The organism is Sedimentitalea sp., assembly GCF_039973035.1.
In the GTDB taxonomy this organism is placed as follows: Bacteria; Pseudomonadota; Alphaproteobacteria; order Rhodobacterales; family Rhodobacteraceae; genus Sedimentitalea.
Window position 1 is genome coordinate 1 of record NZ_JBDWLR010000084.1, and the last position, 169,911, is coordinate 169,911.

The window sequence follows — 169,911 nt, forward strand, 5'->3', positions numbered from 1 at the left end:
AACCTCGGTCGTCAAAAGCGCACCACCACCCAGTTTCTCCACCTGCTGGTCGATAGCCTCCACCAAATCAACCTCCGAAATCGAACCATACTTGTCCTCTTTTCCCTCTTCGCCCGAAAAACACAAGCATCGAGCAAGAGCCGCCGAAAATTGCCATTCCTGGCCGGCTTGCAAGTAAGCCGCCCGCAAGTAAGCCGCCCGCCCTCTGAGATTCACCAACGAGGACGTCACAGCGCCAACATCCATAAGGTCGCCACAACCGATTATCGCCTTGGCCCAGTACTCGACAGCGAGTTTATGTTCCCCCGCGGCGAGCATGCTCTCTCCCCGCGCGGCTAGCAATCTCTGCTGCAGCACGCCTGGAGGAGTTGTGGCGGCGCTGGCGCCGGCGGTGCAGGCGGCGGCGGCGGCGGCGGTGGCGGCGGCGGCGGCGGCGGCGGAGTCGGCGGTGGCGGCGGCGGTGGCGGCGGAGTCGGCGGTGGCGGCGGCGGAGAAGGCGGAGTCGGCGGCCTCTTGAAAGGCACTGATCTCAGGGGCTGGACAGGTGCCCGCAGCCCCTGAGATCAGCAGCGCTCGAAAACTCGCAAAGGCAAGATGGTCAAATGTCTCATCCGGTTCTTTCTGCAACCCCGGAACTGCCCGCAGCGCACAGCGCGACGCAAACCAGATCTGGGTCTGATGCGTTTGATCCTCCAACCACGCCTTCGCGCTTTCCTGATCTGTAATCTCTACCTTGCCCATGCCCGCTTGACCGCCCCGCAAAACCAAATCATATCCTGCATCATGACTGACCTCGCACATATCCGCAATTTCTCGATCGTCGCGCATATCGACCATGGGAAATCCACGCTGGCCGACAGGCTGATTCAGGAAACCGGCACCGTTCAGGACCGGGACATGAAGGAGCAGTTGCTTGACGCGATGGATATCGAGCGCGAGCGGGGCATTACCATCAAGGCCAACACCGTGCGCATCGATTATGTCGCGGACAACGGCGAGACCTATGTGTTGAACCTGATCGACACGCCGGGCCACGTGGACTTTGCCTATGAGGTGTCCCGGTCCATGCGAGCGGTCGAAGGGTCGCTTCTGGTCGTGGACAGCACGCAGGGGGTCGAGGCGCAGACGCTGGCGAATGTTTATCAGGCGATTGATGCCGACCACGAGATCGTGCCGGTTCTGAACAAGATCGACCTGCCCGCGTCCGAATGTGACCGGGTGGCCGAACAAATCGAGGATGTGATCGGGATTGATGCCTCGGGCGCGATCCGGGTCAGCGCCAAGACCGGCGTCGGCATCCGCGAGACATTGGAAGCGATTGTCCAGCATTTGCCCGCGCCCAAGGGCGACCGCGATGCGCCGCTCAAGGCGATGCTGGTCGACAGCTGGTATGACAGTTACCTCGGCGTGATCGTTCTGGTGCGGATCATGGATGGTGTCTTGAAAAAAGGCGACCGGGTGCGGATGATCCAGTCGGGATCAACCCATCTGGTGGATCGTATCGGCGTGTTCCGCCCACAGATGCAGGTGGTGGACGAGCTTGGCCCCGGCGAAATCGGATTTCTGACCGCCTCGATCAAGCAGGTGCGCGACACTCGTGTGGGCGACACGATCACCCATGAAAAGAGAGGCTGTGAAACGCCGCTGCCGGGGTTCAAACCCTCGGTGCCGGTGGTGTTCTGCGGCCTGTTCCCGGTGGATTCCGCCGAGTTTGAGGACCTGCGCGACGCCATCGAAAAACTGGCGCTGAACGACGCGTCGTTTTCCTATGAGATGGAGACCTCTGCCGCGTTGGGCTTTGGGTTTCGTTGCGGCTTCCTAGGGCTGCTGCACCTCGAAGTCGTACGCGACCGGATCGAACGCGAATATGATATCGAGCTGATCACCACGGCGCCGTCGGTGGTCTATCATATATACATGAAAGACGGCTCGATGGAGGAGCTGCACAACCCTGCGGACATGCCCGACCTGTCGGTGGTCGATCACATCGAGGAACCCCGGATCAAGGCGACGATCCTCGTGCCTGACGAATATCTCGGCGATGTGCTGAAGCTGTGCCAAGACCGGCGCGGGATCCAGATGGACCTGACCTATGCCGGCAGCCGCGCCATGGTGGTCTATGACCTGCCGTTGAACGAGGTTGTGTTCGATTTCTATGACCGGCTGAAATCGGTGACCAAGGGTTATGCGAGCTTTGACTATCAGATGACAGAGTACCGCGAGGACAATCTGGTCAAGATGTCGGTGCTGGTGAATGACGAGCCTGTCGATGCATTGTCGATGATGGTGCACCGCGACCGTGCGGAGATGCGCGGGCGGGCGATGTGTGAAAAGCTCAAGGATTTGATCCCGCGTCACATGTTCAAGATCCCGATTCAGGCGGCCATCGGCGGCAAGGTGATCGCCCGCGAAACGCTGTCGGCTCTGCGCAAGGATGTGACCGCCAAATGCTATGGCGGTGACGCGACCCGAAAGAAGAAACTGCTGGAGAAGCAGAAGAAGGGTAAGAAAAAGATGCGCCAGTTCGGGAAAGTGGATATCCCGCAAGAGGCGTTTATCTCTGCGTTGAAGATGGACAGCTAAGCGGGCCATTTTCAGGGCGCATGGACGAAAACGGTTGGATCGACCAACGGCGGATGGACATGTCTTTTTGGTGGTGTGAGGTCGACAGCCTTAGAGCCTATTCAGTGACCGAAAACTGAAGAGTGCTCCGGACAGCGCGTGATCGTTCTGTGCGACCGTTGCGCTGTCCGTCGCGTCCGTGAGTGAGTGTGTCGGCTTTGCAATGACGCCAATATAGTCGGTGCTGGTTGTGTGCATAGCGGTAAGCCTGCCAGATTTTTCCGCGTTTCGGCCAATCCGTGAAACCCTGTGCAAGCGCTACCGCGTATCCGTGGTGGCCATGCTTGCAGCAGGTGAGGCCGGCTGCAGAATTGGGCTAGCTGCGGGGTTCAACGCCAAGAAAGCTACCGCGAGACGCGGATTTTACCGGCCACAGGCAATTTCCGAACCGATCAAAGGCAGCGGTTCTTGATCCCGGTCCGGTTTGTCAAAAGATGTAATCTTGAAGCTAGCGCTGCGTGCGCTCGACCAATTGCCGCCTGATGCTAGAGCGCTTCTTGAACATCGCTCGCGGTATTGGAGATCGCGCCACCCGCTTTCTGAATGTCACGCCCGGCACCTTTGGCGGTTTCACAGGCAGTCAGGGTCAGCAGGGCGAGGCAGAGGATAACAGGCCGTATCATGGCAATCTCCGATCAGTTCTGCGAGCGTATAAGCCAGCTTTCCAAAGATGGTACAAGACCCAATTTCAGGGCCATCACATTGGACTGGGGATCAGGATGCGGCGCGTCGCACGTTGGGGGAGGCGGAGGATGGCAACGCCGAGCGAAGAATTAACTGCAATGCGATACTAAAGAGGAAGCCGCCCCAACAACCGCCCAGATACCACAAGAAGACTGTTCCGAACCCAGACCCCATTATCGCCGCGACTAAGGCGGTGATCAGCCCGAAGGCTACGGAAAGGACGAGGTGGGCCAGCATCAGCTGCAGAATCTCCGGCGGGTTGAATATTAGTTAACAAATATATTGGCAAAAAGATTAACAAATAGCTAATGCGCCTTTGGTCGGTGGTCCATAAATCGGCGCGATCTTGCCGTGTGTTCGCGAAATGCCTTCAATCTAGGCGAGTGGTTTGCGGCTCTTAGAGTGCAAAAGCTGGAGGGGCGAAGCCATCTCGGGCCGATGAAACGCACCAGATTTCGAGCAGAAACGTAGTCTATGAATTTGAAATACATATATTTTTATGTATCCACTGGCTGGGTTTCTGTTGAGGATTTGGCACCGTCGGGTTGATCCCAATCAAGGCCAACGCCGACAATAAGCTCTAAGCCTACTTTTGTGGCTGAATGTTAACAGGAGCATTTGATGATCCGTCTCGCGATGATTCTCTATTCATTGATTTCGACCAGCTTTGCCGGAATCGCGGTGATAGTGATTCTGGTAACCGGGTATGGAACGCTTATGCCGATTCTTGTTGCGGCGGCGAGTGGCGCTGTTCTGGCGGTGCCAGCAGCCTATCTCGTGGCGCACAAACTCTATGGGGCAGAGCCGTCAACCAGAACACGTAAGCAGGCCTAGAGCATTCTGATCTAAGCCAGCGTAGGGCAGCTTAATCGTAAATTTCGACGCATTGGGCGATGGGTAAGGTATCGGCCTATAGTCGAAGCGCCACACTCAGATCTGGCACGACGACGGCGAAGTTCACTGTAACGGATCTCCTGCCGACCGATGCGACAAGGTCAATCGAGCCAGCGACCTGAAGTGGTCAGGCGACCAGAAAGGCGCGCAGGGACGCTTCGAATTCGCGCGGTTTTTCGGCGTGGAGCCAATGGCCCGCACCGGGGAGCTTGGCAAACCGGGCATGTGGGAACAGGGCGCGGATTGCGCCGCGATGTTCGTGCTGAACATAGTCGGATGCGCCTCCTGAGAGGAACAGCACGGGACCATCCCAGTGCCTGTCAGTTTCCGGGAAGGCCATGATGTTTGGCATTTCAGCGGCCAGCGTGTCGAGATTCAGTTTCCAGCATTTTTGGGTCACATCCAAAGATTGCGTGAAAAAGCTCTGAAGGGCCCGCTCCACGCCGAGATCGGCAAGTTGGGCTTCTGCTTCTGAACGGCGGGTGACGGTTGAGAGATCAACGCCACGCATGGCTTCGATAAACGATATCTGCGAGTGGGTATAGTTGACGGGCGCGATGTCAGCGACCACGAGGCGACGCACGGCATCGGGGTGGCGAAGCGCCAGCATCATCGAAGCCTTGCCGCCCATGGAATGTCCGACCACATCGGCAACGCCGCCAATATGCGTAACCACTTCGGCCAGATCATCCGCCATGTCCGGATAGCTGTGGCTGTCCGACCATGGGCTGTCGCCGTGATTGCGCATATCAACAGCGACGACTTGCCGGGTGTCAGAAATGCGTTTGGCGATGACGCTCCAGTTGCGGGCAGAGCCATAGAGCCCATGCGCAATCAGGAGAGGGGGCAGATCGGTCGGGGTGCCATGGATAATCATATTCAACATGGATTTGTGATAGCGGCAGTTGCGAGGCAGGGCCAGACCTGTTGATGCGGACGCATCGGGACGGTAAGGCAGGGCCATCGGGCCGCATGACAGGAGACAGCATGACCGAGCCGCAGGATTTTGAGGCCACTACGACCGCAGTGCTGGCAGCAATGCGTGAGAAGCTGGGTATCCGTGCGCGCACCTTGCAGGCTGCGCGCACCCCCGCGAAGCGGTTGTTGCCGCGTCGGGTGTTCAAAAGCTATGAAGTGCTGCAAAAGGCCGAGCCGTTTCTTGCACATCCCAAGTTGGCCCGGACGGTTGATGCGTCAGCGCTGATTGCAGCGAACAGCGAGGTGCGCGCCTATCTTGATGGGATCGATCTGGCGGATCGGCGCAAGGGCTGGTGGCTGAGCCTCGCAGGCAGCCTCGCTTTTGGCCTGATTGCGCTCAGCGTGCTTGTGCTCGTCGTGCTGAACTGGCGCGGGTTTCTTTAAGACCACGATATCAATCAGAGTAGGGTAGGAGCCGGGAGGCTCCTACCGTTCGCTATTGTGCGGCGCGGTGGTCAGCCTTTGGCAGGCACGGACCCCGCTGCCGCCGCATCTACTTTGGCCTGCGGCGCATCCGGCCAGGCGGTCGGGTCGGTATCGAGATCCGAAAACTTCGCGGGATCAAATACCGGTTTGTCGATGCCCTGCGCAAGTTGCGTGCGGAAATCCTGGATCATCCTCATGGCAACCGGAAACAGCATCATCAGCGCGAGCAGGTTCACGACCGCAAGAATGCCCATCATCGGATCGGAGAAGGAGAACACCGTCATTGCACCGGGTGCTACCGCACCGAGAAAGACGATGCCGATGATCGCGACGCGCAAAACCAGAATCGCAGAGGGATTGTCGGTCATAAAGGACAGCGCGTTTTCACCGAGATAGTAGTTGTACATGATCGACGAGAAAGCAAAGAGCAGGATCGCAAGGGTCAGAAAATATTGCGACCATTCGCCCAATGCGCTGACCATCGATTGCTGGGTCAGTGCTACGCCGTCGATGCCTTCTGCGCCGGGTTGATAGACGTCAGACAGCAAGATGACGAAGGCTGTGCAGGAACAGATGATAATCGTGTCGATAAAGACCGACAGCGATTGGGTGATGCCCTGGCTCACCGGGTGTTTCACATAGGCCGTCGCAGCCACGTTCGGTGCGGACCCCAACCCGGCCTCGTTCGAAAACAATCCCCGACGCAGGCCCTGTGCGATGGCTGCGCCCATACCGCCGGCGACCGCTTCGCGAAAGCCAAGGGCGTTGGCAACAATGTCCACGATGACCCCCGGCACGCTGGCGATGTTCAACACGATGATGATCAGCGCCATTGCAAGATAGCCAAGCGCCATGATCGGAATGATGACATCTGCCGCCTTGGCGATACGGTGGATGCCGCCGAATATGATAAAGCCGGTGACGATCGAGAGCAGCGCGCCGGTATAGACGCGGGGAATCTCCATGCTGTCGAGCGCTGCGCCGGCAACGGTATTGCCTTGAAAGGCGTTAAAGCCGATCGAGAAGGAAAAGATCAGGCAGACCGCATAAATCAGCGCCAGCCAGCGATAGTTCGTGCCGAGCCCATAGATAATGGTCATCGCAGGCCCGCCGCGATAGTCGCCCTCTGGCGTGGTGCGTTTGTAAAGCTGGGCGAGCGTCGCTTCGATCAGGGCGGTACACATTCCCACAAGTGCAATCATCCACATCCAGAACACCGCGCCGGGTCCACCGATGGTGATTGCCACGGCGACACCGGCGATGTTGCCACCGCCCACACGCCCGCCGACGGAGACGAATAGTGCTTCGCGGGCGCTAATCTTGTTGGGGTCTGCCGTGTCGTCGCTCTTGAGAACCGAGAACATGCGCTTGAAAAAGCGAAGCTGCACAAAGTGACTGGCTGCCGTAAAGAACACGCCGAAAATCACAAGAATGGGTACGAGCGCCCACCCCCAAGTCAGGTCATTGATGAGATTGAAAATCCAGTTCAAGATGTCCACGGCAACCCCCATAAATGTAAAATTCTCGCAAAATCTAACGTCTGCAGACCCCAGATTAGCAAAATCGTACATATTGGCGACATGTTTCTCACGCAAAAGGAGAGTTGGCTCGTTTTTAGTCGGCCGAATGTCTTTTTAGGCAGCAAATGCGGTGGGCTGCAGCGAATGCCAGGCCGTGGCAATCGAAAACTCCCCGATTCAGAGCAAAGTAGGGGCCATTCTAATCGCCCAGCCTGAAAGGGGCTGCCCAAGCGGCGCGGGGCGGCGTCAGAATTGACGCCGCCCCGCAAATGTCATGTTGAACCGTTCAACGGGTACTGACCTCAGAGATCGGGATAGATTGGGAAGCGGGCGCAGAGGGCGGCGACTTCGGCGCGGACCTTATCTTCGACCGCGGCATTGTTGTCTTCACCATTGGCGGCCAATCCATCAACCACTTCGATGATCCAGTCGGCGATTTGACGGAATTCCGCCTCGCCAAAGCCACGCGTGGTGCCTGCCGGGCTGCCAAGCCTGATGCCGGACGTTACGGTCGGCTTTTCAGGGTCAAACGGTACGCCGTTCTTGTTACAAGTGATATGGGCGCGACCCAGAGCGTTTTCCGTTGCGTTGCCCTTGACCCCTTTGGGGCGCAGATCGACCAGCACCACATGGGTGTCAGTGCCGTGGGTCACGGTATCAAGACCGCCTTTGATCAGCTGATCCGACAGCGCCTGTGCGTTGGTGACGACCTGTTTGATATAATCCTTGAAGCCGGGCTGAAGCGCCTCGCCAAAGGCGACGGCCTTGCCCGCGATCACATGCATCAGCGGGCCACCTTGAATGCCGGGAAAGATTGCCGAGTTGAATTTCTTGGCAAGCGCCTCGTCGTTGGTCAGGATCATCCCGCCACGCGGACCGCGCAGGGTCTTGTGGGTGGTGGTGGTGGCCACATGGGCGTGCGGGAAGGGCGATGGATGTTCCCCTGCGGCAACCAGACCGGCGAAATGCGCCATGTCCACGTGCAACCAAGCACCGACACTGTCGGCAATTTCGCGCATCTTGGCAAAGTCGATCTGGCGCGGGATGGCAGAGCCACCGGCGATGATCAGCTTGGGCTTGTGCTCGGTCGCCAGTTCCTGCACCTGATCATAATCAAGCAGGTTGTCCTGTTTGCGCACACCATATTGCACCGCGTTGAACCATTTGCCCGACTGGTTGGGGCGCGCGCCGTGAGTCAGGTGACCACCGGCATCAAGGCTCATCCCCAAGATGGTATCGCCCGGCTGCAACAGCGCTGTGAACACACCCTGGTTTGCCTGCGATCCGGAGTTTGGTTGCACGTTGGCAAAGCCGCAATCAAACAGCTTGCAGGCGCGCTCGATCGCGAGGTTCTCGGCGATGTCGACATATTGGCAGCCGCCATAATAGCGACGTCCGGGATAGCCTTCGGCATATTTGTTGGTCATCACCGAGCCTTGGGCCTGCATGACGGCGGTGCTCACGATGTTTTCGGACGCGATCAGTTCGATCTCGTCACGCTGGCGGCCAAGTTCTTTCTGGATGGCGCCGAAAATCTCGGGGTCGCGGTCGGCGAGGGGGGTCGTGAAAAAGCCGGTATCAGGATTTGACGCGGTCATGGAGGGCTCCGATCTGGACAGGGAATGGTGTAGGCCAATTTTCAACGGGAAACTATGTCGAGCGGCCAGAGAGTAAAAGACGATAAACCGGCGAAATGCGGCTTCAGAGTAGCAAGGCTGGTCATGCAGGGAAAGGTGTGGTTGTTTCGGAACCGAATGCGCAACACCGGAAACCTGACGCCATGACATTACGAATCGCGTTCCTGGCCAGCAGAGCCCCGGTAGCACAGACCGCCCGCGCTGTTCTGATCGGGCGGTATGGCAACGCCAAGCCCGAAGAGGCGGATGTGATCGTTGCACTTGGCGGCGATGGGTTCATGCTGCGCACGCTTCACACAGCACAGGGACTACCGGCAGCGGTCTACGGGATGAACCGGGGCACTATCGGCTTTCTCATGAACGAATACAGCGAAACCGATCTCATGGAGCGGCTTCATGACGCGGAAGAGGAAGTGATCAATCCGCTGTCGATGCAGGCGATGGACCAGTTCGGCCGAGAGCACAAGGCGCTGGCGATCAACGAAGTCTCGCTGCTGCGCGCGGGCCCACAGGCGGCGCGGCTCAAGATAACGGTCGATGGTCGGGTGCGGCTGTCAGAGTTGGTATGTGACGGTGCGCTGCTGGCGACTCCGGCGGGGTCCACCGCCTATAACTATTCCGCGCATGGCCCGATTTTGCCGATCGGTTCGGATGTGCTGGCGCTCACTGCAATCGCGGCTTTCCGGCCCCGCCGTTGGCGCGGAGCTTTGGTACCCAAGACCGCCAAGGTCCGCTTTGACGTGCTTGAGGCGGACAAGCGACCAGTGATGGCAGACGCGGATTCGAGTTCGATCATGGATATCGATTGGGTCGAAATAAAATCAGATCCCGCAATCGAACATAGAATTCTCTTTGATCCGGGCCATGGATTGGAAGAACGCCTTATTTCTGAACAGTTTACGTGATTCTGCTGCCGGGTTGTCCCGGCGCCTCAACCTCTTGTCGACAAATTGCGGCAAAAAAAATCACGAGTTTTCCATCATTTTTTCACCTTGTGTGATCATGCTCACAGATAGCGACGACGGCTTCTGGCAAGGTGTATCTATTGTAGCGAGTAAGTTGGCAAAGAGTACGGAGTAAGTGAGTGGTGTTGGTAAAGAGTACCGCATGAGTGAGTGGTTCTTTTAACGAGTTTTTTTGAGTACGACCCGGGCGCAGAGGAGACTCTGCGCCCGTATTTCTTTGAAACCGGGTGCGCGTTTCTATTTACGTTGAGTGGCGTTGTAGATGACCGGCATCTGGCCATTCCAGTTTTTCCAAAGTTCGTCGTCGCTGACGAGGCGGGCCATGAAGTCCGCCACATTGATGCGGCTGGTTGTCCCGGCATCAAAGATCGCGCTGCGCTGCGGAGAGGCATGGATTTCGTAGGTCGAGACCTTGTTTTCATCACTCAAGTTGTCGGGCCGCACGGCGGCCCATTCGATCAATTGATGTCCTTGGCCAATCTCGCCGCGCAGATAATCGGCCGCTTTTTCATTGTCGACATGAGGCGGCAGCAACAGACGCAACAGGCCGATAACGCACTTCTGAGCCATCGATACCGGCTCGTTCAAATCGCGGTTGCTGTTGCCGGTCGTGTTCATAAGCACAAACTTGACCGGTGTGTCCCGTTCAGTTGATCGGATCGCATCACAGATCCGGCGCGTGGCATCCGTAACCAACCTGCGGGGCTTTCCAAACATGCCCCTGAAGGTCAGATTATGCCCCAGACAAGAGGCAACCGCATGACAGCCGCGAACGAGATCAATCATCTCGGCATCGCTGAGGTCGAGAACGCTCGCCTGAATGGCCGAGACCTTTTGATGGTTTCGGATGTCCTCGGGCAGACCGTCGAGTGATCGAACCACGATCTTCAGGTCTTGGCCCCGTTGCAGCAATTGCCTTGTAAGAAGTTGTCCTGTGGCGCCACTGGCACCGAGAATGAGCGTAGTCATGGCGGGTTCCGTCTGCTGTTCGGATGCAATTCGGGACGCTTTAGCCGATCAGAGACCTGATGAGAATTGGTCACTTCCTCACGATTGATATGCATATCTGCACGGAGTGGTGAGCGGGCAAATGTGCGTGCCCGCTCAATCCGGAACTATTCTGTCCGCGCCCATAACTTATCGCACATGCGACCGACGCGCTCTTCGATCGCGACGCAGGCATCAACAACGAGGTCTTCGCGCCAGCGCTGACCGACGATCTGGATATTGATCGGCTGTGGTCCCTGCGGCAGGTCGGCAAGGCGGGTCGGGACGCTGCCGGCGGGCAAGCCCATAAAGTTCATTGCATAGGACCAAAGCGCCGAACCCAAGACCTCCTGCACACCATCGCCGCCTTCGGTGTCGCGATCAGGTGCAAAGAACGGTTGTGGCAGGAACGGCGTGATGACCAGCGGATAGCGGTCGAGAAGCAGTGACCACTCCCGCGCATAGTGGCTGCGCTGTGCCATCATCCGCAGCAACTCTTCGCCTTCATATGGCGGAAACTGCTCAAAGTACTCGTCAAAGATCGCCTGGATCGTTGGGGAGCCATAGGCGCGGATGTCCGGCCCCATCAATACCTTCACCTCTCCCAAAAGCGCGCGATAGCCGGCAAGACCGGATTCCTGAATGTCCGGCGGCGTGATCTCTTCGACCACGTGACCCGCATCTGCCAAGGCGTCGCGGGCGGTGTCCAGTGCCTTTGACACTTCGGAATGCAGATCGAATGCATATGTCTCCTTGGTGAACCCGACGCGGAGAGGCGCGTCGGGTGGTGCACCGCGCCAGGGCAGGGGCACATGGAACGGATCGCGCGCATCTGGCGCGATCACCGCTGGCATCGAAAGGTGCAAGTCTGCCGCCGAGCGGGCGATCAGCCCTTGCACAGACATCGATTGCGCGAGCATTCCACGCTCACTTTTCTGGCTGGGGTTCCAGGCTGCGACGCGACCCAGACCGGGTTTCACCGTCACTGCGCCAGTGGCTGCCGCTGGAAAGCGCAGGCTACCGCCGATGTCGTTGCCATGACCAAGCGCGCCGATCCCGGCCATCACTGCCGACGCCGCGCCACCCGAAGAACCACCGGGCGAAACATGATCGCCCCAAGGGTTGTTCGTGCGCCCATGCAACGGGTTGTCTGTATCTGCCCGAAACGAGAATTCGGGCGTGTTGGTGCGCCCGATCACCACCGCACCGGCGCGCAGCAGGTTGGCAACAACGGGTGCATCGTCAGGCGCAATCTCGTTGGCAAATGCCGTTACGCCATTGGTTGTGGCGTGCCCTTTCTGATCGACGTTCACCTTGATCGTGACAGGGACGCCGTGCAGCGGCCCGGTGGGCTTTCCGCTGGCCAGATCGGCGTCCAGAGCGCGGGCGCGATCCATCGCCTCATCGCTCAGATCCTCGACCACGGCGTTCAGCGTCGGGTTCTGATCGTGCATGCGGGTGATCGCGGCGGCAGTCACCTCGGCGGCGGTCAATTCGGCGGATTTTGTGCGAGCGGAAATTTCAACGGCATCAAGCTGCCAGAGCGGTTTTGTCATGTGGTGTCCTTTCGGCGACACGGTACGCATGGAGGCGATCAATGCAATGGCGAATGCACATCATTCAGGTGAGGCGACAGGCGCGCCGAAATCCTGTAGGATGATCTCTGTCAGGAGGGATCAAATGAGCGACAACGACAAGGCCTTTGTCGGGTCGATACCTGACATCTATGACGAATATCTGGTGCCGCTGATATTTGAGGCGGCCGCAAGCGATCTCGCCCGTCGCGTAGTGTCGGGCCCGTGCACGGCGGTTTTGGAAACCGCTGCGGGCAGTGGAGTGGTGACGCGGGCGCTTGCGCCGCTGCTGGCCGCAGATGCGCAGTATTCAGTGAGTGACCTCAATCCGCCGATGCTGGCCCGTGCACAGGCACGGCAACCGGATGATCCGCGGCTCAGCTGGCACCAGGGCGATGCGCAGGACCTGCCGTTTGAGGATAACAGCTTTGACGTGGTCCTCTGTCAGTTCGGGGTCATGTTCTTTCCCGATAAACCACGCGCCTATGCCGAAGCGTTACGGGTTCTGCGGCCGGGCGGGCGGTTCGTGTTCAATGTCTGGGATGACATCGTCGACAACGAATTTGCCGATGTGGTAACGCAGGTCGCCGCACGGCTTTTGCCGGATAAACCGCCACGCTTTATGGCCCGCACGCCGCATGGGCATGGCGATGCCGATCAGTTGCGGCGTGATCTTGCGACGGCCGGGTTCACCCGGATCGATATCGAGACCGTCACGGGAACCAGCACTGCGCACAAAGCGTCACACCCGGCGATTGCCTATGTGCAAGGCACGCCCTTGCGCGGCGAGATCGAACCGCACGGGCCGGACATGTTGCGTAAGGTGACCGAGGCTGCAACGACTGAAATCGCAAGGCGATGGGGCAATGGTCCGGTTTCGGCCAAGATTCAGGGCAAGGTCGTTTCCGCCAGCTGAGGTTTTGCCACCATTTGAAAACGGGCCACTGCATGACCCTTGCACCAGTACGGGGAAGGGTGTTCGCTTGCGCCAACCCAATTGGGTCTTGTGAAGTCTCGGGAGGATCCAGATCATGGCCTTTTACAAAGGCATTAACGACTATCCGCCCGGCAGTAATGCACCGGGCCAGCGCGGCTGGATTGCGGATGGATTGCTGCGGTTGCGCGCGGCGATGGCGGTTCAGATCACCGATCTGCGTCGCCCCGATTCGCTGGTAATCGGGTCATGGAACATCCGCGCCTTTGACGGTGGACGCAGTCGGCTAGACGAGAGCTATCACTATATCGCCGAGATCATCGACCATTTCGACATCTGCGCAATACAGGAAATCAAACCCGATCTCGGGCCGCTGAAACGGCTGATGGTCCTGCTTGGCGACAATTGGGATTACTTTGTCACCGATGTGACCTCGGGGGATGCGGGCAATGACGAACGGATGGCGTTTCTCTATAACCGCAACAAGGTCACGTTTCGCAATCTGATCGGTGAAATCGTTCTGCCGCGCGAGGCATTGATTGAGGGAGAACAGATCGCCCGCTCGCCTTTCTTTGCTTCATTTCAGGCGGGCTGGTTCCGGTTCACGCTGTGTACGGCGCATATCCGGTTCGGTGACGATTTGGGGCTGCGGGCGCGCGAGATTTCGGCGCTGGCCTCGACCCTGACCGCGCGGGCGAAAAAGGAAGGCGAGGTCTATGTCCTGTTGGGCGACATGAACATCGAAAGCAGCGAGGACGAGACAATGGCCGCGCTAAAGGAGGCCGGCATGTTCGTCCCTGATTTCGGTGCGACGAACTTGGGCGGGGACAAGTTGTTTGATCATATCGCATTTTCTGGTGAGGGGACCGAAACCCGACTGCTGCGCAAAGGCAAGTTTGACTGGCGCGGAACCGTGTTCCGGCCCGAAGACGTGGCCGCCTATGAACAGATCGCAATGGATATCCGCAGTAAACCGGATACGGGCAAACCCTATGCCAACTGGCCGAGCAGCTATCCCGGTTGGACCACCCATGAAATGTCGGACCACCTGCCCATCTGGATCGAAATCGAGGTGGACTATTCCGACGAATATCTCGCGGGGATCAAGAGCAGCGGATAGGGTGCCCACCCGAGCCAGCCGGGTGGGACAGGTGCCTATTTGGCGTAGCCTATGGTTTGCAACGCTTCCTCGATTTCGTCCAGAATCGCAGGATCGTCGATGGTTGCAGGCATCTTGTAGGTTTCGCTGTCGGCAATCCTGACCATCGTGCCACGCAGGATCTTGCCCGAGCGGGTTTTTGGCAGGCGGTCGACGACAACGGCAAGTTTAAAGGCCGCGACCGGGCCGATCTTTTCGCGGACCAATTTGACCACTTCGCCAACGATCTCCTTGTGCTCGCGATTGACGCCGGTGTTCAGGCAAAGAAAGCCAACTGGCATCTGACCCTTGAGCTGGTCTGTCACGCCGATCACAGCGCATTCTGCAACCTCGGGATGGGCGGCCAGAACCTCCTCCATCGCGCCGGTCGACAGGCGATGCCCGGCGACGTTGATTACGTCGTCGGTGCGGGCCATGATGTAAAGATACCCGTCTTCGTCGATCATCCCCGCATCGCCGGTTTCATAAAAGCCGGGGAACGTGGTGAGGTAGGATTTCACAAATCGATCTTCGGCGTTCCACAGGTTGGGCAGGGTGCCCGGCGGCAGCGGCAGCTTGACTGCGATGGCGCCCAACTCACCGGGTTTCATCGGGTGGCCGGCCTCATCGAGGATCTGCACGTCATAGCCCGGCATCGGCACCGAAGGGCTGCCGATCTTGACCGGCAGATGCTCTACACCCAGCGGGTTGGCGGCAATGGCAAAACCGGTTTCGGTCTGCCACCAGTGGTCGATCACCGGCACGTTCAACAGCTTTTGCGCCCATTCGATGGTATCCGGATCCGCGCGCTCGCCTGCGAGATACAGCGCTTTGAGGCAAGAGATGTCATATTGCGCGGCAAACTCGCCTTTGGGGTCCTCGCGTTTGACGGCGCGGATGGCGGTGGGGGCGGTAAAGAAGGATTTGACCCGGTGCTCGGCAATCACCCGCCAGAACGTGCCTGCATCGGGGGTCCCGACCGGTTTGCCTTCGAATACGATGGTGGTGTTGCCGTGGATCAGCGGCGCATAACAGATGTAGGAGTGACCAACGACCCAGCCCACATCCGACGCGGCCCAGAACACGTCTCCCGGTTCCACATTATAGATGTTCTTCATTGTCCAGTTCAGTGCGACCAGATGCCCGCCTGTGGCGCGGATCACGCCTTTGGGGGCGCCGGTCGTGCCTGAGGTGTAGAGGATATATGCGGGATGGCTGCCCTCGACCGGGACGCATTCCGCAGGCTCGACTCCATATTGGAATCCATGCCAATCGTGATCGCGACCTTCTTCCAAGTGCGCAACCTCTTGTTCGCGCTGGAAGATAACGCAGAAATCGGGTTTGTGATCCGCCAGATCAATGGCCCCGTCGAGCAGGGGTTTGTAATGCACCACGCGCCCCGGCTCGATGCCGCAGGACGCGGCGATGATCGCCTTGGGTTTGCAATCGTCGATGCGCACAGCCAGTTCGTTGGCGGCGAAACCGCCGAACACCACGGAGTGAACCGCGCCGATGCGGGCACAGGCGAGCATAGCTTCCAACGCTTCGGGCACCATCGGCATGTAGATGATGACGCGATCGCCTTTTTCCACGCCTTTTGCCCGCAAGGCCCCGGCCAACGACGCCACGCGGCTGCGCAACTCGGTATAAGAAATCTTGTGCTTGGTCTGGGTGATCGGGCTGTCATAGATGACGGCCGTTTGCGCCCCGCGTCCAGCTTCGACATGGCGGTCCACCGCATTGTAACAGGTGTTGACCATTCCATCGTCAAACCACGTGTAGATCGGCGCCCGTTCGTAATTCAGCGCCTTGCTTGGCGCGGTGACCCAGTCGATGCCTTTGGCGGCTTCCATCCAGAAGCCCTCCGGGTCATTTTTCCATCCAGAATAGACCTCAGAATAACTCATGGAATGTCCTCCTCCTGCGTTTCGGATTGTGTAGTGGAGTAACGCTGCGTCAGGCAAGGTCGTTACCGGTATCAGCGGCAGAAGGACGCAAGAAATTTGCAAGTTTCGGTCGATCTTGCGTGCAAACTTTGCAAACCAACCTGATTTATGCGGCTATATCCGCTGATCAATGCGGATTTGCAAATCCGCAAACAATGATATGCAAAAAATGCATCTTTTTCCGTAGTGCCGTGCCCGACCGCCGGGGCGGCAAGGCACGGCCATTTCAATGGCACCTATCCGTATTGTGCGACCGGTGTGCCAGCGACTGCCGCCATGTTGAGCAGTCCGCGCGCGGTGATCGCGGGCGTGACAATATGTGCCTTGTTGCCCATGCCCATCAGGATTGGCCCCACTTCGAGCCCGCCCGCCTTCATCTTGAGGATATTACGCACCCCGCTGGCCGCGTCTGAATGGGCAAAGATCAGGACATTTGCGTTGGTTTTCATGCGCGAGCTCGGGAAAATACGCGCGCGCAGGTCCGCATCAAGTGCTGAGTCGATGTTCATTTCGCCTTCATAGGTGAAATCACGCGGTTCGCTGTCCAAGATAGCGATGGCATCCCGCAACCGTTTGCCCGAGCCTTCGGCTTGATTGCCGAATTGCGACTGCGAGCAGAACGCGATCTCGGGTTCGACGCCAAAGCGGCGAACGTGGCGCGCCGCCGCAATGGCGATTTCGGCGAGTTCGGCAGCGTCGGGCAATTGGTGCACATGAGTATCGGCAATGAACAGCGGCCCGTCTTCGAGGATCATCATCGACAGCGCCCCGTGCGGCGAAAGCTGTTTGGAGCCGAGAATCTGGGACACATAATTCAGGTGCCAACGGTATTCGCCGAACGTGCCGCAGATCATGCTGTCGGTCTCGCCGCGCTGCACCATGATCGCTCCGATGGCGGTCGCATTGGTGCGCATGATCGCCTTGGCGATGTCGGGGGTGACACCCTTGCGCTGCATCAGCGTGTGATAGCTGTTCCAGTAATCGTAATAGCGCGGATCATTCTCGGGATTGACCAGTTGGAAATCACGCTCGGGTCGGATCTCCAGGCCAAAGCGCTCGCACCGTTGCTCCATCACTTCGGGACGACCGATCAGGATAGGGGTTTCTGTGGTCTCTTCCAGGATCGCCTGTGCGGCACGCAACACGCGTTCGTCTTCGCCTTCGCACAGCACGATACGGCGGCTGGCTTCGCGGGCGGCCTGAAACACAGGGCGCATCAACAGGGCGGATTTGAACACGCTTTGATTCAGACGCTGGCGATAGGCGGCCATGTCCTCAATCGGGCGCGCGGCCACGCCGGTATCCATCGCGGCCTGCGCAACCGAGGCCGAAACGACGGCAACAAGGCGTGGGTCAAATGGTTTCGGGATCAGGTAGTCCGCCCCGAATGTCAGTTGCTCACCGCTATAGGCTGCCGCGGCCTCAGCGCTGGTGGTGGCCCGCGCCAATTCGGCGATGCCGTCGATACAGGCCAGCTGCATGGAGTCGTTGATCTCGGTTGCACCGACGTCCAGCGCGCCCCGGAAGATAAACGGGAAACACAGCACGTTGTTGACCTGATTTGGAAAGTCGCTGCGTCCGGTGGCTATGATTGCGTTCGGTGCGACCTCGCGCACGGCGTCGGGCATGATTTCAGGGTCTGGATTCGCCAGCGCAAAGATGATCGGTCGATCCGCCATCTTCTGCACCATTTCGGGCTTCAGAACATTTGGCCCGCTCAGCCCCAGAAACAGATCGGCCCCGTCGATGACATCGTCCAGCGTCCGTTTGTCGCTGTTCTGGGCAAAGCTTGCCTTTTGAGGGTTCATGTCCTCGGCACGGCCTTCGTAGACCAGCCCGTGTATGTCGCACAGCCAGATGTTCTCGCGCTTGACGCCCATTTTGACGAGCATGTTCAGGCAGGCGATCCCCGCTGCACCGCCGCCGGTGCTGACGACCCGGATGTCTGCAAAGGGCTTCTTGGCGATATGAACCGCGTTCTTGGCCGCGGCACCTACGACGATCGCGGTGCCATGCTGATCGTCATGAAACACCGGGATGCTCATCCGCTCGCGACAAATCTTTTCGACGATGAAACAATCCGGCGCCTTGATGTCCTCAAGGTTGATCGCCCCAAAGGTGGGCGCCAGCGAGCAGACGATGTCCGCCAGCTTTTCTGGGTCGGATTCATCCACCTCGATATCGAAACAGTCGATATTGGCGAATTTCTTGAAGAGGACGGCCTTGCCTTCCATCACCGGTTTGCTGGCCTGCGCGCCGATGTTGCCCAGCCCCAGAACCGCAGTGCCGTTGGAAACGACGCCGACCAGATTGGCCTTGGTGGTATAGCGTGCAGCGTTTGCCGGGTCTTTCTTGATCTCAAGGCAGGCTTCGGCGACGCCGGGGGAATAGGCGCGCGACAGATCGCGTCCGTTTGCCATCGGCTTGGTGGCCCGGATTTCCAGTTTTCCGGGCTTTGGGTGCTCGTGATAGAACAATGCCGCCTGGCGCAGGGTTTGGTTTTCGGACATGGCCGGGGTTCCTCCAGAATATAGTTCAGCACTAAACGAACCAGTGACGCCGGGGCAACCGAGAAAATCGCAGACGGGGCCTTCCTTGCTGTGCTTGCAGAATCTCCTGACCCCCGCCACAATTTTTGGAACATCTGACAAGAGGTCCCATGTCCGACACCATAGCCGAGATACGTTTGCCGACGTCCGAACTGCGCGATGACCTGCCTTTTTATACAAAAACGTTGGGGATGAGGCTCGATATGATCTATCCGGCTGACGATCCGCAGGTGGCGGTGTTCTCTGGATACGGGCTGCGGTTGCGGATCGAGAACGGAGCGACCGAGCCGCCGGGGACACTTCGCATTCTGACTGATGATCCTGACGGGTTCGCCAATGGCGCACGCGAACTGACCGCACCCAACGGAACACGCATCGAGATTGCAGAGCGCAATCCACCCGTCGTCCTGCCTGCAACGCTGCATTCATTTGTGGTGCGGCGTCTGGCCGATCAGGCTCCGTGGATAATCGGGCGCGCAGGGATGCAGTATCGCGATCTGATCCCCGACCGGCTTGGCGGGTCGATCATTGCCAGCCATATCCGTATCCCCGATGGTGGGCCGGTGCCTGACATGGTGCATTTCCACAAGGTCGGTTTTCAGTTGATCTTTTGCTATCGTGGCTGGGTTGATGTGGTCTACGAGGATCAGGGACCGCCGATGCGTCTGACGGCCGGGGATTGTTTTATCCAGCCGCCTGAAATCCGGCATCGCGTGCTTGAGGCCAGTGATCATGTTGAGGTGATCGAGATCGGGGTGCCTGCAGAGCATGTGACCGAGATCGACCATGACATGACCTTGCCGACTGCGCATCTGCGCCCGGAGCGTGAATGGCAAGGGCAGCGGTTCGTCTACAATCAGGCCAAGGGTGCCGAATGGGTCCCGTGCCGGTTGCCGGGCTATGTCTGCCGAGACACCACAATCGCCGCCAATACCGGCAACGTCGCTGGCGTGCAGGTGGTCCGGCGCGGGCAGGGCGACCCGGTCTGGGCGCGTCATGACACCGATATTCTGTTCGCATTCGTGATGGAGGGGAGCGTAACCTTGCAGGGCGAGGGGCGTGATGCGTATGATCTGACGGCAGGGGATGCCTTTGTCATCCCGCCCGGTATGAAGACGCGGCTGGCTGATCCCAGCGACGATGTGGAATTGCTCGAGGTTGCCTTGCCTGGCGCGTTCAAGACAGAACTGGATACCGAATGAGCCTGAAAGACGCGGCAACAAAGGTGCGCGAGAACGCGCATGCTCCTTACTCCGGCTTTAAGGTGGGAGCGGCCCTGCGCGTTGCATCGGGGGCAGTCTATGCTGGCTGTAATGTGGAAAACGTCGCTTATCCCGAAGGCACCTGTGCCGAGGCCGGGGCGATTGCCGCGATGGTCGCTGCCGGTGACTCCGAACTGGTCGAGATCTATGTGATCGCTGACAGCCCGACGCCCGTCACTCCATGTGGCGGGTGTCGTCAGAAACTGGCGGAGTTTGGCGGCGGCGCGGTGCCGGTAACCATGGGCACCACCGATGGGGCCGAACTTGTAATGACGCTTTCCGAATTGCTCCCCGGCGCGTTCAATGCCGAACACATGGCGGGCGGCTAGGGCATGGACGCCCGTACCATCATTGCCAAACTGCGTCGCCATCAGGTGCCGGATGAGCTGGAACTGCGATGGTTTGCGCAGGGACTTGCCGATGGGACGGTCAGCGATGCGCAGGCCGGGGCCTTTGCCATGGCGGTCTGCATGGGCGATCTCGGCGCGGCCGGGCGCGGCGCGCTGACATTGGCGATGCGCGACAGCGGCGAGGTGCTGACATGGGACCTCGATGGACCCGTGATCGACAAACACTCAACCGGCGGCGTCGGGGATTGCGTATCGTTGCTTCTGACGCCTGCGCTGGCTGCTTGCGGCGCCTGTGTTCCGATGATTTCGGGGCGGGGGCTGGGCCATACGGGTGGGACGCTGGACAAGTTAGAAGCCATTCCGGGTGTGACCACCGCCGTGTCACAGAGCAGGCTGACCGAGATCGTCACAAAGACAGGCTGCGCCATTGTTGGCGCTACGGCACAAATCGCACCGGCAGACAAACGGCTCTACGCCATCCGTGATGTGACTGCGACGGTCGAAAGCCTTGATCTGATCACGGCCTCGATCCTGTCAAAGAAACTGGCGGCAAGCCCTGATGCGTTGGTGCTTGATGTCAAGGTCGGCAGCGGCGCCTTCATGAAAACGCAGGACGAGGCCCGCGCCCTCGCCGAGGCGCTGGTGGGGGCGGCCAATGCTGCCGGATGCAAGACGAGTGCGGTGATCAGCGACATGAATCAGCCGCTGGCGCCTGCGCTGGGCAACGCGCTGGAAGTGGCCGAAATCATGCTGGTCTTGACGGGGCAGTCCGAAGGGCCGCTGGTGCAACTGACCGCTGCGCTGGGCGGCGTGGTGCTGGCGGATGCAGGTTTGGTTGACGATGTGCAGGACGGGGCCGACCGGGTGGTCGCCGCCATTCGTGACGGACGTGCTGCAGAGCGGTTTGGCAAGATGATCGCGGCGCAGGGCGGGCCGCTGTCCTTTGTCGAGGACTGGGCGCGGTTCCTGCCAGAACCCAACGTGATCCGCGAAGTCGCGGCACGCGAGGCGGGCCATGTCACCGCAATTAACGGCGAAGCGCTCGGACTGGCGGTGGTTGCGCTGGGCGGTGGGCGGCAGGTGGAAGGCGATCTGATCGACCCCGCTGTGGGTCTGTCAGGCCTTGTGCGGCTGGGCGATGAGGTCGGTCTGGGGCAGCCGCTGGCGGTGATACATGCCGGGCGCGAGGATGCGGCGCGGCGAGCCGAGGCGGCGGTCCGCGCTGCACTCACGATCGGGGATGCTCCGGGCGTCGTGCCGGACCTGATCCATGAAAGGGTTGGCTGATGGCGCGCGCATTCCTTGTGGTCATGGACTCGGTCGGTATCGGCGGTGCGCCGGATGCCGGACGCTATTACAACGGTACCGTGCCGGATACCGGGGCCAACACCGTGGCGCACATCGCGCAGGCCTGCATGGCCGGACGGGCCGAGCGCGGGCGCAGCGGCGCATTGAAGGTGCCGCACCTTGACCAACTCGGTCTGAGTGCCGCCGTGCGGCTGGCCTCTGGCGCTTCTGCACCTGGTTTGGGGATGGCTCCCACGGGTGCCTGGGGCGCTGCGACCGAAGTGTCTCGGGGCAAGGATACACCATCGGGTCACTGGGAACTGGCCGGGGTCCCTGTGCCTTGGGACTGGCACTATTTCCCCGACAGTACGCCGGCCTTTCCCGACAGCCTTGTCCGTATGGCGGCACAGGCGGCAGGGACCGATGGCATCCTTGGCAACTGTCACGCCTCGGGCACCCGCATCATCGCTGAACTGGGGGCCGAGCATCTGCGGACGGGTTGGCCAATTTGTTACACGTCGGCGGATTCGGTGTTTCAAATCGCCGCCCACGAAGAACATTTTGGATTGGACCGCTTGCTGACGCTTTGTGCCGAGATCGCGCCAAGGCTTCATGCGATGAAGGTTGGCCGGGTGATCGCGCGCCCGTTCACCGGGCGGGCGGACACCGGGTTCATTCGCACGTCCAACCGTAAGGATTTTGCCATCTCTCCACCTGCACCAGTTCTGACCAATTGGGTGCAGGATGCGGGACAGCGGGTTTATGCGGTGGGCAAGATCGGTGATATCTTTTCGATGCAGGGAATTGATGATCTGCGCAAAGGCGATGATTCCGAATTGATGGGCCATCTGTCAGACCTCGTGGAGGATGCCGAAGATGGCAGCCTGACCTTTGCCAATTTTGTTGAATTCGACAGCCGCTTTGGCCATCGCCGTGACATCTCGGGCTATGCCGCCGCGCTTGAGTGGTTTGATGCTGAATTGGGCCGCATATTACCCCGGTTGCGTCCTGATGATGTGATGATTCTGACCGCGGATCACGGCAATGATCCCAGTTGGACTGGCACCGATCATACGCGCGAACGGGTGCCGGTTCTGGTCAGTGGGCGCGGCGCGTGGTCATTGGGGCATGTGGGCTTTGTCGACGTTGCCGCGAGTGTTGCGGATCACCTCGGCGTACCGCCACAGGGGCCGGGAATGAGCTTTTTCTGACGTCGCAGGTCGGCACATGGGTTGCAGAGACAGCGGCGCTGGCCCACAAGTTGTCGCGGAATTGCCGGGAGAGTCGCATGTCAGAAGCCGTTACCGTCGTTGATCACCCACTGGTGCAGCACAAGCTGAGCCTGATGCGGGAAAAGGACACGCCCACGGCTGTGTTCCGCCAGCTTTTGCGGGAGATCACCCAGCTTCTGGCTTACGAGGTCACCCGCGAAATGCCGATGACCCGCAAATCCATCGAAACGCCGCTGGAAGAAATGGACGCGCCGACCTTGGCTGGCAAGAAACTGGCGCTGGTATCGATCCTGCGGGCCGGGAACGGGATGCTTGATGGTGTGCTGGAGCTGATCCCGCTGGCCCGTGTCGGCTTTGTCGGGCTGTATCGGGACGAGGAAACCCTGCAACCGGTGCAGTACTACTTCAAGGTGCCTGACGGGCTAGAGGACCGGTTGGTGATCGCGGTTGATCCGATGCTGGCCACGGGCAATTCATCGGCGGCAGCGGTGGATCTGCTGAAGAAGGGTGGCGCGACCAATATCCGCTTTCTGTGCCTTTTGGCTGCCCCCGAGGGGATCGCAAGGATGCAAGAGGCGCATCCGGATGTTCCGATTGTCACGGCGTCGATTGACCGAAAGCTGAACAGCCAAGGGTACATCGTGCCGGGGCTGGGCGATGCAGGCGACCGGATGTTCGGCACAAAGTGAGCGTGCTTTGACTCGACCACCGTTCTGCGGCACAGTTTCGCCATCAATATCCTGAGGGAACACATGAACGCGCATTGCATTCTGAAAGCCTTGATCATGGGCGTCGGGCTGAGCGGCACTGCTGTGCCCGTGCTGGCTGACAGTGACGTGGTCGCGACGCTGCCACAAAACACGCGTGTTGTGCCATTCCATGTCTACGAAGATCGGCAGCAGGCCCGCGATGTCGTTGTGCCGTACGGATATCGACGGGTGTGGGACGATGACAGATTGAACCCACAGCGCGGGATCACCACGCTGAAACCGACCAATTCCGGCACCTACGCGGCGGTGCCACCGGGTTACAAATCAGCTTGGAACGACAACCGTCTGAACCCGAACCGGGGACGAGGCACCGCGCATGGCGATGTGCAGAGTGATCGGGTGTGGAGCCAGACGGTCCCCCGCGTCCTGATGCCCGTCGCCGCGCCAGAGCGTCTCTATGACGGGCCAACGCCGCGCAAGCAGCAAAAGACGCCGATCTGGGAGACGCGATAGCGTCGTGATTGCCTTTGGCCGATTATCGCTAGCCGCCGCAGATGTTCTGTAGCTGAACCCAATCCCGATCCGGAAGGACTGGTGCGGGATCGCGTCCGGCCATCGGGTCGGCCTCGATCAAGTCAACGACGGTTTCGCCGGTGACATCGCGTGCATAGGCGTAGGGCGAAGAGGGTATCTGCGCCGCATCAAAGGCTGCAAGCAATGTGTCGGAAGGCAAGGGCGGGCGCGGCGAGATCAAAACCCATTCGGCATAGCCATCAAGCGTGCTTTGCGTCACTTCGCCGGTGGTCAGTAACCGAAAGCTGGCGACTGGCCCGGCGTAGGCGAGAAGTTGATCCAGCGGGTCGGTGACCTGAGCCTGAACCTGTTCTGACAGGATGAAACCAGCGGCGACAGCCGGGTCTTCGTAATCCTCGATCAGCGCCTTGTTCAGCAGGATGATCCCGCCGGGCAGGTTACGGCTGTCGATAACTCCGGCGGGCAGCACAACCAGCCGTCTGGCGTCGGTCCGCCTGGCAAGCTGTGCCAGAACCGGCGTGGTTTCTGCGGTGCCGCAGGCAACTCCCGCCACCCGCTCGATCCGACCCAAAAGCGCGTTGCCGATGGCCTGCCGCTGAACCTTTGGCACCACGTTCAGCGCATGGGTGCGCAGTACGCCGGGCAACCACAGAACCAGCACCGCCAGAACCACCGCCGCAATCGACATCGAACCGGCAAAGCGCAAGCGACCGGGCCGCGACCTGCTGCGATCAATCGCTCGCCGCAGCTTGGCGATGGCGTCCAGCATCGCGGTTTCGTCCTCGGCAATCTCAAGCGTTTCGCCCGGATCACCGTCGGGGGAAAAGATCGCGGGGAATTCTCCGGGATTCTGGCGCTGCACCGCCGCCAGCGACCAATGGGCCAGCGGTTGTTCTTTCATATCGGTGATGGTCAGCGTCGCTTCGCCGATCTTTACGACCACATCACGACGCTGAACGTCAGCCGTTGGCCGCCAGAGGCCAGACGCCTCCAGCCGTTCGTATTTCTTGAGCGCCGTCATGCTGCGGGGTCTGCCATGTCTCTATTTTCGCGAACTCTTACCATGCCCCGCCAAGGCAGCAAACGGATATACCTCCGGTTCTTCAAAGCTCGGCGGCTTGTTTGCGCAATTCGAATTTCTGGATCTTGCCGGTCGAGGTCTTTGGCAATTCCACGAACACGACCTTTTTCGGGGTTTTGAAACCCGCCAGCGTTTCGCGGCAAAAGGCGATCAGATTGGCCTCGCTCGGATTGATGCCGGATTTCAATTCGACAAACGCACAGGGCACTTCGCCCCATTTCTCGTCGGGTTTGGCCACAACAGCCGCCAGCAAGACATCGGGATGCCCCATCAGAACCCCTTCAATCTCGACCGAACTGATGTTTTCGCCGCCCGAGATGATGATATCCTTGGCCCTGTCGGCAATCTGAATATAACCATCCGCGTGTTGCACGGCGATATCGCCGGAATGGAAATAGCCTCCCTTGAACGCCTCAGCCGTGGCCTCGGGGTTCTTGTAATAGCCCTTCATCATCCCGTTGCCGCGCATCACGATCTCGCCCTGCGCGGTGCCGTTCATCGGGATTTGGGCCATCTGTTCATCGACCACCGTGATATGCTCCATGAACGGCATGGCCACGCCTTGCCGGGCCTTGATCGCGGCGCGGGCTTCTCCCTCAAGATGGTCAAGATGCGGGCCCCAGGTGCATTCGGTTGCGGGCCCATAAACCTCGGTCAGCCCGTAAACCTGCGTGACGTGAAAGCCCATCGGTTCGATCTTGGCCAATGTTGCCGGGGCAGGGGGCGCGCCTGCGGTGAATACCTGCACTGTGTGATCAAAGGTGCGCCGCTCGCTTTCGGGCGCGTTCACAAGCATGTTCAGAACGATGGGCGCGCCGCCGAAATGGGACGCACCCTCGTCGGCAATCGCGTCAAAGATTGCGGGTGCGGTGATGTCTCGGCAACAGACGATCGTACCCCCGACCATCGGCATCATCCACGTGTGGCACCAGCCGTTGCAGTGAAACAACGGCACGATGGTCAGATAGCGCGGGCGCAGCACCATGCCCCAACTGATGACCTGACCCATGGCGTTCAGATAGGCGCCGCGATGGTGATAGACCACGCCCTTGGGGCGCCCGGTGGTGCCGCTGGTATAGTTCAGTGCAATGCTTTCCCATTCGTCCTGCGGCATGATCCAGTCGAAATCATGATCGGCGTTGCCGAGCACCTGTTCATAGGTCGCATGGCGTCCGGTGGCCGGATAACCGGCTACGGCGTCGGGCACTTCGATCAGGATCGGGGCGGGGCCGTCATTGCGTTTGATCGCCTCTTCGACCACCTTGGTGAATTGAGTATCAACCAGCACAACGCGTGCCTCGCCGTGGTCGAGGATATAGGCGACGGTGCCCACATCTAGCCTTGTATTGATGGCGTTCAGCACCGCTCCGCAGGCGGGCACGCCAAAATGCGCCTCGGCATGGGCCGGAATGTTAGGCAGGACCGTGGCTACCACGTCGCCCGGCGTCACGCCCATTTGCGCCAATGCGGCGGCCAGCCGGGTGCAGCGGTCGTAGTATTCGGCATAGGTCTTGCGGTGGGTGCCGTAGATCACGGCCAGATCATCAGCAAAGACATGCGAGGCCCGCCGCAGTCCCGAGAGTGGTGTCAGGGGGACATAGTTGGCCGCTGTCTTGTCGAGCCCGGCTTCGTCATTCATCCAACCCATCTTGTAGTCCTCCGATACCTGTCCGGATCAAACCCTATGGCGACGATCCGAAGCTTTCAATTGGGATTGCTGTCAAGCTGGTGTTCAAACGAAAAAAGGCGACGCAATGCGCCGCCTTTTGGAAATATATGTGGTTGCTGATCAGCTTTTGCGGCGACGGCGCGCGGCAAAGCCGAGGCCACCAAGAGCGACTGCCAAAAGTGGCATTGTCGCGGGCAACGGCACTGGTGCCGGAGTACCGGTAACCAACAGCGACGCGCTTTGGAGATCGAACTCGTCGGCGCCACGATAAGGCCAGCCCGAACCCGTGTTTTCAGCAAATCCGAACGAGAACATGTCGGTGGCAACCGAATGCGCAAACGCATCGGGCGAACCAAGGTCTGTCCAGAAGCTCAGCGTGATCGTCTGGGGGCTGGCTTCGTCGTACATGGTCACGAAGTTGTCGTCGGAAGACGCAGCATCATCCGATCCCAGAATACGGGCCTGCCAGCGTTCGCCCAGGTTGAAGACACCGCTTGGGCCGGCGTCACCGAATGTCAGTGTCAGGTCAAATCGTTCGATCGTGCCGGTCACCGAGCTCAGGTCGAAATTGTCCTGAAAGCGCGGTGCCTCGTCGTCGGCAACAGTCACCGAGTCAGCGTTGAGCGAACCCGAGCCGTATTGGTCAGGCGCGACATTTCCGCTACCTGTGCCATAGTCATGGCTGAACATGCCGAGAGTCGCGGCCTGAGCACCACCCGCAACGGTAACAGCCAACGCTGCCGCTGCAAGAATTGTAGAGTTTTTGTTAAACATGGATTGTGTCCCTCATAAATACACTATTCACATTTGGAATATTCACGTGTTCACGATTCAATTCAAATGAAATTAATTGAATTCCCGGAATTTTACATATTTTCTATGTGCTCTTGGCGTTTGGCGTTGGATGGGTTTTTTCTATTGTCGCCTTCCGGGCATCAAATTTCGGATAGATAAATGATTGTTTCTTTGGGCCGCCAATACGTGTTCGTCCACATCCCCAAAACGGGAGGAACTTCGCTCGCACTCGCCCTTGAGTCGCGGGCGATGCGAGATGACATCATGCTTGGCGATACCCCAAAGGCGCTCAAACGACGCCGGCGTTTGAAAGGGGTGCAGGCACGGGGACGCTTGTGGAAGCATTCGTCCCTCACCGATATTGATGGCCTAATTTCGCCAGAGGTGATGGATGGTTTGTTCGCGTTCACCTTGGTGCGCAACCCGTGGGACCGGGTCGTCAGCTACTATCATTGGCTCAGGGAGCAAAGCTTTGATCATCCGGCTGTCACCTTGGCGCAGCAATTGGATTTTACCGGGTTTGTGATGCATCCGGTGACCAAGGCTTCACTACAGTCTCATCCCGCCCGCGGATACATGCGCCGCGTCGATGGACGCGAACAATGCGATGCCTATATCCGGATTGAACGATTTGAAGAGGACGTGGCGCCGCTTGTCGCACATCTGAATTTTGAACTGGAAATGCCGCATTTCAATCAATCGGAGAGAAGGCGCGATTATCGGAGCTATTATACCCCGGAGAGCGCGGCAGCGATCTCCGAATGCTGCGCCGACGATATCGACCGCTTTGATTATGCATTCGACTGATCCTCGGGACCTACCTCGCGCAGGATCAATTGCCAGATCATCCCAATGATCAATGCGAGGCCGCCTGCCAGCGCGACAACAGTCAACGCGGCCTCGATCCGAAACACCGCTGTCTCTACGCTGAGCGAACCCGCAAGCAGGACCGCTCCGGTGAAGGCTGCGGCGGACCATGGGCCGGGGTGGGGCAAGAACCGAAGACCAAAGAGAGCCAGCAGTATTGCGACCGGTGTCATCACATGGGCGGGAAAGTGAAGGGCAGCCGCCGCGATCGCGGCGAGGCTGCCAATCGCCACACCAAGCCCGAACCGCAAGGTTCCCGTAATGGTCTGGCCCTGCGGTGCAACAGCACGAAACGTGAAGAACAGCGCGATCCAGTACCCATAGGGCGTATCGACCCAATGCTCGATTGCTGTCGCTGCGGCCAGCCCGATCATCAGAAACAGGGTCAACCCAACACCAAAAGACCGAGGGGCAGGCGGCGGTGCAGCCTTGGCCGTCGCACCCAGCAGTTGCACCGCTCCCCATCCCCAGAAAACACCAAAGGCCGCATAGGGCAGGGTATCGGCGGGGGCGGGCATACCGGGCACCAGCAGCGTGAACAGAAAGCCATAGAGTGCAAAGACAAAGCTGCGTCCGCCGAAACGCACCGCTTCAACACCAGCGGCGATGATAAGGGCAGAGGCAATCAGCAGATGGCCTACAAGCCCCGCATCAAGCATCAGGCCGGCAATCGCCGCGATGGTTGCCAGCGCTGCCGCAAAACTGGGCCACCGTTTGCCAAGCATGGCACCAAAGAAACCGGGGATCAGCCCGGCAAAGCCTGAAATGGCACCTTTGCCATCCGGCGACAGCAATGCTGCCGGCACCAGAAAACTGACGCCGACAACAACCATGACAAGGATCAACCGCCAGGGCAGCACACGCCGGGCGCTGCCGCCCTGTGAATCATCCTGTGGCAAGACGGATCAGGCCGCCGCCGCTTCGGGCGCGAACCGACCGTAAAAGGTCTGTCCCTTTTCCGCCATTTCGCGCAACAGATCGGGGCACTTGAACCGTTCGCCGTATTTGGCCGTCAACTGATCACAGCGTTCGGCGGCATAGGGCGCGCCAATGATATCCAGCCAACTCAGCGGACCACCGGACCAAGGGGCAAAGCCCCAGGCCAGGATCGCGCCGACGTCAGCCTCGCGGATATCCTCGACCACGCCTTCCTCCAGCGCGCGCACCGCTTCCAGCACTTGCGCGAACATCAGACGTTCCTGCACTTCGATCAGGTCGGGCTGCTCTTCGGCTAGCGGGTATTTGTCGTGGATGCCCGGCCAGTACCCGGTGCGTTTGCCTTTTTCGTCATAGTCGAAGTAACCGGCCTTGGCCTTGCGACCCAGACGACCCTGTTCCTCCATCCAGAACACCAGATCGTCCGCCTCGGAGGCGGGGTATTCGTTGCCCATCGCCTCTTTGGTGGCGCGGGTGATCTTGGCGGCCAGGTCGATGCTGGTTTCATCCCCAAGCTGCACAGGGCCGACCGGGAAGCCGAGCTGCTGTGCCGCGTGGTCGATCAGCACCGGCGCGACGCCTTCGGTGATCATCCGCGTGGCTTCGTTCCCATAGGGAATGATGCAGCGGTTGCAGTAGAAGAACCGCGCGTCGTTGACCACGATGGGCGTCTTGCGGATTTGGCGCACGTAATCCAACGCCTTGGCGACGGCACGCGGGCCAGTTTCCTTGCCCTTGATGATCTCGACCAGCAGCATCCGTTCGACGGGCGAGAAGAAGTGGATGCCGATGAACTGCTCGGGGCGCTTTGACGCCTTGGCCAGTCCTGTGATCGGCAGGGTCGAAGTGTTGGAGGCAAAAATGCAATCCTCGGGAATGATCGCCTCGACCTTCTGGGTCATTTCGGCCTTGACCTTGGGATCCTCAAACACGGCTTCGATAATCAGGTCACAGCCTTTGAGTTGATCCAGATCCGGCGTCGCGGTGATCAGGTTCAGCATTGCCTCTTTCTTCTCGAGCGTCACCTTTTTGCGCGCTATGCCCTTGTCGAGAAATGCCTCGGAATAGGCTTTGCCCTTGTCCGCGGCGGCCTGATCCCGGTCGATAAGGACAACTTCCATCCCAGCTTGGGCCGATACCAGCGCGATTCCTGCGCCCATCATGCCTGCGCCGAGAACGCCGAGCTTCTTGACCCGCTGATCCGGTACATCCTTGGGCCGGACCGCGCCTTTCTCAAGCGCTTCCTTGTTCAGGAACAGCGAGCGTATCATCGCGCCGGAGGATGGGTTCATCAGCACCGATGTGAACCAGCGTGCTTCGATTTTCAGCGCGGTGTCAAAATCAACCAGCGCCCCTTCGTAAACCGCGCTCAGCAGCGCCTTGGCAGCCGGAAAGGCGCCTTGTGTCTTGCCATGCACCATCGCGCTGGCACCCACAAAGGTCATGAAACCGGCAGGGTGATACGGTGCGCCGCCGGGCATCTTATAGCCTTTGGCGTCCCAGGGTTTGACGATGTCCGTGCCCTTTGCATTGAGAACCCAGTCGCGGGCTGCGGCAACCGGATCGTCAACGACCTCGTCCACCAGACCGGCAGCCTTGGCCTTTTTAGGTTCGACCATCTTGCCTTCGAGCAGGAACGGAGACGCCCCCATCGCACCCAACTTGCGGGTCAGACGGGTTGTTCCACCTGCGCCGGGAAAGATACCGACCATGATTTCCGGCAAGCCAATGCGTGCTTTGGGGTTGTCGGCGACAAAGATGCGATGCGTTGCGAGAGGCAATTCCAAACCGATGCCAGCAGCGGTGCCGGGCAGGGCGGCGGCAATCGGCTTGCCGCCCTTGTTGGTCTTGGGGTCCATGCCAGCGCGTTCGATCTTGCGCAGCAGGGCATGCATCTGCATCGTGCCTTCAAACAGACCCCGCGCCGGATCATCACCTGCGTCTTCCTTCATCTTGGCCAGCAGGTTTAGGTCCATGCCGCCAGCAAAGGAGCCGTCCTTGCCGCTGGTGATCACGATCCCCTCTACGGCGTCATCCGCCAGCGCATCGTCGATGCAATCGCTTAGTTCCTGAAGTCCGTTGAGGGACATCACGTTCATCGATTTTCCAGGAACGTCCCAGGTGATGGTTGCGACGCCGTCGGCGTCTTTGGTCATTGTGAAATCGGTCATTTGTTGTCTCCGATCTGGTCAGCCGTCAGCGGGCTGCCGTCTTTCCGTGTAAAATTGCTCTCTGCGCCGGGGGCGTCTGTGACCATCATGTCGATATCGCTATAAATCACCGTCTCGGATGGCGTTCGCGTTCCCACCACTAGGAATGCGGCCCGCTTGTTGCTGCGGTTGACCAGGTGGTGCCCGGTCTCCTGACCGGCGGGCCATGCCGCGCAATCACCGGGCCGCATCACGACCTCGCCGTCATCCTCGACAAGCACCAGTTCGCCCTCGGTCATCATCGCGAACTCGTCCTGTTGCAGATGATAATGGCGAAGCGAAGAGGCGCTCCCGGGCTCGATGAAAACGAGGTTCACGCCGAACTGGGTGATCCCCCCGACATCGCCGAGCGCTTGCCAGGACCGCCCCGACACCGTTTCGGCCAGCTTGCCGGGATAAGACGTCCCGGCGTCGATATCGATCTGTGATAGATCCAGTTTCGGCATCAGACCCGCTCGATGATGGTCGCCGCACCCATACCAGATGCAATGCACAGAGTCGCAAGACCAGTCTGTTTGCCGGTGCGCTCCAGCTCGTCCAGCAGCGTGCCGATGATGATCGCGCCCGTCGCCCCCAGCGGGTGACCCATGGCAATGGACCCACCGTTGACGTTGACCAATTCGGGGTCGACATCAAAAGCCTGCTGAAAACGCAGCACCACGGATGCAAAGGCTTCGTTGACCTCAAAGAGATCAATGTCGCCAATCTCCATGCCATTGTCGGCAAGGATCTTCTGCGTCACCGGAACCGGGCCTGTCAGCATGATGGTGGGGTCGGTACCGATCTTGGCGGTGGCCTTGATGCGGGCGCGAGGCGTCAGATCGTGTTTCTCTCCAAATTCCTTGTTGCCGATCAGAACAGCCGCTGCGCCATCGACGATGCCCGAGCTGTTGCCGGCATGGTGGATGTGGTTGATCCGCTCAAGATGCGGGTACTTCATCAACGCGATCTTGTCAAAACCGGGCATCTGCTCGCCCATCATGGCAAAGCTCGCGTTCAGCGCGCCAAGGCTCTGCATGTCGGTCTGCGGACGCATGTATTCGTCGCGATCAAGGATCGGCAGGCCATTCTGGTCACGCACGGTGATTACCGATTTGGCGAACCGCTGGTCATCCCAAGCCGCTTTGGCGCGGCGTTGGGATTCAACGGCCAGCGCATCGGCCTGATCACGGGTGAACCCGTATTCGGTGGCGATGATATCGGCAGAAATGCCTTGAGGGACGAAGTAGCTGTCCATTGCGACAGATGGATCAACGGCAATCGCCGCCCCATCGCTCCCCATGGGCACACGCCCCATCATCTCGACACCACCTGCAATATAAGCATCGCCTGCGCCGCCTTTGACCTGGTTGGCGGCAAGGTTCACCGCTTCCATACCGCTGGCGCAGAACCGGTTGATCGCAAGGCCGGGGATGGATTCGTCTAGATCAGAGGCCAGCACCGCCGAGCGGGCGAGACAGCCGCCCTGTTCCATCACTTGCGTGACGTTGCCCCAGATCACATCTTCGACCGCGTGACCGTCGAGATTGTTGCGTTCTTTGACAGCGTTCAGGGTTTGAGCCGAGAGGCGCAGGCTGGTTACTTCGTGCAGGGCGCCGTCTTTGCGGCCCTTGCCGCGCGGTGTGCGCAGCGCGTCATAGATATAGGCTTCGGTCATATTGGTCTCCTCAGGCGCGGTCCGACGGGTTGCCGGGCATCAGGTCATAGGGATGTTTCCATCCTGGTGTTTCGGAAAGACGCGTGAGCCACGCGTCGATATTTGGCCAGTCCGCCCGATCAAAGCCGAACGGTTCCGGATAATAGAGATAGCCACAGCAGCTGAGATCCGCATTGGTGATGCCGTCACCAACGATCCAGTCGCGCCCGGCGAGATGGGTGTCGAGCACTTGATAGGCGGCCTTCAGGCGACCTTGGTTGAACGCGATCACCTCTTTGGGGCGTTTGTCCTCGGGCAGGAAGTTTACAAGAAAACGCGTCAGCCCAGCCATCGACGAGAGTTTGTGGTTGTCCCACAATACCCAGCGGAGCACGTCATAACGCTCGGCTTCATCCTTGCCACCAAACTTGCCGGAGCGATCCGCTATAAACTGTTGGATGGCACCTGATTGGCTCAGACAACGATCACCATCCACCAGCACGGGCGCCTCGCCCAACTCGTTGACCATCTTGCGATAATCAGGTGTGCGGGTTTGACCATTGAAGAAGTCGACAAAGACCGGCTCCCAGTCTAGCCCGCTCAACTCCAGAGCCAGCGCGGCCTTATAGGAATTTCCGCTTTCACCAAAGCAATGTAGTTTCAGTGTCATAAGCCAAGAGCCCCTCCCTGGGCGCGTGTGTGATCTGTTGTATTTGAGTATTTGGACAAAGATGAAGACACAGGGTTTGTTCGGTAACGCCGCGTTAAGGTTAATGCGCCACCAATGGAGCTACGGTACAGGCTGGAGAGCCGATGACCGTCAAAGGTGAAGTCGTCCCCGTCCTGATGGCAAGCGCCCGGCGGCGGGGGCGCAACCTGTATTTCATCTTTGTGCAAATACTCCCGCCGGAGGCGTCCTGCAGATGCCACCCCCAATATCGGTGCTGTGTTCACAGGGACCTCGCAATCAACTCTTTCATGATTTCGTTGGTGCCGCCGTAAATCCGTTGAACCCGCGCGTCCGTCCACATTTCGGCAATCGCATATTCCTGCATATATCCATAGCCGCCATGTAGCTGGAGGCAAGCATCAAGGACTTGTCCCTGCGTATCGGTGGCCCAGTATTTTGCCATCGCGGCTTTCTCTACACTGAGTTCGCCGGCGATCAGATCGCCGATGCACTCGTTCAGGAATGCCTCGGTCACCGCAAGTTTAGTCTTGCACTCGGCCAACTGAAACCGCGTGTTCTGAAACTGCAGAAGGTTGTCGCCAAATGCCTCGCGTTCCTTGCAATAGGCGATCGTGCGCTCGATGCCGCCCTGCATGGAACCGACGGATTCAGCGGCGATGATCAGACGCTCCTGCGGCAATTGCTGCATCATCTGGTAAAACCCGCGACCCTCTTCGCCGCCGAGGATGTTTTCGGGCGGGATCTCGACGTTGTCAAAGAACAACTCGGACGTATCCGACGCGTGTTTGCCAATCTTTTCAAGATTGCGTCCGCGGGTGAACCCGGCGGCGCCTTCGGTTTCGACGGCGACCAGAGAGATACCCTTGGCCCCAAGTGATGGATCGGTTTTGGCCGCCACGAGGATCAAATCCGCATGCTGCCCGTTGGTGATGAAGGTTTTCTGTCCGCTCAGGCGATAGGCATTGCCCTCGCGAACGGCCTTTGTCTTGATCGACTGAACATCCGATCCGGCCGAGGGCTCAGTCATCGCCAGCGCACCGACCATTTCGCCGCTCGCCATTTTGGGGAGCCAGGATTTTTTCTGTGCCTCGGACCCGAAGGCCAGAATGTAATGCGCCACGATTCCGGAATGGATGCCATTCCCCCAACTCGCAAGATTGGCGCGCGCCGCTTCGATCACGATGGCTGCTTCATGGCCAAAATCACCACCTGCGCCGCCGTATTCTTCTGGCATGGATGCGCAGAGCAAACCAAGCTCGCCCGCCTGTCCCCATGTACTCTTGTCCATCTCGCCCTGCGTGCGCCATTTCTCGATTTGCGGCACCCATTCTTCGGTAAAGAATGTGCGGGCCATGTCGGCCAGCATCTCGTGCTCTTCGGTCTTCCAGCTCGGGGTCATGGTCGATCCTCGGGTATCGGGCGGTTTGCGCGGCGACGGTTAATGCCGCCGCGCGTGTTCAATCAGAAGTTTGCGGCCTCAAGCGCCATAACAGTATCTGCACCGCTCTGGATGCGGGTCAGGTGCATCGTGGTCGCGGGAAGGCGGCGTGCCATGTAGTAGCGCCCGGTTGCCAGTTTGGTCTCGTAGAATGTCGCGTCCGAAGTTCCGGAGGCCAGTGCATCCAGCGACGCCTTGCCCATCTGCGCCCACATCAGGCCGAGGCAGACATGACCAAACATGTGCATAAAGTCGGTGGATCCGGCCAGCGCATTGTTGGGGTTCTTCATGCCGTTCTGCATGAAGTACATCCCGGCAGCCTGCAGGTCTTTTGACGCAGCCTTGAGCGGTTCGAGATAGTCACGGTCGAAATCCTCGTTCTGGCCGGAATTCTCTTTGATATAGCTTTTGACCATCTCAAAGAACGCCATCACGTGCTTGCCTCCGTCCTGCGCCAGCTTGCGGCCGACGAGATCAAGCGCCTGAACGCCGTTTGCGCCTTCGTAGATCATCGCGATACGGGCATCGCGGGTGAACTGCGACATGCCCCATTCCTCGATGTACCCATGCCCACCATAAACCTGCTGAGCCTGAACGGTCATGTCGTAGCCTTCGTCAGTGAGAAAGCCCTTGATAACCGGTGTCAGCAGCGAAATGAGACCATCTGCATCCTTGTCGCTGTTGCGATGTGCACGGTCGATCATGACGGCGCCCCACAGGATAAAGGCACGCGCACCCTCGGCAAAGCTCTTCTGGTCCATCAGGCTGCGGCGGATATCCGGGTGTACGATCAGCGGATCGGCAGGACCGTCCGGGTTCTTGGCACCGGTGACATCGCGGCCTTGCAGCCGGTCCTTGGCGTATTCGACGGCGTTCTGATAGGCGGCTTCGGCTTGGCTCAGCCCCTGCATGCCGACCCCCAGACGGGCCTCGTTCATCATGGTGAACATGGCGCGCATGCCTTTGTGCTCTTCGCCGAGCAGATAGCCGGTTGCTTCATCATAATTCATCACGCAGGTCGAGTTGCCGTGGATGCCCATTTTTTCTTCGATGTTGCCACAGGCGACGCCGTTGCGCGCGCCAAGGCTGCCATCTTCGTTGACCAGGAACTTGGGCACGATGAAAAGCGACACGCCTTTGATGCCCTCGGGCCCACCGGTGATCTTGGCCAGAACCAGATGCACGATGTTGCCGGCCATGTCATGTTCACCAGCCGAGATGAAAATCTTCTGGCCGCTGATCTTGTAGCTGCCGTCGTCCTGCGGTTCTGCCTTAGTGCGCATCAGGCCAAGATCTGTGCCGCAATGGGGCTCGGTCAGGTTCATGGTGCCGGTCCATTCGCAGGACACCATCTTGGGCAGATAGGTGTCTTTCTGTGCGTCTGTGCCATGTGCCAGAATTGCGCTGGCCGCGCCATGTGTCAGGCCCTGATACATGGTAAAGGCCTGGTTGGAGGCCGAAAACATCTCGCCCACGGCGGTGCCGATCACGTAGGGCATGTTTTGCCCGCCGTATTGCTCGGGCATGTCCAGACCGGGCCAGCCGCCTTCTTTCACCTTCTCAAACGCATCCTTGAACCCTGTCGGAGTCCGCACGACACCGTTTTCAAGGGCACAGCCTTCTTTATCGCCCACCACGTTCAGCGGCTGCAGCACTTCAGAGCTGATCTTGCCGGCTTCTTCCAGAATTGCGCTGGTGAAATCGGGCTCAAGCTCGTCATAGCCGGGAATTCCCGCCTCGGTGATGTTCAGCACGTCATGCAGAATGAACTGCATATCCTTGGTTGGGGCTACATAGCTGGGCATGTGGGGATCCTCCTGGTGGAATGGTCTGGCGCGCGCCGATCAGTGCTATTCGGCGGCTTTGCTGGTGGTTACGTTGGATTCGATAATCTTGCCGGCCCAGTCGATCTGGGTCTGCAGTTCGCCGATGGCCTGGGTCAGCTCATCGCGCTTTTCTTCCATTTCAGACAACCGCTCTTTGGCGATCTCATAGGCGCGCAGCAATTGTGTATGCTGTTGGTCACCCATCTGGTAGAGATCAAGAAGCTGGCGAATTTCCTCAAGGCTGAACCCAAAGCGCTTGCCGCGCAGGATTAGCTTGAGACGTCCGCGGTCACGGCGGGTAAACAGGCGTTTCTGTCCGTCCCGTTCCGGGAACAGCAATTCCTTGGACTCATAAAAGCGCAGAGTCCGCGGGGTGACGTCAAAGGCGTCGCACATTTCGCGGATTGTCATCATGTCATCGGTCATCGGTTTATCTCTCAGGTTTCGCTTGGCAGCCGTGAGATGTGTGCCTCTGGCTGCGGTTACAACATGAGATTGACGTTGACGTAACCGGAACGCTACGTCACGGGGAATTTGACGTGGGATAAAGCAAGTTTTTGCTAGCCGAGGCGCGCGAGATACGCGTAGCGGGCTGACCGCTTGCACAGGGTATCGATGGTACAAGAAGTAGAGAAAGTCGTGTCAGAGTCTCATTATTTCATGCGCTTGCTCATTCAGGAACGTGGCGTCGGAGCACACTGAGCATCCGGTTTCCGTCGCATCCTTGGAAGTTCAACTTGCAACGATTACGCCACTGTATAATTGCTCCAGGAACAAATCGGAACTTTTCTGTATTCGTATCAATAGTGAGGCTTCCCAGAGCATTTGGAGGCGTATCGAAACGATCAGCCCAACTGGGCACATGCATTCTTTGCATCTCCGAAAAATGAAACTCCGCTCCCACTGGGAGGAACTTGATAGAGTGATCGTCAACGATGATCCTGCTAACGTTTCTTGCCGAAAAAAGTAGTAAAGCGCCAAAGGCCAGCAAGCCAATCGCAGCAATCAGAAGTCGCGTCGACCACTCGAAGAAGAGCAAGCCAAAGCTAAGCGATCCAAGAACAGCAAGAAGCAATCCGGTAACCATGTTGAGCCTTCTGGACACCTGAAATACCTCTTGGTTGGCCATGACCGCTCCTTCCAGTCGCGTCGATTGGGTCCTAAACGTTCAGGAACGGGAGGTGTCTCTGGCAACCGCTAAATGACCACACTCTTTACGTAGCGGCTTCATTCTTTACGTAGCGGCTTCATTAGCGAATATTGAAACTCAGGTTTCGGCCTGTTTTCCCGGCCCCCAATAGCAACATGATACCGGGGTCACGAAACAGCGCGAGCGGTCTCGTCGCGCAGGTCTTTCAGTTCCTGCATGGCTTCGTCAATCTGTGAGCGCTGGCTTTCGAGTTCGCTCATCTGCCGGTCGGCCATTTCGACAAAGGCCTGCATCTGCGCCGCAGTGCCTTCCTTTTCATAGATCAGCAGCCATTGGCGGATTTCTTCCAGCGAAAAGCCATATTTTCGCCCGCGCAGGATCAGCTTCATGCGCGCAGATTCGCGCGGCCCGTAGAACCGTGCGCGCCCTTCGCGGTCGGGCTGCAGCAGTTCGATATATTCATAATAGCGGAGTGTCCGCGGTGTGACGTCGAACTCTGCGCACATTTCCTTGAACGACAATTGCATGTCAGCCATCTGCATCTACTCCCCGATGCTCAAAGCGTAAAATGATGTCCGGGCGAGCGCAACAGGTGGGCTTGCCCTTTTGATGCCGGGCTGTTCATAAAGACGCCGGAACAAGCAAGGACGGCACAAATGGTGGACAAGGCCCAACTCGCACGGCATTTCATCGAGGCAATTCCGCATTGTCGGGCGCTTGGCATGGAGCTGACGGATATCGGCGAGGGGATGGCCGTTATCGAGATGCCCTATGCTGACAAGCTGGTCGGCGATCCAAAGACCGGGGTCATTCATGGTGGCGCGGTTTCGGCGATCATGGACACCTGTTGCGGTGCCGCCGTGATGAGCCATCCGGCGGCACCGGGCGGAACGGCCACCATTGACCTGCGCATCGACTATATGCGCGGCGCGACACCGGGCCAAAAGATTGTCACCAAAGCCCATTGTTACCAGATCACCCGAAACGTCGCATTCGTGCGGGCGACTGCATTCGATGATGACGCTGACCGCCCGGTTGCCACCGCAGCCGGGTCTTTCACCGTGGAGAAAGCCTGATGGCGCGACCCCGTCCCGAACCGATGCAAGTGGTTAAAAAACGCCGGGATGCCGCGCTGAATGCGCTGGTTCATGGGGTGCCGTATATTCAGTTTCTCGGAATCGAATTTGAACGGCGTGGCGATGAGTTGACCGGCCTGCTGAATTTCGACGAAAAACTGATCGGCAACCCGTTTCTGCCCGCGATCCACGGCGGGGTGACGGCGGCGTTTCTTGAAACCACATCGGTCATTACGCTCAGCTGGGCCTATCTGTGGCCTGACATCGAGTCTGGTGCGATTGATCTTGACCAGATGGCGGCTGGTGATCTGCCACGTCTTCCCAAGACCATCGGGTTCACCGTGGATTACCTGCGCTCGGGCTTGCCGCGTGACGCCTATGCCCGCGCGACGGTCAGCCGCGCGGGGCGTCGCTATGCGTCGGTGCGGGTCGAGGCGTGGCAGGACAATCGCGACAAGTTGTTCGCGCAGGCGACAGGGCGATTCCTGATGCCGCCCCAGGGCGTTCGGGATGGCAGCTGAGACTGCAGAGCAGATTACGCATCGGCGTGTCCTCAAGATCGCCGTACCCATCGTGATTTCCAACGCCACGGTGCCGATCCTTGGTGCGGTGGATACCGGAGTCGTTGGCCAACTTGGCGAGGCTGCGCCCATTGGTGCGGTGGGCATCGGTGCGATCATCATCTCGTCGCTCTACTGGTTCTTCGGCTTTCTACGCATGGGCACCACCGGGCTGACTGGGCAGGCACTCGGGGCAGGGCGTATGGACGAGGTCACGGCCCTGTTGACCCGCGCCGTCCTCATCGGTGCGGTTGGCGGGCTGGCCATCCTGTCGCTGCAGATGCCGTTGTTCTGGGCGGCGTTTCAGGTTTCCCCGGCCTCGGCAGAGGTCGAAGGGCTGGCGCGCGGATACATGGCGATCCGGGTCTGGTCGGCCCCGGCGTCGATCGCGATATTCGGCATCACGGGGTGGCTGATCGCACAGGAACGCACCCGCGCCGTGCTGGTGTTGCAGGTCTGGATGAACGGTCTGAACATTGTTCTGGACCTGTGGTTCGTGCTTGGCCTTGACTGGGGGGTGAATGGTGTGGCCTTTGCCACGTTTCTGGCGGAATGGAGCGGTCTGGCGCTGGCGCTCTGGCTGTGCCGTGACACTTTTGCCACCCCTGCCTGGCGCGACTGGGCGCTGGTTTTTGACAAGGTGCGCCTGCGCCGGATGCTGTTGGTCAATGTCGACATCCTGATCCGCTCGCTGATGCTGATGGGGATCTTTGTGTCGTTCCTGTTTCTGGGGTCCGATTTTGGCGACGTGACGCTGGCGGCGAACCAGATCCTTCTGCAATTCATCGAAATCACCGCCTATGCGCTGGACGGGTTTGCCTTTGCAGCCGAAGCACTAGTCGGGCAGGCGGTTGGCAAGGCCAGCGTCGCACGGCTGCGCCGCAGTATCGGACTTGCCTCGGTCTGGGCGCTGGTGGGGACGCTGCTGCTGTCGTTGGCCTTCCTGCTCTGGGGCGGGGCAATCGTCGACCTGATGGCCAAATCGGTCGAGGTTCGAGCCGAGGCGCGCAACTATCTGAACTATATGCTGCTGGTCCCGGTTCTGGGCGTCGCAAGCTGGATGCTTGACGGGGTCTTTATCGGCGCGACGCGCACGGCAGACATGCGCAACATGTCGATCCTGTCGACCGGTGCCTTTGTGATCGCGGTGGCTGTGCTGGTCCCGACCTATGGCAATCACGGGCTGTGGATCGCGTTCCTGTTTTCGTTTGTCGCGCGGGCGGTGACACTGGGTGCGCGTTATCCCGCTTTGGAACGCGCGACCGCAGCCGGTGCGCTCTAGGTCCTGTCAGCGTTCAGAGCAGTTCCAGTACCCGTTCGGGGGGTCGCCCGATCACGGCCTGCCGACCAGAAACCGCCAGCGGGCGTTCGATCAGGATCGGATGCTCGGCCATGGCTTGCAGCAGGGCATCATCGTCATCCGTCTTGCTCAGGCCAAGTTCGCGAAACAGTTTCTCGCCGGTGCGCATCATCTCGATCACCGGTGGGCGGCCAAGCGCTGCGTGTGCATGTCTCAGCTCTTGCAGTGTCGGAACGTCTTCAAGATACCGCCGTTCGCGAAACGCCGCTCCGCTTTGGGACAGCAGAGCCACTGCCTGCCGCGACTTCGAACACCGCGGGTTGTGCCAGATATCGATCATAGCCAGTCCTCTCGTTTGCTGCCGACAGCCTCTGCGACATTGCCAAATCCGTCCCGTTCCAGCAATCGGTCCAAACCGGTCGCGATCTCGCCAACGAGGGAGAGCCCGCCAAAAACCAGCGCGGTATATAGTTGGACCGCCGACGCACCTGCACAGATCTTGGCATAGGCTTGCTCAGCATTGCCAATCCCGCCGACGCCGATCAGGGGAATGTCACCGTCCAGCAGCGCGCTTAGTCGCGCTAGCACGCGGGTCGAGCGATCAAACAGCGGCGCACCCGAAAGACCACCGGTTTGGTCACGATGTGGGCTTTGCAATCCGTCCCGCGACAGGGTTGTGTTTGTCGCGATGATTGCATCCACATGCGCTTCACGGGCCACGTGGGCGATGTCTGCCAATTCCGCCTGATCCAGATCGGGCGCGACTTTTAGGAACACGGGCAGAGGGCCCGCCAGTTCCGTACAGGCCTCCATCACACCGCCGAGCAAGGCCGCCAAGGCCGCCTTGCCTTGCAAATCGCGCAGCTTTTCGGTGTTGGGAGAAGAGACATTGACCGTGGCGAAATCGAGATGCGCGCCGCAATGGCGCAGCACGCTGGCAAAATCACCGGGCCGATCCGTACTGTCCTTGTTGGCCCCGAGGTTCAGGCCAATCACCGCATTGCGTGGTCGTTTGGCCAGCCTTGCGCCGATCGCCTCCATCCCCTGATTGTTGAACCCAAACCGATTGATCGCAGCGCGGTCCTCGGTCAGGCGAAACAGGCGCGGGCGTGGGTTTCCAGGCTGCGGGCGCGGCGTGGCGGCACCCACCTCGACAAAGCCGAAACCGGCGCGCGACAACGGGGCGAGGGCTTCGGCATTTTTGTCAAAGCCGGCGGCAAGGCCTACGGGATTGGGCAGCGCTAGCCCGGCCACGTTGGTGCGCAGCCGGTCCGAAGTGATCGGCCCCGGCGCGGTGGTCAGCCCGGTTTGCAGCGCCCGCATTGCAAGCCCATGCGCGGTTTCAGGATCCACCCGATGCAGCGCCGCGAGCCCGAGTTTCTCCAGTACGCTCACGCCATATCCTCCGGGAACTGATGCGCACCATCAACCAGCGGCAATGGTTTGGCCCAAAGCACATCGGACCGACGCAGCACACGATAGAGATGCGGGAACAACGCGCCACCGCGCGAGACCTCCCATTTCAACGCATCGCCCAAGCTGTCAGCATCAATTGCCAGCAGAACCAGATTATCGGCCCCTGCAAAGTGCTTGGCTGCGGTTTCTGCGGCTTGTTCGGACGTCGAAAAATGCACGAACCCATCGGCCAGATCGACTGGAGCACCAAGGGTTTCACCGTCAGCCTCGAGCGCAGCCCATTCGTCGGCGCGGAATATCTTGTAGATCAACATGGCGGCGGTGATGCCCTGCGCGGTTTCAAGGGTCAAGCCTCTATGCCTGTCGCAGCGTCAGGCCGCCTGATCTGCTTTGACAAGTTCGGCAAAGCGGCGCAGGGTTTAGGCAAATTATGGAACAATTGGGAGTTCGACATGCTGAAAATACTTCTGACCTCTGCCGCGACGTTTGCACTGACAACGGGTGCGGCGCTGGCTGACTACACGCTGCACGTGATTCACATCAACGACCTGCACAGCCGGATCGAACCGGTCAGCAAGTATGACTCGACCTGTAGCGCAGAAGACAACGCAGCGGGCGAATGCTTTGGCGGTTATGCGCGGGTGGCGACAAAGATCGCGCAGCTTCGCGAAGAACTGGCGGATGAGAATGTCGTGGTTCTGGACGCGGGCGATCAATACCAAGGCTCGTTGATGTACACCACCTACAAGGGTGACGTCGAAATCGAGATGATGGAACACATCGGGTTCGATGCGATGGCGGTGGGCAACCACGAATTCGATGATGGCCCGGAAGGGCTCGGCAAACTTGTCGATGGAGTGTCCTTTCCCGTCATCTCGGGGAACATTGACGTATCGCAGTCGAATGTTCTGAACGGCAAGGTCGAAAACCATGTTGTGCTGGATGTGGGCGGCGAAAAGATCGGTATCGTTTCTGCGCTCGCAACAGATACCGTCGAAACCTCGAGCCCCGGTGAGGCGGTCATTTTCCAGGACGAAATCAACAGCCTGAGCGCCGATGTCGCGATGCTGCAGGAAGAGGGTGTCAACAAGATCATCGCGCTGACCCATGTGGGCGTGAACAAGGACATGGAAATTGCGGCAGCGGTTCCCGGCCTTGATGTGGTTGTCGGAGGCCATTCGCATACTGAGTTCTCCAATACCAAGGATGGCGCGATGGCCTATCCGACGATGATCGGCGACGTGCCGGTGGTTCAGGCCTATGCCTATTCCAAATACGTGGGGCACCTGATCCTGACCTTTGACGACGACGGCAATGTAGTCAGCGCAACGGGTGACACTATCCTGCTGGACGCGTCGGTTGAAGAAGACCCCGCCATCGTGGCCCGCGTTGCCGAACTGGCCGGCCCGATCATCGAGATGAAAACGAGGGTTGTCGCCGATACTTCGGAAGCCATCGAAGGGGGCCGTTCGGTCTGTCGCGCCGGGGAATGCCCGATGGGCAATTTGATTGCCGATGCGATGTTGGCCCGCGTCGCCGATCAGGGCATTGAGATTGCGATCCAGAACGGTGGTGGCATTCGCGCGTCGATCGATGCGGGCGAGGTGACCATGGGCGAGGTCCTGACTGTGCTGCCGTTCCAGAACACATTGTCCACCTTCCAGGTGTCGGGTGCCACTGTTGTCGACGCACTGGAAAACGGGGCGAGCCAGATTGAGGATGGGGCAGGGCGCTTTGCGCAAGTTGCGGGTATGACCTATGCCTTTGATGCGTCCAAACCTGCCGGTGAACGGGTGTCTGACGTGATGGTTGGCGATGCGCCTATCGAGATGGACAAGATTTATGGCGTTGTGACCAACAACTATGTTCGCAATGGCGGCGACGGCTATGCGATGTTCGCGGGCGACGACAAGAACGCCTATGATTTTGGTCCTGACCTTGCCGATGTGACGGCGGAATTCCTTGCCGAGAACGGATCTTATCAACCCTATCTGGACGGCCGTATCGTCGGTAGGTAGCGCACGATCATGCGCCATGCCTTTCGCTGCCCGCACGGGCGAGATAGAGAAAGGCATGGCCCTTAAATTTGATAATCTACCCGATCTTCTGGCACACGGATTTGACACCGTGATTGATGTGCGCAGCCCTGCGGAGTTTGCCGAAGATCACTTCCCGGGGGCAATCAACCTGCCGGTTCTCGACAATGCGCAACGGGCCGAGGTCGGCACGATTTACAAACAGCAAAGCCCGTTTCTCGCGCGCAAGCTGGGTGCTGCACTGGTGTTTCGCAACGCCGCACATCACGTGGAAACGGCGCTGCGCGATCACGAAGGCGGCTGGCGGCCTCTGGTTTATTGCTGGCGGGGTGGTCAGCGGTCGGGATCGTTCACATGGATGCTGCGCGAAATCGGCTGGCGGGCCGAGGTGATCGAAGGCGGCTATCGCAGCTATCGGCGGTTGGTGAATGCAGCGCTCTATGACGTGCCGATGGCGCACTGGTTGATTCTGCTGGATGGGTATACCGGCACTGCAAAAACCGATCTGTTGCATCGCTTGAAGGCGCGTGATGTGCAGATGCTCGATCTGGAAGGGCTGGCGGGGCATCGTGGGTCGTTGCTCGGGCGCATGGCGACCCCTCAGCCAAGCCAGAAGGCATTTGAAAGCGCGCTGGCGATGGAGTTGGAGAAGCTGGATCCGTCGCGCCCTGTGGTGATCGAGGCAGAGTCGAGCAAGATCGGCGAGAGAATCATTCCGCCCAGCCTCTGGGTCGCGATGAAGGACGCGCCGCGCATTCAACTCAATGCCCCGATTGCCGCGCGCACCGATTATCTCGTGCGGGCCTATGACGATGTGTTGTCAGACGGAGAGCGGATGATGGAACTGCTCGACTTGCTTCGCGCGTTTCGCGGCAACGCGGTGGTGGACGGCTGGCTCGAACGGATCAAGGAAGGTGACAAGCCGGGGCTTACGCGGGCGCTGATGGAACAACATTACGACCCGGCTTATGACAAATCGCGCAAGGCGATATCTGCGCGGGTGATTGCCGAAGTTCCAATGGATACGCTGGATGAGGTTGGGCTGGATCAGACTGCTGCGCAGATCAAGTGCATTGTGGCGGATCAAGGCACTTGCAAACTCAGTTGACCCACTGTGTTGGTCAGTCGGCCAATTTGCGCCGCCGGATACCCTGCCGCGCGTAATGCGGTGACCAGATCATCTGCCTCTGTGGCGGCAACGGCGGCGAGCAATCCACCTGCGGTTTGCGGATCGTAAAGCAGATCGGCGATCCCGCCGGTGGGCAGATCCGGCACCAAGGCACGGTTGTCGTCAAACAATGTGGAGCGGATGCCCGCGTCGGCCATCTCCAGCGCGCCATCCATCAGCTGTATTGCGTCGAGGGTCAGCGTGGCACCGGTTCCCGAAGCCTCGCAAATGCCATGCAGATGCCCGGCGATTCCAAAGCCGGTTACATCCGTCATCGCATGAGCTCCTGCAAGGATGCGCGAAGCCTCGGATTGCGGCTGAACCATATGGTCCAGCGCGGCAACGATCCATTCGCCATGTGCCTCTCCGGCCATGTCAGCGGCCATCAGGACGCCGCTGCCCAGCGGTTTGGTCAGGATCAGGGCGTCGCCGGGTCTCCCCCCCGCCAGCGTGACCGGGTCGCTGTCGCACAGCCCGGTGAGGGTAAAACCGATAGTTAGCTCGCTCCCAACCGAGCTGTGGCCGCCAACGATCTCGGCCCCGGCTGCGCGCATACATTCAGTGGCGGTTGTCATGATCTCGGCCAGCATCCGCTGTTGCAGCGTCGCGGACAGGCGCGGCAGGATCAGTGTCGCGGTTGCCGCCTGCGGTGCAGCCGCCATCGCCCAGATATCGCCCAACGCATGATTGGCGGCGATGCGGGTCATCATCACCGGGTCGTCGACCAGCGCCCGCAGATGATCCGAGGTCATCACTTGTTTCACGTCGCCTGTGGTCAGCAACGCCGCATCATCGCCGGGCAGCGGTGTAACATCTGCACGTTGATTGCCCGCCAATGGGGCCAGAGCCGCACGCAGGGCAGTGCGGCCCACTTTGGCGCCGCAGCCGCCACAAAGGGGTTTATCACCCAACGCTTCGGCAAGGCCGCTGGTGTGAACCGGGGGCAGGTCGGGGGCGTCCATTTTTGGCAAGTTACGGAATCGGTTCATGAAGGTCTGGTCGATATGATCCTTCCATCGCCACATCAGCGATCCGGTCCAGCTCCGGCCAAACCGTTCCGCCAGTGCGCTCTGCTGCCCGAGCGAGATGAGTTTCAAATAGTCTTTTTGCGGTTGATACGTCTGCAGGGCGCCACCGCTGAGCGCGGCGCAGAGGTTATCATAGAGGATCGGCGCCTGCCTCACCGCGTAAACCCCGGCCTTGGGGCGCGGTGTTTCCGTCATATGGGCACAATCGCCGACCGCGAAAATAGCGCCGTCACTGCTTTGCAGAGACCTGTTCACCGAGACAAACCCATTGTGCATGGTCAGCCCGCTGGCACCGAGCCAGTCATAGGCGCGCGCCCCGGCCGCCCCGGTTGTGAATCCGGACGCCACGCTACGCCCATCTTGCAGAACCACGGCTTCACTGCGTATCTCAGCGATTTCGACCTGTTCCAGAACCGTCACCCCTAGTGCCTGCATCTGTTTCAGGATGCGAGTGCGAGCGTGCGCGCCAATTGCCGTCAGGGCCTGATCCCGCTCGATCAGCGTGACCGTCGCCTTGCGGCCCCGCAAGCGGTGCGCCATTGCCATCGCAAGTTCGACCCCTGCTACACCGCCGCCGATCACCACCACATCTGCTGGGTTCGCGCTTTTCGCGAACCGGTCCCACCTTTCCGCAAACACTCCCAAAGGTTTTGCCGGCACCGCATGATCCGAAAACCCCGGCAGGTCGGGCATGTCAGACGTAATACCGATATCAATCGAACACAGGTCAAACGCCACTGGCGGGCGACCTGCCACATGCACCTGACGGTTGGCCGTATCGATATGGTGCGCCGCCGCCACGACAACCCGTGCTCCGGCAAAGCGCGCCAGCCGGATGAGGTCGATATCCAGATCGTCGCGCGTATAGTGACCGGCAACAAATCCGGGGAGCATGCCGGAATAGGGTGCGGTCGGGCCGGGGTTGATCAGTGTCATGCGCGCACCGGGCAGAGGCCGCATCCCCCATTTGCGCAGGAGCAGCGCATGGGTATGCCCGCCGCCGATCAGAACGACATCATGGGTGAGGGGGAGGTCATTTTGCATGCGTCGGTTCTATCGGATCGGGAACCCGGCGCAAGTTTGGCTTGCCGCAGGGAGCGTTAACGCAGCAAAGGGAACGTGATTGTGATTTCCGGCCCTCGGCGTCCTGCGGCAGTACTGTCGGTGGCGGCGAAAGGATTACCAACGATGCGAATTTTCGATTTTGCGATACTGGCCTGTTGGCTGAGCTGTGGGAGTGCGCTGTTTGCGGGGCCGGTCGCCGAACGCGACGGCTGGATCGTGATGCCGACCGATATGCCGTTTGAGACGCTTGTCACGGCGGTGAAAACCGCCACCAAGGCAAATGGCATGGGCGTCGTCACCGAAGCCGGGCCAACGGCGATGGCCGCCAGCCGCGGCATCACCATCCCCGGCAACCGGGTGATCGGCGTGTTCAACAATGATTTTGCGGTCAACGTGCTGGCCACCTCCACGGCGGCGATGATCGAGGCCCCGATCCGCTTCTATGTTACCGAATCGCCGGACGGTACGAGCACGTTGTCCTACAAGACACCCTCTCATGTCTTTGCGCCGTATGCGGATGAAGGTGGCGAGGACTTGTCTGATCTCGCAGCCATGCTGGATCAACGTTTCGCAGCGATTGCCGATGCTGCGGTCATGTCGTCACACTGACGTGATCGGGGTTGCGGTGGCCATCGGAACGGTCAATCTCGCCGCAAACGAAACGGAGTTTAACGACATGCCGCAACCCGACCTGCGCGCCGCAGATATTCTTGCCCGGCGGCTGTATGACGCTGGCTGCCGCCATGCGTTTGGCATGCCGGGGGGCGAGGTTCTGACAATGGTCGATGCGCTGGAGAAGGCCGGCATCCGGTTTGTCCTTGCCAAGCATGAAAACGCAGCGGGGTTCATGGCCGAAGGCGTGCATCACCGCGATGGCGCACCGGGCATTCTGGTGGCAACGCTTGGTCCGGGCGCAATGAACGGCGTCAATGTGGTGGCCAACGCGCTGCAGGATCGGGTGCCATTGATCGTTCTGACCGGTTGCGTTGATGAGGATGAGGCGCTGAGCTATACCCATCAGGTTCTGGACCATCAGGCGGTGTTTCGCCCGATCACCAAGGCCAGCTTTCGCCTTACCGCGGCGGGGGCGGGGATCGTAGCGGACAAGGCCGTGATGGCCGCCACGGCACCGCGCCCGGGTCCGGTGCATCTCGACGTGCCCATCGGGGTTGCCGATACGATGGTTTCACAGTCCGTCATCCGTCGCAGCCGCAAACCGGCCCCCGTGGTGCCGCACGGCGCAGACCTTGCGCAGGCCCGCGATTGGCTGGCGCAGGCGCGACGTCCGCTGGCTATTGTCGGGCTGGATGTTCTGGCGGATGATTCCGCCTGTGTATTGCGGGCCTTTGTCGAGCATTTCCAGATCCCGTTCGTGACCACATACAAGGCCAAGGGTGTCATTGCAGAGGATCATCCGCTGTGCCTTGGCGGGGCCGGGTTGTCGCCATTGGCCGACCAGCACCTGTTGCCACTGGTGCAGCAGGCTGATCTGGTGTTGGCGATCGGGTACGATCCGATCGAGATGCGACCTGGGTGGCGCAATGTCTGGGACACAACCCGGCAGAACGTGATCGACATCGCCGCCGAACCCAATACCCATCATATGCATCAGGCCGGGCTGAACCTTGTCGCCGATACCGGTGCCACGCTCGAGGCCTTGGCGCAGGGGACCCGTGTCGCAGAAACCTGGCCTGACCGCGAACCCGAGCAGGCCAAGGCCGGGCTGGCGCAGGCGTTTCCCATGGACGATACGTGGGGCCCCGCTGCTGTGATTGCAGAGGCGCGCGATGTGCTGCCCCGTGACACGCTTGCAACCGCCGACAGCGGCGCGCACCGTATCCTGCTGTCGCAAATGTGGACATGTCATGCGCCGCGGGATCTGGTGCAATCCTCCGCGCTTTGCACGATGGGCTGCGCGTTGCCCCTGGCAATCGGTCTCAAATTGGCGGAGCCCGCACGTCCGGTGGTCAGCTTTTCCGGCGACGCGGGGTTCTTGATGGTGGCTGGCGATCTCGCGACAGCAGCGGAGCTGGGTACACCGGCGATATCCGTGGTCTTTGTCGATGCTAGCCTTGCTCTGATCGAGCTGAAACAGCGCCAGAGACAGATGACCAATTTGGGCGTAGATTTTCTGCGTCACGATTTCGCGGCGATGGGCCGTGCCTTTGGAGGCAATGGCGTGTCGGTGAGCAACCGCGCAGAGCTGCGTCAAGCTCTGCAAGAAGCCCAGAGTGCCGACCGCTTTACCGTGATTGCCGCTGAAATCGACCCGGGCGGGTACGACGGCCGCCTGTAATTTGGCCGGATCGGTCAGAGAACTGGCAGAATAGCCACAGCTTAAGCGTGTTTCGCTTCAATTTAGACGTGTTTTTGCTCAAAACGCCTGTTTTGCTCGGCAACAATTCTCTCATCCATCACACGGCTCTTCACCAATGCGAGAGTATGAGACATAGCGATATTTCAATGGCCTACTGTTTGCTAAGCGAGTCGCAGTGCGTGATCTCCAAGCAGAATTGGACCCCTAGATGAAGTGTGATGTTTTCGGCCTACCTACCAGCCTCGAGCAGCCTGCCAGCCTGACAGACTGGAACGCGGCGATGTTGGGCTTTCTGGCGCATTCCGCCGTTACTCCGACCCATCTGATGGCGGTACTCAAAGCGGAACCCGGTTTCGCCTTGGGTCATGCGGTCAAGGGAATGTTCTATCTGTTGTTGGGGCGTCGCGAGTTGCTGGAGGTGGCGGAGGGCGATCTGGCCAATGCACAGCAGGCACTGGCACAGGGGCAGGCAACTGCGCGGGAACGATCCTATGTGCAGGCGCTGGACATCTGGATGACAGGCAAGCCCAGCGGTGCCATTCGCTTGCTGGAACAGGTGCTGCGCGATCATCCCGAAGACGCGCTGGCGATGAAGCTGAGCCACGCCATTCGCTTTGTCCTCGGCGATATTGCCGGTATGCGCCGTTCGGTCGAACGTGTGCAGCCCGCCTATGGCACGGATCATGCGGCGCATGGGTATCTGCTGGGCTGTCACGCCTTTACGCTTGAGGAAACCGGTGAATACGACCGCGCCGAGATTGCCGGGCGTCAGGCGCTCTGGACTGCGCCGAATGATGCCTGGGGTCTGCATGCAGTCGCGCATGTTTACGATATGACGGGCAACGCGAAAAAGGGGCTGGAATGGATTGCCGGGCGCGAAGGCGCTTGGGCGCATTGCAACAATTTCCGCTATCACGTCTGGTGGCACAAAGCGTTGATGCATCTGGATCAGGGCCAGACCGAGGCGGCGCTTGATCTCTATGATCGGGACATTCGCAGCGACAAGACCGATGACTATCGTGATATCTCCAACGCGACTTCGCTGTTGTCACGGCTCGAGTTGGAGGGTGTCGATGTCGGCGACCGTTGGCAGGAACTGGCTGATCTGAGTGCGGCACGAACCGAAGATGGCTGTCTGATCTTTGCCGATCTGCACTATCTGCTGGCCCTTAGTGCCGAGCGACGCGATGCCGAGGTCGCAAATCTGCTGCGGCGCATTCATCGCGATGCCGATACCAACCAGACCGAGATTGACCAGCGCATGGCGCGCCCCGGCGTGTCCGCCGCCGAAGGGTTGGCCGCGTTTGGCGAAAGCCGCTTTGCCGAGGCATTTGCCCATCTTTCCGCCGCACGGGGCGACATGCAGCTTGCCGGTGGCAGCCACGCACAGCGGGATGTTTTCGAACGGTTGACCATTGATGCCGGCCTGCGGGCAGGGCTGCTGGATCAGACTGAAACGATCCTGAACGACCGTTTGTCGCGACGGGGCAGCACAGACGCATATGAAGCCGCCCGACGCGAGCTGATCGAGGTTGGACGGAACCAAGACGCAGTGCAGAGCGTTCCTGCACAATAGACTTGCAAAAGGCCACATACAAACATGGCGACAATATCGCCCTCATCAGACTTTGCCCTCGCACCAGCGGCGCAAACCCCTCCGGTAGCGCGCGTGCGTGATCCCCGGCTTGATTTCTATCGCGGTATCGCGATGTTCATCATTCTGGTGGCACATATCCCGTCGAACGCCTGGAGCAGCTGGATTCCGGCACGCTTTGGCTGGTCGGACGCGACGGAGATCTTTGTTTTCTGCTCGGGCATGGCGTCTGCCATCGCCTTTGGAGGGGCATTCGCGCGCATGGGTTGGCCAATGGGAACGGCCCGCGTCGCCTATCGGGTCTGGCAGGTCTACTGGGCGCATATCGGGCTGTTCTTCTTTGTCGCGATGATGATGGCCGCGCTGGATACTTATGGCGTGTTCGAAAAGAGTTACGTCGACTCGCTCAACCTGACCCGGTTCTTCTCGGACCCGATGACGCAAATTGTCGGCATCTTTACCCTAACCTACGTGCCGAACTATTTTGATATTCTGCCCATGTACCTTGTGGTTCTGGCGTTGATGCCGCTGTTCATGGCGCTGTCGCGGATCGGATTTGCACCGGTCGCCGGGGCCAGTATCGCAATCTGGCTGGCGGCCAATATCGGTCTCTTGTCGATGCCGGCAGAATCGTGGTCAGAGCGGCCATGGTTCTTTAACCCGTTCGGCTGGCAACTGCTGTTCTTTACCGGCTTTGCATTCATGCGCGGCTGGATCCCTGCGCCGCCCGTGTCCAAGCCATTGATCTGGGCCGCGGCTGCGTTTCTGGTGCTGACGGCCCCGTTTGGATCGTGGAAAGTGTTCCAGTGGATCAACTCGGCCAGCCCTGATCTGGGCGCGAGTTTTCGCGAAATCTGGACAATGTTCAGCACGCTGGAGAAGGAAACCGGGTTCAGCCTGCGTAACAAGACCGAATTCGGCATCCTGCGCTATATGCATTTCCTGTCTCTGGCCTACCTGGCCTGGGTCGCAGCGGGCGAAGGCGGTCGGCGTTTGCAGGCGACCGGCACAGGCATTGCGGCGGAAATTTGGCGCAATCTTCTGAAAATAATCACCAAAGTCGGGCAACAGTCACTGGCGGTCTTTGTGTTTTCGATGTCGGTCGCGCGGCTTTTGGGCTTCGTTCTCGACCAGATCGGACGCAGCCCTGCGACAGTTTTGCTCGTCAATTTGACAGGCTTTGCAATGATCATCGCGGTTGCCTATATCGCATCTTGGTTCAAGTCTCAGCCATGGCGGGGCAAAAGAGCATGACACTTACTCGCAGACAATTTCTTCTTTCAACTACAGCCTTTGCGCTGGCGACAAGCGCCGGTGCGACATCGCCTGAAGCAGGCTTTGATCACGCGCGCGTTGTTGCGCTGGCGCAAGAGTTGGCCGCAGCCGACTATGCTCCGCGCGACATGGTTCCGCAGGCGTGGCAGGACCTGACATACGAGCAATACAAGCTGATCCGCTTCCGTCCAGAGGCGGCGCTGTGGTATGACAGTGAAACACCCTTCAACGTCGATTTCTTTACGCCGGGTCTCTATTTCCCGCGCCCCATCAAGGTCGAAACCGTCGAAAACGGTGTGGCGACGCCGGTAGCATTCGATCTGGCGATGTTTGAGAAATCGGAATCCGTCCCGGATTTGCCGGTCGACGACACGCTCGGATTTTCCGGGCTGAGGCTGCGCACTGAAATGCACCGTCCCGGCAAGACAGATGAATTCTGCGTGTTTCAGGGTGCCAGCTATTTCCGGGCCATTGGGCTTGACGAAATCTACGGCCTTTCTGCAAGGGGTCTGGCGCTGAAAACCGGCGATCCGGATGGCGAGGAATTCCCCGATTTCATCCGCTTCTGGCTGGAGCGACCGCGCCCTGACCAGCGCAACATGATTGTTCACGCGCTCATGGACAGCCCCAGTGTTACAGGGGCCTATCGCTTTGATATCACCCCAGGCCCGACCTGCGTGATGGAGGTTGAGGCGACCCTCTTTGCACGCGAAGAGCTTGACCATGTGGGCCTTGGTCCGCTGACCAGCATGTTCCTGTTTGACGAAACCAACCGCAACCGGTTCGACGATTTCCGCCCGGCCGTTCATGACAGTGACGGGCTGATGGTTTTGAACGGTAATGGTGAAGTGCTGTGGCGGCCATTGGCCAACCCCAAGCAACTTCAGATTTCATCGTTTATCGACACCGACCCGCGCGGTTTTGGACTGATGCAGCGGGCGAGGCGGCTCTCGGATTTTGCCGATCTCGAAGCGCATTACCACCGCCGTCCCGGTCTCTGGGTCGAACCGAAAGGCGATTGGGGCAAAGGGGCTGTGACACTGGTTGAGATCCCTGCGGATCGCGAGATTTACGACAATATCGTCGCCTACTGGCGGCCCTCGACGGCATATGAGGCTGGCGCGCAGATTGATATTGCCTATCGCTTGACCTGGGGCGAAGAGGCCCCGGTCGTCGCCACCTATGCGAAGATTCTTAATACCCGGATGGGGCAGGGGTTTCATGGCGATCGCGTGGTCACTGTGGATTTCGAAGCCGACCCGCTGTTTGACGATGGCCTCGATGCAATCACACCGGTCGTCAGCTCGCCTCATGTCGAGACGTCGGATGGAATACTGCAGTACAACCCTGAAACCGGTGGGCTGCGGCTAGCCTTTTCCTTTGAGCCGGGAGAGCGCGAACTTGTCGAACTGCGCGCACAGCTGCGCAAGGGCGACCAGATGGCCAGCGAAGTCTGGCTGTATCGGTGGTCATCATGAGTGATGAGTTTCGCAAAATGCCGCCGTGCGCGCCGATGGCGATGCCGGCGCAAGATTTCAGTGCCGAGTTCCGGGACCAAAGCGCGCCCGGAGCGGCGCCGGTCGAGGGCACGCGGCTGTGGAGGCTGATGGCCTTCAGCCCCGCAGTCGTCGCGACTCTAGGTCTGACGTGGGTTATTCACGGCTGGTTCGCCGCACAAGGCATCAATGTGATCGAGGCGATCCTGCTGACCCTGATCTGCTTCAACTTCTTCTGGATCGCCTTTTCCGTCAGTACCGTCGCCCTTGGGCTGGTGTCGCTGGCCCGGCGCGAACCACCGGCGCGGCCGACTGCGATGCAGCCGCAAAAGGTCGCGCTGCTCATGCCGATCTACAACGAGGTACCGTGGTACGTGCTGGGCAACGCCCGTTCGATGCTCGAAGAGTTGCGTGCGCGGGGCGGGCAACACGATTATTCTATGTTCATCCTCAGCGATACGCAGGACGATGCCATCGCCGCGCAGGAGCAGGAGAGCGTGCAGGCGTTGCTCGCTTCGCTGTCGCCGGGGCTGAAGCTCTATTACCGCCGTCGTTCGCGCAACACCGACCGTAAGGTGGGCAATATCGCCGACTGGGTGGCCAACTGGGGTGCAGAGTTTCCGGCGATGCTGGTGCTGGACGCTGACAGCCTGATGACAGGGCGCGCGATCCTTCGGTTGACTGATGCACTGGCTCGCGATCCCGGTGCCGGCCTGATCCAGAGCTTTCCGCAACTGATTGGCGCGCAGACCGTGTTTGCCCGGATGCAGCAATTCGCCAATGGCGTCTATGGCATGGCGCTGGCCGAGGGGCTGGCGCGCTGGTGTGGGCAGGAAGGCAACTATTGGGGCCACAATGCGATCATCCGCACGGCGGCGTTTGCGTCCTGTGCCGGGCTTCCGCATCTGCGGTCTTGGCGCGGACAAGACCAGTTGATCATGAGCCATGACTTTGTCGAAGCAGGTCTGCTGCGCCGGGCTGGCTGGGGCGTTCGGTTCCTGCCACGTATCCGGGGAAGTTATGAGGAAACGCCGCAGACGCTGATTGATCACATCCTGCGCGACCGGCGCTGGTGTCAGGGCAACCTGCAACATCTCAACCTGTTGTGGTCTCGTGGGTTTCGATCAATCTCGCGGTTTCACATGTTCAACGGGGCCGTGGGCTATCTGATGTCGCCGATCTGGTTCGCATTGCTGGTGATGTGGGCGTTGATCGGGATGGGCGAGAACGCCAGTGTTCTGACCTATTTCAGCGAAACCAACCCGACGATGCCTAGTTGGCCGGAACTCACTGAAACGCGCCATGTGCTGATCATTGTGTTGATGTACGCGATGTTGCTGGTTCCGAAGCTGATGGGAATCGCGGCGCTGCCGTTGAGCGGCATTCGGTTCAACGAATTCGGCGGTGGCCTCTGGTTCGCATTGTCGTTCCTGTCCGAGGTTCTTTTGTCGGTGATCTATGCGCCCATCCTGATGGTGCAGCAGATGATCGCCGTATTCCGGACCCTCTTCGGGCTTCAGAGCGGATGGTCGCCGCAGGCGCGCGATGGCGGGCAATACGGGCTGGGTACATTGTTGATGTGTCACGCGCTGGAAACCATCAGTGGTCTTGCATTGACGGCTGGGATCATTGCCGGGCTGGTGTCGCCATGGCTGCTGCCGATCTCGATCAGCTTGCTCTGTGCGGTGCCACTGTCGGCGCTGAGCGGGTTTTCAATGTCGGGGCGCACGCGCACATGGCTGGGGACCCGCGAAGACCATCGTGAGCCGTTGATCACGCAAGCCGCGCGCCATTACCGGACCGAGCTGAAATCGGTGTTGGAGCGCGACAAGGTACAAACGCCGGCCGAGTGATCAGTTGGTCAGGCTGTCCTCGAACCAGTCAAGAACCATATCTGCCCAACCCGGTGGTACGCTGTGGCCACCGGGAAAGAGGGCAAACTCCAGCGCACTTTCAGGAGCGCAACCTGTCCACGCCCGTCGCCAGAAGGCGTCGGTTTCCGAAAATTCGGTAGCCTTTTCATCCGGGCATTTATTTGCCGCACGCCAGATTTCGAGCCCGGCAAAGATATCGCCCTGCTGAAATTGACCTCCGCCGAGAAACCGGCCTTCCAAAGGCACGGTCGTGTCCCGCCAGCCGTGCGTGTGGAACAGTTGCACAGGGCCGGCGCAATCGGTTGGATGAGGGCGCCAGAAACCGCCCGAAACCGGGGCATAGGCGGTGAAGGCCGCAGGCTCTGCACAGGCGAGATAGTTCACCATGAACCCGCCGCCGGAAAACCCTGCAAGCACGGCATGATCCTCGTCCAGATCAAAACGCTCGGCGGCATCATCGCGGACGCGTTGCAGAAAGTCTATTTCGTCACGTCCTTCCCAGCCTGGGTAAAAGCTCCACCCGTGACCATTGCCGGACCCAACGCTGCGTGACCCGGTCGGCGCGACCAGCGCATAGCCGCGCGCCAGCAGGCTGTTGACGAGACCTGTATTCTTCAACGTGCCTTCACCGCTGCTCCCCCAGCCATGCAGGAACATCACCATCGGTGTCGCTGAGGTTTCTGTGTCAGGCAGCACGACATGGTACGCGCCGTCCTCAAGCAGACAAGCATCGGGCTCCGGGCCGCAGGTCGCCTGAGCTGTACCCGCAATCCCCGACAGAACAACAACAGAGGCAGTGACGATTTTCATTCCGATTTCTCCGAGATGGTGTTGACGGGTAACCCGGCGTCCAGCCATCCGGGACCGGCGGCAGAACCGAGCATACCCTCGGGGACATCAATGATGTTGGTATAGCCCGCATCTGACAACGCAAGCGCCAGTCGGACGGACCGCACACCGCGCGCACAAATCAACGCGATAGGGCGGGACCGATCCGGGCCGACAATTGCAGAAAGCGCCTGCCCAAAGTCGTCGCGGCGCATGTCCAGCGGCGCGGCGCCCGCGGGCACACCGGTCTGTTGCCATTCCTTCGGGCGTCGAATGTCGATCAGAACCACGTCGCCATCGGCGGCTTGCTGGTACGCCTCTGCAACGCTGAGGGAGTCGCCGGAATAGTCAGGCGGGATCAGCGATACACGATAGGCGATGAGACCTGCCGCGACGGCCAGCATGACCACCCCGATCAAAACGCGAAGGCGGGTCAATCGGTGTGCCTCTCGGCTTGCGAGAACTGCGTGGTGCGGCGGCGATGTTTCATGCGAATGTGCATATCACGGATGTGTCCCGGTGCACGTCATCTGATGCGTCTCGCTGATCAAGTTCACGTTAGAACTGTGCAGCTTCACGCCATGCTCTCTGTGTGTCCGAACCAAACTTGAGGCGACCGATGTTTGCGACTTCATGTCGATCCGAAACTTGCGATGACAATCGAGGATCGGCCCATAAGGCGCTATTTTCACGCCGGTTTTTCGGATGTCATTTTGGCGGCTTTCGGTTGCGTATATACAATCATGACGATTTTTCTTAGTATTTCTACGAATCGAGAAAAGAACAATTTCCATCCACGAAACAGAAGCTGTTCGGGATGGAAGAACGGGTGGGGCAAATTCGGGTGCGACTGATCGGGACCGCAATATTTCTATCGGCGCTCTGGCTTTTGATGTCCGGTCTGTTCAAGCCGATGATCCTTGCGTTTGGCGTCGTCTCGGTCTTGCTTGTTGTCTACATCCTTCACCGCATGGACAGCGTCGATGAGGACCGGGTCGCGCTGCCTCTGGGGCCGTTCGCGACAGTGGGGTATTTCTTTTGGTTGCTGGTTGAAATCGCCAAGGCCAACTGGGCAGTCACCAAAATTGTGCTGTCTCCGAAGATGCCGATCACCCAGCATCTGTTTTCCGTGCCCTATACCCAGAATTCCGATGTGGGTCAGGTGATCTTTGCGAACTCCATCACCCTGACACCGGGCACGCTGACGGTTGAAACTGATCTCGGGTATTTCCTCGTGCATGCGCTGGATTATTCGCCCGATGATCTGGAGTCACTGGCCGATATGGACGCCCATGTCACTGCCATAGAAACGGGGCGTGCAGGCTGATGTTTGTTGTTGCCACAGTCTCGTTGTTCATTGCCATGATCCTGGTGTTGATCCGCCTGTTTGCAGGGCCGTCGCTCTATGACCGGGTGTTGGCGCTGAACTCGTTTGGCACCCATACGGTTCTCTTTATCGGGGTGATCGGGTTCCTTATGGGGCGTCCGGATTTTCTTGATATTGCATTGCTTTATGCGCTGATCAACTTTGTTGGCACCATCGTGATCCTCAAGTTCTTTCGCTACCGCGCGATTGGTGATGTGCGTCGGGACATAGGCGAGGCGGACGGGTGAAGCCATGGATATGATCGTCAACATTCTCAGCTGGATTTTCATCGTTTCGGGATCGTTCTTTATGATCGTCGGGGCCATCGGGGTGCTGCGCCTGCCGGATTTCTGGACACGGCTGCATGGCATGTCGATCAGCGACAGCGCCGGCGTTATCCTTTTGATCCTTGGCATGGCCATGCAGGCCGGGCTGACGTTGATCACGGTAAAGCTGTTTATCATCCTTGCCTTCCTGTTCATCACGGGACCGACAGCGACGCATGCCGTTGCAAATGCCGCTCTGGTTTCGGGCCTTAAACCGCGATCGGATGTGCCGCTGGAAGACGATCCTGAATTCAACGCCAACCTCGATACAAAGTAAGGCAGGCCAGAGATAGAGACCTATATCGATATCGTTCTGTTCACACTGCTGGTGTGTACCGCATTGGCTGTCGTGCGTGCGCAGAGCCTGTTTGCCACTGCGATGCTGTCGGGCGCGTTCAGCCTGCTTTCGGCGCTGTTGTTTGTCACACTTGATGCGGTTGACGTTGCGTTTACCGAGGCTGCGGTGGGGGCGGGGATATCCACAGTCCTGATGCTGGGAACGCTGGCGCTGACAGCACGGTTTGAACGCCCTGTGTCGCATTCGCCGGTGATCCCGCTCTTTGTAGTGCTGGTGACTGGTATCGCGCTGATCTATGGCACGCTCGACATGCCCAATTTTGGCGACCCGAATGCACCGGCGCAGGTCCATCTGGCCCCTGATTTCATTCAGCGCAGCCCGAGCGAAATCGACGTTCCCAACATCGTGACAGCCATTCTCGCAAGCTATCGCGGCTATGACACGCTTGGCGAAGTTGCTGTGGTGTTCACCGCCGGTGTTGGCGTTCTGTTGCTGCTCAGCGGGCTGCGGCATCGCCGTCGCCGCAAAGAGAAAGAGGACGTCTGATGCGCCATCACCTCATCCTGCGTGTCGTGACCAAGCTCTTGATCGGCGTCATCATGCTGTTCGCGCTCTATGTTCAGTTTCACGGCGACTATTCCCCTGGTGGCGGCTTTCAGGCGGGCGTGATCATGTCCGTCGCGTTCATCATCTATTCCGTGGTGTTCAGCCTTGCGGATGTCCAAAAGGTGCTGCCCCCGTGGTTCGTGCACAAGCTGATGGCCCTCGGGTTGCTGCTCTATGCAGGGACAGGGGTCTACAGCATGTTGGTCGGCTACAACTATCTCGATTATGAGGCGATCAGCCCGCACCATCCCGTGCACGGGCAGCATTACGGTATTATCCTGATCGAGCTGGGCGTGGGCATCACAGTGACCGCTGTGATGGTGACGATCTTTTACGCCTTTGCGTCGCGTACTCCGACTATGGATGACGAAGCATGGTGAACGAAATCAGCCAGGATTGGACATTCGTTGTCGGCCATTTGAACTATTGGCTGTTCATCGTACTGATGATGACCGGCCTTTATATCGTGGTCGCCAAGGGCAATCTGGTGAAAAAGGTCGTCGGCCTGAACATCTTTCAGACCGCAGTCTTCATGCTCTACATCTCGGTCGGCAAGGTTAAGGATGGCACCGCGCCGATCTTTCCGGTCGACATGAACATTGACCCCAACGTGCTCTATTCCAATCCGCTGCCGCATGTTCTGATCCTGACCGCCATCGTTGTCGGCGTGGCGACAACGGCTCTGGGGCTGGCGCTGGCCATACGCATCCGTGAAGAATACGGCACCATCGAGGAAGACAGCATCCAGAAGATCGACAGGGAAACCGCCTTGCGGGACGCCAACCTGCACAGTGAAATCGTAGGCGAGCAGGGCTGATGGCAACCGAAACAGTGCAACACACGGCCCTGACGCTGGTCGATCATCTGCCAGCCCTGCAGATCCTCGTACCGTTTATTGCGGCGCCGATCATCGTGCTGATCGGGAGCCGCAAACTGGCCTGGCCTATTGCTTTTGCTGCGAGTGCAATTTCTTTCGTCATCGCCGTACTTCTGCTGACCTCGGTGCTGGATGGCAGCGTGATATCCTACCACATGGGGGGCTGGGCGCCGCCGGTGGGGATTGAGTACCGGGTCGATGCGGCAAATGCCTTTGTGCTGCTGTTGGTTTCGGCGATCAGCACCGTGGTGCTGCCCTATGCGCGCACCAGCATCGGCAAAGAGGTATCAGAACGCCATCACACGTTGTTCTACACAGCTTATCTGCTGTGTTTCAGCGGGCTGATGGGCGTCGCGATCACTGGCGATGCGTTCAACGTCTTTGTGTTTCTCGAGATTTCGTCGCTGTCGACCTATGTCTTGGTCGCGCAGGGGGCGGAGCGGGACAAGCGGGCGCTGACGGCGTCCTATGACTATCTGATAATGGGTACAATCGGTGCGACGTTCTTTGTGATCGGCATCGGATTTCTCTACATGGCGACGGGCACGCTGAACATGGCGGACCTTGCTGATCGCATTGCCGATCAGGGGGACAGCCGCACCATTCGCGCGGCCTTTGCGTTTATCGTCGTGGGGATCGGGCTGAAGGTGGCGATGTATCCGGTGCATCGGTGGCTGCCCAATGCCTATAGCTTTGCCCCATCGGCCATCACCGCATTTCTGGCGGCGACGGCGACCAAGGTTGCGGTCTATGTGCTGCTGCGTTTCATTTTCTCGGTGTTCCAGCCGGCCTTTCTGTTCGAAGTCAACACGCTGGAATTCATCATCCTTCCCTTTGCGCTGGTTGCCATGTTCGCGTGCAGCTTTGTCGCGGTTTTCCAGAGTGATTTCAAAATGATGCTGGCGTTTTCCAGCATCGCGCAGATTGGATACATTCTGCTGGGCATATCGTTCCTGAACGAAACCGGCGTCACGGCGGCCATCATTCACCTGTTCAATCACGGCATCACCAAGGCCGCGCTGTTCATGGCGGTGGGCGCCTATGTGTTCAGCGCAGGCGGATCGTTTTATGACACGATGCGCGGTCTGGGGCGGCGAATGCCGCTGACATCGGCCGCGGTCGTCATCGCCGGGCTCAGCCTGATCGGGGTGCCGGGCACCGCCGGTTTCATCTCTAAATGGGTATTGGTGCAAGGCGCGCTGGAAAAAGGCTGGTGGCCGATCGCAATTCTGATCGTTGCCTCAAGCCTGCTCGCCGTGATCTATGTCTGGCGCGTGATCGAAGTGCTTTACATGCAAAAGACACCCGAGGATTGCGAGGTGCGCGAAGTGCCGATGTCGATGCTGGTGCCAATGTGGGTACTGGCATTGGCCTGTATCTGGTTCGGCCTGAACACCGACATGACGATGACCGCGGCACAGGCGGCGGCACAGGGCCTGTTGTCCGGGTCCGCCGGAATGATGGGGCAGTAGGAGGGCGGCATGGATACCAATACAGCCATACTTGCCAGCATGCTGATCCCGCTGCTTGCAGCGATCGCCAATCTGGTCCTGCGCGAGGCCCCGAACCTGCGCGACGGCACCACGCTTGTCGCGGCAATCCTGACCTTTGGGTGCGTGCTGAACATCCTGTTCAACGAGGGCAGCGGCACCACTGAACCGATGGTGCTGTTCTCGGTGATGCCGGGGCTGGATCTGGCCTTCAATGTTGAACCACTGGGCCTGTTGTTTGCGATTATTGCCAGCGGGCTATGGATCATCACGCATCTCTATGGCGTCGGCTATATGCGCGGCAACAACGAAGACAACCACGCGCGGTTCTTCTGCTTTTTCTCGATCGCCATCTCGGCGACGCTTGGTATCGCATTTGCCGCCAATATGTTCACGCTGTTCCTGTTCTACGAGGCGTTGACGCTTTCGACCTTCCCACTGGTCGCGCACAAAGGCACGGACGAGGCGCGGGCGGGGGCGCGAGTTTATCTGGGCATCCTGATCGGCACGTCAATCGGGTTCCTGCTGGTGGCGGTGATCTGGACATGGACGCTGACCGGCACGCTTGATTTCACCAAAGGCGGCATTCTTGAGGGCCACGTCGCGGGGCCGATGGTGGCGATCCTGCTGGCGCTATATGCTTTTGGCATCGGCAAGGCGGCGTTGATGCCGTTTCACCGTTGGCTGCCCTCGGCCATGGTTGCACCCACGCCGGTTTCGGCGCTGTTGCATGCGGTGGCGGTGGTCAAGGCCGGTGTCTTTACCATGCTCAAGGTGGGCATCTATATCTTCGGCATCGATTTCCTCGCTGAAACCGGCGCGTCCGAATGGCTGATGTGGCTGGCGGCCTTCTCGATTGTCGCCGCCTCAATCGTGGCGATGACCAAGGACAATCTCAAGGCGCGGCTGGCCTATTCAACCGTGAGCCAGCTCAGCTACATCACCCTTGGCATGGCATTGGCCACGTCGATGGGGGTGCTCGGCGGCGGCATGCATATCGCCATGCACGCCATGGGCAAGATCACACTCTTCATGTGCGCCGGTTCGATTTATGTCGCCGTGCACAAGACCGAGATCAGCCAGATGAAGGGGCTGGGCCGGGTCATGCCGATCACCTTTGGCGCGTTCCTCATCGGTGCATTGTCGATCATCGGGCTGCCGCCTCTGGGTGGATCGTGGAGCAAATGGTTGCTGGTCATGGGGGCGGCGGATACCGGGCAATGGGTGATGATCGTCGTGCTAATGGTCAGCTCGCTGTTGAACGTGGTTTACCTGCTGTCGATTGTCGGGCGCGGCTTTTTCCTGCCGAACCCGGATATTCCGGCGGGCGCCGGTTCCTCCGAGGCGGGCGTGCTGGTCTGGCTGCCACCTGTATTGACCGCGCTTGGCTGCGTTGTTCTGTTCTTTTACGCGGGAGAGATCCAAACCTTTCTGTCCCCTCTGGTCGCTGAGGCAGGGATGAACGATGGACAATAAGACACCCGAAGATCCCAAAAAATTCCCGGCATTGGGGCGTGCGCTGCTGTGGGTCGAAAAACCGGGCGGCGTCGAAAAGATCGTCTATGCACTCTATGCGGTTTGCGCCGCGCTGTTCGTGGCGGACTTCCTCTATCACAAGCATACCTATCTCGCGATCGAGAACTTTCCCGGCTTTTACGCGCTCTATGGCTTTTTCATGTGTGCTGCCCTTGTGGTCTGCGCCAAGGTGATGCGGGTGTTCCTTGGCAGATCCGAGGATTATTACGCACCCAAGGATGTCGAATCCGAACCCTTCCCTGAAGATCAGCTTGAGAAGGTGGATTATGATGCTTGAATCACTGCCCATCGCCTTTCTGTTCTTTCTTTGCGCGCTGATCCTGCCGGTCCTGCCGCGCGGGCCTGTGCGTGGCGTAGTGTTGCTGATCGTTCCCGTTGTCGCCGCGTTTCTGGTCTATAACCTGCCGCTCGGCAATCTCGTGCAGGTGGAGTTCTTTGGCTTCACACTCGACCTCATGCGCGTCGACAAGCTCAGCCGCATCTTTGCGCTGATCTTCTGTATCGCTGCGTTTCTCGGCAATCTCTACGCTTGGCATGTCAAGGACGTGGTACAGCAAGTGGCGGCCTTGCTTTATGCCGGGGCGGCGGTTGGCGCGGTCTTTGCCGGTGATCTCATCACGCTCTTTTTCTATTGGGAAGGCACGGCGATTTCGTCGGTCTTTCTGATCTGGGCGCGCCGGACCGAAGGCGCGTTCTATACCGGCATGCGCTATCTGGTCATCCAGATCGGCTCGGGTGTGATCCTCTTGGCCGGGGTGATCCTGAACTATGCGGATACCGGCAGCATCGCATTTGAGCATATGGAACTGGGCACGCCCGCCACCTGGCTGATCTTTATCGCCTTTGGCATCAAATGCGCCTTTCCGCTGCTGCACAACTGGTTGCAAGACAGCTACCCCGCCGCGACGGTCACCGGTACCGTGATCCTGTCGGCCTTTACTACAAAGCTCGCAGTTTACTCGCTGGCGCGGGGCTTTGCAGGCACTGAAATCCTGATTTACATCGGCGCGGTCATGACGCTGTTCCCGATTTTCTATGCGGTGATCGAGAACGACCTGCGCCGGGTGCTGGCCTATAGCCTGAACAACCAGCTTGGCTTTATGGTTGTTGGTATCGGCATTGGCACCGAACTGGCGTTGAACGGAACGGCGGCGCACGCGTTTGCGCATATCCTCTACAAGGCGCTTTTGTTCATGTCCGTGGGGGCGGTGCTGTTCCGCACAGGTACGGCCAAGGGATCGGAACTGGGCGGGCTCTACAAGACGATGCCGTTGACGATGATATTCTGCGTGGTTGGCGCGGCCTCGATTTCGGCCTTCCCGCTGTTCTCGGGCTTTGTTACCAAATCGCTGATCCTGTCTGCCGCTGCCAAGGAACATTATTACATCATCTGGGGCATCCTGCTCTTTGCCTCTGCAGGTGTGTTCCACCATTCCGGCATCAAGATCCCGTATTTTGCCTTTTTCGCACATGACAGTGGCCTGCGCCCAAAAGAAGCGCCATGGCACATGCTCTGGGCAATGGGCTTGGCATCGTTCCTTTGCATCGCGATCGGCGTCTATCCGGCACCGCTCTATGCGCTGCTTCCGTTCGAGGTGAGTTATGATGCTTACACCACGACCCACGTGATCACACAGCTGCAGCTTCTGTTCTTCTCGGCACTGGCCTTCACGGTGCTGATGCGCACCGGCATCTACCCGCCGGAACTGAAATCGGTGAACCTCGATTTCGACTGGACCTACCGGAGGCTGTTGCCAAGGCTGCTGGCCTGGATTTCCAAGCCTGTCGGGGCTCTCTTTCAGTGGGTGGACGCCTTCAAGACCGGCACGATGAAGGGTCTGATCCTTTATCTCTACAACGTCTTTGGTCCGCGTGGGCGCACCTCGCAATTCTGGCCGACGGGTGCGATGGTGTTGTGGATCGCAATCCTGCTTGGCGTCACTCTGCTGGTGAATTACGCGTCCTGATATTCACGCCGATTTCCAAGCTGTCTGGGGCTGGCGTCGGGCGGGCTTGCCGTGCATGGTGTGGCCAATTGCTTTGCGATCCAAGGAAAGACGCCCGCCATGACCTTTCAGCCAAATTCGCCCGAAGCCCGCGATGTAGCGTACCACATGCACAGCTACACCAACGCCCGAACCCATCAGGAAGACGGCCCGCTGATCATCGAACGCGGTGACGGCGCCTATGTCATCGACAACAGCGGCAACCGCTATCTCGAAGGTATGGCCGGGTTGTGGAGCGTCGGCGTTGGCTTTAACGAACCGCGACTTGCTGCGGCGGCGGCAAAGCAGATGGAGAAGCTGCCCTTTTACCATACATTCGGCGGGCGCTCGCACGGACCAGCAGTCGACCTCGCGGAAAAGCTGATACAACTCGCGCCGGTGCCGATGAGCAAGGTATTCTTTACCAACTCCGGTTCCGAGGCCAATGACTCGGTGTTGAAGCTGCTTTGGTATCGCTCAAACGCGATGGGCCAGCCACAGCGCAAAAAGATCATCAGTCGCCTGCGGGGCTATCACGGCGTTACTATCGCTTCGGCCAGCATGACCGGCCTGCCGTCAAACCACGAGTCGTTTGACCTGCCGATAGCCAACGTTCTGCACACCGGTTGTCCGCATCACTATCGCGACGCGCAGGAAGCCGAGAGTGAGGCGGAGTTTGCCACCCGTCTGGCCGTCGAACTCGAGGAGATGATCGTGGCGGAAGGCCCGGATACGGTGATGGCGTTCATTGCTGAACCGGTCATGGGTGCTGGCGGGATCGTAGTTCCGCCGGAAACCTATTGGGCCAAGATTCAGGCGGTGCTGCAAAAATACGATATCCTGCTGGTGGCCGACGAGGTGATCTGCGGGTTCGGGCGCACCGGGCAAATGTTCGGCTCGCAGACCTTTGGCATGCGGCCTGACGTTATGGTCATGTCCAAACAGATCACGTCGAGCTATTTCCCGTTCTCGGCCTTCATGATCAACGAACGGGTGTTCGAGCCACTGGCCGATGAATCAAACCGCATTGGCGTTTTGGGCCATGGTTTCACCGGTGCCGGGCACCCCACCGGGGCGGCCATTGCGCTTGAGAATCTCAAGATCATCGAGGAACGTGGCCTTGTTGCCAACGCTGCCGAAGTAGGGGTGTATTTGCGCGAACATCTGAACAGCTTTGGAGATCACCCGCTGGTTGGTGAAGTGCGCGGTGTCGGCCTGCTTGCTGCCATGGAACTGGTGCTCGACAAGGACACAAAGACCGCTGCCGAGAAGCCGGGACAACTCGGGAAATACGCGGCTGAGCGGTTGTTTGCACATGGTGTCATTTCGCGCCCGATGGTTGATGCGCTGGCCTTTTGCCCGCCGATGATCGTCAATCGTTCTGATATCGACGGGCTTATTTCGGCACTTGGCAAATCGCTTGACGAAACTGCCGCCGCGTTCGATATCGCGATCTGACGGGCAGGGGGCAGAGCATGGCTGGACCACTTGACGGCGTGCGCGTCATCGACCTCACCACGATGATCTCGGGGCCGCTGGCCACGATGACCCTCGCCGATCAAGGGGCCGAGGTGATCAAGATCGAGCACCCGGATGGCGGCGATCACAGCCGACAGGTGGCGGATCGGCGCGGTGGCTTTGCCGCGTCGTTTCTGAACAACAACAGAGGCAAACGCTCTGTCACGCTGAACCTCAAGGACCCGCGCGGGGTCAAAGCGGCGTTGAAACTCTGCGAAACCGCCGATGTGTTCATCCAGAACTTTCGCCCCGGTGTCGCCGAACGCATTGGTCTGGGCGAGGCCGCAGTCCGCGCCGCGCGGCCAGATATCGTATATGCGTCTATTGCGGGGTTCGGCTTTGAAGGCGAATGGGCGCCAAAGCCAGTCTATGATCCGCTGATTCAGGCACTCTCAGGGCTGGCAAGCGTCCAAGGCGGCGGCACGCGGCCCCGTCTTGTGCGGACCATCGTGCCCGACAAGGTCACGGCGCTTCAGGCCAGTCAAGCGATCACTGCCGCGCTCTTTGCCCGTGAGCGCAGCGGGGAAGGCACCCATCTGCGGCTGTCAATGCTCGACACGATGGTCGCCTTCTTGTGGAGCTCGGACATGGCCGGCTACACCTTTGTCGGGGACGAGGCGCCCGAGGAAAAACGCGATCAGGCGCAGAGCTATGTGGAACTGATTTATGAAACGGCTGATGGCTGGATGGCGGTTTCGGCACATACCGACAGCACGTGGGCTGGTCTGTGTGCCGCCGTTGATCGCCCTGACTGGCTGACAGATCCGCGTTTTTCCACCGTCGCTGCGCGCGAAATTAACAAGCCCGCGCGGCTGGAGCTGACGCAGCAGGCGTTGTTGACCGATACCACCGCCAATTGGATGGAACGGCTGCCCGCCCATGACGTGCCCTGTGCGCCGGTCTTGTCGCGCCACGAAATGTGCGAACACCCGCAGGTCATCGCCAACGGTTCGGTCATCGAAACCGATCATCCTCAGGCGGGTCGGTTGCGTCAGGCGCGGCCACCGGCACAGTTTTCGACAACACCGCTCGATACGCCGCAGCCCGCGCGACGTCTTGGCGAGGATACCCGCGCGGTGCTTGCCGATGCGGGTTTTGACACCGCGAGCATCGACGCCATGATGGCCGATGGCGTTGCCACCGAAGCACAGGACAGCGACCGATGATCGATCTCTATTACGCCCCCACGCCGAACGGCTGGAAGGCCGCAATCATGCTTGAGGAATGCGGGATCGACTATCGTCCCAACCTCTTGCGCCTGTCCGAGGGCGACCAGTTCGCACCTGAATTCCTCGCCATCAGCCCCAATGCCAAGATCCCTGCGATCCTTGATCACGATCCCGCGCCGGACTGGGGCGCGGGTCCGGTGCCGGTGTTTGAATCCGGTGCCATCCTGCTCTACCTCGCGGAAAAGACCGGACAATTCCTTCCTGCTGCCAATGATTTGCGCGCTCGCAAGGAGATGACGGAGTGGCTGTTTTGGCAGGTTGGCAATCAGGGACCGATGGGCGGACAACTTAGCCATTTTCGCAACTATGCGCCCGACGATCAGAAGGACTATGGCTTCACGCGTTATCTCGGCGAATATGACCGAAACCTCGCTGTGCTTGAGAACCGCCTGACAGATCGTGACTGGATTCTCGACGACTATTCGATTGCGGATATGCTGATTTTCCCGTGGGCCTTTATCGCGAAACCGCTCGGAGCCTCGCTCGATGCCTTTCCCAACGTCGCCGACTGGCGCGCCCGGATCAAATCGCGCCCCGCGGTGCAGCGCGCGATTGACCTGAACAAATCCGACCAGAACCGGGGGCGGCACCGGGTCGACAACAACAGCGTACTTTTCAACCAGTCCGCTGACTCGCTTCGACCCAAGTCCGGCGCGGAAAAGGAATAGCCCCCGGGTTATTCAGATGGGTTTTTCGGAGCAGGAAATTCGACCGGGCCGCCTTGTTTTTCCCAGGTTGAAAACCCTTCCTTCAGATGTGCGGCTTCAAACCCCATGTCCTGTAATGTCGCGACAGACAATGCTGATCTCCAGCCTGAGGCACAGTGGAAGACGAACTGTTTGTCCTGCCCAAAGACGTCCTTGTAATAGGGACTTGCCGGGTCGACCCAGAATTCCAGCATCCCGCGCGGACAGTGAAAGCTGCCGGGGATAAAACCGCTGCGCTGGCGCTCGCGGACGTCGCGGATATCGACAATCACGACGTTGGGATCATCGACCATCGCGATGGCATCGGGGGTTTCGATTTCGCGAATGCGGTCACGGGCCTTGGCCACCATTTCAGCGACGGATGTCTTTAATTCTGGCATCGGGATTCTCTCTTTTGCAATCGGGACCTGTTGTTGATTGACCTGATCGCGCAACCAAATCAAGGTCGGATCACCACAGGCCGACCAAAGGAAGACACGTGATGACTGAGAAACCCATTGCACTGGTAACCGGCGGAGCACAGGGGATTGGGCTTGCCTGCGGACAGGCGTTGGCGGCGGACGGGGCGCGGGTCGTGCTCGCCGATATCAAAGCAGAAACGGTGGAGGAGGCGGCGCAGAGCCTTGGCGATGATGCGGTCGGAATGGCCGTGGATATGGCCGACCCTGCACAGGTAGACGCATTGTTTGACCGGATCGAAGCCGAGGTCGGGCCGGTATCGGTTCTTGTCAATAATGCGGGGATCGCTGTTTCAGAAGACTTTCTGGCCATGTCGATTGAGGATTTCCGCAAGGTGATCGACATCAATCTGGTCGCGGTGTTTCAGGCCACGCAACGAGCCGCCCGCACCATGGTCGAGCAGGGCATTCGCGGCGCGATCATCAATATGTCGTCGATCAACGCGGTAGTCGCGATCCCGAAGATCGCAGGTTACTGCGCGTCCAAGGGCGGTGTGATGCAGTTGACCAAAGTGGCGTCACTGGCACTGGCACCGCATGGTATCCGGGTGAACGCGGTTGGCCCCGGCTCCATCGACACGGCGATGATGGCCGGAGTCAATGCCAGCCCCGATGCGTTGGAGACGGCCCTGTCGCGCACGCCCCTGCGGCGTCTTGGTGAGGCGCGTGAAATCGGTGATACCGTTGCGTTTCTGGCCAGCAACAAGGCCAGCTATATCACTGGTGAAACCATCTATGTCGATGGCGGGCGGCTGGGGTTGAACTATACCTGCTAAAGGCGGGGGCGGGTATCGGCGGCGTTGAACCAGCCTCCAACGGCGTCTTCATAGGCCAGTGCCGCCTGAAACGCGACCGCGTCGCGATAGGTGGGGGCGACGATCTGGATGCCAGTCGGAACGCCATTGTCACCAAAGCCTGATGGAACAGAGATCACCGGGCAGCGGCTCAGCATGTTGAACGGCGTCGTCAGGACCCATTCCAATGTGGTTCCGATCGGGGTGCCATCAACGTCAAGACTGTCCCTGGTTGAATCGAAATCCGCAGGAACACCGGGCAGCCCCGTTGTCGGGCAGATCAGCACATCATAGTCTTCCAGCATCGGGCCAAGTGTCTTATAGGCGGCCCCGGCAATTTCCATCGACCGCACCAGATCGCGCCCGCTGGATTTTCCGGCGTTCTCGGCCAGATCGCGGACATAGCTGGTCAGATCATCGGCGTGCGCGTCCAAAAGCTCTGTCAGTTCTCCGCCAAAGATATGCCCAAGATGGGTGTGACAGGCCTCTTGCACCTCGGGTCCCCAACCCAGATCGACCTCTTCAACGGTCGCGCCCAGGCTCCGGAACACCTCGACTGCGGCCAGCGTGTTGCGCCGCACCTGATCGCTGATCACGAAGCTGCCGAGATCCATGGACAGCGCGATGCGCCAGCCGGTGAGATCGGGATAGACCGTCGGCAGGGTCAGTTTGGGATAGAGCGAGGCGATGTCGCGCGGGTCAGGGCCACACATCACGTTCTGTAACAGAATGGCGTCCTGAACGCTGCGCGCCAGCGGGCCAGTGTGGCAATAATAGTCGAGGTTGAACGGGGTGTCGTCCGGATTGCGCCCATAAGGAGGCTTGAACCCGACCAGACCACAGCAAGAGGCGGGCACACGGATCGAACCGCCGATATCAGACCCTGTCGCCAGCGTTGTCATGCCCGCCGCCAAAGCCGCTGCCGCGCCACCTGAGGATCCGCCGGGTGTGAATTCCGGGTTCCAGGGGTTGCGGGTGACGCCCCATAACCGAGACCAGGTGACAACCGCGCTTGAGAATTCGGGCGTCGCTGTGCGCGCATGCACGATCGCGCCTTCGCGCAGGATGCGTTCGTTATTGGCCGAGGTGTCGTCAGGAACAAAGTCCTTCATCACCAGCGATCCATAGCTGGTCGGTTTCCCGGCGATATGGCTTTCGTCTTTGATCGCGACAGGCAGGCCATCAAGGCACCCCATGGGGTCGCCAGCCGCCCAACGGGCCTCGGACGCGCGCGCGGCCTGCATCGCTTCTTCGAAGTAGGTATAGGTAAAGGCGTTCAGCGTTTCGCTCTGCGCTTGGGCGCGCTCGATCTGAGCGGACAGCAATTCGACCGGCGACAGGCTCTTGGCCTCAAAGCGGGCCAACGCTTCGGTTGCTGGCATATAGATCAGATCGTCCGACATTGCGCGCGCTCCCATGCGTAAAAGAGCCAGGGCCGCGCAGGACGCGGCCCCGGTTCGTGGTTCATTTCTGAAGGTCGGTCCAGATGCGGGTATAGATCGACTGCACGTCAGGTGGGCAGGTTTCGTTGAACACGCCCACGCTCTTTAGTTCTTCGGGAATGACGATTTCCGGTGCGGTTTTCATGTCTTCCGGCATGAATTCCTCGGACCCCATGATCCCGTTGGCGTAACGCGCGAATTCCGAGATCAGCGCCGCGTTTTCTGGTTCCATGATAAAGTTCTGGAATGCCTTGGCTTCGTCGACATTCTGCGCATCTTTCAGGACAGCGACCGCATCCATCCAGACCGGGTAGCCTTCTTTGGGATAGCCGTATGCGATGTCTTCGTTTTGCAGACGCATCCGGAAGGTCGATCCGTTCCAGTTTACGCCGGCCCACAGATCCTCTTTGGCGAACTTTTCAAGGTTGCCATAGTCCATGCCAAGCCAGGATTTCTTGGCCTCGACCAGCGTGTCGCGGACTTTCTTGAGCACTTCCTTGTCGCCGGTGCAGGGCTCGCCACCATGGTACATGATCGCCAGCGCCATCACGTCGCCCATCTCCGGTACGACGTTGATCTTACCCTTCAGTTCTTCGGGGGGATCAAGGAACATGGCGGAGGTGTTGATGTCGCCATCATAGTATTTGGTGTTCACCACGACCCCGGTGGTGCCCCACTGCCATGGCACAGTATAGTGACGGCCCGGATCCCATTTCACGTCGACCCACACGGGATCCATGTTCTTGAAATTCTCCATCTCGTCCGGGCGGCTTTCCAACAGCAGGTCTTCGCCGATCCAGATCGGAACATAGGTGTGCGTGGGCACAACGATATCGAACCCGTGACCCCCGGCCTTGACCTTGGCAAGTGCGGTATCGTTGCTGTCGAAATCGGTGACCGTGACCTTGATGCCAGTCTCGGCCTCGAATTTCTCGATCAGCTTGGGGTTGGTATAGTTGCCCCAGTTATAGATGTTCAGTTCCTGCGCGGCGGCGCCAGTCGCCAGCAGCGCAAGCGCCGAAGCGGCGGATAGCAGATGTTTCATTCGATACACTCCATGTAGGTACTCTGGTTCGTGGTCCCGGTTCGTTGCGACCGGGTTTGGTCTGGTCAGCGTTTTCGCATCGTCAGCAGGAAAAACAGGCTGACCAGAATTGCGCCCGCGACGAGAATCGCGGTCGAAATGGCATTGATTTCGGGGGTGACGACCCGCCTGAGTTGGCCGAGCATATAGGTCGGCAGCGTGTCCTGCCCGGCGGATTTGACAAATTCGGTGATCACCACGTCATCCAGCGAGATCACAAAGGCCAGCATCAGACCAGCCACGATCCCCGGCCACATCAGGGGCAGGGTCACGCGGCGGAAAACCTGCCAGCGCGAGGCATAGAGGTCGGCGGCGGCGGCTTCGAGCGAGGTGTCCATGGTTTCGAGCCGCGCGCGGATTGGCAGATAGGCAAAGGGCACGCAAAAGGCGGTGTGCGCGACGATCAGGTAGATCATGCTGGTGTGCCCGGTCCAGACCTTGACCGCTGCGAACACGATCAACAGGGCCACGGCGGTCACGATTTCCGGCACCATCAGAGGCTGGTTGAGCAATGCATAGATCATCGTGCGTCCGGGAAACCGCCGGACCCGCGTGGTGGCCAGCGCTGCCATCGTCGCGGCGATGGTTCCGATCGATGCCGCTGCCGTCGCTAGATACAACGATCTCAGCGCGGCGTCCTGCACCTGTTCATTTGCAATGGCTTGCTGGTACCAACGCAACGAGAATCCCTCCCAAATCGCCAGCGATGTGCCTGCATTAAAGGAAAAGACGACAAGGATCATGATCGGCGCATAAAGCACGACAAAGGTGAACAACGCCACGATGGCAAAGCCGGGCAGGGTGCGCACGGAATAGCCGCGCGCCTTTGACTTTGGAGCGGCTTGGGTTGGTTCAGCCATCGGCCTGCTCCCGCGAGGTGACGCGCACGTACCAGATCAGCGAAACCATTACCGCCGCCATCAGCATCAGCGACAGCGCCGCCCCGAGAGGCCAGTTTCGCCCGGCCCCGAATTGCAGTTCGATCAGGTTGCCGAACATCAGGTTCTTGCCGCCACCCAGAACGCGGGGGGTGACATAGGCGCCAAGCGAGGGGATGAATACGAGGATCGAGCCGGCGATGATGCCGGGCTTGATCAGCGGCAGGATCACCCGGCGGAACGCAGTCCAGCGCCCGGCGTAGAGATCATGCGCGGCTTCGACCAACCGGAAATCCAGCTTGTCCACTGCCGCATAGACCGGCAACACCATCAGCGGCAGATAGACATAGGTCATGCCGAACGCGATGGCGAAATTGGTGAACATCAACTGGATCGGTGCGTCGATGATCCCGATGAATACGAGGATATTGTTGAACACCCCCTCGGCCCGCAGCAGTTCCTGAATGGCAATTGTACGCACCAGCAGGTTGGTCCAGAACGGGACCGTGATCAGAAACAGCCAGAATTCGCGTTTACCGGGAGGTTGTGTGGCGATGAACCATGCGGTCGGGACGCCAAAGATCAGGGTCATGACCGTGGTAATCATCGACAGTGACAGGCTGCGCCAGAAAATCGACAGATGCGCGTCTGCCCACATCAGTGTGTCGTCAAAAATATCCCGCTGCAGAAAGATGTTGACCCAACCGTCGGTCGAAAATTCCCATTTCACATTGCCGTAGTCGCCCGGCGTGAGGAAGGAATAGACAACCATCACCATCAACGGGCCGGTTGCCGCGCAGACGATGATCACCAGCGCCGGTAAGGACAAGAGCCAGCGCCGCTTGGTATCCTGGCGTTGTGCTTCGGCCTCAAGATCGCCGGGTGAAAATGAGGGGGTGGTCTCGGTCACGGCCTCAATCCTTCAGCACGGTAATGGCACCCGGCGCGATGGTCATGGTGACCGCACCGCCTTCGCCGGGCAAGTCGCCGCTGGACCCCGGCGCGTTTGACATCCGCGCCTTGACCAATTCGCCAGTGCCCAGACGCATATGGACGGCGGTGGCATCGCCGGAATAGACGACGGTTTCGATCGTCGCGCCAATCTCGCCTTCCCCTGCGGCCCCGACACGCACCTGCGCATGTTCCGGCCGGACCAGCACGCTGACCGGTCCGTCGGCGAGTCCGTCAGGGACCTGCACCTCAAATCGCCCTCCGGCCCGCAGCGTCACGCTGTTGCCAGTGAGGTCGGCATCCAGAAAGTTGGACTCGCCGATGAAATTTGCCACGAACCGCTCGGCAGGTCGTTCATAGATGTCTCGGGGCGAGCCGACCTGAAGTATCTTGCCTGCACTCATCACCGCAATGCGGTCGGACATGGTCAGCGCTTCTTCCTGATCATGGGTGACAAAGATAAAGGTGATCCCGGTTTCATGCTGCAACCGCTTTAGCTCGATCTGCATTTCCTTGCGCAGCTTGAGGTCCAGCGCCGACAGCGGTTCATCCAGCAACAGAACCTCGGGGTGGGGCGCAAGCGCGCGGGCGAGGGCCACGCGCTGTTGCTGTCCGCCCGAAATTTCGGAGGTGCGCCGCGATTTGAGCGCCTCCATCTGCACCAGTTTCAGCATCCGGTCCACTGTTTCAGCGATTTCGGCCTTTGGTTTGCCAAGCATTTCGAGACCGAAGGCGATGTTGCCTGCGACGCTCATATGGGGAAACAGGGCATAGTTCTGAAACACGGTGTTGATGGGTCTCTGGTTCGGCGGCAGTCGGGATATATCCCGCCCCGCCAGCTGCAATGTTCCCATCGTCGGTGGTTCGAACCCGGCGATCAGCCGCAGCAGAGTGGTCTTTCCGCAGCCGGACGGGCCAAGCAGGGTAAAGAACTCGTTTCGGCGGATCGAGACGGACACATCGTCAAGGGCGCGAACTTCCTGCTCTCCGCCAAAAATTTTCGAGACACGGTTGACGTCAACCGCAGAGACATCAGACGCTAGGTCCGGGCTTGATAATTGATCCATGTTCCCCGTTGGTATTTTTGACCCGTGCAATGGCCGGGTCCTGTTTTCTTTCAGCCTATAACAATGCGTGCACGATGCAATACACACATTGAGATCGGCATTGCCAAGACGGTACAGTGCTCAGGAACTGTTCAAAGATGGCCGGTTCTATAGGGATTGGGCTTGCCGAGCGGGACAAGAGGTGTTAGCGCTATCATCGACCTTTGCTTCACCAGTTGCGCCATAGGTCCTGGTATTTTCGGGCGGTGTTGTCGAGACGTCGCGAAAGGGCCACTATACCGGACAAAAGCGCGACCAGACTTGAAAGAGAAAGCTCTCTCATGGTTTTACACGCCAAAATTGCCGAAGTCACTGACCGAATTATCGACCGTAGCAGCGAAACGCGCGGCAAGTATCTTGATCGTATGCGCCAAGCTGCCGACAAGGGGCCGGCTCGCGCGCATCTGTCCTGCAGCGGGCAGGCCCATGCTTTTGCGGGTGCTGGCCCTGATCAGGATGCGCTCGCGACGGGGACGGGCGGCAACCTTGGCATTGTGACGGCTTATAATGACATGCTGTCCGCCCACCAGCCTTTTGAACGCTATCCCGAATTGATCCGCGCCGCCGCCCGCAAGGTTGGTGGCACGGCGCAGGTTGCAGGCGGCGTTCCGGCGATGTGTGATGGTGTCACCCAAGGCGAAGTCGGCATGGAGCTCAGTCTGTTTTCGCGCGACGTGATCGCGCTCGCCGCCGGTGTCGCGATGAGCCATAACACGTTTGACGCGGCGGTTTTTCTAGGCGTTTGCGACAAGATCGTTCCGGGTCTGGTCATCGCCGCCCAGGCCTTTGGTCACCTGCCTATCGTTTTCCTGCCTGCGGGTCCGATGACCAGCGGGCTGGCCAATGACGACAAGGCCAAGGTCCGCCAACAATTCGCCGCAGGCGAGGTCGGGCGCGATGCGCTGATGGCCGCAGAAATGGCCGCTTATCATGGCCCCGGCACCTGCACCTTTTACGGCACGGCCAACACCAACCAGATGTTGATGGAATTCATGGGCCTGCATCTGCCCGGGTCGAGCTTTGTCAATCCCAACACCGATCTGCGCGACGCCTTGACCGCCGAAGGCGCTCGTCGCGCGCTGTCGCTCAGCGCACTTGGCAATGATTACACTCCGGTTTTTGACATCCTTGATGAGCGCGCCTTTGTGAACGGGATCGTCGGGCTGCATGCCACGGGCGGGTCCACCAACCTGCTCATCCATCTCGTGGCTATGGCGCGGGCCGGGGGCATTGTTCTGGATTGGCAGGATTTCTCGGAACTCTCCGAGATCGTGCCGCTGATGGCACGTGTCTATCCCAACGGTCTGGCGGACGTGAACCACTTTCACGCTGCGGGCGGCCTTGGCTATATGATCGGTGATTTGCTGTCATCCGGTCTGCTGCATCCCGACACTCGCACCGTCGCGGGCGAGGGGCTGGAGCATTACACTGCCGAGCCCAAGCTGAAAGACGGTGTGCTGAGCTGGGAAGCAGGCAGCGGCAAATCGCTGAACGACAAGATTCTGCGTCCGGCATCGGACCCTTTCCAGGCCAACGGAGGATTGAAACGTCTTGAGGGAAACCTTGGCACGGCCGTCATGAAAATCTCGGCTGTCGCTCCGGATCATCGGGTGATCGAGGCCCCGGTCCGGGTGTTTCACGATCAGGAAGACGTCAAGACCGCCTTCAAGGCCGGTGAATTCAACAGCGATACCATCGTCGTCGTCCGCTTTCAGGGGCCAAAGGCCAACGGCATGCCCGAACTGCACAGCCTGACACCGATGCTGTCGATCCTGCAGGGTCGGGGCCTCAAGGTTGCGTTGGTCACTGATGGGCGCATGTCTGGCGCATCGGGCAAGGTCCCTGCGGCAATCCATGTCAGCCCCGAGGCACTGGATGGCGGCGTCATTGCCCATCTACAGGATGGTGATATTCTGCGCGTCGACGCCAATACCGGCGCGCTTGAAATCCTGACAGAAGGTGTCTTGGACCGCCCTGCCGCAACTGCCGATCTTTCCGCAAACGAAGCCGGATTGGGCCGCGAACTCTTTGCCAATTTCCGCCGTGCCGTCTGCTCTGCAGACAGCGGCGCCACAATATTCGGAGTATGAGCCATGTCTCTGTCCCCTAAAGACGCCAGCCAGCGCACCCGCGAGATTTGCGCGCGCGCGCCCATCGTGCCGGTGCTGGTCATTCACGACGTCGCCCATGCCCGCCCATTGGCCGAGGCGCTGGTTGCCGGTGGATTGCCCGCGCTCGAAGTGACCCTGCGCACGCCGGTCGCGCTCGAAGCAATCCGGATCATGTCCGAAGTTGAAGGCGGTATCGTCGGGGCAGGGACGCTGGTCACCCCCGCCGACGTGCGCGCCGCCCGCGAGGCCGGGGCGCTGTTTGGTGTTTCGCCGGGGTCAACGCCGGCTCTGCTGGATGCCTGCGAGGCAGAAGACCTGCCAACTTTGCCGGGTGCCGCAACTGCGACCGAAGCGATGATGCTCTTGGAGCGTGGCTATGACATGCTGAAATTCTTCCCCGCCGAAGCCTCTGGCGGAGCGCCCGCGCTCAAGGGGATTGGTGCGCCACTGCCGCAGATCACCTTCTGCCCGACCGGTGGTGTCAGCACCAAGAACGCCAACAGCTATTTGTCCTTACCCAACGTGCTGTGCGCGGGCGGCAGTTGGGTCGCGCCTGTCGATCTGATGAAATCCGGTGACTGGGCTGGCATCGAAGACCTCGCGCGCGAGGCCAGCAAACTTTCGGCCTGATCTGCGGTTTATTCAGCCGTTTTCTAGACTTGCCCTGATCCCGGCAGCACAGAAACGCACCAGTTCCCGTTGCCGGTCAGGGCCCCCAGGATTAACGGCACCCAGAGTCTCGATGCGCCAGCCAGAGGTGAGCAAGGCCAACATTGCGGACACGGAATAGACAAATCCCGCCGCGATCGCACCGCGTTTGGCGTCGGGGAATACCAACGCGATTTCATCGATAAAACGATTTGCCGTGGGGTCGAAACAGACCGCCGCCAGATCCCGCCATCGTGGGTCAGCGGACACATGCGCCACCAACCGCGCATAGGCCAGCCATTGGATGTCACCGCTCGCCGCACGTTCCAAGTACGGGCCGACAAAGCACTCCAGCAGGCTTTCAATGGTCATCGGCCCGTCGGCCTTGCGCGCTGACAGCATATCGATTCGCAGTTTTGATAGATCATCAGCCCGCCGCGTCACGGTCTGCGCGAACAGTTCTGCCTTGCCGCCGCCATGGTGATGGACCAGTCCCACTTGCGTCTTTGCCGCAGCGGCAATATCGCGGATGGTGGCGCCATCGAACCCCTTGTCCGCAAACACGATTTCCGCGGCATTCAGGATGCGTTCCCGTGACTGGATCGCCCGCTTGGATGGGGCCCGTTGACGTTGGGTTTCTGAAATCTTCATAAAATCACCTTGCCTTATATTGAACAGTTGTTCAAGTTAGTGCGAGATTTCTTTTGGAGAGGATGCATGACCGAAACGCGCGAACAATTTGCCCTGATTGGTGCCGGGCCAATGGGATTGGCCGCTGCCAAGACATTGCAGGACCAAGGCATCGCCTTTCAGGGGTTCGAATTGCATTCCGGTGTCGGCGGCCTCTGGGATATCGATAACCCGAAATCCACCATGTACGAGAGCGCGCATCTGATCTCATCCAAGCGGATGACGGAATTTGCCGACTTTCCCATGCGGGATGAAGTGGCGGAATATCCTTCGCATCACGAAATGAAGAGATATTTCAACGAGTTCGCCGATCACTTTGATCTGCGACGTCACTATCGTTTCAACGCCGAGGTGCTGCGCACCGAACCGTTGGGGGGGAATGGCGATGGCTGGCGCGTGGTCTGGCGGGACGCAGATGGCGAGCACGTGGCGATCTTTGCCGGCGTGTTGATTGCCAATGGTACGCTGTCGGAACCCAACCGGCCCAGTTTTGAGGGAACATTCGATGGCGAGTTGATCCACGCAGCCGACTATCGCAGCGCCAGCCAGTTTGATGGCAAACGCGTTCTGATCGTAGGCGCGGGCAATTCCGGCTGTGACATCGCGGTTGACGCGATCCATCACGGGCGCAGCTGTGATCTGTCGATGCGTCGGGGATATTATTTTGTACCCAAATACGTCTTTGGCAAACCTGCCGATACAGTGGGCGGCGGTATCAAGCTGCCCAAATGGCTCAAGCGCAAGGTCGACGCGCTGATACTCGACTGGTTCGTCGGCAATCCGCAGAAATACGGATTTCCCAAGCCCGACTACCAGCTTTACGAAAGCCATCCGATCGTCAATTCACTGGTTCTTTATCACGCCGGACATGGCGATTTGCGCGTCCGGCCAGATGTCGATCGGCTTGATGGGCAGACCGTTCACTTCAGGGATGGCAGCCAGGCGGATTATGACATGATCCTCGCGGCCACGGGGTATCGGCTGCATTATCCGTTTATCGATGATGCCCTGCTGAACTGGCGGGGTGATGCGCCACATCTGTTCCTCAACGCCATGCATCCAGAGCGCGACGACCTGTTCGTACTGGGCATGATCGAGGCGACGGGGCTTGGCTGGCAGGGTCGACACGAACAGGCCGAGATGGTCGCGCGTTATATCGCAGGCTTACGGCTCGCGCGGAATGAAGCGCGGTTATTGCAGGCGGAGAAAGCTGATACATTTGCCCGTGCAACCGGTGGCATGAACTATCTGAACGTCGCGCGCATGGCCTATTATGTGGACAAGGAAACCTATCGCGGCGCGCTTAACGCCTGGATCAAGGCGCTTGGCGGGCAGGGCGTATGAACAGTATCGACGAGGTCGTACTGAATTTCAGTCCCGGTTCGCTGATGGCGCTGAACACGGTGCTGGCGGTCGTGATGTTTTCGGTCGCAATTGACCTCAAGCCCTCAGATTTTCACCGGCTGGTCCATGCACCCAAGGCGCTGATCACCGGGTTGGCCTCGCAATTCATCGCGTTGCCTGCGCTGACCTATTGTCTGGTGCTGGCGACGCAACCGCGTCCGTCAATCGCACTTGGCCTGATCCTTGTAGCGGCCTGTCCGGGCGGCAATATATCAAACTTCATAACGCACCGGGCCGGGGGGAACGCGGCGCTTTCGGTTTCGATGACGGCCTTTGCCACGATCGCCACCATCTTTGTTACGCCGTTCAACATCGCCTTTTGGGGCAGCCTTTATGCGCCCACCCGTGAGATTTTGCAGCGGACCGAGATTGATCCTTTGACCGTGGCAATCACCGTCGGGCTTATGCTGGTGCTGCCGCTTGTATTGGGTGTGATGCTGAATACCCGGCGCCCGGATATCGCCGCCCGCATTCGCCCCATGTTGCAAGGGATCTCGTTTGGCATTTTCGTGGCCTTTGTCGTGCTGGCGCTTGTCGCGAACTGGGCATTCTTTCTGCACTTTGCCGGGGCCGTGGCGTTGTTGGTGATCCTGCACAACACGCTCGCGCTGGCGGCGGGGTATGGCTGTGCCACGCTGGCAGGGGTTTCCCCCTATGATCGGCGCGCTATCACCATCGAAACCGGAATCCAGAATTCCGGTCTTGGTCTTGTGCTGATCTTCGGTTTCTTTGGCGGGCTTGGCGGCATGGCGGTTGTCGCTGCGTTCTGGGGGATCTGGCACGCGATTTCGGGGCTGGCGTTGGCGGCGATCCTGAACAGGACAGAGGCGGCACGATGACCCGTATCCTGATTACTGGCGCATCCGGCATGATTGGCCGCGCACTTGTGCGCTCACTTGCGGGGCATGAGGTCATCGCGACGGATCTCGCCCCTGCGGATGATTTTCCGTCTGATGTGATTTTCGAAGAACTTGACGTCACGGGTGAGGATGCAGGACGCGTCATGTCCCGGTATCACCCCGAAGTTGTCGTGCATCTGGCGTCGATTGTAACGCCACCCAAGGGGATGCACCGCAAAACCGCCTATGCGGTCGATGTCACCGGCACGCGCAACGTGTTGAACGCGGCGCGAGAAAACGGTGTCCGGCGGCTGGTCGTGACCTCTTCGGGTGCGGCCTATGGGTATCACGCAGATAATCCGGTGCCATTGCGCGAAACCGATCCGCTGCGCGGCAACACGGTCTTTCCCTATGCCTACCACAAGCGGCTGGTCGAAGAGATGTTGGCCGAGGCGCGACAGGTCACACCCGAGTTGGAGCAGGTCGTGCTGAGGGTGGGAACGGTTCTGGGGCAGGGGACCGACAATCAGATCACCGCGCTGTTTCACAAGCCACGCCTGCTGGCTATTCGCGGTTGCGACAGCCCGTTCGTCTTTATCTGGACCGAGGACCTTGCCCGCATCCTGCAGCGGGCCGCCACCGATGGACCCGCAGGTATTTTCAACGTCGCCGGAGACGGAGTCATGTCGATCGAAGACCTCGCGAACGCACTTGGCAAATCGGTGCTGCATCTGCCCGCTGGGCTGCTCAGGACCGCACTTGCCATCGCTCATCCACTGGGTGTTAGCCGTTATGGTCCCGAGCAGGTGCGGTTTCTGCAATACCGCCCGGTTCTGGCCAATGATGCACTGAAGTCGGTGTTTGGCTATGTGCCGGCGAAATCCAGCCGCGAGGTTTTTGACATCTGGAAACAGGCGGCGGGGCTATGAGAACTGCGGTTATTTCCGGAGGTGCGGGTGGTTTGGGCCGCGCCTTGGCTGAACGCTTGCAGGCGCGGGGCTATCGTACGATCCTGTTGGATCTGAACGTCGATGGACTGGACGAAACCGCGTGCCAGTTGCCGATCGCTTGCGATCTGACCGACCCGGAACAGCTTGCCGCAGCCAAAGGTCTAATTCTGCGCGACTGCCCGTCGATCGACCTGGTGATTTATAATGCCGGCATCACCCAGATCGGCGCATTCTCCGACATGCAGGAATCGACGCATCGCAAGGTGTTCGAGGTCAACTATTTCTCTGCAACGGCATTGGCGAGCGCGCTCTTGCAGCCGGTGCGCGCGGCGGGGGGCACACATCTTGCGATATCCTCGGTCGCCGGGTTTGCACCGCTCTTTCATCGCACGTCCTATGCCGCCTCAAAACATGCGCTGGAAGGGTTTTTCAAATCTCTGAGATCCGAAGAAGCCCCGCATGGTGTGCGGTGTCAGATCGCCGCGCCGTCCTTTGTTGCGACGAACGTCGGGAACGCACAACTGCGCGCAGACGGGACATCCCGCCCCGGCGCAGCACCGGATGGAGTAGACTATATGACCGCTGAGCAGGCGGCGGATGCCATCGTGCGCGGGCTGGACCGGCGCGCACCGCTGATCCCGGTCGGTCGGGTGGCGCTGCTGGCCTGGTGGATCAACAGCCTGTCGCCACGCCTGTTTCAGCACTTGATGGAGCGAAACATCCGCGACGCGTGATGGCACGGTTTCACACTGCTCTTGCCCAGCCCGCCGATTTCCGGCAGCACACCCGTGGAACGGAACGGGAGATTTCGGCGATGGCATTGGCCTATATCAGAACCATGGCACGTGGGCAGGCCGACATACTGCTGTCGGAATTTGCGAACAGGCTGATCGCACAGGGTGTGCGCGTTGGTGGAGTCGTTCAGTCCAACACCACCTGCACCGACACTGATCTATGCGATATGGATGTGCGTGTGATGCCGGACGGTCCCGTGTTCCGCATTTCGCAATCGTTGGGCGCGGGATCGCGTGGGTGCCGATTGAACCCCGATGCGCTTGAACAGGCCGTTGGCCACGTCTCGCAATCGTTGAGCGCGGCATCGGGCCAATTGCCGCAATTGTTGATCGTCAACAAGTTCGGCAAACACGAGGCAGACGGTCGCGGATTTCGCCCCCTGATCGCGGATGCGATGATGGCCGGGGTTCCGGTGCTGACAGCGGTGAATCCAACCAATCACGCAGCCTTTCAGGAGTTTGCCCAAGGCATGGAGACATGTCTGCCGGGGCAGTTGCCGGCACTTCTTGATTGGGCCGCAGAGCTTCAGATGCGAAGTGAACAAACCGTCTGAACGGATCAAGGCACAATCCGAGTTCGAAGCAATGCGCCGCGACGGCGCCATCGGCGAAAGCTCTACTCGTCAGCTTTAACCAGAAAAGCCGCTTCCAATTGGCTTGTGAGGCTTGCTTCAAGTTCTTCGTGAAACCGGCGATTTTTGACGAATTCCACGAGGTCTGCATCCGATGACAGATCCTTTTGCGCCAACAAAACGCGTTGTTCCGCCATCATCTCGGTCTTGCCGTTCCGTGCTGCCGCCAGATACTTTAACAACAATTCGGTTTCGGATGTGCGTGTCGTCAGTGGGGCAGTTGCCGCAAGTGCCGCCGCATCGTCTTCTTGAAGCGCTGCGAAAAAGGCCGGAGTTATAAAGAAACCACTGGGCGGCGCATTCTCAAGCGCGATGGCCTGTTGCACAAGATCGTGCCCCTCGGGCCAGCGGCCATCAAACTCTGAGATCAGGGAACCAATCAGCGCCAACGTCGGGGGATGTCGTGGGAACAGTTCCATCAACTTACGGCCAAGTTGGCGTGCACGCTCCAGATCTTGCACGGGTGCCTGCACAGACAGGACGACACCGGCCATTAGGGGTGCGTTTCTGAGAGGCGCCAGTTCAAGGCTTTTGTCGATTGCGGCGCGGGCCTCAGCCCATGAATCGTGCCCTGGACGCGGATTTCGTCCAAAGCGCACCTCGTCCATGTAAAGGACACCCAAGGCAGCCCAGGCTTCTCCGAACTCCGGAAACGCATCGACCGCATCTTCCAGACAATTGCGCAGTCGAAGATGTTCTGTCCGGGTGGGTTCGACCGCGTATCGATAGGTGCTTATGAAGCACAGAAACCCTTCAAGGTTCGGCTTGGAATTGCGCGCGTTGCGGGCGACGATCAGGTCGGGGGAAATGCTGTTCTCCGATCCCAGACTGGTCGCGATCCCGCTGGTGATCTGCAGTTGCGTATCCTGTATGTGCTCGACCGTGGTGGGGATCGAATAGGATTTGCTCCAGACCAGCCGCTCTTCGGGAAGGGATATCAGTTGGGAATTGGTCTGCAGGTTGTCGCCCTGCCATAACAGCTGGCTTTTGAGCGCATAGTCCGCGCCAATCTCGTTCGGGTCCAAAGGCGACACAACTGCGATCCAGGGATAGGCGGACAGGTCCAGCGAAAGTTCTGTGTAGAGGCCAAATGCAACCTTTTCCAGGTTCGGATGATCACCTGCCGCTTCGAAAGGCATCACCGCAATCCGCAGCACTGGATAGGGGGCCGTCGGTTCTGGTGCCGGAGCCGGTCGCATCGCGTAGTAGAGCAGGGGCAGCACCACCAGAATCGGCAAAATGATAAGCGCCCAGCGGTTGAGATGTGCGGGTTGTGGCGGTGACACGGGTTCGACACGCGGCGGTGTCAGCGTTGGTCGATACGTGCCCTTAGGGATGTCGATCGTCCAGAGATCGGGATCGGTGCATTCGCCATAGAAGATGCGCAGACCATCCCGAAGGCGGCCAACTTCGACCCTAACGATGCTGTCCGAGTTTGGATCAAAGGTCTCGTCGCGCCCGAACACATCCAGAGCGATGGCATAGGCTTTGATCTTGTCGCCCTCTCCGGAGGTTTCCCGCGCAACAAGGTAACGGAGCAGTTTGGCGCGTCGCTCGGAATGTCCAAGCGCGCCGGACGCAAGAACAGCGCTGAGCGTGCGGTCGACTCCACGCGAAGCATCGCCTTCGTTTCTGTCGTCTGTGGTGCCGTGCAACTCTGCCACGTCAGGGCGACCTCATTATAAATCTTGATAAATCAATATGTTGTTGTTTTTGTTGCGGTGTACGTACTTAAAATCACCTTGGGCTTGACGTTCTGTCCGCGTGAGTTCAAACGGAGAATTTGAGATGGCTGACGACGACAAGATCGCAAAGGAAGGTGCATTTGCACAGGGCTTTGATGCAAAATTGATTGAGGAGCTTTATCGGTTGGCCGAGATTGTTCAATCGGACACTCAAAACGGCGATAGCGAACGCAAGCGTATTGCGGCTGAACGTATGGCAGAAATCCTCAAGGCCTCGGCTTTGATCCATCCTCCGCAACCGCCGCGCAATACCGAACATCGATGGATACTCGATGTGCTGCTGGATCTGGTCCATTATGCCGAGACCTATGATCTGGAAGATGTCGACAAGGTGCTTAGCGAGGCGCGTTTCAAAACGACCCAGATCCTGAACCGGAAATAGAGGTTGCAAGCGTGAATGCGGTGATCACCCGGCGTGCATCGGTGCGAAACGACCGCTTTAACGGGCGTGCGTCGGCACCATCGAGATCAACGCATAATCCTGATGCTGCATCACGGTATCACGCAGGGCCAACAGCACGCGATTTTCTGATGTTGTCAGAACATCAGCCGGCAAAATGTGACCTTGATCCGACATGAGGGTGATGCAGTGCGTTTGGCGTGCCCGAACGACTGCAGTACCAACTTCGACGACCATACGAAACTCGATCGTGGCGGTTTCGCCTTGGACGCTAATGTTGGACTGATTGTGCTGGTTCAAGACAGGAAAACGATATTGGTCGCCGGCAATCAAATCGTTCACAGCACTGATCGATTGCTTGTGGCAGACGCCGTCCACGACTTTGACCTGTTCTAGAAAGACGCAGTGACATGTTTCGTGATGCTGGTTCGGGTTTGTCGAAAAGGTTCCGTCGGGTTGCGACGCAACATCTGCAGCGGTCGCTTGCACAACAGAATACTCTTGATTGGTCACCATCACTTACCAAACCTTAAAAAAATCGTTACTTTACCTATTAACCTCGCACCCGAAAAATGGAATATAAAGTTGTTCACAATGTGACAAGTTTCGAGTTTTGTTGCACAAATCCGCCGATTGTCACCGGTTACAGGGCTTGGGCACGCCTCAAAATTGTGCGGCGGCGGCTTGTTCCCGTTTGGCGATAATAAACTAATAGCGCTAAGATTGTTGATCTTGGGGCGCATTATCCAGCAAGTTGTGAGCGAGCAAAGAGAGGCGAACATGACGAAGTTATGGGAAATGACAGGGGCCGCGCTTGCGCAGGCGATACGTGGCAAACAGGTCTCTGCCGTCGAGGTGACGCAGGCACATCTGGATAGGGCGGACGAAGTCAACGCCCGGATCAATGCGGTTGTCGACAGTTTTCATGACGAGTCGCTTGCGGCTGCACGGCAGATCGACGGGCAGATTGCAAAAGGTCAGGACCCGGGCCCCCTCTGCGGTGTGCCTGTGACAATAAAGGTCAATGTGGATCAACGGGGGCGCGCCACCACCAACGGCCTCAAACTGCAGGAAAATCTGATTGCGCAGGACGATAGCCCTGTCGTCGCCAACCTGCGCAATGCGGGGGCTGTGATCGTGGGGCGCACCAATACCCCGGCCTTTTCCTTGCGTTGGTTCACCCACAACGACTTGCATGGTCAGACGCTCAATCCGCGCGATCCGTCGATCACACCAGGCGGTTCATCAGGCGGAGCGGGTGCTGGGGTGGCGGCCGGGTTATGTGCTATCGGACATGGCACTGACATCGCGGGCTCGGTCCGGTATCCGGCCTATGCCTGCGGATTGCACGGGCTCAGGCCGAGTCTGGGTCGCGTTCCCGCGCATAATGCGACCGGGGGCGATCGTTTCATAGGAGCGCAGATCATGGCGGTGTCGGGGCCGCTGGCCCGCAGTATCGAAGACATCCGTCTGTCGCTTGTCGCCATGGCGGCGCGCGATCCACGTGATCCGTGGCAGACCGTTGCGCCAATTGAACAGGGCAATTTTGCAAAGCGGGCGGCGCTGTCATTGCAGCCAGATGGAATGGAGGTCGACGAGAGGGTACAGGCCGCACTTCTGGATGCAGCAGATCGTCTCCGCGCCGAAGGATGGACTGTCGATCAGGTGGAATGCCCGTCGTTGCAAGAGGCCGCCCGCATCAACGCCATACTCTGGATGGCCGAGAACCAGTTCGCCGCAGGTGATATGTTTGCCAAGGAAGGCAACGCCGACGCGTTGTTCGTTGCACAACAGATGATCGCGGATGCCGGAGAGATTGATCTTGAACGCGTCATGATTGCGCTGAAGACCCGCGTGGGTTTGATCCGGGAATGGGAGCAGTTTCTTGATCGGTATCCGGTGCTGCTCTGCCCGGTGTCAGGTGAACTGCCATTCGAACAACAGCTTGACGTGCGATCCGAAGCAGATTTTGCGCGGGTGTTCCGGGCACAGCTGTCGCAACGGGCGTTGCCGACATTGGGATTGCCGGGGCTGTCGGTGGCAACCGGACAGGTCGGCCGGATACCGGTTGGCGTGCAATTGATCGCTGGTCGATTCCGCGAGGATGTGTTGCTGGCGGCGGGGGCGGCCATCGAAAAGGGTGGGCCACCCATTACTGTTGCTCAGCCGGCCGCCTGATTTATTTCGGTGACGTTTCGATGCTGGACATGAGGTGTCGAAATTTTTCTCCCTGCACGGCGACGTGACCCCGAAGCGCGTCTGCCGCGCCAAGATGATCCCCGTCTCTGAGTGCGCTGACAATGGCCTGATGCTCGGCCATCGATTGCGCCATGCGCCCGCGCAGGTGCAATTGGATGCGCCGATAGGGCTTAAGGCGATGCTGTAGGCGACGCGCCTCCTTGGCGAGAAAGCTGTTGCCCGACTGATCATAGATCGTCTGATGAAACCGTTCGTTGGACTGGTAATACCCGTCGATATCCTTGGTCTTGATCGCCTGCAGGCACTCCTGGTTGATCGCGTCCAATTCCTCGAGTGCGGCATCCGAGATCCGCATCGCCGCAAGACGCGCGCAAGCGGCCTCAATCTCGGCCATGGTCTCGAACATTTCCATCAATTCCACCGGACCGGGCTGCGAGACAAAGACACCTCGACGGGGCAATTGCTCGGCCAATCCGGAGGCGACCAGGCGTTGAAACGCCTCGCGGATCGGTGTGCGTGACACGCCGAACTGTCCTGCCAGACGGATTTCATCCAGTCGATCGCCGTCCTTGAACGTGCCGGTAAAGATCATCTTTTCCAGTTCGTCAGCGATCAAATCGGCACGGCGCGTATCCATGCCGGAATGCTAGTGTCTCCCTACTTGGTGTGCAATACAGATGTTATTGTATACAAAAAGCTTGACTCAAAATGCCCCAACCCAAACACTGCCGCGCAGAGGTCCGGATTCGATAAACCGGGCATCATGGGAGGAAAGAATGAAAACCAATTTGCTGACAGCTGCCGCATCAGCGGCGGTGATGATCATGGCGAACGCGTCTAGTGCCACCGAACTGCGCCTGTCTCACCAATGGTCGAACAAGGATGTACGCCATCAGGTCGCTCAGATGGTCGCGGACGACGTCGCGGCGGCGGATGTTGATCTGGAAATCAAGATTTTCGGCTCAAAATCCCTGTTTAAGCCCCGCGAGCAGTACAAGCCCCTGTCGCGTGGCCAACTGGACATGACGGTGTTTCCGCTCTCTTACGCCGGTGGACAGCAGCCCGCCTATAACCTGACATTGATGCCTGGCCTCGTGAAAAATCACGATCATGCCGCACGTCTGAACGAGAGTCCGTTCATGGAAGCGATCGAGGCCAAGATGGCCGAGGACGATGTCATGGTACTGGTGCATGGCTATCTGGCGGGCGGTTTCGCGGGCAAGGACAAATGCATCACTAAGCCGGAGGACGTGCAGGGCCTTCAGACCCGCGCGGCGGGCAAGGCGTTTGAGCAGATGTTGGCAGGGGCAGGGGCGTCGATCGCATCGATGGCCAGTTCCGAGATCTACAATGCCATGCAAACCGGCGTGCTGAACGCGGCGAACACGTCATCTTCGTCGTTCGTGTCCTACCGCATCTACGAGCAGGTTGCCTGCTATACTCCGGCGTCCGATGTGGCGTTGTGGTTCATGTATCAGCCGCTGTTGATGAACAAGTCGGCCTTTGAGGGGTTGAACGAAGCACAACAAGAGGCGTTGCTCGCCGCTGCTGCCAAGGCCGAAGCCTTTTATCTCGAAGAAGCCAAGAAACAGGATGCGGCCTCGGTTGAGGTGTTCCGCGACGCCGGTGTCGAAATCGCCGAGATGACGCCGGAGGATTTTGAAGCCTGGCGCGCGATTGCGATGGACACCAGCTACAAATCCTTTGTCGAGTCTGTTCCGGACGGGCAGGACCTGCTCGACAAGGCGCTGGCTGTCGAGTGATCGACACGGGCGGCCTTATCGGGCCGCCCACCAATAAATCAAGGGAATAACGCATGTCAGGTCACAGCACGGCCACCACCGCCAAGGTCGGAAACAATCCGTTCCTGCGGGCAATCGCCGGTCTTTCGACATTGGCTGGATGGATCTCGGCCGCGATGATCGTGCTTGCGGTTGCGATCACTTGCCAGATGATCTTTGTCCGATTTGTGCTGAATGGATCGACCATCTGGCAGACCGAGGCGGTGATCTATCTGATGGTCGCGGCTACGCTGATCGGGTTGCCATACGTGCAGCGTCTGCGCGGGCATGTGAATGTCGATCTGGTGCCCCTGTCGCTGCCGATGGGCGCGCGTAAGGTGCTGGCCATTTTCACCCTGTCTCTGTCTATCGCAATCGTCGCCGTCATGCTGTGGTACGGCTATGACTACTGGCATTTTGCCTGGGCGCGGGGGTGGACATCGGACACCGTCTGGGCGGTGCGTCTGTGGATCCCTTATCTGGCGCTGCCGGTCGGTTTTGGCCTCTTGCTGCTCCAGCTCGCCGCCGATCTTATCGCGGTGATCACAGGCGTTGACGCGCCATTCGGGCTGGAGGACAGCTGATGGACCCGCTCCTGCTTGGCGCGGTCGTCGCCGTCGTCACCATTCTTGTGCTGTTCTCCGGGGTTTCGGTGGCGCTTGGGCTGCTGATCGTTTCTGCTGGCTTCCTGATCGTGTTTGACGGAATTCGCAGCCTCGAACTGATGCCGGAAATCCTGTTTGGAAAGCTCGACAATTTCGCGCTGCTGTCGATCCCGATGTTCATCATCATGGGTGCGTCCATCGCTTCGACCCGCGCGGGAGCGGATCTTTATGAGGCGCTGGAACGCTGGCTGACCCGCATTCCCGGCGGGTTGGTGATCTCCAACCTCGGGGCCTGTGCGCTGTTTGCAGCGATGTCCGGGTCCAGTCCCGCCACCTGTGCCGCCATTGGCAAGATGGGCATCCCCGAAATGCGCAAGCGCGGCTATCCTGATGGAGTTGCTGCCGGGTCCATCGCTGCCGGTGGTACGCTTGGCATTCTGATCCCGCCTTCGGTCACAATGATCGTCTATGGGATTGCCACTGAAACCAGCATTGGACGCCTGTTTCTGGCAGGCGTGTTTCCGGGCTTGCTCCTTGTCGGGTTGTTCATGGCCTGGTCGCTCTATTCGACCTGGCGTTCGGGCAACACGGCATTACTGAACTCGGGCAGCTATACATGGAAAGAGCGGTTTGAAATTCTGCCGCGCGTCTTGCCGTTTCTCGCGATCATCCTTGGCGTTCTGTATGCCATGTATGGCGGCATCGCGACGCCGTCAGAGACCGCAGCTGTTGGCGCATTGCTTTGTCTTGTCATCGCGATGGTGATCTACAGCCTGTGGCATCCGCGTGACCTGTGGGTCGTGCTGCGCGACAGCACCAAGGAAAGCGTGATGATCCTGTTCATTATCGCCGCTGCGGGCGTGTTTTCCTACATGCTGTCGAGCCTTTTCATCACTCAGTCCATCGCCGAATGGATCGGGACGCTGGATGTGAACCGCTGGGTGCTGATGGGGGCGGTTAATGTGTTCCTGCTGATCGCGGGGTTTTTCCTGCCGCCGGTCGCGGTGATCCTGATGGCCGCGCCGATCCTGTTGCCGATCATCACCACCGCCGGGTTTGATCCGATCTGGTTCGCGGTGGTTCTGACCATCAACATGGAAATCGGGTTGATCAGCCCGCCGGTCGGTCTGAACCTCTATGTCATCAACGGCATCGCGCCTGACATCTCGCTCAAGACCATTCTGCTGGGTTCCTTGCCATTCGTGGCCTGCATGGTGCTTGCGATCGTGATATTGTGCCTGTTTCCCGGGATCGCCACATGGTTGCCCGATGTCGTGATGGGAGCCGCGAGATGAGCTTTTTTTCGGACCTGATATCGACCGTCTTTGAGCGTCAATATCGCAGCGCCTCAGAACGTGATCACTCTGGTCGTAGCATCGAAGAACTGTCCGAAGCGTTGCTGGGCAGTTCCGGCGAGGTTTCGGGCATGACGCTCGCGCGGCATGTTCTGGATCGTTATGCCGAACTTGATGATGACGGCAAGCATGCTTTCTTTGCCTTTCTGACGGATCAGCTTGGCATTGATGCCGAACGGGTACGCACGACCCTTGCCGCATACGAATTCGCTCCGACCAAAGCCACGTACCGTGCGTTTCTTGCCGCATCCGAAGCCCGTCGTCAGGAGCTGGCCCGGCGGCTCAACCAAGTGCCCGGTGCGACCGGGCGGTTGGTCGAAATGCGCAAGGATCTGCTGCGGCTGATGCGTGACGCGCCAGAATTGGCGGTGGTCGATCTCGACTTTCGTCACCTCTTTGCCTCCTGGTTCAACCGCGGCTTTCTGGTCCTGCGCCCGATCAACTGGGACAGTCCGGCGGGGATCCTCGAAAAGATCATTGCCTATGAGGCCGTGCACGAAATCGGCAGCTGGCAAGAGTTGCGCGGCCGCGTTCAACCAGAGGACCGCCGCTGTTTCGCGTTCTTTCATCCGACCATGCCCAATGAACCGCTGATCTTTGTCGAGGTGGCGCTGACGCGAGGGATTGCGTCATCGGTTCAGGGTGTGCTCAGCGACAAGCGTGACATCATCAGGGCGGATGAAGCCGACACCGCCGTGTTCTATTCGATCTCGAATTGTCAGGACGGGCTTGCGGGCATCTCTTTTGGCAATTCCTTGATCAAACAGGTGGTGGCCGATCTCTCGCGGGAGTTGCCGGGGCTCAAGACCTTTATAACGCTCTCACCGATCCCCGGTCTTAGCCGCTGGGTCACGGAAACCGATACGAAACTGCCTGATGACACGTCTGAGCAACAGCGCCAACGTGCAGCGTATTACCTGCTGAAGGCAAAGCGGGGAGATGGTACCCCATTTGATCCTGTGGCGCGCTTTCATCTTGGAAACGGTGCATTGGTGCATGCCGTACATGCTGGAGCGGATGTTTCCGAAAACGGGCTCGCCCAATCTGGCGGAGCCATGGTCAATTACCTTTATGATCTGTCCTTGATCACCCAGAACCATGAGCGCTATGCCAGCAGCCAGAAGATTGCTGCCTCATCCGAAGTGACCGCACTGGCGAAGGCAGCGCAGAAACAAACCGCTTGAGAGGCGCAGACCATGGCCAATCCACTTTATGACACGCTTTTCGGGCGTTATTCCGGGCAGGGCACGACATTTCTGCACCTTGCCGATGGCCGCAATGTTACTCATAGCGCGTTCCTGGAACAGGCGGCACAGTTTGCCCATGTCTTTGCGGATCTTGGCGCAAAGCCCGGTGATCGGCTGGCGGTTCAGATCGAGAAATCACCCGAAGCGCTGGCCGTCTATGCTGCCTGCGCCCAATCTGGCATCATCTTTTTGCCTCTCAATACGGCCTATACGGCGGATGAGGTCACCTATTTCGTAGAAAACAGTGGCGCGCGCATTCTGATTTGTGACGGGGCGAATGCGGATGCGCTCGCCTCGGTCGCTGACGCCGCAGGTGCTGCACAGGAAACCCTGAATGCCGATGGCACTGGGTCGCTGTCGGACAAGGCGCAAGGCAAGCCCGTCGTGTTCGACACTATCTCTCGCAGTGCCGATGATCTGGCCGCCTTTCTTTATACCTCGGGTACCACTGGCCGGTCCAAGGGGGCGATGCTGACGCAGAGCAACCTTCTGTCCAATGCCGAGGTGCTGTCCGACTACTGGCGGTTTGACGAGTCCGACGTGCTGCTGCACGCGCTGCCAATCTTTCATACGCATGGGCTGTTCGTGGCGACCAACATCACCTTGATCGCGGGCGGCTCGATGATCTTTCTGCCAAAGTTCGATCTTGATCAGGTCATTGCAGATCTTCCGCGCGCCACGGCGATGATGGGCGTTCCGACGTTCTATACCCGTTTGCTGGGCGATGCGCGGTTCACGCGCGATCTCGTGCAGCATATGCGGCTCTTTGTGTCGGGGAGTGCTCCACTGCTCGCGGAAACGCATGTTCAGTTCGAAGAACGCACCGGGCACCGTATTCTCGAACGCTATGGCATGACAGAAACTAACATGAACACGTCCAACCCATATGAGGGCGAGCGGCGTGCGGGCACAGTAGGCTTTCCGCTGCCCGGAGTCGAGCTCAAGATCACCGAAGCCAATAGCGGTGCGTCGCTGCCTGATGGCGAGGTCGGACAGATCGAGGTGCGTGGCCCCAATGTGTTCAAAGGTTATTGGCAGATGCCAGAAAAGACCCGCGAGGAACTGCGCGAGGATGGATTCTTTATCACTGGCGATCTTGGGTTGATAGACGATCAGGGATATGTCCAGATCGTCGGGCGCAACAAGGACCTGATCATTTCCGGGGGCTATAACATTTACCCCAAAGAGATTGAACTGGTTCTTGATGAACAGCCCGGTGTGCTGGAAAGTGCTGTGATCGGCGTGCCGCATCCGGACTTTGGTGAAACTGTCGTTGGCGTGCTGGTCGCCCAACCCGGTGCGACGCCGGACACCGATGCCATCGCGGCCGCGGTCGGCCAGTCGCTCGCGCGTTTCAAGCATCCTCGCAAGCTGGTGATGCTGCCAGAGCTTCCGCGCAACACGATGGGAAAGGTGCAAAAGAACCTTCTGCGCGACCAGTTTGGCGGATTGTTCACCTAAGACATCGCGTCGTTGATCCGAGCATTCGCGCGCATGTGGTGATGCGCGAACTCACCAGTCCGGTGCGACCACGCGCCACACGTTTCACGCGAGCGGAAATGTTGCTATGGTACGATGGCGAGAAGTTTCTGATACCTTCGTAGTCTACTTAACCGCCGAAGGTTAACAGGTGACGCAAAAGCGCCAGCCACCAAAAAACATGCGAGACCGAAAATGCATCCCATCGTTCGCAACCTGACGATTGCTTCATTGCTGCCTCTGGCCAATACCGCCGCAGCCGAGATGAAATACGAGAATGGCAACGGGGGCAGCGTGCTCTTGTATGGCCAGCTTGACCCCGCCTATCTGTCGTTTGATGATGGCGTTGAAACAACTTCGGATTTTGTCGACAACAGCGCTTCCAACAGCCGCGTCGGCCTTTGGCTCCGCCAAGATTATGGCGCAAATGTTCTGTCATTCAACTTTGAGACGGCGCTAGGTTTTCGGCAATCTGGCGGCCTATCCCAGATCTTTACGCCCAAGGCGGTCAACTGGCAGCGGACGAGCATCCGTAAGGTTGATCTGAGTTTCAAGACTGATCGTTTTGGTACCTTCTATGCAGGGCAGGGCAGCATGTCGACAGATGGCGTTGCCGAGGTCGATCTGTCTGGCACAACGCTGGCAACCTACGTGAGTATCCCTGATACCGCCGGCGCTTTTGAATTCAGGGATAGTGCGGGTGCGCTATCGGGGCGTTTCATTGTCGGCTCCTTCAGTGATTTTGACGGAGGGCGTCGTGGTCGGGTGCGCTATGACACCCCAAGCTTTGCCAACTTTACCCTGTCGGTGTCTTGGGGCGAAGAGATCCTGGTCGAAGACAGCGATCTTGAATCGACCGCCATCTCGTTGCGCTACAAGAACACTGTTGGTGATTACAAGATTGAAGGTGCCCTTGGGTACTCAGAGATCCGGCCCGCAAAGCTTGTCGACAAGTTTCATGATACGATCGGATCCATCAGTGTTCTGCATACTTCGGGCGTCAGCGTCACGTTGGCCTCAGGGGATCGTTCGAACGAGGGCAACTATACTTATGGCAAGCTGGGGTACCAAGGTGACTGGCTGAGCATCGGCAAGACGGCCGTGTCTGTCGACTATTATCGCGGCAGGGAAAGATCAGCAGAAGGGTCGTCCGCGACATCCGTTGGCTTTGGCGCGGTACAGAGCTTTGACAACGTAAATGTGCAGGCCTATTTCGGCTATCGCACGTATGAATTGTCGGAACCTGTTGAGAGCTATCAGGATGCGTCTTCTGTTATCTTTGGTGCGCGCTGGAAATTCTGAACCGACAGGACCACAATCCAGGATCATGAAACGCGCCTTTCGGGCGCGTTTTTCTTTGATATCCACGACTGCAGGGGGTTCGCGCCTGAATGCCTCTTGCGCCGCCTCGCCCTGACCAATAGAAGGCCCCAAATTCGCAAGGGTGCGCGGGGCGCACACCGGAACCTATGGGGAAACACGATGCAGGTCACCGAGACGCTGAACGAAGGTCTGAAGCGCGGCTACGCGATCACTGTCACCGCCGCCGAACTGGACAACAAGGTCAATGAGAAACTGACTGAAGCCCAGCCGGAAGTCGAGATGAAAGGCTTTCGCAAGGGCAAGGTGCCCATGCCGCTCTTGAAGAAACAATTCGGTCAACGCCTGATTGGCGAAGCGATGCAGGAAAGCATCGATGGCGCGATGAGCAAGCATTTTGAGGACAGCGGCGATCGCCCGGCGATGCAGCCCGACGTCAAGATGACCAACGAAGATTGGAAAGAGGGCGACGACGTAGAAGTTGAGATGTCCTACGAGGCACTGCCCGAAATCCCCGAGGTCGATCTGAAATCCATCACTTTGGAAAAGATGGTGGTAAAGGCAGACGAAGCGGCCGTTGAAGAGGCTTTGAGCAATCTGGCCGAAACTGCGCAGGATTTCAAAGCCCGCAAGAAAGGCACCAAAGCCAAGGATGGCGATCAGGTTGTTCTTGATTTCGTCGGCAAGGTCGATGACGAGGCGTTTGAAGGTGGCTCTGCCGAAGATTATCCGCTGGTCCTGGGCTCCAACAGCTTCATTCCTGGCTTTGAAGAGCAACTGGTCGGCGTGAAAGTCGAAGAGGAAAAGGACGTTACCGTCAGCTTCCCCGAAGATTATCAGGCCGCGCATCTCGCCGGAAAAGAGGCTGTGTTTGCCTGCACCATCAAAGAGGTGAAGGAACCGGTTGCTGCAGAGATCAATGACGAGCTGGCCAAGAAATTTGGTGCAGAGGATCTTGCCGCTCTCAAAACGCAAATCGGTGAACGTCTGGAAGCAGAGTACTCCGGCGCGGCCCGTGCTGTGATGAAACGCGCGTTGCTGGATGCGCTGGATGACATCGTATCCTTTGATCTGCCGCCCAGCCTGGTTGGCGCCGAGGCCAAGCAGATCGCGCATCAGCTGTGGCACGAGGAAAACCCTGACGTCGAGGGCCACGATCACCCCGAGATCGAAACCACCGATGAGCATACCAAGCTGGCCGAGCGTCGCGTTCGTCTAGGCTTGCTGCTGGCCGAACTGGGTCAAAAGGCCGAAGTCGAAGTCAGCGACGCCGAGATGACTCAGGCGATCATGAATCAGGCGCGTCAGTATCCGGGTCAGGAACGTCAGTTCTTTGAGTTCGTTCAGCAAAACCAGCAAATGCAACAGCAAATGCGCGCGCCGCTGTTTGAAGACAAGGTCGTGGACTATGTGTTCGAACTGGCGAGCATCACCGACAAAGAGGTGAGCAAAGACGATCTCCAGAAGGCCGTCGAGGCGATGGAAGACGAATAATCAATCCGCAATTCGGATGAAATGGGTCGCCCAGTGGGCGGCCCTTTTTCGTACGGGACGCGGTAAACATTCAAGGAAGTGATACAGAAAGCCAATATTTCCCAGTATGTTCTTTGGCCGCATAGGTAATAGTGCGTATAGAGAACACATCACTGTGAACAGGAGTTACTGATGTCAAAGAAGATGATGGCCGAGTTTTTCGGCACCTACTGGTTGGTTTTTGGGGGGTGTGGTAGCGCGATCCTTGCCGCTGGTGTGGCGGATGTCGGTATCGGCTGGCTTGGTGTCAGTCTTGCATTTGGTCTGACGGTGCTCACCATGGCGTTTGCTGTGGGTCATATCTCTGGCGGGCATTTCAATCCGGCGGTCACGCTTGGTCTGGTTGTGGGCGGACGTCATCCTGCGGGTGAATTGCTGCCGTATTGGGCCGCGCAGGTCCTTGGGGCGATTGCTGCTGCGGCAACGCTCTACGTGGTGTTTTCCGGCACAGCTGATTTTCAGGGGGTCGGCGGTTTCGCCTCAAACGGCTTTGGCGATGCCTCACCTGAAAAATACGGAATGATGTCGGCGCTTGTGATCGAAATCGTGCTGACTGCATTCTTTCTGATTATCATTCTTGGCGCAACATCCTCGGGTGCTCCGGCAGGTTTTGCGCCAATTGCAATCGGTCTGGCGCTGACACTTATTCACCTGATCTCGATCCCGGTCACCAACACTTCGGTCAACCCGGCGCGTTCGACGGGAATGGCGATCTTCGCCGAAGGCCCCGCGCTTTCACAATTGTGGCTGTTCTGGATTGCACCGCTTGTCGGCGGTGCGTTGGGCGCGGTCATTTGGAAAGTGATGACCACCGACGACTAAGCGATGCTCCGACAAAGGGCGTGGGCCGCAGCTTTGGCGGCCCAGCCCGAAACAGGCGCTTAATGTTCAGGGGGTGACCAGTCCGGTCTCGACCAGCATTCCGCGCCGTTTGGCTTCATGCCAATAGCCACGTGAATAGTGTTTCACCGCATTGTCATAGCTGCCGTCCGAGATCAGCCACGCGCCTCGCAGGTATTTTCCCGCGTATTTCAGATTGGTTTCGGCATCCAGCAGGTCCTTGGGTTGGCCTTGGAACCCCATGGACTTGGCCGTTGCCGGAAGGATTTGAAGCAGCCCGTAATAGGGGCGGTTGACGGCTCCGGGTCGGTGCGTGCTTTCGCGGATTGCGAGGCGGTGCACCAGCGGGCGTGGAATCTCGTAGAGATCCGCGTATTCGTTGATGAGAGCCCGCAGTTCCGGCGTTTCATTCGGATAAAGAGGCGGGCTCGCGACAACAGGGGCCGGAGAGGTGGTGGCACATGCTGCCGTGACAAGGCACATGGCCATCACGGCCAGCGCACGACGGCGGGGCAGCGGTAACATGAAATGTAGAATCCAGTTGTTAATCCGAGCGCAATTTAGTGATCAAATGGCTCTCAGCAAGCAGCGGGTAGCGTGGCGTTGGTTTTGCGCGGCGGATTGCCGATCGCTGGCTTGTTTTTGCCCATGCGACAGGCCACTCTTTGCAAGAGCAGGATGAGGGAAAGCGGATGGTATATCTGGGATTTGGAAAAGAAGACTACGAGGCGTTCAAGGCCAATGATCGCGCCGGATCGATACATATGTTGAACCTCGTGAAACTGCGCGAACGGGCCGAGTATGAAGATGGCACCGATACATCAGGCCAAGAAGCGTATGCCACCTATGGCCGTCTGAGCGGCCCGGTATTCGAGCGTGTGGGGGGCCGCATCGTGTGGCGTGGCGCGATGGAGCAAATGGTGATCGGGCCCAAGGATCTTCAGTGGAATTTGTGTTTTATCGCAGAGTATCCGCAGCCCGGGGCATTTCTCGAGATGTTGAAAGACCCGGAGTATCGTGTCGCCATGGTGCATCGTCAGGCAGCAGTTGCGGATTCCCGACTGATCCGTATGGACCCGATCGAGGGTGGAACGGGATTTGGCGGCGATGATGCCAAAGGCGATTGATTGCAATGCTGTCTGAAGTCGGACAATGCCTGAGCGAAAGCTGGTCTCCTACGATCGGTGATCCGGGCGTGATGGGATGGGCCACGGTCGCGGTCTATGGGGTTGCTGCGCTGCTGTGTGCAGTGGCCTTTTACAAGCAACCTTCGGGGCGGCTGAAGGTCTTCGGCTATGGCCTGACGCTCTTGCTGGTGTTGTTGATGGTCAACAAGCAACTGGACCTTCAATCGGCCCTCACCGCCGGTGCGCGCTGCTTGGCACAATTGCAGGGGTGGTACGAGGACCGGCGGGCGATCCAGGTAGGCTTTATCCTGGTGCTGCTGCTCTATTGCATCGGCTTTGGGCTTTTCGTGGTCTGGGTGATGTGGCGGCATCTTGGGCAGATCTGGCTGATGCTGCTGGGCCTAATTCTGCTCTTGGCCTTTATCGCGGTGCGCGCGGTCGGGTTTCACCACTTTGATGCCATCATCAACGCACAGGTCGGCAACGTCAAATTGAACTGGGTGCTGGAACTGGGCGGCCTGACATTGATCGCGGTGAATGCGTTCTGGTTGATCGTCAGGCGCCGGGCGTGACACGCTTCAGAGCCGGGCCACAGGCATGAAAAAAACCGCGCGGGGCAGGGCCACGCGCGGTTTGATGTGAGTGTCTTGTCCGACGAGCAGATCAGGCCTTGGAGGCGTCGTCCGCGTCAGTTTCTGCAGCGGCGTCGTCAACACCAGCCGCTTCGGCCAGTGCGTCGTCGTCAGATGCGGCAGAGCCGATATCGTCAAACAGTTCCGCGATCTCGAATTCGGCCTCGGCCTCTTCTTCTGCGGCCAGTTCCTGAATCGATTTGCCGGATGCTTGCAGTTCTGCCTCTTCGGGCGAACGCGCGACGTTCAGCTTCATCGTGACATCGACTTCGGGGTGCAGGTTCACTTCGACTTCGTGCAGGCCCAATGCCTTGATCGGCAGGCGGATCAGGACTTGCTTGCGATCAATGGTGAACCCGGCTTCGGTCGCGGCATCAGCGGCGTCACGTGGTGTGACAGAGCCGTAGAGGTTGCCGCCGTCGGAGGCCGAACGAATCACGATGAACTGCTGACCGTCGAGCTTGTCGCCAAGCGCCTCGGCTTCCTTGCGGGTTTCTAGGTTGCGCGCTTCGAGTTGCGCTTTCTGTTCGTCGAACGCTGCGATGTTCGCTTTACTGGCGGTTAGCGCCTTTTTCTGCCGCAGCAGAAAGTTGCGCGCATAACCCGCTTTGACGTCTACGACGTCGCCCATTTGGCCCAGCTTTGCGACACGTTCCAGAAGGATGACTTGCATGTGCTTTCTCCTTACTTGACGGCGTAGGGCAGCAGGGCGAGGAAGCGTGCGCGTTTGATGGCGCGGGACAGCTCGCGTTGCTTCTTGGCCGATACGGCGGTGATGCGGGACGGAACGATCTTGCCGCGTTCGCTGATATAGCGCTGCAGCAGACGTGTGTCTTTATAGTCGATGGCCGGTGCATTGTCGCCCGAGAAGGGGCAGACTTTGCGGCGGCGGAAAAATGGTTTGGCTGCCATGGTTTACAGTCCTTTTCTCAAGCTATTGATCAGCGGCGTTCGCGGCGGTTGTCGCGTTCGTCACGCTTTTGCATCTGGACCGACGGGCCTTCTTTATGCTCGTCAACCTTGATGGTCAGAACCCGCATGACGTCGTCGTGCAGACGCATCAGGCGTTCCATTTCCTGAACGGCCGGTGCCGGGGCATCGGTGCGCAGATAGGCATAGTGGCCCTTGCGGTTCTTGTTGATCTTGTAGGCCATGGTCTTGACGCCCCAGTATTCCTGGTCGACCAGCGTGCCGCCGTTGTCGGACAGCACAGCACCGAAATGTTCGATAAGGCCTTCAGCTTGCGTGTTGGACAGATCCTGACGCGCAATCATGACATGCTCATAGAGTGGCATGTTGACTCCTGTTCTTGTTTCAAGGCGCATTTCAAAGGTGGGGCCAGTATCCCTTCGCGGCCCCGCCACGAGAGACTGCGCGGTTCAGATCGTTGCGAAAGGAACGCTCCATATACACTGATTTGCAATCAGGGCAAGTCCGAGATGCGCCGTTGTTCTACGTGGACAGCGTTCCGGCGCTTACCTGCATGGCCGATTGCAACCAGACCCTTTAGAATCTGACACAAAGGCCGATGTTTCAGGCACAATTCACGGCTCTTTGTTCACACGGGATTACAATCCGTTGGGGCACTGTTCATCTGCTCACAGATCCTGTTTGGTTTTCCAGAGTTGGTTTCCCGCCGACAACGCATAGGTAGGTCGGGTGAGAGATACCCTGATCCCCAAGAGGAACACTGAGAATATGAAACCCATCCTTTTTGCCGCTGCACTTAGCCTTGTCGCGACAACGGCTGCCGCCGAACCAGAAGCCTACACACTGGACCCCAGCCACAGTCAGGTTCTGTTCAGCTACAACCACCTAGGCTATTCGACGACCTGGGGCATGTTCTCGGGTTTTGAAGGCAAGATCAGCTTTGATGCTGACGTGCCTGAAGCGTCGAGTGTCGAAGTTTCCATGCCTGTCACGTCGATGCTGACGGGCTGGGAAGACCGGTTCAAGCACTTCATGTCGCCGGAGTTCTTTGGCGCTACTGATGACGAGATGATCACCTTTGTCTCCACGGGAATCGAAGTGACCGGAGAGAATACCGCGCTCATCACCGGGGATCTCACGCTGAACGGAGTGACCAAAGAGGTCGTTCTGGATACCAAGCTGAACCAGGCGGGGATGCACCCGATGGCGAACACGCCTTGGGCCGGATTTGACGCGACGACGCAATTGGTCCGTTCCGACTATAATCTGGGTATGTTCGCGCCTTACGTAAGCGACGAGGTCGAGCTTAAAATCTCGGTCGAGGCACAAAAAGCAACCGGCAGCGACGAAAGCTGATCGCTTCATTTACCGCGGGTCTGCATTGGGCCCGCGGTATTTTTTTGCCCTGCGGTCTTGTTCCCTGTGCGTCAAGCGCGCAACGTTGTCGGGATAGGGTGGCCGAGTTTTCCCGGAGGATTGTATGAGCAGAAAGACGATTGCGGCAGGTGTGCTTGCGGCGTTTGCGATGGCTTCGGCTGCGCAGGCAGAAATCTGGATGGTGGACCCGGAACATACCGAAGTTCGCGTCTATTGGGACCACGCCGGATTTTCAGAGCAATCGCTTGAATTCACCGAGGTCGATGGCTCGCTGAACTTTTCGCTGGATTCCGTTCCGAGTTCGACCGCGTTTTTTACGATCCCGGTCAGCAGCATGGAAACCGGTGTTGAGCGGTTCAATAATGATCTTTGGAGCGACACGTTCTTTGATGTCGAAAACTATCCGTTGCTCAGCTTCAACTCGACCTCCTTTCAGCAGGTCGGCCCAAAGCAGTTGAAGGTCAAAGGCGATCTGACGATCAAAGATGTGACCAAGGAGGCCGAATTCGATGTCACCGTTCACAATGTGGGCGAACATCCGGTTGGCAAATACTTCAAGTATTTCGCAGGCAAGTGGTTGGGGGTGACCGCTGTTGCGACGATCAAGCGATCCGAGTGGAACATGGGCGCGTTCGTACCCATGGGATCGGACGAAATCCGCATCGTGATCAATTCGGAACTCAAGGAACAGTAGGGCAGTTAACGCCAGCTGGCTGTTTGCTGATCGCGGCAATTTCCCGCGGTGCTGGCTCTGCAGACATAGGTGCTGACTGATCAGTCGCTGGCCGAAGGTTTCGTAGCGATGAGCGAAACATTGATATCCACGGCAAATCCCAACGACGTTTCGTCGGGCATGTTTGCACCGATACCGTAGTCGAGCCGCTGGAGCGTCAGTGTGCCGTTCATTGTTGCGGTCTCGCCCTCAAGTTTCAGATTGAACGGCAATGTCACAGGGATTGTCACGTCACGCAGGGTGAGCGGCCCGGTGGCGACATAGCCGGTTTCGGTCTTGGTTATGTCTGCGGCGAACCGAGCGGCGGGGAATGTCTCGGCATCAAAGAAGTCCGGACCCATGGCCTGCTGCGTGACGCTACCCAATGTCAGAGACGGGATCGCGACGCTCACCTCCACGTTTCCGGCGGGGCCGGGGGCTGTAGGGTCTTCAAAGATGATATCGGCGGTCCAGTCGTCGAACTGGCCAGTGACGGTGCTGCCCATTTGGGTGATAGAGAGTGCCAGCATTCCTTCGGTGACCTGCCAGCCGGACGGTGCGGCGTCGGCGGTCTGGTTCGTCGCTGCTGGCTCTGCCGGGGATTCGGTGACCCGAGTCGGGGTGTTCGTTTCTGCCGTTGTATGTCGCGTTTCTGGAGCGAAAAGCCCGAGCAAAGCTGCGATGCCAAGCGCGGCACACCATGTAGCAAGTGCGGCAGCGAAAGGCAGTGCAAGATGCGCTTTGCCTGTGGCGGTTTCCTCGATAACGCCGTCGCCGGGCAGCATTCGACGCAGCGTGGAATCGCGATCAACAATCTGGTGTTTGAGCGCGCCTGCGATATGCAGAATGAGCGACACGAGAAGAACCCGTTCCAGTACCATATGAAGCGTGGCGAAGAGTTCTGAGACGGCCTCGTCCTTGGGAACGAACGGCAGCGACTGTCCAAATGGCCACCAGATTGGCGCAAAGCCGACCGTGGCGGCATGATGAATCCATCCCGTCAGGGGAACGAGCACAAGAGAGCCATAGAGCAGCCAATGCACGGTCTCGGCCAGAAAGGTCTCAAGACGGCGATCCGGGTGCAGTGGTGCTGGTTTTGGCTGTGTGCAGGCCCAGAGGATGCGGGCGAGGGCCACGACAAAGATCAGCACACCCGTGGTTTTATGCATCGAGAACAGAAGTGCTGTGCGCAGGATGTCATCCTGGGTGCTGGCCACCTCGGGATTGCTCAGGTCGTGCGCCATATCGTGCGCAATCAGACCAAGGGGAATCACGGTCAGGATCAACAGCGCGGTGAGCCAGTGAAAGCTCTTGCTGACAGCACCGTACCGGATCGAGGTGTTTTTCAGTGCCATCGTTTTCTCCGCAGGCGGTTTCGGAGAAGATAGGGAATTTGATCGCAGGCACAACGGCGGGCATGCACAGAAGGCGCGCAAGGACGCACAGGGTTGTGTACCGTTGCCTCTATTAGCGCGGCGGGATATGCCAAAGACGGGTATTTGGAGGCATTACATGAGCAAAGCATTTGTTTTTCCCGGTCAGGGCGCACAGGCGATAGGTATGGGGCAGGCGCTCGCCGCCGCGTACCCTGAGGCGCAGGCAGTATTTGACGAAGTAGATGACGCGCTAAACGAAAAGCTGAGCGCGTTAATCTGGGAGGGCGAAATTGCTGATCTGACCCTGACGCGAAATGCGCAGCCGGCGTTGATGGCGACGTCGATGGCGGCGATGCGGGCCTTGGAGGCCGAAGGGGTAACAATTTCGGCAGCCGGGTTTGTGGCCGGGCATTCACTGGGCGAATATTCCGCACTCGCAGCGGCCGGGGCATTGAGCGTTGGCGATACCGCCAAGCTGCTGCGCACCCGCGGCCAGGCGATGCAGGATGCGGTGCCGGTAGGTCAGGGTGCGATGGCCGCGATCCTTGGGCTGGATCTGGCTGCTGTGCGCGAGGTTGCCGAGGCGGCAGCGCAGGGCGACGTCTGTCAGGCGGCGAACGACAATGATCCGACACAGGTCGTGGTGTCCGGTGCCAAGGCGGCGGTTGAACGTGCCGCAGTGATCGCCAAAGAGCGCGGCGCAAAGCGCGCGGTCATGCTGCCGGTGAGTGCGCCGTTTCACTGTGCACTGATGCAGCCTGCGGCGGATGTGATGGCCGAAGCACTTGCAAACGTGGCGTTTCAGGCTCCGGCAGTGCCAGTGGTGGCAAATGTACGGGCCGAGGCGGTCAGTGACCCGGATACGCTCCGGGCCCTTTTGGTCGAGCAGGTGACCGGTGCGGTGCGGTGGCGCGAGAGCGTTGAGTACATGGGGGCACAAGGGGTTTCGGAGGCATGGGAGATCGGTGCAGGCAAAGCGCTGTCAGGCATGATCCGCAAGATCAATCGCGAGATAACATGCAAGGCCGTGGGTACGCCGGATGATGTGAAGGCAGCCGCCGAGAGCCTCGGTTGAGAAGAAAAGGAAAACGAGATGTTTGATCTGACGGGAAAATGCGCGCTGATCACTGGTGCATCAGGTGGTATCGGCGGTGACATCGCGCGGGCATTGCACGGAGCTGGCGCGACTGTGGGTTTGTCGGGCACGCGGGTGGAACCGCTTGAGGCGCTGGCGGCAGAGCTTGGTGAGCGCGCGCATGTGTTGCCCTGCAATCTGAGCGACCCGGAGGCTGTCGATGCGTTGCCCAAGCAGGCGATCGAGGCGATGGGCGCAGTGGATATCCTCGTAAACAATGCCGGGATCACGCGCGACAACCTGTTCATGCGCATGTCGGTCGACGAATGGCAGAGCGTGCTTGACGTGAACCTGACGTCTACCTTCCGGCTGTGCAAGGGCGTGATACGCGGCATGATGAAATCCCGGTGGGGACGGATCGTGAATATCAGTTCGGTCGTCGGGACGACGGGCAATCCGGGGCAGGCCAACTATGCGGCATCAAAGGCCGGCATGATCGGTATGTCCAAGAGCCTAGCCTATGAGGTCGCGAGCCGGGGCATTACCGTGAATGCGGTTGCGCCGGGGTTTATCACGACTGCGATGACCGACAAACTGACTGAGGATCAGAAAGCTGGTATTCTGGGGCAGGTGCCAGCGGGGCGAATGGGCGACGCCGACGAGATTGCCGCGGCTGTCTTGTATCTGGCCAGCCCCGAAGCGGGTTATGTGACTGGCGCGACCTTGCACGTGAATGGCGGCATGGCCATGTTGTAAGGCCGCTTCAGCGCTTGTCCTGATTGTCTGACCCGGATGACCCGAGTCGCAGCAGGCGAAGCACGAGGAAACTGAGGATCAGAACAGCGAGGAGGAGGAGCAGGCTTTGCGCTTCGTGCAATTGAATCATCGAATTGTCTCCTTGCGGCATTTGCCCTGCAGTCAAGGGTTTCATGTTGTACCCCCGGGCCTTCGGCCCTTGTTTCGCGACTGAGGACAGTTTATCTCCGAAAAAGGACAATTTTTCGGCAGGTTCTAGACCTAAAGATGAAGTGATTGGGTCTTTTCGAAAGCGTTTGCCTATTTGCAACTCTGTGCTATAGGCGGCGCAATCCTGACAGGCGGCGGTACAACGTCCGGCTGTCATACCCGGAACGCCGGGAACGAGCCGCCCAATCGGGCGATACCAACCGACCCCGAGCGGGCGAGGGCAGACTTGGGCGAAAAGCCCGCAATGGAATGAGGAAGTAACATGAGCGACGTCGCAGACCGCGTGAAGAAGATCGTTGTAGAACATCTGGGTGTTGAAGAGGACAAAGTGACCGAAAACGCTTCGTTCATCGATGATCTGGGCGCAGACAGCTTGGACACCGTTGAGTTGGTCATGGCCTTTGAAGAAGAATTCGGCATCGAGATTCCGGATGATGCGGCTGAAACCATCCAAACTTTCGGCGACGCAGTAAAGTTCATCAACTCGGCGTCCTGAACCGTTCCAAACGGATTACAGATTCGGCGTTTCCCAGTGGGAAGCGCCGTTTTTTTGTCTGATGCGCCTTGTGGCTCTTGCGTCGACCGGGATTCTGTAGACATCTTGGAGTTGAGGCAAGCAGACAAGAAACGGCGCAATGATCCGTTCAATTCCCAATATCAATACGTCGCGCCTGATCCTGCGCGCGATGAAGCCCGAAGATTTCAATCGCTTTGCCCAGATCTGGGCAACGCCTGAAGTAGCGCAAAACAGCAGCGATCAACCGACAAGCCGTGGCAAGGCGTGGGATGCGTTTCTTCGCAACGCCGGCCACTGGGAAATGACCGGGTTCGGGCAGTGGGCCGTGATCGAGCAACGGACGCGAATCATGGTTGGTCAGACCGGATTTTTTTTCAGCGCTTGCGCCTATGGCGAAGATTACGATCCCTTTCCCGAAGCGGGCTGGATCCTGGCACCTGACGCGCGGGGGCGCGGGCTGGCACGAGAAGCGGCCGTGGCGGCGCACGACTGGTTTGACAGGGTCATCCCCGGAACGCTGGTGGCCCGGGTCGGTGCGCAGAACACCACGTCACTGAATCTGGCGGCGCATCTGGGCTATGAAGAGATGCGGGAAACCGAATGCTGCGGCGAATCGATTGTCCTTTTGCGCAGAAACGGACCGCCGACGGTCGGCTGACGCCGCAAATAGAGCGGACAGCGCCGAAAAAATGCGACGGCACCAACCGCTTTGTGGTACCCTCTGGTTGAAATTGATGACCAACATCGGGGGCAAGGTCATGTTGATATTTCCGACAATGGGGTTGCAGGGTGGACGCTGCGTGACGCTGGCCAAAGGCCGGCTTGACGAGCCATTGATCTGGCATGTGGATCCGGTTGAAACCGCGCATGGCTTTGCAGCGGCTGGCGCGAGCTGGATGCATCTGACAGATTTCGATGCGGTCGAGGGACGTACTGACAATGCCGAACTGGTTCACGAGATCATCCGCAGCGCTGGCATTCCTGTGCAACTGGGAGGTGGGTTCCACAGTCGCGAGATGGTGGAACATTGGATCGACAAGGGCGCAGGCCGTATTGTGATTGGGACGCTGGCGGCGCGTGATCCACAGCTTGCGCGCGAGCTGGCCAAGTTTCACCCCGACCAGATCGTCCTGGCGGTTGATGTCTGGCGCGGTCAGGTGATGACCGAAGGCTGGAGATCAGCCAGCGCCTGGACACCCGAAGCCTTTATCGATGCCTTTGGCGATGCACCTTTTGCCGGGATCATCATCACGGATATCGAGAGTGATATGGATGAGGTCGAGGCACAGCTGGGCTTGATTGCCGGCTTGGCAGCGCATGCACGCTCGCCCGTCATCGCGAGCGGGGTGGTGCGATCAGTAGATGATATTGCAAGGCTGACCTATGTCCCCAACATTGCCGGGGCGTTGGTCGGCCGGGCGCTGTTCCGCAAGAGCGTCGATCTGGGCGAGGCATTGCGAATTGCGCAGCCCGGACCAGAGCCGGTTGCCGAATTTCAGTAGGACGCTGACTGTCTAACTGTAAAGTGTTACAGACCGTAACCACCGCATAGAGCGCGGAAAGGTGCCGCATCGCGGTGCGCTGCGCTCTTGCCCCCATGCCCCGGTGCAGGGTAAGAGCGGTTCGCAATGGCAAAAGGGGCAAAGACCGTCATGCGCAGAGTAGTCGTAACCGGACTGGGATTGGTGACACCGCTGGCAAGCGGAGTTGAGGAAAGCTGGTCCAGGCTGTTAGCCGGGCAATCAGGCGCTGGCCCGATCAAGCAATTTGATGCCGTGGCGAGCGGCGTCACCACTACATATGCCTGCGAAGTGCCGCTTGGCGATGGTAGCGATGGCACGTTCAACGCCGATGAGTGGCTGGCGCCCAAGGAACAGCGCAAGATCGATGATTTCATCCTCTATGGAATCGCAGCTGCGGATATGGCTTGCCACGATGCCGGTTGGACGCCTGAAGACGAGGCCGACCGCCTGCGCACCGGCGTGATGATCGGATCGGGTATCGGTGGTCTGAGTTCGATCGCGGATACGGCAGTGATGATCAAGGAGCGTGGACCACGCCGGGTCTCGCCCTTCTTTATCCCCGGTGCGTTGATCAATCTGATTTCCGGACAGGTCGGAATCCGGTTTGGGTTCAAAGGACCAAACCATTCGGTGGTGACGGCCTGCTCGACTGGCGCGCACGCCATCGGAGATGCATCGCGGCTGATTCAGCATGGCGACGCCGACGTTATGATCGCAGGTGGGGCTGAGGCCGCGATCTGCGAGATCGGTATTGCCGGGTTCAATGCCTGCAAAGCGCTGAGCACCAAGTTTGCGGACAATCCACAGGCGGCGAGCCGTCCCTATGACGCGGATCGGGATGGATTCGTGATGGGCGAGGGCGCTGGTGTGGTTGTTCTGGAAGAATACGAACACGCCAAGGCGCGCGGGGCCAAGATCTATGCAGAAGTGCTGGGCTATGGTCTGTCTGGCGATGCCTATCACATCACCGCCCCTTCGGAGACCGGTGACGGCGCCGAACGGTCGATGCGTGCGGCACTGGACGGGGCAGGGCTGAAACCTGCGGATGTGGATTACATCAATGCCCATGGGACCAGCACAATGGCCGACTCCATCGAGCTGGGTGCGGTTGAGCGGATGATGGGGGATGCGGCATCAAAGGTGACGATGTCGTCCACCAAGTCGATGACCGGGCACCTGTTGGGTGCAGCGGGTGCGATTGAGGCGATCTTCTCGATCCTCGCGATTCGTGATCAAGTGGCTCCGCCGACAATCAATCTGGATAATCCGGCCGTCGAGACCGCTGTTGACCTCGCTCCGAATGCCAAGCGCGAACGAGAGATCAACGTGGCGCTGTCCAATTCGTTCGGCTTTGGTGGCACCAATGCCAGTGTTGTCTTTGGGAAAGTTGGCTGATGTGGCGCAGTCTCGCCTCTAACATGCTGACATTTTTGGTCGTCGGATTGTTTCTGGCGGTTGGTGTCGTGCTGTGGGGGAAATCACAATACACTGTCGAAGGTCCGCTGAGTGAGGCGATTTGCCTGCGAGTAGAGCGTGGCTCGAACATGAGCAAGGTGAGCCGCGATCTCGAAACGCAGGGTGCAGTGAGCCACAGCACCATCTTTCGACTTGGGGCGGACTATGCCGAAAAGGCCAGTCAGCTAAAGGCCGGTAGCTTTTTGATAAAGCCGGGGTCGTCGATGGAGGAAATCGTCGATCAGGTCACACGTGGCGGGGCCAGCACCTGTGGCACAGAGATTGTCTATCTCGTGGGTGTGACCCGGACCGAGGCGCGTGTGCGCGAACTTGATCCGGCGACGGATCAGTTTGTCGAGATTGCCGCGTTTGATCCGACCACCGAAGAGGCACCCGAAGGATACACAGCCAAACGCACCGACGCGGATACCCGATTTCGTATAGCGCTGGCCGAGGGCGTGACCAGTTGGCAGGTGGTCGAAGCGCTGAATGCGATCGATGTGTTGAGCGGTGAAATCACCGAGCGCCCTGACGAAGGTATGCTGGCACCCGACAGCTATGAGGTGGTTTCCGGTGCGGACCGCACGGCACTGTTGACGCAGATGCAGGAAGTTCAGGAGCTGCGGATCGCTGCGGCGTGGGAGAGTCGGCAGGAGGGTCTGCCTTTGGCGAGCCCCGAAGAAATGCTGATTCTGGCGTCGATCATCGAAAAGGAAACCGGGGTTGCCGAAGAGCGCAGGCAAGTTGCGAGCGTCTTTGTCAATCGACTGAACCGTGGCATGAGACTGCAGACTGATCCAACGGTGATCTATGGTTTGACAAAGGGTCAGGGCGTGTTGGGCCGTGGTTTGCGCCAAAGCGAGCTGCGCAGCAGAACCCCTTGGAACACCTATGTTATCGAGGGTTTGCCGCCTTCCCCGATTGCCAACCCCGGCATGGCGAGTCTGGAGGCTGCGGTTGCGCCGGCCGAGACGGATTTCGTCTTTTTTGTTGCGGATGGTACGGGTGGTCACGCCTTTGCCGAGACGCTGGAAGAGCACAACCGCAATGTCGCGAAATGGCGCGAGATCGAGGCGCAACGGCAGAACAACTGAAGAGCTGCGCCCGCCATGTACAAACAACCGGGTCAGTTGCGCCGAACGATTTTCAAGGCGCTGACTACCAATGGGTTAGGGTGAGGGTTAAGCCGGGCTGGAACCCTGGGTGCAGCGGTGCAATGTTTGCAAAAAGCGTGCCTGCGTTAATTGGTTTTTACCAAACGGTTGATTTCTTAGGTCATCTGGTGGATGCATGTAGCAGAACTGAAATGAGTATGCCGTCGATGAGCCAGATAGATGTTTTGTTGGGCAAGAGTATTGCCAAGCAACGAGTTGCAAGAGGAATATCCGTAGAGAATCTCGCAAGGAAAATCGGTCTATCTGCAAGTACGGTTGCCGCATTCGAACAGGGGACTCGGCGAGCCAGCGCCAAGCAGCTCTTCGAAATCGCGGATGTCCTTGAATTGAAGGTCCAACGGCTCTTCAATTGCCCGGACAATGAACCCGTTGAGGTCAGGCCGACAACGGCAGCATTCTCCGGGCAGGGTGAGGAAATCGCCGGTCATTACGATGCGCTTTCAAAATCTCACCGAGTCGCAATCTTTGCATTCCTGCTTGCCTTGAAGTCTGATAAAGAAGAGAACCATCCCTTCATGCAGTAAATGCGGGCGGGGCATGCGCGCGAAAGAGGCCCCTTGTGTCTGTTATCGACCTCAGCAAACTGAAATTTCCAGAGAATAACTTTCGGTTGTTCCTCGATACAGTTTGCGAAACGCACGAACTTGATTTCGCCGCATATGCTGGCGTGAATCCGGTTGCCCAGTCAGTCCATGGTGTTGTCAACTATCCGGACGAGTGGCAGGCGCGTTACGTGAAGAAGAGTTTCCAGCACAAGGACCCGACCTTGCTGGTGGCAAGCCGCAGCATCGCGCCAGTCGACTGGCAGCGCTTGCGCGAGGAAACGTCGTTCAAGACGGTGTTCCACGCCGCCCATGATTTTGGGATCGCTGAACAGGGTGTGACCATCCCGGTGCGCGGTCCGTATGGCGAGGTCGGCCTGTTTAGTGTCACTCGCAACTGTTCCGACCGGGAATGGAACCTGCTCAAGCCCAAGATCATCGGCGGTTTGCAGAGCGCTGCAGTGCATTTGCATGATACTATCATGCAGTCGGATGCGATGAGCCGTGAATTGATGCGGCCATCGCTTTCGGCTCGGGAAATCGAGATATTGCAATGGATTGCGGCGGGTAAGTCGCAGCAGGACGTTGCGGACATTTTGTCAATCTCGAGCCGGACAGTGGAGGTGCATTTGCGCTCTAGCCGGAGCAAGCTTTGCGCGCTTACGACCCCGCAAGCGGTGGGCCGTGCGGTGGGGTTGGGATTGATTTATCCCAACTGAGCGTGACCTACGGGATTTCCACAATAGCGGAACGACTGCTAACATATGATCATCTCCGTGGGGACTAAAGAACGGAGAAGGCTCATGATCATTGTGATCGACGGAATAAACAGGCACCGATACACTCGGCTCCTTGATGAAATGTATGAACTGCGGGCACGGGTTTTTGGCCAACGCTTGGGGTGGGAAGTGGAAATCGAGGATGGCAAGGAGATCGACCAGTTCGATAGCCTCGACCCGGCCTATGTAATTGGATTGAATGACAACGGGCGCGTTGTGTCCTGCGTCCGCGCCTTGCAGACCACAGGGCCGCACATGCTGTCGGATGTGTTTTCCGACATCCTAGATGGAGAGCCGCCGCTGCGCGGGGCGACGATATGGGAATCGACGCGATTCTGTGTCGATACCGACATTCTTGAACGCGGCACTTCGCGTAATTCGGTGAGCTACGCGACCTGCGAACTGATGGCAGGTTCCCTGGAATATGCGCGCAATTCCGGGATCAGCGATATCGTCACCGTGATCGATCCAGTGATGAACCGCGTGCTAAGACGTTCGGACTGCGCGCCTTATGGCTATGTGGGTAGCACTAAACCGATGGGCAAGGTGTCTGCGATGGCGGCATTGCTCGACTGCACCGATGACCGCATCGATCGGATCCGGAAATTCGCTGGCATCGAAGGTGAGATCTTTGTTGATCGGTGGATTGCCAAGGAGCTGGCGGATCCTGAGCCGCCCGTGGCTGAGACCAGCGTGGTCGTCTGGCCCTTTGGAAAGCAACGTGGGGACAGCGATTTGCACAGCCAGCTTGAGCAATATTGCCTTGATCAACTGCTGGACGCATCGACTCAGGATGAGCTGGAGGCGGCCAAGCGCCTGACGGAGATTCTCCGCGGCGAGGAGATGATCCGGAGCATCACGCCGCATTTGCCGGCCTGTTGAGCACGTTTGACCGACATGACCGGCAGTGCCGATCATTGAGGGCAAGGGGCTCTGGCCTTCAGCGGAATAAGGATGTTGCAGTAGAAAGGAACAAGTTCGCCTCGGGTTCGTTGCGAATGTTCGGAATGTCGAGGCGCTCGACGGTCTGGGTTTTTATGGTTGGCTGGGTGGGGGCACCCTTGGCCAGATCGTTTGGTAACCCGTCATTTATAAATGATATCAAGAAGTTAACTTGCATGAACGGTGGGTCGAGTTGACTCACCGTGCGGACTAACGTATAGGTTGTGTCATGCTAGAAGACGTGGGTGAGCGGCCACGGGGAAACCCGGAGGCCGTTTTTTCGTGTCTCTCGTGCGGAGAGTTTTCACGCATGAGGCAAAAGAGCAAACATGACTTTGATTACCCCGGAGGAGCGTATTTCGCAGACGGCCGACATTCTACGGTCGCTTGAGGAATCGGTGAAAAGTTTGCGCAAGCAGGCAGAAGACCTGCGAAAGCAACTTGAGGCCGGGGAGGATGCAAACCTTGTGACAGGCAGTCGAAATTTGCTGGAGGCGGAGAAGCTTATCAGCAGCTGCCGAAGAGTGGAGATGAGCCTTGACGAACAATATAGAAGACAAGCGGGAATTGTTCAGGGGGGATATGCCCTGGACCTCGACGCCGCCCGATCTGAGATCGGGTGCCGTCTGTCTCGCCTCAGAAACTGCTGTGATTCGTGAAGGCTTTTTGGACAGTCTTGGGGAGGGAGCGCTTTGTGCGCTCCCTTTCCTTTTTGAATTCTGGGCGCTTGAACATCAGTTGGCGCCCGAAGGTGACTGGCGATCTTGGGTGATCATGGGCGGGCGCGGGGCGGGTAAGACGCGCGCTGGGGCCGAATGGGTACGCAGTCAGGTTGAGGGCGCACGACCGCTTGATCCCGGAGCCAAAAAGCGCATGGCGCTAGTCGGCGAGACCTATGACCAGGTGCGCGAGGTCATGGTGTTTGGCGATAGCGGTATCCTGTCCTGTTCGCCGCCGGATCGTCGCCCGACGTGGAAGGCCACCGAGCGCAAGCTGATCTGGCCCAATGGCGCGGTGGCGCAGGTGTTTTCGGCGCATGACCCCGAAGGATTACGAGGCCCACAATTTGATGCGGCCTGGGTTGACGAGATGGCCAAGTGGAAGAAGGCGCGCGAGACTTGGGACACGCTGCAATTCGCGCTGCGTCTGGGAGAGTTGCCGCAGGTCTGTGTCACGACGACGCCGCGCAATGTGGGGATCTTGAAGGAGTTGCTGACCTCGCCATCGACGGTGGTGACCCGTGCACCGACCGAAGCTAATCGGGCGAACCTGGCGGCGAGCTTTCTGGAAGAAGTGCGTAGTCGGTACGAGGGAACACGCCTTGGTCGGCAGGAGTTGGACGGCGTGTTGCTGGCGGATGCAGAAGGCGCTTTGTGGACGACCGAGATGATGCAGACAGCGCGTATTGAAACAGTCCCTGCGCTTGACCGCGTTGTCGTGGCACTCGATCCGTCGGTCAGTTCTGGAACTGGGGCGGATGAATGCGGGATCGTTGTGGTCGGAGCGCAGACCGATGGGCCACCTCAAGACTGGCGTGCGTGTGTTCTTGCCGATTGCACAGTGCAAGGTGTTGGACCGAGCGGATGGGCGCGAGCGGCGATTGCGGCGATGGACGAGTACGGCGCCGAGAGGTTGGTGGCGGAAGTCAACCAAGGCGGGCAGTTGGTTGAAGAAGTGCTGAGGCAGGTGGATCCGTTGGTGCCGTTCAGAGCGGTGCATGCATCGCGCGGCAAGGCCGCGCGGGCGGAACCTGTGGCGGCGTTGTATGAGCAAGGGCGCGTGCGGCATGTGCGGGGGCTCGGCAATCTGGAAGAGCAGATGTGCCTGATGACTTCGCGCGGTTACGAGGGGCAGGGTTCGCCTGATCGCGTGGATGCTCTGGTCTGGGCCCTGCATGACCTGATGATCGCCCCGGCGGCTGGGTTTCGGCGTCCGCGAATCCGTTCCCTGTAAGGCGTTCAGAGCACCGCACGGTGGGTTTCAGGAATTTTACCAAAGGTCCGTCAGAAAGGGCGCAACAAAAGGGCGGCGCGGAACTGACGTGCGGCGGAGAGCAAATAGGAGCATCGGGAATGGTTTTTGATTTCTTGCGTCGTGGCGCAAAGGCCGAGGTGCCAAATACCAAGGCAAGCGCGACCGGACCAGTTGTCGCCTATCATTCGGCGGGTCGTGTCGCCTGGAGCCCGCGCGATACCGTTTCGCTGACGCGGACAGGGTTTTCGGGAAATCCGGTTGGGTTCCGGTCAGTTAAGCTGATTGCCGAAGCTGCTGCGGCCCTGCCGCTTGTCTTGCAGGATCAGCATCAGCGTTATGATATGCATCCGGTCCTGAGCCTTGTGCAACAGCCCAATGCCGCTCAGGGGCGCGCCGAGTTGCTGGAGGCGTTGTTTGGCCAGTTGCTGCTTTCGGGGAATGCCTATGTCGAGGCCGTAGCTGGTGACGGCGCGCTTCCGCTTGAGTTGCACGTGTTGCGGTCGGACCGGATGACGGTGGTGCCCGGTGCCGATGGGTGGCCGGTGGGATATGAATACAGCGTCGGCGGGCGCAAGCATCGGTTCGATGCGACAGGTGCTGTTTCTCCGATTTGTCATATCAAGTCGTTCCACCCGCAAGATGACCATTACGGGTTTTCACCTATGCAGGCTGCGGCGATGGCCGTGGACGTGCATAACAGTGCGTCGCGTTGGTCCAAGGCGCTGCTTGATAACGCGGCCCGGCCAAGTGGGGCGCTGGTCTTTAACGGTGTCGACGGACATGGCGCGATGGCCGATGATCAATATCGGCGTTTGTCCGAAGAGATCGAAGCGAACTATCAGGGCGCGCGCAATGCAGGACGGCCGATGGTGCTGGAGGGCGGACTGGACTGGAAGCCGATGGGATTTTCGCCCAGCGACATGGAATTCCAGAAAACCAAGGAAGCTGCTGCGCGCGAAATTGCCCTGGCTTTTGGGGTGCCTCCGATGCTGATCGGCATCCAAGGAGACGCGACCTATGCAAACTATCAGGAAGCAAACAGAGCGTTCTATCGTCTGACGGTCTTGCCACTGGCGACACGCGTGGCCTCGGCGTTGAGTGATTGGTTGTCGCAGTTCACGGGCGAGGTGCTGGAGCTGAAACCCGATATGGATCAGGTCCCGGCACTGGCCGCAGAGCGCGATGCCCAGTGGAAACGCGTGTCAGACGCGCCGTTTCTGACTGAGGCAGAAAAACGCGCGTTGCTGGGATTGCCGGCGTTGTCTGAAGGTGGCGCGGATGGATGAGAGCCGTCCACGATACGAGGCGTTTGACTGTGCACCGGGCCTGAGGCTTGCCGCGCACGAGCGGTTGAGCCAGGTGCATCACGATAATCTTGTGAGGCGACTGGACCGGTTGGACGAGATGATCGAGCGACTGGAACGCCGTCTTTGGCTCGCCGTCTATGGAGTGGTCGCAGTGATACTGGCGCAGGCGGTGCAGTCGTTTCTGGTCGCTACGCCCTGATTGGCAGATTTTTCAAGGTTAACAAGGAGTGTGTCATGGATATGGACACCGGGTTGGAGCACAAATTTGCCCGTTTTGGTGACGGATTGAGCGTTTCCGAGGGGGCCGTGATCGAAGGCTATGCCAGCCTTTTCGGCGAGGTCGATCAGGGCGGCGATGTCGTTCGGAAGGGGGCTTATGCGACCTCGATCAAGGCACTGGAGCAGAGTGGGCAGCGGGTCAAGATGTTGTGGCAGCACGACCCGGCGCAGCCGATCGGGGTGTGGGACGAGGTGCGCGAGGACGCCCGCGGCCTCTGGGTCAAGGGGCGGCTGCTGGACAGTACCCAGAAAGGGCGCGAGGCCGCGGCGCTGATCGAGGCAGGGGCCATCGACGGATTGTCGATTGGTTATCGCACGACGAAGGCAGGCAAGACTGACAAGGGCCAGCGGCTCTTGACTGAACTGGAGCTTTGGGAGGTGTCCTTGGTGACCTTTCCGATGCTGCCCAGTGCGCGGGTGGCGGCGAAGGGCGACATGCTGACAACCGAAACCGTTCTGCGCGAATTGGCGGCGACACTGGAGAGTGCGCGGCTGGAGCTGGCGCGCCGTTAGAGAGTGTCGCGTCGAATCGTGTTCATTCGATCAGTCAACACGTTTGCTTTTGCGAGCAACGTTGGGGGCTGAATGCTTGACCGTGGTCCGAAGCGACACACTGTAAACGCGCTATTTTCTCACCCATAGACAGGATGTTCCGATGAGCAAGACCGAGCGGCTGGCAACGGCCCAGGAAGGTGCGCCCCTGGTTCGGGAGGTGAAGCAGGCGATGACCGGCTTCGTGAGCGAATTCAAGGGCTTTCAAGATGATATGAACATGAAACTTCAAAAAATGGAAGAGCGACTGACCATGCTGGATCGTAAATCTCAAATCGCGGCACGCCCGCACCTGTCCGCTGCAACGGAAGAAACCGTACCGCATCAGAAAGCGTTCAACGCCTATCTGCGCAGCGGCGACGATGACGGCCTGCGCGGACTGGAACTGGCCGGCAAGTCGATGTCGACTGCCGTCAACAGTGACGGTGGTTACCTGGTCGATCCGCAAACGTCGGAAACCGTGCAGTCGGTGTTGCACTCCACGGCGTCTCTGCGGTCGATTGCGGCAGTTGTAAATGTCGAAGCGACGAGCTTTGACGTGCTGATGGATCATTCGGATGTGGGGGCCGGCTGGGCGACTGAGACAGATGCCCAGACCGAAACCGATACGCCGCAGATCGACCGGATCACCATTCCGCTGCACGAATTGAGCGCGCTGCCCAAGGCAAGCCAGCGGCTGCTGGATGACAGTGCCTTTGATATCGAGGGCTGGCTGGCCTCGCGCATTGCCGACAAATTTTCGCGGGCCGAAGCGGCGGCGTTCATTTCGGGTGACGGCGTGGACAAGCCGCGTGGGGTTCTGACCCATTCGAAGGTGGAAAACGACAACTGGGCTTGGGGTAGCGTTGGATATGTCGCGAGCGGCGTCGACGGCGATGTTGGACCAGGGGATGCCATTGTCGATCTGGTTTACGCCTTGGGTGCGCAATACCGTGCCAATGCCACGTTCGTGATGAATTCCAAGACCGCAGGACTTGTTCGCAAGCTCAAGGATGCGGATGGCCGCTTCCTCTGGTCGGATGGTCTGGCGGCGGGTGAACCGGCGCGGCTGATGGGCTATCCTGTGGTGGTCGCCGAGGATATGCCGGATGCGGCCAGCAATTCATACCCGATTGCGTTTGGCGATTTCAACGCAGGTTACACGATTGCGGAGCGTCCCGATCTGCGCGTGCTGCGTGACCCGTTCAGCGCCAAGCCACATGTTCTGTTCTATGCAACCAAGCGGGTTGGCGGCGATGTGTCCGACTTTGCCGCGATCAAGTTGCTGAAATTCGGCACCTCCTAAACGGAGCCGAATGCGGGGTCGGGTAACCGGCCCCTGGGTGGGCGCGCGTCACACGAGAACCTTCATGTTGTCTAGCTGCTCCCCTCCGTCCGAGCAATGTGGGGCGGCGCGCGTCCATCAAATCAGATCGAACTGGCCCGGAGGGGTCCGAGCTTGCGGAGTAAAATGATGATGTTGATCGAAGAAACCACCGTGCCTGACGTGGCGTTGCCGGTGGCAGAGTTCAAAGCGCATTTGCGGCTAGGGACCGGGTTCGGCGAAGATAGCCTTCAGGAGGATGTTCTGAAGGGGTTTCTGCGGGCAGCGATTGCGGCCATTGAGGCGCGAACCGGCAAGGTTCTGATTTCGCGGAACTTTACCTGGACGCTGACCGGATGGCGCGACCGGGCGGGACAAGTGTTGCCGGTCGCGCCGGTCACCGAGATCACGCAGGTTACGATGATCGATGCGATTGATATCGAAACCCAGTTGACCGCGAGCGATTATCGACTTGAACCTGCCAGTCAGCGCCCACGATTGCGCCCGGCGGGCAGTCTATTGCCGATGATCAAGACCGGCAGCACGGTGCGGATCGGATTTACGGCAGGGTTTGCCGAAACCTGGGGTGGGTTGCCAGCTGATCTGGGGCAGGCGGTGTTGCTGCTTGCTGCGCACTATTACGAGTATCGCAACGAAACCGCGCTGAGTGATGGATGCATGCCATTTGGTGTGACCAGCCTGATCCAGCGATATCGGGCGATACGGATAGGTGTCGGAGCAGGGCTATGAGCATGCCTATTCTCAACCGAAAGCTGGTTCTTGAGGCCCCTCAAAGGGTGCCGGATGGCGCCGGCGGATATGCTGAAAACTGGGAAAGTTTGGGTGAGCTTTGGGCCGAGGTTCGTAGTCGCACGGGTCGTGAGCGGGCCGAAGCTGGCGTTCCGGTGTCGTCTGTCGGTTACCGGATCGTGGTGCGCGGGGCGCCGTATGGAACGGCCGCCCGGCCGATGCCCAATCAGAGGTTTCGTGAGGGCGCACGCCTGTTCGTGATCCAGGCAGTAGCGGAGCGGGACGTGGACGGGCGGTATCTGACTTGCTTTGCGGATGAGGAGGTCGTGGCATGAGCTATGCAATGGCGGGGGCGCTGCAAGCGGCCGTGTACCAGCATTTGCGGGAGGATCCAGGTGTGAGTGCATTGGTGGGAGACGCGATTTATGATGTGGTGCCTGCTGGCGATTTACCGGACGTATATGTGGCGCTTGGCCCTGAGACGGTACGCGACAGTTCGGACGCCGAGGGTGCGGGTGCCGAGCATCGGTTTACCGTTTCGGTGGTGACCGATCTGGCAGGCTTTGCCGTGGCCAAGGACGTTGCTGGCGCGGTGAGCGATGCCCTGTCCGGAGCGCGCCCGAACCTGAGCCGGGGGCGCGTGGTAGGCCTGTGGTTTGAACGGGCGCAGGCCCGAAGAGCTGGCAAGGCTGGACGCGTCAGGCGGATCGACCTGCGGTTTCGTGCGCGCGTCGAAGACAATTAAGCAAATAATCTTTGGAGACACGATATGGGTGCCCAGAACGGAAAAGACCTGTTGGTCAAAGTCGACATGACCGGCGATGGCCTGTTTGAAACCATCGCCGGGCTGCGTGCGACGCGCGTCAGCTTTAACGCCGAGAGCGTCGATGTCACGAGCCTTGAGAGCCAAGGGGGATGGCGCGAATTGCTGTCTGGCGCCGGGGTCAAATCTGCCGCGATCTCGGGGTCTGGTGTGTTCAAGGACGCCGGCACGGACGAGCGCGCGCGGCAATTGTTCTTTGACGGAGAAACGCCTGATTTTCAGGTCATTATCCCTGATTTTGGAATCGTCGAAGGCGCGTTTCAGGTGACGTCGATTGAATACGCAGGCAGCCACAATGGCGAGGCCACGTATGAGATGTCGATGGCCAGCGCCGGTGCCTTGAACTTTACAGGGCTGTGATCTGATGGCCAATCCGTGGACGGGAGAGGTGGCCTTGGTCATCAATGGGCAGCGGCGGGTTCTTAAGTTGACGCTTGGGGCATTGGCGGAACTGGAACAAGTGCTGGAGACGCCATCGCTGGTGGCCTTGGTCGAGCGGTTCGAGAGTTCATCGTTTTCAATGCGCGATGTGATGGCGTTGCTGTCGGCGGGCCTACGCGGCGGCGGCATCGAACTGAGTGCGCACGAGCTTGGCCAGGCTGAGATTGAGGGCGGCCCGATGCAAGCAGCGCGGGTGGCCGCCGAACTGCTGGCGCGGGCGTTCATGGTGCCTGATGAAACATGAGTGGGTTTGACTGGCCTGCCCTGATGCGGGCCGGTGTGCAGGGGCTTCGGTTGCGTCCAGACGAATTCTGGCGACTGACCCCTGCTGAATTGCGGCTGATGCTGGGACAGGGGGGAGCAAGTGCTGCCTTGTCCCGGACCGGGCTGGACGCGCTTTTGGAAGCGTATCCGGACAGGCAACGAGGAGAGTGCGATGAGTGATCGCGATGGAATAGTTGACCTTGAAGATCAGGCCGAAGCGCTGGAGGACAGCCTGGGGGCTGCTGCCAGCATGGCGGCCGGGTTTGACAGTGAGTTGCGCCGGGTTCGGGATGCGTTGTCCGCAACGGGCAAGGATGTTTCGACATTGGAGCGCGGTCTGTCAAAAGGTCTGCGCCGCGCCTTTGATGGTTTGATGTTTGATGGCATGAAATTGTCGGATGCATTGGAAACCGTCGCAAAGTCGATGATCCAGACCACCTATTCGGCAGCCGTCAAACCGGTTGCCAACCATTTCGGTGGGCTACTGGCGGATGGCGTGAGCGGTGTCGTCGAGGGGCTGATGCCCTTTGCCGATGGCGGAAGCTTTTCACAAGGTAGGGTTATGCCGTTCGCAAACGGTGGGGTGGTCTCGGGACCTGTGACCTTTCCAATGCGGGGCGGTACCGGGTTGATGGGAGAGGCCGGGCCTGAGGCCATCATGCCCCTGGCGCGAGGGGCCGATGGCAAGCTGGGTGTGCGCAGCGCGGGCGGTCGCGGTGTCAGCGTGGTGATGAACATTTCAACACCTGATGTGCAGGGCTTCAGCCGCAGCCAGGGCCAGATCGCGGCCCAGATGAGTCGGGCGCTTAGCCGCGGTAATCGCAACAGGTAAATCGGACGAGAAGGGGAGAACGCGATGAATTTTCATGAGGTGAGATTCCCGGCTTCGCTGAGCTTTGGCTCGGTTGGGGGGCCGGAGCGCCGCACCGACGTTGTGACGTTGGCCAACGGTTTCGAAGAGCGCAATACGCCCTGGGCGCACTCCAGACGCAGATATGATGCCGGTTTGGGCATGCGGTCGTTGGATGACGTCGAAACGCTCATCGCGTTTTTCGAAGCGCGACATGGCCAGATGTACGGGTTTCGCTGGAAGGACTGGTCGGATTTCAAGTCCGGTCGAGCCTCGGTCGAAACGGCATTTGATGATCAGGTCATCGCGACAGCAGACGGCGCGCAGACGGCGTTTCAATTGATCAAGACCTATCGGTCGGGCGCGTTTTCCTATGCGCGACCGATCAGCAAACCGGTTGCGGGGTCCGTTCGTATCGGGATCGAGCAGGATGAAATGCGCGAGTCTGTGGAATTCGAGGTAGATTTGGCCACGGGTCTTGTCCAGTTTGACAAACCGCCAGCCAAGGCCATGCGTGTCACTGCCGGGTTCGAGTTTGACGTGCCTGTGCGGTTTGATACGGACCGTATCCAGACCAGCGTCGCCAGCTTTCAGGCCGGGGATGTCCCTAACGTTCCTGTTGTCGAGGTGCGCGTCTGATGACCGGGATGGATGAGGATTTCACGGCGCATATCGCCACTGGTTTGACAACATTGTGTCGCTGCTGGGCGATCACACGTCGTGACGGTGTCGTGCTGGGGTTTACGGACCATGACGTAATGCTGGATTTCGAAGGGGTGACGTTCAAAGCTGACAGCGGCCTGTCCGCTCTTGCATTGCAACAAAGCACGGGTCTTTCCGTTGACAATTCCGAGGCCGTCGGTGCGTTGAGCGATGCATCTGTGCGGCCAGAAGACATCGACGCAGGTCGCTTTGACGGCGCTGAAGTCCGCGCGTGGCTGGTGAACTGGGCTGATGTGAAAGTCCGCTGGTTGCAGTTTCGCGGCTCGATCGGAGAATTGCGGCGTGTCGGCGGCGCCTTCCATGCCGAACTGCGCGGATTGACCGAAAATTTGAACCGGCCTTTGGGGCGCATCTATCAAAAACCATGTACCGCAGTGCTTGGCGACAGCTCCTGCCGCTTTACATTAGATACCCCGGGATACCGGGAGGAACGCGCGGTCGAGACTGTCGTCGAAGCGCGCACTTTTGTCTGGAGCGACATGCCCGAATTCGAACCTGGATGGTTTCAGCGCGGGCGTCTGACCGTTCTGACCGGTGCGGCGCAAGGATTGTGGGGAATGATCAAGCAGGATCGTTCCATCGCCAATGAACGCAGGCTGGAATTGTGGGAGCCGATCCGCGCGGCGATTGGTCATGGCGATATCGTTCGTCTGGATGCAGGGTGCGACAAGCGCATGGAAACCTGCCGCCTGAAGTTCAACAACATACTCAATTTTCAGGGTTTTCCGGATCTGCCGGCCGAGGACTGGGTGATGGCGGTTCCCAAGCAAAGCCAGAGAAACTCTGGCGGGAGCCGGCGATGACAATAGCACCGGACACCATAGTGGATATTGCGCGCGGTTGGGTCGGCACGCCCTATCGCCATCAAGCTGCATGTCGGGGAGCGGGCACGGATTGCCTGGGCCTCGTTCGAGGCGTTTGGCGCGAAGCCATAGGAAGCGAGCCCGAGACACCACCAGCCTATTCGATGGATTGGTCCGAACCGCAGGGGCAGGAGCGATTGTGGCACGCGGCGGCGGACCATCTTCGCGAACAGGCGCAAGTGACAGACGGATTGGCGGCGGGAGACGTCATTCTTTTCCGGATGCGAAGCGGTGCGGTTGCCAAACACCTGGGTATCGTATCGGCAGTCGGGGCACTGCCGACGTTCATTCATGCCTATGAGAAATACGGAGTGGTCGAAAGCCCGCTGAGCCGCCCCTGGCAACGGCGCATTGTTGCGCGTTTCAAATTTCCCATGGAGGTTTTCTGATGGCGACGATTCTTCTTTCGGCAGCGGGCGCGGCCATTGGCGGCTCGATCGGCGGCACGGTGGCCGGGCTATCCTCGGTTGCGATCGGTCGCGCGGTCGGTGCCACATTGGGTCAGGCCATTGATCAACGGCTTTTGGGTCAGGGGTCAGAGTCTGTTGAAACCGGGCGTGTAGATCGATTTCGGTTGACGCAATCCGGCGATGGCAACCCCATCTCGCAGGTCTTTGGCCGGGTGCGCATTGGTGGGCAGGTGATTTGGGCGTCGGACTTCCTAGAGCGGAGCAGTACAACGGGTGGCGGCGGTAAAGGCGGTAGCCCAAGCACGCCGGAAGTGACCAGTTTCAGCTATTACGTTTCGCTGGCAATCGCGGTGTGCGAGGGTGAAATCGCAAGCATCGGCCGGGTATGGGCGGATGGTGAAGAAGTCTCACCCCCCGATCTGAACATGCGCGTTTACGCTGGCACCGATGACCAATTACCTGATCCGCTGATCGAAGCAATCGAAGGCGCCGGGCTGGTTCCGGCCTATCGGGGGACTGCCTATGTTGTGATGGAGCGTTTGCCACTTGGTCAATTTGGCAATCGTGTTCCGCAGTTCTCGTTCGAGGTGCTGCGGGCTGAACCGTCGGACTCGTCAACCTACAACACTGATCTGGCACAGTTGGTTCAAGGTGCAGCGTTGATACCGGGTACCGGGGAGTATGCGCTTGCCACGACACCAATCCACTACACCAAGGGACCGGGTATCAACTGGGCTGCGAACTCTAACAGTCGTTCTGGGAAGACGGACTTTCTGACATCGTTTGAGACCCTGACCGAGGAACTGCCTGCCCGCCAATCAGTTTCTCTGGTTGCGTCGTGGTTCGGTAGCGATCTGCGATGTGGTCAATGCGAGGTGAAGCCCAAGGTCGAACGTGCAGCCATCGAAGGCGGCAACATGCCATGGAAAGTCACAGGCCAGACACGCGGGATGGCGGACGAAATCGAACTACAGGATGATCGACCGATCTATGGCGGTACACCAGCAGACGAGGCGGTGATCCAGGCTATCCGGCACATGAATACCTCTGGTCGGCGCGTCATGTTCTATCCATTCATCTTGATGGAACAGACAGAAGGAAATGGGTTAGAGGACCCCTGGACGTCTGCTGCAGATCAGCCGGCGCTGCCGTGGCGTGGACGAATTACCTTGTCCACGGCACCGGGGCGCAGCGGCTCGCCCGATGGTACGGCGCTTGCGGATCAAGAAGTGGCGGCCTTTTTCGGGATGGCACAGGCATCTGATTTTTCCGTTGTTGGCAATCAGGTCACCTATCGTGGTCCGCAGGAGTGGGGGATGCGCCGGTTTGTCCTGCACTATGCGGCGTTGTGCGCTGCGGCCGGCGGCGTGCATGCGTTTTGCATCGGGTCAGAGATGCGGGCGCTGACCCAAATCCGTGGCGCGTCCGGTTTTGCAACAGTTGAAGAGTTGCGGGCGCTCGCAGCTGAAGTTCGCGCTTTGCTTGGACCCGATACGCGCATCGGTTACGCCGCAGACTGGAGCGAATATTTTGGATATCAGCCACAAGATGGTAGCGGTGATCGATATTTTCATCTCGATCCGCTATGGGCGGATGACAACATCGATTTTGTCGGGATCGACAACTACATGCCACTGTCCGACTGGCGGGATGGGGATGATCACGCGGATGCCGAATGGCAGAGCATCTACAATCCGGATTATCTGGCTGCCAACGTCGAGGGCGGTGAAGGATACGATTGGTACTACCATTCGCCCGAAGCCGAAGCCGCACAGATCCGAACGCCGATTGAAGATCAGGATCACGGAGAACCATGGGTCTGGCGCTATAAGGACATCCGAAACTGGTGGCAGAACGCGCACCATCAACGCATCGGCGGTGTACGGCAGCAGGAACCAACGGATTGGATTCCAGAGTCAAAGCCGATCTGGTTCACCGAATTGGGCTGCGCTGCAATCGACAAGGGCACCAACCAGCCAAACAAGTTTCTAGATCAACGGTCATCTGAATCCGCGTTGCCAAAGTACTCGGACGCGTCTCGGGATGATTTCATTCAGGTGCAATACCTGCGCACCGTGTTGGATTACTGGGCGCAGCCTGAACACAATCCGATATCCGAAGCCTATGACGCCCCAATGATCGATCTGGAAAACGCCTATGTTTGGGCTTGGGATGCACGGCCTTATCCGGCGTTCCCAAACAACCTTGATCTGTGGAGCGATGGTGAGATTCAGGCACGCGGCCATTGGTTGAACGGACGGGCCGGCGCACGGACTCTTGCGTCGGTGGTCGAAGAAATCTGTCGTCGTTCGGGAGTAAGCGATATCGATACCTCCGGGCTTTTTGGCATGGTGCGAGGCTATACTATTGAGGACGTCGCTACAGCGCGCACCGCGCTTCAGCCCTTGATGCTGAGATATGGATTTGATGCGATTGAGCGCGACGGTGTGCTGCGCTTTGTCATGCGTGGGGCTGCGCTGCCTCATACGCTCGCGGCGGATCGTCTGGCAGTGTCCAGCGAATTGGACGGGCAGACCGAGCATCGCCGAGAGGCCGAGGCAGAAATGACCGGGCGCGTGCGGTTGCGGTTTGTCCAATCCGGGGCAGATCATGAAATCGTGGCCGAAGAAGCCGTATTGGCGGATACGGCGACACACGCAGTCACGTCATCGGATTTGCCAATTGCTATGACCCGTTCCGAAGGGCGGCAGGTAGCAGAGCGTTGGTTGGCGGAGGCACGGGTGTCCCGGGAATCGGCACGGTTCGCGTTGCCACCGTCGATGATGCACCTTGGTGCCGGCGACGTTGTGCGGCTTGCATTGGATGGCGACGAGCAGGACGCGCTCTACCGGGTGGACCGGGTCGAGCAAGCGGACCTTCAAATTCTTGAAGCCGTTCGTATTGAACCCGACATTTACAAGACACCGGAACTGCAGGACGATGTTCCGAGCGCCAAAGCCTTTGCTGCGCCGGTTCCGGTACTGCCGCTGTTCATGGATTTGCCGCTGATGCGTGGTGACGAGGTCGCCCATGCGCCACATCTTGCTGTGTCGGCGACGCCTTGGCCGGGTTCGGTTGCGCTCTACAGTTCTTCTTCTGATGACAGCTATGCATTGAATGATGTGGTCGCCAGCCGTTCCATTGTCGGACAGACGGAAACACCCATGGCCTGGTCTCGTCCGGGGGTTTGGGACGATGGGGCGCCACTACAGATAAAACTCCTGAATGGCGCGTTGGAATCCCGCGAGACGACGGCCATTCTGAACGGCGCCAATCTTGCGGTGATCGGGGATGGCAGCAGCGGCAATTGGGAGCTGTTTCAGTTTCAAAACGCTGAACTGGTGACTGAAGACACCTATCAGTTGACCCGCCGTTTGCGCGGGCAGGGAGGCAGCGACGGTATCATGCCAGCGGTCTGGCCTGCGGGCTCTTGGTTTGTCCTTATGGATGGGACCCCGGCGCAGATTGATCTGGCCAGTGCGCAGCGGCGAATTGCGCGCCATTTTCGCATCGGCCCGGCGCGTCGAGGGTATGATGATCCGTCCTATACTCATGTGGTCGAGGCATTTGACGGCAACGGGTTGCGCCCTTATGCGCCCTGCCATCTGGGGGGGCACCGAGCGACAAATGGCGATTTGCATTTCGAATGGGTGCGGCGTACGCGAATTGACGGGGACAGTTGGGACTTGCCCGAGGTTCCGGTAGGCGAGGAAAGCGAGGCCTATGTCATCCGGGTGTGGAGCGGTAGCAGACTGTTGAGGGAAGTCAGCGCGTCTTCGCCAACCTGGATCTATTCGATGGCAATGCAGAATATGGATACGGCACCCGAACCGCTTCGCTTTGAAGTCGCGCAGGTATCGGTGCGGTATGGCTTCGGCCCGTTTTCATCGTTTGATCTCGCGGCCTGACGAGTAGATCGTTTCAATAGGGCGGTCTGTTCTCAGCCGTTTGCGCAGCTGATGCACTTGAACACTTCAGGGTCAAGATCCAGTCTCTTTGCCGCAATTTCAACGCCACAATCGACACAATATCCGAATTCGCCTTCGTCAATTCGGCGCAATGCGGCCAGCAGACGTTGTTTCTGTTGGTCGCGCAATTGTTGCTGCGCTTTGGCCATAGCCTGGTTTTGCAGCGCATCCATTCGACTGAGCCTTCCTACGGATTGTTGGTCCAATGAAACAACGGCTTGCCCCTCGCGGCCAAGTTCGTTGTCTTCGGTGAGCCGGTGCAACATCTGCTCGATCTGAGCGGCATAGCGGTCGAGATCTGTTTCATTCATTTCTTGAATATGTCCCATCAAGGCTTTGCGTTTTGCTTTTGCGCGCATAGATGCATACTCTAGACGTGGAAAAGGAAGCAAAGCCATGGCTGAAACGCGCAGAAAACTCTCTCCCGTCGACCCGGTTTGGGACCGTATCAACAACGAGGCCCGACAGGCGGTTCAGGATGAGCCGTTGATGGGCGGATTCATCCACGCCTGTATCCTGCACCATAAGACGCTGGAAAAGGCGCTGTCTTATCGAATTTCGGCCAAGCTATCGTCAAACGAAATGTCGATGGTGGTTTTGCGCGAGATCGCGGATCAGGCTTATGAAGAGTCACCAGCGCTGGTTGGTGCGGCACGCGCCGATCTGGTTGCGGTGTTCGAACGTGATCCGGCCTGCCATCGTCTGCTGCAACCTATTTTGTATTTCAAAGGGTACCAGGCTATGCAGGCCTATCGTGTCGGGCATTGGTTGTGGGGAACGGGTCAAGAGGACCTTGCCTATTTCTTCCAAATGCGGGTTTCCGAGATTTTTGGAATAGATATCCATCCAGCGGCAAAGATCGGCAAGGGGATCATGATCGATCATGCCCACTCTATCGTGATCGGCGAAACGGCCGTTGTCGGCGATAATGTGTCGATGCTGCATTCGGTTACGCTTGGCGGAACCGGCAAGGAAGAGGAAGACCGCCACCCCAAGATCGAAGATGGTGTTCTCATCGGAGCTGGGGCCAAGGTGCTTGGCAACATCCGCGTCGGCCATTGCAGCCGCATTGCCGCAGGCTCGGTTGTTCTGGCCGATGTGCCACCGTGCAAGACGGTTGCAGGCATTCCGGCAAAGATCGTGGGCGAGGCGGGATGTGATCAGCCCTCGGTTTCCATGGATCAGATGTTTCCCGGAATGAATTGATCTGATTGAACCGAGAATGGCGCGGCAGTTAGACCGCGCCATTTTTTGCGTTTCAGGCCAGCATGACCATCGGATTTTCGAGGTTGTCTACGATCTGCTGAAGCAGCTTCGCGCCCAGTGCACCGTCGATGACGCGGTGATCGACCGAGAGGGTCACGGACATCACTGTTGCAACCGACAGCTCGCCATCCTTGCCGACAACCGGCTTTTTGACACCGGCACCAACCGCCAGAATAGCGCCGTGGGGTGGATTGATCACCGCATCAAAATTGTCGATCCCGAACATGCCAAGGTTGGATATCGCAAAGCTGCCGCCCTGATATTCGTGCGGGGCGAGCTTTCTATCGCGCGCGCGACCTGCCAGGTCTTTCATTTCGGCGGAGAGGGCTGACAGTGATTTCAATTCCGCGTCTTTCAGAACCGGCGTAAAGAGACCACCATCAATCGCAACGGCGACCGCAACATCAGATGGCGCTAGCCGTAGAATCCTGTCGCCCGCCCAGACCGCATTGGCATCGGGCACTGCCTGCAAGGCCAACGCGCAGGCCTTGATGATGAAATCATTGACCGAGAGCTTCACGCCTCGACCTTCAAGTTGGGCATTCAATTCACTGCGGAACGCGAGCAGGGCGTCAAGGCGAATATCCCGGCGTAGGTAAAAATGCGGGATCGACTGTTTTGCCTCGGTTAGCCGCGCCGCGATGGTTTTGCGCATCCCGTCGAGCGCAATTTCTTCATATTCATGCCCTTCGTACATCTTTGCAACAGCGTCTGCGGCAGGACCTGACGCCATTGCGGGCGGAGGAGGAGCGGATGTGGAGGGTGCAGCGCTCTCAGCCTTTGCCTCGTTAGGCTCTGTATCGACAACATCGGCCTTGATGATCCGACCGCGTGGACCTGAACCCTTGATGGATTGCAGATCGAGACCCTTTTCGGCTGCGATCCTGCGAGCTAGGGGCGATGCAAACACCCGGTCACCTTCACGCACGGGTGCTGCCGGAGCTTTGGTCGCCTTTGCGGTTTCAACTGGTGCGGCAGGTGCCTTTTCCTTGTGCGGGCTGGCTGCGGGGGACGAATCGGCGATGTCGCCAACGCTTTCACCCTCTTCAAGCAGAACCGCAATCGGGGTGTTTACCTTGACCCCTTCGGTGCCTTCGGCAATCAGCAGTTTGCCGATCGTACCTTCATCGACAGCCTCAAACTCCATCGTCGCCTTGTCGGTCTCGATCTCGGCCAGCAGGTCGCCGGACGATACGGTATCGCCTTCCTTGACCAGCCATTTTGCGAGCGTGCCTTCCTCCATCGTCGGGGACAGGGCGGGCATCAGAATTTCCGTCGTCATTGCGCGCTCCTTACCTGTAGGTCACTTGTTTCACGGCTTCGATCACCTCGTCAGTGGTGACCAGCGCGTTTTTCTCAAGATTGGCGGCATAGGGCATCGGAACATCCTTGCCGGTGCAGTTGATCACCGGGCCATCCAGATAATCAAACGCCTCCTGCATCAGAACCGAGCTGATATAGCCGCCCACCGAACCCTGTGGCCAGCCTTCTTCGACGGTGACGCATCGGTTGGTTTTCATAACTGAATTGATGATCGTGGCGGTATCCATCGGGCGCAGCGTGCGCAGGTCGATGACTTCGGCGCTGATTCCATCTTCAGCCAACTTTTCAGCAGCTTCCAAGGCGTATTTCATCCCGATGCCAAAGCTGACGATGGTGACGTCATCACCCTCCTGCCAGATGCGAGCCTTGCCAAACGGCACTGTGAAATCATCCAGAACCGGAACATCAAAGCTGCGCCCATAGAGGATTTCATTCTCCAGGAATATTATCGGATTCGGATCGCGAATCGCGGATTTGAGCAAGCCCTTGGCGTCTGAAGCCGAATAGGGCATCGCCACCTTCAATCCAGGGATCTGCATGTACCAGGCTGCGTAATCCTGACTGTGCTGGGCAGCGACGCGCGCCGCCGCTCCGTTGGGACCACGAAACACCATCGGCGCGCCCATCTGGCCGCCCGACATATATAGCGTCTTGGCGGCTGAATTGATGATCTGGTCAATTGCCTGCATGGCGAAATTGAAGGTCATGAATTCGACGATCGGGCGCAACCCGCCAAAGGCCGCACCAACCGCGACACCGGCAAATCCATGTTCAGTGATCGGCGTGTCTATCACCCGTTTGCTGCCGAATTCGTCGAGCAAGCCCTGACTGATCTTGTAGGCCCCCTGATACTCGGCGACCTCTTCGCCCATCAGGAACACGTCGCCATCGGCACGCATCTCCTCGGCCATCGCGTCGCGCAAGGCTTCGCGGACGGTTTGCTGTTTGACCTTGGTGCCCTCGGGCCAGTCCGGCTCGGGTGCTTGCACAGGTTTCGTAGACGGAGCAGTGGCCGGATCGCACTCGGGTTGTTTCGGCGCAGCGGGTGCAGTTTCGGCAACCGGTGTATCGCCGACCTCTTCGCCTTCCTCGACCAGCACGGCAATCGCGGTGTTCACCTTGACCGCTTCGGTTCCTTCGGGGATCAGGATCTTGCCGATGATGCCTTCATCGACGGCTTCGAATTCCATCGTTGCCTTGTCGGTTTCGATCTCTGCCAACAGGTCGCCGGACGATACGGTATCGCCTTCCTTGACCAGCCACTTTGCAAGCGTGCCTTCCTCCATCGTCGGGGACAAGGCGGGCATCAAAATTTCAGTTGCCATATTCAGTTTTCCTCCCTTGCCGGCGAAATCATTCCAACCACGTTTCCTTGCCCGTCCTCGACATAGGCGCAGCGTCCGATACCCGGGTAATCCGTCGGCGGCAGCGCTTCGGCACCGCCATGGGCCAGCGCCCAGTCATAGCGCGCGTTGCAGTCGGAAACCTCAAAGGTCATCGTGCCGCCGCGGATGGGGGACCCGGGTTCGGGACTTTGATCCGTGCGTGGCAACAGGCCACCGGTCAGGTCGGAATCGCCGCCGATCCCTTCGCCCTGAATGAGTTGATAGTCGATTTCCTCGATGCCGGGCATCCGTTCAAATTTCCAGCCGAAAAGGCCACCATAGAACGCTTTGGCCGCGTCGACATCCCGTACGTGAATCTCAAAATGTGGCATCAGGCCGCTCCGCTCTGGGGCACGGTTTCCGCATAGATATCCGTCCACAGTTCATCAGGCGCCGGTTCCGGGCTGTCCTTGGCAAACTCTGCAGAGGCGTTGATGACGCTCTTAATTTCCTTGTCGATGGCCTTGAGATCGTCCTCGCTTGCGTGTTTGCCGGTCAGCAACATGCTGCGCACCTGTTCGATCGGGTCGCGTTCCTCGCGCATTTTCTGCACCTCTTCGCGGGTCCGGTACTTGGCCGGGTCCGACATCGAATGGCCGCGATAGCGGTAGGTCTTGACCTCAAGGATGTACGGCCCCTTGCCCGAGCGGCAGTGTGCGATCGCCTTGGCCCCGGCCTCTTTGACCGAAACCACATTCATGCCGTCCACGATCTCGCCTGGAATGCCAAAAGCCTCGCCGCGAGTGTAGAGATCGGGTGTCGAGGTTGACCGTTGTTGGGCGGTGCCCATGGCGTACTGATTGTTCTCGATCACGAAAACCACGGGCAACTGCCACAGCGCGGCCATGTTGAAGGTTTCGTAAACCTGCCCCTGGTTCGACGCGCCGTCGCCGAAATAGGTAAAGGTCACCCGGCCGTTCTCACGATACTTGTCTGCAAAGGCCAAACCCGCACCAATCGGCACCTGCGCCCCGACAATCCCATGCCCACCGTAAAAGTGTTTTTCCTTGGAAAACATGTGCATGGAGCCACCTTTTCCTTTGGAATAGCCGCCTTCGCGTCCGGTCAGCTCGGCCATGACGCCATCGGGGCTCATCCCGCAAGCCAGCATGTGACCGTGATCGCGATACGAGGTGACACGTTTGTCGCCATCTTCGGTGACCGATTCCAGCCCGACGACCACGGCTTCCTGCCCGATATAGAGGTGGCAGAACCCGCCGATCAGGCCCATTCCATAAAGCTGCCCCGCCTTTTCCTCGAAACGTCGGATCAGCAACATTTCCCGGTAAAAGGTTTTCAATTCTTCGGCGGAAACGTTTGGTTTCTTGGTGCTCTTTCGCGTGACCATCGCGGTGCACTCCCCCTGCGCTTTGATAGTTTAATGCTAAACTATGGATAGCGGCTCTGTCGGAGGATGGCGAGCGAAATTGATGTGAGGCGAGCTCAGCGGATCACGATTTCGTCGGCGCGTAACAACCCCAGCACCGAACGCGCCTGTTGGTCCAGTAGGTCCAGATCAAGATACTCGTCCGACAGGCGGCGGGTCAGGTTCTCGGTCGATGCGATCTCGGTTTCAAGCCGCGCAACGGTTTGACGAAGCGAATCCGCCTCGGCCGAAATCTCAACCCGGCGGAACAGGCCATAGTCACCTTGCACCGCGGCAAAGGTGAAATAGGCGCACAACGCGAAGGTCGCGGCGAAATAGATCAGGACCCCAAAGCCGGGTCGCGTTGAACGGGTCAAACTGCACTGCCTCATTGCGCCCTTTGCGGGCGTTCTGACTGCACTATGGCATAGGCGAATCGCCTTGTGAATCCCTGTTTATGGGGAAGGACACGGACAAATCGAAAATTGTGGCCCCGTGGCCAAAAGGCCGCAGGGCCGAGGGTCAGCCAGCGACGGACGCGTTGTAGACGCTCGTGATGGTTTTACCCAGGGTCTCGTTGAACGCGGCGTCGTCTTGCCCCGCTGAAAGCCCTTCGGTCAATGCTCTTGAAAAAGACGCGATCATGCCCCGGTTTTCGCTCAGCCGTGCGTTGGCTTCGTCGCGGGAATAGCCACCGGACAAGGCGACAACACGCATCACACGCGGATGATCCACCAGCGACGCATAGGTGTTGGCCGTCTCAGGCAAGGTCAGTTTCAGCATGACCTGTTGGTCGGCAGGCAACGCGTCGAGCTGTTTGGTCAGCTCCGCAAGCAGCATAGCCTCGGCTTCGGCTTTGTCACTGATGTTGATGGTGATTTCGGGTTCGATGATTGGCATCAGCCCCTTGGCCAGCACCTGACCGGCGATCTCAAACTGCTGTGCCACGTTTGCCGCGATACCGCTGGCCGAGGCTGCGTCGATCACCGAGCGCATCTTGGTCCCAAAGATACCTTTTGCGACGGCCCGGTCGAGTACATCGTCCAGTCCCGGCATCGGTTTCATGAGCCGCACGCCGTCTTCTTCGTCAAGCAATCCCTTGTCGATCTTCAGGAACGGCACAACGGATCGCTGTTCCCAGAGGTACTGTGCTGTCGGGGTACCATCGATGTCACGATCCATGGTCTGTTCAAACAGGATCGCCCCGACAACCTGCTCGCCGGTAAACACGGGCGATGTAATGATGCGGCTTCGCATCTCGTGGATCAGATCAAACATCTCGCTGTCAGACCCATAGGCGCTTTCGTCCACACCATAGAGTTTCAGCGCTTTCGGGGTCGATCCGCCGCTTTGGTCGAGTGCGGCAACAAAGCCCTTGCTCGAGGTCATCTGTTCGGTTTGCCGTGTGTCTGCCATGGGTCATTTACCTTGCTGGTTCAGGCCCACGCGGGGCATTATTGGGGTCCTGCAAGGGTTTAAAACAGGGCCGTGCAGGTTGCAATCTCGTTAGCGCGAACAATTAGGGCCTGCGATCCGTGCGCCGGTCGATGATGCGTTATCTTATTTCTGAAGGGCCGCAACACCGGGCAGGGTCTTGCCTTCCATCCATTCAAGGAACGCACCACCAGCGGTCGAGATATAGGTAAAGTCATCCGCCACGCCCGCTTGGTTGAGGGCTGCCACTGTGTCACCGCCACCGGCAACACTTGTCAGCTTGCCCGCGCGCGTCTGCGCAGCCGCCTGGCGCGCGGCGGCATTGGTTGCCGCGTCAAATGGTTCGATCTCAAAAGCGCCCATCGGGCCGTTCCAGATCAACGTCTTTGCCGTGTCCAATACGGCCGCGATTTGGTTCACTGTTTCCGGGCCCGCATCCAGAATCATCGAGTCAGCCGGGCATTGATCGGCAGGCACGGTCTGATTTTCTGCACCGGCCTTGAACTCTTGCGCGACGACAACATCGACGGGCAGCAGGATGGCACAGCCTGCGCTTTTGGCCTTGCCCAGAATCTCGGTTGCCGTGTCGGTCATGTCATGTTCGCAAAGGGACTTGCCAACATTTACGCCTTGCGCCGCCAGAAAGGTATTGGCCATGCCGCCGCCGATGATCAGGTGGTCGACCTTTTCGACGAGATTCCCCAAGAGGTCGAGCTTGGTCGAAACCTTGGCTCCACCGACGACCGCGGCAACCGGGCGTTCCGGCGTGCCAAGAGCCGCCTCGAGGGCGGTCAGCTCGGCTTCCATCAGGCGACCGGCACAGGAGGGCAGCAACCGCGCCACCCCTTCGGTCGAAGCGTGCGCCCGATGCGCCGCTGAAAACGCGTCGTTGCAATAGACATCGCCAAGTTCGGCGAACTCGGCCGCCAGCGCCGGGTCATTCTTTTCCTCGCCGGGGTGAAAACGGGTGTTCTCCAAGAGCAGAACAGAGCCTTCGGCCAACCCACCAATCGCTGCTTTGGCCGCGTCGCCCCGGCAATCCGCGCAGAACGCGACCGGAGCATCAAGCCCTGCTTCCAGTGTCGGAACCAGCATACGCAGCGACATATCCGGTACATGCTTGCCCTTGGGGCGACCGAAATGCGCGAGCAGGATGGGTTTGCCACCTTTCGCCAGAATGTCGGTGATGGTCGGTTTCACCCGCCGGATGCGGGTGTCATCGGAGACAGCGCCATTTTCCACAGGCACGTTGATATCAACCCTCACCAGAACCCGTTTTCCCGCGATGTCCATGTCGTCCAGCGTGTTCCAGCTCATTGATCTATCCCCGTGCCTGATGAAGTCTGGCGCTTTTTTCTCACATTTCTGCTCATGGTCAATGGCTCACTTGGCATTCCCGCGTGCCGGCCTTAGGTATCTGCGCAACATAGCTTGGACAGGAGGGCCAGATGGCCGAGATCAAAGACCCCGAAAACACCATCCTGATGGAACTGAAGGACGGCACCGTCACCATCGAGCTTCTGGCCGATGTCGCTCCGCTGCACACCCAGCGGATGAAAGAGCTGGCTCGCGCCGGTGCCTATGACAATGTCTGCTTTCACCGCGTGATCGACGGCTTTATGGCCCAGACCGGCGATGTTCAGCACGGCGATATGGAAGACGGGTTCAACATCGGCCGCGCAGGCACCGGTGGCTCTGACATGGATGATCTTCCGGCAGAATTCTCAAAGCTGCCTCACGACCGCGGCACGCTGGGTGCAGCCCGGTCGCAAAACCCAAACAGCGCCAACTCGCAGTTTTTCATCAACTTCAAGGACAACAGCTTTCTCAACGGTCAATACACGGTCTATGGCCGCGTGATCGAAGGCATGGAGCATGTCGATGCTATCGCACGGGGCGAGCCGCCTGCGTCTCCCGACCGGATGATCAGCGTCAAGGTGGCCGCAGATGCATAAGCTCGCCGCAGTTTTCGCGCTCTTGGCTAGCCCCGCGCTGGCAACCGGGCTTCAGGTCGAGATCGAAGGCGAAGGGGCCAATGGCACAGTCACCATCGATCTTCTGGATGACGTTGCACCGGGTCATGTGGAGCAGATCACGGCACTGGCGTCTGAAGGCGCCTATGACGGCGTGGTGTTCCACCGCGTGATCGACGGATTCATGGCCCAGACCGGCGATGTCGAGCACGGCAAGCTGGGCGGCGACATGAGCCGGGCAGGCACGGGCGCGTCAGAACGTGACGATCTGGCCGCAGAATTTTCGGATATCCCGTTTGATCGGGGTGTCGTCGGAATGGCCCGCGCACAGGACCCCAACAGTGCCAACAGCCAATTCTTCATCATGTTTGATGAAGGCCATTTTCTGAACGGTGACTATACCGTCGTTGGCCGCGTTACGGACGGTATGGATGTCGTCGACGCGATCAAGCGCGGCGAAGGCCGCAACGGCGCCGTTGTTGGCACACCCGACGTGATGAAATCGGTAACTGTGATCGACTGATTTGATCGATCCGGAGAAAGAAAACGGCCTCGCAAAGTTTGCGAGGCCGTTTTTCATTCTAGAGGTACGACATTGAATTCTGCCAAGCTATGGGCATTGTCTGTGCTGTGAACACAGAGGAATGTCAGATGTCGACCATCGAAATTCGCCGCGTTACGGAAGCCGATGAGCAGGACTGGCGCCTGCTCTGGCGCGGGTACAACGAATTCTATCAACGCGACGTCGAGAGCAGGACAACAAACCGGGTTTGGGACGCTTTAAAAGGCCAGACCGGTGAACCGTTTGGCTTTGTGGCCGAGCATGACGGAAAAGTGGTGGGCTTTACGCACTACTTCTATCTCTGCTCGACTTCCGATTGGGGGCCGCGCTGCTACATGCAGGACCTGTTCGCTGACCCGTCAGTACGTGGCCTCGGCGTTGGTCGCGCCCTTATTGAAGCTGTCTATGCGGATGCGGATAAACACGGTGCAGCGCAAACCTATTGGCTGACAACCGCATCAAACAAGACGGCGCAGAAGCTCTATGATCGTGTGGCAAGCATGACGGATTTCGTCAAATATCGACGGTAGAAAAGTCAAACCCGCCTGCGGGATCACGAGATGTCGACGGCATCTCAAATCGTTTGATTGGTCGCTTCTTGATGTGCGAGAAAAAATTGTAGGCCGCCCCACATTCCGGGTACGGCCTACATTATACGTTCAATGGGCCTGCGTTCAGTTGCAGCGCCCGATCGTTGTTCCTTGGGTCGGGGCCTCAGCCTTACGACGAGACCTTGGCAGTCGCGGGATTTGCGCCTTGCGCCTTGCCGGCGCCGCCGGGATTCAGCGGATCGTCCTGACGCTGCACAGAGCCTTCGAAATGCGCGCCGCTTTCGATGGCGATGGTCTTGTGGATGATGTCGCCTTCGACGCGTGCAGTCGATGTCAGACGGACTTTCAAACCACGAACGCGACCAACGATTCTGCCGTTGATCACAACATCATCTGCGATCACTTCACCTTTGATCGTAGCGGTCTCGCCGATGGTCAGCAGGTGCGCACGGATGTCACCTTCGACGGTGCCTTCGACCTGGATGTCACCGGTTGTCTTGAGGTTGCCCGTGATGTGCAGATCTGCCGAAAGGGTCGATGCAGGGGGCTTTGCCTTGGGCGCGCTGGCCTTGTAGTCGCCTGTCGATGAAGGTGCGGCGGGCGCCCCGGTGGGAGCCGCCGGTTTCGCATCATCGGACGTCTTGGAACCTGGCTCGTTTATCTTGCTCTTCGAAAACATTACTTGCAGCCTTGATGTAGATCATGGGGTTTACAGGCGATCCGTTGACCCGCACCTCATAGTGCAAATGTGTCCCGGTCACCCGTCCGGTGCTACCCATATCAGCAATGTGATCGCCGCGCGAGACCCTTTGACCCTTCTTGACCCGAATGCGCGAGTTATGCGCATAGAAGGTTTCGATGCCAAAATCGTGCTTGATTTTGACCAGCCGTCCATAGCCTGATTGCCAGCCTGCATGGGAAACTACGCCGTCCGCCGTTGCCAGGATGTCGGTGCCCGCCGGGCCCGCAAAATCTGACCCGTTGTGCATCCGCCGACCGCCGGTCTTGGGATCCCGGCGAAAGCCGAAACCACTGGTATAGCGCACGGCGGCCTTTACCGGGCTCGCGAAGGGCGCGCGCTCAGCAGCGATTCGATACATGTTCAGGAGATCCATCTGTGAAAGGATGCGGTTCGCCCGCAACTCGTCCACGGTTGGTTCATCTTCGCCGCGGGTCGTAAAGGAGAGGGGGGTCAATGGCCCGCCCTGACCGCTATACCCGCGGCGAACCTGCTCGATTATCTTGTCGGTGGGCATGCCTGCTGTGCGGAACATCTTGTCCAGCGGCGCGACCGATATGGTCATCGCCTCTTCAAGCTGCCGGAAAATCTGATCGTTCTGTTCTTCTTTCAGCTTTAGATCGAGTTCCAGATCAATAGCCCGTTGAAGGGCATGCCGCGCGTTTTCCTGAATCTGATCGCGTTCCTTCGCCGTTTGCGCCAGCGCTTCGGCCATAAAGTTGATCGGGGCAGGTGACGCGGTGGTGGCGTTCTGTGACGACCCGGGTGCCGCCTGTTCCGCCTGCAACGCAGCCAGTTCTGTCCGGGCGGTTTCACGGTCGCTCATCGTGTCGCGCAGCGTTGACTGGATAACTTCGATTCCGGTTTCCAGCTCGCGGCGATGAGTCTCCGAGGCCAGCAGGTCAGATTGCATGATCGAGATCTGGCTGAGGGCCGCGTTGAATCTTTGTTGCGCTGCCAATGCTTCTTCGGCGCGTGCGTCGCGCTCAAGCGACAGGGCATTCAAGCGCTCTTGGTACATATCCTGATCGCGCTTGGCCTGTTCGCGAAAATTACCGGACCCGATACTGTCCATGAGCAGAACTGCGGTTGCGATGATCGCCCAAGCGACAACCGCAGATGCACCTGCGCCAATGAACAACTGGGTCACCGGCCGCAGCCGGATAAAGCGCGTATCCGTATCAGATTTCAGAAAAACCCGGCGTTCAGGGAACACACGTTCCATCGCCGCATGAATTCTTATCGCAAGCCTGGTCCGCACGCGCTCATCCCTAAGTCCATCCCTCGTGTCGGCAGCCGAGCCCCAAAAGGCTTTGTGCCTGAACGGTCATTAAGCATAGCGTGTCTTTTGGGCAAGTTGGCCGAACGTGTAACATGTGTATGAAGGCATAAGCCGGCGAAAAACGGCGAAATCTCGCCGAAATCAACGACCTCAAAGGTGTGGATCGGCAAAGGATTGCCGCCCACAAAAAGTGCAGATGGGTCAACCCGTGTTGTTTTGTCGCTCTGCCAAGGGCCAGTAGAAATCTGGTGGAATGCCGGCTTCGGCACGTTTTTCTTCGTTGAATGGGGGTTTGAGCGGGCCGTGAAAATAGCGGCCTACCAGCTCGTGAAAGACCTCACGCGGATCAAGATCATGACGCCCGCAGAGAAAGTGAAACCACTTGGAGCCATAGGCGACATGCGCGACTTCTTCGGCGTAGATCGTTTCGAGCGCGGCGACGGCCTGATCAACTCCGGCCTTGCGGAATATCTCGATCATGCCGGGCGTCACGTCCAGCCCACGCGCCTCGAGCACCATGGGGACGACAGCGAGTCGGCCCATGAAATCTTCTGCGGTGTCTTCGGCTGCGCGCCACATACCTGCATGGGCTGGCAAGGCACCATAGTGGCTGCCGAGTGCCTCAAGACAATCGCACATCAGGTTGAAATGCTTGCTTTCTTCGTCTGCTGCCTTGACCCAGTCGTCGTAGAAACCGATTGGCATGGGTATGTCGGTGAACCGCGCGATGATGTCCCAATGCAGATCAACGGCGTTCAGTTCAATATGAGCAACCGCATGCAAGAGCGCGATCCGTCCTGCCGGGCTGCCGGGACGCCTGCGGGGTACGTCGCGCGGTGACAGCAACTCTGGCTGAGGTGGGCGCGACGGGTGCATCGGAGGGGTTGCGTTGCCGACTTCAATGTCACTTGTCGAACCGGTTCGGGCAGCAAACCAGCGTGCCGCGTGCTCGCGCGATATCCTCGTTTTCTCACGACCGTCAGCGGATTGCAGAACCTCGGTGGCCATCTGGGCGAGTGAAAGTGTCATATGCTTAGCGCCTCACCGCGCTATACTTACAAAGCGGCCCCGATTGGCCGGCCCATTCCCGCTCGGATGCCATGAACAGGTTTGTCATACGCAATATGCCTTGAAGCCGTTCCAGCACGGCAGCACCGGCAAAGGAGAACAGAGAACGGACACTATCGTAGGTTCTGAGCATTTGGGCTATCCCGCACTAAAGGTAACAACTTTTCGGCCGCACCGATCGGAACGGCATCGCGTAACTGGTACGGATACTGCCGGTCGCTACGCGAAAACGGCCCGCCAGTGTAGATTAATTTGCCGCGCGAGATGATTGTCGCGACAAATCCGTCATCTGCAACCCAAAGTCCGCACGGAAAATGGCGTTACCCCTGCTTTACGGCAGCCAGAACCTCGTCAACATGACCGGGAACCTTGACCTTTCGCCAGATTTGCCCGATCCGCCCATCCGGGTCGACCAGCACCGTCGTGCGTTCGATGCCCATAAAGGTCTTGCCGTACATCTTTTTCTCTTTCCAGACGCCGTAGTCTTCGCAAACCTGGCCGTGCTCGTCCGACAAAAGGGGGACGCTCAATTCGTGTTTGGCGGTAAATTTGTCGTGGCTTGCAAGGCTGTCCTTGGAAATGCCGAAAACCACAGCCCCGGCATCGGCAAAGGCCTGATGCTCGGCTGAAAATCCGATGGATTCCTTGGTGCAGCCCGGCGTATCATCACGAGGATAGAAAAAAAGAACAACAGTCTGGCCGCGTAGTTCAGAAAGACGGACGGTTTCGCCGCCAGTACAAGGCAGAGCAAAGTCGGGAGCGGTGTCGTTGACGTCAGGCATGGGCGAATTCCGTATGATAGGATCAGAGATGCGGACGACAATAGGCTGTTCCGGCGAAACGAAAAGGCGCGCGGACCGGTTTTCATGACCACAGAGCCCAAAAACGAAAACGAACCGGGCGTGAAACCGCCGCGCCGCCGGTCGCGCAGGCGACGGATTGGCATCTGGTCTGCGTTTTCCGCCTCGGTACTGGCGATACTGGTCGCAGTTGTCGCCCTGTGGGGGATCGGTCAGACCCTGACGATGCCCGACTGGCTGCGCCACCGGATCGAGGCGCGGTTAGAACAGAATCTGGGTGGATTGCAGATCACCTTTGGTGATGTGGAAATGGTGGTTAACCGTGGCTGGCGTCCACGGGTGCGATTGCGTGATGTGACGCTCAGCGAGGCCGATGGGCGGCCCATCGTGCAACTTGTCGATGCGCAGGCCAGCCTTGCAATGCGTCCGCTGTTGCGTGGGCGCATCCAACCCAAGTCAATTTCGCTGAACGGGGCGTTCATGACATTGCGCCGCGATGCTGACGGCAAGCTTTCTCTGGCCCTTGGTCAACAGCCCGTCGTGGTGCGCGAGCCTGCAAGCGTTGCCGAATTGATCGAGGAGTGGGACAGCCGTCTGGTTTCACCACCGCTTTCATCGCTGGTCTCGATCGAAATGGAATCGCTGACCCTGCGCTATGATGACCTGCAGGTAAACCGGAGCTGGACGCTGGATGGTGGGCAGATCACGCTGGATCGAGACGATGACGATTTGCGGATCGCCAGCAACTTTTCCCTGCTCAGCGGCGGCTCCAGCGCCAGCGCGCTTGCGATGAACTATGTCAGTCGAATTGGCGAAATTGAGGCTGAACTGGGTATTTCGGTTTCCAATATCCCGGCGCAGGATATTGCCTCACAATCCGTGGCGCTGGCACCGCTCGACGTGTTGCGCGCACCGATCTCGGGTGCATTGCGCGCCAGCTTGGCAGGGGATGGCACGCTTGGCTCGCTGTCGGCGACGCTCCAGATCGGGGCAGGGGTTGTGCAACCTATCGATGCGATCCATCCGGTGCCCTTTGATGGCGGGCGGAGCTATTTCACTTACGTCCCCAGTGAGCAGGTTCTGATCATCAACGAGGTTTCGGTCTCAAGCGCCTGGGTCTCGGGTTCGGCTGAGGGTCGCGCTTATCTTGATCTCGAATCCGGAAAATTCAGCAATTTAATTGGACAGCTCACCCTGACCAACCTGTCGCTGAACCCCGACGGATTGTACGAGAGCCCGATCGAAATCCCCAGAACAACCGCCGATTTGCGGCTTCAGCTTGCGCCGTTCCGTGTGACGCTGGGCGACATGCTGATCATGCAGAATGACAGCCAATTGCACCTCTCGGGTAATCTCGACGCGCAGGCAGACGGATGGCGGATCGCGGTTGATGGCAGCATGGACCAGTTGACGCCCGAACGACTGAAAGAGATCTGGCCGGATCGCGCCGCGCCCAAGCCTCGGGATTGGGTGAACAAAAATATCTCTGGCGGGCTTTTGCAGGACATCGGGTTTGCGCTGCGGATCAAACCCGATGAACAGCCAAACGTCTATCTGGATTTCAGCTATGCCGATACCGAGGTAAAGTTCCTCAAGACGCTGCCGCCGATCATTGGGGCACATGGTCAGGTCACAATTGAAGGTGACCGCTTTGTCGCCACCGCTACCGCGGGTCAGATCATTGCGGACGAAGGTGGCGCGGTCGATGTGACCGGCACATCTTTTATCATTCCCCAAATGGCCGTCAAACCCGACACGCCAGCCGTGGTGCGTGTACAGGGTTCGGGATCGGTCACATCTTTCATGTCGCTGCTCAACCGACCGCCGCTCGCTGTCCTAAAGGATACACCGTTGCCGGTGGACATGGCAGACGGCATGGCACGGCTGAGCGGCACATTGGCGCTGCCAATGAAGGAGAAGGTACCGTTTGAAGACCTCGAATTCCATCTCAAGGGCGTGATTACGGATGTTCAGAGCACCGTGCTTGTCCCGGGTCAGACCGTCAGCGCGCCGGTCATGGAGATCGTTGGGGATCAGGACGGCATCGCCCTCTCGGGTGCCGGAAAAATCGGCCCAGTTCCGGTGTCAGTGCGCTGGCAGCAACCCATCGGCAAGGACGTGCCCAAGCAGAGCCAACTGGACGGCACGATCGAACTGTCACAGCGCGTCATAGATACCTTCGGGATCGGATTGCCCGAGGGGAGCGTTTCGGGCGAGGGCAGCGGGGACTTTACCATGGTCTTTGCGGCAGGCAGCCCTCCGCAATTGAAGCTGACATCCGATCTGCGCGGCGTGGGGCTTTCGTTGCCGCCCCTTGGCTGGTCGAAAACTGCATCCGCAACAGGAAAACTGGAAATCGACGGTGTTGTCGGCGACCAGACTCGGATTGACCGGCTTGTGCTGCAGGCATCGGGCCTTTCGGCCAATGGCGCCATCACCAACCGGCCGGGCGGCGGGTTGGATCGTGCCTTGCTGAGTTCGGTACGGTTGAACGATTGGCTCGATGCATCTGTCGAACTGGTCGGACGTGGCAGCGCGCCGCCGGATATCCGAATTCTCAACGGCACGCTGGACATGCGCAAGGCAACCTTCGGCAGCGGCAGCGGCACCGGTGGAGAAAGCAGTAGGATGAATGTCGCTCTGGATCGGCTGCAAGTGACCGACACGATATCGCTCACTAACTTTGACGGACAGTTTACCACCACTGGCGGGGTCAAGGGGCCTTTCAGTGGCAGGGTCAACGGTCAGACCCAGGTTACAGGCCAGGTTCAGCCGCAATCGGGGCGCAGTGCGGTGCGCATCCAGTCGGGCGATGCCGGGGGCGTCGTACGCTCTGCTGGATTGCTGACAATGGCGCGTGGAGGAAACTTTGATATGTCGCTGAGCCCCGGTGTTCGGACCGGACAGTTCGATGGCACCCTCAAGATCACCAATACCCAGGTACATGATGCTCCAGCGATTGCGGCGCTGCTCAATGCAATTAGCGTTGTCGGATTGCTGGATCAGATGTCCGGGCAAGGTATCCAGTTCTCGAACGTAGACGCAAGATTTCGGTTGAGCCCGTCCGAAGTCACGGTTTTTGAAAGCAGTGCGACAGGCCCTGCGATGGGGTTGTCGATGGACGGCACCTATCACGTACCAAGTGGAACATTGCGGATGCAGGGCGTGATTTCACCGCTCTATCTGGTCAATCAGATCGGAAACCTAATTGCGCGCAAAGGCGAGGGTGTGATCGGGTTCAATTACACACTGACGGGGCCCGCCAAGAATCCCCGGGTCGGTGTAAACCCACTTTCCGGGCTGGCACCCGGTTTCTTGCGCAACATTCTGCGCAGCGCACCGCCGCCGGTGGACGAGTTTGCACCAAAGCCCACAGCTAAACCAAGAACGATGCCGGATGATGCAAATTCGGGGCGCTGAAGGCGTTTGCGTCGACCGATTGCAGCCGTGCTGACCTGCCGGTAGAAACCAGCGACATCCGACCACCCCGAGCGACGCACTGGACCAAGCCGATGAAGCTGAGCGATTTTGATTTTGACTTGCCCGATGACCGTATCGCCACACGTCCGGCGGTGCCGCGCAGTTCCGCGCGCATGTTGATCGCACAAGGCGATGACATCACCGATGCACAGGTTAGCGACCTGCCGGATTGGTTGCGCCCCGGGGATCGGCTGGTACTGAACAACACCCGTGTCATCCCCGCGCGCCTGAGCGGGGCGCGCCAACGCACCAGTGCGCAAGGCGAAACCCGCGCCCGGATTGAAGTCACGTTGTTGGAACCACGCGCGAATGGAACTTGGTCCGCGCTGATCAAACCGCTGAAAAAGCTGAAACTCGGCGAGGTGGTGACCTTTGCCGCTGGTCTGACAGCAGAGCTGGATCATGTCGCCGACGGGCAGGGGATGCTGCGGTTCAACCTGACCGGCGATTCCTTTGACGCCGCGCTGGCCGAGGCCGGAGCCATGCCGCTCCCGCCGTATATCGCCGCCAAACGCGCTGCGGATGAGCGTGACAAGACCGATTATCAGACCGTCTTTGCGCGCAACTCCGGTGCCGTTGCGGCACCAACAGCATCTTTGCATTTCGATGATGCGCTTCTGTCGGCGCTACGGGCAAAGGGCGTTGAGTTCACCGAGGTGACATTGCATGTGGGGGCAGGGACGTTTCTGCCGGTTAAGGTTGACGATGTGACCACCCACAAGATGCATGCGGAGTGGGGGCAGGTCAGCTCTGCGGCGGCTGCAGAAATCGCGGCTACCCGTGCGGAGGGGGGACGGATCATCCCGGTCGGAACGACGGCATTGCGGTTGATTGAAACGGCGGTACATGGTGGCGAGATCAAAGCCTGGGAGGGGGACACCGACATCTTTATCTATCCAGGCTTCAAATTTCAGGCGACAGACGCGCTGATGACGAATTTCCATCTGCCGAAATCGACCTTGCTGATGCTGGTATCCGCATTGATGGGGCAGGAGCGGATCGCGCGCACCTATGAGCATGCGGTGCAGGATGGGTATCGGTTTTTCTCCTATGGCGACGCATCGCTGCTGATCCCTCAAAAAGACTGAAATTGCCTCTTGCGACTCACGGGGTGTCGCTGCCAAGGGGGACTCGTCCGGTCTGATCCGCGATACACGACACCGAAACCGCGATGCCAACCACCGGAGACGCGAGATGTTACAGGTTCTGTCGAGCGCGTGGGCGTTGCTCTTGGGCATGATGTTGCTGATGGTCGGAAACGGTCTTCAGGGCACTTTGCTGGGTGTGCGGGGCGAAATCGAAGGGTTCTCGACCCTGCAGATGTCGATCGTGATGTCATCCTATTTTCTGGGCTTTTTGGGCGGCTCGCGGCTGGCCCCGGAAATGATCCGGCGGGTCGGGCATGTGCGCGTGTTTGCGGCGCTGGCCTCGTTTATTTCCGCCGTGATGATCCTTTATCCGACGTTCACCGATCCGATTGCATGGGCCTTGGGGCGCGTGATCATCGGATTTTGCTTTTCCGGCGTGTATGTGACCGCGGAAAGCTGGCTGAACCACTCGGCCACCAATGAAACGCGTGGTCAGGCGCTGTCGCTCTACATGATCGTGCAGATGGTCGGCATCGTGTCGGCACAGGCGCTGATGCTGGTCGGTGATCCGGCGGGATTCGTCACCTTTGTCATCGCATCGGTGCTGATCTCGATCTCGTTTGCGCCGATTCTCCTTTCGATCAGCCCGACTCCGGCGTTTGACACAACAAAACCGATGACTCTGCGGGAATTGGTGAAAATTTCACCGTTAGGTTGTGTCGGGATGTTCCTGTTGGGCGGGGTCTTTGCCTCGCAATTCGGGATGAGCGCGGTTTACGGTGCCAAGGCCGGGCTGAGCGTGGCGCAGATTTCGATTTTTGTGGCGACGTTTTATATCGGGGCGATGCTGTTGCAGTATCCTTTGGGCTGGATTTCGGATCGCATGGATCGACGCCTATTGATCCTCGCCGTATCGGGATGTGGTGGTATCGGTGCTTGCCTCGGGATGATGTTTGGTTCGGATTTCACCTTCTTGCTGGTCGGGGCCTTCCTGATCGGGGGCTTCAGCAATCCGCTTTATTCTCTGCTGCTTGCGCATACCAACGACTATCTCGAGCACGAGGATATGGCAGCGGCCTCGGGCGGACTGGTCTTTATCAACGGGCTTGGCGCGATCACCGGACCGCTGATCATCGGTTGGTTGATGGATGATGGTGTCTTTGGTCCGCCGGGCTTTTTCCTGTTCATGGCTGGGCTGTTGTTTGCCCTTGCCGTCTATGCCGCGTATCGCAGCACGCGTCGCCCGGCGGTGCCGATCGAGGAAACCGGCAGCATCGCCGCGATGTACCCGTCATCGACTTATGTGGCAGTCGAATATGCACAAGAATTGGCCATCGAGGCAGATCTTGAGGACGAACAGGTGACGGAAACGCCACATCAAGGCTGACAATACCCGAGTGTAGCAAATTGTTACTGTAAATATTCTGTAAATCAGTTTCAATGAAGGCGTGACTTGGGAGGGGATGTTAAGAAAGTAGGGAGTGGACCATGGTTGGCCCTGAAGAAGTACTTAGTTTTTGGTTGGACGAAGTGGGCGAGGCCGGTTGGTATGCCCAGGACGATAAACTGGACGCCGAAATCACGCGGCGGTTCGGAGCCTCTTGGGAGGGCGCACGCGATGGGCGGTTTTCGCTCTGGCTTACATATCCCAGCGGGTCTCTGGCCTATATCATCCTGACAGACCAATTTCCTCGCAACATGTTCCGTGGCAGCGGCCGCGCATTCGCAACCGATCAGGCGGCGCTTGCGGTGGCAAAGGCCTGCGTCGACAGACGTTGGGATATGCGGATCGATGAACCGGCGCGGCAGTTCTTTTATCTGCCGATGATGCATTCGGAAAACCTGTGTGATCAGGAACGTTGTGTGCGCTTGATGTGCGAACGGATGCCGGAATACGGCGCTTCCAACCTATTGCACGCTCGGGCGCATCGCGAGGTGATCCGCCTGTTTGGTCGTTTCCCGTATCGTAACGATGCGTTGTCGCGCCCCTCAAGTGCACCAGAAGCGGCCTATGTCACCAACGGTGGCTATGGCAACACGGTTCGTGAATTGCAGCAGGCAGGCTAGGCGTCTGACGCCTAGCTCGTTGGAGAGGCTATATCCTCTGCCGGAACACAGCCCCGTATGCGGGTCGCTGTGATGACGGCCTGATCTCCGGCCTTTTCGATCGCTTGGTTCAGCAGGCGCTCTGGCGCGCCGCGCAGATCTTCCAGCGAGCCCTGCATGTCGTTCAGTCTGGCCTCCATCATTTCCATGCGACCCTGTATGCGCGTCATCGTCGCCGATGACACATCTCCCGACTGGTCTTTCAGCTCTGCCAGATCAGCGCGCAGTGCTGCAATTTCAGCGCCAGTGTTCTGAACACTCTCTTGAAGGGGCGCCACGATCTGAAGGTGCTCGGCAAAGGTCTCGGTCAGGGAGTTGGCCTTATTGACCACCATTAACAGCAGAAACAGACACAACGCCACCAGGATCAGGGTGGCATTCAGCAATGCCAGAAACAGGTCTTTCAGGGTCTTTCCCATCACGTCACTCCGGTTTGTTCCGGGCCAGAGTATCACGCGACCTGTAGGTGGCCACCGCAATCTTGACGCGACGGTGTGATATCTTTGCAATGGCAGGGGCCAGTTGCTAGGTTGGCCCGCACAGATGCAACTCCTTTTGACAGCAAGGTAAAAAATGGCCGCCAAATCCTATGATATGATCGTTGTCGGGGCAGGTCCCGGCGGGTATGTCGCTGCTATTCGCGGCGCGCAGCTGGGGTTGAGCGTCGCCATTGTCGAGCGCGAACATATGGGCGGTATCTGTCTCAACTGGGGCTGTATTCCGACCAAGGCGATGCTGCGCAGTGCCGAGGTCTTTCACCTGATGGAGCGTGCCGCTGAGTTCGGGCTCAAGGCAGACAAGGTTGGTTATGATCTGGACGCTGTCGTCAAACGCAGCCGAAAGGTGGCTGGCCAGTTGTCGGGTGGCATCGGGCATCTGATGAAAAAGAACAAGGTCACCACGGTGATGGGTGAGGCGACACTGACCGGCAAAGGTCAGGTCAGCGTCAAGACCGACAAGGGACAGCAGGACCTCACAGCCAAGCATATCGTTCTGGCGACCGGAGCACGGGCGCGTGAATTGCCGGGGCTAGAAGCGGATGGTGATCTGGTCTGGACCTATAAGCATGCGCTGCAACCGGCGCGGATGCCCAAGAAGTTGTTGGTCATCGGTTCGGGTGCCATCGGCATCGAATTTGCCAGTTTTTACAATACGCTGGGGGCGGACACCACGGTTGTCGAGGTGATGGACCGGATCCTGCCGGTCGAAGATGCCGAGATCAGCGCCTTTGCCAAAAAGCAATTCACCAAGCAGGGCGTGACGATAAAGGAAAAGGCCGCGGTCAAGCAACTCGACCGGGGCAAAGGCAAAGTCACCGCCCATATCGAGATCGGCGGCAAGACCGAAACGCAAGAGTTCGACACGGTGATTTCAGCGGTTGGCATCGTCGGCAACGTCGAGAACCTCGGGCTCGAAGAACTAGGGGTCAAGATCGACCGGACGCATGTGGTGGTCGATGAATATTGCCGGACCGGTGTTGACGGGCTTTATGCGATTGGCGACATCGCGGGCGCACCGTGGCTTGCACATAAGGCCAGCCACGAAGGCGTCATGGTCGCAGAGATGATCGCGGGCGAGCATCCGCATCCGATCAAACCAGAGAGCATCGCCGGGTGTACCTATTGCCAACCACAGGTCGCCTCTGTCGGCTTTACCGAAGCCAAAGCAAAAGAGCTTGGGTATGACATCAAGGTCGGGCGGTTTCCCTTTATCGGCAATGGCAAAGCCATCGCCCTTGGTGAACCCGAGGGCATGATCAAGACAGTGTTTGATGCCAAGACCGGCGAATTGCTCGGCGCGCATATGGTCGGGGCCGAGGTGACGGAACTTATCCAGGGGTATGTGGTGGGACGCCAGCTTGAAACCACCGAAGAGGATCTGATGAACACGGTTTTCCCGCATCCGACGCTCAGCGAAATGATGCACGAATCCGTTCTTGATGCGTGGGGGCGTGTGATCCACATGTGATTGCAGCGGCGGGGAGGTTGGCCTCTTTCGCCATTCTCGCTCTTGCCGGGGAGGTAGGTTCTGCCCTAAGGCAGGATTCTTATGAGCGCTGCAATGACATATCCCGGCCATATCAAGGCCATCCTCGTGCTGGGCCTGCCGCTTGTCGGGGGGCACCTTGCGCAGTTTGCAATCGGCCTCGTCGATACGGTAATGCTGGGCTGGTATGGCGTTAATGAGCTGGCGGCAGTGACGCTGGCATCAACCTACTTTTTCGTGCTGTTCATTCTTGGCGGTGGATTTGCTTTGGCGGTGATGCCTATGGTCGCCGCCGCCGAAGCATCAGACGATGAAATAAGCGTTCGACGCGCCACGCGCATGGGGCTTTGGCTGTCGCTTGCCTATGCTCTCGCGGTCATTCCGCTGATGATCTGGTCTCGCCCGATCCTGCAGTTGCTGGGGCAGGAGCCCTTGGTGGCGCAACTGGCCGCAGAGTATCTGCGGGTGGCCTGTTGGGGTATCATTCCTGCCTTGTTGGTGATGGTGCTGAAATCCTATCTTGCCGCACTTGAACGCACACAGGTCGTTCTTTGGGTCACGATCACAGCTGCGGTCACGAATGGCGTGGTCGATTACATGCTGATCTTTGGCAATTGGAGCGCGCCGGAATTGGGCCTGTTTGGCGCGGCATTGGCATCGCTTGTGACGCAGGTGGTATCGTTGATCGCGATCGTCGCCTATGCCGCTTGGCGTCTGCCTGACCACCAGATATTTCTCCGCCTGTGGCGCCCGGACTGGGAGATGATGGGCCGCGTGTTCCGCCTGGGTGCTCCGATCGGGCTGACGCTTGTCAGCGAGGTCGGTCTCTTTGCGGCGTCTGCGCTGATGATGGGTTGGCTGGGTACGCTGTCGCTGGCGGCGCATGGGATTGTTGTCACCGTGGCTTCGGCCACGTTTATGGTGCATCTGGGGCTGTGCAATGCGGCCACGATCCGCGCGGGCAATGCCTACGGGCGGCAGGATCGGGCCCATATGGCGCGCGGCGCAATTGCCGTGACTGGCCTGTCACTGGTCTTTGCGGCCCTGACCATGATCGTCTTCTTCCTCGCACCGGTTCCACTGCTCTCGGCATTCATGGAGGCTGACAACCCGTACCGTCCGGAAATACTCGAAATCGGAGTGCTGCTGTTGGCGGTTGCTGCGCTGTTTCAACTCGTCGATGGGGCGCAGGCGATGGCCCTGGGGCTGTTGCGCGGGGTGCAGGACACCAAGGTTCCAATGGTAATGGCGGCGATGTCCTACTGGCTCATCGGGATCCCCACATCCTACTATCTTGGCTTTGTGCAGAATATGGGCGGCGTCGGCATATGGCTTGGTCTTGTGGTTGGCCTCGCCTGTACGGCTGTGTTCCTCATGACACGATTCTGGGGCCGGACGATCAAGCAGATTGGTGTGGCGGCCTGATTATTCGCCGCCACCTGCTTCCTCTTCAGGCTCGCCCTGATCGGCAATCCACGCAACGCTGACGACTTCTTCGCCCTTTGCAGTGTCAAAGACCTTGACGCCACCGGCAGAGCGTGAGCGGAAGGATATGCCCTCGACCGGCACACGGATCGATTGCCCCTTGGAGGTGGCAAGCATGATCTGATCGTCAAGCTCGACCGGGAAGGACGCGACCAGTTCACCGCCACGCATCGCCTTGTCCATGGCTGCCACACCCTGACCACCACGCCCGCGAACGGGATAGTCGTGACTGGAGCTGAGCTTGCCAGAGCCGCGCGCCGAAATCGTCAGGATCAGGTTTTCGGCCGCGGACATTTCCGCATACCGTTCCTGGCTGATCGTCGCCATCGCGTTGGCTTCTTCATCCTCTGTCGCGTCGGCATCATCCGCCAATCCGGCCACAGCGCGGCGTCGTTTGAGATAGGCGGCGCGCTCGTCCGACGTGGCGTCGAAATGCCGGATGATCGACATCGACACGACCCGGTCATCGCCGTTCAGCCTGATCCCGCGCACACCGATTGAATTGCGGCTGTTAAAGACGCGCACATCGGTAGCGGGGAAGCGAATTGCGCGGCCCGAATTGGTGACCAGCATCACATCGTCATCATTACTGGCGATGCGGGCGTTGATCAGCGTGGTTCCGGCGTTTTCATCCTCGAACTTCATCGCGATCTTGCCGTTTCGCATGACGTTGGTGAAATCCGACAGCTTGTTGCGGCGCACGGTGCCCGCAGAAGTGGCAAAGACCACCTGCAGGTCAGCCCATTCCGATTCGTCGCGATCCACCGGCATGATTGCTGCGACCGAGACACCGGGCGGGATCGGCAGGATATTGACCACGGCTTTGCCCTTAGAGGTCCGTCCGCCTTGCGGCAGACGCCATGTCTTGAGCTTGTAGACCATGCCCTCGGTCGTAAAGAACAGCAGTTGCGTATGGGTATTGGCAACAAAGAGCGTGGTGACCACGTCTTCTTCCTTGGTCTGCATCCCTGCGAGACCCTTGCCGCCGCGCCGCTGGCTGCGGAAATCGGCAAGTGGAGTCCGCTTGATGTAACCACCCGAGGTCACGGTCACGACCATGTCTTCGCGCTCGATCAGGTCTTCGTCTTCCATGTCACCAGACCATTCGACAATCTCGGTGCGACGTGGGACCGCAAACTGTTCACGGACTTCGCGAAGCTCGTCCGAGATAATGGCCATAATGCGTTCACGGCTGCCCAGAATCTCAAGGTATTCCTTGATCTTGCTGGCCAGTTCCTCAAGTTCGTCGGTGACTTCCTTGACGCCAATTTGGGTCAGGCGCTGCAGTCGCAGTTCAAGGATTGCACGTGCCTGGGTCTCGGACAGGTTATAGGTGCCGTCCTCGTTGGCCGTGTGCGTCGGATCGTCGATCAGGGCGATATATTCCATGATCGATGCGGCGGGCCAGCGGCGCGTCATCAACTTTTCCCGCGCTTCGGCGGCATCGGCGGAGGAGCGGATCGTGGCGACGATCTCATCGATGTTGGTGACAGCGACGGCCAGACCACACAGGATGTGGCTGCGTTCGCGCGCCTTGCGCAGCAGGAACGCGGTACGCCGGGCGACAACATCTTCGCGGAAGTCGATGAAGGATGTGAGAAACCGGCGCAGGGTCAACTGTTCCGGCCGGCCACCATTCAGCGCCAACATATTGCAGCCGAAATAGGTTTGCATCGGGCTGAAACGATAGAGTTGGTTCAGCACAACCTCGGCAGTTGCATCGCGCTTGAGTTCGACAACGACGCGCACGCCATTACGGTCGGATTCGTCCTGAACATGGGCGACGCCTTCGATGCGTTTTTCACGCACGGCCTCGGCGATCTTTTCGATCATGCTCGCCTTGTTCACCTGATAGGGAATCTCGTCGACGATGATCGCATATCGGTCTTTTCTGATCTCTTCGACGCGGGTGCGGGCCCTGATGATGACGCTGCCGCGCCCTTCGAGATAGGCCTTTCGCGCGCCTGAACGCCCGAGCATGATCGCGCCTGTCGGGAAGTCGGGTCCCGGAACATAGTCGATCAACTGCTCGCTGGTCAGATCCGGTTCCTCGATCAGGGCAAGTGTTGCGTCGACAACTTCGCCCAGATTGTGCGGCGGAATATTCGTGGCCATGCCGACGGCAATGCCGCCCGCGCCGTTGACCAGCATGTTCGGGAACCGGGCCGGAAGGACGGTGGGTTCCTTGTCCTTGCCGTCATAGTTGTCCTGAAAATCAACGGTGTCCTTGTCGATATCCGCAAGGATCGCTGCCGACGGCTTGTCCATCCGCACTTCGGTGTATCGCATGGCTGCGGGGTTATCGCCGTCCATGGAGCCGAAATTGCCTTGGCCATCCAGCAGGGGCAGCGACATCGAAAAGTCCTGCGCCATCCGCACCAATGCGTCATAGATCGCGCTGTCACCATGCGGGTGATACTTACCCATGACATCGCCGACCGGACGGGCAGATTTGCGATAGGGCTTGTCGTGCGTATTGCCGGTTTCATGCATCGCATAGAGAATCCGGCGGTGCACCGGTTTCAGGCCGTCGCGCAGGTCGGGAATGGCGCGGGACACGATGACCGACATCGCATAGTCCAGATAGGACGTGCGCATTTCGGATTCGATGGACACGCTGGGTCCGTCGTATACGGGCCGCTCTGGTGGTGTTTCATCCATATTTTCAGGTGGTTCCGGCGTGTCGCTCACGTTTTTTTGCCCACTTTTTGTGCGTCGACTATATGTAGTAGGCGGACCTTATCAGACGACGCATATAAGGTGCAATGGTGCTGCGACGGATCATTTGGCAGCCACCTCGATGTTTTGCTAACATACTGTTTTTGTTGAAAGTTAACTTTTTTTGTCGATCATGGAGATATCGAGGCAATTTACGAGTTGAATCATGAAACCTACAGAAACCGAATTGATGCTGAAAGGGTACGGACTGACAACGGCAGAATTGTTCTATCACATGCCGGATTACACCCATGTTCTCAACAGCTTTGTCTGGCAAGAATATGATCTTGCGCCGGACCACCCCGCGTTGTTCAAGTTTGTCGAATTCTGGCAGCGGGAAATCGATGGGCCACTGCATTCCGTCCGCTTTACGCATCGCAAGATGCTGTCATCGGGCGAGTGGCACAATCAGGTGGGTGAATTCACCCTGCACTGATGCCATGGCAGCGTTACGACGCCTCTGCCTGATGGCGGTGTCGGTGGATCAGTTGATGCGCCAGGCGGTTGCCGTGCATCCGTTGGACGCGACGTTGGAGTAACTGCGGCCATCCGCAGCCAATGTGCCAGTCGCATAGGTCGTAACGGATGCCCAGTTCATGACGAACTTCATTTTGCGTCCGGAGAGGGTGACATGTGTGCTGGCAGTTTGCCCTAACGAGTCGTTTACAGTGCCGCTGAAGGAATTTGGGCCGGTTCGGGTGTATCGGGCTGACCCGGTGGTTTTGATGAACAGGGGGCAGCTTGCGCTGAATTGCCAGTTTCCGGCGATGTTGAAACCGCCTTGTTTGGCTTGGGGTGTCGACACGTCGGGTTGAACCGCAATTGTTGCGCTGCAGGTCTGGGACCCGCGCTGTCTGATCGCCTGCAACGCCTTTTCGGTCCCCAGATCGGACGCTCGCAAGGTGGCGCCCGTATCGGTGATAAAGCGCTGGAATGCACGCCGTGTGCGCGGCCCGGCAACGCCGTCGGCGGTTCCGGCAGAGCACTTGGCGGCATTCAAGGCAGTTTGAGTTTCGCGGATGATCGCCCTTTGATCGGTTTTTGGGGTTACGGGTTCAGGTTTCTGTTGCGGCTCGGGGCGGGCGGCGGGTTCATCCTTTTCCCTTAGCTGCAAGGCCATGCGATAGGTGAATTCGTCCTCGCGATCTGCGTAGCGGTCAAGAAACGCCTCAATCGCCTCGGGCGTGCCGATGCTCCGGGCGAGATCGAAATCGGCGCGCATCGTGTCGGCCGTGCCGGTGTCAGGGTTTATCGTGACCTGCACCGTTGAAGAGGCGCTGGCGAAATAGAAGTCGCCCAGCAGTTCATCGTAATAGGCCGGAAACTGTTGGTGATTGACGCTACGTGCAAGGTCGCGGACCTCTGTGCGCAGGTCGGCGACCAATGTACGCAGCTCCAGATCTGGCTGAGCAAGGCGGGGCAGCAGCAAGCGGGTGAAGACAGAATTCTCGGCGTCCTCGTTTTCGGTCAACTCATCCAGCGCGAGTTGCCCGGCACCCGCGGAAAAAATGACAAAGGTGCCCTGTGGCGCGGTGATGCGACCAAGCCCGCGTGTGCCGCCGATGCTGCGTCCGGTGGTGCTTTGGAAGGGATTATTACGGCAGGCGTCGATGATGGCGATGGTCGTCCGAGCCCCCGTGGCGCGCACCCGGTCGAGCAGAGCAGAGAGCGCGATCGACTCTGATTTGATGAAATCCCGCTCGCCGCTGGTGGGGGCAACGATGTCGGTGGGCAACAGATAATTCTCGCCGTCGATTTCGACCCCGTGGCCAGCAAAGAACAGAACCGCTGTATCACCCGCCTGCAATTGACCGGTAAACTCGGAGATGCTCCGGTTCATTTGTCGGCGGCTTGAATCCGTCGCGGTGATTGTCTCAAACCCCTGTGCGGTCAGGGTCGCGGCGATGCCAGTGGCGTCCGCGACAGCCTTGTCGAGCCGTGGAACCTCCTCGTAGGCATCATTCCCGATAATTAGGGCGATCCGACGCTCTGCCGCTGCCGAGAGCGGTACGAGGGCCAACACCAGAACGCTCATTATTAATCGTATCAAGTCACATGCTCCGCTGCGATTCCCCTGCACTATAGCGCAGGTTCGCCGGCGCTTGCGTGAACAGGATCACGTAGAACAGCTTGCTCCGCCCAGAACGCAGAATTTTGCGCAATGCGGGTGATTTAACTGAACGTCGCGTTCGGCCTCGGCGAGCGTTTGGCCAAGTTCGAATTCTGGCGAGTAGGGGAGCAGTGTGCAGGCCAGAACGACAGGGTGATCCGCCCCCTTGCGCCTGACCACCATACGGGACGAGGCGCACATGATGTCCTGTGGTCGCTTGCCGAGAATGCCCCAGCAGGACGTGGTGATTTCTGGAACCTCTATCTCTTCATCCATCTCTGGGAAAAGCACAAGTTCGGCCGGGTCCTGCGCATTGATGGCAAACCCGTTCCTTTCGAAGAGAGCGGCAAAGCGCGCACGGCTGTCCACTTCGCCGACACCGAACTGGGCGCGACCAGCAACCGTCGTCCGGATGCCGCTATCCCTCAGCCACTCCATTCCGGTTATGGCCTTCGCAAAACTCCCCGCACCGCGTTCCGCGTCATGCAAATCGCTGCCATGGTGATCGAGCGAGACGCGCAGCGTCATGCGTGCGCCGAATTCGTCCTGAAGATCCAGCAACCCCTCGCGCACTGATTTGCGCATCATCGGGCGCATCGCATTGGTCAGTATTAAAACCTCGAACCCACGCGACAGGGCGGAGCGCGCCATGTCGATCATTTGGGGGTTCATGAAAGGCTCGCCTCCGGTAAACCCGATCTCATGTATCGGCCAGCTGCGCTCGGATATCTGAACAAGATAGGCGTTGACCTCGTCCGTGGTGATATAGACCAGCGCATCATTGGTGGGGCTGCTGAGGATATAGCAGTTCTCGCATTCGATATTGCATTGCGTCCCGGTGTTGAACCAGAGCGTTTCCGGTTTGCTGAGCGACACAGATGCGCGCGACTGCCCATCAGCGGTGACAAAACGGTCCTGGAATTTTCCTGCATTGGCGGGTTGCGTGGCCAGGTCTTTCATTTGTCATCTTCCGTTGTGATATTCATGAATCGGGTTTAGCCCACGCAGGTCGGCGGAGAAATGTGACACTGCGGCGATTGACACAGTTGTGATGCGCACGTGTTTTAGTGTATGTGAGCGCTAACATTTGACTTGAATCACGTAAACATGAGGGCAGGGCTGGTCATGGTATCACGAGTCATTCCGGTGGAACCGTTTGATCTGGTAATCTTTGGTGGCACCGGAGATCTAGCGCGGCGCAAGATTTTGCCGGCCTTGTTTCGCCGTTTTTGCGCGGGGCAGATGCCGGAGGAAGCGCGGATCATCGGCGCGGCGCGATCCGAACATGACACCGACGAATATAAGGCCATGGTGCGCGATGCGATTGTCGAATTTGTCGGCGAGGATGATGCGCAGGCAGATGCGCTGGCGGCATTCGTGGATCGCACCGACTATGTGACAATTGATGCGCGGGGCACCGATGGTTGGGTCGAGTTGGCAGGCAAGATGCGCGAAGGCTGCGTGCGGGCGTTCTATTTTTCCGTGGCACCAGCGCTTTTCGGCGATCTTGCGGAACGCATTCATGTCAACGGTATGGCAACCGATCAGTCGCGAATCGTGGTTGAAAAACCGTTCGGCCACGATCTGGCGACGGCGCGTGCATTGAATGACACGTTGGCACAGCATTTTGACGAAGGTCAGATCTATCGGATCGATCACTATCTGGGCAAAGAAACCGTTCAGAACCTGATGGCGATCCGCTTTGGCAACATGCTGTTTGAGCCGCTCTGGAACAGCCAGTACGTGGACCACATCCAGATTACAGTCGCCGAAACCGTAGGCGTCGGTGGGCGCGGAGAGTACTACGACAAGGCCGGCGCAATGCGCGATATGGTGCAGAACCACCTGATGCAGCTCTTGTGCCTGATCGCGATGGAGCCACCGGCCAAGTTTGACCCGGATGCGGTGCGCGATGAAAAGCTCAAGGTGATCCGTGCGCTGGATGAGGTCGAACCGCACCATATCGTGCGGGGCCAATACGAAGCGCTTGACGGTGAACATCCCGGCTATCGCGAAGCTGCGGGCGACCCGCGCAGCAGCACCGAGAGCTACATCGCGCTCAAGACGCATATCAGCAATTGGCGGTGGGCAGGCACGCCGTTCTATCTGCGCACGGGCAAGCGTCTTGTGGCGCGCTCTTCGGTGATCAGCGTGGTGTTCAAGGATGCGCCTCACTCTATCTTCGGGCCCGAAGCCGGTCGCCATGCCAATGTGCTATCGATTCGCCTTCAGCCGAACGAGGGAATCACCTTGCAGGTGACGATCAAGGAACCCGGTCCCGGTGGTATGCGGCTGGTGGATGTGCCGCTGGATATGACCTTTGCCGAGGCGCTTGGCCCCGAGAGTGACGATCCGCCGGACGCCTATGAACGGCTGATCATGGACGTGATCCGGGGCAACCAGACCCTGTTCATGCGCGGCGACGAGGTTGAGGCCGCATGGGCCTGGGCCGATCCGATGATCGCAGGTTGGAAGGCGCGGGGAGAGGTGCCTAAACCGTATGAAAGTGGTAGTGTCGGGCCAGACCAAGCGGATCAGTTGCTGCGTCGCGATGGTCGTGTCTGGCGAGGTATCAAACCATGAATATCGTTGAATACCCGGATCGCGAGCTTGCGGCCATCGATTTGGCGAACACGCTTGCGGGCGATCTGGAATCGGTTCTGCTCACCCATGATCGCGCTTCGCTCGCGGTTCCCGGTGGCACGACACCGGGCCCGATCTTTGATGCGCTTTGTGCCGCCGATCTGGATTGGGATCGGGTGCGTGTTTTCGCAACGGATGAACGCTGGGTGCCGCAGAATGATGCGCGCAGCAATGCGGGCCTGATTGCATCGCGGTTGCTGACCGGGCGCGCAAGCGCGGCGACGCTGTTGCCGTTCTACGCGCCAGCGCAAGAGCCGGAAACAGTCCTTCCCGAGATCGAGGCGCAGCTGTCGCCGGAACTGCCGATATCGGTGCTGCTGCTTGGCATGGGTGCTGACATGCATACGGCCTCGCTATTTCCCGGCGTCGCAGGGTTGACTGAGGCACTTGCCGAAGACGCGCCGATCCTGTCGGTTCTGCGCCCCGAAGGGCAGCCGGAAACACGGGTCAGCCTGAGCGCGTGGGTGCTGAACGGTGCGATGTCAAAGCATCTGGTGATATTCGGGGCAGACAAGCGCGCCGCCCTTGAACGGGCGCAGACGCTGTCACCCGAAGAGGCGCCCGTGAGGGCTGTTCTGGACGAAATCACGATACACTGGGCGGAGTGAGAGATGATTGACTGGACACATTTGAAAGAACTGCACGAAACGGTCGGAACACGGCAGATTCTGGCAATGTTCGACGCCGACCCGAACCGCGCCGACACGTTTTCCGCGCAGGTCGGTGATCTGCGGTTTGATTATTCAAAGACGCTTGTGGATGCACCCGTGATAGAGGCGCTGACTGATCTTTGTGATCAGGCCGACGTTGCGGGGCGGCGCGCGGCGATGTTTGGTGGTGAGCGGATCAACGAAACCGAAGACCGCGCAGTGCTGCACACGGCGTTGCGCAATCTGGACGGTGGGCCGGTGATCTCTGGCGGTATTGATGTGATGCCCGAAGTTCTGGCGACGCTGGATCGTATGCGGGTCTTTTCCGATGCCGTACGCTCGGGCGAGAAAACAGGAGCAGGCGGTGCATTCACGGACATCGTGAATATTGGCATTGGTGGCTCGGATCTTGGTCCGGCAATGGCCGCACTGGCCTTGGCACCCTATCATGACGGGCCGCGCTGTCATTTCGTGTCGAATGTCGATGGCGCGCATGTTGCCGATACGCTGCGTGGACTGGACCCAAAGACAACTCTGGTCATCGTGGCGTCCAAGACCTTTACCACCATCGAAACGATGACCAATGCCCGCACGGCGCGGGCCTGGATGGAGGAAGGTGGCGGCGACCCGGCAAAGCAGTTCGCAGCGCTGTCCACGGCACAGGACAAGACAGCGGCGTTTGGCATCGACGATGCGCATGTCTTTGGGTTCGAGGATTGGGTCGGCGGACGGTATTCCGTCTGGGGACCGATTGGCCTGTCGCTGATGTTGGCGATTGGGCCAAAGGGGTTTGATGCCTTCCTGCGTGGTGGGCAGGCGATGGACAGGCATTTTCAGGCCGCAGAGTGGCACGAAAACCTGCCGGTCTTGCTCGCCCTGATCGGCATTTGGCACCATCAGATATGTGGCTATCCGACCCGCGCAGTGCTGCCCTACGATCAACGATTGGCGCGGTTGCCCGCCTATTTGCAGCAATTGGAAATGGAATCCAACGGCAAGAGCGTTGCGATGGATGGCAGCACCCTGAGCGTGCCATCCGGGCCGATCGTCTGGGGCGAACCGGGCACGAATGGCCAGCATGCGTTCTATCAGCTGATTCATCAGGGGACGGGCGTGGTGCCCTGCGAATTCATGATCGCCGCACAGGGGCACGAACCCGATCTGGCGCATCAGCACCGTTTGTTGGTGGCAAACTGTCTGGCGCAATCCGAAGCGTTGATGCGGGGTCGGTCACTTGACGAGGCGCGGGCGCGCATGGCGGACAAGGGATTGGAAGGTGCAGAGCTTGAGCGTCAAGCCCGACACCGGGTGTTTCCCGGCAATCGGCCGTCGACGACGCTGGTCTATCCCCTGCTGACGCCATTTGTGTTTGGCCAGATCGTTGCGCTTTACGAACACCGGGTTTTTGTCGAAGGTATCATTCTTGGCATCAATTCCTATGACCAGTGGGGCGTTGAACTGGGCAAGGAACTTGCGACGTCGCTGGGACCGGTTGTGGATGGGACTCAAAGCGCGGCAGGCAAAGATGGATCGACGGCGGCGCTGGTTGATTTTGTGCACAGCCACGGCGGCGCTGCGTGACAACGCACGTTCCGGACTGATCGTTCAACGGAGGGGCAGGGGGCGCTGCCCCCTCCGGTGAAATTCAGGAATTCCACCGTTCACCCCCAGAGTATCTGAAACAAACATGAATGACGACTGAGATCAGGCGTCGGATGTTGCGCCTTCGCTGTGCGTGAACTGATCCCTGAGACTTTGGGGCAAGGGCAAACGGTTTGATCCGGTCGGGTCAAGCAGGACCATGACAGCAGTGAGTGTCGCCCGCAGATCGCCCGCCCACAATTGTTGTTCAAGCGTGTAAGACGTGTTGCGAAAGGCCGTTACGCGGGCGGTTGCGACATAATCCTCACCCATCACCATTTCGCGGATGAAATGCATATTGGCATTGCGTACGACCAAGCGGGGTGCGGGGCCGCCGTCGAAATGGCGGGCACAGAAATTGTCGAAATGCGCGACACGCAGCGTTTCGAACCATCCCATGTAGGATTTGTTGTTCACATGCCGAAGAATGTCGAGTTCGGCGTAGCGAACGCGATCTGCCAGTGCCAGTGTTTGCGGCGTGGCGATGCCGAACGCGGTCTGTTCGGAGGGGCTCAGCGGGGTGTGGTAACGCAAGGTCATAAGCCAAACGGGTATCCGGAGTACCATTTCAGGACAAGCCGATATTGCCAACCGGGGCTATCCTTGGCAGGTTGCGCGCGGGAGGAGACGGGCCGGGCAGGCGACCAGAGCGGTCAGCCAGACGGACACGCCTCAGTTGACCAGAACGCGCCCGGGCTTGTGCCCGGCCAGAACCATTGAACGAGGAGCCTCTTATGCTGGGCCAGATGATGACTGCACCCCTGCTGATTTCGTCGCTGATAGATCACGCCGCAAACTATCATGGCGACACTGCGATCGTGTCGGTCGAGACTGCTGGGGGCGTGACCCATACCAACTGGCGGGACGTTTCGCGCAACGCCCGCAAGCTGGGGTCGGCGTTGAACAAGCTGGGACTTGATCCGCAGGCCCGCTGCGGCACGATTGCCTGGAACAACCGGCGGCATCTGGAAATTTACTTTGGTGTGTCGGGGGCGGGTTTCGTCTGTCATACAATCAATCCGCGCCTCTTCCCGGAGCAGTTGATTTACATTATCAATCACGCCGAAGATCAGGTCCTGTTTCTGGATGCGACATTCCTGCCCATCGTTGCAAAGCTCGGGGAACATCTGCCCGACCTGAAGCATGTTGTTCTGATGGGACCGCGGGATGAGGCGCTGACCGAACAGGTGCCGGGACTCATGTTCTATGATGAATTGATCGAGACCGGAGATGACGATTTCGCATGGCCCGATCTGGATGAGAATACCGCTTCAAGCCTTTGTTATACATCGGGAACAACCGGAAATCCCAAGGGGGTTTTGTATTCTCACCGTTCGACATTGTTGCATACCTATGCCGCGAACCAGGCTGATACTCTGGGCCTGACGGCGATGGATGTGGTGATGCCGGTTGTGCCGATGTTCCACGTCAATGCCTGGGGTGTTCCTTATTGCGCGGCGATGGCCGGCAGTCGCTTGGCGATGCCTGGGCCGGGATTGGACGGGGAAAGCCTGGTCAAGCTGATCGACGGTGAAAAGGTAACACTTGCCTTGGGTGTGCCGACCATCTGGCTGGGTTTGCTGGCGCATGCCAAGGGCATGGGCAGCAAGCTGGAGAGCCTCAAGCGCACTGTGGTTGGTGGCTCTGCCTGCCCGCCGTCGATGATGACGCAATTCCGCGAAGATTTCGGTGTTGATACCATCCACGCTTGGGGCATGTCCGAGATGAGCCCGCTGGGTTCGGTCAACATTCCGCTGGCCAAGCACCGGGAACTGCCGGTCGAGGAGCAGCACAAGCTGCGCGAGAATCAGGGCCGCCCGCCATTTGGCGTGGACCTGAAGATCGTGGACGAGGATGGCAATACGCTGCCCAACGATGGCGAGTCGCAAGGTGATCTGCTGGTGCGTGGCCATTGGGTGATCGACAGCTATTTCCGGATGGAGGATCAGGAAACTCTTCAGGATGGGTGGTTCGCGACAGGCGATGTGGCGACCATCGATCCAGACGGGTTCATGACAATCCGCGATCGGTCCAAGGATATCATCAAGTCCGGTGGTGAATGGATCAGTTCGGTCGAACTCGAAAACATCGCCGTTGCACATCCCAAACTGGCCAATGCTGCTGTTATCGGTGTGCGTCACCTGAAATGGGATGAACGCCCCTTGCTTGTGGCCGTTGCAGCTGAGGGAGAGGCGCCGACAGAAGAGGAACTGTTGGGTTTCTTCGAGGGCAAGATTGCCAGTTGGCAGGTGCCGGACAAGGTCGTGTTTATCGATGCGCTGCCGTTAAATGCCACGGGCAAGGTTCTGAAACGGACTTTGCGCGAGCAGTTTGCGGATGCTTTGACCCACTGATTGCCAGCGAAAGGGCCGCATATCATTTGACCGAGGGGGCAGGGAACCACCTGTTCTGACACCTCGGGCTTCCAGTCAGCGTGTCCATTGTGAAAACGCCACGTCGCCGATGCTGCAACGTCGTCGCGGGTGTGGCGAAGCATTCTTATCACACGGTCGGCAGTTCAGATTGGGGTTGTAGCAGGGTTTTGTTTGTGCTCGAATCCCTTATGCTGACAGCAGCCCTCTAGTGTGGAAGAATGAATGTCCCGCGATATCGACTATGGAAACCTGATGCACACGGCGATGCGCGGACTGATCAAGTCCGTTCTGCAGGATGTGGCCGAAAACGGTCTGCCTGGGGCGCATCATTTCTTCATTACTTTTGACACGTCACATCCGGGGGTCGAGCTCGCCGATTGGCTGACCGACCGCTATCCGGGTGAAATGACCGTGGTGATGCAGCACTGGTTTGACAATCTGGATGTCGGGGACGACGGGTTTGCGGTGACGTTGAATTTCGGCGATGCGCCCGAGCCTCTCTATATTCCTTATGACGCGATAAAGACCTTTGTCGATCCGTCTGTCGAATTCGGCCTGCGCTTTGAGAGCGCGGATGACGAGGAAGATGACGATATCGAGTCGCTTGTTCCGGCTGCGATCAACACCGATCACGTGCAGGAAGACGATGCGACGGCAGCCAAGGTCGATGCCGAAGTTGTTTCGCTGGACAGTTTCCGTAAGTAAGGTATCTGAGACGTCGCGTGATGTTTCTGGAATACACGAACGTCGTTAGTTCTTTTCGAGAAAGACCTCGGTCGTCCGGGTTTCCTTGCCGTTCGCGGTCCTGGTGAATTTCAGATCAAGCCCGCCTGGCGCAAGCGTGCGATCGAACTGTTGCAGTTCATAACCGCCACTGTCATTCACAAAAAGCGAAAACACCGTCAGGGTATCAGCGTCGATCCGCGCCCAGACATAGGGTTCGCCGTGCATCGGATCCAGTTGGGTTTCATGCCCGAACACATTGCGTTTCATCGCCGCTGCAAACACACCCTCGCGATCCGTGGGGACAAAGTTGATCTCGTAAGTTGCTTCTTTGATGCGGTCGCGTGTCTTGTAGGTTGTCGTGGTCCATTTGACCGAGAACCCCTTCTTGGTTTTTTCTATGGTCACGCTCATGTCGCGCGGACGGGTTGTGCCATCGCTGTAGATAACCTCGGCGGAGCCGACGTAATGCCCAACGAAACGACCGATTTCGGCCGCCGCAGTCTGCGCCATTAGGCAGAAAACAACGGCAGGGATCAGCGCCAGCACTGCGCGGCCAAAGCCGGGATGGATCGCATTCACGAATTGCATCTTTGAACCTGTTCTCCCGAGATCATCCTACCTTACAACGTCGTCCGGCAATCTCAATGATGCAAGTATAACGTCAGGCAGCCCTCGGCATTCACCCTGCGCCCAGATGGCAGATTGCACCGAGCTCCCGTGGCGGATAAACGGCATGCAACCGCATACCTGACGGAGATCCAACATGTCCCAGACACGCACCGAAACCGATAGCTTTGGACCGCTTGAGGTCCCCACAGACAAGTATTGGGGCGCTCAGACCCAGCGTTCGATCCAGAATTTTCCCATCGGCTGGGAAAAGCAACCTGTGGCTATCGTGCGCGCACTGGGTGTGATCAAAAAGGCCTGTGCGCAGGCCAATATGGCCTCTGGCGCGTTGGACGCAACGCTGGCGGATGCGATTATTCAGGCCGCTGGTGAAGTGATTGACGGCAAATTTGACGATAACTTCCCTCTGGTGGTCTGGCAGACCGGCTCTGGTACGCAGTCGAACATGAATTCCAACGAAGTGATCGCAAACCGGGCAATCGAAATCCTCGGTGGTGTTATTGGTTCCAAGGACCCGGTGCATCCGAACGATCATTGCAACATGGGCCAGTCGTCCAACGATACGTTCCCGACTGCGATGCACATCGCTACGGCGATGAGCGTGCGAGATGTGCTGATGCCCGGACTTGAGAAACTTGCCGCAGGGCTTGAGGCCAAGGCGGAACAGTTCAAGGATATCATCAAGATCGGGCGCACCCACACCCAGGATGCGACACCGCTGACGCTGGGGCAGGAATTTTCGGGATATGCCCATCAAATCCGCCAGGGCATGGCGCGGGTGAACGCGGCATTGCCGGGTATTTATGAGCTTGCACAGGGCGGTACCGCCGTTGGCACCGGACTGAACACCAAGCATGGCTGGGGCGAAACCGTCGCCGCCAACATGGCAGAAATCACCGGCTTGCCGTTTGTGACCGCGCCCAACAAATTCGAAGCGCTCGCCGCCCATGATGCCATGGTATTCATGTCAGGCGCGCTCGCCACAGTGGCCGGGTCGATGTACAAGATCGCCAATGACATCCGCTTTCTCGGCTCCGGCCCGCGCTCGGGGCTGGGCGAGCTGATCCTGCCCGAGAACGAGCCGGGCAGCTCGATTATGCCAGGCAAGGTCAACCCGACACAGGCCGAGGCGATGACGCAGGTTGCCGCGCATGTCATGGGCAATGACGCCGCGATCAAGTTCGCAGGCAGTCAGGGGCATTTCGAACTGAACGTCTATAATCCGATGATGAGCTACAACCTGCTCCAGTCGATCCAGTTGATTGGCGACGTCGCCGACAGCTTTACCGAACGGATGTTGAACGGCATCGATGCCAATGAACCGCGTATCGACAAGCTGATGAAAGAGAGCTTGATGCTGGTCACGGCGCTGGCGCCGACCATTGGCTACGACAATGCGACCAAGGTTGCCAAGACGGCGCACAAGAATGGCACGACGCTCAAGGAAGAGGCCATTGCGCTTGGCTTTGTGGATGCAGAGACCTTTGAAAAGGTGGTGCGCCCCGAGCAGATGGTCGGCCCCAAAGACTGATGTCCAACCCGGTCAACCTGAACCGTTTTCGCAAGGACAAGGCGCGGGCCGAGAAAAAAGACCGCGCCGATCAAAACGCGATCACGTACGGGCGGACCAAGGACGAAAAACTGCTGGATCGCGCCCGCGCTGACAAGGCCCGGCGCGATCTGGATGGACACAAGGCCGAGGAATGAGCGGGCGCCCCAAAAAACACTCGCTTACCTTACGTGGACATCGCACCTCGGTTTCACTTGAAGACGAGTTTTGGACCGCGTTCCGCAAAATCGCTGAAGAGCAATCCATTCCGATCAACGTACTGGCCGCCCGGATTGACGAAGAACGTGGCGTGACTGCTGGGTTGGCCACGGCCATCCGTTTGTTCGTGCTGGCGCATTATGAGGCAAAGCTCGACGACCTGTCGGCAGAGTGATCTGGTCCGGATTTCAGGACTTTGTGGTCAGCGCCGAGGACGAGCGGCGCAGGTCGGCTTCGAACAGGTCAGCGTATTCGGATCGCAATTGATGCTGCGCTTCGAAGTTTTCACGGACCATCTCTTTTGCACAATAGGCCTGCGTGTCTGAAACCGGGCCGAGCAAGAAGAAAAACCGGGCCGCGTTGGTCAGGAACAATGTCATGTTGGTCTCCAGCTTTGGTTTGATCCGAATGATTAAGGACCTAACGACCGATACCCTGCCGGAAACGGGGAAAAATTCGCGCTTGTCCCCCTAAATCAAGGTTTCAGGCGAGCCGCTGAAAGCAAACGATACGTGATTGTGGCTCTGGTTCAGAGATGGCCGTGCTGCGTGCAGCCCTGCTCAAAGCATTGCCGGGCCTTTTGAACTTGCGTGGTACATGTCCTTGCGCTATCCCCAACCGCGCTGCGGGTGTAGCTCAATGGTAGAGCACCTGGTTCCCAACCAGATGACGGGAGTTCGATTCTCCTCACCCGCTCCATCAACACAGCTTGATCACCCATATTTCTTTAGCTATCAAGGGCTTGCGCCGTTGTTCCGAGACACAAACGGGACATTTCAAGATGGTGATGATTGTGAAGTTGAAGCACATTGACGAACTGGCAGAGGGTCGCAAGCGTTTCCGTAGACGCTGGCCCAAGGATGTGGGCAAGTCTCTGGGCGAGACGTTCATGCAGAAGCCACTGGTTGCCCGTGAGGAGGCCGCTCTGGTCTCCGAACATTCAGCCCAAATGAGAACTTTTGAAGCCGTCGTAGCGGCTCACAGGCGCACTGACGAAGAACGCGCTAGGATAGACGCCGATAGCCGTATGCGTGCAGACGGTTTGACCCTCAGCGACGATCACAAGTCGTTCTGGGTAGACACGAAAGCTTACAGTGCGGTTCGCAAAGCTGGCAGGCACGCTGTAACGGTTGCGCTCGAAAGTGATCAAGCATGTTGGCGACACACGCTTGCTGTGTTCAACAAACCCGTCAAAATCGGGAGGTAGAACCATCAGCATAGGCTTCTCAGCTTTCCAAGCATCAGCGACTGAACCTGCCAATTCTCGGTGCGCTGTCTCCGACCAGAGGGCGATGCAACGATCTTCGAGCCACTGGTTCAGTTCTTCCAGATCCTTGAAGACAGGCGTGACCTGCCACAACCGGTTCCGGGCATCACGGACGTTCTTCTCGACTTGACCCTTCTCCCAGCCTGCTGCTGGGTTGCAGAACTCAGGCTCAAAGACGTAATGGCTGGCCATCGCTTTGAATCGTGCGTTGACATCGCGTTGCTTGCCGCGCCCAACACGATCCACAGCGGTCTTCGCTCGACCATTGTCCTCGGACCAATGGCGAATACCCGAGCTTGACCAAGTCCTCATGCATCAGCTTCACGGTCCGGCGCTCTTTACGCGACTTACGCGTCTGCGCCAAAAGCCATGCAGACAGCCGATCCGCATAAGGATCCAACTTGCTTGGCCGCGACGGCGTCTTGAACCTTGGCTCTACCGCATCCTCGCGGAGATACTTCTTGATGGTATTGCGAGAAAGCCCGGTGCGCCGTGCAATCTCACGAATTGGCATTTTGTCACGCAATGCCCAGCGTCTTATGACACTCAAAAATCCCATGTCGATCACTCCATGTCTCCCTGACCAAAACCGTCAGGGCAATGTGTTCACATGGGTAAATTCTCAGTGACAATTTAGGGGGTTACCGGGTCAGTTCTCAGTGACATTCAACAGTGTGTCGTCAATGCGGGTTTCTTCGTAGAGGGCGAAGGCGTCTCCCAAGGTCGGCTCGGGCTTCTCTGCCTTCGGGGTCTTGATCGCTCGATAGAGCATCTTGTCAGCGTTGCGTTGGCCTCCTCGGCCAAGACGTCTCTTGCAGCCTCGACGTCCCCTACGATGCCTGAGGTCAGCCGCTCAGCCTCGCCTTCAGCCTCATGCCAGAGTTCCCTCGGGGACAAGCCATCGAGCATCACAGACGCAAGGTGCGCTTCTACTCGACCGTCGAACTGGTCAACGCATTGGAGCAGGAAAAGGCCCTGGGGAAGGCCGGGAAAATGGCTGAGATGCTCACAAAAATCGACTTGGTCATCCTCGACGAGCTCGGCTACCTGCCGTTCAGCCCATCCGGTGGCGC

Annotated in this window: 168 protein-coding genes, 1 tRNA gene and 2 pseudogenes; 106 read left to right on the forward strand and 65 right to left on the reverse strand. The window is 58.8% G+C overall.

The features are described from left to right. On the reverse strand, positions 1 to 837 hold an 837-nt coding region (locus tag ABJO75_RS19715; RefSeq protein WP_348432540.1), incomplete at its 3' end, for a hypothetical protein. Between ABJO75_RS19715 and lepA the strand changes: the two genes are divergently transcribed. Beyond that, on the forward strand, positions 784 to 2,583 hold the full coding sequence (gene lepA / locus ABJO75_RS19720) for a translation elongation factor 4 (RefSeq protein ID WP_348134586.1): 1,800 nt from the start codon (positions 784 to 786) through the stop codon (positions 2,581 to 2,583). The genes ABJO75_RS19715 and lepA overlap by 54 nt on opposite strands. Positions 2,584 to 3,107: 524 nt before the next feature. On the opposite strand, the gene ABJO75_RS19725 is transcribed toward lepA, so the two are convergent. Continuing rightward, the gene (locus tag ABJO75_RS19725) at positions 3,108 to 3,245 is read right to left on the reverse strand and encodes an entericidin A/B family lipoprotein (protein WP_348134588.1); all 138 of its coding nucleotides are present in this window, start codon (positions 3,243 to 3,245) and stop codon (positions 3,108 to 3,110) included. Positions 3,246 to 3,927: 682 nt separating this feature from the next. Here ABJO75_RS19725 and ABJO75_RS19730 point away from each other — a divergent pair. Next, positions 3,928 to 4,140: a hypothetical protein gene (locus ABJO75_RS19730; protein ID WP_348134590.1), complete on the forward strand. Its 213-nt coding sequence runs from the start codon at positions 3,928 to 3,930 to the stop codon at positions 4,138 to 4,140. A 187-nt stretch (positions 4,141 to 4,327) separates the two neighbouring features. Here the strand turns inward: ABJO75_RS19730 and ABJO75_RS19735 are convergent, their stop codons facing one another. Continuing rightward, a complete protein-coding gene (locus ABJO75_RS19735; RefSeq protein WP_348134881.1) occupies positions 4,328 to 5,086 on the reverse strand; it encodes an alpha/beta fold hydrolase in 759 nt (252 codons plus the stop codon). Positions 5,087 to 5,187: 101 nt separating this feature from the next. On the opposite strand from ABJO75_RS19735, the gene ABJO75_RS19740 reads away from it, so the two are divergent. Then, on the forward strand, positions 5,188 to 5,562 hold the full coding sequence (locus ABJO75_RS19740) for a hypothetical protein (protein WP_348134592.1): 375 nt from the start codon (positions 5,188 to 5,190) through the stop codon (positions 5,560 to 5,562). 71 nt (positions 5,563 to 5,633) lie between these two features. On the opposite strand, the gene ABJO75_RS19745 is transcribed toward ABJO75_RS19740, so the two are convergent. Together ABJO75_RS19745 and glyA are read right to left on the reverse strand one after the other, a co-directional pair. Then, a complete protein-coding gene (locus ABJO75_RS19745; protein ID WP_348134594.1) occupies positions 5,634 to 7,103 on the reverse strand; it encodes an alanine/glycine:cation symporter family protein in 1,470 nt (489 codons plus the stop codon). Positions 7,104 to 7,426: 323 nt separating this feature from the next. Next, on the reverse strand, positions 7,427 to 8,722 hold the full coding sequence (gene glyA, locus ABJO75_RS19750; RefSeq protein ID WP_348134595.1) for a serine hydroxymethyltransferase: 1,296 nt from the start codon (positions 8,720 to 8,722) through the stop codon (positions 7,427 to 7,429). Between the two features lie 182 nt (positions 8,723 to 8,904). Between glyA and ABJO75_RS19755 the strand changes: the two genes are divergently transcribed. Beyond that, positions 8,905 to 9,666 carry an NAD kinase gene (locus ABJO75_RS19755; protein ID WP_348134597.1) on the forward strand — a complete coding sequence of 254 codons (762 nt, stop codon included), beginning with the start codon at positions 8,905 to 8,907 and terminating at the stop codon, positions 9,664 to 9,666. Between the two features lie 297 nt (positions 9,667 to 9,963). On the opposite strand, the gene ABJO75_RS19760 is transcribed toward ABJO75_RS19755, so the two are convergent. Together ABJO75_RS19760 and ABJO75_RS19765 are read right to left on the reverse strand one after the other, a co-directional pair. Continuing rightward, positions 9,964 to 10,695, reverse strand: a complete 732-nt coding sequence (locus ABJO75_RS19760) for an NAD(P)-binding oxidoreductase (protein WP_348134599.1) — start codon at positions 10,693 to 10,695, stop codon at positions 9,964 to 9,966. 146 nt (positions 10,696 to 10,841) lie between these two features. Continuing rightward, complete coding sequence (locus tag ABJO75_RS19765) at positions 10,842 to 12,269, reverse strand: amidase family protein (protein ID WP_348134601.1); 1,428 nt, start codon at positions 12,267 to 12,269, stop codon at positions 10,842 to 10,844. Between the two features lie 124 nt (positions 12,270 to 12,393). Here ABJO75_RS19765 and ABJO75_RS19770 point away from each other — a divergent pair, with 124 nt between their 5' ends. Together ABJO75_RS19770 and ABJO75_RS19775 are read left to right on the forward strand one after the other, a co-directional pair. Next, positions 12,394 to 13,203, forward strand: coding sequence for a methyltransferase domain-containing protein (locus ABJO75_RS19770; RefSeq protein ID WP_348134603.1), 810 nt, complete (start codon positions 12,394 to 12,396; stop codon positions 13,201 to 13,203). 115 nt (positions 13,204 to 13,318) lie between these two features. Then, a complete protein-coding gene (locus tag ABJO75_RS19775; protein ID WP_348134605.1) occupies positions 13,319 to 14,341 on the forward strand; it encodes an endonuclease/exonuclease/phosphatase family protein in 1,023 nt (340 codons plus the stop codon). A 35-nt stretch (positions 14,342 to 14,376) separates the two neighbouring features. Here the strand turns inward: ABJO75_RS19775 and prpE are convergent, their stop codons facing one another. Together prpE and ABJO75_RS19785 are read right to left on the reverse strand one after the other, a co-directional pair. Further along, complete coding sequence (prpE, locus tag ABJO75_RS19780; RefSeq protein WP_348134607.1) at positions 14,377 to 16,266, reverse strand: propionate-CoA ligase PrpE; 1,890 nt, start codon at positions 16,264 to 16,266, stop codon at positions 14,377 to 14,379. Positions 16,267 to 16,541: 275 nt separating this feature from the next. Beyond that, positions 16,542 to 18,815, reverse strand: a complete 2,274-nt coding sequence (locus ABJO75_RS19785; protein ID WP_348134609.1) for an NADP-dependent malic enzyme — start codon at positions 18,813 to 18,815, stop codon at positions 16,542 to 16,544. A gap of 149 nt (positions 18,816 to 18,964) precedes the next feature. Here ABJO75_RS19785 and ABJO75_RS19790 point away from each other — a divergent pair, with 149 nt between their 5' ends. The 6 genes from ABJO75_RS19790 (at position 18,965) to ABJO75_RS19815 (ending at position 24,208) form a co-directional block, all read left to right on the forward strand. Continuing rightward, positions 18,965 to 20,056 (forward strand): cupin domain-containing protein, encoded by a 1,092-nt coding sequence (locus ABJO75_RS19790; protein ID WP_348134611.1) that lies wholly within the window; start codon positions 18,965 to 18,967, stop codon positions 20,054 to 20,056. Beyond that, positions 20,053 to 20,445 (forward strand): cytidine deaminase, encoded by a 393-nt coding sequence (locus ABJO75_RS19795; protein ID WP_348134613.1) that lies wholly within the window; start codon positions 20,053 to 20,055, stop codon positions 20,443 to 20,445. The genes ABJO75_RS19790 and ABJO75_RS19795 overlap by 4 nt, the downstream gene beginning before the upstream one ends. Before the next feature lie 3 nt (positions 20,446 to 20,448). Beyond that, positions 20,449 to 21,753, forward strand: a complete 1,305-nt coding sequence (locus ABJO75_RS19800; RefSeq protein ID WP_348134614.1) for a thymidine phosphorylase — start codon at positions 20,449 to 20,451, stop codon at positions 21,751 to 21,753. Beyond that, a complete protein-coding gene (locus tag ABJO75_RS19805; protein WP_348134616.1) occupies positions 21,753 to 22,964 on the forward strand; it encodes a phosphopentomutase in 1,212 nt (403 codons plus the stop codon). The genes ABJO75_RS19800 and ABJO75_RS19805 overlap by 1 nt, the downstream gene beginning before the upstream one ends. Before the next feature lie 77 nt (positions 22,965 to 23,041). Then, on the forward strand, positions 23,042 to 23,674 hold the full coding sequence (upp, locus tag ABJO75_RS19810; protein WP_348134618.1) for a uracil phosphoribosyltransferase: 633 nt from the start codon (positions 23,042 to 23,044) through the stop codon (positions 23,672 to 23,674). 63 nt (positions 23,675 to 23,737) lie between these two features. After that, a complete protein-coding gene (locus ABJO75_RS19815; RefSeq protein WP_348134620.1) occupies positions 23,738 to 24,208 on the forward strand; it encodes a hypothetical protein in 471 nt (156 codons plus the stop codon). A gap of 28 nt (positions 24,209 to 24,236) precedes the next feature. On the opposite strand, the gene ABJO75_RS19820 is transcribed toward ABJO75_RS19815, so the two are convergent. The 3 genes from ABJO75_RS19820 to ABJO75_RS19830 all read right to left on the reverse strand — a co-directional run bounded on the left by ABJO75_RS19820 (position 24,237) and on the right by ABJO75_RS19830 (position 27,753). Then, the gene (locus ABJO75_RS19820) at positions 24,237 to 25,250 is read right to left on the reverse strand and encodes a hypothetical protein (RefSeq protein ID WP_348134622.1); all 1,014 of its coding nucleotides are present in this window, start codon (positions 25,248 to 25,250) and stop codon (positions 24,237 to 24,239) included. Between the two features lie 82 nt (positions 25,251 to 25,332). Then, a complete protein-coding gene (locus tag ABJO75_RS19825) occupies positions 25,333 to 26,958 on the reverse strand; it encodes an AMP-binding protein (RefSeq protein WP_348134624.1) in 1,626 nt (541 codons plus the stop codon). A gap of 141 nt (positions 26,959 to 27,099) precedes the next feature. Next, positions 27,100 to 27,753, reverse strand: coding sequence for a VPLPA-CTERM sorting domain-containing protein (locus ABJO75_RS19830; protein ID WP_348134625.1), 654 nt, complete (start codon positions 27,751 to 27,753; stop codon positions 27,100 to 27,102). A gap of 180 nt (positions 27,754 to 27,933) precedes the next feature. Here ABJO75_RS19830 and ABJO75_RS19835 point away from each other — a divergent pair, with 180 nt between their 5' ends. Then, complete coding sequence (locus ABJO75_RS19835; RefSeq protein ID WP_348134627.1) at positions 27,934 to 28,581, forward strand: sulfotransferase family 2 domain-containing protein; 648 nt, start codon at positions 27,934 to 27,936, stop codon at positions 28,579 to 28,581. Here the strand turns inward: ABJO75_RS19835 and ABJO75_RS19840 are convergent. The 10 genes from ABJO75_RS19840 to ABJO75_RS19885 form a co-directional block, all read right to left on the reverse strand. Further along, positions 28,566 to 29,540, reverse strand: a complete 975-nt coding sequence (locus ABJO75_RS19840) for a hypothetical protein (protein ID WP_348134629.1) — start codon at positions 29,538 to 29,540, stop codon at positions 28,566 to 28,568. The two genes, ABJO75_RS19835 and ABJO75_RS19840, sit on opposite strands and share 16 nt — an antisense overlap. Before the next feature lie 6 nt (positions 29,541 to 29,546). Continuing rightward, positions 29,547 to 31,748 (reverse strand): 3-hydroxyacyl-CoA dehydrogenase NAD-binding domain-containing protein, encoded by a 2,202-nt coding sequence (locus ABJO75_RS19845; protein ID WP_348134631.1) that lies wholly within the window; start codon positions 31,746 to 31,748, stop codon positions 29,547 to 29,549. Further along, a complete protein-coding gene (locus ABJO75_RS19850) occupies positions 31,745 to 32,233 on the reverse strand; it encodes a cupin domain-containing protein (protein ID WP_348134633.1) in 489 nt (162 codons plus the stop codon). The genes ABJO75_RS19845 and ABJO75_RS19850 overlap by 4 nt, the downstream gene beginning before the upstream one ends. Continuing rightward, on the reverse strand, positions 32,233 to 33,444 hold the full coding sequence (locus ABJO75_RS19855; protein WP_348134635.1) for an acetyl-CoA C-acetyltransferase: 1,212 nt from the start codon (positions 33,442 to 33,444) through the stop codon (positions 32,233 to 32,235). Before ABJO75_RS19855 ends, ABJO75_RS19850 begins: the two co-directional genes overlap by 1 nt. Positions 33,445 to 33,454: 10 nt before the next feature. Continuing rightward, positions 33,455 to 34,093, reverse strand: a complete 639-nt coding sequence (locus ABJO75_RS19860) for a glutathione S-transferase family protein (RefSeq protein ID WP_348134637.1) — start codon at positions 34,091 to 34,093, stop codon at positions 33,455 to 33,457. A gap of 280 nt (positions 34,094 to 34,373) precedes the next feature. Then, the gene (locus tag ABJO75_RS19865; RefSeq protein WP_348134639.1) at positions 34,374 to 35,513 is read right to left on the reverse strand and encodes an acyl-CoA dehydrogenase family protein; all 1,140 of its coding nucleotides are present in this window, start codon (positions 35,511 to 35,513) and stop codon (positions 34,374 to 34,376) included. 62 nt (positions 35,514 to 35,575) lie between these two features. Next, positions 35,576 to 37,357, reverse strand: a complete 1,782-nt coding sequence (locus tag ABJO75_RS19870; protein ID WP_348134641.1) for an acyl-CoA dehydrogenase C-terminal domain-containing protein — start codon at positions 37,355 to 37,357, stop codon at positions 35,576 to 35,578. Positions 37,358 to 37,402: 45 nt separating this feature from the next. Beyond that, on the reverse strand, positions 37,403 to 37,804 hold the full coding sequence (locus ABJO75_RS19875; RefSeq protein WP_348134643.1) for a MerR family DNA-binding transcriptional regulator: 402 nt from the start codon (positions 37,802 to 37,804) through the stop codon (positions 37,403 to 37,405). A 244-nt stretch (positions 37,805 to 38,048) separates the two neighbouring features. Further along, entirely contained in the window at positions 38,049 to 38,507 is a 459-nt protein-coding gene (locus tag ABJO75_RS19880) for a hypothetical protein (RefSeq protein WP_348134644.1), read from the reverse strand. Between the two features lie 188 nt (positions 38,508 to 38,695). After that, positions 38,696 to 39,064, reverse strand: a complete 369-nt coding sequence (locus ABJO75_RS19885) for a MerR family DNA-binding transcriptional regulator (RefSeq protein WP_348134646.1) — start codon at positions 39,062 to 39,064, stop codon at positions 38,696 to 38,698. 120 nt (positions 39,065 to 39,184) lie between these two features. Between ABJO75_RS19885 and ABJO75_RS19890 the strand changes: the two genes are divergently transcribed. Genes ABJO75_RS19890 through ABJO75_RS19900 form a run of 3 tightly spaced genes read left to right on the forward strand, consistent with a single transcriptional unit; the run spans position 39,185 to position 41,446 of the window. Continuing rightward, positions 39,185 to 39,604 carry a PaaI family thioesterase gene (locus ABJO75_RS19890; protein ID WP_348134648.1) on the forward strand — a complete coding sequence of 140 codons (420 nt, stop codon included), beginning with the start codon at positions 39,185 to 39,187 and terminating at the stop codon, positions 39,602 to 39,604. Continuing rightward, entirely contained in the window at positions 39,604 to 40,125 is a 522-nt protein-coding gene (locus ABJO75_RS19895; RefSeq protein WP_348134650.1) for a PaaI family thioesterase, read from the forward strand. Before ABJO75_RS19890 ends, ABJO75_RS19895 begins: the two co-directional genes overlap by 1 nt. Beyond that, positions 40,115 to 41,446: an MATE family efflux transporter gene (locus ABJO75_RS19900; RefSeq protein WP_348134652.1), complete on the forward strand. Its 1,332-nt coding sequence runs from the start codon at positions 40,115 to 40,117 to the stop codon at positions 41,444 to 41,446. The genes ABJO75_RS19895 and ABJO75_RS19900 overlap by 11 nt, the downstream gene beginning before the upstream one ends. Before the next feature lie 13 nt (positions 41,447 to 41,459). On the opposite strand, the gene arsC is transcribed toward ABJO75_RS19900, so the two are convergent. Genes arsC through ABJO75_RS19915 form a run of 3 tightly spaced genes read right to left on the reverse strand, consistent with a single transcriptional unit; the run spans position 41,460 to position 43,194 of the window. Further along, on the reverse strand, positions 41,460 to 41,804 hold the full coding sequence (gene arsC, locus ABJO75_RS19905) for an arsenate reductase (glutaredoxin) (RefSeq protein WP_348134653.1): 345 nt from the start codon (positions 41,802 to 41,804) through the stop codon (positions 41,460 to 41,462). Further along, entirely contained in the window at positions 41,801 to 42,859 is a 1,059-nt protein-coding gene (locus ABJO75_RS19910; RefSeq protein ID WP_348134655.1) for a quinone-dependent dihydroorotate dehydrogenase, read from the reverse strand. Before ABJO75_RS19910 ends, arsC begins: the two co-directional genes overlap by 4 nt. Further along, a complete protein-coding gene (locus ABJO75_RS19915) occupies positions 42,856 to 43,194 on the reverse strand; it encodes a DUF952 domain-containing protein (RefSeq protein WP_348134883.1) in 339 nt (112 codons plus the stop codon). The genes ABJO75_RS19910 and ABJO75_RS19915 overlap by 4 nt, the downstream gene beginning before the upstream one ends. A gap of 138 nt (positions 43,195 to 43,332) precedes the next feature. On the opposite strand from ABJO75_RS19915, the gene ABJO75_RS19920 reads away from it, so the two are divergent. Both ABJO75_RS19920 and mnmH read left to right on the forward strand, forming a co-directional pair. After that, positions 43,333 to 44,898 carry a 5'-nucleotidase C-terminal domain-containing protein gene (locus tag ABJO75_RS19920; protein WP_348134657.1) on the forward strand — a complete coding sequence of 522 codons (1,566 nt, stop codon included), beginning with the start codon at positions 43,333 to 43,335 and terminating at the stop codon, positions 44,896 to 44,898. Between the two features lie 55 nt (positions 44,899 to 44,953). Next, on the forward strand, positions 44,954 to 46,024 hold the full coding sequence (mnmH, locus tag ABJO75_RS19925) for a tRNA 2-selenouridine(34) synthase MnmH (protein ID WP_348134659.1): 1,071 nt from the start codon (positions 44,954 to 44,956) through the stop codon (positions 46,022 to 46,024). Here mnmH and selD read toward each other — a convergent pair. After that, positions 46,000 to 48,156: a selenide, water dikinase SelD gene (selD, locus tag ABJO75_RS19930; protein WP_348134661.1), complete on the reverse strand. Its 2,157-nt coding sequence runs from the start codon at positions 48,154 to 48,156 to the stop codon at positions 46,000 to 46,002. The two genes, mnmH and selD, sit on opposite strands and share 25 nt — an antisense overlap. Positions 48,157 to 48,300: 144 nt before the next feature. Between selD and ABJO75_RS19935 the strand changes: the two genes are divergently transcribed. The 6 genes from ABJO75_RS19935 (at position 48,301) to mdoH (ending at position 56,712) form a co-directional block, all read left to right on the forward strand. Continuing rightward, complete coding sequence (locus ABJO75_RS19935; protein ID WP_348134662.1) at positions 48,301 to 48,786, forward strand: DUF302 domain-containing protein; 486 nt, start codon at positions 48,301 to 48,303, stop codon at positions 48,784 to 48,786. Positions 48,787 to 48,853: 67 nt separating this feature from the next. Next, complete coding sequence (locus ABJO75_RS19940; RefSeq protein ID WP_348134885.1) at positions 48,854 to 50,473, forward strand: thiamine pyrophosphate-binding protein; 1,620 nt, start codon at positions 48,854 to 48,856, stop codon at positions 50,471 to 50,473. 229 nt (positions 50,474 to 50,702) lie between these two features. Next, positions 50,703 to 52,070, forward strand: a complete 1,368-nt coding sequence (locus tag ABJO75_RS19945; protein ID WP_348134664.1) for a tetratricopeptide repeat protein — start codon at positions 50,703 to 50,705, stop codon at positions 52,068 to 52,070. Between the two features lie 24 nt (positions 52,071 to 52,094). Beyond that, entirely contained in the window at positions 52,095 to 53,342 is a 1,248-nt protein-coding gene (locus ABJO75_RS19950; RefSeq protein ID WP_348134666.1) for an OpgC domain-containing protein, read from the forward strand. Further along, positions 53,339 to 54,841, forward strand: coding sequence for a glucan biosynthesis protein G (locus ABJO75_RS19955; protein WP_348134668.1), 1,503 nt, complete (start codon positions 53,339 to 53,341; stop codon positions 54,839 to 54,841). The genes ABJO75_RS19950 and ABJO75_RS19955 overlap by 4 nt, the downstream gene beginning before the upstream one ends. Then, positions 54,838 to 56,712 (forward strand): glucans biosynthesis glucosyltransferase MdoH, encoded by a 1,875-nt coding sequence (gene mdoH / locus ABJO75_RS19960; RefSeq protein ID WP_348134669.1) that lies wholly within the window; start codon positions 54,838 to 54,840, stop codon positions 56,710 to 56,712. The genes ABJO75_RS19955 and mdoH overlap by 4 nt, the downstream gene beginning before the upstream one ends. Here the strand turns inward: mdoH and ABJO75_RS19965 are convergent, their stop codons facing one another. Together ABJO75_RS19965 and ABJO75_RS19970 are read right to left on the reverse strand one after the other, a co-directional pair. Beyond that, positions 56,713 to 57,543, reverse strand: coding sequence for a polyhydroxybutyrate depolymerase (locus ABJO75_RS19965; protein ID WP_348134671.1), 831 nt, complete (start codon positions 57,541 to 57,543; stop codon positions 56,713 to 56,715). Continuing rightward, positions 57,540 to 57,998: a rhodanese-like domain-containing protein gene (locus ABJO75_RS19970; RefSeq protein WP_348134672.1), complete on the reverse strand. Its 459-nt coding sequence runs from the start codon at positions 57,996 to 57,998 to the stop codon at positions 57,540 to 57,542. Before ABJO75_RS19970 ends, ABJO75_RS19965 begins: the two co-directional genes overlap by 4 nt. Before the next feature lie 380 nt (positions 57,999 to 58,378). On the opposite strand from ABJO75_RS19970, the gene ABJO75_RS19975 reads away from it, so the two are divergent. The 13 genes from ABJO75_RS19975 (at position 58,379) to ABJO75_RS20035 (ending at position 69,460) form a co-directional block, all read left to right on the forward strand. Further along, complete coding sequence (locus tag ABJO75_RS19975) at positions 58,379 to 58,888, forward strand: Na+/H+ antiporter subunit E (protein WP_348134674.1); 510 nt, start codon at positions 58,379 to 58,381, stop codon at positions 58,886 to 58,888. Then, positions 58,888 to 59,175: a monovalent cation/H+ antiporter complex subunit F gene (locus ABJO75_RS19980; RefSeq protein WP_348134676.1), complete on the forward strand. Its 288-nt coding sequence runs from the start codon at positions 58,888 to 58,890 to the stop codon at positions 59,173 to 59,175. The genes ABJO75_RS19975 and ABJO75_RS19980 overlap by 1 nt, the downstream gene beginning before the upstream one ends. Positions 59,176 to 59,179: 4 nt before the next feature. Then, positions 59,180 to 59,530, forward strand: a complete 351-nt coding sequence (mnhG, locus tag ABJO75_RS19985) for a monovalent cation/H(+) antiporter subunit G (RefSeq protein WP_348134677.1) — start codon at positions 59,180 to 59,182, stop codon at positions 59,528 to 59,530. Positions 59,531 to 59,554: 24 nt separating this feature from the next. Then, the gene (locus tag ABJO75_RS19990) at positions 59,555 to 60,097 is read left to right on the forward strand and encodes a DUF4040 domain-containing protein (RefSeq protein WP_348134887.1); all 543 of its coding nucleotides are present in this window, start codon (positions 59,555 to 59,557) and stop codon (positions 60,095 to 60,097) included. Next, the gene (locus ABJO75_RS19995; protein ID WP_348134679.1) at positions 60,097 to 60,537 is read left to right on the forward strand and encodes a Na(+)/H(+) antiporter subunit B; all 441 of its coding nucleotides are present in this window, start codon (positions 60,097 to 60,099) and stop codon (positions 60,535 to 60,537) included. Before ABJO75_RS19990 ends, ABJO75_RS19995 begins: the two co-directional genes overlap by 1 nt. Continuing rightward, positions 60,531 to 60,974 (forward strand): cation:proton antiporter subunit C, encoded by a 444-nt coding sequence (locus tag ABJO75_RS20000; protein WP_348134680.1) that lies wholly within the window; start codon positions 60,531 to 60,533, stop codon positions 60,972 to 60,974. The genes ABJO75_RS19995 and ABJO75_RS20000 overlap by 7 nt, the downstream gene beginning before the upstream one ends. Next, complete coding sequence (locus tag ABJO75_RS20005; RefSeq protein WP_348134682.1) at positions 60,974 to 62,506, forward strand: monovalent cation/H+ antiporter subunit D family protein; 1,533 nt, start codon at positions 60,974 to 60,976, stop codon at positions 62,504 to 62,506. The genes ABJO75_RS20000 and ABJO75_RS20005 overlap by 1 nt, the downstream gene beginning before the upstream one ends. A gap of 9 nt (positions 62,507 to 62,515) precedes the next feature. Then, positions 62,516 to 64,000 (forward strand): proton-conducting transporter membrane subunit, encoded by a 1,485-nt coding sequence (locus ABJO75_RS20010; protein WP_348134684.1) that lies wholly within the window; start codon positions 62,516 to 62,518, stop codon positions 63,998 to 64,000. Next, positions 63,990 to 64,337: a hypothetical protein gene (locus ABJO75_RS20015; RefSeq protein ID WP_348134686.1), complete on the forward strand. Its 348-nt coding sequence runs from the start codon at positions 63,990 to 63,992 to the stop codon at positions 64,335 to 64,337. Before ABJO75_RS20010 ends, ABJO75_RS20015 begins: the two co-directional genes overlap by 11 nt. Further along, complete coding sequence (locus ABJO75_RS20020) at positions 64,330 to 66,027, forward strand: Na(+)/H(+) antiporter subunit D (protein WP_348134688.1); 1,698 nt, start codon at positions 64,330 to 64,332, stop codon at positions 66,025 to 66,027. The genes ABJO75_RS20015 and ABJO75_RS20020 overlap by 8 nt, the downstream gene beginning before the upstream one ends. Before the next feature lie 99 nt (positions 66,028 to 66,126). After that, the gene (locus ABJO75_RS20025) at positions 66,127 to 67,503 is read left to right on the forward strand and encodes an aspartate aminotransferase family protein (RefSeq protein ID WP_348134690.1); all 1,377 of its coding nucleotides are present in this window, start codon (positions 66,127 to 66,129) and stop codon (positions 67,501 to 67,503) included. A 17-nt stretch (positions 67,504 to 67,520) separates the two neighbouring features. Continuing rightward, entirely contained in the window at positions 67,521 to 68,729 is a 1,209-nt protein-coding gene (locus ABJO75_RS20030; protein ID WP_348134692.1) for a CoA transferase, read from the forward strand. Continuing rightward, the gene (locus ABJO75_RS20035; RefSeq protein WP_348134694.1) at positions 68,726 to 69,460 is read left to right on the forward strand and encodes a glutathione binding-like protein; all 735 of its coding nucleotides are present in this window, start codon (positions 68,726 to 68,728) and stop codon (positions 69,458 to 69,460) included. The genes ABJO75_RS20030 and ABJO75_RS20035 overlap by 4 nt, the downstream gene beginning before the upstream one ends. Positions 69,461 to 69,468: 8 nt before the next feature. On the opposite strand, the gene ABJO75_RS20040 is transcribed toward ABJO75_RS20035, so the two are convergent. Further along, on the reverse strand, positions 69,469 to 69,879 hold the full coding sequence (locus ABJO75_RS20040; protein ID WP_348134696.1) for a rhodanese-like domain-containing protein: 411 nt from the start codon (positions 69,877 to 69,879) through the stop codon (positions 69,469 to 69,471). A 101-nt stretch (positions 69,880 to 69,980) separates the two neighbouring features. On the opposite strand from ABJO75_RS20040, the gene ABJO75_RS20045 reads away from it, so the two are divergent. After that, positions 69,981 to 70,733: an SDR family NAD(P)-dependent oxidoreductase gene (locus ABJO75_RS20045; protein ID WP_348134698.1), complete on the forward strand. Its 753-nt coding sequence runs from the start codon at positions 69,981 to 69,983 to the stop codon at positions 70,731 to 70,733. On the opposite strand, the gene ABJO75_RS20050 is transcribed toward ABJO75_RS20045, so the two are convergent. The 5 genes from ABJO75_RS20050 to ABJO75_RS20070 all read right to left on the reverse strand — a co-directional run bounded on the left by ABJO75_RS20050 (position 70,730) and on the right by ABJO75_RS20070 (position 76,173). Next, a complete protein-coding gene (locus ABJO75_RS20050) occupies positions 70,730 to 72,154 on the reverse strand; it encodes an amidase (RefSeq protein WP_348134700.1) in 1,425 nt (474 codons plus the stop codon). The two genes, ABJO75_RS20045 and ABJO75_RS20050, sit on opposite strands and share 4 nt — an antisense overlap. A 61-nt stretch (positions 72,155 to 72,215) precedes the next feature. Further along, positions 72,216 to 73,238: an extracellular solute-binding protein gene (locus ABJO75_RS20055; RefSeq protein ID WP_348134702.1), complete on the reverse strand. Its 1,023-nt coding sequence runs from the start codon at positions 73,236 to 73,238 to the stop codon at positions 72,216 to 72,218. 65 nt (positions 73,239 to 73,303) lie between these two features. Next, on the reverse strand, positions 73,304 to 74,137 hold the full coding sequence (locus ABJO75_RS20060) for an ABC transporter permease (protein ID WP_348134704.1): 834 nt from the start codon (positions 74,135 to 74,137) through the stop codon (positions 73,304 to 73,306). Next, positions 74,130 to 75,065, reverse strand: a complete 936-nt coding sequence (locus ABJO75_RS20065) for an ABC transporter permease (RefSeq protein ID WP_348134706.1) — start codon at positions 75,063 to 75,065, stop codon at positions 74,130 to 74,132. The genes ABJO75_RS20060 and ABJO75_RS20065 overlap by 8 nt, the downstream gene beginning before the upstream one ends. Before the next feature lie 4 nt (positions 75,066 to 75,069). Next, entirely contained in the window at positions 75,070 to 76,173 is a 1,104-nt protein-coding gene (locus tag ABJO75_RS20070) for an ABC transporter ATP-binding protein (protein ID WP_348134708.1), read from the reverse strand. Between the two features lie 320 nt (positions 76,174 to 76,493). Here ABJO75_RS20070 and edd point away from each other — a divergent pair, with 320 nt between their 5' ends. Next, the gene (gene edd / locus ABJO75_RS20075; protein WP_348134710.1) at positions 76,494 to 78,302 is read left to right on the forward strand and encodes a phosphogluconate dehydratase; all 1,809 of its coding nucleotides are present in this window, start codon (positions 76,494 to 76,496) and stop codon (positions 78,300 to 78,302) included. A gap of 3 nt (positions 78,303 to 78,305) precedes the next feature. Beyond that, on the forward strand, positions 78,306 to 78,953 hold the full coding sequence (locus tag ABJO75_RS20080) for a bifunctional 4-hydroxy-2-oxoglutarate aldolase/2-dehydro-3-deoxy-phosphogluconate aldolase (RefSeq protein WP_348134712.1): 648 nt from the start codon (positions 78,306 to 78,308) through the stop codon (positions 78,951 to 78,953). 12 nt (positions 78,954 to 78,965) lie between these two features. Here the strand turns inward: ABJO75_RS20080 and ABJO75_RS20085 are convergent, their stop codons facing one another. Then, positions 78,966 to 79,622: a TetR family transcriptional regulator gene (locus ABJO75_RS20085; protein WP_348134714.1), complete on the reverse strand. Its 657-nt coding sequence runs from the start codon at positions 79,620 to 79,622 to the stop codon at positions 78,966 to 78,968. A 66-nt stretch (positions 79,623 to 79,688) separates the two neighbouring features. On the opposite strand from ABJO75_RS20085, the gene ABJO75_RS20090 reads away from it, so the two are divergent. From ABJO75_RS20090 to ABJO75_RS20110, 5 genes are all read left to right on the forward strand, one after another. Continuing rightward, positions 79,689 to 81,005, forward strand: coding sequence for an NAD(P)-binding domain-containing protein (locus tag ABJO75_RS20090; RefSeq protein WP_348134716.1), 1,317 nt, complete (start codon positions 79,689 to 79,691; stop codon positions 81,003 to 81,005). Then, on the forward strand, positions 81,002 to 81,904 hold the full coding sequence (locus ABJO75_RS20095; protein ID WP_348134718.1) for a bile acid:sodium symporter family protein: 903 nt from the start codon (positions 81,002 to 81,004) through the stop codon (positions 81,902 to 81,904). Before ABJO75_RS20090 ends, ABJO75_RS20095 begins: the two co-directional genes overlap by 4 nt. Next, positions 81,901 to 82,833 carry an SDR family oxidoreductase gene (locus ABJO75_RS20100; protein WP_348134720.1) on the forward strand — a complete coding sequence of 311 codons (933 nt, stop codon included), beginning with the start codon at positions 81,901 to 81,903 and terminating at the stop codon, positions 82,831 to 82,833. The genes ABJO75_RS20095 and ABJO75_RS20100 overlap by 4 nt, the downstream gene beginning before the upstream one ends. Further along, positions 82,830 to 83,588 (forward strand): SDR family NAD(P)-dependent oxidoreductase, encoded by a 759-nt coding sequence (locus ABJO75_RS20105; protein WP_348134722.1) that lies wholly within the window; start codon positions 82,830 to 82,832, stop codon positions 83,586 to 83,588. Before ABJO75_RS20100 ends, ABJO75_RS20105 begins: the two co-directional genes overlap by 4 nt. 80 nt (positions 83,589 to 83,668) lie before the next feature. After that, on the forward strand, positions 83,669 to 84,202 hold the full coding sequence (locus ABJO75_RS20110; RefSeq protein WP_348134889.1) for a DUF2478 domain-containing protein: 534 nt from the start codon (positions 83,669 to 83,671) through the stop codon (positions 84,200 to 84,202). A 62-nt stretch (positions 84,203 to 84,264) separates the two neighbouring features. On the opposite strand, the gene ABJO75_RS20115 is transcribed toward ABJO75_RS20110, so the two are convergent. Then, positions 84,265 to 85,944: a hypothetical protein gene (locus ABJO75_RS20115; protein WP_348134724.1), complete on the reverse strand. Its 1,680-nt coding sequence runs from the start codon at positions 85,942 to 85,944 to the stop codon at positions 84,265 to 84,267. 124 nt (positions 85,945 to 86,068) lie between these two features. On the opposite strand from ABJO75_RS20115, the gene ABJO75_RS20120 reads away from it, so the two are divergent. Then, on the forward strand, positions 86,069 to 86,407 hold the full coding sequence (locus ABJO75_RS20120) for a hypothetical protein (RefSeq protein WP_348134726.1): 339 nt from the start codon (positions 86,069 to 86,071) through the stop codon (positions 86,405 to 86,407). Positions 86,408 to 86,464: 57 nt separating this feature from the next. Here the strand turns inward: ABJO75_RS20120 and ABJO75_RS20125 are convergent, their stop codons facing one another. Beyond that, complete coding sequence (locus tag ABJO75_RS20125) at positions 86,465 to 86,767, reverse strand: hypothetical protein (protein WP_348432545.1); 303 nt, start codon at positions 86,765 to 86,767, stop codon at positions 86,465 to 86,467. Positions 86,768 to 87,205: 438 nt separating this feature from the next. On the opposite strand from ABJO75_RS20125, the gene ABJO75_RS20130 reads away from it, so the two are divergent. Further along, positions 87,206 to 88,603, forward strand: coding sequence for an amidase family protein (locus tag ABJO75_RS20130; RefSeq protein WP_348134730.1), 1,398 nt, complete (start codon positions 87,206 to 87,208; stop codon positions 88,601 to 88,603). A 1-nt stretch (position 88,604) separates the two neighbouring features. On the opposite strand, the gene ABJO75_RS20135 is transcribed toward ABJO75_RS20130, so the two are convergent. Next, entirely contained in the window at positions 88,605 to 89,261 is a 657-nt protein-coding gene (locus ABJO75_RS20135; RefSeq protein ID WP_348134732.1) for a GntR family transcriptional regulator, read from the reverse strand. A gap of 139 nt (positions 89,262 to 89,400) precedes the next feature. On the opposite strand from ABJO75_RS20135, the gene dctP reads away from it, so the two are divergent. From dctP to aqpZ, 8 genes are all read left to right on the forward strand, one after another. Continuing rightward, a complete protein-coding gene (gene dctP, locus ABJO75_RS20140) occupies positions 89,401 to 90,387 on the forward strand; it encodes a TRAP transporter substrate-binding protein DctP (RefSeq protein WP_348134734.1) in 987 nt (328 codons plus the stop codon). Positions 90,388 to 90,440: 53 nt separating this feature from the next. Beyond that, positions 90,441 to 90,989 carry a TRAP transporter small permease gene (locus tag ABJO75_RS20145; RefSeq protein ID WP_348134736.1) on the forward strand — a complete coding sequence of 183 codons (549 nt, stop codon included), beginning with the start codon at positions 90,441 to 90,443 and terminating at the stop codon, positions 90,987 to 90,989. Continuing rightward, positions 90,989 to 92,305, forward strand: coding sequence for a TRAP transporter large permease (locus tag ABJO75_RS20150; RefSeq protein ID WP_348134737.1), 1,317 nt, complete (start codon positions 90,989 to 90,991; stop codon positions 92,303 to 92,305). The genes ABJO75_RS20145 and ABJO75_RS20150 overlap by 1 nt, the downstream gene beginning before the upstream one ends. Further along, complete coding sequence (locus tag ABJO75_RS20155; RefSeq protein WP_348134739.1) at positions 92,302 to 93,549, forward strand: malonyl-CoA decarboxylase; 1,248 nt, start codon at positions 92,302 to 92,304, stop codon at positions 93,547 to 93,549. Before ABJO75_RS20150 ends, ABJO75_RS20155 begins: the two co-directional genes overlap by 4 nt. A 12-nt stretch (positions 93,550 to 93,561) precedes the next feature. After that, positions 93,562 to 95,073, forward strand: coding sequence for a malonyl-CoA synthase (locus tag ABJO75_RS20160; RefSeq protein ID WP_348134741.1), 1,512 nt, complete (start codon positions 93,562 to 93,564; stop codon positions 95,071 to 95,073). A gap of 213 nt (positions 95,074 to 95,286) precedes the next feature. Continuing rightward, a complete protein-coding gene (locus ABJO75_RS20165) occupies positions 95,287 to 96,393 on the forward strand; it encodes a porin (protein WP_348134743.1) in 1,107 nt (368 codons plus the stop codon). A gap of 180 nt (positions 96,394 to 96,573) precedes the next feature. Next, complete coding sequence (tig, locus tag ABJO75_RS20170; RefSeq protein ID WP_348134745.1) at positions 96,574 to 97,905, forward strand: trigger factor; 1,332 nt, start codon at positions 96,574 to 96,576, stop codon at positions 97,903 to 97,905. A 171-nt stretch (positions 97,906 to 98,076) separates the two neighbouring features. Beyond that, positions 98,077 to 98,766 carry an aquaporin Z gene (aqpZ, locus tag ABJO75_RS20175; RefSeq protein WP_348134747.1) on the forward strand — a complete coding sequence of 230 codons (690 nt, stop codon included), beginning with the start codon at positions 98,077 to 98,079 and terminating at the stop codon, positions 98,764 to 98,766. Positions 98,767 to 98,832: 66 nt separating this feature from the next. Here the strand turns inward: aqpZ and ABJO75_RS20180 are convergent, their stop codons facing one another. Continuing rightward, the gene (locus tag ABJO75_RS20180; protein ID WP_348134891.1) at positions 98,833 to 99,267 is read right to left on the reverse strand and encodes a lytic transglycosylase domain-containing protein; all 435 of its coding nucleotides are present in this window, start codon (positions 99,265 to 99,267) and stop codon (positions 98,833 to 98,835) included. Between the two features lie 209 nt (positions 99,268 to 99,476). Here ABJO75_RS20180 and ABJO75_RS20185 point away from each other — a divergent pair, with 209 nt between their 5' ends. Together ABJO75_RS20185 and ABJO75_RS20190 are read left to right on the forward strand one after the other, a co-directional pair. Further along, positions 99,477 to 99,911 carry a DUF1330 domain-containing protein gene (locus ABJO75_RS20185; protein ID WP_348134749.1) on the forward strand — a complete coding sequence of 145 codons (435 nt, stop codon included), beginning with the start codon at positions 99,477 to 99,479 and terminating at the stop codon, positions 99,909 to 99,911. Positions 99,912 to 99,916: 5 nt separating this feature from the next. Continuing rightward, complete coding sequence (locus ABJO75_RS20190; RefSeq protein ID WP_348134751.1) at positions 99,917 to 100,483, forward strand: isopropylmalate isomerase; 567 nt, start codon at positions 99,917 to 99,919, stop codon at positions 100,481 to 100,483. 91 nt (positions 100,484 to 100,574) lie between these two features. On the opposite strand, the gene rplI is transcribed toward ABJO75_RS20190, so the two are convergent. The 3 genes from rplI to rpsF are packed head-to-tail and all read right to left on the reverse strand — an operon-like array spanning position 100,575 to position 101,838. After that, complete coding sequence (gene rplI / locus ABJO75_RS20195) at positions 100,575 to 101,216, reverse strand: 50S ribosomal protein L9 (protein WP_348134753.1); 642 nt, start codon at positions 101,214 to 101,216, stop codon at positions 100,575 to 100,577. Between the two features lie 11 nt (positions 101,217 to 101,227). Beyond that, the gene (gene rpsR / locus ABJO75_RS20200) at positions 101,228 to 101,455 is read right to left on the reverse strand and encodes a 30S ribosomal protein S18 (protein WP_138165171.1); all 228 of its coding nucleotides are present in this window, start codon (positions 101,453 to 101,455) and stop codon (positions 101,228 to 101,230) included. Positions 101,456 to 101,484: 29 nt separating this feature from the next. Further along, on the reverse strand, positions 101,485 to 101,838 hold the full coding sequence (gene rpsF, locus ABJO75_RS20205) for a 30S ribosomal protein S6 (RefSeq protein ID WP_348134755.1): 354 nt from the start codon (positions 101,836 to 101,838) through the stop codon (positions 101,485 to 101,487). A gap of 403 nt (positions 101,839 to 102,241) precedes the next feature. Between rpsF and ABJO75_RS20210 the strand changes: the two genes are divergently transcribed. Together ABJO75_RS20210 and ABJO75_RS20215 are read left to right on the forward strand one after the other, a co-directional pair. After that, the gene (locus ABJO75_RS20210) at positions 102,242 to 102,829 is read left to right on the forward strand and encodes a YceI family protein (RefSeq protein WP_348134757.1); all 588 of its coding nucleotides are present in this window, start codon (positions 102,242 to 102,244) and stop codon (positions 102,827 to 102,829) included. A gap of 124 nt (positions 102,830 to 102,953) precedes the next feature. Continuing rightward, positions 102,954 to 103,544, forward strand: a complete 591-nt coding sequence (locus ABJO75_RS20215) for a YceI family protein (RefSeq protein WP_348134759.1) — start codon at positions 102,954 to 102,956, stop codon at positions 103,542 to 103,544. An 80-nt stretch (positions 103,545 to 103,624) separates the two neighbouring features. On the opposite strand, the gene ABJO75_RS20220 is transcribed toward ABJO75_RS20215, so the two are convergent. Further along, the gene (locus ABJO75_RS20220) at positions 103,625 to 104,917 is read right to left on the reverse strand and encodes a cytochrome b/b6 domain-containing protein (RefSeq protein WP_348134761.1); all 1,293 of its coding nucleotides are present in this window, start codon (positions 104,915 to 104,917) and stop codon (positions 103,625 to 103,627) included. Positions 104,918 to 105,074: 157 nt separating this feature from the next. Between ABJO75_RS20220 and fabD the strand changes: the two genes are divergently transcribed. Together fabD and fabG are read left to right on the forward strand one after the other, a co-directional pair. Beyond that, the gene (gene fabD, locus ABJO75_RS20225; protein WP_348134763.1) at positions 105,075 to 106,013 is read left to right on the forward strand and encodes an ACP S-malonyltransferase; all 939 of its coding nucleotides are present in this window, start codon (positions 105,075 to 105,077) and stop codon (positions 106,011 to 106,013) included. A gap of 18 nt (positions 106,014 to 106,031) precedes the next feature. Then, entirely contained in the window at positions 106,032 to 106,769 is a 738-nt protein-coding gene (gene fabG, locus ABJO75_RS20230; protein WP_348134765.1) for a 3-oxoacyl-[acyl-carrier-protein] reductase, read from the forward strand. 7 nt (positions 106,770 to 106,776) lie between these two features. Here fabG and ABJO75_RS20235 read toward each other — a convergent pair whose 3' ends face one another. Then, positions 106,777 to 106,899, reverse strand: coding sequence for a hypothetical protein (locus ABJO75_RS20235; RefSeq protein ID WP_348134767.1), 123 nt, complete (start codon positions 106,897 to 106,899; stop codon positions 106,777 to 106,779). Positions 106,900 to 107,241: 342 nt separating this feature from the next. Between ABJO75_RS20235 and ABJO75_RS20240 the strand changes: the two genes are divergently transcribed. The 24 genes from ABJO75_RS20240 (at position 107,242) to ABJO75_RS20355 (ending at position 128,359) form a co-directional block, all read left to right on the forward strand. After that, positions 107,242 to 107,475, forward strand: a complete 234-nt coding sequence (locus ABJO75_RS20240) for an acyl carrier protein (RefSeq protein ID WP_316775147.1) — start codon at positions 107,242 to 107,244, stop codon at positions 107,473 to 107,475. Positions 107,476 to 107,614: 139 nt separating this feature from the next. After that, positions 107,615 to 108,154: a GNAT family N-acetyltransferase gene (locus ABJO75_RS20245; RefSeq protein WP_348134769.1), complete on the forward strand. Its 540-nt coding sequence runs from the start codon at positions 107,615 to 107,617 to the stop codon at positions 108,152 to 108,154. A gap of 100 nt (positions 108,155 to 108,254) precedes the next feature. Further along, positions 108,255 to 108,998: a 1-(5-phosphoribosyl)-5-[(5-phosphoribosylamino)methylideneamino] imidazole-4-carboxamide isomerase gene (locus ABJO75_RS20250; RefSeq protein ID WP_348134893.1), complete on the forward strand. Its 744-nt coding sequence runs from the start codon at positions 108,255 to 108,257 to the stop codon at positions 108,996 to 108,998. Positions 108,999 to 109,148: 150 nt separating this feature from the next. Continuing rightward, positions 109,149 to 110,414 (forward strand): beta-ketoacyl-ACP synthase II, encoded by a 1,266-nt coding sequence (gene fabF / locus ABJO75_RS20255; protein ID WP_348134771.1) that lies wholly within the window; start codon positions 109,149 to 109,151, stop codon positions 110,412 to 110,414. Further along, positions 110,414 to 111,568 (forward strand): endolytic transglycosylase MltG, encoded by a 1,155-nt coding sequence (mltG, locus tag ABJO75_RS20260; protein WP_348134773.1) that lies wholly within the window; start codon positions 110,414 to 110,416, stop codon positions 111,566 to 111,568. The genes fabF and mltG overlap by 1 nt, the downstream gene beginning before the upstream one ends. 122 nt (positions 111,569 to 111,690) lie before the next feature. Further along, positions 111,691 to 112,173, forward strand: a complete 483-nt coding sequence (locus ABJO75_RS20265) for a helix-turn-helix transcriptional regulator (protein WP_348134775.1) — start codon at positions 111,691 to 111,693, stop codon at positions 112,171 to 112,173. Positions 112,174 to 112,208: 35 nt separating this feature from the next. Next, on the forward strand, positions 112,209 to 112,910 hold the full coding sequence (locus ABJO75_RS20270) for an autoinducer binding domain-containing protein (protein WP_348134776.1): 702 nt from the start codon (positions 112,209 to 112,211) through the stop codon (positions 112,908 to 112,910). Between the two features lie 84 nt (positions 112,911 to 112,994). Beyond that, positions 112,995 to 113,852 carry an acyl-homoserine-lactone synthase gene (locus ABJO75_RS20275; protein WP_348134778.1) on the forward strand — a complete coding sequence of 286 codons (858 nt, stop codon included), beginning with the start codon at positions 112,995 to 112,997 and terminating at the stop codon, positions 113,850 to 113,852. Positions 113,853 to 114,494: 642 nt separating this feature from the next. Continuing rightward, complete coding sequence (locus ABJO75_RS20280) at positions 114,495 to 115,865, forward strand: terminase family protein (protein ID WP_348134895.1); 1,371 nt, start codon at positions 114,495 to 114,497, stop codon at positions 115,863 to 115,865. Between the two features lie 119 nt (positions 115,866 to 115,984). Next, positions 115,985 to 117,172: a phage portal protein gene (locus tag ABJO75_RS20285; protein WP_348134780.1), complete on the forward strand. Its 1,188-nt coding sequence runs from the start codon at positions 115,985 to 115,987 to the stop codon at positions 117,170 to 117,172. Next, the gene (locus tag ABJO75_RS20290; protein WP_348134782.1) at positions 117,165 to 117,392 is read left to right on the forward strand and encodes a hypothetical protein; all 228 of its coding nucleotides are present in this window, start codon (positions 117,165 to 117,167) and stop codon (positions 117,390 to 117,392) included. Before ABJO75_RS20285 ends, ABJO75_RS20290 begins: the two co-directional genes overlap by 8 nt. A gap of 35 nt (positions 117,393 to 117,427) precedes the next feature. Further along, positions 117,428 to 117,985, forward strand: a complete 558-nt coding sequence (locus ABJO75_RS20295) for an HK97 family phage prohead protease (protein ID WP_348134784.1) — start codon at positions 117,428 to 117,430, stop codon at positions 117,983 to 117,985. 142 nt (positions 117,986 to 118,127) lie between these two features. Further along, a complete protein-coding gene (locus tag ABJO75_RS20300; RefSeq protein WP_348134786.1) occupies positions 118,128 to 119,309 on the forward strand; it encodes a phage major capsid protein in 1,182 nt (393 codons plus the stop codon). Between the two features lie 168 nt (positions 119,310 to 119,477). Further along, complete coding sequence (locus tag ABJO75_RS20305) at positions 119,478 to 120,077, forward strand: head-tail connector protein (protein ID WP_348134788.1); 600 nt, start codon at positions 119,478 to 119,480, stop codon at positions 120,075 to 120,077. Then, on the forward strand, positions 120,074 to 120,412 hold the full coding sequence (locus tag ABJO75_RS20310; protein WP_348134790.1) for a phage head closure protein: 339 nt from the start codon (positions 120,074 to 120,076) through the stop codon (positions 120,410 to 120,412). The genes ABJO75_RS20305 and ABJO75_RS20310 overlap by 4 nt, the downstream gene beginning before the upstream one ends. Then, positions 120,409 to 120,822: a DUF3168 domain-containing protein gene (locus ABJO75_RS20315; RefSeq protein ID WP_348134791.1), complete on the forward strand. Its 414-nt coding sequence runs from the start codon at positions 120,409 to 120,411 to the stop codon at positions 120,820 to 120,822. The genes ABJO75_RS20310 and ABJO75_RS20315 overlap by 4 nt, the downstream gene beginning before the upstream one ends. Before the next feature lie 24 nt (positions 120,823 to 120,846). Beyond that, positions 120,847 to 121,260, forward strand: a complete 414-nt coding sequence (locus ABJO75_RS20320; protein WP_348134793.1) for a phage major tail protein, TP901-1 family — start codon at positions 120,847 to 120,849, stop codon at positions 121,258 to 121,260. 4 nt (positions 121,261 to 121,264) lie between these two features. After that, complete coding sequence (locus ABJO75_RS20325; RefSeq protein ID WP_348134795.1) at positions 121,265 to 121,585, forward strand: gene transfer agent family protein; 321 nt, start codon at positions 121,265 to 121,267, stop codon at positions 121,583 to 121,585. Then, the gene (locus ABJO75_RS20330) at positions 121,582 to 121,785 is read left to right on the forward strand and encodes a rcc01693 family protein (protein ID WP_348134797.1); all 204 of its coding nucleotides are present in this window, start codon (positions 121,582 to 121,584) and stop codon (positions 121,783 to 121,785) included. The genes ABJO75_RS20325 and ABJO75_RS20330 overlap by 4 nt, the downstream gene beginning before the upstream one ends. After that, positions 121,778 to 122,437, forward strand: coding sequence for a phage tail tape measure protein (locus tag ABJO75_RS20335; RefSeq protein WP_348134799.1), 660 nt, complete (start codon positions 121,778 to 121,780; stop codon positions 122,435 to 122,437). The genes ABJO75_RS20330 and ABJO75_RS20335 overlap by 8 nt, the downstream gene beginning before the upstream one ends. A gap of 24 nt (positions 122,438 to 122,461) precedes the next feature. Further along, a complete protein-coding gene (locus tag ABJO75_RS20340) occupies positions 122,462 to 123,094 on the forward strand; it encodes a DUF2460 domain-containing protein (protein ID WP_348134801.1) in 633 nt (210 codons plus the stop codon). Next, positions 123,094 to 123,981 carry a DUF2163 domain-containing protein gene (locus ABJO75_RS20345; RefSeq protein ID WP_348134803.1) on the forward strand — a complete coding sequence of 296 codons (888 nt, stop codon included), beginning with the start codon at positions 123,094 to 123,096 and terminating at the stop codon, positions 123,979 to 123,981. The genes ABJO75_RS20340 and ABJO75_RS20345 overlap by 1 nt, the downstream gene beginning before the upstream one ends. Continuing rightward, positions 123,978 to 124,430, forward strand: a complete 453-nt coding sequence (locus tag ABJO75_RS20350; protein ID WP_348134804.1) for an NlpC/P60 family protein — start codon at positions 123,978 to 123,980, stop codon at positions 124,428 to 124,430. The genes ABJO75_RS20345 and ABJO75_RS20350 overlap by 4 nt, the downstream gene beginning before the upstream one ends. Then, a complete protein-coding gene (locus tag ABJO75_RS20355) occupies positions 124,430 to 128,359 on the forward strand; it encodes a glycoside hydrolase/phage tail family protein (protein ID WP_348134805.1) in 3,930 nt (1,309 codons plus the stop codon). Before ABJO75_RS20350 ends, ABJO75_RS20355 begins: the two co-directional genes overlap by 1 nt. Before the next feature lie 32 nt (positions 128,360 to 128,391). Here the strand turns inward: ABJO75_RS20355 and ABJO75_RS20360 are convergent, their stop codons facing one another. Then, positions 128,392 to 128,817, reverse strand: coding sequence for a TraR/DksA C4-type zinc finger protein (locus ABJO75_RS20360; RefSeq protein ID WP_348134807.1), 426 nt, complete (start codon positions 128,815 to 128,817; stop codon positions 128,392 to 128,394). Here ABJO75_RS20360 and cysE point away from each other — a divergent pair. Beyond that, positions 128,816 to 129,625, forward strand: coding sequence for a serine O-acetyltransferase (gene cysE / locus ABJO75_RS20365; protein WP_348134809.1), 810 nt, complete (start codon positions 128,816 to 128,818; stop codon positions 129,623 to 129,625). The two genes, ABJO75_RS20360 and cysE, sit on opposite strands and share 2 nt — an antisense overlap. Positions 129,626 to 129,677: 52 nt before the next feature. On the opposite strand, the gene ABJO75_RS20370 is transcribed toward cysE, so the two are convergent. The 7 genes from ABJO75_RS20370 to ABJO75_RS20400 all read right to left on the reverse strand — a co-directional run bounded on the left by ABJO75_RS20370 (position 129,678) and on the right by ABJO75_RS20400 (position 136,510). After that, positions 129,678 to 130,967, reverse strand: a complete 1,290-nt coding sequence (locus ABJO75_RS20370; RefSeq protein ID WP_348134811.1) for a pyruvate dehydrogenase complex dihydrolipoamide acetyltransferase — start codon at positions 130,965 to 130,967, stop codon at positions 129,678 to 129,680. A 10-nt stretch (positions 130,968 to 130,977) separates the two neighbouring features. Beyond that, on the reverse strand, positions 130,978 to 132,333 hold the full coding sequence (locus ABJO75_RS20375; RefSeq protein ID WP_348134813.1) for a pyruvate dehydrogenase complex E1 component subunit beta: 1,356 nt from the start codon (positions 132,331 to 132,333) through the stop codon (positions 130,978 to 130,980). Positions 132,334 to 132,335: 2 nt separating this feature from the next. Next, on the reverse strand, positions 132,336 to 132,725 hold the full coding sequence (locus ABJO75_RS20380) for a VOC family protein (protein WP_348134815.1): 390 nt from the start codon (positions 132,723 to 132,725) through the stop codon (positions 132,336 to 132,338). Beyond that, complete coding sequence (gene pdhA / locus ABJO75_RS20385) at positions 132,725 to 133,741, reverse strand: pyruvate dehydrogenase (acetyl-transferring) E1 component subunit alpha (protein WP_348134817.1); 1,017 nt, start codon at positions 133,739 to 133,741, stop codon at positions 132,725 to 132,727. The genes ABJO75_RS20380 and pdhA overlap by 1 nt, the downstream gene beginning before the upstream one ends. A gap of 95 nt (positions 133,742 to 133,836) precedes the next feature. Beyond that, positions 133,837 to 134,136, reverse strand: coding sequence for a septum formation initiator family protein (locus tag ABJO75_RS20390; RefSeq protein ID WP_348134819.1), 300 nt, complete (start codon positions 134,134 to 134,136; stop codon positions 133,837 to 133,839). 145 nt (positions 134,137 to 134,281) lie between these two features. Further along, on the reverse strand, positions 134,282 to 135,175 hold the full coding sequence (locus ABJO75_RS20395) for a fructose bisphosphate aldolase (RefSeq protein ID WP_348134821.1): 894 nt from the start codon (positions 135,173 to 135,175) through the stop codon (positions 134,282 to 134,284). Positions 135,176 to 135,319: 144 nt separating this feature from the next. Continuing rightward, positions 135,320 to 136,510: a phosphoglycerate kinase gene (locus tag ABJO75_RS20400; RefSeq protein ID WP_348134822.1), complete on the reverse strand. Its 1,191-nt coding sequence runs from the start codon at positions 136,508 to 136,510 to the stop codon at positions 135,320 to 135,322. A gap of 131 nt (positions 136,511 to 136,641) precedes the next feature. On the opposite strand from ABJO75_RS20400, the gene ABJO75_RS20405 reads away from it, so the two are divergent. The 3 genes from ABJO75_RS20405 to ABJO75_RS20415 all read left to right on the forward strand — a co-directional run bounded on the left by ABJO75_RS20405 (position 136,642) and on the right by ABJO75_RS20415 (position 138,258). Then, positions 136,642 to 137,148: a peptidylprolyl isomerase gene (locus ABJO75_RS20405; RefSeq protein ID WP_348134823.1), complete on the forward strand. Its 507-nt coding sequence runs from the start codon at positions 136,642 to 136,644 to the stop codon at positions 137,146 to 137,148. Next, complete coding sequence (locus ABJO75_RS20410) at positions 137,141 to 137,689, forward strand: peptidylprolyl isomerase (protein WP_348134825.1); 549 nt, start codon at positions 137,141 to 137,143, stop codon at positions 137,687 to 137,689. The genes ABJO75_RS20405 and ABJO75_RS20410 overlap by 8 nt, the downstream gene beginning before the upstream one ends. Positions 137,690 to 137,817: 128 nt before the next feature. Beyond that, positions 137,818 to 138,258: a GNAT family N-acetyltransferase gene (locus tag ABJO75_RS20415; protein ID WP_348134827.1), complete on the forward strand. Its 441-nt coding sequence runs from the start codon at positions 137,818 to 137,820 to the stop codon at positions 138,256 to 138,258. 190 nt (positions 138,259 to 138,448) lie between these two features. On the opposite strand, the gene ABJO75_RS20420 is transcribed toward ABJO75_RS20415, so the two are convergent. The 4 genes from ABJO75_RS20420 to ABJO75_RS20435 form a co-directional block, all read right to left on the reverse strand. Continuing rightward, on the reverse strand, positions 138,449 to 138,958 hold the full coding sequence (locus ABJO75_RS20420) for a polymer-forming cytoskeletal protein (protein WP_348134829.1): 510 nt from the start codon (positions 138,956 to 138,958) through the stop codon (positions 138,449 to 138,451). Then, the gene (locus ABJO75_RS20425) at positions 138,909 to 140,279 is read right to left on the reverse strand and encodes a M23 family metallopeptidase (protein WP_348134831.1); all 1,371 of its coding nucleotides are present in this window, start codon (positions 140,277 to 140,279) and stop codon (positions 138,909 to 138,911) included. The genes ABJO75_RS20420 and ABJO75_RS20425 overlap by 50 nt, the downstream gene beginning before the upstream one ends. Before the next feature lie 222 nt (positions 140,280 to 140,501). Continuing rightward, the gene (locus tag ABJO75_RS20430; protein ID WP_348134833.1) at positions 140,502 to 141,329 is read right to left on the reverse strand and encodes a ferritin-like domain-containing protein; all 828 of its coding nucleotides are present in this window, start codon (positions 141,327 to 141,329) and stop codon (positions 140,502 to 140,504) included. A gap of 359 nt (positions 141,330 to 141,688) precedes the next feature. Next, positions 141,689 to 142,150, reverse strand: coding sequence for a peroxiredoxin (locus tag ABJO75_RS20435; RefSeq protein WP_348134835.1), 462 nt, complete (start codon positions 142,148 to 142,150; stop codon positions 141,689 to 141,691). 84 nt (positions 142,151 to 142,234) lie between these two features. Between ABJO75_RS20435 and ABJO75_RS20440 the strand changes: the two genes are divergently transcribed. From ABJO75_RS20440 to ABJO75_RS20455, 4 genes are all read left to right on the forward strand, one after another. Beyond that, positions 142,235 to 145,588 (forward strand): AsmA-like C-terminal region-containing protein, encoded by a 3,354-nt coding sequence (locus ABJO75_RS20440; RefSeq protein WP_348134837.1) that lies wholly within the window; start codon positions 142,235 to 142,237, stop codon positions 145,586 to 145,588. A gap of 92 nt (positions 145,589 to 145,680) precedes the next feature. Next, the gene (gene queA, locus ABJO75_RS20445; protein WP_348134839.1) at positions 145,681 to 146,736 is read left to right on the forward strand and encodes a tRNA preQ1(34) S-adenosylmethionine ribosyltransferase-isomerase QueA; all 1,056 of its coding nucleotides are present in this window, start codon (positions 145,681 to 145,683) and stop codon (positions 146,734 to 146,736) included. Between the two features lie 106 nt (positions 146,737 to 146,842). Further along, complete coding sequence (locus ABJO75_RS20450; RefSeq protein ID WP_348134841.1) at positions 146,843 to 148,123, forward strand: MFS transporter; 1,281 nt, start codon at positions 146,843 to 146,845, stop codon at positions 148,121 to 148,123. Between the two features lie 101 nt (positions 148,124 to 148,224). Continuing rightward, positions 148,225 to 148,803: a DUF924 family protein gene (locus ABJO75_RS20455; protein ID WP_348134843.1), complete on the forward strand. Its 579-nt coding sequence runs from the start codon at positions 148,225 to 148,227 to the stop codon at positions 148,801 to 148,803. A gap of 11 nt (positions 148,804 to 148,814) precedes the next feature. On the opposite strand, the gene ABJO75_RS20460 is transcribed toward ABJO75_RS20455, so the two are convergent. Further along, entirely contained in the window at positions 148,815 to 149,261 is a 447-nt protein-coding gene (locus ABJO75_RS20460) for a hypothetical protein (protein WP_348134845.1), read from the reverse strand. A 154-nt stretch (positions 149,262 to 149,415) separates the two neighbouring features. On the opposite strand from ABJO75_RS20460, the gene lpdA reads away from it, so the two are divergent. Together lpdA and ABJO75_RS20470 are read left to right on the forward strand one after the other, a co-directional pair. Continuing rightward, positions 149,416 to 150,810 carry a dihydrolipoyl dehydrogenase gene (gene lpdA, locus ABJO75_RS20465; protein ID WP_348134847.1) on the forward strand — a complete coding sequence of 465 codons (1,395 nt, stop codon included), beginning with the start codon at positions 149,416 to 149,418 and terminating at the stop codon, positions 150,808 to 150,810. An 81-nt stretch (positions 150,811 to 150,891) separates the two neighbouring features. Next, entirely contained in the window at positions 150,892 to 152,253 is a 1,362-nt protein-coding gene (locus ABJO75_RS20470) for an MATE family efflux transporter (protein WP_348134849.1), read from the forward strand. Here ABJO75_RS20470 and gyrA read toward each other — a convergent pair whose 3' ends face one another. Continuing rightward, the gene (gene gyrA / locus ABJO75_RS20475) at positions 152,254 to 155,004 is read right to left on the reverse strand and encodes a DNA gyrase subunit A (RefSeq protein ID WP_348134851.1); all 2,751 of its coding nucleotides are present in this window, start codon (positions 155,002 to 155,004) and stop codon (positions 152,254 to 152,256) included. Positions 155,005 to 155,197: 193 nt separating this feature from the next. Here gyrA and ABJO75_RS20480 point away from each other — a divergent pair, with 193 nt between their 5' ends. Beyond that, on the forward strand, positions 155,198 to 155,467 hold the full coding sequence (locus ABJO75_RS20480) for an usg protein (RefSeq protein ID WP_348134853.1): 270 nt from the start codon (positions 155,198 to 155,200) through the stop codon (positions 155,465 to 155,467). A 48-nt stretch (positions 155,468 to 155,515) separates the two neighbouring features. Here ABJO75_RS20480 and ABJO75_RS20485 read toward each other — a convergent pair whose 3' ends face one another. Together ABJO75_RS20485 and ABJO75_RS20490 are read right to left on the reverse strand one after the other, a co-directional pair. Continuing rightward, positions 155,516 to 157,081, reverse strand: a complete 1,566-nt coding sequence (locus tag ABJO75_RS20485; protein WP_348134855.1) for a caspase family protein — start codon at positions 157,079 to 157,081, stop codon at positions 155,516 to 155,518. A gap of 66 nt (positions 157,082 to 157,147) precedes the next feature. After that, positions 157,148 to 158,101: a radical SAM protein gene (locus ABJO75_RS20490; protein ID WP_348134857.1), complete on the reverse strand. Its 954-nt coding sequence runs from the start codon at positions 158,099 to 158,101 to the stop codon at positions 157,148 to 157,150. Positions 158,102 to 158,266: 165 nt separating this feature from the next. Here ABJO75_RS20490 and zwf point away from each other — a divergent pair, with 165 nt between their 5' ends. The 3 genes from zwf to pgi are packed head-to-tail and all read left to right on the forward strand — an operon-like array spanning position 158,267 to position 162,015. Continuing rightward, positions 158,267 to 159,724, forward strand: coding sequence for a glucose-6-phosphate dehydrogenase (gene zwf, locus ABJO75_RS20495; RefSeq protein ID WP_348134858.1), 1,458 nt, complete (start codon positions 158,267 to 158,269; stop codon positions 159,722 to 159,724). Next, positions 159,721 to 160,392 carry a 6-phosphogluconolactonase gene (gene pgl, locus ABJO75_RS20500; RefSeq protein WP_348134860.1) on the forward strand — a complete coding sequence of 224 codons (672 nt, stop codon included), beginning with the start codon at positions 159,721 to 159,723 and terminating at the stop codon, positions 160,390 to 160,392. Before zwf ends, pgl begins: the two co-directional genes overlap by 4 nt. 3 nt (positions 160,393 to 160,395) lie before the next feature. Beyond that, on the forward strand, positions 160,396 to 162,015 hold the full coding sequence (gene pgi / locus ABJO75_RS20505; protein ID WP_348134862.1) for a glucose-6-phosphate isomerase: 1,620 nt from the start codon (positions 160,396 to 160,398) through the stop codon (positions 162,013 to 162,015). Positions 162,016 to 162,138: 123 nt separating this feature from the next. Here the strand turns inward: pgi and ABJO75_RS20510 are convergent, their stop codons facing one another. Further along, positions 162,139 to 162,615 carry an acyl-CoA thioesterase gene (locus ABJO75_RS20510; RefSeq protein WP_348134864.1) on the reverse strand — a complete coding sequence of 159 codons (477 nt, stop codon included), beginning with the start codon at positions 162,613 to 162,615 and terminating at the stop codon, positions 162,139 to 162,141. Positions 162,616 to 162,809: 194 nt separating this feature from the next. Here ABJO75_RS20510 and ABJO75_RS20515 point away from each other — a divergent pair, with 194 nt between their 5' ends. Beyond that, on the forward strand, positions 162,810 to 164,429 hold the full coding sequence (locus tag ABJO75_RS20515; RefSeq protein WP_348134866.1) for a long-chain-fatty-acid--CoA ligase: 1,620 nt from the start codon (positions 162,810 to 162,812) through the stop codon (positions 164,427 to 164,429). Positions 164,430 to 164,672: 243 nt separating this feature from the next. After that, a complete protein-coding gene (locus ABJO75_RS20520) occupies positions 164,673 to 165,155 on the forward strand; it encodes a ClpXP protease specificity-enhancing factor SspB (protein ID WP_348134868.1) in 483 nt (160 codons plus the stop codon). 45 nt (positions 165,156 to 165,200) lie between these two features. Here the strand turns inward: ABJO75_RS20520 and ABJO75_RS20525 are convergent, their stop codons facing one another. Beyond that, positions 165,201 to 165,764, reverse strand: coding sequence for a hypothetical protein (locus tag ABJO75_RS20525; protein WP_348134870.1), 564 nt, complete (start codon positions 165,762 to 165,764; stop codon positions 165,201 to 165,203). Between the two features lie 175 nt (positions 165,765 to 165,939). Here ABJO75_RS20525 and fumC point away from each other — a divergent pair, with 175 nt between their 5' ends. The 3 genes from fumC to ABJO75_RS20540 are packed head-to-tail and all read left to right on the forward strand — an operon-like array spanning position 165,940 to position 167,746. Next, positions 165,940 to 167,334, forward strand: coding sequence for a class II fumarate hydratase (gene fumC, locus ABJO75_RS20530; RefSeq protein ID WP_348134871.1), 1,395 nt, complete (start codon positions 165,940 to 165,942; stop codon positions 167,332 to 167,334). Then, positions 167,334 to 167,510, forward strand: coding sequence for a DUF4169 family protein (locus tag ABJO75_RS20535; protein ID WP_348134873.1), 177 nt, complete (start codon positions 167,334 to 167,336; stop codon positions 167,508 to 167,510). The genes fumC and ABJO75_RS20535 overlap by 1 nt, the downstream gene beginning before the upstream one ends. Beyond that, a complete protein-coding gene (locus ABJO75_RS20540) occupies positions 167,507 to 167,746 on the forward strand; it encodes a ribbon-helix-helix domain-containing protein (RefSeq protein WP_348134875.1) in 240 nt (79 codons plus the stop codon). Before ABJO75_RS20535 ends, ABJO75_RS20540 begins: the two co-directional genes overlap by 4 nt. 13 nt (positions 167,747 to 167,759) lie before the next feature. Here the strand turns inward: ABJO75_RS20540 and ABJO75_RS20545 are convergent, their stop codons facing one another. After that, a complete protein-coding gene (locus ABJO75_RS20545) occupies positions 167,760 to 167,951 on the reverse strand; it encodes a hypothetical protein (RefSeq protein ID WP_348134877.1) in 192 nt (63 codons plus the stop codon). A gap of 245 nt (positions 167,952 to 168,196) precedes the next feature. Between ABJO75_RS20545 and ABJO75_RS20550 the strand changes: the two genes are divergently transcribed. Continuing rightward, positions 168,197 to 168,270: transfer RNA gene (locus ABJO75_RS20550), tRNA-Gly, on the forward strand. Positions 168,271 to 168,598: 328 nt separating this feature from the next. On the opposite strand, the pseudogene ABJO75_RS20555 reads toward ABJO75_RS20550, so the two are convergent. Both ABJO75_RS20555 and ABJO75_RS20560 read right to left on the reverse strand, forming a co-directional pair. After that, positions 168,599 to 169,397, reverse strand: a pseudogene (locus ABJO75_RS20555) (helix-turn-helix domain-containing protein); the annotation flags it as partial. A 90-nt stretch (positions 169,398 to 169,487) separates the two neighbouring features. Next, the gene (locus ABJO75_RS20560) at positions 169,488 to 169,610 is read right to left on the reverse strand and encodes a hypothetical protein (protein ID WP_348134879.1); all 123 of its coding nucleotides are present in this window, start codon (positions 169,608 to 169,610) and stop codon (positions 169,488 to 169,490) included. Between the two features lie 122 nt (positions 169,611 to 169,732). On the opposite strand from ABJO75_RS20560, the pseudogene ABJO75_RS20565 reads away from it, so the two are divergent. Continuing rightward, positions 169,733 to 169,911 (forward strand): annotated as a pseudogene (locus tag ABJO75_RS20565) (ATP-binding protein); the annotation flags it as partial.

Coding starts and splice junctions, on each gene's coding strand:
- lepA (WP_348134586.1), top strand. CDS start 784: ATGACTGACCTCGCACATATCCGCAATTTCTCGATCGTCGCGCATATC.
- ABJO75_RS19725 (WP_348134588.1), bottom strand. CDS start 3,245: ATGATACGGCCTGTTATCCTCTGCCTCGCCCTGCTGACCCTGACTGCC.
- ABJO75_RS19730 (WP_348134590.1), top strand. CDS start 3,928: ATGATCCGTCTCGCGATGATTCTCTATTCATTGATTTCGACCAGCTTT.
- ABJO75_RS19735 (WP_348134881.1), bottom strand. CDS start 5,086: ATGTTGAATATGATTATCCATGGCACCCCGACCGATCTGCCCCCTCTC.
- ABJO75_RS19740 (WP_348134592.1), top strand. CDS start 5,188: ATGACCGAGCCGCAGGATTTTGAGGCCACTACGACCGCAGTGCTGGCA.
- glyA (WP_348134595.1), bottom strand. CDS start 8,722: ATGACCGCGTCAAATCCTGATACCGGCTTTTTCACGACCCCCCTCGCC.
- ABJO75_RS19755 (WP_348134597.1), top strand. CDS start 8,905: ATGACATTACGAATCGCGTTCCTGGCCAGCAGAGCCCCGGTAGCACAG.
- ABJO75_RS19760 (WP_348134599.1), bottom strand. CDS start 10,695: ATGACTACGCTCATTCTCGGTGCCAGTGGCGCCACAGGACAACTTCTT.
- ABJO75_RS19765 (WP_348134601.1), bottom strand. CDS start 12,269: ATGACAAAACCGCTCTGGCAGCTTGATGCCGTTGAAATTTCCGCTCGC.
- ABJO75_RS19770 (WP_348134603.1), top strand. CDS start 12,394: ATGAGCGACAACGACAAGGCCTTTGTCGGGTCGATACCTGACATCTAT.
- ABJO75_RS19775 (WP_348134605.1), top strand. CDS start 13,319: ATGGCCTTTTACAAAGGCATTAACGACTATCCGCCCGGCAGTAATGCA.
- prpE (WP_348134607.1), bottom strand. CDS start 16,266: ATGAGTTATTCTGAGGTCTATTCTGGATGGAAAAATGACCCGGAGGGC.
- ABJO75_RS19785 (WP_348134609.1), bottom strand. CDS start 18,815: ATGTCCGAAAACCAAACCCTGCGCCAGGCGGCATTGTTCTATCACGAG.
- ABJO75_RS19790 (WP_348134611.1), top strand. CDS start 18,965: ATGTCCGACACCATAGCCGAGATACGTTTGCCGACGTCCGAACTGCGC.
- ABJO75_RS19795 (WP_348134613.1), top strand. CDS start 20,053: ATGAGCCTGAAAGACGCGGCAACAAAGGTGCGCGAGAACGCGCATGCT.
- ABJO75_RS19800 (WP_348134614.1), top strand. CDS start 20,449: ATGGACGCCCGTACCATCATTGCCAAACTGCGTCGCCATCAGGTGCCG.
- ABJO75_RS19805 (WP_348134616.1), top strand. CDS start 21,753: ATGGCGCGCGCATTCCTTGTGGTCATGGACTCGGTCGGTATCGGCGGT.
- upp (WP_348134618.1), top strand. CDS start 23,042: ATGTCAGAAGCCGTTACCGTCGTTGATCACCCACTGGTGCAGCACAAG.
- ABJO75_RS19815 (WP_348134620.1), top strand. CDS start 23,738: ATGAACGCGCATTGCATTCTGAAAGCCTTGATCATGGGCGTCGGGCTG.
- ABJO75_RS19820 (WP_348134622.1), bottom strand. CDS start 25,250: ATGACGGCGCTCAAGAAATACGAACGGCTGGAGGCGTCTGGCCTCTGG.
- ABJO75_RS19825 (WP_348134624.1), bottom strand. CDS start 26,958: ATGGGTTGGATGAATGACGAAGCCGGGCTCGACAAGACAGCGGCCAAC.
- ABJO75_RS19830 (WP_348134625.1), bottom strand. CDS start 27,753: ATGTTTAACAAAAACTCTACAATTCTTGCAGCGGCAGCGTTGGCTGTT.
- ABJO75_RS19835 (WP_348134627.1), top strand. CDS start 27,934: ATGATTGTTTCTTTGGGCCGCCAATACGTGTTCGTCCACATCCCCAAA.
- ABJO75_RS19845 (WP_348134631.1), bottom strand. CDS start 31,748: ATGACCGATTTCACAATGACCAAAGACGCCGACGGCGTCGCAACCATC.
- ABJO75_RS19850 (WP_348134633.1), bottom strand. CDS start 32,233: ATGCCGAAACTGGATCTATCACAGATCGATATCGACGCCGGGACGTCT.
- ABJO75_RS19855 (WP_348134635.1), bottom strand. CDS start 33,444: ATGACCGAAGCCTATATCTATGACGCGCTGCGCACACCGCGCGGCAAG.
- ABJO75_RS19860 (WP_348134637.1), bottom strand. CDS start 34,093: ATGACACTGAAACTACATTGCTTTGGTGAAAGCGGAAATTCCTATAAG.
- ABJO75_RS19865 (WP_348134639.1), bottom strand. CDS start 35,513: ATGACCCCGAGCTGGAAGACCGAAGAGCACGAGATGCTGGCCGACATG.
- ABJO75_RS19870 (WP_348134641.1), bottom strand. CDS start 37,357: ATGCCCAGCTATGTAGCCCCAACCAAGGATATGCAGTTCATTCTGCAT.
- ABJO75_RS19875 (WP_348134643.1), bottom strand. CDS start 37,804: ATGACCGATGACATGATGACAATCCGCGAAATGTGCGACGCCTTTGAC.
- ABJO75_RS19880 (WP_348134644.1), bottom strand. CDS start 38,507: ATGGCCAACCAAGAGGTATTTCAGGTGTCCAGAAGGCTCAACATGGTT.
- ABJO75_RS19885 (WP_348134646.1), bottom strand. CDS start 39,064: ATGGCTGACATGCAATTGTCGTTCAAGGAAATGTGCGCAGAGTTCGAC.
- ABJO75_RS19890 (WP_348134648.1), top strand. CDS start 39,185: ATGGTGGACAAGGCCCAACTCGCACGGCATTTCATCGAGGCAATTCCG.
- ABJO75_RS19895 (WP_348134650.1), top strand. CDS start 39,604: ATGGCGCGACCCCGTCCCGAACCGATGCAAGTGGTTAAAAAACGCCGG.
- ABJO75_RS19900 (WP_348134652.1), top strand. CDS start 40,115: ATGGCAGCTGAGACTGCAGAGCAGATTACGCATCGGCGTGTCCTCAAG.
- arsC (WP_348134653.1), bottom strand. CDS start 41,804: ATGATCGATATCTGGCACAACCCGCGGTGTTCGAAGTCGCGGCAGGCA.
- ABJO75_RS19915 (WP_348134883.1), bottom strand. CDS start 43,194: ATGTTGATCTACAAGATATTCCGCGCCGACGAATGGGCTGCGCTCGAG.
- ABJO75_RS19920 (WP_348134657.1), top strand. CDS start 43,333: ATGCTGAAAATACTTCTGACCTCTGCCGCGACGTTTGCACTGACAACG.
- mnmH (WP_348134659.1), top strand. CDS start 44,954: ATGGCCCTTAAATTTGATAATCTACCCGATCTTCTGGCACACGGATTT.
- selD (WP_348134661.1), bottom strand. CDS start 48,156: ATGCAAAATGACCTCCCCCTCACCCATGATGTCGTTCTGATCGGCGGC.
- ABJO75_RS19935 (WP_348134662.1), top strand. CDS start 48,301: ATGCGAATTTTCGATTTTGCGATACTGGCCTGTTGGCTGAGCTGTGGG.
- ABJO75_RS19940 (WP_348134885.1), top strand. CDS start 48,854: ATGCCGCAACCCGACCTGCGCGCCGCAGATATTCTTGCCCGGCGGCTG.
- ABJO75_RS19945 (WP_348134664.1), top strand. CDS start 50,703: ATGAAGTGTGATGTTTTCGGCCTACCTACCAGCCTCGAGCAGCCTGCC.
- ABJO75_RS19950 (WP_348134666.1), top strand. CDS start 52,095: ATGGCGACAATATCGCCCTCATCAGACTTTGCCCTCGCACCAGCGGCG.
- ABJO75_RS19955 (WP_348134668.1), top strand. CDS start 53,339: ATGACACTTACTCGCAGACAATTTCTTCTTTCAACTACAGCCTTTGCG.
- mdoH (WP_348134669.1), top strand. CDS start 54,838: ATGAGTGATGAGTTTCGCAAAATGCCGCCGTGCGCGCCGATGGCGATG.
- ABJO75_RS19965 (WP_348134671.1), bottom strand. CDS start 57,543: ATGAAAATCGTCACTGCCTCTGTTGTTGTTCTGTCGGGGATTGCGGGT.
- ABJO75_RS19975 (WP_348134674.1), top strand. CDS start 58,379: ATGGAAGAACGGGTGGGGCAAATTCGGGTGCGACTGATCGGGACCGCA.
- ABJO75_RS19980 (WP_348134676.1), top strand. CDS start 58,888: ATGTTTGTTGTTGCCACAGTCTCGTTGTTCATTGCCATGATCCTGGTG.
- mnhG (WP_348134677.1), top strand. CDS start 59,180: ATGGATATGATCGTCAACATTCTCAGCTGGATTTTCATCGTTTCGGGA.
- ABJO75_RS19995 (WP_348134679.1), top strand. CDS start 60,097: ATGCGCCATCACCTCATCCTGCGTGTCGTGACCAAGCTCTTGATCGGC.
- ABJO75_RS20000 (WP_348134680.1), top strand. CDS start 60,531: ATGGTGAACGAAATCAGCCAGGATTGGACATTCGTTGTCGGCCATTTG.
- ABJO75_RS20005 (WP_348134682.1), top strand. CDS start 60,974: ATGGCAACCGAAACAGTGCAACACACGGCCCTGACGCTGGTCGATCAT.
- ABJO75_RS20010 (WP_348134684.1), top strand. CDS start 62,516: ATGGATACCAATACAGCCATACTTGCCAGCATGCTGATCCCGCTGCTT.
- ABJO75_RS20015 (WP_348134686.1), top strand. CDS start 63,990: ATGGACAATAAGACACCCGAAGATCCCAAAAAATTCCCGGCATTGGGG.
- ABJO75_RS20020 (WP_348134688.1), top strand. CDS start 64,330: ATGCTTGAATCACTGCCCATCGCCTTTCTGTTCTTTCTTTGCGCGCTG.
- ABJO75_RS20025 (WP_348134690.1), top strand. CDS start 66,127: ATGACCTTTCAGCCAAATTCGCCCGAAGCCCGCGATGTAGCGTACCAC.
- ABJO75_RS20030 (WP_348134692.1), top strand. CDS start 67,521: ATGGCTGGACCACTTGACGGCGTGCGCGTCATCGACCTCACCACGATG.
- ABJO75_RS20035 (WP_348134694.1), top strand. CDS start 68,726: ATGATCGATCTCTATTACGCCCCCACGCCGAACGGCTGGAAGGCCGCA.
- ABJO75_RS20040 (WP_348134696.1), bottom strand. CDS start 69,879: ATGCCAGAATTAAAGACATCCGTCGCTGAAATGGTGGCCAAGGCCCGT.
- ABJO75_RS20045 (WP_348134698.1), top strand. CDS start 69,981: ATGACTGAGAAACCCATTGCACTGGTAACCGGCGGAGCACAGGGGATT.
- ABJO75_RS20050 (WP_348134700.1), bottom strand. CDS start 72,154: ATGTCGGACGATCTGATCTATATGCCAGCAACCGAAGCGTTGGCCCGC.
- ABJO75_RS20055 (WP_348134702.1), bottom strand. CDS start 73,238: ATGAAACATCTGCTATCCGCCGCTTCGGCGCTTGCGCTGCTGGCGACT.
- ABJO75_RS20060 (WP_348134704.1), bottom strand. CDS start 74,137: ATGGCTGAACCAACCCAAGCCGCTCCAAAGTCAAAGGCGCGCGGCTAT.
- ABJO75_RS20070 (WP_348134708.1), bottom strand. CDS start 76,173: ATGGATCAATTATCAAGCCCGGACCTAGCGTCTGATGTCTCTGCGGTT.
- edd (WP_348134710.1), top strand. CDS start 76,494: ATGGTTTTACACGCCAAAATTGCCGAAGTCACTGACCGAATTATCGAC.
- ABJO75_RS20080 (WP_348134712.1), top strand. CDS start 78,306: ATGTCTCTGTCCCCTAAAGACGCCAGCCAGCGCACCCGCGAGATTTGC.
- ABJO75_RS20085 (WP_348134714.1), bottom strand. CDS start 79,622: ATGAAGATTTCAGAAACCCAACGTCAACGGGCCCCATCCAAGCGGGCG.
- ABJO75_RS20090 (WP_348134716.1), top strand. CDS start 79,689: ATGACCGAAACGCGCGAACAATTTGCCCTGATTGGTGCCGGGCCAATG.
- ABJO75_RS20095 (WP_348134718.1), top strand. CDS start 81,002: ATGAACAGTATCGACGAGGTCGTACTGAATTTCAGTCCCGGTTCGCTG.
- ABJO75_RS20100 (WP_348134720.1), top strand. CDS start 81,901: ATGACCCGTATCCTGATTACTGGCGCATCCGGCATGATTGGCCGCGCA.
- ABJO75_RS20105 (WP_348134722.1), top strand. CDS start 82,830: ATGAGAACTGCGGTTATTTCCGGAGGTGCGGGTGGTTTGGGCCGCGCC.
- ABJO75_RS20110 (WP_348134889.1), top strand. CDS start 83,669: ATGGCATTGGCCTATATCAGAACCATGGCACGTGGGCAGGCCGACATA.
- ABJO75_RS20120 (WP_348134726.1), top strand. CDS start 86,069: ATGGCTGACGACGACAAGATCGCAAAGGAAGGTGCATTTGCACAGGGC.
- ABJO75_RS20130 (WP_348134730.1), top strand. CDS start 87,206: ATGACGAAGTTATGGGAAATGACAGGGGCCGCGCTTGCGCAGGCGATA.
- ABJO75_RS20135 (WP_348134732.1), bottom strand. CDS start 89,261: ATGGATACGCGCCGTGCCGATTTGATCGCTGACGAACTGGAAAAGATG.
- dctP (WP_348134734.1), top strand. CDS start 89,401: ATGAAAACCAATTTGCTGACAGCTGCCGCATCAGCGGCGGTGATGATC.
- ABJO75_RS20145 (WP_348134736.1), top strand. CDS start 90,441: ATGTCAGGTCACAGCACGGCCACCACCGCCAAGGTCGGAAACAATCCG.
- ABJO75_RS20150 (WP_348134737.1), top strand. CDS start 90,989: ATGGACCCGCTCCTGCTTGGCGCGGTCGTCGCCGTCGTCACCATTCTT.
- ABJO75_RS20155 (WP_348134739.1), top strand. CDS start 92,302: ATGAGCTTTTTTTCGGACCTGATATCGACCGTCTTTGAGCGTCAATAT.
- ABJO75_RS20160 (WP_348134741.1), top strand. CDS start 93,562: ATGGCCAATCCACTTTATGACACGCTTTTCGGGCGTTATTCCGGGCAG.
- ABJO75_RS20165 (WP_348134743.1), top strand. CDS start 95,287: ATGCATCCCATCGTTCGCAACCTGACGATTGCTTCATTGCTGCCTCTG.
- tig (WP_348134745.1), top strand. CDS start 96,574: ATGCAGGTCACCGAGACGCTGAACGAAGGTCTGAAGCGCGGCTACGCG.
- aqpZ (WP_348134747.1), top strand. CDS start 98,077: ATGTCAAAGAAGATGATGGCCGAGTTTTTCGGCACCTACTGGTTGGTT.
- ABJO75_RS20180 (WP_348134891.1), bottom strand. CDS start 99,267: ATGTGCCTTGTCACGGCAGCATGTGCCACCACCTCTCCGGCCCCTGTT.
- ABJO75_RS20185 (WP_348134749.1), top strand. CDS start 99,477: ATGGTATATCTGGGATTTGGAAAAGAAGACTACGAGGCGTTCAAGGCC.
- ABJO75_RS20190 (WP_348134751.1), top strand. CDS start 99,917: ATGCTGTCTGAAGTCGGACAATGCCTGAGCGAAAGCTGGTCTCCTACG.
- rplI (WP_348134753.1), bottom strand. CDS start 101,216: ATGCAAGTCATCCTTCTGGAACGTGTCGCAAAGCTGGGCCAAATGGGC.
- rpsR (WP_138165171.1), bottom strand. CDS start 101,455: ATGGCAGCCAAACCATTTTTCCGCCGCCGCAAAGTCTGCCCCTTCTCG.
- rpsF (WP_348134755.1), bottom strand. CDS start 101,838: ATGCCACTCTATGAGCATGTCATGATTGCGCGTCAGGATCTGTCCAAC.
- ABJO75_RS20210 (WP_348134757.1), top strand. CDS start 102,242: ATGAAACCCATCCTTTTTGCCGCTGCACTTAGCCTTGTCGCGACAACG.
- ABJO75_RS20215 (WP_348134759.1), top strand. CDS start 102,954: ATGAGCAGAAAGACGATTGCGGCAGGTGTGCTTGCGGCGTTTGCGATG.
- ABJO75_RS20220 (WP_348134761.1), bottom strand. CDS start 104,917: ATGGCACTGAAAAACACCTCGATCCGGTACGGTGCTGTCAGCAAGAGC.
- fabD (WP_348134763.1), top strand. CDS start 105,075: ATGAGCAAAGCATTTGTTTTTCCCGGTCAGGGCGCACAGGCGATAGGT.
- fabG (WP_348134765.1), top strand. CDS start 106,032: ATGTTTGATCTGACGGGAAAATGCGCGCTGATCACTGGTGCATCAGGT.
- ABJO75_RS20235 (WP_348134767.1), bottom strand. CDS start 106,899: ATGATTCAATTGCACGAAGCGCAAAGCCTGCTCCTCCTCCTCGCTGTT.
- ABJO75_RS20240 (WP_316775147.1), top strand. CDS start 107,242: ATGAGCGACGTCGCAGACCGCGTGAAGAAGATCGTTGTAGAACATCTG.
- ABJO75_RS20245 (WP_348134769.1), top strand. CDS start 107,615: ATGATCCGTTCAATTCCCAATATCAATACGTCGCGCCTGATCCTGCGC.
- ABJO75_RS20250 (WP_348134893.1), top strand. CDS start 108,255: ATGTTGATATTTCCGACAATGGGGTTGCAGGGTGGACGCTGCGTGACG.
- fabF (WP_348134771.1), top strand. CDS start 109,149: ATGCGCAGAGTAGTCGTAACCGGACTGGGATTGGTGACACCGCTGGCA.
- mltG (WP_348134773.1), top strand. CDS start 110,414: ATGTGGCGCAGTCTCGCCTCTAACATGCTGACATTTTTGGTCGTCGGA.
- ABJO75_RS20265 (WP_348134775.1), top strand. CDS start 111,691: ATGTTTGCAAAAAGCGTGCCTGCGTTAATTGGTTTTTACCAAACGGTT.
- ABJO75_RS20275 (WP_348134778.1), top strand. CDS start 112,995: ATGATCATTGTGATCGACGGAATAAACAGGCACCGATACACTCGGCTC.
- ABJO75_RS20280 (WP_348134895.1), top strand. CDS start 114,495: ATGCCCTGGACCTCGACGCCGCCCGATCTGAGATCGGGTGCCGTCTGT.
- ABJO75_RS20285 (WP_348134780.1), top strand. CDS start 115,985: ATGGTTTTTGATTTCTTGCGTCGTGGCGCAAAGGCCGAGGTGCCAAAT.
- ABJO75_RS20290 (WP_348134782.1), top strand. CDS start 117,165: ATGGATGAGAGCCGTCCACGATACGAGGCGTTTGACTGTGCACCGGGC.
- ABJO75_RS20295 (WP_348134784.1), top strand. CDS start 117,428: ATGGATATGGACACCGGGTTGGAGCACAAATTTGCCCGTTTTGGTGAC.
- ABJO75_RS20300 (WP_348134786.1), top strand. CDS start 118,128: ATGAGCAAGACCGAGCGGCTGGCAACGGCCCAGGAAGGTGCGCCCCTG.
- ABJO75_RS20305 (WP_348134788.1), top strand. CDS start 119,478: ATGATGTTGATCGAAGAAACCACCGTGCCTGACGTGGCGTTGCCGGTG.
- ABJO75_RS20310 (WP_348134790.1), top strand. CDS start 120,074: ATGAGCATGCCTATTCTCAACCGAAAGCTGGTTCTTGAGGCCCCTCAA.
- ABJO75_RS20315 (WP_348134791.1), top strand. CDS start 120,409: ATGAGCTATGCAATGGCGGGGGCGCTGCAAGCGGCCGTGTACCAGCAT.
- ABJO75_RS20320 (WP_348134793.1), top strand. CDS start 120,847: ATGGGTGCCCAGAACGGAAAAGACCTGTTGGTCAAAGTCGACATGACC.
- ABJO75_RS20325 (WP_348134795.1), top strand. CDS start 121,265: ATGGCCAATCCGTGGACGGGAGAGGTGGCCTTGGTCATCAATGGGCAG.
- ABJO75_RS20330 (WP_348134797.1), top strand. CDS start 121,582: ATGAGTGGGTTTGACTGGCCTGCCCTGATGCGGGCCGGTGTGCAGGGG.
- ABJO75_RS20335 (WP_348134799.1), top strand. CDS start 121,778: ATGAGTGATCGCGATGGAATAGTTGACCTTGAAGATCAGGCCGAAGCG.
- ABJO75_RS20340 (WP_348134801.1), top strand. CDS start 122,462: ATGAATTTTCATGAGGTGAGATTCCCGGCTTCGCTGAGCTTTGGCTCG.
- ABJO75_RS20345 (WP_348134803.1), top strand. CDS start 123,094: ATGACCGGGATGGATGAGGATTTCACGGCGCATATCGCCACTGGTTTG.
- ABJO75_RS20350 (WP_348134804.1), top strand. CDS start 123,978: ATGACAATAGCACCGGACACCATAGTGGATATTGCGCGCGGTTGGGTC.
- ABJO75_RS20355 (WP_348134805.1), top strand. CDS start 124,430: ATGGCGACGATTCTTCTTTCGGCAGCGGGCGCGGCCATTGGCGGCTCG.
- cysE (WP_348134809.1), top strand. CDS start 128,816: ATGGCTGAAACGCGCAGAAAACTCTCTCCCGTCGACCCGGTTTGGGAC.
- ABJO75_RS20360 (WP_348134807.1), bottom strand. CDS start 128,817: ATGGCTTTGCTTCCTTTTCCACGTCTAGAGTATGCATCTATGCGCGCA.
- ABJO75_RS20370 (WP_348134811.1), bottom strand. CDS start 130,967: ATGACGACGGAAATTCTGATGCCCGCCCTGTCCCCGACGATGGAGGAA.
- ABJO75_RS20375 (WP_348134813.1), bottom strand. CDS start 132,333: ATGGCAACTGAAATTTTGATGCCCGCCTTGTCCCCGACGATGGAGGAA.
- ABJO75_RS20380 (WP_348134815.1), bottom strand. CDS start 132,725: ATGCCACATTTTGAGATTCACGTACGGGATGTCGACGCGGCCAAAGCG.
- pdhA (WP_348134817.1), bottom strand. CDS start 133,741: ATGGTCACGCGAAAGAGCACCAAGAAACCAAACGTTTCCGCCGAAGAA.
- ABJO75_RS20395 (WP_348134821.1), bottom strand. CDS start 135,175: ATGGCAGACACACGGCAAACCGAACAGATGACCTCGAGCAAGGGCTTT.
- ABJO75_RS20400 (WP_348134822.1), bottom strand. CDS start 136,510: ATGAGCTGGAACACGCTGGACGACATGGACATCGCGGGAAAACGGGTT.
- ABJO75_RS20405 (WP_348134823.1), top strand. CDS start 136,642: ATGGCCGAGATCAAAGACCCCGAAAACACCATCCTGATGGAACTGAAG.
- ABJO75_RS20410 (WP_348134825.1), top strand. CDS start 137,141: ATGCATAAGCTCGCCGCAGTTTTCGCGCTCTTGGCTAGCCCCGCGCTG.
- ABJO75_RS20415 (WP_348134827.1), top strand. CDS start 137,818: ATGTCGACCATCGAAATTCGCCGCGTTACGGAAGCCGATGAGCAGGAC.
- ABJO75_RS20420 (WP_348134829.1), bottom strand. CDS start 138,958: ATGTTTTCGAAGAGCAAGATAAACGAGCCAGGTTCCAAGACGTCCGAT.
- ABJO75_RS20430 (WP_348134833.1), bottom strand. CDS start 141,329: ATGACACTTTCACTCGCCCAGATGGCCACCGAGGTTCTGCAATCCGCT.
- ABJO75_RS20435 (WP_348134835.1), bottom strand. CDS start 142,150: ATGCCTGACGTCAACGACACCGCTCCCGACTTTGCTCTGCCTTGTACT.
- ABJO75_RS20440 (WP_348134837.1), top strand. CDS start 142,235: ATGACCACAGAGCCCAAAAACGAAAACGAACCGGGCGTGAAACCGCCG.
- queA (WP_348134839.1), top strand. CDS start 145,681: ATGAAGCTGAGCGATTTTGATTTTGACTTGCCCGATGACCGTATCGCC.
- ABJO75_RS20450 (WP_348134841.1), top strand. CDS start 146,843: ATGTTACAGGTTCTGTCGAGCGCGTGGGCGTTGCTCTTGGGCATGATG.
- ABJO75_RS20455 (WP_348134843.1), top strand. CDS start 148,225: ATGGTTGGCCCTGAAGAAGTACTTAGTTTTTGGTTGGACGAAGTGGGC.
- ABJO75_RS20460 (WP_348134845.1), bottom strand. CDS start 149,261: ATGGGAAAGACCCTGAAAGACCTGTTTCTGGCATTGCTGAATGCCACC.
- lpdA (WP_348134847.1), top strand. CDS start 149,416: ATGGCCGCCAAATCCTATGATATGATCGTTGTCGGGGCAGGTCCCGGC.
- ABJO75_RS20470 (WP_348134849.1), top strand. CDS start 150,892: ATGAGCGCTGCAATGACATATCCCGGCCATATCAAGGCCATCCTCGTG.
- ABJO75_RS20480 (WP_348134853.1), top strand. CDS start 155,198: ATGAAACCTACAGAAACCGAATTGATGCTGAAAGGGTACGGACTGACA.
- ABJO75_RS20490 (WP_348134857.1), bottom strand. CDS start 158,101: ATGAAAGACCTGGCCACGCAACCCGCCAATGCAGGAAAATTCCAGGAC.
- zwf (WP_348134858.1), top strand. CDS start 158,267: ATGGTATCACGAGTCATTCCGGTGGAACCGTTTGATCTGGTAATCTTT.
- pgl (WP_348134860.1), top strand. CDS start 159,721: ATGAATATCGTTGAATACCCGGATCGCGAGCTTGCGGCCATCGATTTG.
- pgi (WP_348134862.1), top strand. CDS start 160,396: ATGATTGACTGGACACATTTGAAAGAACTGCACGAAACGGTCGGAACA.
- ABJO75_RS20510 (WP_348134864.1), bottom strand. CDS start 162,615: ATGACCTTGCGTTACCACACCCCGCTGAGCCCCTCCGAACAGACCGCG.
- ABJO75_RS20515 (WP_348134866.1), top strand. CDS start 162,810: ATGCTGGGCCAGATGATGACTGCACCCCTGCTGATTTCGTCGCTGATA.
- ABJO75_RS20520 (WP_348134868.1), top strand. CDS start 164,673: ATGTCCCGCGATATCGACTATGGAAACCTGATGCACACGGCGATGCGC.
- ABJO75_RS20525 (WP_348134870.1), bottom strand. CDS start 165,764: ATGCAATTCGTGAATGCGATCCATCCCGGCTTTGGCCGCGCAGTGCTG.
- fumC (WP_348134871.1), top strand. CDS start 165,940: ATGTCCCAGACACGCACCGAAACCGATAGCTTTGGACCGCTTGAGGTC.
- ABJO75_RS20535 (WP_348134873.1), top strand. CDS start 167,334: ATGTCCAACCCGGTCAACCTGAACCGTTTTCGCAAGGACAAGGCGCGG.
- ABJO75_RS20540 (WP_348134875.1), top strand. CDS start 167,507: ATGAGCGGGCGCCCCAAAAAACACTCGCTTACCTTACGTGGACATCGC.
- ABJO75_RS20545 (WP_348134877.1), bottom strand. CDS start 167,951: ATGACATTGTTCCTGACCAACGCGGCCCGGTTTTTCTTCTTGCTCGGC.
- ABJO75_RS20560 (WP_348134879.1), bottom strand. CDS start 169,610: ATGCTCTATCGAGCGATCAAGACCCCGAAGGCAGAGAAGCCCGAGCCG.